Here is a 226,220-nt window from a genome sequence, read left to right on the forward strand (position 1 = left end):
GGTGCGTGACGGCCTTAAGGTGCTCGGCCGCCTCCTGGTCCACGCGGTCGACCAGATCCACGGCGGGGACCACCGCAGACCCGCCGATTCCGCAGCCCCCGCCGACGATCCCGCCGATCCCGCGGGGCGGGCCGGGAGCTCGCGCTGAACGCCCCCTGGCCGGTCGTGCTGGCGGACGGCGACACCGTCCTCCGCCCCATAAAGCTGCGCGACCAGCGCGCCTGGCGTGAGGTCAACCAGCGCAACCGGGAGTGGCTGCGGCGCTGGGAGGCGACCATCCCGCCGCCCCCGCCGGGCGGCCCCGTCACCCACCGGCCCACCTACCGGCAGATGGTCCGCCATCTGCGGGCGGAGGCGCACGCGGGGCGGATGCTGCCGTTCATCATCGAGTACCAGGGGCGGCTGGCCGGGCAGTTGACGGTCGCCGGGATCACCTGGGGGTCGATGTGCTCGGGCCATGTCGGCTATTGGGTCGACCAGGCGGTGGCCGGGCGCGGAGTGATGCCGACATCGGTCGCACTCGCCGTCGACCACTGCTTCCGCACCGTCGGACTGCACCGCATCGAGGTGTGTATCCGGCCCGAGAACCTGCCCAGCCGCCGGGTGGTGGAGAAACTCGGATTCCGCCAGGAAGGGCTGCGGCCGCGCTATCTGCACATCGACGGCGCATGGCGCGACCACCTGGTCTACGCGCTCACGGTGGAGGAACTGTCCGAGGGACTGCTGAACCGGTGGCACCGGACCCGACCAGGAGCATCGCAGAAATAAAATACCTGTTCGAATAGCGGGAGAACATTTCCAGCCTGGTCATCCCAACAATCACAAAAAACTTTCGAGATATCAGCCAGATCGTGCGACACACCGCGCCAATTGGCAGATGGCCTCATGCGGACCCCTCTACCGTGTGAGCGTGAGCAGCAGTGGCCTCATCTACGCAGTCATCGTCGGGGCCTGGGCCGCCTATTTGGTGCCGATGTGGCTTCGTAGGCAGGACGAGCTCAATGAGGCCCGTCCGACGGAACGCTTCAGCACCGCCATCCGGCTGCTGTCCGGACGGGCGGGCATGGAGCGTCGTTACGCCAAGAGCCGTGTGGACCTCGAGCGCCCCGGGGACCCGATGGACGACCAAACCGAGCGCACCGTCGAGGACGCGGACGCCCCCGCCACGGGTGGCGCCCCCGCCGAGCCGGGGCGCTACGCGGCCGACCCGGAAGCGGTGACCGACGCGGTCGACGTCCGGGCCTTCGCCGAGCCCGTAACCCTGCGTGCCCCCGCCCCCATGGGCGCCGACGCCCCCGCCGAGGGCGCGTCGGCACCGGCGGCCGGGGGCGCGAGCGGGGCCCGGGGCGCGGGGGCCGGAGGTACGAGCGGTGCCCGCGGCCCGGGCGCCGGGGGCGCGAGCGGTGCACGCGGGGCGGGCGGCGGAGGCTGGAGCGCGCTGGATCGCGGACGGCGCGCCCGAGTGCTCGCGCGCCGCCGCCGCACCACCGTGATCCTCTTCGTCGCCTTCACCCTGGGCGCGATCGTCGCGGCCGTCGGCGGCCTCGCCTTCCTGTGGGCCCCGGGCATCCCGGCCATACTGCTCAGCGCCTATATCGCCTACCTCCGCGCCCAGGAGCGCCGGCGCTTCGCCTTCACCATGGACCAGCGCCACGCCGAGCAGGCCGCGCAGCGGCTGCGTGAGCGCCGTCCGCGGGCCCATCCGCCCGCCGAGGGGCCCTCCGTCGAGGACTGCCCCGCCGATCCTCCCGCCGAGGCAGAGCCCGCCCCCGCGAAGGCGCCCTCGCCGCATGCGGCCGGGCGCCGCGCGCTGGTAGAGCAGACCGATCACGCCGAGTGGGTGGACCAGGAGCGCGAGCGTGAGCGGGGCCCGGCCGCCGGTGAGGGCTGGGAGCCCGTGCCCGTCCCGCTGCCCACCTACGTCACCGCCCCGGTCGCCCCGCGCGCCACCGGCAGCGTCGACCTGGCCGCCCCCGACGCCTGGAGCTCGGCCCGCTCCAGCACCGTCGACCCCGCCTCCGCCCATGACCCCGCCCCGGCCCCGGACCCGGCCGCCGCCCCACCCCGCGGCACCCGCGACCGCGGCCGCACCCCCCTCTTCGACCAGTACGCCGACGAGGACCGGCCGCGTGCTGCCAACGAGTGACGGCCCCTTCACTGACCAGCGAGGAACGGATTACCAAGCACCCCGGAGGGGATGCTAGAGTTTCACTCGTTGCAAGGGCCTGTGGCGCAGACTGGTAGCGCACCTCGTTCGCATCGAGGGGGTCAGGGGTTCAAATCCCCTCAGGTCCACCGCAGCTCAAAGCCCCCGCCGGGGATATTCGGCGGGGGCTTTTTGGTGCCGTACAGCAGCGAAGTACAGCAACTACTTCCCACTACTTCCGATCTTGCTGTGACGCGGGCCACTACAGATAGCCGTCGCCGCCCGGCGGATCGGTGGGTGGATTGGGATCGGCCCGTGGCTCGGGCGCACGATGTTCGCGACGTGCGAGGTACCAGGCCGCGCGGCCGGCAAGCAGCCCTCCCACACCACTGAACAACGTGCCCAGAGCCGTGATCAAGGACGCCGCGTCATCCGACCCGAAAGCCTGGGAATGGCCCCCGGCCGAGTCCTCACTCGACGGCGGAACATGAACTCCACAAATCACCGTCATCAACAGGAGCGCCATGCACAGCAGCGCGACGCTCACAACCTGGAGCCGGTGCGGAGGGCACACCGCGTCCCGCACAACCCGCGCCCAGGACCGCTGTTCCTCGGAAGCCGTTTCCGGGATGGTGGTGGGCACCGGGAAGTGGGCCTGAAAGAAGGGGTCCTGGGTCAAAGTCTCCCGGGAGATTCTGACTCGTTCCTCAAACGTGACGCCCGACTCGGCTCCTCCCTGCGCGGCAGCGCCCTCCCGTAGGCACTTCTGCGCTTCGGCGGCTTCTGGCCGGTCGCGGAAGTCAGGTTGGAGTAACGCCACGAGTACATCACGCAGCGGCCCGACTTCAGCCGTCGCGCGGACGTCATCTTCTCGGCTGCCCAGGGCGGTCCCCACCGCTTGAACCGCACCACTCGCCAAGCCCGCCTCAGCGTCGTACGGTGACTGGCCCACCACCAGCGCGTAGATGGTGGCTCCCAGAGAGTAGACATCGGAGGCCGGTTCCGGATGGAACCCCCGAAGTACCTCCGGTGCGGCGAAGCGCGGGGAGCAGATCACCACGCTGCTGTCGATCGTGTTCTCCGGTCCACCGATGTGCCGCACCACATCGAGACCCGTGAGCTTGACCGTCCCGTCCTCAGCGATGCCGATGCTGTCCGGCGTGACATCACCGTAGACATGCCCCTCCGCGTGCAAAGCCACCAGCGCACCAGCGATCTGCGCACCGACACCAGCCGCCTCCGCGAGGGGTATCGGCGGCTTCCCGGCCATGCTCTCCGGCAGATACTCCGACACCCACCAGAACTCGTTCCCGCCACGGCACGGCACGGTGTCGTACACGGCAGCCAAGTTGGGGTGGCTGAGTCGGCTGAGAACGCCTACCTCGTCCCGTGCTCTTTCGGCGTGCCCGTACCACACCCGCGACCGGACCCGCTTCAGCGCCACCTTACGGTCGAGCCGGGTGTCATACGCCGACCAGACCTCACCGCGTGCTCCGGCGAACGGCCCGTCCCGCAGCAGATAACGACCGCCAATGACGCTGCCCAACCCACGGTTCCTCATGCTCGTACATCATGCCGTGCGGATCGAATCTATCCATCTTTCCCAGGACATGCGCCGATACAGTTGCTTTCTGGCGTCCGATGCCGTGCGGCGGGGATCAGGGGGAGCGGTTTTCGGCGCTGACCATCCAGGCGTGTTTCTCCAGGGAGTCGATGATCGTGTGCAGCAGGTCGGCCGTGGAGGGGTCCTCGCTGTCGACCTGGTCGTGGAGGGTGCGGAGGGTGTCGACGGTGGCGCGCAGGCGGGCGGTGATGAGGTCGACGACGGTGCTCACGCTCGCCTCGCCCGCCGGGAAGGCGGGGAGTGTGGTGGTCGATGACACGGTGTCGGAGCGGCCGTCCGGGATGGCGGCCAGGGCGCGCATGCGTTCGGCGATGGTGTCGGCCGACTCTCGGGCGTCGTCCACGATCTGATCGAGTTGAAGGTGCAGGTCCCGGAAGTTGTGGCCGACCACGTTCCAGTGGGCCTGCTTGCCCTGGAGATGCAGTTCGACGAGGTCGACCACGATCTGCTGCAACGCTTGGGCGAGCTGTGGCGAGGCCGTGAATCCGGCGACATCGCTCTCCGAACGTCGGGAACCCGCAGAAGCGGCCATGGCGTGACTCCTTCGAAAGCGCCGCGGAGCAGACCCCTGGCACAGGAGGCCCGTGTTCGTATGCGGTCAAGCCTTAAGGAGGTCTCTGCGTGTCGCCACCGCGCTTGATCCGCTCGGGTGGACATCCGGCCGCCAGGGCGGGGCAGCGGCGGATGAGCTCCGGTACCCAAGGGGAATGAGTACCCGGCGCTTCTTCGCCGTCGGCTGTCCCCGGGAGCGGCTGCCGTTTCCCTCGGCGCGATCGTGGGCGGTCAAGCTACAGGGGGTCGCTCAGGTGACGATGGCGATGCTGTTGCTGGTCTCTCCCTGAGTGTTCGGGAGGGCGCGAGGGGAGGGCGCGATGTCATGGAATCGTGCTTACCGCGTTCGTGTTTGGTGCGGGCCGGGGGACAGGTGATGGCGCAGGCCAGGGGCACGGGCATAGTAGGTGCCCGGTCCTGTGGCTCCATGGCGTGAAAGCGCCGTAGAGCAGAGGGCGGCAAAGCACATCACAGCGCAACAACTGCACCACAACAGGGGGATAAGGCTCCATGCCACTCATACGCCGTTCCACCGTGGCGGCCGCGGCCATGACCGCGCTGCTGGTGGTCTCCGCTTCGGCCTGCGGGCCCGGTGACGACGAGGCGGCTTCCTCGTCGAACTCCTCGGCCGCGTCCACCGGGCAGCAGGCCAAGGACGGGATCAAGCTGCCCGAGGGCGTCCCGACGAGTCTGGACGACCTGAAGAAGTGGAAGGAGGGCGGCTGGAAGGACTGGGACAAGTGGGCCCGCAAGGCATCGGAATTCGCCAATCCGATCATCAAGAACTTCTGGCAGCCGTCCAGGATGGCCAAGGCGAAGGACTCGTCGCACACGGTCTCCACGCAGAGCGCCGGCCAGGACCAGGCGGCCACCGACCCCGAGCCGCCCGCCGTGCCGGCCAAGCAGGTCTCGCGGCCGTACCACCAGAACATGGCGCCGGTCGGGAAGGTGTTCTTCGACAGCCCCGAGGGGCCGATGGTGTGTTCCGGGACGGTCATCGACGACCCGGCCCACCCGGGGAAGTCCAACCTGGTGTGGACCGCGGGCCACTGTGTGCACTCGGGCAAGCAGGGGGGCTGGATGCGCAACATCGTGTTCGTGCCCTCGTACAACGACAACGGGCTGCCGGCCGAGCAGACCCAGTCGGCGGCGCAGAACGAGGTCAGCCCCTACGGCGTGTGGTGGGCGGACTGGTCGCAGACCTCGTCCGAGTGGATCGCGAACGGCGGTAAGACCGGCGGGGTCGGGTCGGCGTACGACTTCGCGGTGCTGCATCTGAAGCCCGAGAACGGCGGCGGCAAGTCGCTCCAGGAGACGGTCGGGGCCTCGGTGCCGGTGTGGTTCGGGGCGCCGTCGGCGGACCGGGTGAGCTCGATCGGCGCGTACGGCTATCCGCAGGCCCCGCCGTACGACGGGGCGAAGATGTTCAACTGCACCAGTCGGCCGGGCCGGCTGTCGTTCTCGCCCACCTCGCCGACGATGTACCGGATCGGCTGCTCGATGACGGGCGGTACCTCGGGCGGTGGCTGGTTCGTCAACCACGGCGGTAAGACGGTGCTGGTGTCCAACAGTTCGATCGGTTCGTACGGACACACCTGGCTCGCCGGGCCGCATCTGGGCGCCGAGGCCAAGGGCGTGTTCGAGGCCATCAGCAAGAAGTTCGCCGGTCAGGGCTGATCGGCTCGCAGACACACGACAGGCGTCAATGGGCCCGCTCCGCGTTCGGAGCGGGCCCTCGTCATGGGCTTACGGGTGCGCCCGTGAGTCCATCCGTAAGGTCCGTCGTGCCCGCTGCGTCCGGCGCGTCCGTGGTGTCCGGCGCGTCCGTGGTGTCCGTAAGGAGCTTGGCGTAGCAGCGGCTGCTCTCCTCGAAGCGGTAGAACCCGAACTTGGTCACCGGTACGTAGCCGGACGAGGTGTACAGCGCGATGGCCTCGGGCTGCTCGGTGCCGGTCTCCAGGACCATCCGCACCCGCCCCGCCTCCCGCGCGCTGTCCTCCAGCGCCGCCAGGATCCGCCGGGCCAGCCCCCGCCCGCGCGCCGCGCGCACCACGAACATCCGCTTGATCTCGGCGTCCCCGTCCTCGTAGCCCTCCTCGCTCCGCTCCTGGCTGCGCCAGCCGCCGCTCGCGACCGGGGTGCCGTCCGTGTCGTACACGATGAGATAGAGGCCGTGCGGCGGGTCGAAGTGGGCCGCGTCCATATGCGTCAGATCGCCATCGCCGTAGCGCTCGGCGTACTCCACCTGCACTTCCGCGTCGAGCTTGCGGGCGTCAGGGTGATCGTAACGAATGACTCGAACGTCCATGCGATGGATCGTACTTCCAGGCAGGGGGAGGGGCGGTTGATTTTCTCGCGTATCGTGCCGGGCGTGCTCACCGTGACGACCGTGAATGTGAACGGGCTGCGCGCCGCCGCCAAGAAGGGCTTCGTCTCCTGGCTGGACGGTACCGCGGCCGATGTGGTGTGCCTCCAGGAGGTGCGCGCCGAGCCCAAGGAGCTGCCCGAGGCGGTCCGAGAACCCGACGGCTGGCATGTGGTGCACGCCCCAGCGGCGGCCAAGGGGCGGGCCGGGGTGTCCGTGTACGCCCGGCGCGAGCTGGAGGGCGTCCGGGTCGGCTTCGGATCGTCCGAGTTCGACGGCAGCGGCCGCTATGTGGAGGTCGATCTGCCGGGCGTGACCGTCGGCAGCCTGTACCTCCCCTCGGGTGAGGTCGGTACGGACCGCCAGGACGAGAAGGAGCGCTTCATGGCGGAGTTCCTTCCGTATCTGAAGGAGCTGCGCGAACGGGCGGCGGCCGGTGGGCGCGAGGCGCTGGTGTGCGGCGACTGGAACATCGCCCACCAGGAGGCCGACCTCAAGAACTGGAAGGCCAACCAGAAGAAGTCCGGCTTTCTGCCTGAGGAGCGCGCCTGGCTGACCAGCGTCTTCGAGGAGGCGGCGTACGTGGACGTGGTGCGCGCCCTGCACCCGGACGTCGCGGGTCCGTACTCGTGGTGGTCCTACCGCGGCCGGGCCTTCGACAACGACGCGGGCTGGCGCATCGACTACCAGATCGCCACCCCGGGGCTCGCCGGGCGCGCGGTCAAGGCGGTGGTGGAGCGGGCGGCCGCCTACGACCAGCGGTGGAGCGACCATGCCCCGGTGACGGTGGTCTACGGCCCGGCTCACTGATCGCCGGAGTGGCCCTTGGGTGGCGTCTCGCCCAGCTCCGCCCGCATTCGGCGGTTCATGGCCATCGTCAGCTCGGCGTCCACCACGCTCGTGGCCAGCGGCCGAAGCCGCTCCACGGTCTCGCCGACGTCCTCGCCGCGCTCCACGGCGTCCGCCAGCACATGGGCGCGCAGCAGTGTGACGAAGGTCTCGGCGATGGCGTCCACATGCTCACGCACCTCGCGCGCCGCGCCGAGCACGGCGGCCAGCGGGACGCCCTGTTCGACCAGTGTGTGTGAGACGTCCAGCAGGCGGCGGCTGAGGTGGACGATCTCGTCGCCGTCGACGGCCAGGTAGCCGAGGTCGAGTGAGGTGCTGAGGTTCTCGGGGGTGACCTCGCCCTGGAAGTAGTCCGCGAGCGCCTCGGGCCGGAGCCGGACCGGGGTCTCCGCGGGCCAGGAGGCGGCGGCGTCGGGCAGCCCGAGCAGCTCGCCGACGTCCCGGCGGCCGCTTTCGAAGGCGGCGAGCAGCTCGGCGATCCCGCCGAGGGTGTGGCCGCGCTCCAGCAGCGCCGCGATCGTCCGCAGCCGGGCCAGATGGTGGTCGTTGTACCAGGCGATCCGGCCCTCGCGGCGCGGCGGCGGGAGCAGCTTGCGCTCCCGGTAGAAGCGCAGGGTGCGCACGGTGATCCCGGCCTTCTCGGCCAGTTCCGCCATGCGGTACTCGCGTACCTCGTCCGCTTCGGTCGTCGCCACGAGGGAAGCCTATGCCGAAGCCCATGCCGCGGCCGGTCGGGTGCGACCGCCGGTAACTTCGTTATCCACAGCCCCTACCGCTCGATAGATCCCTGTCCTACGCTCCCATCGTGCCAGTGATTGCTGGCACGGTCGTATTCGCGTTCGTGGAAGGCGGCGGCATGGCTGGGCTGACGCATGAGCATGTGCGGGTGGCGGTGATCGGGGCCGGGTTCGGCGGGCTGGGGGCGGCGGTGCGGCTGCGCCGCGCCGGCATCACGGACTTCGTGGTGCTGGAGCGCGCGGACGCGGTCGGCGGCGCCTGGCGGGACAACACCTATCCGGGCTGTGCCTGCGATGTCCCGTCGCATCTGTACTCCTTCTCCTTCGCGCCCAACCCCGACTGGCCCCGGAATTTCTCCGGTCAGCCCCATATCCGCGCCTATCTGGAGCGGGTCGCCGACACCTTCGGACTGCGGCCGCATCTGCGCTTCGGCGCCGAGGTGCGGTCCCTGCGCTGGGACACCGAGGCGGTGCACTGGGAGGTGGAGACGGCGCGGGGCTCGCTGACCGCCGATGTGGTGGTCAGCGCCACGGGTCCGCTCGCCGACCCCCGGATCCCGGACATCCCGGGGCTCGACGGCTTCCCCGGCGCCGTCTTCCACTCCGCGCGCTGGGACCACACCACCGATCTGCGCGGCAAGCGGGTCGCGATGATCGGCACCGGCGCCTCGGCGATCCAGATCGTCCCCGCCATCCAGCGCGAGGTCGGCCGGCTCACCCTCTTCCAGCGCACCCCGCCCTGGGTGCTGCCGCGGATGGACCGCCGGATCAGCGGCCTTGAGCGATGGCTGCACGCGAAGATCCCGGCCACCCGGTCGCTGCGCCGCGGGGTGCTGTGGGGCATCCGGGAGTTGCAGGTCGGGGCCTTCACCAAGCGGCCGGGCGAGATGCGGTTCGTGGAGCGGCTGGCCCGCGCCCATATGCGACGGGCCGTCAAGGATCCGGGGCTGCGGGCGGCGCTGACCCCCGACTACCGCATCGGCTGCAAGCGCATCCTGCTCTCCAACGACTACTATCCGGCGCTCGCCCAGCCGCATGTGGACGTGGTCCCCACGGGGTTGAAGGAGGTGCGCGGCAGCACTCTGGTCGGTGCCGACGGCACCGAGACCGAGGCCGACGTGATCATCTTCGGCACCGGCTTCCATGTGACCGACGTCCCCATAGCCCAGCGGGTGACCGGGGCGCGCGGGACGACGCTCGCCGAGGAGTGGACGGGCGGGATGGAGGCGCTGCGCGGCACCACCCCGGCGGGCTTCCCCAACTTCCTGACCATCATCGGGCCCAACACCGGCCTCGGGAACAGCTCGATGATCCTCGTCATCGAGGCGCAGCTGGCCTATATGGCCGACTATCTGCGCCAGTTGGACACCCTCGGCGGCAAGGTCGCGCTGGACGCCCGCCCGTCGGCGGTGCGCGCCTACACCGACATGATTCAGGAGAGGATGAAACGCACGGTGTGGAACACCGGAGGTTGCGACAGCTGGTACCTCGACAACGGCCGCAACACCACCCTGTGGCCCGGGACGACGTCCGAGCTGAGGAGGGTCACCCGGCGCGTGGACCTCGCCGAGTACACGGTGGTGCGGCCGCGCACCGGGCCGGTCAAGGCCACGGTGTCCACGGCCGGTGCGGGGAGGGGATCGCGGTGAGGCGGACTCCTTCGCCGGCCTCGGGGCCGTACGTCCCGCCCGTGCCGGAGCGCGAGCTGACGGTCGTCTCGGCCGACGGGAGCCGGATCCATACGGAGCTGCACGGCCCCGAGGACGCCCCGGCCGTCGTGCTCGCGCACGGCTGGGTCTGCTCCACGGCCTTCTGGGCGCCGGTGCTGCGTGCCCTCTCGGCCGACCACCGGGTGATCCTCTACGACCAGCGCGGCCATGGCCGCAGCCCGGCCCCAGGACCCGGCGGCTACAGCGCCGAGGCCCTGGCCGACGATCTGGTGGCGGTGCTGGAAGCGACCCTAGCGACCCTTCCGCCGGGTCGGCGGGCCGTGCTGGCGGGCCACTCCATGGGGGCGATGACGCTGATGGCCGCGGCCGACCGTCCCATGCTGCGCGAGCGCGCGGCCGCCGCGGTGCTGTGCAGCACCGGTGCCTCACGGCTGATGGAGCGGTCGAGGGTGGTGCCGCTGCGGTCCCCGCGGGCACGGGCGCGGGCGCACCGTCTGCTGCTCGGTTCACGCGCCCCGCTGGGCCCGGTCACCCCGCTCGCCAAGCGGCTGGTGCGGTACGTGGCGATGGGCCCCGGCACCGACCCGGCCACGGTGGAGGTGGCCGCGCGGATCCTGCACGCCTGTCCCCGCGTCGTACGCGCCGGATGGGGCAGGGTCCTGGCCGACCTCGAACTGGACGCGCGGGCCGGTCAACTGGCCGTTCCCACGGCCGTCATCGTCGGCACCGCCGACCGGCTCACCCCGCCCGAGCACGCCCACGCCCTCGCCGCCGCGCTGCCGCACTGCACCGGACTGACCGAGCTCCCGGGGCTCGGCCATATGACCCCGCTGGAGGATCCCGAGGCGGTCACCGGGGTGATACGCGGCCTGGTCGAGGAGTACGGGACAGTCCGGGGAACCGATCTCACGACCTCTCAGGAATCCCAAGTGGCAGCGAAGGAGCAGACGGCATGAGTGCGCGCAGGGGCCTTGAGGGCCAGGTCGCGGTGGTGACGGGTGCGGCGCGGGGGGTCGGCGAGCTGCTCGCCCGCAAGCTCTCCGCACGCGGTGCGAAGGTCGCGCTGGTGGGCCTGGAGCCCGAGGAGCTGAAGCGGGTCTCGGAGCGGCTGCCGACCGACTCCGCCTACTGGCACGCCGATGTCACCGACGCCGAGGCGATGACGCGGGTGGCGGAGGAGGTCGTGGAGCGGTTCGGCGCGGTGGACATCGTCTGTGCCAACGCGGGTGTGGCCCAGGCCGGTCCGTTCCTCGACACCGATGAGACGGCCTGGCGGCGGGTGATCGAGGTCAATCTGCTGGGCGGCGCCACCACGGCCCGCGCCTTCCTGCCCGCGCTGACCGCCAGCCGCGGCTATCTGCTCCAGATCGCCTCGCTCGCCGCGATCGCGCCCGCGCCCATGATGACGGCGTACTGCGCGTCCAAGTCCGGGGTCGAGGCGTTCGCCCACAGTCTGCGGGCCGAGGTGGGCCACCGTGGGGTCCGGGTCGGTGTGGGCTATCTGAGCTGGACGGACACCGATATGGTGCGCGGCGCTGACCGGGACGAGGTGATGCGCGAGCTGCGGCAGCGGCTGCCCTGGCCCGCGGGCCGCACCTATCCGCTGGGCCCGGCGGTGGAGCGGCTGGTGGCGGGCATCGAGCGCCGGTCGGCGCATGTGTACGCGCAGTGGTGGCTGCGCGGTATGCAGTCGATGCGCGGCTATCTGCCCGCGTTCATCCACGCCGTGGGGCGGCGCGAGATGCGGCGCGCCGAGCCTCGGCTGGCGGCCACCCGGGAGGCGCGGGGCGGTCTGGTGGGCGAGGGCGGCGCGGCGGACGAGAAGGCGCGCACGGCGGGCACCGTGGGCACGGAGCGTCACCAGTAACGCTCCGTCAACCGGCCTGACCTGCGCTTTCTTCACCTCCCTCGGTCCGGAATGCGGAGAAAGTCGGTGCGTGTAACTCTTGTCGGGCCCGACGCCATTCATCCGATGAGGAGTGACACATGGGCCCCAAGGACCAGTCGAACGAGAAGGCTCAGCAGCCCAGGCGGAAGCAGCAGGGCGGGCGGAGCCAGGAGCCGCGGCGCGGTCAGCAGACGCAGTCCGGAGAGCGCATGCAGTCGGCTGAGCGCATGCAGTCCGGAGAGCGGATGCAGTCCGGTGAGCGCATGGAGGAGCGCCCCCGCCGGGAACCGGGGCAGGAGCAGCGCCGCGGCCAGCAGGACCGGCCGGGGGCTCGCGGGCAGTCCCAGCGGACGGACCGTGAGCGCCGTCAGCCGGGCATGGGCGACGAGATGATGGACCAGGAGCCCTTCGAAGAGATGTGACGCGCGGAGAGCGGCACACAGGGCGGGAGGGGTGTATCCCCATGGTCGACCATGGGGATACACCCCTGCGCCCGCACCCTCACTCCCCGTTGCGCGGCGGCAGTTGGGGGCGGCGCAGGTCGGGGACGTCCGAGTAGTCCGGCGGGGTCGCGGCCGGATGCCGCTCCAGCAGGTCGAGCGCGGTACGGACGGCGACCCCCAGTTGCGGATGGCGGCCCTCCGCCCAGTCCACGGGGGAGCGCGGCGCCTCGATGTCCGGCTCCACACCGTGGTTCTCCACGCCCCAGCGGTAGGCGTCGAACCACGCGGCGTTCATCGGCACCGTGATCGACGTGCCGTCGCCGAGGCGGTGACGCCCGGTCATCCCGACCACCCCGCCCCAGGTGCGCAGCCCCACCACCGGCCCGATGCCCTGGATCTTGAAGGCCGCGGTGATCATGTCGCCGTCGGAGGACGTCGCCTCGTCGGCGACGGCGACGATCGGCCCGCGCGGCGCGTTGCTGGAGTACGACACGGGCTGGGCGTTGCGGGTGAGGTCCCAGCCCATGACCTTGCGGGTGAGCTTCTCCACCACCAGCTCGCTGATGTTGCCCCCCGCGTTGCCCCGGACGTCCACGATCAGCGCGGGCAGCGACATCTCGCGGCGCAGATCGCGGTTGAACTGTGCCCAGCCGGAGCCGCCCATGTCCGGGATGTGGAGATAGCCGCACCGCCCGTCGCTCAACTCCCGCACCACGGACCGGCGCTGGGCGACCCAGTCCTGGTAGCGCAGCGGCCGGTCGTCGATCAGCGGGGAGACCGCGACCCGGCGCGGCGGCCCCTCGCCGTCCGGCGGCTCGAAGGTCAGCTCCACCGTCGTGCCGCCCGCGGCCGTCAGCAGCGGAAACGGACCGGCCACCGGGTCCACCGGGCGCCCGTCGACATGGGTGAGCACGGCCCCGTCCCGGATCCCCAGACCGGCCAGCGGTGAGCGGGCCCGGGAGTCGGAGGACTCACCGGGCAGGATGCGCGCCACCGCCCACCGCCCGTCCTTGGGCAAGCGGGTGAGGTTGGCGCCGAGCAGTCCGATGGGGCGCTGGTAGTGGGACGGCCCCTCGTTGCGCCGCGCGGCGCTGACATAGGCGTGCGAGGTGCCCAGCTCGCCGAGGGTCTCGCGGAGCAGATCGGTGAACTCGTCGGGCGAGGCGACCCGTTCGACCAGCGGACGGTACTGGTCGAGCACCCCGTCCCAGTCGACCCCGCACATCCCCGGGTCCCAGTAGTAGTGGCGGGTGATGCGCCCGGCCTCGTCGTACGCCTGCCGCCACTCGGCCGCCGGATCGGCGGTGTGCTGGATCCGCCGCATGTCGAGGTGGACGGTGGAGTCGCTGTCGCCGGACTCGGTGGCGGGCATCGCGCGCAGATCGCCGTCGTCGTAGGCGACCAGCCGGGTGCCGTCGCCGCTGACCACGAACCAGTCCAGCTCACCGGTGAGTTCGGTGCGCTTGGCCTTCGCCAGGTCGAAGTGTTCCAGGGTGGGACGGCTCGAGGTCTCGTCCGGGCTGGCGAACGTCTCGCCGAGCGCGCCCGAGATCGGCCAGCGCAGCCACACCAGCCCGCCGCCGCTGACCGGGCTCAGCGAGGAGTACTTGGACGCGGCGACCGGGAAGGCCGTGACCCGGCTGGCCAGCCCCTCCACCTCGACCGTCACGGTGCCGTCGCCGTCGCCCTCGCCCCCGCTGACGTCCGGGTCGAGACCGCCCGCCGCCGGCCGCCCCTCGGGGGACAGCGCGAAGGGCGAGGGGGTGGCGGAGGACAGCGGTACGAGATAGGGGCGGCAGCCCAGCGGGAAGGAGAGGTCGCCGGTGTGCACGTCGTAGACCGGGTCGAAGCCGCGCCAGGAGAGGAAGGCGAGATAGCGGCCGTCGCTGGTGAAGACCGGCTCCTCGTCCTCGAACCGCCCATTGGTCACATCCACCGTGGTCCGGTCGGCCAGCCGCGCGATCTTGATCGAGCGCAGGGTGCGCCCTATCCCGGGGTGGGACCAGGCGAGCCAGGCCGAGTCGGGGGCGAAGGCCAGGTCGCCCACCGGGCCGTTGTCCGACCGGATCAGCTCGGTGACCGCGCCGTCCCCGTCGGGGGAGGTGTCCACCAGCAGCAGCCGCCCGTCGCCCGCGGCGACCGCGAGCAGATCGCCGTCCGGCGAGGGCTCCAGTTCGTGTACCCGGCCCAGCCGGCCGGCGGCCAGTCGGCGCGGTTCGGAGGGGCCGGTGGCCCGGGGCAGCTGCGCTATCTCGATGGCGTCCTCGCCCTCCGCGTCGGTGAGGTAGGCGACCCGGCCGGTCGAGCCCAGCATCACGGGCAGCCGCACCCGGACGCCCGGGGTGTCGGCGAGGGTGCGGGCGGGGCCGTCGCGGTGGGTGAGCCAGTACAGGCTGCCGCGGACGCACACCGCGCTGGCCCGGCCGGTGGTGTCCACCGACAGCGAGTCGATGTGCGAGGCGGCGGGCACCTGGTAGGGCCGCCGCCCGGTGCGCGCGCCGCCGAGCCGCACGTCCAGCTTGCGCGGCTCGCCGTCCGGGCTCAGATCGTCCACCAGCCACAGCTCGCCCGCGCACTGGTAGACGACGCGGGAGCCGTCGGTCGAGGCGTGCCGGGCGTAGAAGTCGGCGTGGTCGGTGTGGCGGCGCAGATCGGTGCCGTCGGGCAGACAGGAGTAGAGGTTGCCGATGCCCTCGTGGTCGGAGAGGAAGGCGATCCGGCCACCGACGAACATCGCCGCGTCCAGATGGCCGTTCAGCTTCTCCACGAGCCGGGTGCCGTGCAGCCACAGCCGGCCCATCGCCCCGCCCCGGTAGCGCTTCCAGGTGGCGGGCTCGTGCGGCGGCTTGCCGGTGAGCAGCAGGGTGCGGCGCTCGCCGTCGAGGTCGGCCACCGCGATGTCGTTCACCGGCCCCCAGGGCAGCCGCCCGCCGGGGCTGCCGTCGGTGGGCAGGCTGTAGGCCCAGGAGAAGTGGGAGAACGGCTGCTCATGGGAGGAGACCGCGAGGATCTGGGAGACCCCGTCCTGGTCCGGCGGGGTCCAGCCGCGGACCGTGGCGTCCGTACTGCCCCAGTAGGTCAGCCGGCGGGCCGGGCCGCCGGCCGAGGGGACGAGGTAGATCTCCGGGTCGAGGCTGCGCCAGGTGGTGAACGCGATCTGGGAGCCGTCGGGGGAGAAGCGGGGAGGCCCGACGCGGGTACGGTCCACGGTCAGCCGCCACGCCCGCCCGGGTGGTTCACCCGGGACGGTCAGCGGGGCGGCCCACAGATCGTCCTCGGCCGCGAAGCACAGCAAGTCGCCGTGCAGATGCGGAAATCGCAGGTACGCCAGGTCGTCGTCGCATGCGTAAGGCTCCACCCACCCATGTTTTCGAGCTACGCCATTCGGAGCAACTCGGTTGTGTGACCGAGACCACGAACGAAACGGCGTAGTTTCGATACGGCCCGGCTTATGCTGGAGGGGTACGAAACCGTTTCGTTCGGAAGTTCGGTGTTCGGAAGCTCGAACGTTCGAAAGCTGGGAAGCCAGGAAGCCCGGAGGGAGGCGACACCCCATGCGGACCACGGATCAGCCGACGGAGGACCGCGACACCGCCCGGGTGCGCCGCAGCAGACTCTCCCCCGAGCGCGAGCGGGAGTTGTACGAGGCGGTGGTCGAGCTGCTGGGTGAGGTCGGGTACGACGGTCTGACGATGGACGCCGTCGCGGCCCGCACCCGATCCAGCAAGGCCACGCTCTACCGCCAGTGGAAAGGCAAGCCGCAGCTGGTCGCGACCGCGCTGCGCCACACCAAGCCCGTTCTGCTCGAAGGCGTCGACACCGGATCGCTCCGCGGGGACCTGCGGGAGATCGCGCGGTGTTCGGAGACCGCCCATGAGCGGGACGCCGCGCTGATGAGGGGACTCGCCCACGCAAGCCATGACAACCCGGACCTTCATCAGGCCCTGCGAGAGTTGTTGATCTTCCCCGAGATCGATGCGCTCCACGCGCTGCTGAGGCGCGCCGTCGACCGCGGCGAAGTCGCCCCGGACCGGCCCGCCTTGAACTACGTCGTGCACATGATGTGCGGCGCGTTCATCACCCGATCGCTCGTCGAGGGCAAGCAGCCGGACCAGACGTATCTCCTGGAGTACATCGACGCCGTGATCCTCCCCGCGCTCGGCGCCGCATAGCCCTTCCTCTCACTTCCTCACTCCCCCTGATCTCCCCGCACAACCACATAAGGCCCGGCCGGCGCGCCGCTCTCGTCGCCGGTTCGGTCACCCATCCCTGCCCTGCCAGACAACCGACGGGAGCACCCCTTCTCGTGGCCACCTTCCTCTATAAACTCGGCCGGTTCGCCTTCCGGCGACGCGGCTTCGTCGCGCTGATATGGGTGGCGCTGCTCGCGGTCGCGGGCGTCGGCGCCGCCACCGCCTCCCAGCCCGCCAACGACAGCTTCTCCATTCCGGGCACCGAGGCCCAGAAGGCGTTCGACCTGCTGGAACAGCGGTTCCCCGGGGGTAACGCGGACGGTGCCACCGCCCGTGTGGTCTTCCGCGCCCCCAGTGGCGAGAAGATGACCGACCCGGCCAACAAGGCGGTGGTCACCAAGACCGTCGCCGAGCTCAAGGCCAGCTCGCCGCAGGTCGCCTCGGTCGCCGACCCCTACCAGGCCCGGGCCGTCAGCAAGGACGGCACCACGGCGTACATCCTGACCAGCTACAAGGTCAACGCCATGGAGCTGAAGGACCCCGCCAAGGACGGTCTGAAGGAGGTGGGGGAGAAGGCCGAGAAGTCGGGGCTGTCGGTGCAGATCGGCGGTGACGCGCTCCAGGAGATGCCGGAGACCGGCTCCACCGAGATCATCGGCATCGCGATCTCCGCGGTCGTCCTCGCCATCACCTTCGGTTCGCTGGTCGCGGCCGGGCTGCCACTGCTGACCGCGCTCATCGGCGTCGGCATCGGCATCTCGTCGATCACCGCGCTCGCCACCACCCTGGGGCTGTCCACCACCACCTCCACACTGGCGATGATGATCGGCCTCGCGGTCGGCATCGACTACGCGCTGTTCATCGTCTCCCGCTACCGCGCGGAGCTGGCCGAGGGACGGGACCGGGAGGAAGCCGCCGGACGTGCCGTGGGCACCGCGGGCTCCGCGGTCGTCTTCGCTGGCCTTACGGTCGTCATCGCACTGGTCGGCCTCGCCGTCGTCAACATCCCGATGCTGACCAAGATGGGCTTCGCCGCGGCCGGTACGGTCGTCATCGCCGTCCTCATCGCGATCAGCCTCATCCCGGCGGTGCTGGGCTTCGCGGGCAAGCGGGTGTTCGGGCGCAGGGCGCGCCGGCGGATGGAGGAGCGTGCCGCGGCGGCCGCCGCGAGTGGCGCGGAAGCCCCCGAGGAGAAGCCCAACATGGGCACCCGCTGGGCCCGCTTCGTGCTGCGCCGCCCGGTGCTGGTGCTGCTGGTGGCCGTGCTCGGCCTGGGTGCCGCCGCCCTGCCCGCCGCCAGCCTGGAGCTCGGTCTGCCGGACGACGGCTCGCAGCCGGTCAGCAGCCAGAAGCGCCAGGCGTACGACATGATCTCCGAGGGCTTCGGCCCCGGCTACAACGGCCCGCTGATGGTGGTCGTCGACGCCCAGGGCAGTGATGACGCCAGGGGCGCGGCCCAGCAGGTCCGTAAGACCATCACCGGTCTGGACGGGGTGGCGGGGGTCAGCCCGGCCACGTTCAACAAGGCCGGTGACACCGCGACGCTCACCGTCATCTCCAAGTACAAGCCGAGCAGCATCGACACCGAGAACCTGGTCGGCGACATCCGGGACAAGGCGAGCGGGTTCACGTCCGATACCGGCGCCGAGGTGCTGGTGACCGGCCAGACGGCGATGAACATCGACATCTCGCAGAAGCTCAACGACGCGCTGGTGCCCTATCTGGTGCTGGTCGTCGGACTGGCCTTCCTGCTGCTGATGGTGGTCTTCCGGTCCGTCCTGGTCCCGCTCAAGGCGGCGCTCGGCTTCCTGCTCTCCGTCGTCGCGGCGCTCGGCGCGGTGGTCGCGGTCTTCCAGTGGGGCTGGCTGGCGGACCTGTTCGGGGTCGAGGAGACCGGCCCGATCATGAGCATGATGCCGATCTTCATGATCGGTGTGGTGTTCGGTCTGGCGATGGACTACGAGGTCTTCCTGGTGACCCGGATGCGGGAGGCGTACGTCCACGGCGAGCGCCCCGGCCAGGCCGTCGTCACCGGCTTCCGGCACGGCGCCCGGGTGGTCACCGCGGCCGCGGTCATCATGATCAGCGTCTTCGCCGGATTCATCGGCTCGTCCGAGTCGATGATCAAGATGATCGGCTTCGGCCTCGCCACCGCCGTTCTCTTCGACGCCTTCGTGGTCCGCATGGCCATCGTCCCGGCGGTCCTGGCGCTGCTCGGCAAGGCGGCCTGGTGGCTGCCGCGCTGGCTGGACCGGGCGCTGCCCAACGTGGACGTGGAGGGCGAGGGCCTGCGCAAGCAGCTCGAGCAGCCCTCCGCGGACCAGCGGCGCGACAGGGACTCCGACCCCGACGCGGAGCTGACCCGCGTCTGACCCCCGTGTCTGATTCGCCTCTGACCCGCGTGTGACCCGCGTCTGAACACCTGGCGTCATGCCTCGGCCGACGGCGGCCTTCCGATCCCGGAAGGCCGCCGTTCGGCGTTTTCCGGGGGCCCGCGCGATTCCGCGATGTCGGCGCTCTTGCGAACGACTTGCAGGTACGGGCTACCATCGGGCCGATAGCCGCAGCTCAGGAAGTTCAGGAGCGGAGTCCCGCCATGCATGTGCCCGACGGATTCATCGACGCACCGGTCTCGGTGGCGACCGGTGTGGTCGCGGCCGGGGCCGTCGCGGTCAGTTTGCGCGGCGCCCGGCGGGAGCTCGATGAGCGGACCGCGCCGCTGGCCGGGCTGGTCGCGGCGTTCATCTTCGCCGTGCAGATGCTGAACTTCCCCGTGGCCGCCGGGACCAGCGGCCATCTGCTGGGCGGGGCGCTGGCCGCGATACTCGTGGGGCCGTACACGGGGGTGTTGTGCGTCTCCGTGGTGCTGCTGATGCAGGGCGTGCTGTTCGCGGACGGCGGGCTCACCGCGCTCGGCGTCAACATCACCGATATGGCCCTGGTCACCACGGTCGTGGCGTACGCGCTCTTCCGCGCGATCGTGAAGCTGGCCCCGCATCGCCGCCGTACGGTCACCGTGGCGTCCTTCGTGGCGGCGCTGATCTCCGTACCGGCCGCCGCGGTGGCGTTCACGGCGATCTACGCGCTCGGCGGTACGGCCGATGTGGCGATCGGCAAGGTCTTCGCGGCGATGGTCGGTGTGCATGTGCTGATCGGCATCGGCGAGGCGGCGATCACCGCGCTGACGGTCGGTGCCGTCGTGGCCGTACGGCCGGATCTGGTGTACGGGGCGCGGGGGGTGACCGCGCGTCCGCTGGAGATCCGCAGCAGCCCGCTGGCCCCGGCCGCCCCGGGGGCGGTGGCGCGGGCCGGGGGCCCGGCGGCCGAACCCGCCGCGGCGACCTCCGAGCCCCCTGAGGCCGCCGGGACTCCTGAGCCCGCCGGGACTCCTGAGCCCGCCGGGGCCCCCGAGCCTGCCGGGACCCCCACGCCCGCCGCCGCGCCACGGCGGTCGGCGCGGCCCGTGTGGTGGGCCGGGCTCGCCGCCGCGCTGCTGTGCGCCGGGGTCGTCAGCTTCTACGCCTCCGCCAGCCCCGACGGGCTGGAGAAGGTCGCCCATGACAAGGGGATCGACCAGAAGGAGGAGGACCACGCCGCCAAGGACTCCCCGCTCGCCGACTACGGGGTCAAGGACATCACCGACGCCCGGCTCTCCGGCGGGCTCGCCGGGGTGATCGGGGTCGGGGCCACGCTCGCCGTCGGCTCCGGGGTCTTCATCGTCATACGGCGGCGCCGGGCGACGGCCGAGAGCGAGCGGGGCTGACCGTGGGCGCTGGACACGCGCACAAGCTCTACCGGGAGGGCCGGTCGCCCGTCCACGCCCTCCCCCCGCACTGCAAGATCGCCGCCGTCTTCTGCTTCGTCCTGGTGGTCGTCTCCACGCCCCGCGAGGCCGTCTGGGCCTTCGGCGTGTACGCGGTGCTGCTGGCCGGAGTGGCGGTGGCGGCCCGGATCCCGGCCGGGTACGTACTGCGGCGGCTGCTGATCGAGATCCCGTTCGTGGCCTTCGCCGTGCTGATGCCGTTCATCGCGGAGGGCCCGCGGGTGGAGGCGCTGGGGATGTCGCTCAGCGAGTCCGGGCTGTGGAGCGCCTGGAACATCCTCGCCAAGGGCACCCTCGGCGTCGCAGCCTCCGTCCTCCTGGCGTCCACGACCGAACTGCGCGCCCTGCTGCTGGGGCTGGAGCGGCTGCGGATGCCCTCGCTGCTGGTGCAGATCGCCTCGTTCATGATCCGCTACGGGGACGTCATCTCCGATGAGATGCGCCGGATGCGGATCGCCCGCCAGTCGCGCGGCTTCGAGGCGCGCGGGGTGCGGCACTGGGGGGTGCTCGCCTCCTCGGCCGGGGCGCTGTTCATCCGCTCCTACGAACGGGGCGAGCGGGTCCACCTGGCGATGGTCAGCCGGGGCTATACGGGCACCATGCCGGTGATCGACGATGTGACGGCGTCCCGTACCCAGTGGACATACGCCGCCGCCCTCCCGCTGACCGCGCTGATGGTCTGCCTGACCGGATGGATGCTGCCGTGACCGACCCCGCCACCACCCCGCCGTCCCTCCAGGTGTCCGGTCTGGCCTACGCCTACCCCGACGGCCATCAGGCCCTCTTCGGCGTCGATCTGACCGTGGCCCGCGGCGAGCGGGTGGCGCTCCTCGGGCCCAACGGCGCGGGGAAGACCACGCTCGTGCTGCACCTCAACGGCATCCTTACGGCGGGCGCCGGGACGGTCACGGTCGCGGGGCTGCCGGTGGCGAAGGCACATCTGGCCGAGATCCGCCGCCGGGTGGGCATCGTCTTCCAGGACCCGGACGACCAGCTGTTCATGCCCTCCGTGCGCGAGGACGTGGCCTTCGGCCCGGCTGCGGCGGGGCTGCGCGGCGCGGAGCTGGAGGAGCGGGTGCGCCGCGCGCTGGAGCGGGTCGGGATGGCGGAGTTCGCCGACCGGCCGCCGCACCACCTCTCCTTCGGGCAGCGGCGGCGGGTGGCCGTGGCGACCGTACTGGCCATGGAACCGGAGATCCTGGTCTTGGACGAGCCCTCGTCCAACCTCGATCCGGCCTCGCGCCGCGAACTCGCCGACATCCTGCGCTCCCTGGAGGTGACGGTGCTGATGGTCACCCACGATCTGCCGTACGCGCTGGAGTTGTGCCCGCGCTCGGTGGTGCTCAGCGGCGGGGTGATCGCGGCGGACGGCGGAACGCAGGAACTGCTGTGCGACGAGGAACTGATGCGCGAGCACCGGCTGGAGCTTCCTTTTGGCTTCGACCCGCGCTCGGTGACGGTGCCGGTGAGGTGAGAATGCCGGTGTTTCCGGTGTTTCCGGTGTTTCCGGTGGGGCGAGGGCGCCGGTGAGGTGACCGGACCATCTGCACATCGGAGCGGGCCAGCGCCGTCAGGCGCGCTCGGAGGCATACCGGGGGCGCGCGGCGCCTTCTCTTCCGCGCCGCCCCACCGCACCTGCGGCGGGGCGGTCCGTTACGCCTCCAGTGCCGCCAGGCTGGTCCGCACCGCGCGCACGAGCGCCTGCGCACGCGGATCGGCGGTGACGCCGCGCCGCATACCGTTGGTGACGTAGGCAAAGCCGATGCGCGCCTCCGGGTCGGCGAAGGCGAGGGAGCCACCCCGCCCCGGGTGGCCGAAGGAGCCCGGCCCCAGCAGCGGGCAGGCCGGGCCGTGCAGCATGTAGCCGAGGCCGAACCGGGTGCCGACGACCAGGACCCGGTCCGGGCCCGCGGACTCCTCGGTACGGGCCATCGTCAGCGTCGCCGGGGCGAAGAGCCTGCCGCCCGAGCGGGCCGTACGGGCCGAGGGCAGCGGGCCGATCAGCGCCGCGTAGAAGCGGGCCAGCGCCTCGGCGGTCGCCACCCCGCCCGAGGCGGGCAACTCGGCGGCCAGATACGCCGGGTCGTTCTCGTCCGGCAGCGGGGTGATCGCGGCGAACGCCCGCCGGGTCAGCGACTCGGGGTCCCGGTACGCCTCGGCCACCGACCGCTTGGGGCGCAGCCGCGGCCCATGGGCGGCGGGCGCGGCGAGCGCCTCCACCGCCGCGATCCGGCCGACCCGGCCCCGCTGCTCCTCGGGCAGTCCGAGCCACAGGTCGAGCCCCAGCGGCCGGGCGATCTCCTCGGCGATCCAGCGCCCGATGGTCCGCCCGGTGACCCTGCGCACCAACTCGCCCAGCAGCCAGCTGTACGTCTGGGCGTGGTAGCCGTGCGCCGTACCGGGCTCCCATACGGGCCGCTGGGCGGCGACGGCCCGCGGCCCGGATATGCCGTCGATGGCCTCGGCGGGGGTCAGCGGGGTGTCGAGCACGGGCACGCCGGTGCGGTGCGCCAGCAGATGCCGCACCAGCACCCGCTCCTTGCCCGCCGCCTTGAACTCCGGCCAGTAGGTGCTGACCCGGCCGTCCAAGTCCAGCTGGCCGCGCTGGTGCAGCAGCAGCGGCACGGCGGCGGCCACGCCCTTGGTGACCGACCGGACGACCTGGGCGGTGTCCTGGGCCCAGGGCTCGGGGCCGTCGTCGGACGCCTTACGGCCGCCATCGGGATCCTCGCCGCTGCCGGAGACCTCACGGCCATCGGAGACTTCGCCGCTGCCGGAGTCCTCACGGCCGTCGGAGTCCTGGCCGCCGTCGGGGGTCTTCGTACCGCCCCACAGATCGACGACCTTCTCGCCCTCCCGGTACAGGACCACGGCCGCGCCGCGCTCGCCGTGCCGGGCGAAGTTCGCCGCGAAGGCGTCCCGGACCGGTTCGAAACCGTCCGCCACGTTGCCCTGGACGTCCACCACTGTCCGACTCCCGCCATGCCGACCGAGCGTGTGTGCCTTGTGTTTCTCCTTATGGTGCAACGCCCCGCGCGGGAGGATCATGCCGGGGCCGGGCATGATCCCGGCGGACCCGCCACCATGGGGCGGCGGCGGTCCCGGAGCCGACGAGAAGGGGGCACACGGTGCGGAGATTCGAGGGCTACGCGGTCATGCTCACCGGCGCGGGGCGCGGAATCGGGGAGGTGACCGCCCGCCGGTTCGCCGACGAGGGCGCCCGGGTGCTGATCACCGACCAGGACGGTGAACTGGCCGCCAGGGCGGCCGCGTCCATACGGGCCGACGGCGGCGAGGCCGAGTCGCTGGGCTGCGACGTGGCCCGGCGGGCGGATGTCGAGGCGGCCGTGGCGCACGCCGTAAGGAGCTTCGGAGGACTGGACGTCCTGGTCAACAGCGCCCACTCGTGTCACGTCGACACCCCGCTGTTCGAGGACCAGGCGGACGACGAGTGGCAGCAGGACATCGATGTCACCCTGAGCGGCGCCTTCCGCTGCTCCCGCGCCGCGCTGCCGCATCTGGCCGCCGCGGAGGGCCGGGGCGCGATCGTCAACGTCGGCTCGGTCAACGGCCTCCAGGACTTCGGCAACCACGCCTACAGCGCCGCCAAGGCGGGCCTGGGCAGCCTCACCCGCACCCTGGCCGCCCACGCCGCCGGCCGGGGCGTCCGGGTCAACCTCGTGGCCCCCGGCACGATCCGCACCCCCGGCTGGGACGGCCGGGAGGACACCCTGCGCCGCGCCGCCGAGGTCTACCCCCTCGGGCGGGTCGGCGAGCCCACCGACATCGCCGCCGCCATCACCTTCCTGGCCTCCTCCGACGCGGCCTGGATCACCGGGATCACCCTCCCCGTGGACGGCGGCATCACGACCACGAACGTGGCGGTGCGCAGGGCCTTCGGCCACTCGGAGACGGGCCTCCCGACATGACCAACGGGACGCGATGGCAACGGAGTCCGGGTACGGGAACGGAGTGAGTGATCAACCCGTACGCGGTCAACCCGTACGCGGTCAACCCGTACGCGGTCAACCCGCGTGCAGCATCAGTCCGATGCCCGCCACCATCAGCCCCGCCGCCGCGATCCTCGGACCGCCGAACTCCTCCTTGAAGAACAGCGCCCCGATCGCCGCGCCCACGATGATCGACGATTCGCGCAGCGCCGCGATCGGGGCGAGCTCGGCCCGGGTCTGGGCCCACAGCACCAGACCGTAGGCGGTGACCGACAGCAGCCCGCCGAGCAGCCCGCGCGCCGCGACCGGCCGCAGCTGCCCAAGGAGCGCACCGCGCCGGATGGCCAGGGCGCAGGCGGGGATGGCGAAGCCCTCGAGGATCATCAGCCAGGCGATGTAGGCGGGCGGGCTGCCGGAGGCGCGCACCCCCAGCCCGTCCACGACGGTGTACGCGGCGATGGACAGACCGGTGGCGATGGCGGCCGTAAGGGCGAGCCACTGCGGTGCGCCCCCGCCGTTCCCCTCGCGCTCGGCGTGCCGCGCCCCCCTGATGCCCCACAGCGCCACGCCCACCAGCCCCGCCGAGGCCAGCGCGATGCCCGCCGCCTGCCAGCGGTCCGGCCGCTCGCCGACGAAGACCGCGGCGGCCACGGTCACCACCAGCGGGGCGGTGCCGCGCGCGATGGGGTACATCTGGCCGAAGTCGCCCAGGTGGAACGAGCGCATGAGCAGCAGCTGATAGACCACATGGATGGCCGCGGACGCCAGCAGATACGGCCAGGCGTCCGCCGCGGGCAGCGGGGTGAACGGCAGCAGCGCCAGCCCGCACAGCGCCCCGCCGCCGCCCACCAGGGTGAAGGCGAGCAGCTGGTCCCTGATGCCGTGCGCGATGGCGTTCCAACTGGCGTGGGTGACGGCCGCGATGAGCACCGCGGCCGCGACCAGCGGGGTCATACGGAACGCTCGCGCACATCCGCCAGGGTGCCCTCGGCATGCGCGATCAGGGTCTTGGGGTCGAGCGGGAAGACGGTGTGCGGGTCGCCCGCCGCGGCCCATACGGTCTCGTGGTCCAGCAGCCGACGGTCGGCGAGGACGCGGGTGCGGGTGCGGTGGCCGAAGGGCGGCACCCCGCCGATGGCGTAGCCGGTGGTCTCCCGCACCAGCGCCGCGTCCGCCCGGCGGACGCCCCCGGCGCCCAGTTCCTGCCGTACGAGCTCGACGTCGACCCGTGACGCCCCATCCATCAGCACCACCACCGGCTGTCCGTCCGCCTCGAAGACCAGCGACTTGACGATCTGGCTCAGCTCACAGCCGATGGCCGCGGCGGCCTCGGCGGCGGTACGGGTGGCGTCGGGGAACCGGCGCACCTCGACGTCCAGGCCGAGCTCGCGCAGGGCGTCGGCGAAGCGGGGGTGGGCGGCGCTGTCAGGGGCGGAGTCGACCATGGACCGACGCTATCGACGCCTCCGCGACCCCCGCCAGGACTTTTCCCGTCGCTGGCCTCCGGGCTCCGCTGACCGCCCCACCAGCCGAACGCGAAGGAGCCGGGCGGACGCTCGTCGCGCCCGCCCGGCTCCCGGCCATCACGCCGGTGGTGCCGTCGGCTCAGCCGCCCGCGCGCAGCAGGGCCGCCACGATCGGGCCCGCCGTGTCGCCTCCGTGGCCGCCCTCGGGGACCACACCGGCGGCCGCGACATCGTCGCGGTACGCGCTGAACCAGCCGTTCGGCTTCTCCTGGTTGTCCACCTCGGCCGAGCCGGTCTTGGCGCCGAAGTCACCGCTCATCCCGGCCATCGCCTCGGCGGCGGTGCCCGAGGTGGCCGTGAGCTTCATCAGCTTCTTCAGCTGGTCGTGGGTGCTGGACTTCATCGTCCTGCTCGCCTTGGCCAGCGTCCGGTCGTCCAGCGACGGCGAGACCAGGTACGGCTGGTGGAAGGTGCCGGTGGTGGCGGTGGCCGCGACCGACGCCATGTTGAGCGGGTTCATCCGCACGCCGCCCTGGCCGATCAGCGAGGCGGCCTTGGAGGCCGCGGACTGCACCGGCACGGCGCCGTCGAAGGTGGGCACGCCGGTCTGCCAGTTGAGGCCGATGCCGAAGACGTCCCGGGCCTCCTTGCTCAGGTCGTCGTCCTTCAGCTTCCCCGCCTGGCTGATGAAGGCCGTGTTGCAGGAGCGGGCGAAGCTCTGCTCGAAGGTGCCGTTCTTGATCTCGAACTTCTTGTCGTTCTGGAACTTCCAGCCGCCGTAGCTGAAGTACTTCGGGCACGGATGCGGCTTGCCGTACGCCGCAAGACCCTTGTCCATCAGCGTCGTCGAGGTGATGATCTTCATCGTCGAGCCGGGTGCGTACGAGCCCTGGAAGGCGGTGTTGAAGCCGCTCGCGGGGGAGTTGGCCAGCGCGAGGATCTCACCGGTGCTGGGCTTGACCGCGACCACCGACGCCTTGGTGCGCTTGCTCACCTGCTGCTCGGCGGTGCGCTGGAGCGATGCGTCGATCGTGGTGCGGAGCGTGCCCGGGGTGCCCTTGGAGAGCACCTTGAGGGTCTTGTCGGGGGACTTGGAGCCCTTGGCGCGCTGGATCCAGGTCTCCACGCCCGCCTCGCCGCCCGCCTTCTTGCCGTACCGCTCGCGCAGGGCGGCCAGGACGGTCTTGAGGGTCGGGTGCTCGGAGGCGGACAGCTCCTTGCCGTCGCGGTCCACCGCCTTGATCGGCGGTGCCTCGGACGCGCCGGTCTTGAGCGTGTCGCCCTCGGCGAGGTCGGGGTGGACCACGGAGGGCTTCCAGGCGACGACCGGCTTGCCGGTCTTGGCGTCGCGGGTCACGGTCAGCGAGGATTCATACGTCCAGGGGACGCTGTCACCGCCGGAGGAGAGCTGGGCGTTGACCGAGAACGGCACCTTGGCGCCGCTCGCCTGCCCCGCGTCCAGCGTGACCTTGGCCACCTTGGCCTTCTTGCGGTAGCCGCTCAGCGCCGTGGTGGCGGCGCCGCTGTCGTCCGTAAGGGCGGCGGCCTTCGCCGTCTCGCCCGCCGACCAGGCCGCCAGGAACGCGTGCGCGGTGGTCTTGACCTCGGCCGCGCTGGGCGGGCCGGTCTTCACCTTCTTCAGGGACGGCTTGTCGTCACCCGAGCCGGCGCTCGCACCGTCCTTCGGACCGGCTGAATCGTCCTGGCCGCTGCCGCAACCGGCCACACCGACCATGGCGGCGAACACCGCACCGACGATCGCGGCTCTCGCGCCACTCCGCATTTCAGAACCCCCACACTGTGTTCTCGGTTCCCCCCACCAGTCGATGGGGGGCCGCGGTGCCCGGCACTCTACCGGCACCACGTGACGCCCCCGCGCCCTCAATGTAGGGGGTGCGGGGCCGTGGCCGGATCCATTCGGTGGGCCCGGGGCGGAGCCGGGGTCAGATCCAGGTGTCGAGCCACATCCGGGCGCGCCAGGCGTCCATGGGCATCGTCTGGCCCGTGTAGAGCGGGAAGAAGTAGATGAAGTTCCAGATGATCAGCAGGACGAGGGCGCCCGAGCCGACCGCGCCGATCACCCGGCGGGTCTCGCTCGCGCCCGGTGGCCCCAGCAGCGCGCCGATCATCATCGCCACCCCGAGGCACAGGAAGGGCACGAAGACGACGGCGTAGAAGGAGAAGATCGTCCGGTCCTGGTAGAGGAACCACGGCAGATAACCCGCGGCGATCCCGCACAGGATCGCGCCCGCCCGCCAGTCGCGCCGCAGCGCCCATCGGAACAGCAGGTACAGCAGCGCGAAACAGGCCGTCCACCACAGCAGCGGGGTGCCGATGGCCAGCACCTCGCGGGCGCACTTCTCGGCGGCGTCCTTGGGGCAGCCCTCCTGGCCGGCCCGCGGGGACTCGTAGAAGTACGAGACCGGGCGGGACTGGATCAGCCAGCTCCACGGGTTGGACTGGTAGACATGCGGCGAATCCAGGTTGACGTGGAACTTGTAGACCTCGGACTCGTAGTGCCACAGGCTGCGCAGCGGGTTGAGCAGCCAGTCGAAAGCGCCGCCGGTGCCGTGGCCGCCGCCGCCCTCGGACTTGGCGGACTCGGCCCAGTGGCGGAAGTAGCCGCTGTGCCGCCAGCCGCGCCCCTGGTCGTAGCTGCCGCTCGCGGTGAACCAGCCCGACCAGGAGGCGATGTACGTGAGGATCGCCACAGGCACCAGTGAGACGAACGCCCAGCCCAGATCGCGCCGCAGCACCGCCCGGTAGGGGCGGAGGGCGCCCGCGGCGCGGCGGCTGCCCACGTCCCACAGGACGGTCATCAGGCCGAAGGCCGCCAGCACGTACAGCCCGTTCCACTTGGTGCCGATCGCCAGGCCCAGCAGCACCCCGGCCGCGATCCGCCACGGCCGCGCGCCCAGCTTCAGGCCCCCGGCGACCGCCGGGTCCGGCCGCGCCGCGCCGTCCTCATTGGTCGGCAGCGCGGCCGCCAGCCTGGCGCGCGCCAGGTCCCGGTCGACGAGCAGACAGCCGAAGGCGGCCAGCACGAAGAACATCACGACCAGGTCGAGCAGCGCCGTGCGGCTCATCACGAAGTGCAGCCCGTCCACGGCCATCAGCGCGCCCGCGAGGCAGCCGAGGAACGTCGACCGGAACAGCCGCCGCCCGATCCGGCACAGCATCAGCACCGAGAGGGTGCCGAGCACCGCGACCATGAACCGCCAGCCGAACGGATGCAGCCCGAAGAACTGCTCGCCGAGCCCGATGACCCACTTGCCCACCGGCGGGTGCACCACATACGAGGCCGCGTCGCTGAGCGGGATGTGCTGCGGGGCGTCGAGAATCCGGTCGTTGGCGGATTTCGGCCAGGTGCCCTCGTAGCCGTACTCCCAGATCGACCAGGCGTCCTTGGCGTAGTACGTCTCGTCGAATATGACGTTGTCCGGCCTGCCCAGATGCCAGAAGCGGGTCAGCCCGGCGCACAGCGCGACGAGCAGCGGACCGCCCCAGCCGCTCCAGCGGGCGATTCTGGCCGCCGCCGAGGGGGTCGCGCCGAGGATCTCCCAGAGCCGGGTGCCCGGCTCCGCGTACGGCGGGACCAGCCGCTCCCGTACGCCGGGCCTGGTCTGGCCCGCGTATCCGAAACGGCGCAGCCGGCGTTGCCAGGCCGGCGGCTGCTGGCCGGTGGCTTTGCCCGGCTGGGCGTGGGTCGCGGTGTCACTGCTCACCGGGCCATCGTAGGGAAGGGGTCTGTGAGTGTGGCGGGGAAAGGCGGCGAACGGGGATTCGTGCCCGGGGCGGCGGCCTCGGGGGCGAGCCCGCGATTGCCTCGGGGGTCGAGCCCGCAGCCGCCTAGGGGGCGAGCCCGCGGCCGGTCCCGGCGGACGCCACAGCCGGGCGGCGGGCCCGCCGCGCCCGGCTGCGAGGATGGGGGCGTGACTGGAACGCTCGTACTGGCAGGGACCCCCATCGGCGCCACGGCGGACGCGCCCCCGAGGCTGGCCGCCGAACTCGTGGCCGCCGATGTGATCGCCGCCGAGGACACCCGGCGGCTGCGCCGCCTCACCCAGGCCCTGGACGTGCGCCCGGCCGGCCGGGTGGTGTCCTACTTCGAGGGCAACGAGTCTGCCCGCACGCCAGAGCTGGTCGAATCGCTGGCCGGGGGCGCCCGGGTGCTGCTGGTCACCGACGCGGGCATGCCATCGGTCTCCGACCCCGGCTACCGGCTGGTGGCCGCCGCCGTGGAGCGCGGGATCACCGTCACCGCCGTGCCCGGCCCGTCCGCGGTGCTCACCGCGCTTGCCGTGTCCGGGCTGCCGGTGGACCGCTTCTGCTTCGAGGGGTTCCCGCCCCGTAAGGCGGGGGAGCGGCTGACCCGGCTGCGCGAGGTCGCCGACGAGCGCCGCACCCTGGTCTGGTTCGAGGCCCCGCACCGGCTGGACGACACGCTCGCGGCCATGACGGAGGCGTTCGGCCCGGATCGCCGCGCGGCGGTGTGCCGGGAGCTGACCAAGACCTACGAGGAGGTGCGGCGCGGCCCGCTGGCCGAGCTGGCCGCCTGGGCGGCGGAGGGCGTACGTGGCGAGATCACCATCGTGGTCGAGGGCGCCCCCGCGCCCGGCCCCGAGGAGGCCGGCCCCGCCGAGCTGGCCCGCCGGGTCGCGGTGCGCGAGGAGGCCGGTGAGCGCCGTAAGGAGGCCATCGCGGCGGTGGCGCAGGAGGCCGGGGTGCCCAAGCGGCAGGTGTTCGACGCGGTCGTGGCGGCGAAGAACGCCGCGGGAAGCACGCCACGCGAAGGTAAAGCCCCGTAGCGAAAAGCAAAGCTCAGGTTAGTAGCCGGGCAGTTGCTCGCCAGTTTCTCCATGGCCGTTGCCAAATCTCGCTCAAAGAGAGGGAAGAGGCCGTGCGGTGGCGCCGGGAAAGGCGTCCACTGGTTGTTGGAAGACCTGGGGCGATCCCATCCCGGAAGACTTGTCCTGTGTGACAAGAGGAGCTGCCATGAGCGATATAGCGGGAACCTCGAGCGGTGCTCATCCGATAGCCGCCCACACCCCCTCCGATCAGTCCGGCGAGGTGGCCCACGAGGCGTACGCCTTCGCCTGCATGAAGTGCGGGCACGGCTGGGAGCGGTCGTACGACATCGAACACCACGTGGACGGCGAGGGCCGTGCCTTCGTCGTCTACTTCACCGGCGGCCGGCGCGTCCCGTCCCCGCTGACGAGCCCCGACTGCGTCAACTGCGGTGCGCATCTGGTGCGGATCATGCGCTCGGGCCAGGTCGCCTCCGTCCTGGAGAGTGCGCGGCGCGGGAGGCCGCACACCACCCGGGACCGGGGGGAGGGCACCGGCGCGCCGGAGACCGAGACGGACGCCGCACCGGACCGCGCACCGGAAAACGAGGATCCCGCGCGACGCCGTGGGCACCATTGGCACCTCCCGAATCTGCTGCATCCCTTTCAGCACCACCGCGACTGAGTACGATCCGGTTCATATGAGCTGTTTCACATGAGCCGGTTCGAGTGGGTTCGTATGAGCCGGTTCACCTGAGCCGGGCGCGGGCCAACTGAGCGGCCGGACGCGATTCACCTCACATTCACCGGGATTCATAGAATCGCGACCATGGCGAAAACAGCATCGACCCCCGGCGGCAGTGGCAAGGCGAGCGGCGCGCAAAAGGAAAAGGACGCGCCCCCGCCGCCGCCGGAGCCCCTGCGGGTCCCGGTCGCCGATTCCCACACCCACCTGGACATGCAGTCGGGCACCGTCGAGGAGGCACTGGCCAAGGCCGCCTCGGTCGGCGTCACGACCGTCGTCCAGGTGGGGTGCGACCTCGCCGGGTCCCGGTGGGCGGCCGAGACCGCGGCGGCGTACGAGGGCGTCTGGGCCACGGTGGCCCTGCACCCCAACGAGGCGCCGCGCATCGTCCTGGGGGACCCCGACGGCTGGTCCCGGCAGGGCGCCAGGGAGCCCGGCGGCGACGCCGCCCTGGACGCGGCCCTCGACCAGATAGCGGCCCTCGCCGCGCTGCCCCAGGTGCGCGGCGTGGGCGAGACCGGTCTGGACTACTTCCGCACGGGGCCCGAGGGCATGGCCGCCCAGGAGCGCTCGTTCCGCCGTCACGTCGCCATCGCCAAGGAGCACGGCAAGGCGCTGGTCATCCACGACCGGGAGGCCCACGACGACGTGCTGCGGGTGCTCGCCGAGGAGGGCGCGCCCGACACCGTCGTCTTCCACTGCTACTCCGGTGACGCGGCCATGGCGAAGATCTGCGCCGAGCGCGGCTACTACATGTCGTTCGCGGGCAACATCACCTTCAAGAACGCCCAGCCGCTGCGCGACGCCCTCGCCGTCGCCCCGCTCGACCTCGTCCTCGTCGAGACCGACGCGCCGTTCCTGACCCCCGTCCCCTACCGCGGGCGGCCCAACGCTCCGTATCTGATTCCGCTCACCCTGCGGGCCATGGCCGAGGTCAAGGGCGTCCCCGAGGACACCCTGGCGACCGCCGTGGCGGCCAATACGGCGCGCGTCTTCGGCTATTGAGGGCGGTGGCGAGCCGAGGTCGGTGATCACACTGCGTGATGATCTTCCTTTGGAGAGTCACCCCCACTCCGCTACAGTCCCGGACCCAACGCCCTGACCAGTGGACTTGTGGAGTGTTACCGGAGTGTTGTCGTGAGCCGTAGGGCCAGCCACCGCGTCCCGGGCGGCCGTGCCGCCGCCCGCCGAGCCGCTCGCCGAGCCGCCCGGCCCGGCGCCACCGGCCGGACCGATCCGATGCGCAGGCTGCTGCCGCAGGCCATGGTGGTCGCCGCCCTGGCCGGCGGCACCTCCGCCTTCGTCGCCCAGGACAAGGCCGTACGGCTCAGCGTCGACGGCGACGCGCGCACGTTGCACACCTACGCCGACGACGTGGGCGAGCTGCTGGCGGACCGGGACGTCCGCGTCGGCGCGCACGACATCGTCGCCCCCGCGCCCGGGGAGCGGCTCGGCGACGGCGACGAGATCGCCGTCCGCTACGGCCGCCCCGTCACCCTCACCCTCGACGGGGAGCGCCGCCGGGTGTGGACCACCGCCCGCACGGTTGACGGCGCACTGCGCCAACTGGGCGTACGTGCCGAGGGCGCGTACCTGTCCGCCTCTCGCTCCGCCGCCATCACCAGCCGCGGGCTGCTCCTGCACGTCCGCACCCAGCGCACCGTCACCTTCCTCGCCGACGGGCGCCCCCACGTCGTCCGTACGAACGCGGCCACCGTCGGCGAGGCCCTCGCCGCCGCCGGGCTCACCCTGCGCGGCCAGGACACCACCTCCGTCCCGCAGGACAGCTTCCCGCGCGACGGCCAGACGGTGACGGTGATGCGGATCACCGGCGGCAAGGAGGTCCGGGACCATCCGGTGCCCTTCACCACCGTCCGCCGCGCCGACCCCACCCTCCCCAAGGGCACCGAGCTGGTGGCCCGCCCCGGCGAGCCCGGCACCCTGCGCATCACCTACCGGGTGCGCAGCGTCAACGGCGTACGGCAGCGGCCGCGGAAGATCGGCAGCGAGATCGTCAAGGCGCCCGTGGCCCGGATCGTCCGGGTCGGCACCATGACCGTGCCCACCGGCGTCGGCGGCCCGGCGGACGGGCTCAACTGGCGGGCGATGGCCCGCTGCGAATCGGGCGGCCGGCCCGACGCGGTCGACGGCTCCGGCCGCTACGGCGGCCTCTACCAGCTCGACCAGGGCACCTGGCACGCCCTCGGCGGCCACGGCCGCCCCCAGGACGCGCCCCCGTCCGAGCAGACCTACCGCGCGAAGAAGCTCTACCAACAACGCGGCGCCAGCCCCTGGCCCAGCTGCGGCTCCAAGCTTCACCGGTGATGGGGGCTCGGCCGGGTGGCCGGGTCAGGGGCGTCTGCCGGCGGTGGCCGGGGGAGGACCGAGCCTTGAAAGGGAGAACCGAGCCTTGAAAGGGGGAGGACCGAGCCTTGAAAAATCAGGGGGCCTGAAGAGGGGCCTGAAGGGGGTCTGAAGGGGCCTGAGAGGGGCCTAAACTTCCTGGGTGAGCTCCACCGACTCCGACGTTCTGCTCGGCCCCGCCGACATCCGCGAACTCGCGGCGCGGCTCGGCGTACGTCCGACCAAGCAGCGCGGCCAGAACTTCGTCATCGACGCCAATACGGTCCGCCGGATCGTCCGGACCGCCGGGGTGCGCCCGGACGACGTGGTAGTCGAGGTCGGCCCCGGGCTCGGTTCGCTGACGCTCGCGCTGCTGGAGGCCGCAGACCGGGTCACCGCCGTCGAGATCGACGACGTACTCGCCGCGGCCCTCCCCGCCACCGTAGAGGCCCGGCTGCCGCACCGCGCCGACCGGTTCGCGCTGGTGCACAGCGACGCCCTGCGGGTGACCGAACTGCCGGGCCCCGCCCCGACCGCGCTGGTCGCCAACCTGCCGTACAACGTCGCCGTGCCCGTGCTGCTCCATATGCTCGGGCGGTTCCCGACCATCGAACGGACGCTGGTCATGGTCCAGTGCGAGGTCGCCGACCGGCTCGCGGCCCCGCCCGGCTCCAAGGTCTACGGCGTCCCCTCCGTGAAGGCCGCCTGGTACGCCCACGTCAAGCGCGCGGGCGCGATCGGCCGCAACGTCTTCTGGCCCGCCCCGAACGTCGACTCCGGCCTGGTCTCGCTGATCCGCCGGGACGAGCCCCCGCGCACCACCGCCACCCGGGAAGAGGTCTTCGCGGTGGTGGACGCGGCGTTCGCCCAGCGCCGCAAGACCCTCAGGGCGGCGCTCGCGGGCTGGGCCGGTTCGGCGGGGGCCGCGGAGGAGGCCCTGACGGCCGCGGGGGTCTCGCCGCAGGCGCGCGGCGAGTCGCTGACGGTGGAGGACTTCGCCGCGATCGCCGAGCACGGCCCCGCGGCCTGACCGCGGACTCGCCCCCACCCCGCCCCTTCCCGCAGCATCCGATGCACGGCTCCACGGCGTGCCGGGGCTCGCTTCGGGCGTACACCGGCGTCAGGGACCGGAGCTTTCCCCACCCCGCCCCTCCCCGTAACCGGGGCTCCGCCCCGGGCCCCGGGCTGGGGGGCTGCCCCTGCGCCCTCCCAGGGCTCTGCCCCCGGCCCCCTGCCGCGCCCTTGCGCCCCTGCTGGGGCGGCGCCCCGGGCCCCGGGCTGGGGGCTGCCCCTGCGCCCTGCCAGGGCTCTGCCCTCGCCCCCCTGACGCGCCCCTGCGCCCCTGCTGGGGCGGCGCTCCGGGCCCTGATCCGGGGCTCTGGCCCTGCGCCCTGCCAGGGCTCTGCCCTCGCCCCCCCCTGCCGCGCCCCTGCGCCCCCGCTGGGGCTTCGCCCCTGGCCTCGGTTCGGCCGTGTACCAACAGGGCCAGGGCCTGCGGCCGGAGCTTCGGACCGGGGCCCGGCGCCTCGCCGGGTCACGGGGCGCAACTCCCGGAGGCAAAGCCCCCTGAGCGGGCCTGGACGGGGCCTGGGGCGGAGATGCCCCGCTGCCCCGCCCCAGCCCCTCCGGCGTTGAGGAGCGGGGGCCGGAGGCGGCGCCCACGGCGCAGGTGCCCCGCCCTCAGCCTCTCCCGTGTTGAGGAGCGGGTTTCGGGGCGGAGGCGTCCCACCGTCCAGCCTCTCCGGTGTTGACGAGCGGAGTCTGGGGCGGAGGCGTCCCACCACCCGGCCTCTCCAGCGTTGAGAAGCGGGGCCTGGGGCGCAGGCGCCCCACCGTCCAGCCTCTCCGGTGTTGAGGAGCGGAGTCTGGGGCGGAGGTGCCCCGCCCTCAGCCTCTCCGGTGTTGAGGAGCGGGTTTCGGGGCGGAGATGCCCAACCTCCCAGCCTCTCCGGCGTTTGAGGAGCGGGGCCCAGGGGCGGAGCCCCGGCGGGGGTGCGGGGGCGGAGCCCCCAGAACGGGGTCCGGGGGCTTGCCCCCGGTTCGGGAAGGGGCGGGGTGGGGAGCAAGCCCGCCGCAGGCCTCCCCACTCGCGGGACAATGGCCGCACCGGAACACCCGAACCCCACCGAGGAGCCCCGTGAGTCGCCCCGTGACCGCCCGTGTGCCCGCCAAGGTCAACGTCCAGCTCGCGGTCGGCGGACTGCGCCCCGACGGGTTCCACGATCTGGCCAACGTCTTCCTCGCCGTCGGGCTCCACGACGAGGTCACCGCCACCCCCGCCGACGCCCTCCGGATCACCGCCGAGGGCGCGGACGCCGGCCAGGTGCCGCTGGACCGCACCAACCTCGCGGCCCGCGCCGCCCTCGCGCTCGCCGAGCGGCACGGCATCGCGCCCGGCGTGCACCTCCACATCGCCAAGGACATCCCCGTCGCGGGCGGTATGGCGGGCGGCAGCGCGGATGCCGCCGGGGCGCTGCTGGCGTGCGACGCGCTGTGGGGCACCCATGCGACCCGCGCCGAACTCCTCGAGATCTGCGCCGAGTTGGGCAGCGACATCCCCTTCAGCCTCGTCGGCGGCGTGGCCCTCGGCCGCGGCCGGGGCGAACTGCTGACGCCGCTGGAGACCGGCGGCACCTTCCACTGGGTGTTCGCCGTGGCCGACGGCGGGCTGTCCACCCCCGCCGTCTACCGCGAATGCGACCGGCTGCGTGAGGCGTCCGGCGCGGGCGCGAGCGCCGCCGACGTCCCCGACCCCGAGCCCTCCCAGGCGCTGCTGGACGCGCTGCGCACCGGCGACGCCACCGCGCTGGCCGCCGCCGTCTCCAACGACCTCCAGCCCGCCGCGCTCTCGCTGCGCCCCGCGCTCGCCGACACCCTGCGCGCCGGCGCGGACGCGGGCGCGCTCGCCTCCCTCGTCTCCGGCTCCGGTCCGACCTGCGCCTTCCTGGCGAAGGACACCGAGGCCGCGCAGGCGGTGGCGACCGGCCTGGCCGCCTCGGGCACCTGCCGCACGGTCCGGGTCACCTCCGGCCCGGTCCCCGGGGCGCGGCTGGTCGACGCCTGAGCCGTGGTTGATGCCTAGCATGTGGTCGACGCCTGGGCCGCAGGTCGGCGCCCGAGCGTCCCGAGCGCGTGATCGGCGCCCGAGCGCGTGATCGGCGCCCGAGCATGTGGTCCGCGCCCAAGCGGTTGGTCGACGCCTGAGCGGCTGGTCGGCGCCCGAGCGTTTGATCCGCGCCTCAGTGTGTGGTCGATGCCCGAGCAGCCAGTCGACGCCTGAGCATGTGGTCCGCGCCCAAGCGGCCGATCGGCGCTTGAGCGGCTGGTCCGCGCACGAGCGCGTAGTCCACCCGTCAGCCAGCGGTCAGCGCCTGAGCGCGCCGCCCCGCGCGGCGACTACCCTGGGATGCCGATCGATCCGCGTAATGGAGTGTGATGGCGACCAACCTGGTCAACGTTGAATCCGTCGGCAAGGTGTACGGCACCCGTGCCCTGCTGGACGGCGTCTCCCTCGGGGTGAACGAGGGCGACCGCATCGGCGTCGTCGGCCGTAATGGCGACGGCAAGACCACGCTCATCCGGATCCTCGCCAAGCTGGAGCCTGCCGACGACGGCCGCGTCACCCACGCCGGTGGTCTGCGGCTCGGCGTGCTCACCCAGCACGACTCGCTCGACCCCGCGGCCACCGTCCGCCATGAGGTGATCGGCGACCTCGCCGATCACGAGTGGGCCGGTGACGCCAAGATCCGGGACGTGCTCACCGGGCTGTTCGGGGGGCTGGACCTGCCCGGCTTCCCCCAGGGGCTCGACACGGTCATCGGCCCGCTGTCCGGCGGTGAGCGCCGCCGTATCGCGCTCGCCCAGCTGCTGATCGCCGAGCAGGACCTGATCGTCCTCGACGAGCCCACCAACCACCTCGACGTCGAGGGCATCTCCTGGCTGGCCGGGCATCTGCGGGCCCGCCGCTCGGGCCTGGTGGTGGTCACCCACGACCGCTGGTTCCTCGACCAGGTCTGTACCCGGATGTGGGACGTCCAGCGCGGCGCCGTCCACGAGTACGAGGGCGGCTACAGCGACTACGTCTTCGCGCGCGCCGAGCGCGAGCGCATCGCCGCCAGCGAGGAGGCCAAGCGGCAGAACATGATGCGCAAGGAGCTCGCCTGGCTGCGCCGTGGCGCACCCGCCCGCACCAGCAAGCCCCGCTTCCGCATCGAGGCCGCCAACGCGCTGATCGCGGACGTCCCGCCGCCCCGCGACAGCGCCGAGCTGATGAAGTTCGCCAACTCCCGGCTCGGCAAGACCGTCTTCGACCTGGAGGACGTGACCGTGACCGCCGGGCCCAAGGTGCTGCTCAAGCATCTGACCTGGCAGCTGGGGCCCGGCGACCGGATCGGCCTGGTGGGGGTGAACGGCGCGGGCAAGACCTCGTTGCTGCGCGCCCTCGCCGAGGCCGCCCGCAGCGAGGGCGAACAGCAGCCCGCCGGGGGCCGGATCGTGGTCGGCAAGACCGTAAGGCTCGCGTATCTGTCCCAGGAGGTCGCCGAACTCGACCGGAACCTGCGGGTCCTGGAGGCCGTCGAGCAGATCCGGCAACGCGTCGACCTGGGCAAGGGCCGGGAGATGACCGCTTCCCAGCTCTGCGAGAAGTTCGGCTTCACCAAGGAGAAGCAGTGGACCCCGGTCGGCGATCTCTCCGGCGGTGAGCGGCGCCGATTGCAGATCCTGCGGCTGCTGATGGACGAGCCCAATGTGCTCTTCCTGGACGAGCCCACCAACGACCTGGACATCGAGACCCTGACCCAGCTGGAGGATCTGCTCGACGGCTGGCCCGGCTCACTCGTGGTCATCAGCCACGACCGCTACTTCATCGAGCGCACCACCGACCGGGTGCTCGCCCTGCTGGGCGACGCCACCCTGCGGATGCTGCCGCGCGGCGTGGACGAGTACCTGGAGCGGCGGCAGCGGGCCCTGGCCGCGGCCGCCCCGGCCGCCGCCTCGCCCGCCAAGCAGAAGACCGGAGAACAGGCCGCCCGGCAGCGGTCGGCGGCCGACCAGCGCGCCGCCAAGAAGGAGCTTCAGCGCATCGAGCGGCGGCTGGACCGGATCAGCGAGCAGGAGTCCGAGCTGCACGCGCGGATCGCCGAGCACGCCACGGACTTCGCCAAGGTCGCCGAGCTCGATACGCGGCTGCGCGAGCTGACGGGGGAGCGGGACGAGCTGGAGACCCGCTGGCTGGAGCTGGCCGACGACGCATGATGTGAGTGGCCTGAACGCATCGTGTGAAGAGGTTGTGCGGCGATGGCGCGCGCCCTGGCAACGGTCGCGTCACAGGCCGGTCTCAGCTGATCGATGACCTGGACACTGTTCCCTATTGCGCCCCTTACGGGTGATACAAAGAACTCCCGCCTGCCTTCCGCTCAATGGCGGGGTGCCCTGTCCGATTCGCTCCTTCCCGGGGGGCTTTGACCCACCGGGATCGCGGGGGAGGCCGGTCGGACGACGGGTCCCGCATCTGAAGGAATTCGCATGTCACAGCCGCCTCCGCCGCCAAACCAGCCGCCGCAGGGCGGCTTCGGCGCGCCGCAGGAACCTGGTTACGGCTACCCACAGCAGCCGCCCACGCCGCCTCCGGACCAGCAGGGCTACGGCTATCCGCAGGCCCCCGGCCAGCCGCCGCAGACCCCGCCGCCTCCGCCGCCGTCGGCACCGCCGGCGCCGCCGCAGACGCCCCCGCAGGGCGCCGGCGGCTACGGCTACCCGGATCAGTCGGCGCACGGCCAGCCGACCCAGGGCAGCGGGTCGCCGTACGGATCCGGCCAGCAGCCTTACGGTCAGCAGCAGTACGGCCAGCAGCCTTACGGACAGCCGCAATTCGGCCAGCCGCAGTACGGCCAGCCGCCGCAGGCCCAGTACCCCGGCGGCCCCGGTGGCTCCGGCCAGTCCAAGCAGCGCATGGCGATCATCGTCAGCGCCGTGGTCGCGGTCGCGCTGATCATCGGCGGCGGCATCTGGTTCGCCACCAAGGGCGACGACGGCGGCAGCGAGGCCAACGGCAAGGGCAAGGACAAGCAGTCCAGCCAGGGCGCCTCCAGCGGCACCACGGGCGGCGGGGACAAGCCCGCCAAGGCCGTGGACGCCAAGCTGCTCAACAAGGTCCCGATGCCCAAGGTCTCCGACCAGGTCACCGTCGAGGGCATGTGGGCCACCGACGACACCTTCGTGAAGGCCGGTGTCTACAAGATCGTCGGCTATCCGCCGAGCGGCGGCGCCGCCAAGTGGACGATCCCGCTGGACGGCGCGGTCTGCTGGTCCTCGGACCACCTCACCAAGGACGGGCTGACCACGGTCCTCTACCAGGAGGCCAAGCCGTCGGCCGAGGACAAGTACCCCGGCTGCACCGAGGTCGGGCTGCTGGACCTGAAGAACGGCAAGATGCTGTGGCACCGGAGCGTCAAGGAGGGTGACGAGAAGATCCGCTTCGACGAGGTCACCATCGGCGGCGGAACCGTGGCCGCGGGCGGCACCAGCGGCGGCGCCGCCTGGTCCACTTCGGGCCAGTCCCTGTGGAAGCCCAAGTCGGGCGAGCAGTGCTCGGACGACGGCTACGCGGGTGGCGAGGACAAGCTGGTCGCGGTGCGCCGCTGCGGCGACTACGACAACCCGCAGATCCAGGTCCAGACGCTGAACCCGAAGACGGGCGCGGTGAAGTCGGCCTACAAGGTCTCGCAGGGCATCGACTACGTCCACGTCGCCTCCACCGATCCGCTGGTGATCGGCCTGGACGCCGGTGACTCCACCGGCTCGGCGGTCTCGGACTTCCTGTCCATCGACGACAGCGCCAAGACCGGCAAGGTGCTCGGCAAGATCGGCACCGAGAACGGCAAGTACGACGCCAAGTGCGACTCGACCAACGTCGAGGGCTGCCGGAAGCTCGCCGTCTCCAAGTCGGCGAACGCCCTCTTCCTCGGCTCCGAGGACCGCACCGACTCCAGCGCCGCGACGGCCAACGAGGTCGTGGCCTTCGACCTGAAGACCGGCAAGCCGATCGGCAAGACCGACGGGGTCAAGGGCGCCGCCCTCACCCCGCTCGGGCTGGACAAGGACGGGTCCGTCCTCGCCTACCAGGAGAGCACCTGGGAGACCGGCGGCGCGGTCTGGCGGATCGACCCCAAGTCGTACGCCAAGACCAAGCTGTTGCAGAACCCCGTCGCCAGCCATGAGATGGAGCAGAAGTTCAGCCCCAGCTACTCGGAGATCATCTACTCCGGGGAGCACCTCTACATGAGTGACGTCTACGCCACCAAGCCCTCGGGCACCTACGACCGGGACGACCCGCTGGCGATCATCTTCGGCGCGAGCTGACGTGTTCGGCGCGAGCTGACGCGACGCGAGCCGACGCGGCGCGAGCTGACGCTCCGGCGTCCGCCCGGCCCATCCCACGGCGGCCCCGCCCGTACGACACCGTACGGGCGGGGCCGCCGCCGTGTGCGTCGGCGGAGCGCCGGGGCGCGCGCCCCCTGGGAACCCGGCCGCATCGATCGGATTGGGACGTCAACCGGACGTCAAGTAGGCACGAATGGCCGGGATTTCGGCATTCCGGGGGGCTTCTGCCCGGTAAGGGGCGCGCAACGTCGAACAAGCGTGTAGCTTTCCCCCCTGAGCGAATGGGGGGAGCTCATGGGCGTGCGACTCATGGTGGTCGACGATCACCGTCTGCTCGCGGAGGCGCTGGCCTCGGCGCTGAAGCTGCGCGGGCACCGGGTGCTCGCCGCGGCGGCGCCGAGCGCGGGCGCGGCGGACCTGGTGGTGAGCCGGGCACCTGAGGTGTGCCTGCTGGGCACGGCGGCACCCGCCGAGCCGGGGGTGTTCGACCCGGTGGTGCGGATCAAGAAGGAGCGGCCACAGGTCGCGGTCGTGGTGCTCGGTCCGGTGCCGAGCCCGCGCGGCATCGCCGCCGCCTTCGCCGCCGGGGCGTCCGGCTATGTGCGCCACGACGAGCGGATCGAGGGCGTCGAACGCGCCATGATGAAGGCGCGCGCGGGCGAGGCGGCCGTGGCGCCCCAGCTGCTCCAGGGGGCGTTCGCGGAGCTGCTCAACCCCGCGGCCCAGCCCGACGACGAGGGCGCCCGGCTGCTGCGGATGCTGACCCCGCGCGAGGTGGAGGTGCTGGTGCGGGTCGCCGAGGGCGAGGACACCCGGCTGATCGCGGCGGGCATGGGGATCGCCCCCAGCACGGCCCGCACCCATGTGCAGCGGGTGCTGATGAAGCTCGGGGTGGGCTCGCGGCTGGAGGCGGCGGCCCTGGCGGCGCGTACGGGGCTGCTGGACCGCGCGGCGACGCGCCGGACCGCGCCGCCCCCGCCCGCGCCGCAGCCGCCCGCGTCGGCGCCGTAGCCCGTACGGCGGCCCGTGCCGTAGCCCGTACGGCGCGGTTCGTACCGTGGCCCGTACGGCGGCCCGCGGTTCTCAGCCCGCTCCGGACCCGGGCTCCCGGCCTCCGGGCTCTCCGGTCCCGGGTCCGGCGCCGGGCCCGGGACCGCCCCCGGGCCGAGCGGGCTCCGGCTTGGGCCCGGCCCCCGGCGCGGAGAGCGGCCTGAGCTTCATCCAGAGCAGGAAGAGCAGGCCGACCGCGAGCATGCACGACCCCGTCCAGAGGTTGATGTTGATGCCCGACGCCTTCCTCACATCCGCGTCCGAGGCGGTGAACCCGGCGATGAGGACGATGATCCCGTAGATCACGAACAGCCCGCCGATGATCCGCCGCACATCGAACAGCCGGGCCGCGGTCGCCGACTTCTGTTCCAGCTCCTCGACCTCGTGCCGGTATTCGTACTCCTCACTCATGGCGCACGCTCCTTAATCCCGGAAGGGTCACAGGGAGAACGGGATGTAGCACAGGGCCGCGAGGATCAGCGCGCTCCAGCCCAGCACGGCCGGACGGCGGTACCACGCCTCGTCGCCCGGCGCCGGTGGCTCGGCCACCCCGGGCGCCGTGGTGCCGTAGACCAGACCGGCCAGCGACTCCACCGGCTTGGGCTTGGTGAACGGCGTCAGCGTGACCATCACCACCCCGCCGACCACGAACGCCACGATGGCGGAGACGAAGTTGGCGCCCTGGTCGCTGGGGATGGCGATGACATCCCCCAGGTAGAGCCAGAAGTAGTTGATCATCGCGGCCACCGTGCCGCACAGCAGCCCCCAGAACCCCGCCGCGGCGGTGGCCCGCTTCCAGAACATCCCGATGATGAAGACGCAGAACAGCGGCACGTTGAAGAACGAGAACAGGGTCTGGAGGTAGTTCATGATGTTGCTGAACGAGGAGGCGATGAAGGCCGTGCCCATACCGGCGAGCACCCCGATCGCCGTCACCACCCGCCCGGTGAGCAGGTAGTACCCGTCCGGCCGGCCCTTTTGCACATACGCCCGCCAGATGTCGTTGGTGAAGACCGTGTTGAACGAGGACACATTGGCCGCCATGCCCGCCATGAAGGCGGCCAGCAGCCCGGTCACCGCGAGCCCCAGCACCCCGTTCGGCAGCAGTTCGCTCATCAGCAGCGGAATCGCGTCGTTGTACTGGAGCCCGCTCGTCTTCGAGCCGATGCCCGGCTCCATGACCAGGGCGATCAGCCCGGGGACCACCACGATCAGCGGGATGAACATCTTGGGGAACGCGGCGATCAGCGGAGTGCGCTGGGCGGCCGAGAGGTTCTTGGCCGACAGGGCGCGCTGCACCTCGGCGAAGTTGGTCGTCCAGTAGCCGAAGCTCAGACAGAAGCCGAGGCCCAGCACGATGGTCAGCCAGTTGGCCCCCAGCGGGTTGGACGAGCCGATGCCGGTGCCGCCCCAGGCGGAGACGAAGTTGGGGCCGTGGGAGTCCGTGAGCGAGTCCTTGAGCCCGCCGAAGCCGCCGATCCGCCGGAGGCCGACGACGGTGAGCGGGATCAGGGCGGCCAGGATCACGAAGAACTGGAGCACCTCGTTGTAGATCGCCGAGGAGAGTCCGCCGAGGGTGATGTACGCGAGCACGAAGAGCCCCGCGACCACGATGGCCACCCACTGCGGCCAGCCCAGCAGCGCCTCCACCACGATCGCCATCGCGTAGAGGTTCACCCCCGCGATCAGCACCGACGCGACCGAGAAGATGATCGAGCTGAGCAGATGCGAGGACGGTCCATAGCGGTGCAGCAGGAACTCGGGGACCGACCGTACCTTGGAACCGTAGTAGAACGGCATCATCACCAGGCCGAGGAAGACCATGGCCGGAATCGCCCCGACCCAGTACCAGTGCACCGTGTACACCCCGTACTGCGCGCCGTTGGCGGCCATCCCCAGGATCTCCAGGGCGCCCAGATTCGCGGCGACGAAGGCCAGACCGGTGACCCACGCGGGCAGCGACCGGCCGGAGAGAAAGAAGTCGAGGCTGGTCTTGACGCTCGCTCTGGCGGCGAATCCCACGCCGAGGACGACGACGAAATAGAGGATCAGGATCGTGTAGTCGAGCACGTTGGTGGGGAGCCGTAGCCCTTCGGCCAGATAGTGCATGGTCTCGCCTCATCGCCTGAACGGAATGCACCAGAAACGTTCGGTGAACGTATCCGAATTCTTGTGGTTTGTCCGAGCACCTTCACCGCGCATTGACGGCACTGTTGGCTTGTGGTTCATTATGTTGAGTTGTGTTGGGTGCACCTGACAGGAGCTGGCGGAGTGAAGAAGACGGCGACGCGGCTCGCGGACGGACGCGAGCTGATCTATTACGACGCACGCGACGACGCGGTGCGCGACGCCGTCGACCAGCGGCCGCTCGACCCCATCGCGACCCGCTCGGAGATCCGGCACGACCGCCTGCTCGGCGACCGGGTGGCGATCGCCTCCCACCGCCAGGCCCGCACGTACCACCCGCCGGCCGACGAATGCCCGCTGTGCCCCTCCCGCGAGGGGCGGCACAGCGAGATCCCCGCCTCCGACTACGACGTCGTGGTCTTCGAGAACCGCTTCCCGTCGCTGGCCGGTGACTCGGGCCGGTGCGAGGTCGTGTGCTTCACCTCCGACCACGACGCCTCCTTCGCCGACCTCGACGCCGAACAGGCCGCTCTGGTGCTCGACGCCTGGACCGACCGCACCGCCGAGCTGGCCCAACACCCCGCCGTCGAGCAGGTCTTCTGCTTCGAGAACCGCGGCAAGGAGATCGGCGTCACCCTCGGCCATCCGCACGGCCAGATCTACGGGTATCCCTTTGTGTCCCCTCGTACACGGCTGATGCTCCGTTCGCTCGGCGAGCACCGTGAGGCCACCGGTCGGAATCTGTTCGATGATGTGGTCGCCGATGAGCTGGCCGACGGGCGACGGGTGGTGCTCGACGGCGAGCACTGGGTCGCGTTCGTCCCCTACGCCGCCCACTGGCCCTACGAGGTGCACCTCTACCCGAAGCGGCGGGTCCCGGACCTGCCGGCGCTGGACGAGGCCGCGCGCACAGAGTTTCCACAGATGTATCTGGAACTCTTGAAGCGCTTCGACCGGATCTTCGGGGAGGGCGAGCCGCCCACGCCCTACATCTCCGCCTGGCACCAGGCGCCGTACCGCATGGCCGACCGCGGTGAATTCGCACTTCACCTCGAGCTTTTCACCATCCGCCGCACTTCCGGCAAGCTGAAGTTTCTCGCGGGTTCCGAATCCGGCATGAATGTGTTCATCAACGATGTGCCGCCGGAGGCCGCGGCCGAGCGACTGCGAGAGGTAGCGAGCGAGTGAACACTGCGCAGCAGAAGAAGTACCTGGTCACCGGCGGTGCCGGCTATGTCGGCAGCGTGGTCGCGGCGCATCTGCTCGAAGCCGGGCACCGGGTGACGGTGCTGGACGACCTCTCCACCGGCCACCGCGCCGGGGTCCCCGAGGGTGTGGAGTTCATCGAGGGCCGCATCCAGGACGCCGCCAAGTGGCTCGACCCCTCCTACGACGGGGTACTGCACTTCGCGGCGTTCTCCCAGGTCGGCGAGTCCGTCGTCCACCCCGAGAAGTACTGGGTCAACAATGTGGGCGGCACCACCGAACTGCTCGCCGCGATGCGCGACGCCGGGGTGCGCACCCTCGTCTTCTCCTCCACCGCCGCCACCTACGGCGAGCCCGACCAGACCCCGATCACCGAGGACCTCCCGACCGCGCCCACCAGCCCCTACGGGGCCAGCAAGCTCGCCGTCGACCACATGATCAGCGGTGAGTGCGCCGCCCACGGTCTGGCGGCGGTCTCCCTGCGCTACTTCAACGTCGCGGGCGCCTACGGGGCGTACGGCGAGCGCCATGACCCCGAGTCCCACCTCATCCCCCTGGTGCTCCAGGTCGCCCAGGGCCGCCGTGAGGCCATCTCCGTCTTCGGCGACGACTACGCCACCCCCGACGGCACCTGCGTCCGCGACTACATCCACGTCGCCGACCTCGCCGACGCCCATCTGCTCGCCCTCGGTGCTGCGTCCCGTGGTGAGCATCTGATCTGCAACCTCGGCAACGGGAACGGCTTCTCCGTCCGCGAGGTCATCGAGACGGTGCGCCAGGTCACCGGCCACCCCATCCCGGAGATCGCCGCCCCGCGCCGCGGCGGCGACCCGGCGGTCCTGGTGGCCTCCGCCGAGCGTGCCAGGGAGCGCCTGGGCTGGCGCCCGACCCGCGCCGACCTGGCCGGAATCGTCGCGGACGCATGGGAGTTCGCGCAGCGGAGGGAGAGTCAGTGACGGACGAGCACGGCCCCGGGCGGGTCACGGCGGAGTTCCGCGAGGTCTACGGCACCGAGCCCGGCGGCGTCTGGGCGGCGCCGGGCCGGGTCAATCTGATCGGCGAGCACACCGACTACAACGACGGCTTCGTGATGCCGCTCGCCCTGCCCCACACCTGCCTGGCCGCCGCCTCCCCGCGCACCGACGGGGCGCTGCGGCTGCACTCGGGCGACGTCCCGGGCGGGGTCGTCGAGCTGCGGGCCGAGGAGCTTTCGCCGGTCGCGGGCGGCGCGGGCGGCGGCGACCGCGGCGGCTGGGCCGCCTATCCGGCCGGAGTGGTCTGGGCGCTGCGCGAGGCGGGGCTGCTGACGGGCGCGGCCGGTGGTGCGGATCTGCACTTCGCGTCCACCGTGCCCACCGGCGCCGGGCTGTCCTCGTCCGCCGCGCTGGAGGTGGTCACTGCCACCGCGCTCAACGATCTGTACGGGCTGGGGCTCACCCCGCCGCGCATCGCCCAGCTGTGCCAGCGCGCGGAGAACGCGTTCGTGGGCGTGCCCTGCGGGATCATGGACCAGATGGCGTCGGCGTGCTGCACCGAGGGGCACGCCCTCTTCCTCGACGCCCGTGATCTCACCCAGCGCCAGGTGCCGTTCGACCTGGCGGCCGAGGGGCTGCGGCTGCTGGTCGTGGACACCCGCGTCAAGCACGAGCTGGGCGACGGCGCCTACGCGAGTCGGCGCGCCGCGTGCGAGGCGGCCGCGCGGGCGCTCGGGGTGCGGGCGCTGCGGGACGTGCCCTTCGAGGGGCTGGACGCGACGCTCGCCGAGCTGGAGCGGCTGGGCTGCGACGCGGCCACCCGGCGGCGGGTGCGTCATGTGGTGACCGAGGACCGGCGGGTGGAGGAGGTCATCCAGCGGCTCGACGCGGGGGACACCCGGTCCATCGGGCCGGTGCTGACCGCCGGGCACGCCTCCTGCCGCGACGACTTCGAGATCTCCTGCGACGAGCTCGACCTGGTCGTGGAGACGGCGAACGGGGCGGGGGCGCTCGGGGCGCGGATGACCGGGGGCGGCTTCGGCGGCTCGGCCATCGTGCTGGTGGCCGAGGCGGACGCGGAGGCGGTGAGCAAGTCGGTGACCGAGGCGTTCGGCGCGGCCGGGCACCGGGCGCCGCGGATCTTCCCGGCGGTGCCGAGTGCGGGGGCGCGGCGGCTGTAGGGGGCCGTGCCCATCGGCCGTACCCACCGGCCGTACCCACCGGCCGTACCCATCGGCCCTTGATCGCCTCTTGATCGCCTCTCGGTAAATTTTCGCCGCTCGTGGATCTCGTACTCCCCAAGAGCGAACAAGAAACCCACAGTGAACGGGCGAGAGCGGTCAGTTTCGCTAATCCGCTTCCTATATGAGACCACGGCCTTACTCTGAGTACAGCGTCGGTGGGGGCCGACGCTTATCAGGGGGCGAGACAGTCAGGTACGACGCCCGGGGTGGGGTAGCAATCAGGGCACGGCGGCGGCCGTGCGGGTTGTGGTGACCCCGCGCCGGGCGCCGTACCCGCACTGTTTCTCGGTGTATCCGGGATCTTTCATCCGGCGACGTGGGGGGTTGTTCGTGGCACGTATTCGGGTACTCGTGGTCGACGACCATCGTATTTTCGCCGAGTCCTTAGCGGCCGCCCTCGCGGCGGAGCAGGACGTGGACGTGGCGGCGGCCGGAAGCGGTCCGGCGGCGTTGCGCTGTCTGGAGCGTGGGGCGGCGGAGGGGCGCCGCTTCGACGTCCTGCTGGTCGACGCCGACTTGGGCACGGCCGCCGACGGTGTGGGGCCACCGCTTCCGGTGCCGGCCGAGCTGCCGTACGGCGGGGCGAACGGCACGGCGCACGGCGGCATCCATGGCGGGGCGCATGTCGGCGCGCACGGCGGGCCGCACGGTGGGCCGCATGGCGGGGCCCACGGCGGGGCCCACGGCGGCCCGGCCCGGGCGGTGAACGGCCGGGCGGCCGACGGCATATCGCTCGTCGGCGCGGTCCGCTCAGCCCAGCCGGGGGTGCGCACCGTGGTGCTGGCCGAGCGCGACGATCCGCGTCGCGCGGCGGCGGCGCTCCAGGCCGGGGCGTCCGGCTGGGTCGCCAAGGACTGCTCACTGGTCCGGCTGCTCGCGGTCATCCGGGGGGTGCTGCGGGAGGAGACCCATCTGCCGCCCGCTCTGCTCACCGGCGTTCTGCGGGAGTTGACGGCCGCCCGTAAGCACCGCACCGAAAGTGAGCGGCTGGTCGAGTCGCTGACGCCGCGTGAGCGGGAGGTGCTGCGCTGCATGGTGGCCGGGCTCGGCCGTAAGGCCGTCGCCGAGCGGCTCTTCCTCTCCCCGCACACCGTCCGCACCCATATGCAGAATGTGCTGGGCAAGCTGGGTGTCCACTCCACGCTCGCGGCCGTGGCGCTGGCCCGGCGCGCCGGTGTGGGGCCGGTCGACCTAGCCGGGGAGATTGTCGAACGGGGCGGTCAGCTGGCGTAGCAGCGCGGCCAGTTCGGCCCGCTGGGCCTGGGAGAGCTCGGCCAGGATGGCATGCTCGTGGTCCAGCAGCCCCGCCAGTGCCTGATCGGCGCGGTCACGCCCTTCGGCGGTCAGCCGGACCAGCACACCGCGCCGGTCACTGGGGTCGGGCCCCCGCTCGACCAGCCCCTTCTTGGCGAGCCGGTCGATGCGGTTGGTCATGGTGCCCGAGGTGACCAGAGTCTGGGTCAGCAGCTGCCCGGGGGAGAGCTGATACGGGGACCCGGCCCGGCGCAGCGAGGTCAGGACGTCGAACTCCCAGGGCTCCAGATTGTGCTCGGCGAAGGCGATCCGCCGGGCCCGGTCGAGATGGCGGGCGAGCCGGCTGACCCGGCTGAGCACTTCGAGCGGTTCCACATCGAGGTCGGGGCGCTCCCGCCGCCACGCCGCGACCAGCCGATCGACCTCGTCCTCCATGGCGATCAGTGTAGTGGGTCTGTCGACATGAAGTCTCTTGACATCAAGAGATAACGTGGAGCACGGTAAGGCGCCGGGCGCCGCAGCAGCGACCACGGCACCCCGTATCGACCGTACCCGCAGGGGGACCGATCATGACCACCGCGCCCAACTGGGACCCTCGGCAGTATCTGCGCCACGCCGGCCACCGCGTCCGCCCCTTCCTGGACCTGCTGGCCCGCGTCCCCGAGCTGCCCACCGACCCCGGCCGCCCGCCCCGCATCGCCGACCTGGGCTGCGGCCCCGGCAACGTCACCGCCCTGCTCTTCGACCGCTGGCCCGACGCCCGGGTCACCGGCCTGGACAACTCCGCCGAGATGCTCGCCGAGGCCCAGCCCCTCGCGGGCCCCACCACCGGCGGCGGCCGCCTCGACCTCCTCCAGGCCGATGTGCGGAACTGGGCGCCGGACGAGCCCTACGACCTGATCGTCTCCAACGCCGCCCTCCAGTGGATCCCCGGCCACCCCGACGCCTTCCCCACCTGGCTGGCCGGACTGCGCCCCGGCGGCACCTTCGCCTTCCAGGTCCCCGGCAACTTCACCGCCCCCAGCCACACCCTGCTGCGCGACCTGTGCAACGCACCCGAGTGGCGCGACCGCCTCGCCGACCGCGTCCGCGACCCCGGCGGCGTCCTGGAGCCCACCGAATACCTGGCGCGCCTGGCCGCGCTCGGCTGTGAGGTCGACGCCTGGGAGACCGCCTATGTGCAGATCCTGACCGGCCCCGACCCCGTCCTCGACTGGGTCAAGGGCACCGCCCTGCGCCCGGTCCTGACCGCCCTGGCCGACGACCCGCCCGCCCGAGACCGCTTCCTGGCCGCCTACGCCGCCCTCCTCCGCGACGCCTACCCCTCCGCCCCCCACGGCACGGCCTTCCCCTTCCGCCGCGTCTTCGTCGTCGCCCACAAGGCCCGCCGATGATCACGGCCCTCGACCACGTACAGCTCGCCGCCCCACCCCACACCGAGCCCGCCCTGCGCACCTACTACGGCGAGGTACTCGGCATGACCGAGCTCCCCAAACCGGCCGCCCTCGCCGCCAACGGCGGCCTGTGGTTCGCCCGCGGCCCGGTCCAGCTGCACCTGGGCATCGACCCGGACTTCCACCCCTCCCGCAAGGCCCACCCGGGTCTCAGGGTCGTCGGCATAGAAGCCATCGCCGCCCGCCTCGCCCGGCACGGCGCCGAGGTCGTCTGGGACGAGAAACTGCCGGGCCACCGCCGCTTCTACTCCGAGGACCCGGTCGGCAACCGGCTGGAGTTCCTGGAGCCGCTCGGCTGATATCACTCGATCGGATGATCAGTTCGATGTTTGCCGCACGGCCACCGCCTTCCGGCGCGCGCCTCGGACCGCGCCCCCGTAATCATGTCCGGTCTCCCCCTTCCCCGTGGGCCCCATCATCCCGAGACGGGGGACGCGCGGACCAGGCCCGGGAGGTCAGGACTTGCGGTGGCCTATCAGGCGGGGCTTCTGCTCCAGGCCGTCCAGGCCGTGCCAGGCCAGGTTCACCAGGTGGGCCGCGACCTCGGCCTTCTTGGGTTTGCGGACGTCCAGCCACCACTGGCCGGTCAGGGCGACCATGCCCACCAGGGCCTGGGCGTAGAGGGGGGCCAGTTTGGGGTCGAAGCCGCGGGCCTTGAACTCCAGGCCCAGGATGTCCTCCACCTGGGTGGCGATATCGCTGATCAGGGAGGCGAAGGTGCCCGTCGACTGGGCGACGGGGGAGTCGCGGACGAGGATGCGGAAGCCGTCCGTGTACTCCTCGATGTAGTCCAGGAGGGCGAATGTGGCCTGCTCGCACAGTTCGCGCGGATGGCCCGCGGTGAGGGATGTGGTGACCATGTCGAGCATCCGTCGCATCTCGCGGTCCACCACCACCGCGTACAGCCCCTCCTTGCCGCCGAAGTGCTCGTAGACCACCGGCTTGGAGACCCCGGCCTTCGCCGCGATCTCCTCCACCGAGGTGCCCTCGAAGCCGCGCTCGGCGAAGAGCGTGCGACCGATGTCCAGCAGCTGCTCCCGGCGCTCCTTGCCGGTCATCCGAACCCGGCGGGGCCGCCGGGCTCCGGATCCGGAGGACCGGCCGGCCCGGCGCGGCCGGTCCTTTTCACCGCTGGTATTACTGTCGGTCGCCACGCCCTCTATCATGCCGCTCCGGCGGTCTCCTTCTGACGGCGGGCATCGATACGGTCCTGGCTCGGCCACCGGACGTCATACGCCCAGCCCGCCTTCTCGAACCAGCGGATGATCCGGGCGCTGGAATCCAGCTGCCCCCGCATCACCCCGTGCCGGGCGCAGGTCGGGTCCGCGTGGTGGAGGTTGTGCCAGGACTCGCCGCACGAGAGCACCGCGAGCCACCACACATTGCCGGAGCGGTCCCGCGACTTGAACGGGCGCTTGCCCACCGCGTGGCAGATCGAGTTGATCGACCAGGTCACATGGTGCAGCAAAGCCACCCGGACGAGTGACCCCCAGAAGAAGGCGGTCGCCGCGCCCTGCCAGGACCAGGTCACCAGTCCGCCGATCACCGGCGGCACCATCAGGGAGACCACGGTCCACACCACGAACTGCCGGGAGACCGCCCGGATGGCGCCGTCCTTGATCAGATCCGGTGCGTACTTGGACTGCGGTGTCTGCTCCTCATCGAACATCCATGCGATATGAGCCCACCACAACCCCTTGAGCAGCGCCGGAATGGTCTCGCCGTACCGCCACGGGGAGTGCGGGTCGCCCTCCGCGTCGGAGAACTTGTGGTGCTTGCGGTGATCGGCCACCCAGCGGACCAGCGGTCCCTCCACGGCCAGCGACCCCGCGATCGCCAGCGCGATCCGCAGCGGCCGCTTCGCCTTGAACGAGCCATGGGTGAAGTAGCGGTGGAAGCCGATCGTGATGCCGTGGCAGCCGATGTAGTACATCGACACCAGCAGCGCCAGGTCCAGCCAGCTGACTCCCCAGCCCCAGGCCAGGGGAACCGCCGCGAGCAGCGCGACGAAGGGGACGGTGATGAACAGGAGAAGGGTGATCTGTTCGATGGAGCGCTTGCTGTCCCCGCCGAGCGTGGCGGAGGGAAGCGGGGCCTCCTGGGCCTTCGGCGTGTCGTTGACCACGTCGGGGCTTGCAGTCATGGGATCCCTCGTGGGGCTCGGGGGCATGGCTACGGATGCGTAACCTACGGCGTCGTAAGTATGGCAGGGCCGGGAAGCGGGGCAATAGGGCTCTGGTCTCGCCCAGGGGCGTGCCGCCTATCCTGGTGAGCGTCGGACAGCGCGGTCCGCACAAGGCCGAAAGCACCGGGTCAGCAGCCCGCGGCGCCGCCGCGCACGCTCTGATGCCGCGCTTCGAACCCCGTTCACTGCAAGGAGCCCGCACCTGTGAGCAGTGCCGACCACACCAATGCCGCCCTGCGTGCCGACATCCGCCGTCTGGGCGACCTGCTCGGCGAGACCCTCGTCCGACAGGAGGGTCCCGACCTCCTCGAACTCGTCGAGCGTGTCCGCGCCCTCACCCGCAGTGACGGCGAGGCCGCGGCCGACCTGCTCGGCTCCACCGACCTCGAGACCGCCGCCAAGCTGGTCCGCGCCTTCTCCACCTACTTCCACCTGGCCAACGTCACCGAGCAGGTGCACCGCGGCCGCGAGCTGCGCGCCCGCCGCGCCGCCGAGGGCGGCATCCTCGCCCGCACCGCCGACCAGCTCAAGGACGCCGACCCCGAGCACCTCCGGGAGACCGTCGCCAACCTCGGCGTGCGCCCCGTCTTCACCGCCCACCCCACCGAGGCCGCCCGCCGCACGGTCCTCACCAAGCTCCGACGCATCGCCGAACTGCTCGACACCCTCGCCGTCGGCGGCGACGCCCGCCGCGCCGACCTGCGGCTCGCCGAGAGCATCGACCTGCTCTGGCAGACCGATGAGCTGCGCGTCGCCCGCCCCGAGCCCGCCGACGAGGCCCGCAACGCCATCTACTACCTCGACGAGCTGCACGCCGGAGCCGTCGGGGACGTCCTCGAAGACCTCACCGCGGAGCTGCTGCGCGTGGGCGTCGAGCTGCCCGCCACCACCCGCCCCCTCACCTTCGGCACCTGGATCGGCGGCGACCGCGACGGCAACCCCAACGTCACCCCCGAGGTCACCCGCGACGTCCTGATCCTCCAGCACGAGCACGGCATCACCGACGCGCTGGAGATCATCGACGAGCTGCGCGCCGCGCTCTCCAGCTCCATCCGCAACACCGGCGCCTCCGAGGAACTCCTCGCCTCCCTCCAGCGCGACCTCGAACTGCTGCCCGAGATCAGCCCGCGCTACAAGCGGCTCAACGCCGAGGAGCCCTACCGGCTCAAGGCCACCTGTATGCGGCAGAAGCTCGTCAACACCCGCGAGCGGCTCGCCGGGGACACCCCCCACCAGCCCGGCCGCGACTACCTCGGCTCCGGTGAGCTCCTGGCCGACCTCCACCTCGTCCAGGACTCCCTGCGGGCCCACCGCGGCCAGCTCATCGCCGACGGCCGGCTCGAACGGTCCATCCGCACCCTCGCCGCCTTCGGCCTCCAGCTCGCCACCATGGACGTCCGGGAACACGCCGACGCCCACCACCACGCCCTCGGCCAGCTCTTCGACCGGCTCGGCGAGGAGTCCTGGCGCTACGCCGATATGCCGCGCGACTACCGCCGCAAGCTGCTCGCCAAGGAGCTGCGCTCCCGGCGCCCCCTCGCCCCCACTCCGGCGCCGCTGGACGCCGCCGGCGCCAAGACCCTCGGCGTCTTCCACACCATCCGCGAGTCCTTCGAGCGCTTCGGCCCCGAGATCGTGGAGTCGTACATCATCTCCATGTGCCAGGGCTCGGACGACGTCTTCGCCGCCGCCGTCCTCGCCCGCGAGGCCGGGCTGCTCGACCTCCACGCGGGCTGGGCCAAGATCGGCATCGTTCCGCTGCTGGAGACCACCGAAGAGCTGAAGATCGCCGACAAGCTGCTCGACGAGATGCTCGCCGACCCCTCCTACCGGCGGCTCGTCGCCCTCCGCGGCGACGTCCAGGAGGTCATGCTCGGCTACTCCGACTCCTCCAAGTTCGGCGGCATCACCACTTCCCAGTGGGAGATCCACCGCGCCCAGCGGCTGCTGCGCGACGTCGCCCACCGGCACGGCGTGCGGCTGCGGCTCTTCCACGGCCGCGGCGGCACCGTCGGCCGCGGCGGCGGCCCCACCCACGACGCGATCCTCGCGCAGCCGTGGGGCACCCTCGAGGGCGAGATCAAGGTCACCGAGCAGGGTGAGGTCATCTCCGACAAGTACCTCGTGCCCTCGCTGGCCCGCGAGAACCTCGAGCTGACGGTGGCCGCCACGCTCCAGGCGTCCGCCCTGCACACCGCCCCGCGCCAGTCCGACGAGGCGCTCGCCCGCTGGGACGCGGCGATGGACACGGTCTCCGACGCCGCCCACGGCGCCTACCGCGCCCTGGTGGACGACCCCGACCTGCCCGCGTACTTCTTCGCCTCCACGCCGGTGGACCAGCTCGCCGAACTCCACCTCGGCTCCCGGCCCTCCCGCCGCCCCGACTCCGGCGCCGGGCTCGACGGGCTGCGGGCCATTCCGTGGGTCTTCGGCTGGACCCAGTCCCGGCAGATCGTCCCCGGCTGGTTCGGCGTCGGCTCCGGCCTCAAGGCCGCCCGCGAGGCCGGACTCGACACCGTCCTCGACGAAATGCACCAGCACTGGCACTTCTTCCGCAACTTCCTCTCCAACGTCGAGATGACGCTGGCCAAGACGGATCTGCGGATCGCCCGGCACTACGTCGACACGCTCGTTCCGGATGAGCTGAAGCATGTCTTCGACGTGATCCAGGAGGAGCACGAGCTGACGGTGCGGGAGGTGCTGCGGATCACCGGTGGACGGGAACTCCTCGATTCCAACCCGGTGTTGAAGCAGACGTTCCACGTCCGGGACGCCTACCTCGACCCGATCTCGTATCTCCAGGTGACCCTGCTCCACCGTCAGCGCACCGCGGCCGAGCGGGGCGAGGACCCCGACCCCGTGCTCGCCCGCGCGCTCCTCCTCACGGTCAACGGCGTGGCGGCGGGCCTCCGCAACACGGGCTGACACCGCCGCTGCACCGGGCGGGGCCCCGCTCCCAGAGGGAGCGGGGCCCCGCCCGGTGGGTTGTGGAGATCAGTTCCCCCGGGGGCTCCGCCCCCGGCCCCCGCTGAGCAGCAGTCTCCGCCGCTGCCACGTGCGGTCCCCTGGGTGGCTACGCCGTGCCTTGCTTCGCCGCTCGTCGCTGCGGCTCCGGCGGTCCACCGCGCCTGGCGCACGCCCTCTTCCCCGGCCGCGACGGTGAGGACCCCGGTGGTGGTGTCCGGCGGTGCCGAGCTGCCCAGTGCCACCGGGCCGGTCGCACCACGGCGGGGTGGCCCGAGACGACGGCGCGGGCCCAGCCGCCAACCCTCGTGCGCGCCGGGTTGGCCGGTTCGTGGCCCGGGTTCGTTGCGCGCGATCCGCCGCTGCCCGGCACGTTTTCCGTGCTCGGGATGGGGTTTCTCTGCCGGGTGCGGCATCCCTTCCCCGCCGCGAGGGCGAGGACCCCACGGCGGTGTTCGGTGGTGCCGAGCTGCCTGGGTGTGCTTCGTCGCTGTCCGGCGCGTTTTTCCGGCCCGGGGATGGGGCTTCCCTGTCGGCTGCCGGGTGCGGCATCCCTTCCCCGCCGCGACGGCGAGGACCCCCACGGCGGTGTTCGGCGGTGCCGGGCTGCCCAAGCCGAGAAGGCCGGTCGTGCCATGGCGAGGTGGTCCCGGGACGAAGGGTGAGTCCAGACGCGGGAGGGGGACCCGGTGAGCGCTACAGCGTAAGTGTGGCGAAGGACGCGCCCAGTAGTGCCGCGCCCAGCAGGCCCATGGCCCAGCCCGTGCGGCGTAGGCCGAGGCCGCCCGCGACGATCAGGGAGGCGAGGAGGAGGGAGCCGCCGAAGGGGACCCAGGCGTGGAGGATGCCGGCGGCGCCGGTGCGGACGACGTGGTCCGTGCCGGGTTTGAGGGCCACCGGCACCCGGTCGCCCGTCCCGTTCGTGACGGCCTCGTCGATCCGTACCCGGCCACGGGACTTGCCGCCCTCGCGGGCCGGGGTGAAGGAGCCGGTGCACCATTCGTCGCCGCAGTCGGAGACCGTGACGGTGCCGCGCTCAAGCCCCTTGGTCAGCATCGACGGCTTGGCGTCGCCCCAGGAGGACCACACCCCGGCGACCAGGATCAGCAGTGCGACGAGCGTCATCGCCACGTTCTTCGCCAGCAACAGGAACCCGTACGCGCTCTCGCCCGCCCGCCGTGTACGGCTGCGCTTGGTCACACCGGTGGAAGCCATGGCGGCGATCCTCGCCATCCCCGGGCCGCCGGTCAACCTTTCGCCGAACAAACGGGCGAACGGCGTTTTTCAGGAGTTGTACGTTCCCTGCGCGCGCTCCAGCCCGTCCGCGATGAGCGTCTCCACCGCGTCCGCCGCGCGGTCCACGAAGTAGTCCAACTCCCGGCGCTCCGCGGCGGAAAAGTCCTTGAGGACGAACGCCGCGACATCCATCCGGCCCGGTGGGCGGCCGATTCCGAAGCGCACCCGGCAGTAGTCCGCGCCCAGCGACTTGGTGATCGACTTCAGCCCGTTGTGGCCATTGTCACCCCCGCCGATCTTCAACCGCAGCGCGCCGTAATCGATGTCCAATTCGTCATGGACGGCGACGACATGACCCACCGACACCTTGTAGAAGTCGCGCAGCGCGGTCACCGGACCGCCCGAGAGGTTCATGAAGGACATCGGCTTGGCGATCACGACGCGGCGGCTCGTCGGCCCGGGCGGACCCACCCGGCCCTCGACGACCTGGGCCCGCGACTTGTGCGCCTTGAAGCGGGCGCCCATCCGCTCGGCCAGCAGATCGGCCACCATGAAGCCGACGTTGTGCCGGTTGCCCGCGTACTCGCCACCGGGGTTGCCGAGGCCCACCACAAGCCAGGGGCTCGTGTCGTCCGTCATCTGGATGTCTCTCCTTGAGGACGGCCGCCGTCCCGCACCCCGGGGGGTGGCGGGACGGCGGCCGCGGAAGCGAAAAGGGAGCAGGCGCAGATTACGCCTCGGCGCCCTCGGCCTCGCCCTCGGCGCCCTGCTCGGCCGGAGCCTCGGCCTGGGCGGCGACGACCTGGAGCACGGCCGCGTCCTCCTCGACGGCCAGCGTGGTGCCCGCCGGGAGGGTGATGTCCTTGGCGTGGATGGTGGCACCCGCGTCCAGGCCCGCGATGGAGACGGTGACCGACTCCGGGATGTGGGTCGCCTCGGTCTCGACCGGCAGGGCGTTCAGCAGGTGCTCGAGCAGGTTGCCGCCAGGGGCCAGGTCGCCCTCGGTGAGGATCGGCACCTCGACGGTGACCTTCTCGCCCTTCTTCACCAGCAGCAGGTCGATGTGCTCCAGCACGCCGATCTTGATGGGGTGACGCTGCACGGCCTTCGGGATGACCAGCTCGTCCTTGCCGCCCTCGACGTTCAGACGGATCAGCACGTTCGGGGTCTTCAGCGCCATCAGCAGGTCGTGCGCGGGCAGCGTGACGTGCAGCGGCTCGACGCCGTGGCCGTAGACCACGCCGGGAACGCGGTCGGCGGCACGGGTGCGGCGGGCGGCACCCTTGCCGAACTCGGTGCGGGGCTTGGCGGGGATCTTGACCTCGGCCATGGGGCACTCCTCGTAGATCGTTTACGGTGTGTGGGCGTCACCCGGCCCACGACAGACCTGCTACGAAGAGCGCGTCGATAACGGACAGCCGCTGTGAAGCGGCCTCCCTCGCCGAGCAACCCCACGATTCTACCAATGGCCGAGGGCACCTCCGCCAATGGCTGAGGCCACTCCCTGGCGGGAGTGGCCTCTACGTCCGGTCCGGGGAGGTTAAGCCGCTCACGCTTGCTCCTCGAACAGGCTGGTCACCGAGCCGTCCTCGAAGACCTCCTGGACCGCGCGGGCGATCGTCGGCGCCATCGACAGCACGGTCACCTTGTCCAGCTCCACCTCGTTGGGAGTCGGCAGGGTGTTGGTGAAGACGAACTCACTGACCTTGGAGTTCTTCAGCCGGTCCGCGGCCGGACCCGACAGCACACCGTGGGTGGCGGTCACGATCACGTCCTCCGCGCCGTTCGCGAACAGCGCGTCCGCCGCCGCGCAGATGGTGCCACCGGTGTCGATCATGTCGTCGACCAGCACACACACCCGGCCCCGCACATCGCCGACCACCTCGTGCACCGTGACCTGGTTGGCCACGTCCGGGTCCCGCCGCTTGTGCACGATCGCCAGCGGCGCGCCCAGCCGGTCGCACCAGCGGTCCGCGACCCGCACCCGGCCGGCGTCCGGGGACACCACGGTGAGCTTGGCCTTGTCGACCTTGGCGCCCACGTAGTCCGCGAGCACCGGCAGCGCGAAGAGATGGTCCACCGGGCCGTCGAAGAAGCCCTGGATCTGGTCGGTGTGCAGATCGACGGTGAGGATCCGGTCGGCGCCCGCCGTCTTCAGCATGTCGGCGATCAGCCGGGCCGAGATGGGCTCACGGCCACGGTGCTTCTTGTCCTGGCGGGCGTAGCCGTAGAACGGAACGATCACCGTGATCGAGCGCGCGGAGGCCCGCTTCAGCGCATCGATCATGATGAGCTGCTCCATGATCCACTTATTGATCGGAGTCGTGTGGCTCTGGATCAAAAAGCAGTCGGCACCGCGTGCCGACTCCTGGAAGCGGACGTAGATCTCGCCGTTGGCGAAGTCGAATGCCTTGGTCGGGACCAAGCTGACGCCCAGCTCATGGGCGACCTCCTCGGCCAGCTCGGGGTGGGCGCGGCCGGAGAAGAGCATCAGCTTCTTCTCGCCGGTCGTCTTGATCCCGGTCACAACAAGTCTCCTTGGATGTCACTTTGGTGCACTTCTCACCGTACGCCCCGCACGGCGTACCTGTGCAGGTGTCACTGCTTGCCCTCGTCCTCCCGACGAGCGGCCTCGGCGGCTTGCGCCGCGGCGCTTCCGGGGCGCTTGCGGGCGACCCAGCCCTCGATGTTCCGCTGCTGTCCGCGTGCGACGGCGAGCGAGCCCGGGGGCACATCCTTGGTGATGACCGATCCGGCGGCGGTGTATGCGCCGTCCCCGATCGTGACGGGAGCCACAAGCATGTTGTCGGCTCCGGTCCGGCAGTGGCTGCCGATGGTGGTGTGGTGCTTGTTCACACCGTCGTAGTTCACGAAGACACTGGCGGCGCCGATGTTGGTCTGCTCGCCGATCGTCGCGTCGCCCACGTAGGACAGGTGGGGCACCTTGGTGCCCTGGCCGATCGTGGCGTTCTTCATCTCCACGTACGTGCCGGCCTTGGCCTTGGCGCCCAGCCTGGTCCCGGGGCGCAGATACGCGTACGGCCCCACGCTCGCTCCCGCGCCGATCTCCGCGCCGTCCGCGACGGTGAACGAGACGGCCGCGCCCTGGCCGACGGTGGTGTCGGTGAGCCGGGAGTTCGGCCCCACCTCGGCGTCCGCGGCCAGGTGGGTGGCGCCCAGCAGTTGGGTGCCGGGGTGGACCAGCGCGTCCGGTTCGAAGGTGACGGTCACGTCGATCCAGGTGGTGGCGGGGTCGACGACGGTCACGCCGCTCAGCATCGCCCGCTCCAGCAGCCGCTCGTTCAGCAGCCTGCGGGCCTCGGCCAGCTGGACGCGGTTGTTGATCCCGACGATCTCGCGGTGGTCGCCCGCCACGCACGCGCCCACCCGGTGCCCGGCCTCGCGCAGGATGCCGAGCACATCGGTGAGGTACTCCTCGCCCTGGCTGTTGTCGGTGCGCACCTTGCCGAGGGCGTCGGTGAGCAGCTGGGCGTCGAAGGCGAAGACCCCGGAGTTGATCTCGCGGATCGCGCGCTGCGCGTCGGTGGCGTCCTTGTGCTCCACGATCGCGGTGACGGCGCCGGTCGCGTCCTCCCGCACGATCCGGCCGTAGCCGGTGGCGTCGGGGACCTCGGCGGAGAGCACGGTCACGGCGTTGCCGTCGGCGTCGTGGGCCGCGGCGAGCCGCTGGAGCGTCTCGCCGGTCAGCAGCGGGGTGTCACCGCAGACGACGATCACGGTGCCGTCGAGGGCGACCCCGCTGTCGGACAGCTCCTCCAGGCCCATCCGGACGGCGTGCCCGGTGCCGTTCTGCTCGTGCTGGACGGCGGTGCGCACCTCGGCGTCGGTCTCGGCCAGATGCGCGGAGACCTGCTCCCGGGCGTGGCCGACCACGACCACGAGATGTTCGGGGGAGAGCTCACAGGAGGCGGCGACGACATGTCCGACGAGGGAGCGGCCGCAGAGGGCGTGCAGAACCTTCGGGGTCGCCGATTTCATGCGGGTGCCCTCACCCGCTGCGAGGACGACGACGGCTGCCGGGCGGTTGGCGCTCACGGGTGTGCCCTTCGGCTTCGGGGGTGGACACCCGCAGGATACCGAGAGGTTTCCGGGCGGAAAGGAAGGAGGGTCCCGAGCCGGGAGGTCAGGCCCCGGGAAGGCGGTACGCGAGGCGGGGTCCGGGACGGGAACTGAGGCGGAATGTGAAGCTCCCCCGCCAGGACTCGAACCCGGACAAATGGCACCAAAAGCCACTGTGCTGCCAATTACACCACGGGGGATGGCACAAGCCATCTGACCGGAATTCGATCAGATCGCCGCTACGGCGCCCTCCACTATGCCGTACCAGGAGCCTTTCGTGCGACGGTATGTGCCGGCCCGCCGGGGGCGCGGACGGCGCGGCGGGCGCGCCGCCGTGTCACCGCCGTGTCACCGGGAAAAGCGCTGGCGCCCGGCCGTACGCTGGTCGCTATGAGTTCGACGGGGGAAGAGGCCGCGGGCGCGCGGGGCGCGCCCGCGGGGCCGTGGTGGTGGGCGCGGCGGCGGAGCATGGGGCTCGATGTCCTGCTCGCTGCGGCGTCGTCGATCGAGTGTGCGGCGGAAGGTGTCGGTTTCGCCCACGATGCCCGGATTCCGGTGGCCGCCGGGGTGCTGATCGGGGTTCTCGTCGGCGCCACGCTGGTGCTGCGGCGGCGCTGGGCGATCGCCGTGGTGCTGATATCGATCGCGGTCACCCCCGCCGAAATGGGCGTGTTGCTCGGTGTCGTGGGGCTCTACACCCTCGCCTCGTCCGAGGTGCCGCGCCGGATCACGGCCGTGCTGGCCGGAATGGCGGCGGTGGGCAGCTTCCTCGTCACGGTGATCGGCCTCCGCCGGGACAACCCCCAGGGTGGTCTGGGGACCTCTGTGTGGGAGGCCCCGATGTTCGCCATGGTGCTCACCCTGGGGCTGACCGCCCCGCCCGTGCTGCTGGGGCTGTACGTCCGGGCGCGGCGACGGCTGGTGGAGAGCCTGCGGGAGCGGGCGGACGGTCTGGAACGGGAGCTCTCGCTGCTCGCGGACCGGGCGGAGGAACGGGCCGAGTGGGCCCGTAACGAGGAGCGGACCCGGATCGCGCGGGAGATGCACGACGTGGTGGCGCACCGGGTGAGCCTGATGGTGGTACACGCGGCGGCTCTTCAGGCGGTGGCGCTCAAGGATCCGGAGAAGGCGTCGAAGAACGCGGCGCTGGTGGGCGACATGGGGCGGCAGGCGCTGACGGAGCTGCGGCAGATGCTGGGGGTGCTGCGGTCGGAGGACGGTCTGCGGGCGGGGGCGGCGTTCGCCGCCGGGTCCTCGTCTTCCGCCGCCGCTGGGCTCTCCTCCTCCGGCGCCTCCTCTTCCGGCGCCGCCGACGCTGCCGGGTCCTCTGCCGGGTCCTCTGCCAAGGAGGGGCCGCTGGCGGGGGTGGCGGCCGCGGCCTCGGCCGCCGCGGAGGCCGCCGAGGCCGCGGGGGCGGCCGGGAAGGGCGTGGAGGTGGCCGGGGGGCCGCGGCTGGCGGAGCTGGAGGCGCTGGTCGGGCAGTCCCGGGCGGCGGGGATGGCCGTGGAGCTCTCGGTCGAGGGCGAGCAGCGGCGGTACGCGGCTCCGGTGGAGCAGACGGCCTACCGGGTGGTCCAGGAGGCGCTGACCAACGTCCACAAGCACGCCCCGGGCGCGAGCACCCGGGTCCGGGTGGCGCACCGCACCGCCGAGATCGCGGTCCAGGTCGAGAACGGGCCGTCGGAGCGCGGCGCGGCGGACGCGGGGCTGCCGAGCGGGGGGAACGGCCTGGTCGGGATGCGGGAGCGGGTCTCGACGCTCGGCGGGGGCTTTGTGTCGGGGGCCACGGAGGCGGGTGGCTTCCGGGTGTCGGCGGTCATCCCGGATGGCACGGATGGGCCTGACGGCCCGGACGGCACGGACGGCCGCGGCCGTACGGACCGCCCGGATGACACGGACCGTACGGATCAGTCCGCGGGCCGTCCGGCGGACCGCGCCGGGGGCGTGGAGCGGGCGAAGAGCGCCTGAGCGTTCTGCGGACGTGCCCCTGAGCTGCCGTCGATCGTCTGCGGCGCCGTCGTGGCTGGTCGCGCCCACGCGGCGGAGCCGCACATCGACGACAGCCCCGTGCCCCTGCGGGGCGCATCCCGCCGGTAGTCGGGGCGCTGTGCCAGGCGTCGCGGGCCCGTGACGATCCGCCGGACAGGGCCTGGCGCCGACGCCCGGTCGGATTGCGCGCGTTACGCACGCGTCAGCCTCGCCGGGAGGGCGCCCGTGACGAGGGTGCTGAGGGCGGCGTCCAGGGTGGGGCCGAGGTACCAGTCCCCGGTGTGGTCGAGGCTGTAGACCCGTCCCTCCGCGTCGATGGTCAACACCGCCTGCCCGTCGGCCTCCTCGCCCAGCGGGCTCACCTCGGTCTCCAGAGCCCGGCCCAGGTCGCCGAGGGTGCGGGCGAGGTGGAGGCCGAGCAGGGGATCGATACGGAACGGGGTCGGGGCGATCTCGCGGCCCGCGCCGGGCGGCTGGATGTGCAGCCCGCCGAACTCCGCCCATGCCTCGACCGCCGCCGGGAAGACGGCGTGCCGGTGGCCCGCGGGGGAGGTGTGGGCGCGCAGGGTGTCGGCCCAGACCTCGGCCCGCCGCATGTCCCAGTGGCCGGGCTGCCAGCCCGCCTGGCGCAGGGCGGCGTCGACGGCGACGGAGAAGCGGGTGACGTCCAAGCGGTCGATCGACTGCCGCGCCGGGCGGGTCGGCTGCGGTGCCCGCGCTCCCGGCGGGGCCTGGACCGTCTGTGGTGCTTGCGGTGCTTGTGGTGCTTTATGTGCCTGACTCACGTGCTCTCACCCACCACCCGTACGCCGAAATGCGCCAGCAGTGCGGCGCAGGACAGACAGGGCGGGGCGTAGCTGCCGTGCTGCGGGTCGCCCGCCTCCCGGATCCGGCGAGTGGTGAGTTTGGCCTGTTTGAGGGAGCGGCGCGCCTCACCCTGGGTGAGCGGTTTACGGGAGGCGCGCTTGGAGCGGCCGGCCTCGACGTTCGCCAGATGGCCGGAGAGCAGGATCACTTCGGGGCAACGGCCGGTGAATCGTTCACGCTGGCCGCTGCCGAGCGCGTCGAGGAATTCCCGCACCAGCGGATGGAGCGTCGGCGGCTGGTCGGCCTTGCCCCCGGTGCAGGTCAGCGTCTCGCCGCGGACGGACAGCGCGGCCGCGACGGCGGGCAGGATGCCGTCGCGGCGGCGGTGGAGCGGCGGTGGGCCGGCGTCGGGGTCGACGCTGCTCCATCTCAGCCGGGGGTCGCCGGCCGCGGGGGTGGCGCCGTCGCCGCCTCCGTTGCTCTGCGTGATGTGCATGTGGTGGATCCCTCCCTGTGCAATCCCCCGGTTGCAATGATCAGATTGCCAAATCCCGCGGGCGCTGCGGTAGTCCGGGCCTGAACGACCTGGTGGGGACGGAGGCCGTCGTGAGGGTGGATGGCCGCCCGGTTCGGACGGTTGCGTCACCGCATAGGCTGTGCCCAGTAGCCAGCATCAGCAGGGGGCAACCGCCATGACGACAGGTCGGCTCGGGCAGCATGCCGCGCCACCGAACACGGCCTACGCCGGGCAGGTCGTGCACTTCCCGGATCCGGTCCGGGCCGCGCGCCACCCCAAGGGCGTCCGCGTGGACGAAAACGGCTTTCCGGACTTCTCGCCGTATGCGCGTGCCGCCGCCGAAATCGCCGAGCCCCCGGAGGGGTTCGGCGTCGACGAGCTCCGGCTGACGGACTACGTATCGGCGAACGCGGCGCTGCACGCCACCGGTCACGAGCTGTGGAACGGGGCGTCGGCGGTGGCCACCCCGCACGGCTGGACCTGGCACCACGTCGTCGGCACCCGGCGCATGGAGCTGATTCCGGTCGAGGTCAAGGCGCTGCTGCGGCACCACGGAGGGCTCGCCACGGCGCAGGTCGACCAGGAGAAGCGGGGCACCCGCCCGCTACAGGAGACCCGGCCGATGCATGTGGGCCTGCCGCTGCGGGGCATCTCCGTCACCGAGGAGCAGGTGCTCGGCGTCGAGGAGGACCTCGGCTACCGGCTGCCCGATGCGTACCGCGCCTTCCTCAAGGCGGCGGGCGGCTGCGCACCGGTCGGCACGGCGCTCGACCCGGAGCTGGGGCTGCTGATCGACCAGCCCTTCTTCACGGTGCGCGACGAGGCGGCGGTCAATGACCTCGTCTATATCAACAAGTGTCTGCGGGACCACTTCACCAAGGACTATCTGGGCGTGGGCTTCGTCCAGGGCGGGGTGATCGCGGTCAAGGTGAAGGGTGACGCGATCGGCTCGGTGTGGTTCTGTGCTTATGACGACGCGCGGGACCGTGACGGCTGGACGGTCCAGGAGCGGGTGGAGCGGCTGTTGCTGCCGTGCGGCGACGACTTCGACGCCTTCCTGCTCCGGCTGGCGGGCAATCCGCCGGAGCTGGAGACCGTGGCGAACCTGATGGTGGACGGTGGATTCGCGTACGCCGTCCCGGTGGAGGGGTGAGCGCGATGGTGACCTTCGCACAGGCGCAGGAGCGCGCGGAACTCTGGATCAACGGCGATGTGCCGGCCTATCAGCAGCGCGAGGCGCGGGTCCGGGAGTTCGACCTGGGCTTCGTGGTGTGGGCCGAGGACCGCACGGACGGGCCGGTCTCGGGCAACGGGGCCGAGGGCACGCGGATGGTGATCGCACGCGACAGCGGCGAGACCACGCTGTGGCCGGGGCTGCCGGTGGGCGAGGTGATCCGCCGTTACGAGGAGCGGTACGGCACGACCGACGGCTCCCGCGACGAGTCCACCACCGGGCGGCAGCAGCGCATCGACCTGAACGCGACGTCCTTCCTGCTGACTCCGCCGGAGTGGTTGCAGGAGGCGGCGGACGCGATGAGCAGCCGGTCCGAGGGGCGGCTCGACCTTCGCGAGCAGCGGGCGGAGCCGGGCGGGGGCGGGTCGGACGCCGCCGCCGCGGCTGCCGGATCCGCCTCGGTTCCTGGTCCTTCCGCGCCTCCTGCTCCGCCCGCCGGCGCGGCTTCGCCTCCCTTGCCTCCGGAGGACAACTGGCCGCCGGCCGGTGGGTCCGGGGCCGGGGCCGCCGGGCCCGGGGCGCCGGGACACCGGGCCCCGGGGGTGGACGACTGGCCGTCGGACGGCGGCGCGCGGAGCGCCGGTCCGGACGCGCCGCACAGCGCGCCGGGCGCGCCGCCCGCCCCGCCCGCGCCCGTGCCGGGTGCGCCTGCCCCGCCTGGGCCCGTGCCGGGTGCGCCCGCTCACGGTGGGTCCGTGCCGGGTGCGCCCCGGGACCGGGGCGGTGCCGTGGACGACTGGCCGTCCGACGGTGTCGCGCGTCCGCTCGCGGGCGACCGGCCGCAGGACGGCCCGCCCGCGGGCCCGCCCCCGCCGGGTGCCCCTTCCGCGCCCGGTGCCCCGTCCGGCGATGAGGGCTGGCGGAACGCGCCGCCTCCGCCCCCGCCCGGTGGCACCGGCCCGTGGGCCCCGCCCGCGCCGGGCGCCGGTACGCCCTCCTCGGGGGGCCAGGCCGACAGCGCGGCGACGCCCGGCGACGCTACGCCGTGGGCCGGTACGGACATCAAGGGCGACGATGACGACGACCGTTCGGTCGCCCCGCCCGCCACGGTCTTCGCCCCGCCGCTCGCGGGGTCCGACGACGAGGACACCCCGGCGCCGGGTGTACGGCCCGACGCCAAGACCGAGTTGATGTCCGCCGGCAGCGCGCTGCCGCCGACGGCCATCGCCCCGTCCCTCGACTTTCCGGGGCAGCAGGGCGGCCCCGGTGCGGGTCCCGGTGCCGGTCCGGGGGGCAATCCCAACGCGAGCGAAATCGCGGACGCCGCCACCCGTAAGGCGGGCGGCGGACCGACGCCTCCGCCGCCCGGTGCCCCGGGGACGCCTGGTGCCCCGGGTGCGCCCGGTGCCCGGCCGGGTGCGGACTCCGCGCCTCCGCCGCCCGCGCCGTCCGGGCCCGGTGCCCCCGGCGCTCCGGCCGGGGGGTACGTACCGACGCAGCTGGTCTCGCAGCTCGACTCCGACAGCCTCGCCGGCGCCCCGCAGCCTCCGGGCGCACCGGGAGCGCCCGGTACCCCTGGTGCTCCCGGTGCTCCCGGTGCTCCCGGCGTTCCTGGTGGGCAGGGTGGTGGTCAGACGCCGCCTCCGCCTGGTGCTCCTGGTACGCCCGGTGGTGGTGTGCATGCCGCCGCGACGATGCTCGCGGGTGGTCCGGGTGTGCCCGGTCAGACCCCGGCCCCCGGCACCCCGCATCCGCCCGGCCCGCCCGGACCTCCCGGTCCCCCCGGGCCGCCTGGTCCGCCCGGCGCGCCCGGCGCCCATGGCGCCCCCGGTGCTCCCGGTGGGCAGGGTGGTGGTCAGACGCCGCCTCCGCCTGGTGCTCCTGGTACGCCCGGTGGTGGTGTGCATGCCGCCGCGACGATGCTTGCCGGTGGTCCGGGTGTGCCCGGTCAGACCCCGGCCCCCGGCACCCCGCATCCGCCCGGTGCTCCCGGCGCCCCGGGCCAGGGTGCCCCGTCCGGCCCGCAGCCGCCCGGCCCACCCGGTGTCCCCGGTGCGGGTGGTCCGCACACGCCGCCGCCCCCGCCCGGTGCGGCCGGGCCGCCGTACCCGGGCGGACCCGGCGCCCCTGGCGCGCCGGGCGCCCCCGGTATGCCGCCGCCCGCCGGCGCTCCCGTTCAGGGGGTGGCGCCGCCTCCGGGCGCGCCCGCGCCGGGGATGGCGCCGCAGCCGGGCTATGCGTATCCGCCGCCGCCCCCCGGTCAGCCGACCGTGGGACCGGGCTATATGGCGGTGCTGCGCTACCGCGCCCAGGACGGTTCGGAGCAGCAGCTGATCCGCCGTTCGGCGCCCGGGACCCCGCATCCGGAGTGGCAGATCCTGCATGAGCTGCGGGCGATGAACGTTCCGCCGCAGCAGGTGCTGGAGCTCCACACCGAGCTGGAGTCCTGTGATCTGCCCGGCGGCTACTGCGCCCGGATGATCCGGGAGAGCTGGCCGCAGGTGCGGATCAGCCACACGGCTCCGTACGGACGCGATCACGCCACCCGGCAGCAGGGCGTACGGCATCTGCTGGAGCACCAGGGCGAGCTGCACCAGGTGGCGGACGGCCCGGCCCGTCCGGCGCCGAACCGGGTGCCGCTGCCGCATCCCAGTCAGGTGCAGCCGATCCCGCCGGTGCCGCCGGAGGGTCTTGCGCATGAGCTTGGCCAGGCGTTCGGGCCGCAGGGCATCGTCCGCTTCGACCAGCGCGCGGTGTCGCGGATGGGCGTTCCGGAGGTGGTGGCGCAGACGCTGGTGTGGGCCGGGCTGCCGCTGGACTTCGGCCCGTTCTTCTGGGCGCAGGCGCAGGCGGGCCGCCCGGTGCCGACGCTGGCGGAGCTGGCGGCGGAGCGCGGGGTGCAGTCCGCGCCGGACGCGGGTTCGTACCTGGTCATGGGCAATGACTTCGGCCGTCAGCTGTGTGTGCAGTACGGCACGGCGAACATCGTGGCGGTGCCGCTGGAGGCGACGCCCCAGCCGACCCCGCCGCAGTTCGTGAACACCGGGCTGCCGGAGTTCGTGCGGTGCATGGCGCTGCTGGGCCGGATGTGGCGGCTGCGGTACGGGCTGACGCCGGACCAGGCGGGCCGTTGGACGGTGGACTTCCAGGCGCAGCTCGCGGGACTGGACCCGGCGGCGCTGTCCACACCGGACAACTGGTGGGCCGTGCTGCTGGAGCAGATGTGGGACGGCCTGCTGTAAGTCCGTTGTGAGCGCGTTGTGAGCGCGTTGTGAGTACGCCCGTGCGGCCCTGACCGCTGCCCGGAACGAATGGCGATCGAGGCGCCCGACCCCCGTGACGGGGGCGGGCGCCTCGTCGTTGTTGTCACCGGCGGCGCTCCCGGCCGCGGATATGGGCGGAGTGTCGCGTTATGGGGATGAGAGGCCATCTATAAAGATGTGCGCCGAAGCGCGTTGCATACCGGACAAAAGGGGTTCCAAGGATGGGCGCATCGGTGTCACGTCATGGCTTCACCATCGTCGGCGGACGGGGCCGTGGCTACCGTCCCGCGCAGGTCGACCGCTATGTGGCCGACCTGTCCGAAGCGCGGGACGCGGCGTGGGAGCGCGCCGCGCGCCTCACCGTGCTGGCCAATGAGCTGACCGCCGAGGCGGAGCGGCTGCGCGAGGTGATCTCCCAACTGGCCCCCCAGACCTATGAGTCCCTCGGCGACCGGGCCCAGCTGATCCTGATGGCGGCCGAGGAGGAGGTCGTCTGTCTGCGGGCGGCGGCCGAGGCGACGGCGCAGGAGGAGTGGGAGGCCGTGCAGGCCGTGGCCCGTACGGTGCGGGACGCCGCCCGCGACGAGGCCGAGCTGGTTCGCGAGGCCGCCGAGGTGGCGGCGCGCGCCACCTTGGAGTCGGCCCAGGTGGACGTGGACGAGCTGCGGGCCGTCTCGCGCCAGGACGCCAAGGAGTGGCGGGCCCAGGCGCTGGCGGAGCTGAAGGAGATGCGGCAGCGCACCGCCGGGATCCTGGCCGAGCAGGAGCGGGAGCACGCCGAGCGGTGGGAGGCGGCGGGCCGCGAACTGGCCGAGCGGGACAACGCGATGACGGCCCGGCTGGCCCAGCTGGAGGAGTACGCCCAGGCGGGGCTCGCCGACGCCAAGCGGGAGTACGGGATGGCCGATCAGGCCGCGCGGCTGCGGCAGGAGGATGCGCAGGCGCAGGCGGCGGAGATCATCGCCCAGGCGCGGGCCCGGGAGGAGCGGCTGGCGCGGGAGACGGAGCGGACGCTGCGCGAGCATGTGGAGCGGCGCGAGGAGCTCAAGGCGCATCTGGAGCATGTGCGCGGCAGCCTGGCGGCGCTGACCGGCAGGCCGGTGGCGGAGGACGCGGCGGCGGCCCCGCACCACGAGTCCTGACCCGACCGGCGGACGGTACGCGTACGCCTGCGGCGGGCTGTTCCCCTCCCCGCCCCTTCCCGAAACCGGGGCTCCGCCCCAGACCCCGCCCGGGGCTCCGCCCCAGACCCCGCCCGGGGCTCCGCCCCAGACCCCGCCCGGGGCTGTGCCCCAGGCCCCGCCCGGGGTTGCGCCCCAGGTCCCGCCCGGGGCTGTGCCTCAGGCCCTGCCCGGGGTTGTGCCCCAGGGCCTGCCCGGGGTTGTGCCCCAGGTCCCGCCCGGGGTTGTGCCTCAGGCCCTGCCCGGGGCTGTGCCTCAGGCCCTGCCCGGGGTTGTGCCCCAGGTCCCGCCCGGGGCTGTGCCTCAGGCCCCGCCCGGGGGTGCGTCTAAGGCGCTGCCCGGGGTTGCGCCCCAGGTCCCGTTCGGGGTTGCGCCCCAGATCCCGCCCGGGGTTGTGTCTCAGGCCCTGCCCGGGGTTGCGCCCCAGATCCCGCCCGGGGTTGTGCCTCAGGCCCTGCCCGGGGCTGTGCCCCAGATCCCGTTCGGGGCTGCGCCCCTTCCCGCAGCATCGGTATGCGGCTCCGTGGCGTGGCGGGGCTCTGGTCCCGGGTCCCGGGGTCCAGGGGCGGAGCCCCTGGTTACGGGAAGGGGCGGGTAGGGGAACAGCCCGCCGCAGGCGTACGCCGGTTGGCGTTCAGGCTTCCGCTTCCGCTTCCGCGTCCGCCTCCGTGCGGACCGGGAAGCGGCGCGGGGCAAGGAACACCAGGGCCAGTAGGGCCAGCAGCGCGGCCGTGGCCGAGCCCAGGTAGACGTGGTCGACGGCGGTGTCCACGGCCCGTCGCAGATAGTCGGCCGCCTGGCCGGTGAGGGTGCCGGGGTGTTCCAGGGCGCGCGAGACCGAGTCCAAGTCGTCGGGCAGCCCCGGCCGGATGGCGTCGGGGGCCTCGGCGAGCCGGGAGGCCAGCGTCGCGTTGGCCACGGCCCCGAAGAGCGCCGCCCCGACGCTCTGGCCGACCTGGCGGCAGAAGAGGATCGAGGCGGTGGCGGTGCCGCGCTCGGCCCATCCGACGGACGACTGCACCCCGATGATCAGCGGCAGCTGGAAGAGCCCGAGCGCGCCCCCGAGCAGCAGCATGATCAGCGCGGGCTGCCAGGCGGCGCCCGGGTAGGGGAGGAGCGGGAAGGCGGCCAGGATCAGCGTGGCGGCCGTCATTCCGGTGATGGCGCAGCGCCGGAAGCCGACGCGGTTGTAGACGCGGCTGCTGAGCGCGGCCGCGATCGGCCAGCTCAGCGTCATCGTGGACAGCACGAACCCGGCCGCTATCGGTCCGAGCCCCAGCACCGACTGGGCGTAGGTGGGCAGGAAGACGGTCGGGGCGATCATCAGCAGACCGAGCGCGGCGAAGGCGACGTTGACCGCGGAGATGGTGCGGCGGCGCCAGACCCATCCGGGGATGATCGGCTCGGCGGCACGCCGTTCGATCCATACGGTGGCCGCGGCGCACACCGCGGCCCCGCCGAGCATGGTGAGCGAGGGCGCGGACAGCCAGCCCCAGGCCACTCCGCCCTGGACGAGGGCGGTCAGCAGCAGCCCGCCGCTGAGGAACACCCCGAGCGCCCCGGCCCAGTCGACCCGGGGGCGGCTCTCCCGGTGCCGTCGCGGTTCGTGCAGATGCCGGGTGATCAGGGTGAACGCAAGGGCGCCGACCGGCAGATTGATGAGGAAGATCCACCGCCAGTCGGCGTATCCGGCGAGCACTCCGCCGATCGCGGGGCCCGCCACCGAGGAGAGCGCCCACACCGAGGAGAGCCTGGCCTGGATCTTCGGGCGCTCCTTGAGCGGATAGAGGTCGGCGGCGACGACCTGGATGGTGCCCTGGAGCGCCCCGCCGCCCAGCCCCTGGACGACCCGGAAGGCGATGAGGGAGGCCATGTTCCAGGCCCCGGCGCACAGCAGCGAGCCGATGACGAAGAACACGACGCCCGCGAGCAGGATGGGCTTGCGGCCGAAGGTGTCGGAGAGCTTTCCGTACAGCGGCAGGGAGACGGTGACGGCGAGCAGATAGCCGGAGAAGAGCCAGGAGAAGACGGAGAAGCCGCCGAGGTCGCCGACGATCTGCGGGACGGCGGTGGAGATGATGGTCGAGTCCAGCGCGGCCAGCGACATGCCGAGCATCAGGGCGGCGACGACGGGGCGGCGGTGGCTGGGGGTGGGGGTCTCGGAGTGGGGCTGGGGTGCGGGGGGCCTGGGGTCCGCGTCCATCGGCCGTCGTGCGGTGCCGCCCACGGTGGCGAGCTCCCTCCGCCGGTCCGCGCCGGCACGTGTTCCTGTTGTTCGTACGACGGACTCGCGTGCGCACGATTCTTGTACGACCCACGATTCCATGCCGGGGCAGGCTGGCGGAAGAACGCATCCGGGCTGCCCAGACGGCCCGGTTTGAGCCTGACGTGGCGGGAGGGTGCACCATCGACCCCGAGTCCGGGGTCAGACCCAGGACTCACTCCCCTAGGGGATGCCCACCCTGTACTCCTACTCCCGGTTCGTCCGGGCGGATGAGGAGCCCGTCGTCCCCACTTCATATGGTTGCTACGGGCTGCGCGACGTGAGGGGTGGGGCTAGCCCTACCGCTAAGAGGGAGTCATTCCCCATCGCGGAGGTTCCCGGATCGCGGCAGTCTTATTGCGGCGATCGGGGAACAGAGATCGCCGATCGGACACCGAAGGAGAAAGACCGTGACAACGGCTGTATCGATTCCCAGGACCGGGGGCAGCGGAGGACATACGGCCGTCGCCGCCCGCGCACGTCAGGTCACCAAGGCGTACGGCTCCGGGGAGACCCGGGTGGTCGCCCTGGACCAGGTGGACGTGGACATCGCGCGGGGGCAGTACACCGCGATCATGGGCCCGTCCGGCTCCGGCAAGTCGACCCTGATGCACTGCCTGGCCGGTCTGGACACCGTCAGCTCCGGGCAGATCTTCATCGACGAGACCGAGATCACCAAGCTGAAGGACAAGAAGCTCACCAAGCTGCGCCGGGACCGGATCGGCTTCATCTTCCAGGCGTTCAACCTGCTGCCCACGCTCAGCGCGATCGAGAACATCACGCTGCCGATGGACATCGCGGGCCGCAAGCCCGACCGGGCCTGGATGGACCGGGTGGTGGAGACCGTGGGCCTGGCCGGCCGGCTCAAGCACCGTCCGAACCAGCTCTCCGGCGGTCAGCAGCAGCGCGTCGCCGTGGCCCGCGCCCTCGCCGCCCGCCCCGAGATCATCTTCGGTGACGAGCCGACCGGAAACCTGGACTCGCGGGCCGGTGCCGAGGTGCTGGGCTTCCTCAAGCGGTCGGTGGACGAGCTGGGCCAGACCATCGTGATGGTCACCCATGACCCGGTCGCCGCCTCCTACGCCAACCGGGTGCTGTACCTGGCCGACGGCCGGATCGTCGACGAGATGTACAACCCGACGGCCGATCTGGTCCTGGAGCGCATGAAGCACTTCGACGCGCGAGGACGGGTGTCATGACCGTCCTCAAGACCTCACTGCGCAACTTCGTCGCCCACAAGGGGCGGATGGCGCTGTCGGCGATCGCCGTGCTGCTGTCGGTGGCCTTCGTCTGCGGCACGCTCGTCTTCACCGACACCACCAACGCCACGTTCGACAAGCTCTTCGCGAGCACGGCCTCCGATGTCACGGTCAGCCCCGAGGGCGTCAGCGACAAGGACACCCGGCAGGGCCGGATCCGTACCCTGCCCGGTTCGGAGCTGGCGCGGCTGAAGCAGGTGGACGGCGTCAAGTCGGTGCTCGGCGACGCCACCAGCCAGTCGGTCACCGCCGCCGACCGCAACGACAACAGCATCGGCTCGGACACCGGCGCCCCGACCATCGGCACCAACTGGGACCCGACCGAGAAGCGCTCGGTCAAGATCACCTCCGGCCACGCCCCGCGCGGCCCGACCCAGGTGATGGTCGACTCCGACACCGCCAAGAACAAGAAGCTGAAGCTGGGCGACGAGGTGCGGATCATCGCCATCCCGGGCGAGTTCCGCGCGAAGATCGTCGGCATTGCCACGTTCCAGGTGACCAACCCCGGCGCCACGCTGATCTACATGGACACCGACACCGCGCAGCGCAAGCTGCTCGGCGCCCCCGGGGTCTACTCCAGCTACTCGCTCACCGCCCAGGCGGGCGTCAGCCACGACCAGCTGAAGAAGAACGTCGTCGCGGACCTCGGCACCGGGGTCAAGGTGCAGACGAAGGCCGAGTCCAGCAAGGAGGCCGAGGACGACATCGGCTCGTTCCTGGACGTGATGAAGTACGCGATGCTCGGCTTCGCCGGGATCGCCGTCCTGGTCGGCATCTTCCTGATCGTCAACACCTTCTCGATGCTGGTCGCCCAGCGCACCCGTGAGATCGGCCTGATGCGGGCCATCGGCTCCAGCCGGAAGCAGATCAACCGGTCGGTGCTGATCGAGGCGCTGCTGCTCGGCATCATCGGCTCGATCCTCGGCGTCCTCGGCGGCGTCGGCCTCGCGGTCGGCCTGATGAAGATCATGGGCAGCGCGGGGCTCCACCTGAGCACCGACCAGCTGACCGTGAAGGCCACCACGCCCATCGTCGGCATCGGCATCGGCGTCGTCGTCACCGTCATCGCGGCGTACATCCCCGCCCGCCGGGCCGGGAAGATCTCCCCGATGGCGGCCCTGCGCGACGCGGGCACCCCGGCGGACAGCAAGGCCGGATGGATCCGCGGCGCGATCGGCACCCTGCTCACCGCGGGCGGCGCGGCCTCCCTGGTGGTCGCGGGGAACGCGGACAAGGCGGTCGACGGCTCGATGTTCCTGGGCCTCGGCGTGGTGCTGACGCTCATCGGCTTCATCGTCATCGGCCCGCTGCTGGCCGGTCTGGTGGTCCGGGTGCTGGCCACCGTCGTGCTGCGGATCTTCGGCCCGGTCGGCCGGCTGGCCGAGCGCAACGCGCTGCGCAACCCGCGGCGCACCGGCGCCACCGGCGCGGCCCTGATGATCGGCCTGGCGCTGGTCGCCTGTCTGTCGGTGGTGGGCTCCTCGATGGTCGCCTCGGCCACCGATGAGCTGGACAAGTCGGTGGGCGCCGACTTCATCGTCCAGTCCGACACCGGCCAGCCGATCACCAAGGGGATCGCCGACGCGGTACGCCAGGCCAAGGGCCTGAAGCACATCAGCGAGGCCAAGGACATCGAGGGCACCAAGCTCACCCTGCCCGACGGCAAGACGGTCACCAAGGACCTCTCGGCCGCCAGCCCGACGTACGCCGAGGATCTGCGCACCCCGGTGGTCGAGGGCGACCTGTCCGCCGCGTACGGCAAGGACGCCATGTCGGTGCCGGAGGGCTTCGCCAAGGACCACAAGGTGAAGCGGGGCGACACCCTCACCGTCGCCTTCAAGGAGGGCCGCACCGCCAAGCTGACCGTCGCCGCGATCACCTCGGACGACGTCAGCCTCGACAAGGGCGCGCTGTACCTCAACATCGCCACCGTCGAGCGTTACGTCCCCGCCAAGCTGATCCCGGCGGACGTCATGATGCTGGCGCAGGCCAAGGACGGCCAGGAGAAGCAGGCGTACGCCTCCCTCAAGTCCCAGCTGCACCACTACCCGTCGGTTAAGGTGCGCGACCAGACCGACTACAAGAAGGAGGTCAAGGACCAGGTCGGTCAGCTGCTCAACCTGGTCTACGGCCTGCTGGCGCTCGCGATCATCGTCGCCGTCCTCGGCGTGGTGAACACCCTGGCCCTCTCGGTCGTCGAGCGGACCCGCGAGATCGGCCTGATGCGCGCCATCGGCGTCTCCCGCCGCCAGATGCGCCGCATGATCCGCCTGGAGTCCGTGGTCATCGCACTCTTCGGCGCCCTGCTCGGCCTCGGGCTCGGCATGGGCTGGGGCACCACGGCCCAGAAGCTGCTGGCACTCGAGGGTCTGAAGACCCTGGAGATCCCGTGGCCGACGATCATCACGGTCTTCATCGGCTCCGCCGTCGTGGGCCTGATCGCGGCCCTGATCCCGGCCTTCCGGGCGGCGCGGATGAACGTCCTGAACGCGATCGCCACGGAATAGCCAAGGCCAACGGGGGAAACGAGGCAGGCTGCCCTCGATGGGGGCCAGGGCAGCCGGCCCACCGACCGGCCCGGTGCGCGACGGGGGAGCGCACCGGGCCGGTTTTGTTTGACTTCGAGTGCGCTCCAACTCCTAGCGTGATCGTCACGACCACGAGGAGGTACCCGATGTCCGAACTGCCCGTCCGCCGCCTGGGGGCACTGACCGTCGCGGCCCAGGGCCTGGGCTGCATGGGGATGAGCCACGGCTACGGCGACTCCGACGACACCCAGTCCATCGCCACCCTCCACCGCGCCCTCGACCTCGGCGTCACGCTGCTGGACACCTCCGACTTCTACGGTGCCGGGCACAACGAGGAGCTGCTCGGCCGGGCCCTGGCCGGGCGGCGGGATCAGGCGGTGCTGGCCACCAAGTTCGGGTTCGCCAACCGGCTGGGGGAGCCGACCGCGATCCGGGGGGACGCCGCGTATGTCCGCCAGGCGTGCGACGCCTCGCTGCGGCGGCTCGGCGTCGACCACATCGACCTCTACTACCAGCACCGCGTCGACCCCGACGTCCCCATCGAGGAGACCGTCGGCGCGATGGCCGAGCTGGTGCGGGCGGGCAAGGTGCGCCATCTCGGGCTGTCCGAGGCGGGTGCGGAGACCATCCGGCGCGCCCATGCGGTGCACCCCATCGCGGCCTTGCAGAGCGAATGGTCGCTGTGGACACGGGACCTGGAGCACGAGATCGTCCCGGTCTGCCGTGAGCTCGGCATCGGCCTCGTGCCCTTCTCCCCGCTCGGCCGCGGCTTCCTCACCGGCCGCTACACCTCGACCGAGGGCCTGCCGGAGGGCGACGTACGCCGCACCCAGCCCCGGTTCGCCGACGGCAACCTCGAGCGGAACCTGGCCATCGTGGAGAAGCTGAACGAACTGGCCGCCGCGAAGGGTGTCACCGCGGGCCAGCTCGCCCTCGCCTGGGTGCAGCACCGCGGCGACGACGTGGTCCCCATCCCGGGCACCCGGCGCCAGAAGTACCTGGAGGAGAACCTGGCCGCCGCCACCCTCGAGCTGACCTCCGAGGAACTGTCCGCGATCGACGCCGCCGCCCCGGCCGACCAGGTCGCCGGCACCCGCTACGACGAGAAGAGCCTCACCTTCGTCAACCGCTGACCGGGGGACCGATGAGTTTCGGGGCGGCCCGGGGTCTTTGGAGGTGAACGCAACACCCCAAGGGAGATCATCATGACCGAGACCGCCAAAGGAGCCCGTTTCACCGAGGTGGGCCGCGTTGCCGTCACCGTCGCCGACCAGGACCGGGCGCTGGAGTTCTACGTGGGCACGCTCGGTTTCGAGAAGCGTGCCGACATCCCCTTCGGCGACGGCCACCGCTGGATCGAGGTGGCCCCGGCGGGCGCCCCGACCGGGATCGCGCTGGTCCTGCCGCGCGAGGGCGGGCAGGGGCCGGGCTACGACACCGGCATCATCCTCACCTCCGAGGACATCGACGCCGACCACGCGGCGCTGCGCGGGCGCGGCGTCGACACCGACCCGGAGGTCCAGCGCTGGGGCGCCCCGGTGCCGCCGATGTTCAGCTTCCGGGACGCGGACGGCAACGCGGTGATGGTCGTCGAGAACGGCTGACCCCGTCGGCCACCGGTGAGGAGCCGGTCCGCGGACGGGGGGCGGACCGGCTCTTCGGTGTGGTCACGACCCGGCTCTTCGGTGGGGTTACGAGCGGGGCCGCCGATGTGCGCGGCGCGGACGCGGGACGACGGCGGTCCCGGTCAGCCGCCGTGCGCCGTGAGGGCGTAGCCCTCCGGGCCGATGAAGGTGAACGTGCGGCCGAAGGGGCTGTCCTGGGGCGGGCTGAGGATGGGCACCCCGGCGGCGGCGAGCTGGTCGTGGAGGGCCTGCGCGTCCGTGGTGCGGAACCACAGGGCCACTCCGAGCCCGGGTCGTGCGGCGTCGTCGAGGTTCACGCCCGGCAGCGGCTCGCGGACGGCGAACGGGATCGGCTCGGTGGTGAACACCACCGCGCCGGGCGGCGAGGCCGGTGCCCGCCGCAGGCCGAGATGGGTTTCGCAGAACGCGGCCGCCGCCTCGACATCGCGTACCTGGAGGGCGATGAAGTCGGGGCCGTCGATGGTGGTGGGCATGGGTCCTCCCCGGTTGAAGCCACTTGTCGGTCGAGCCAGTTGTTGGTCGAGCCAGTGATGTCGATGTCAGGACTTTGACATTGCTGGACTGTACGCACGGCCGCTCCCTATGTCAAAATCCTGACATGGAAGACCGGACGCCCGTGCCCCCGCCGCACCCCGCCGAAGACGTCACCGAGCATGTGGGCTACCGCCTCAAACGCGCCGCCGCGGCGCTGCGCGGCGCCATGGACAAGGCGCTGCGCGAGCACGGGCTGACGGTGCCGCAGTACGCCTGCCTCGAACTCCTCGACCAGCGGCCCGGCCTGTCCAACGCCGAGCTCGCCCGCTCCACGTTCGTCACCCGGCAGTCCATGAACGTCGTCCTCCGCGGCCTCCAGGACGCGGACCTGATCTCCCGGCCCGCCACCACCGACCACGGCCGTGCGCTCCCCGCCCACCTCACCGAGCACGGCCGCGAACGGCTCCATGCGGCCCGGTCCGCCGTCTACGCCATCGAACGGACCATGGTCGACACCTTCCCGCAGCGGCGTCTGGCCGCCCTCCTCGCCGACCTCGACCGCATGGCGGAAGCCCTCGGCGGCTGATCTGCCCCCGCCTCAGTCGCGGGGGAGCAGGGTGCCCAGGGGGCCGAGGTCCAGGTTGAGGTCTTCCGGGGTCAGACCGTGCTGGTCGCACAGTTCCGTCATGCGCTGGTCGAGCAGCATCAGCGTGGTGCCGATGCGCTCGATCTGGTCCTCGGTGAGGCCGCCCGCGTCGATACGGCGGATGGCCTGGCGCTCCATCAGCTGGCGGAGGAGTTCGACGACCGTCAGCACCAGGGCCACCAGGTCGCGGCCGACCGAGTCGCGGTCGATGTCCACGCGGGAGGGGGTGGCGGGGACCGGCGTGCTCATAGCGGTCCGCTGTCGGTCCATGGGGCCCGGACCCGTTCGTTGACCGAGGAGAGGAGGGCGTGCAGGGAGAGGCGGACGAGGGGGACCTCGGCGATCGCGATGACCAGGTCGCCGCTGATGACGACGCCGGTGGCGAGCACCCGGTCCAGGAGGTCCACGAGGGGGACGCCGAGCGGGCCCAGCGCCTCGGCGGGGGTGGTTCCCCACTCGGGGGCCTCTTCGCGGGCGGTCGCGGCGGGGGTCGCTTCCCACAGCGCTTTCGCCGGGGTGGCGTCCCCGGTGGGCGGCCTGGTCATGGGGCCGCCCCCGGGTCCGTGATGCCTCCGTCGGCGAAGGAGTAGGGCGCCCACGGCCCGGAGAGTTCGATCTGGACGTCCGTCTCGTCGCGGCGCAACGAGGCGAGCGCGGCGCGCAGTTCGCGCTCCCGGCCCAGGTCGAGGAGGTAGGCCGCGTTCAGCACATGGGTACGGTGCTTGCCGGTCACCTCGACGCCGTGCGGGCGCAGTCGGCGCGCGGCCACGGCGAGGCCACGGACGACGGCGTCCACCCGCTCGGCGGCCCGCAGCGCCAGGGTGTGGCGCTGTTCGCGGCCGCGCTGCCGGGTGCGGACGCGGTCCAGATAGGCGCGGCCGCTCCTGTCCGGGCCGGGGTCCTCCGCCGGGGCCGGGTCCGGGGCGGGCAGGTGTCCGGTGGGGGCGTAGACCTTGACGCCCCATTCGACCCGGCCCGCGATCCGGTCCAGGGCGGTCAGGAAGGACGTCTCCCGTTCGCCCAGGGCCTCGCGGACCCGGCCGTCGTCGAGATAGACCGTGGCCAGGGGCAGCGGAACGGCCGGGGCCAGCGCCGACGCCGCCGTGATCACCGCGTGGTGGGCGCGGGCGCAGCGCTCCAGCTCGGCGCCGTCGGACAGCCGCCGCCGCAGCGCCTCCTCGTCGTACCCGGCCGCGGGCACGTCCTGGACCACGGCGGTGAGCGGGCCCGCCGCGATCGTACGGACGGGGGCGCCGGTGCCGAGCCCGGGGAGTTCCGCCAACGGTTCCGCCGACGCGGTGAGGCCGCCGTCCCGGCAGACCGCGAAGGCGTAGACGAGGGTGGGGGCCTCGGTCATGGGCGGCTCTCTTCCTCCGTCGCGCCGACCGTGCTCAGCTCCTCCGCGCCGATCCGTGACTCCAGGGCGTGAAGCCGCTCCCGCAGTTCCGCGTTCTCCTGCGCGAGGGTGTCCCGCGCGGCGCGCGACGAGAGCGCGGGATCGGTTTCCCACCAGTCGATTCCGGCCTTGCGGGCGGTGTCCACGGAGGAGATGAACAACCGCAGCCGGATGGTGAGCAGTTCGATGTCCAGCAGGTCGATCTTGATGTCCCCGGCGATCACGATGCCCTTGTCCAGGACGCGTTCCAGGATCTCGGCGAGGTCGGAGGGGTGCCGCTCGGTGGTCACGGACGGCGGGTAGGCCAGGTCGCGTTCGGTCATGGCGTCCGCACCCCCGCTCGTGCTCCCCGGCCGCCCGAGCGCTCCAGCAGATCCAGCAGCCGGTCCTCCTCCCGGTCGAACTCCTCCGGGCCGATCGCCCCCGACTCCAGGGCCTCGTTCAGCGCGGCGAGCCGGGCGCGCAGCACCGACGGATGGCACATCTCCTCCTCCGCCATGTCCCGTACGCGCTCCGCGATCCACACCACCCCGCGCACCGGCGCCAGCGGGAAGAGGACGACCTGGCTCAGCACGCCCATCTCAGGCCCGGCCTTCCGTGAAGCTGTAGCAGGGCAGCGGGCCGGTGAGGCGCAGTTCGACCCGGTCGCGGTGGGCGGTCGCGAGGCGTTCCACGGCGCCCTCGAACCGCCGCCGCTCGCGCAGGTCCAGCAGGAACGAGGCGTTGAGTACGCATCCCTCGACCTCCGGGCCGTGCACCGTGGCGTCCGCCACGGCCGAGAGCTCCGCGAGCACCGTGGCGGCGGCCGTCGCCGCCCGGCGCTTCAGCCCTCGTGCCACGGCCTCGCCGAGCCGCACGCCGGCCTCGTACCCCGGGGCCCGGCGCGCGGCCGTGCGCAACCGGCTCACCTCGGGGTCCTCCCGTACCAGCGCACCCAGGTCGGCCTCGGTGGGCAGCGCCTTGAGGTTCATCTCGATCCGCCCGTCGACGCGTTCGAGCGCGGCCAGGCAGTCCTTCTGTGTGCACAGCAACTGCCGCCGCACCGACTCCTCGTCGGGGGCGACCATGCCGAAGCGCATCGGCAGCACCGGCCCGTCCCGCCCCAGCGTCAGGGCGAGTTCCTGGTGGGCGAGGAGGTCGCGGCGCTTGGCGCGCAGCCGGGCGGGAGCGTCGCTGATCACCGCGGCCAGCGCTCCGGCCCGGACGGTACGGACCGGGGCGGGCCGCTCGCCCACTCCGGTGCGGCCGGGCGGCACCGTATGGGAGGCGCGGACGACGCCGTAGACGTACACGCTCTGCGGTGCGGGCGCGGGCGCGGTCATGGATCAGTCCTCCTCGGAGGGCTCGGAGGGCTCGGAAGGCTCGGAGGCAGAAGCGGAACGGCGGCGGGTGGGGGCGGTGCGCCGCCGGGGGCGGCTCTCCCGCTCCTCCCGCTCCCCTTCTTCGCCCTCCTCGTCATCGGCCCCGACGGCCCGCTTGACCTTCTCGCCCACGCCCGCCACCGCCTTCTTGGCCTTCTTCTTGGCGAGGCCGGTGGCCATGCCCCCGGCCGGACTTCCGCCGCCGCCCGCCATCCCGCCCAGCAGTTCCGGAACGGTCTTGCTGCGGTCGAATTCGAGGTCCAGACGGTTGCAGGCCTCGGCGAAGCGGAGGTACGTGTCCACGCTGGCGACCACGATCCGGGCGTCGATCTTCAGGATCTCGATGCCGACGAGGGAGACCCGGATGAAGACGTCGATCACCATGCCCCGGTCGAGGATGAGTTCCAGGCAGTCGTAGAGGGTGCCGGTCCGCTGGACGCAGACGACTTCTTCCGTATAAGTGCCAGTGGGCATTTCGGAGCGTCCTTTCGGCTGTCGTCTCAGCAGTCGTCGGCCGCACCGCGCCGGTAGCGGCGGACCCTCCGGTACTCCTGGAGCTCGCCCCGCTCGTCGATGCGCACCTCGTACGTGGCCAGCAGGCTGGTGGTGTCGGGGATCCGGGCGACCTCGAGGACGTCCACGCTGACGAGCCAGCCGTCCTCGTGGCGGGCCACGCCGCTGACGCCCTCGGGTTCATGGACGATCAGCGAGGCGAGCTGTTCGCACGCGTGCCGCGCGGCCTCGGCCGGCTTGGGGGCCCGGGGCCGGGTACTCGTCTTTGTGGGCGACGGGCGCGGGTCTCGCTCTGCCATGTGCATCAGTGTGATCACAGGGCGTGTCCGGCCGCCCGTCGTGATGGGCCGGACGGGCTGTGCGGTACGCCCCCGGCCCCGGTGCGCTCACGAGGGAGTGCACCGGGACCAGGGGCGTCAACCGGTGGTGAGGCGATCGAACGCGCCCGCCTTGACGGCGCGTATGAAGACCCCGAACGTGGCGGGGGTGGTGGCGAGGATGAGCTCCGGCTCGTCGCTCTCGCGTAGCCGTACGGTGTGGTTGTCCCCGGTGGCGACGTAGACGCAGTTCCCCGCGTTTGGGCTGTACGACGACTTTCGCCAGTTGTCAGTGGTCACGCGCGTTCCTTCCTTGGTCAGATGTCCTGCGCGATGCGGCGAATCCTGTCGCGTGACTCGGCGGGGTTGAGGGCGCAGGCTTCCATCCGGTCCAGTACGTTGCGATACCGGGCCAGTTGCGGCTGGGCGTCCAGGAACTCGGAGCCGTGGTCCGAGTCGAGCTGGACGGTGTCGAGTCGCGGGACTTCTCCGCCGAGGTAAATGATGCCCTGCCCGGACATGGGGAAAATCCCCGCGCCGAACGGGACCACCTTTACGGTGATGTTCTCCCGCTCGCTCATCTTGATCAGGTATTCGAGCTGGGCGCGGGCCACCGCCGACCCGCCGAAGCCCATGCGCAGAGCGGCCTCATGGACGATCGCCGTCAGCGGGGTGGGCCGCTCCCCGAAGAGCACCGCCTGCCGTTTGACGCGGAATGAAACGTGGTGCTCCACCTCGTACAAGGCCAGCGCGGGCAGCGCGTCACTGATAAGCGCCCGAGCGTGTTCCGTGGTCTGTAGCACCCCGGGCATGTGGAACACGGACACGATCCGCATGTACGCGGCGTGGTGCTCGAGTTCGGCCAGGTCGAGCATGCTCGCAGGAAGGATCTCGCGGTACTCCTCCCACCACCCTCGGGTCCGCCCACCGGTCATGCCCGTAAGCGCCTCGATCAGCTCCTCGTCGGCGCACTCGTAAAGCCGGGCCAAAGCGCGCACCCGATCGGCGCTTACCGCGTAGCCGCCTGCCTCGATGTTGCTGATGCGCGACTGGGTGGCACCGAACAGCTCACCGGCCTGGGTCGCGGACAGTTCCACGCCCTCACGGAGGCGGCGCAATTCGGTGCCAAGGCGTCGCTGCCGCACGGTGGGCGGGAGTTTGAGCCGGGCCATTGTTCGTCTCTCCTTGCTTGGGCATGCCCCGGTTATCACCCGATCGAGGGGTGTTGGGCTGGGAAGAACCCAGATGTTGGACTGTAGTCCAACGCGGGCCGTACGGTGTAACTCGCCTGCTCGGTTGGGGCATTGCGTCGCAGACTCCGCGCCGACCTGCTCAACTCCTCCTCCTGATGGGAGACTTCCATGGCCACCGTAGCCCCCCAAGACCCCAGCTCAGCGCCGTTCGATTTCGACAAGGAGGTGTGCGCACTCGTACGCGACACCGCGCCGCGCCTGTTCGCCGTGGTGCAGGAATGCGACCTGGAAACGGAGTACGCGGACGCGTGCGTCGCCGCATGGGGCATGGCGTACGACGACGGCAGCGCACACGTGATCGGCGTGGGCGGGATGGTGGCGATGTCCCTCGGGTCGCCGGAGCGGGCGGTGCGGCATTATTACGGTCGCCGCGAGGGGATCTCCGCGCGGCTGGTGTGGCTCCCCCCGGCGGGGTAACCGCCTCACCCCACTTATCTCCGGTGCAGTCGAACTGATCCGGAAAGGGGCAGGAATCGCTGGTTCCGCAGCGGAACGCATGTGAAGATGGCTCGCGGCCGGTTGCCCATGATGGATAACCGGCCATGGGTGGAAAATACCGTTGGGGAATAATGCGTACACATAAGGCCGTGGCCGGCCTGGCCATCATGGTAGCCCTGCTGGCGGGCTGCTCCGACGATGGCGACAAGGGCAAAGCCGAGGACGGCGACATGGTGACTGTCGAATTCAAGGTGACGGGGGATTCGCCCGCGAGCGTATATATCCCCGGCATCAATTCGAGTCTGTATACCGATGCCAAGAAGAGCAGCGGGGACGCCGACCTGGATCTCGAAAACGTCAAGACGCCGTGGTCGAAGAAGTTCAAGGTGAAGCCCGGACGGTCGCTGTCGTTGCAGGCGGGTTCCGCGGAGCCGAAGAAGGAAATCGGCTGCCAGATATTCGTCGACGGGAAGCTCAAGGACGAGGAGACGCGGAAGAACAAGCCCGGCAGCACCCTCACGGCCGGGTGCTCGAGCGCGACCCCGGGCTGATCGGGGGCGCGATCCACAATCGGGGCGCGATCCGCGGGGGCTCGGGCGGGCGACGGACCGGCGGAGATTGTCGGCGGGTGGCCGTACTCTGGAAGACCCCCGGCCCGTGACACGTGTCGGGTCATTCGCGTTGTCCGCCTCCGGGATGGAATAGCCCTTTATGAGCCTCACCGGTCTGCTCGACGCCGTCGTAAGGGACCCCGCGCTCGCCGAGGCGGTGCGCGGGGCCGCCGACGGCCATCGCCCGCACGTCGATCTGGTCGGCCCGCCCGCCGCCCGTCCGTTCGCCATCGCCGCGCTGGCGCGCTCCGCGGGCCGTCCCGTGCTCGCGGTGACGGCCACCGGCCGGGAGGCGGAGGACCTGGCGGCGGCGCTGCGCTCGCTGCTGCCGCCGGACGGGGTGGTGGAGTACCCGTCCTGGGAGACGCTGCCGCACGAGCGGCTCTCCCCGCGTTCGGACACGGTCGGACGGCGGCTGGCGGTGCTGCGCAGGCTCGCCCATCCGAGCCCGGACGACCCGGCGGCCGGTCCGGTCTCGGTCGTGGTCGCGCCCGTACGGTCCGTGCTCCAGCCGCAGGTCAAGGGGCTCGGGCACCTGGAGCCGGTGAGCCTGCGGGCCGGGCAGACCGCCGATCTGGAGGAGATCGTGGACGGGCTGGTGGCCGCCGCGTACTCCCGGGTCGAGCTGGTCGAGAAGCGCGGTGAGTTCGCCGTGCGCGGCGGCATCCTGGACGTCTTCCCGCCGACCGAGGAGCATCCGCTCCGGATCGAGTTCTGGGGCGACGACATCGAGGAGATCCGCTACTTCAAGGTGGCCGATCAGCGGTCCCTGGAGGTCGCCGAGCACGGGCTGTGGGCCCCGCCCTGCCGTGAGCTGCTGCTGACCGACGACGTGAGGGAGCGGGCCGCGGCCCTCGCCGAGGCCCATCCCGAGCTGGGCGAACTGCTCGGCAAGATCGCCGAGGGGATCGCGGTCGAGGGCATGGAGTCCCTGGCCCCGGTCCTGGTGGACGACATGGAACTGCTGCTGGACGTCCTCCCGGCGGGCGGCATGACCGTCGTCTGCGAGCCGGAGCGGGTGCGCACCCGGGCGGCGGATCTGGTGGCCACCAGCCAGGAGTTCCTCCAGGCCTCCTGGGCGGCCACCGCCGGGGGAGGGGAGGCCCCGATCGACGTCGGCGCGGCCTCCCTGTGGAGCATCGCGGACGTCCGCGACCGCGCGCGTGAGCTGGGCATGATGTGGTGGTCGGTGAGCCCCTTCGCGGCCGATGAAGAGCTGACGCAGACACTTGCCGCTGACGCGGCGGGCGACACCATCAAGCTCGGCATGCACGCCACCGAGAGCTACCGCGGCGACACCGCACGGGCGCTGGCCGACACCAAGGGCTGGCTGGCCGACGGCTGGCGCACGGTCTATGTGACCGAGGGCCACGGCCCCGCCTCCCGCACCGTCGAGGTGCTGGGCGGCGAGGGGATCGCGGCCCGGCTGGACGGCGACCTCACCGAGATCAAGCCGTCCGTGGTGCATGTCGCCTGCGGCTCGATCGACTACGGCTTCATCGACCCGGCCCTGAAGCTGGCCGTGCTGACCGAGACGGATCTGTCCGGGCAGAAGGCCGCGGGCAAGGACGGGGCGCGGATGCCCGCGCGCCGCCGCAAGACGATCGATCCGCTCACCCTCGAGGCGGGCGACTTCATCGTCCACGAGCAGCACGGCGTGGGCCGCTACATCGAGATGGTGCAGCGCACCGTCCAGGGCGCCACCCGCGAGTATCTGGTGGTGGAGTACGCCCCGGCCAAGCGCGGCCAGCCCGGCGACCGGCTCTTCGTCCCCACCGACCAGCTGGAGCAGGTCACCAAGTACGTGGGCGGCGAGGCGCCGACCCTGCACCGGCTCGGCGGTGCCGACTGGACCAAGACCAAGGCGCGCGCCAAGAAGGCCGTCAAGGAGATCGCCGCCGACCTGATCAAGCTCTACTCGGCCCGGATGGCGGCGCCCGGCCATGCCTTCGGCGTGGACACCCCCTGGCAGCGCGAGCTGGAGGACGCGTTCCCGTACGCGGAGACCCCCGACCAGCTCACCACCATCGCCGAGGTCAAGGAGGACATGGAGAAGTCGGTTCCGATGGACCGGCTGATCTGCGGCGACGTCGGCTACGGCAAGACCGAGATCGCCGTCCGTGCCGCCTTCAAGGCGGTCCAGGACGGCAAGCAGGTGGCGGTGCTCGTGCCCACGACCCTGCTGGTGCAGCAGCACTTCGGCACCTTCGGCGAGCGGTACGGCCAGTTCCCCGTCAACGTCAGGGCGCTCTCCCGCTTCCAGACCGACACCGAGGCCAAGGCGGTGCTGGAGGGTCTGCGGGACGGCTCGGTCGACATCGTCATCGGCACCCACCGGCTCTTCTCCTCCGAAACCAAGTTCAAGGACCTGGGCCTGGTCATCGTGGACGAGGAGCAGCGCTTCGGCGTCGAGCACAAGGAGCAGCTGAAGAAGCTCCGCGCCAATGTGGACGTGCTGACCATGTCCGCCACGCCCATCCCGCGCACCCTGGAGATGGCGGTCACCGGCATCCGCGAGATGTCCACGATCACCACCCCGCCGGAGGAGCGCCATCCGGTGCTGACCTTCGTCGGTCCGTACGAGCAGAAGCAGATCGGCGCCGCGATCCGGCGCGAGCTGCTGCGCGAGGGCCAGGTCTTCTACATCCACAACCGGGTGGAGTCCATCGACCGGGCCGCCGCCCGGCTGCGCGAGATCGTCCCCGAGGCGCGGATCGCCACCGCCCACGGACAGATGTCGGAGGGCGCGCTGGAGCAGGTCGTGGTCGACTTCTGGGAGAAGAAGTTCGACGTCCTGGTCTCCACCACCATCGTCGAGTCCGGGATCGACATCTCCAACGCCAACACCCTGATCGTCGAGCGCGGCGACAACTTCGGCCTCTCCCAGCTGCACCAGCTGCGCGGCCGGGTCGGCCGAGGGCGCGAGCGCGGTTACGCGTACTTCCTCTACCCGCCCGAGAAGCCGCTCACGGAGACCGCCCATGAGCGGCTGGCCACCATCGCCCAGCACACCGAGATGGGCGCGGGCATGTACGTGGCGATGAAGGACCTGGAGATCCGCGGGGCGGGCAATCTGCTCGGCGGCGAGCAGTCCGGCCATATCGCGGGCGTCGGCTTCGACCTCTACGTCCGGATGGTCGGCGAGGCGGTCGCCGACTACCGCGCCTCGATCGAGGCGGGCGAGGGCGAGCCCGCGGAGGCGCCGCTGGAGGTCAAGATCGAGCTTCCGGTCGACGCGCACGTCCCGCACGACTACGCCCCCGGTGAGCGGCTGCGCCTCCAGGCGTACCGGGCGATCGCCTCCGCCGGCAGCGAGGACGACATCCGCGCCGTCCGCGAGGAGCTGACCGACCGCTACGGCAAGCTCCCCGAGCCGGTGGAGAACCTCCTCCTGGTCGCCGGTCTGCGCCTGCTGGCCCGCGCCTGCGGCGTCACCGACATCACCCTCCAGGGCTCCAACATCCGCTTCTCCCCGGTGGAGCTCCGCGAATCCCAGGAGCTGCGCCTCAAGCGCCTCTACCAGCGCTCGATCATCAAGCCCGCCACCAAGCAGGTCCTGGTGCCCCGCCCCGCCACCGCCCGGATCGGCGGAAAGCCGCTGGTGGGACGGGAGCTGCTGGCGTGGACCGGGGAGTTCCTGACGACGATCCTGGGGTCGTGAGGGCGATCGGGCTCAGGCGATGCGGATCTGTTGATCGTCGATTTCGAGCACCAGGGTCAGCCGCGCCCCCAGCGCCTGCGCATAGGCGCGCATCGCCGTGAGGTCCACTGACTTGCCCTGCTCCAGCTGGGAGACGCGGGCTTGGGTGATACCGAGCTGGGCGGCGGCCTGCTGCTGGGTGAGACCCCGCTCCCTCCGCAGCCGCTGTAGGTGATGGCCCAGGAGGTGGGCCTCCTGCGCCAGACGCGCCGCATCCTTCCGCGCCGCCCACTCCGCGTCGCCCACCTCGGGGTGGGCCTCGCGGCGGACCCGCTCGCCGCTCCTCTTGACCTCGTCCCACGAGATGAAACCGTTCATTCCGCCGCCTTCTCCTTGTGGTCGAGGTACTTCTGGTAGCGCTCCTCGGCGAGTGGGACGGCGGTGTCGTACCAGCGCCGCCAGTTGCCCGCCTTGTCGCCCGCCACGAGGAGGATGCACTCCCGGTCGGGGTCGAAGACGAAGAGGATGCGGATTTCGGTCCGGCCCGCCGAGCCCGGGCGTAACTCCTTGAGGTTCTTCATCGAGCTGCCGTGGATCACATCGGCCATGGGACGACCGAGGCTCGGTCCTATGTCCGCCAGCAGCTCGATGGCCTGCTCCACCGAGTCGGCCGAATGCGGATCGTGAGCACATAGGGCGAGGAACCAGGCGGCCACCTCGTCATGGATGTTGATCGACCACGTCACGTGTGAGTATAAGCAGTCGCTTGTAGAAGCGCACCCTTGTAAAGCCAGCTCATTCGCTCGAATGGGTGCGTGCCTGCGCCGGTTTTCACGGGGACAGGAGCGGGCCGCGCGCGACACCCCCGTCGTCGCGCGGCGGCCGGCCCCGGCTCATGAGCCCGGCGGGGTGACCGGGTGCGGTGCCGTACGGGTGGGGGAGCGCGCCCTCAGTCCTCAGCCCTCGGCCCTCAGTCCTCAGCCCCCAGGCCTCGGCGAGAGGCGGGGCTCGGCGCGGCCCGTCGTGGCTCGTCCAGGACGATATGCGCCCGCTCCACCCGCGGCGAGGAACGATGTGCACAGTGAGCCCGGCGGGCGGTTCCCGTTCGAACGGTCAGTGCTCTGGTGAACGGTGAGTACGGCGGCGAACGGTGAGCGCGCCGAGGGCGGCCCCGGTGTGCGGTCGCACCGCCTCAGAGCGAGCCCAGGGCCCGCATCGCGAGCCATAGTTCGTACTTCGCGCTCGGCGCGGTCAGCAGGGAGCGGCCCAGAACGTCCTCCGCCCTGGTCAGGCGCTTGCGGGCGCCCGGGAGGGAGATGCCGAGGGCGGTGGCAGCGGCGGGGAGGCGGGCGTCGGCGCGCAGCCAGGTGCGGATGGTCTCCAGCCCGGCCGTCGGACCGGCCTGCTCCAGGGGACGCAGCTGGGCCCGGGCCCAGGTCCCGGCGGCGGGGGTGCCCAGCACCGCGTCCAGCGTGGCGGTGTGCCCCGGCGGGGCCTGGGTGCGGACCGCCGCGGCCTGGGGCGCGGTGTGCAGCCGCAGCGCCAGCCAGGCGGCCGACTGCGCGGCCAGGCTGCGGCTGACCTCCACGCCCAGCAGCTCGTCCAGATGGCGCATCCGCGCCGCGAGCGTATTGCGGTGGATCTTCAGATGGCGGCTGGCCGCCCCGCCGAAGCTGAGCCACGACCCGAGCGTGCCCAGCAGCTCCTGCGGGCCCGGGTCGGCGCGGCGGGCCGGTGCGTACCGCAGACAGGGCGCCAGGAGCTCGCTCGCCCACACATAGCCCTCCGGGCCCGCCAGGACGGTCACATCCACGTCGCCGCCGAAGCGCGCGCGGCGCTCGGGCGCGTTACGGGCCACCGCAAGCGCGTGGATGGCCTGCTCGTACGCGGTCGGCGTGTCCCGCAGGGCGACCGCCGCGCTCACCCCGACCCGGCACTCGGGCACCAGCCGGACGATCAGCAGGTCCAGTGGTGCCGGGCCCGAGTGCGGGTCACCGCTCACCGCCACCGCGCCCTGGCCCGGCTCGGGCGGTACGAGCGCGAGCACGTGGTTCGGGCGCACCGGGCACGGCACGATCCACGCCGCGCCCTCCGCCTCGCGGTCGATCCGCCGGACGATCTCGCGCCGCCGGGCGTGCGGGCACTCGATCACATACATCTGGACCACCGTGGGCAGCGCGGGCCGCAGCGCCCCGGCGATCCGCTGCGCGGCGGGCACGCTGCCCACCATCAGCAGATGCAGCACCGCCTCCCGGCTGTGCTCCTCGGCCGACTCGATCCGCCGCCGCGCCCGCTCGGACTGCTCCAGCCGCCAGCACAGGGCGAGGGTGCGGGCGGCGTCGGCGAGCAGCGTTCCGCAGTGCGGATCGTCCGGCCCGACGACGGCGAGATACGTCCTGGGGCCGGTGTCGAGCGCGATCAGATGCACCGGGGGCCCCTCGCCCCCGCCCAGCACGGCGGACACCGCCCCGCGCCGGTGCAGCTCGACGGCGGCCTCGGCGGCGACGCCGACGGCGAGCCGCGCCACCGCCGGGTCGTGCTCGCCGCCCGGCCCGGCCAGCACCCGCCCCGTGTCCCCGACCAGCACGGCCGGACCCCCGGTCCGCCGGGCCAGCCAGCCGAGCATCTCCCGTACCGCCCCGCGCCGGGTGGCCAGCCGGGCGAGGGCGAGAACGTCATCGGCGCGGTCGGCGCGGTCGGCGTGGTCGGCATGGTCGGTGGGCACGCCGGAGGGCGGGGTGTGCATGAAACAGCACATTAGTTCTGATCGCCTGGGTTTCGGAAAGGGCCCGATGGCGTCGAGATGCGGCTCCGCCCCAGCCCCTGCACCTGTACCGGGGGCTGATGGCGTTGCCGGGGGCTGGGGCGGAGCCCCACCACGCGGCGGAGCCGCATATCGGCGCGCCCGCCGACCCACAGCCGTCACCGCCCCACCGCGTACCCCTGCGCCCCGCGCGGATTGGCGGCGGCGAGCAGGACGCCCGTCTCCGGGTCGCGGGCGACCGCGCACAGGCGCCCCTCCGACCAGGGGCCGCCGACCACCACATCGTGGCCGCGGCGGCGGAGTTCCGCGACGGCGGGCTCGCCGACGCGGGACTCGACGACCACCCGGCCCGCCGTCATCGCCCGGGGGTGGAAGGAGCCGGGGAAGGACTCCTGGTGCCAGTTGGGGGCGTCGATGGCGCCCTGTAGATCCAGTCCGGAGCGTACCGGCGCCCGTAGCGCGACGCCGAGGAAGAAGTGGGTGCTCCACTGGTCCTGCTGGTCGCCGCCGGGAGTGCCGAAGGCCATGACGGGGGTGTCGTCGCGCAGCGCGAGCGACGGGGTGAGCGTGGTGCGGGGGCGGCGGCCGGGGGTGAGGGAGTTGGGCAGGCCGCGGTCCAGCCAGGTCATCTGGAGCCGGGTGCCGAGCGGGAAACCCAGCGCTGGGATCACGGGGTTGGACTGGAGCCAGCCGCCGCTGGGCGTGGCCGCGACCATGTTGCCCCAGCGGTCCACCACGTCGAGGTGGCAGGTGTCGCCCCGGGTCACCCCGTCCCGGTCGACGGCGGGTTCGCCGGTGGCCGGGACGCCCAGCCCCAGGCCCAGGTCCCCTCCGCCGACCGTCGGCTCGCCGCCGCCCGGCCCGGCGGCCGGTCCGTCCGCCCCGGACGCGGCGCGGGCCACGGCGGCCAGCGCCTGCTTGCTCAGCCGTGGCGTACGGCCCCCGGGGTGCCCGGGGCGCAGCTCGTACGAGGCCCGTTCGCCGATCAGCGCCCGCCGGTCGTCGTTGTACGGACGGGAGAGCAGCTCCGGCAGCGGTACGTCGGCGGCGTCCCCGTACCACGCCTCGCGGTCGGCCATGGCCAGCTTGCCGCCCTCGATCAGCAGGTGCAGGAAGTCGGGCGTGCCCAGGTCGGCCTCGCTCAGCCCGTACGGCAGCAGGGCGAGTTGCTGGAGCAGCACCGGCCCCTGGCTCCAAGGCCCGGCCTTGCACACGGTCCAGCCGTTCCAGAAGTGGCGGACCGGCGGCTCGTACGTGGCCTCGAAGGCGACCAGGTCGTCCCCGGTCATGGTCCCGGCGTTGCGGTGTCCTGACGAGTCCATCGCGGGGCGGGCCGCCGCGTCCGCCAGTTCCTCCGCGATGAAGCCCTCGCGCCAGACCCGGCGGGCGGCCTCGATCTGGGTCTCGCGCCCCGGCCCCGCCCCCTCCGCCTCGGCGATCAGCCGCCGCCAGGTGGCGGCCAGCGCGGGGTTGGTGAGCAGCCGCCCGGCGGCGGGGGACTTCCCGTCCGGCAGATACAGCTCGGCCGAGGTCGTCCACTCGGTCTCGAACAGCTCCCGCACCGTCTCGACGGTCTCCCCGATCCGCTCGACCGCCGGATGGCCGTGCTCGGCGTAGCCGATCGCGTACCGCAGCACCTCGGCGAGCCGCTTCGTGCCGTGGTCGCGCAGCAGCACCATCCAGGCGTCGAACGCACCGGGCACCGCCGCCGCGAGCGGGCCGGTGCCGGGGACGAGGTCGAGGCCGAGCGCGGTGTAGTGGTCGATGGTGGCTCCGGCGGGGGCCGGGCCCTGGCCGCACAGCACGGTGGGTTCGCCGCCCGCCGGGGCGAGGATGATCGGCACCTCACCGGCGGGCCCGTTCAGATGCGGCTCGACCACATGCAGGACGAACCCGGCGGCCACGGCCGCGTCGAAGGCGTTGCCGCCGTCCTCCAGGACGGCCATGGCGGACTGCGAGGCCAGCCAGTGGGTGGAGGACACCATGCCATGGGTGCCCTGAAGGGTGGGCCGGGTGGTGAACATGTCGGCAGGCTCCTGGTCTCGTACGGGTGCGGGTGCGGGTGCGGGTGCGAGTGCGGGTGTGCGGGCAGGTCTCATGGCCCTCAGGCGGCAGCGGCGCCCCCAGGGGCCGAGGCGTCGGGCGCGGTACCGTCGTCCGCCACCAGATGGCAGGAGACCTGGCGACGGCCGCCGTCCCCCGCGAGCCGCCGCAGCGCGGGCGGCTCGGTGCGGCAGCGGTCGACGGCGAGCGGGCAGCGGGTGTGGAAGCGGCAGCCGCTCGGCGGATCCAGCGGGCTGGGCAGCTCCCCGCTGAGCACGATCCGGGCGCGCGACCGCTGCGCGGCCGGGTTCGGCACCGGGGCCGCGGACAGCAGGGCCTGGGTGTACGGATGCTTGGGGTCGGCGAACAGTTCGGCGGCCGGGGCCTGTTCCACCAGCTGCCCCAGGTACATCACGGCGATCCGGTCCGCGAGGTACTCGACGGCGGCCAGGTCATGGGTGATGAACAGACAGCCGAACCGCCGTTCCCGCTGGAGGTCCGCCAGCAGGTTGAGCACGGACGCCTGGACGGAGACGTCCAGCGCCGACGTCGGCTCGTCGGCCACCAGCAGCTGGGGATCGACCGACAGCGCACGGGCGATGGAGACCCGCTGCCGCTGCCCGCCGGAGAGTTCATGGGGCCGCCGCCGCGCCAGTTCGGGCCGCAGCCCCACCTGGGCCAGCAGCTCGGCGACCCGGTCGCGCAGCGCGTCGCCGGAGGCCAGGCGGTGCAGCCGCAGCGGCTGGCCGACGATGGCACCCACGGTCATCCGGGGGTCGAGCGAGGAGGACGGGTCCTGGAACACCAGGTGGAAGTCCTTGCGCAGCGGACGCAGCGCCCGCTTCGAAAGCCGGGTCACATCGCGGCCGTTGATCGTCACCTGGCCCGCGGTCGGCCGGTCCAGGCGTACGGCGCACCGCCCCACCGTGGACTTGCCGCTGCCGGACTCCCCGACCAGGCCGACGATCTCGCCCCGGCCGATGCTGAGGCTGACCCCGTCGACCGCCCTGACGGTGCCGGCGGGTCCGGTGAAGTGGCGGACCAGACCGCTGATGTCGAGCACGGCGTCCTCCCGCGACGCCCGCGCGGGCGCGACGGCGGCGGTCATGAGGCGGCCTCCTCTTCGGGGCGTTCGGGGTATTCGGGGTATTCAGGGTGTATCGGCACCGGATGCCAGCACGCGGCCTCGTGTGGCACGGATTGCTCGGGTTGCTCAGGTTGCTCGGATCGCTCAGAGCGCTCGTACCGTTCGTACCCCTCGCGCCTCTCGTCCCGCTCGCGCGGCGGTGGCCGCAGCGCCCGCAGCGCGGGCCTCTGCTCCCCGCACCGCTCGTCGGCGTAGGAGCAGCGGGGCTGGAAGGTGCAGTGGTCGGGCTGTTCGGTGAGGCTCGGCACCAGTCCGGGGATCTCCTGGAGCCGTCCCCGCCCGCCCTCCGTCCGCCGCCTGCCGGGCACCGGCACCGCGCCGAGCAGCCCGCGGGTGTACGGATGGCGGGGCGCGCCGAACAGCTCGTCCACCGGGGCCTGTTCGACGCCCCGGCCCGCGTACATCACCAGCACCCGGTCGGCGGTGTCGGCCACCACGCCCAGATCGTGGGTGATCAGCACGATGGCGGTGCCGAGCCGCTCCCGCAGGGACTGGAGCACCTCCAGGATGCCCGCCTGCACGGTGACGTCCAGCGCGGTGGTCGGTTCGTCGGCGATGAGCACGGCGGGGTCGCAGGCGATCGCGATGGCGATCATCACCCGCTGTCGCATTCCGCCGCTGAGCTGGTGCGGATAGTCGCGGGCCCGCTGGGCGGGGGCGGGGATGCCGACGAGGTCGAGCAGGTCCACGACCCGCTCGCGCGCCTCGCGGCGGCCGATCCCCTGATGGCGCCGGAGGACCTCGCCGACCTGGCGGCCGATGGTGAGGACGGGGTTCAGCGAGGTCATCGGCTCCTGGAAGATCATCGCGATCTCCCGGCCGCGGACGTCCCGCAGTTCGCTCTCGTCCGCCCCCACCAACTCCCGTCCGCCCAGCCGGATGGAGCCGCCGACGCTCGCGGTGGGCGGCAGCAGCCCCATCACGGCGGTGGAGGTCACGGACTTGCCGCAGCCGGACTCGCCGACCACGGCCAGCACTTCACCGGCGGCGATGTCGTACGACAGCCCGTCCACCGCGTGGACCACGCGGGTCGGGGTGCGGAAGACCACGGACAGGTCCCGCACGCTCAGGGCAGGGGGCGCGGTGGACGTGGTCATCGGCTGTCTCCCTGGGGGTCGAGGATGTCGCGCAGCCCGTCCCCGAGCAGATTGAACGCGAGCGTCGCGGCGATGATCGCCAGGCCCGGGAAGACCGCCATCCAGGGCGCGGCGGCGATGTACGCCTGGGCGCTGGAGAGCATCACTCCGAGCGAGGGGGACGGCGGCTGGACGCCGAGGCCGAGGAAGCTCAGCAGCGCCTCACCGATGATCGCGGTGGGGATGCCCACGGTGGCCTGGACGGTCAGCGCGGACAGGGCGCCGGGGAGGATATGGCGGAAGAGCACGGTGCCGTCCCCGCCGCCGTTGGCCACGGCCGCCGCCACGTAGTCGAGGTGTTTGAGCCGCAGCGTCTCCGCCCGGGTGATCCTGATGACGGCCGGGATCTGCGAGACGCCGACCGCGATCGTGGCGTTCATCAGGGACGGCCCGAGGATGGTGGCCAGGCCCACCGCCAGCACCAGGAAGGGGAAGGCGAGCAGGGTGTCGGTGAGCCGCGAGACCACCGAGTCGGCGAACCGCCCGTAGTAGCCCGCGATCAGCCCGAGCGGCACCCCGGCCGCGAAGGCCAGCGCCACCGCGAGCAGCCCGATCTGGAGCGAGGCCCGCACCCCGTACACGACCCGGGAGAGCTGATCGCGGCCCAGGTCGTCGGTGCCCAGCCAGTGGGCCCAGCCCGGCTCCTGGAGGGCGGCGCCGAAGTCCGGCCGGGCCGGGTCGTACGGCGCGATGAGCGGTGCGCACACCGCGATCAGCACCAGGAGCGCGGCGGCCACGGCCCCGGTGAGGGCCAGCTTGTTACGGGTCAGCAGCCGCAGCCGGGACAGCGGGGCGAGCGGGGCCCGCTCCCGCTCCTCTGCGGCGAGAAGGGCGGTGGCGGCCGCACTCACTGGGCACCTCCGAGGCGGATACGGGGGTCGATCACCGAATAGGCCAGGTCCACCAGGAGGTTGACGAGGATGTAGGCGGTCGAGGTGAACAGCACCACGCCCTGCACCATCGCGTAGTCGCGGGAGAAGACCGCGTCGATGGTGAGCTTGCCGAAGCCCGGCAGCACGAAGATCTGCTCGGTGACCACCGCGCCCGAGATGAGGTGCCCGAGCTGGAGTCCGAGCACGGTCACCACGGTGACCAGGCTGTTGCGCAGGGCATGGCCCATGATCACCTGACGCCGGGAGAGCCCCTTGGCGCGCGCCGTGCGCACGTAGTCGGCGGACAGCGAGCCCAGCATGGCCGCGCGCGTCTGGCGCATCACGACCGCCGCCAGACCGGAGCCGAGGACGATCACCGGAAGCACCATATGGCGCAGGTTCTCCATCGGGTCCACGCCGAACGGCACGAAACCGGAGGCGGCGAAGACCGGGACGGCGATGGCGAAGGCGAGGACGAGCACGATGCCGAGCCAGAAGGCGGGCACCGAAAGCCCCAGCAGCGCCACCGCGTTGACCAGCCACTCCTCGGGCCGGCCGCGCCGGACCGCCGCCACCACCCCGGCGCCCACGCCGACCACGACCGCGAGCAGCAGGGCCAGGGCGGACAGTTCGAGGGTGACGGGCAGTGCCTCCATCACCGAGTCCAGGACCGGCAGCCCGGTGCGGGAGGAGACCCCGAGGTCGCCGGTGGCGGCGTGCCGCACATAGCGCAGGTACTGCACCACGATGTTGTCGTCGAGCCCGTAGCTCTCGCGGATCTGGGCGATCGCCTCGGGCGTGGGCTCCTCCCCGGCCAGCGCGGTGGCGGTGTCGCCGGGCAGCGCCCGTACGCCGGCGAAGACCACGACACTGACCAGGAAGAGCGTGATCAGCGATTCGCCGAGGCGGCGGATCGGATACGACATCAGCTCCCTCCCTTCACATATCCGGCGTCCTTCACCCGGATCAGCCCGTCGCCGAAGACCTTCAGCCCGGCGACCTCCTTCGTCACGGAGACGTAGTTCGTGGGCTGGATCAGATAGAGCACGGTGTGCGCGGCGCGGACGCGCTCCACGAGCCGGGCGTAGATCTTCTTGCGGGCGGGCTTGGCCGCGGTGGCGCCGCCCTCGGCGATCAGCCGGTCGATGGCGGGGTCGGAGAGCCCGCCGTAGTTCTGGGCGCCGCCGGTGCCGGCGAACACGTCGATGTTGCCCGCCGGGTCGAGCCGCCCCGACCAGTTGGTGGTCGCCGCCTGGAAGTCGCCCGCGCGGGAGTGCTCCAGACCGGTGGCGAACTCGGTCGGCGCCAGGCTCACCGCGAAGCCCGCCTCCTTGGCCATGGCCTGGATGACCTGGCCCAGCCGGTTGTCCTCCGGGGTGGTGCTGATCTGGAGCCGCACCCGGACCGGGGTGGTCACCTTGGCGGCCCTGAGCAGCCGCTTGGCCTTGGCCAGGTCGCGGGCCGGGCAGCGGGACCCGGTGGCGTACGGGGTGCCGGAGGGGAGCGGGCCGCAGGTGGGCCGGTAGCGGCCCTGGAAGACGATGGTGTTGATCAGGTCGCGGTCCAGGGAGAGGTCGAACGCCTCGCGCACCCGCACATCCCGCGCGATCGGGGTGTCGATCCGGCCCGGCGGCGCCCCGGCGCCCTTCGTATTGCCGATGTTGAGGGTCAGTCCGTAGTAGCCGAGCGAGGGGGAGTGGAACAGCTGGAGCCCGGGTTCGGTGAGCGCCCGGCCCACCTGGACCGGGTCCATCTGGTCGCCCACCTGGATGTCGCCGGACTGGAGATTGGCCAGCCGGACGTTGCCGTCGGTGATGGTGCGGTAGATCACCCGCCGCAGATGGACCGCGTCGGCGTCGTAGTAGTTCGGGTCCTTGTCCAGCACGATGCGGTCGCCCACCACGCGCTCGGCGTAGCGGAACGGGCCCACGCAGGTGGGGTGGGACGCGAAGCCCTTGCCGTAGCGCTTCAGCGCGGTGGGGGACATCACCATGCCCGCGCGGTCGGCGAGCAGCGCGAGCAGCGGGACGTACGGCTTGGTCAGCCGCAGCCGTACGGTGTCGTCGCCGACCGCCCGGACCGAGGTGAGGGGCTTCAGCTCGCTCGCGCGGACGGAACCGGTCAGCGTGCGGTGGCGGTCGAGCGAGGTCTTGACCGCCTTGGCGTCCATGCGGGTGCCGTCGGCGAACCGGACGCCGCGCCGCAGCTTGATGGTGACGGTGCGGCCCCCGTCGCTCGTCGTGGGCGGGGCGGCGGCGAGCTGCGGCACGATCCGGTTCTCGGCGTCGACGTCGTAGAGCTTCTCGCACATCGCGGTGAACACGGTCCGGCCCACGGCGGTGCTGGCCAGGGTGGGATCCAGCTTGTCCGGGTCCGATTTGAGGGCGATGGTCAGCGTTCCGCCGTCGCGGGCGGGCCGGGGGTCGGTCATCCGGTCGGCGCCCACCTCGGCCGTGGGGGAGGCCAGGGAGGCGCAGCCGGCGGTGGCGCCGGCGACCAGCACACCCAGCACCCGGGCGGCGAGGGCGGCGGCGCGCGGTCGGTGGCGGGTGGGTGGGGGCCGGTCGCTGGGGCCGCTCGTTCTTTGGCGCATGGCGGGGTGCCTCACTGCTGGGGACGTCGGGGGCGGCGCGCGCTGCGGTGCGGTCAGGATGGCGCAGGGACGGCAGTTGGTCCATTGGTAGGACCAAATTGATGTCGGCAGACGTTAGCGTGCGGACCCGGCGGCTCCGGTTGCCCGCCCGTCACCACCTGGTTAAATCCGCTCGCGACGGCGGCCGGGAGAAGGCCCTGGAGGACGCCGGGCGGACGCCGGGGGTGGCGCCCGCCGGGTGTGAGACTCTTGACCACCGGCCGGACCGGAAAGCTGAGGAAAGCTGAAGAAGGCGGAGGAAAGCCAGGAGATGGACTGGCGGCAACTGCGGCACTCCACCCTGTCGAGGCCGGACGCCCTGGCCGTCGGCCTGGAGCGGCTGATCCTGAGCGGAGAGCTGGCGCCCGGATCCCGCGTCCCCCCGGAGCGGGAGCTCGCGGAGAGCCTCGGCGTCTCCCGGGGCTCGGTCCGCGAGGCGCTGCGCGCGCTCGCCTCGCGCGGACTGGTCGCCCGGCGCCCCGGCTCCGGCACCGTCGTGCTCGACCCGGGGGCCACTCCGCGCGGCGACGTCCTGGCCTCGGGGCTCGATGCCACCGCGGAGCTGTTGCAGGTCATGGAGGTGCGTGCGTGCATCGAGCCCTCGGTGACCGCGCGGGCCGCCCGGCGGGCCACCCCCTCCGACATCGTCCAGCTGCACGCCCTGCTGGACGCGATGCGGCGGGAGCCCACCCGTCAGGAGTTCACCGACCTGGACCGCACCTTCCACCGCGCCATCGCCCAGTACACCCGCAACCCCCTGCTGCTGCGGCTGCTGGACCGGGTCTACGAGATCGGCGAGCCCGGGCGGCGCAAGACCTCGCTGTCCGCCGCCCGCAGGCGCGCCACCATCGAGGAGCACCAGGCCATCCTGGGGGCGATCGAGGCCCGCGACCCGGAGGCGGCCCGAGCGGCCTCCGAGGCCCATCTGGACTCGGTGCTGCACCGGATCGAGGAACAGCGGCGGCGCACGGAGGCACGGGCGGGTTCGGCGGGAGCCGGGGCCGTCGAGGCTGGTCTACAAGATCCCGAAAAAATCTCGGGCGGGGATGTCGAGAACGCGTGACCGGCTCCGTCCCCGGGGTGAACGCGACCACAATGGGTCGCATCCGCATCAAGGAGAACCACGATGGCCAAGTACCTGCTGCTGAAGCACTACCGCGGCGCCCCGGCTCCGGTGAACAACGTGCCGATGGACCAGTGGACGCCGGAGGAGATCTCGGCGCACGTGCAGTTCATGAACGACTTCGCGGCCCGGCTGGAGAAGACCGGCGAGTTCGTCGACGGTCAGGCGCTCGCCCCGGAGGGGTCGTGGGTGCGGTACGACGGTGAGGGGCGTCCGCCGGTCACCGACGGTCCGTTCGCCGAGACCAAGGACCTCATCGCGGGCTGGATGGTGATCGACGTGGACAGCCACGAGCGCGCCGTCGAACTGGCCGGTGAGCTGTCGGCCGCTCCGGGGAAGGACGGGAAGCCGATCCACGAGTGGCTGGAGGTGCGCCCGTTCCTGACCGCCAAGCCCAGCACCACGGAGTGCACCTTCAAGTGACACGGATGGACGAGGCCCTGATCAGGAGCCTCACACCGGGCGTGCTCGGCGTCCTCGTCCGCCGCGGAGCCGACTTCGCGGCGGCCGAGGACGCCGTACAGGACGCGCTCATCGAGGCGGTCCGCGCCTGGCCGGCCGACCCGCCGCGGGACGCCAAGGGCTGGCTGGTCACCGTGGCCTGGCGCAAGTTCCTCGACGCGAGACGGGCGGACACCGCCCGCCGCCGGCGTGAGGACATCGTCGAGGAGGAACCGGCGCCCGGCCCGGCCGCCTCGGTGGACGACACGCTCCAGCTGTACTTCCTGTGCGCCCACCCGTCACTGACGCCGTCGTCCGCCGTCGCGCTCACGCTGCGCGCGGTGGGCGGGCTCACCACCCGCCAGATCGCCCAGGCGTATCTGGTACCCGAGGCGACCATGGCGCAGCGCATCAGCCGGGCCAAGCGCACCGTCTCCGGCGTACGGTTCGACCAGCCCGGCGACGTCGCCACCGTGCTGCGCGTGCTGTACCTGGTCTTCAACGAGGGCTACTCGGGCGATGTCGACCTCGCCGCCGAGGCCATCCGGCTCACCCGGCAGCTCGCCGCCGCGATCGACCACCCCGAGGTGGCGGGGCTGCTCGCCCTGATGCTGCTCCACCACGCCCGGCGCGCCACCCGGACCGCGCCCGACGGCAGCCTGGTGCCGCTCGCCGAGCAGGACCGCTCCCGGTGGGACACCAAGGCGATCGCCGAGGGGGTGGAGATCCTCCAGGCGGCGCTCGCCCGCGACCGGCTGGGCGAGTTCCAGGCCCAGGCCGCCATCGCGGCCCTCCACGCGGACGCGCCCACCGCCGAGGAGACCGACTGGGTGCAGATCGTGGAGTGGTACGACGAGCTCGTGGGCCTGACCGACAGCCCGGTCGTCCGGCTCAACCGGGCGGTGGCGGTCGGCGAGGCCGACGGCCCGCGCGCCGGGCTGGCCGCGCTCGCGGAACTGGACGCTTCTTCCCCCGGCTCTTCGGGCTCATCGGGCTCTTCGGGCGGAGGATCCCCCTTGCCCCGCCACGCGGCGGTGGCGGCGTACCTCCATGAGCGCGACGGAGACCTGGCGACGGCGGCCCGGCTCTACGCCGAGGCGGCCCACAAGGCGTCCAACGTCGCCGAACGCGACTATCTGACCCGCCAGGCCGCCCGGCTCAACACCGGCCGGTCCCACTGACGGGCCGCACCGGCCGAGGGGCGGCTCACGGGCGGACATAGCGGTCGGGGTTGCCCTGCGGCCAGCTGACGGTGAGGCTCTGGCCGTCCCCGCTGACCACGGCGTGGCCACCGGAGATGGTCTCGCCCTGACAGGTCATGGTCACGGCCATGCTCGCGCTGATCGTCCCGGGGCAGGACTTGCCCTGGTACCCCACGGAGAGGGAACCGCCGCTCACGGTCATCACGAGCGGCTTACCGTTCGGGTCGCGCACCGTGGAGTACCACGTGCCCTGCACGCTCGCCGGGGCGCCCGCCCGGGTCGGCGCGGGGGCCTGCGTCTTCGGGGGCGTGCGGCGCGGGGCCGGGGTGGCGTCGGCGGCGCGGGTGGCCCTGGGGCTGCTCGGGCTCGCACTGGGGCTCTTGGCGGGCTTCGTACGGCTCGGGCTGGGGCTCGCACTGGTGGGGGCGGCGGACGCGGTGCCGCGTTCCGCGCCGTCCGCCTTCTGAGCGGACGCCTTCTTGCCGGAGGCGCCGGACGACTGGTCGCCCTTGTCGCCGTCCTTGCCGCAGCCGGTCAGCGCCAGAGCCAGTACCGCGACGGCCACGGTGGCGGCCGCATTCATTTTCCGCACGAGAATCCCTGATATTCCTGAGTGAACGGGGAAGGTGTGAGGGAAGATCTTGGCAGGCGGATACGCCGAAGCTCCACAGATTTCGGAGATGTTCTCCAGGAAATGTTTACTGGAGTTCGGATCAGCCGGTGGATCACCGTCCACGTCCGGGTCCCCTCGTCTCCTCCCGTGTGATGACTCCGCGGCGACCCGGCGAACGGATGTGGCCCTCCGCCGCGACCAGTGGCCGGGTGAACAAGGGGTTAAGCGACCCGGAAAGGCCGGTTACGGCGATGTCGTGATTCCTTGTGCAACTCCCTTCGAATAACTCGATGACCTGCGGCTTCGGGAAAGCGGCGGGAAACTATGGGATTTCCGGAGCAACCGCTTGCCGTCCAGCACGGTCTATCGGGGCGATCGGAAACACCAAATCGCCGACAGCCGGTGCCGGTGACTCAACCGAAATTTCTCACCGGCCCGATCGGCACTGATCGTACGAAGGGCCAATTCCCTATGCGCAGGTATCGCGTCATGGCCGCTACGGCCACCTTCGCCCTCGCCCTGGGGGGAGCCGTGCTCGCGGCGCCCGCCGCCCAGGCGGCCCCGACGACCTCGGGCTCTCTCGTTCACGAGGACGGCGAGCTCTGGTACAAGGCCGCCGCGGGACAGAAGAACAATCTGACGGTCTCCGAACAGGTCGTCAGCCGTGGGGAATTCGAGGAGTATTACGTCCTCACCTTCCGCGACAAGCGCGACATCACCATCGATGCGCAAGCGGCGGACTGGGACGAGTGCACCTACCCGACCGCGAGCGATCACACCGTCGCCCAGTGCGCGGTGGAAATCCCGCAGAACTCCGACGACTCCGACAACTTCGACGTCGATCTCGGTGACGGCGACGACACCGCGAAGATCGACCCCAATGGTTCGGCCTACGCCGGAATTCACGGCGGCGCCGGCGACGACGTCCTCCAGGGCAGCGCCGCGCCCACGTTCTACGGCGAGGACGGCGACGACAAGATCGACGGTGGCGGCGGCGTCATGGGCTTCGGCGCCTACGGCGGCGCCGGCGACGACACCATCACCAACTGCGCACAGGAATGCCACGGTGACGCCGGGAACGACACCATCACCGGTGGCTCCGAGGACAACGTCCTGCGCGGGGGCACCGGCAAGGACATCCTGCGCGGTGGCAAGGGCGCTGACGCCATCTACGGCGACCAGGACGACGACACGCTGTACGGCGAGGACGGCGACGACACGATCTACGGCAACAGCGGCAACGACGTGCTGTGGGGCGGCCGGGGCAATGACACCCTCTCCGGCGGACCGGGCAGCAACGAGGTCCACCAGGACTGAGTCCGGGCAGGACCAGGTCACCTAGGGCCGGGGCTCCCGCGGGGAGCCCCGGCCTTCCCGTGTCTGGTTCCCTTCGCCCTACGTCCCTTCGCCCTACTTCCCCCAGATCTTGCGATACGCCTGCCGATAGCCCTCGGAGTCCCACGACAGCGCGCCACCGCTGTTCGCGGCGGTGGTGATGTGTACCGAGGGCACGTATCCGCTGGCGGGCTCGTCCGCGAAGGCGCGGTTGAACTCATCGACCATCTGCCAGCCCTGCTCGGTGAGGGGTTCGGGCACCGTGGCCGCCTGGAACCGCTCGCCGTTGACGCGCTGGAAGGCCGACGGGTCGCCGTCCCCCGCGCCGATGTTGAACGGGGCGCCCGCGCCGTCCTTGCCCGCGGCGCGCAGGGCGGCCGCGGTGTGCCGGAAGTACAGGTCGTTGATGGCGGCCGAGTACGTCCACTTGTCCCCGAAGCGGGAGAGCAGGGACCGGACTTCCCCGATGGCGCGCTTGTTGACCTCGGGTATCGGCACGTTCCGGTAGCTCAGCAGCTTGACGTCGGAGCAGGTGGCGAGCTCCTTCTTGATCAGGTCCGACTTGTGCTTCGCGAACGGGACCGTGCCGTCGGTGAACAGCACCACGCCCGCGCGGCCGCCCGAGCGGGCGATGATCCAGTCGGCGCTGATCTTCGCGACGTCCTCGACCCGGGTGGTGACGTTGGTGAAGAGGTCGGGGCTCCCGTCCGGGCCCGGGGTCGGGGCGGCGTGCCAGCCGATCACCGGAATGCCCGCCGCCTTGGCCTCCTTGATCTCGTCGGCGACGCTGCCGGGGTCGAAACCGGCGATGGCGATGCCGTCCGGCTTGAGGGCGAGCGCCTTCTTGAAGGCGGACCGGTAACCCTCCGGCGTGCCCTGGCCGTTGATGGTGCGGGCGCCCCACCGCAGCAGCGACGCGGCTTCCCGCACGCCCTGGGCGACTCCGGCCGGACCGGGGTTGGAGAGGTCATGGGCGATGAAGACGACGCGCTTGCCGTGACCGGCCGCCTCGGGCCCGGTGGTCGGGCCCTTCCACGGGGCGTCGACCGCCTCCGCCTTCTTGACGGCTTGTTGGGCTCTGGAGAGGACGGCGGGGCAGCCGGGCTTCGCGGAGTTCCGGTGGGTCGTGGTGGAGGCGGCGCCGGGCTCGCAGCCGGCGGTGGCCACGGCCAGCAGCGCGATGGCCGTCAGGGCCGCCTTGCGGGTGGGGTGCACGGGTCTCCTCGCAGGGCACGGAGTGGTACGGAGAGTTCGGGCCGGTGGGTGGACCGGGGGTGGACCGGGGCTGGACCAGGGATCGGCCGGGGTGGGCCAGGGGCTGGGAGCAGACAGGGTACGGGTGGCGGCGCCGCGCCGGGCAGCCCCCTTCGTCATCCGCCGTCCCATGGAGCACAGTCGTGAACAAGCCAGCCCTCGCGCCACCCTCGGCCTCCACCCCATGACCACCGGGCGGCCACCTCCCGGCCGCCGGCTGGGCGGTTGGCGGGGCGCCGGGGGATACGTAGATGACCTAAACCCAGCAAACCGTGGAAATTCCGTGGCCGTTGAGAGGTCATCCCTTGCGCGTGTGCGCGCAGGCGGTAGTGTTCACGCCCGGTCAGGCATGTGGCGCGAATCCATCGCTCGCATTCCGGCCGGAATCGCCTTCGCCGACCTCCCGTTTCCCGGTGTCGGCGATCGGCGGCAACAACACCTCGGTCACCGCTCAGGAGCACATCGAAGGAGGACCTGGGTGTCTGTGGACACGGCGGACCCGCCAGCCGACCAGGAGCCGTCCGGACACGCGCCGCCGCCGAGTTCGGGGTCCCGGCGCGCGACGGGCCGCGAGGCGGGTCGTACGACGGGTCGCAAGGAGGGTCGTACGGCGGGTCGTAAGACGGAAGCCCTCGGCGCGCTCCTCGACCGCTGGCCGTTCCGGCGGAAGCTCAACGTCCTGGTGATCGTGCCGCTGACGGTCGTCGGCACGCTCCTCGGCCTCGCCGTGAACGGCCAGGTGCGGGAGGCCCTGGACGCCAACCGGATCGCCGAGCGGGTGCGCGACAGCGGCCAGGTGGCCCGGCTGATCAACGACGTACAGGCCGAGCACCGGGAGGCGCTTCTGCTCTCCGTCCAGCAGGAGTCGGTCCGCCCCGGGGCCACCCTCCCGTCCACCGCCGACTACCGCCGGGCGCAGCGGGTCACCGATGAGCGGGCCGCCGATGTGCGTTCGGCGTTCGGCTCCGCCCTGCCGAAGGACGAGGCCCGCGCCCTCGACTACATCCAGCGCCTGAGCGTGCTGCGGGACAAGGTCGAACGGGGCTCGGTGCCCGCCGCCGGTATCGACCCCGCGTACGCCGCCGCCGTCGGCTATCTCATCGACGGCATCGGACTCGACCACTTCTCCGACAGCCCCTCGTCCTCCGTCATCGAGCTGGTCGACGCCGTGATGCGCGCCGACGCCGCCCACGCGGCCTTCGAGGGCGGGGTGTTCTCCGCCCAGACCCAGGACGCCAACGCCCTCACCGAGTACACCCGCGCGGTCGGCGCCCACCGGGTCTACGAGGAGCAGTCGGAACGTTTCGCCAGGGTCGCCGGCCCCGACCAGGTGCTGCGCCTCGACGGCATCGAGCGGAACGCCGAGGAGAACGGCATCGAGGACCGCTTCGCCGAGCTCCAGATCGACCCGAGCTCCCTCCAGGGCCAGTCGCCCCGGCAGCTGCGCACCGCGATGGCCCAGGGCAACCGGCAGGCCGAGGCCCGCCTCGAGATCGCCCGCTCGCTGATCGGCGAGATCGCCGACCGGGCCGAAGACGTCTCCGACGAAGCCCTTTACAAGGCGCTGGCCCTGCTCGCGCTCGCCGTCCTCGGCTTCGCCGCCTGGCTGACCTTCTCGTTCCTGGTCCGGCGCTCCGTCGTACGCCCCCTGGCCGCCCTCACCGGCGCCGCCCACCAGGTGGTCGAGGTGGCCGACGAGGAACTGGCCAAGGTCGAGGACGACGACACCACCGACACCACCCCGCTGCGGCCCCACCCGATCCCCGTCCCGGTGCGCGACGAGATCGGCGATCTGGCCGAGGCGTTCAACCAGGTGCAGGTCACCGCCGCGGCGCTGCTGGAGCGGCAGGTGCTCAGCCGCCGCAACGTCGGCGAGATGTTCGGCAACGTCGGCCGCCGGGTCAGCAACCTCACCACCCGCCAGCTCACCCTGATCGACGCCGTCGAACGCGAGGAGACCGCCCCCGACATCCTGGAGCGGCTCTACCGCATCGACCACATCGCCGTACGCCTCCAGCGCAACGCCGACAGCCTGATGCTGCTCGCCGGAATCCGGGAGACCGAGCTGGACGCCCGGCCGACGACGCTGGCCGATGTCATCCGCGCGGCGCTCGGCCAGATCGAGGGGTACCAGCGGGTTTCCCTGCGGTCCGAGACCGAGGTCACCGTCGCGCCCGACATCACCGGCGACCTCACGCTGATGCTGGCGGAGTTGCTGGAGAACGCGGTCTCGTTCTCCCCGTCCGACACCCCCGTCGAGGTCGTCGTCCGGCCCGGCACCGATGTCACGGCGGACGGCGGCGCGCTGATCGAGGTCATCGACCACGGGCTCGGCCTGGCCGTGGAACGCCTGGAGGAGGAGAACGCCCGCCTGGTGCGGCGCGAGCGGCTCGACCTCGTACCGACCAAGGTGCTCGGCCTCTTCGTGGTCGGCAGCCTCGCCCGGCGCTGGGGCATCCGGGTCACGCTGAGCCGTACGCCGGGCGGCGGGGTCACGGGCAGCGTGTGGGTGCCGTCGACGCTGCTGGTGGCGAGGGGAGCGGGGGAGGAGCCGGCGGCCGCGAGGTCGGGTTCGGGTTCGGCCTCGGCGATGGCTTCGGCTTCGGGGACGGGTAAGGGCGCGGCAGGGGCCGGACGGGAGTCCACGCCCGCGCCCGTCGCCACGCCTCCGCCCGTACGGACCTCCGCCACCGCGCCCGAGCGGCGCCCGTCCGCGCCGGTGATGGAGTCGGGTCTGCCGCGGCGCGTCCCGGCGACGTCCCCTACGAACGCGGAGTCGGCCGGCGCCGCGACGGAGACGCGGACAGCGAACGAGCCGGCCGCCGGGCAGAAGCGGCCCGCAGCGAATGAACCGACCGCCGGGCAGAAGCGGCCCGCCACGAACGAGTCGAACGCCACCCCGGCCGCCGCCCCCGGCTCCCGGCCCCTCCGCCGCCGCGTCCGGGGCGCGACGCTCGACAAGACCACCTCACCGGCCGACCGGGCGATCCCAGGGATGCGCCGTCCCGCCGACGCCGACGCGGTCCGCTCCGAACTCGACGAGTTCGAGGCGGCCGTACGCAGGGCGGAGCGGGACAGCGCCGCCGCCGGCCCGGCCGACGCCATGCCATCGACACATCAGCGACCCCGGAAGGAGTCGGGCAGTGACCACGCCGACGGATAAGAGCGGTACCGCTGAGCGCGAAACCACCGATCTGCGAGCCGCCGCGGCCGACTTCACCTGGCTGCTGGACCGATTCGCCACCCAGACCGCCGGTGTCGTCGACGCCATCGCGGTGTCCTCCGACGGCCTGCTGATCGCCGTCTCCCAACTGCGGGAACAGGCCGACTCAGAGCGGCTCGCCGCGATCGTCTCCGGCGTCACCAGCCTCGCGGCCGGTGCCTCCGGCAACTACGGCCTCGGCGACCTCAACAAGGTCATCATCGATCTCGAGGGCGGCCATGTACTGGTGTCGTCCATCGGCTGCGGTGCGGTGCTCGGCGTGGTGACCACGAAGGAGGCGAAGCTGGGCAACATCGCGTATGAGATGACCCTCTTCGCCAACCGGGCCGGGACCGCGCTCACCCCGCAGCTCGTCATGGAGCTGAAGAAGAGCGCCGGGTCCGTCGGCTGACGGGTCGCGCGGCGCATGGAGGAGGGGGGTCGCGATGGTCGCCGGTGAACCAGTACCGCACGAACCAGGGCCGCACGAGGCGGCAGCGCAAGAGGCGGTAGGGCAGGAGGCTGCGGGGCAGGAGGCTGCGGACGACGCCCGGGCCGCCCCGGAGCCGCCCGAACCGCCCGAGCCCGCCGTCCGCGCTTCCGCCGTCCGCCCGTTCCTGCTGACCGCGGGCAGGGTGTCCGGGAGCGGCGCCGCGCCACCGCTCCCGGTCGAGACCCAGATCGTGGCGACGCCGGACGGGCTGTCCGCCCTGCGGTCGCTCACCTTCGAACGCCGCGACATCGTCGCCGCCTGCCGACGCCCCCAGTCGGTGGCGGAGTTGGCCGCCCGGCTGAGTCTGCATCTCAACGTGGTCCGGGTCCTCGCGGAGGACCTGTGCGCCGCCGGACATCTGGCGGTCCACGTCCCGAACGCCGGGACCGTCCACGACATCTCCGTACTGCGAAGGGTTATCGATGGTCTCCGTGCCGTCCCCGACTCACGGGGCTCACTCCGCGACAGCGGTTGAAGAACCGCCACTGCCGGTCAAGCTGGTCATCGCCGGTGGCTTCGGGGTCGGCAAGACCACGGCGGTGGGCGCGATCTCCGAGATCCGGCCGCTGACCACGGAGGCGTTGATCACGGAGGTCGCGGCGGGCGTGGACGACCTCACGCATACCCCCGGCAAGACCACCACCACGGTCGCCATGGACTTCGGTGTCATCACGATCGACCCGAAGCTGAAGCTCTACCTGTTCGGCACGCCGGGCCAGGACCGCTTCGGCTTCATGTGGGACGACGTGGTCGAGGGCGCCCTCGGCGGCCTGGTGATCGTGGACACCCGCCGCCTGGACGACTGTTACGCGGCGGTGGACTACTTCGAGCACAAGGACATCCCCTTCGCCGTCGCCATCAACGCCTTCGACGGCGAGGTCCAGCACGATCTGGACGAGGTCCGCTGGGCCCTGGACATCTCCGAACACGTCCCGCTGATCGTCTTCGACGCCCGTGAGACGGGCTCGGTCCGCGACGCGCTCCTGGTCGTCCTCGACGTGGCCCTCTCCCGCGCCCAGTCCGCCGCCAACCCGGCCTAGACCGCCCCCTCGTCCCCCTCCGGCAGCGACCGCAGATGCGTACGGCGCCCGTCCTGGTCCAGGATGCCCAGCGCCTCGGCGGGCCCGCCGTGCGCCCCGAAGGCATGGGGGATCATCGTGGAGAACTCCGCCGCCTGCCCGGTCTCGACGACGATCCTCCGATCCCCCAACACGAGCGTGACGGCCCCGGACAGGACCGTGAACCAGTCCCTGCCCGGATGGACCTTCAGCGCCTCGGCACTGGTCGGAGCCGGTTTGGTGAGGCGCAGCTTGGCCACGATGACCCCGGGCTGGCGGTTCAGCAGCCAGGTGGTCAGCCCGCGCGCCGCGTCATGCTGCGGCCGGATGATCACGTCATCGTCGGCGGTCGACTCCACCAGCTGATCCAGACTGGTCCCCAGGGCCCGCGCTATCGCGCTCAACTGATCAAGACTGATCCGTCGATGCCCCGTCTCGATCCGGCTCAGCGTGGACGGGCTCAGATAGCAGCGGGCGGCCAGATCGTCCAGCGACCAGCCCATGGCCGAACGCAGTCCCCTGATCCGCTTGCGAACCAGGGTGTCGAGAGCGCTGTCCTCTTGCGTCATACGCAAGATGGTATGCCGTTGAGGCAAGAGCCACTTACGCTCGAAGCATGACGGACCACCACCACGGGCACCATCACCACCATCACCACCACCAACACGGCGCCGCCGGGGCGGACGACTCGGGCTGGGCCGAACTCCTGGACCTCGACGCCGAAGTCCTGCACACCTATCTGTCCGAAGTGACCTCTCAGCTGGCCCAGTTGACGCGGGACGACCCACCCCGCCGCATCCTCGACCTGGGCAGCGGCACCGGCACCGGAACCCTCGCCCTGCTCCGGCGCTTCGAGGACGCCGAGGCGATCGCCGTCGACCGTTCCCCCGACCTCCTGGAACATCTGCGGGGCAAGGCCCGCGCACACGGAGTGGCGGACCGCGTCCGAACCGTCCAGGCCGATCTGGACGACACATGGCCGGACTTCGGCCCCGTGGACCTGGTGTGGGCGTCGGCGTCCATCCACCACCTCGCCGACCCCGACCGCGGCTTGCGCGAGATCTTCGAGCGGCTGCGCCCCGGCGGTCTCCTGGCCGTGATCGAGATGGCCGGCTTCCCGCGCTTCCTCCCCGAGGACGTCGGCCGGGGACGGCCCGGCCTGGAAGCCCGCTGTCACGCCGTACAGGCCCAGGAGCACGCCGAGCGGATGCCGGAGCTGGGCTCCGACTGGGGCCCTCGCCTCTCCGGCGCCGGATTCGGCATCGCGACGGAACGCCCCTTCGCCATCGATCTGCGTCCCCCGCTCCCCGAGTCCACCGGCCGCTATGCCCAGGCGTTCCTCCGCCGGGTGCGTTCCCATGTGGCGGAGCGCCTGAGCCCCGACGACCTGGCCACCCTCGACCACCTCATCGACAGCGACGGCCCGGACGGCGTGCTGCGACGCGACGACCTCAACGTCCGCGCCGAGCGCACCCTATGGGCGGCCCGCCGCCCGTAACCCTCACCGATGGGCGGTCTCACCGATGAGCGGTTCACGAGCCCGTAGGCCGCGGCGGTTCAGCGGGTCGGCGGAAGCCCGAGGAAGTCGGCGAGTTGTTCAACCGTGTGGTCGAAGAACTCGTCCGTGGGGTCCACGCTGCCGACGAACTGACCGAACAGCTCGAAGCTCACCATCCCGAACAGCTGCGTCCACACCACAAGGCCGCGGTTGAGCGTCTCCAGCGGCAGATCCGGTGCGATCCGCTCGCCATCCGGCGTGACCTGCTCGCCCAGTGCCCGCAACTGACCGGCCAGCCCTTCGGTCAGGGGCGGGCCCTCGAACGCGGGCGAAGGGTTCGTCTCCCGCAGGATCCTGATCAGGACCATCGGTACGCGCGCCGCCGAGGCGACCGTGTCCTGCGGGGCGGCGTACCCCGGGATCGGGGAACCGTAGATCAGGGCGTACTCATGCGGGTTGGCCCGCGCCCAGTCCCGGACCGCGTGGCACGCCTTGCGCCAGCGCTCCCGCGGCGCGCCCCCCTCCCCGCCCCCCTCCGCGGCCTTCTCCGCCTGCGCGCCCACCGCGTCGTAGGCGTCGATGATCAAGGCGGTGAGCAGCTCGTCCCTGCTGGCGAAGTAGCGGTAGAGGGCCGATGACACCATGCCCAGCTCCCGGGCGACCGAGCGCAACGAGAGCTTCTGGGCGCCATCCACCGCGAGCTGACGCCGGGCCTCGTTCTTGATCTCCTGCGTGAGCTCCGCCCGGGCCCGGTCCCTGGCTGTCCGACTGGCGTTCATGCCGACCAGTGTGCCACGTGCGAGAGCGGCGCACGATTCCGAGAGCACTGCTCTTGACTTGTGAGTGGAGTTCGGTGTTCAGTGATCTCAACAGAGAGCACTGCTCTCGTCGCTCGAACACCGCTCTCGCGCATCGAGGGCCGAAGAGGGATGACATGACCGAGCTCCGCAACCTCAAGCCCAGCACGTTCGACAGGATCTTCAACGGCCTCGCCAAGCGCCTGACGAAGATCGGTATCGGCCTGGCCGGGAGCCAGATCCTGGCCGTACGGGGCCGCAAGAGCGGCGAATGGCGCACCACCCCGGTCAACCCGCTCACCCTGCACGGCGAGCGCTACCTCGTCGCCCCGCGCGGCCACACCCAGTGGGTGCGCAACATGCGCGCCGCCGGCGGCGGCGAACTGCGGCTGGGCCGCAGGGTGGAGCCGTTCACCGCGGTCGAGGTGGAGGACGGCGCGAAGCCGGAGATCCTGCGGCTGTACCTGAAGAAGTGGGCGTGGGAGGTCGGCCGCTTCTTCGAGGGTGTCGACGCGCGTTCGAGCGACGAGAAGCTGCTGGAGATCGCGCCCGGCTTCCCGGTGTTCAGGATCAGCGCGCGGGGATGACCCGCGGGTCGCGCGACCCACCGCCCGGATCCGCCGCCAGTCCGACGCTGCGCATCGACGAGGGACGGCAGCCTCTTTGACTTCACCCATGAGTGGTGCGTAACTGTTCGCCGCACGTCGTACGGCTCTGGAGGCGCTCCGTGGGTGAAGCAGAAGTGGCGGACGAGACGAAACCGGAAGGCGCGGAGCCGGAAAGCGCGGAAACACGCTGTCCCGTGGGCGACTTCCCGTTCGCCACGGACCACCCCCTCGAACCCCCGAAGGAGTGGGCGGCGCTACGGGCGGAGGGATGCCCGATCCCGGAGCTGACGCTGCGCTCCACCGGCGCCCCGGTGCGGGTGCTGACCCGGTACGAGGACGTGCACGCGATGCTGTCCGACCCCCGCTTCCCCCGGGACGTGCGCGAGGCGGGGCCGGACGGGACCGGCACGGGCGAACGGCACCAGCGCTGGCGGCGCCTGGTGGGCCAGGCGCTCACCGCCAAGCGGGTCGCCGCGCTCCGCCCCCGGATCGTCACCATCGGCCACGCCCTGGTGGACGCCATGGAGGCCGGGCCGAACCCCGCCGACCTCTGGACGGGTTTCGCCTACCCGTTCCCGGCGCGGGTCGTCGGCGCCCTGCTGGGCGTACCGGAGGCGGACTGGGATCGCTTCGCGTACTGGTCGGGCGCCCTGTTCAGTGGGGACCGCTACGGCGAGCGGGAGACCCGCACCGCCCGCGAGGAGCTTCTGGCGTATCTGGGCGAGCATGTGGCCCGGACACGGCGCGCACCGGGCGACGACCTGCTCAGCAAGCTCATCGAGATCACCGACGCCGCCGACCCCCGCCCGCCCGAGGCGGTCCTGGTCCAGATCGCGCGGGGCCTGATGCACGCCGGCCACGAGACCACGTCCAGCGTGATCGGAAAGCTGGTCCCGGTCCTGCTCGACGACCGTTCCCGCTGGCAGCGCCTGCTGGACGACCGCTCCCTGATCCGCCCGGCCGTCGAGGAGTTGCTCCGCTTCGACGTCAACCGTGGCCCGGGCATGCCCCGCTACCTGACGGAGGACGCCCAACTGGGCGGCGAGGTGATCCCGAAGGGCAGTACCACCGTTTCGGTCGTCGCCTCCGCCAACCGCGACGAGCGGATGTTCCCCCACCCCGACCAGCTGGACCTGACCCGTACCCCCAACCGCCACCTCGCCTTCGGCGCCGGCGCCCACTCCTGCATAGGCCAGGCACTGGCCCGCACCGAACTGCACGTCGCCCTGGAAATCCTCCTGGACCGCCTGCCCGGTCTCGCCCTGGCCGTCCCGTCCTCCGAGCTGGCGCGCCGCGCCGGAGTGCTCACGGACAGCTTCGAGCGGGTGCCGGTGGTGTGGTAGCCGTTGCGCGGGGCCAGGGTCCGAGGGGCCCTAGCGACCGTCGGTCACGCCCAGGCCGCGGCGTACGCCCACGAGGGTCTGCATGCCGATGATGACCCACACGAAGTTCGAAGTGACCGACGGCCAGGCGCCATTGGCGGCCGCCGATACGGCCAGCAGCGCGCCGCCGAGCATGTTGATCGACTGGGATGCGCGGGAATCCGGTTCGATCCGCCGACGTGACACCAGGGCGTAGGCCGTGGCGGTGCACAGGGCACCGATCCACCCGGCCGCCGTGGCGACCAGGGGCAACAACTCCTCCATACGGCCATGGTGGGGGCATGGACGATACACATCAATCGAAGTTGTCTTCCCCCGGCATTAAGCTGAACTGAATGGATATCGACGCGCGCAAACTGGCCGTGCTGCTGGCCGTCCACCGGGCCGGCGGGGTGCTGGCGGCGGCGGATGTCCTGCATCTGACACCGTCGGCCGTCTCCCAGCAGATCGCCCGCCTGGAGGACGCGGTCGGCGTCACCGTTCTGGACCGTCAGCCCCGCGGAGCCGTCCTCACCCAGGCGGGCCGGGTTCTCGCCGAAGCCGCGGAACGCATCGAATCCGAGTTGACCGACGCCCGCAAGGCGCTGGCGGCGCTGCATGGGGATGTGACGGGCACGGTCGTCATCAGCGCCTTCAAGACCGTGATCCGCATGCTGCTCGTACCGCTGGTGCACCGGCTGGGCGAGCAGTTCCCCGGTCTGGAACTGCTGATCCGGGAGATGGACGGCGAGAAGGCCCAGCAGGAGCTGAGGTCGGGAGCGGTCGACCTGATCGTTCTGGAGGCCGAGACCCCCCTCGGGCACCGGGCCGCGCGCGGCACCCGCGATGTGCCGGTGCTCGAGGAACCGTGGGTGGTGATCATGCCCGCGGCGACGCCGGTCCCGGCCAGTACGGCGGACCTGGAGCACCTCACCTGGCTGGGGGTCGACCCGGACGCGGCCGCCCACAGCGCCACCGAACAGGCCCGGCGCGGCCTGAAGGCCGCGCCCCCGGTCCACAGTTACTACGACTACGACGTCGCGCTCTCGCTGGTGTCGGGAGGTCTGGGCATCGCGATCGTGCCCGCCCTGGCCGTGCTGGGCGTACTGCCCGACGGCGTCAAGGCGGTGTCCCTGCCCGGCCTGGGGACCCGCCGCCTGATCGCCCGGCACCGCACCACCCGCTCCGAGCCCCGCAAGGAAGTCCTCACCGTCCTCGACGCCATCATCGCGTCCGCCGCCGAGCTCGACACCAATGTGTAGTCAGCCGCCGAAGGGCCAGAAAAGGGCGATGACGCCGCCGAACCCAATGACACCGAGGACGGTTCCGACAACGGCGATCCACAGCCGCCCGGCCCCGCGGCGGGCGTGGTGCACACCCATGGCCCCGAGCGCGACGGCGAGCGGCCCGGCGATGATCGTCCACGGAAAGGTGACGAGCACGAGCACCGGCACCCATGCGCCCAAGGCGGCAAACAGGCCGAGAACAAGCGCGGTGGGGCCCAGGGCGACGGCGGGTGAGTCACTTCGGCCGGACACAGTCGACGCGGACATGACCTGCTCCCCTGTGGGATGGGTTCCCGTTCCGTACTGATCGTACCGATGGGGGTACGGCTGACCGGTGGCGGGCGTGGCGGGGCTACGGCTCCCGTACGACGTCGGCGATGACGGTGGTGACCATCTTGCGGACGGCCGCGGCGTCCGGTGGCGCGGCTTCGCGGTCCGCGAAGAGGAGGTGGCCGGCCCCGATCACCGTGGGGGCGAGCGCGTCGATGTCGGCGTCGGCCGCGATGCGTCCCCGGTCCCGCTCGGCGGCCAGGTAGGAGGCGATCATGGCGGTGGCTTCCGTCAGGAGCGGCAGGCCGGTCGGTGTGGTCTCGCGGAGGCGGGCGCGCAGCTCGTCCCGCGAGATGACGAGGCTGACGAGGCCCACGGCGACCGACTCGAAAAGGGTCGTCAGCGCGTCGGCGAGGTGGTCGGCGACGGTGCCGGTCCCGGCGGCGTCGCGCAGGGCGGCGGACTGGTGGTCGAGCCGGGCGACGCGATCCCGTACGAGCTCGGCGAGGAAGGCGTCGAAGTCGGCGAAGTGCCGGTGCAGGACGCCCTTCGCGCAGCCCGCCTCCGTGGTGACGGCCCGGCTGGTCAGCGCGCTCGGCCCGGCCCGGAGCAGGACTCGCTCGGCGGCCTGGAACAACTGCTCGCGTACGTCACGCATGGCCACCCCTGTCGGCACCGTGCGTCCCTCCCTCACCTTGCTCGTGGGCCCATCCGGTTGACGAGTGGGCAAGTGCCCACTCATAGTGGGCGCATGCCCACTCTACCGTTCTCCGGGAACGAGCCCCATCAACATCGGCAGATGGCCGAGTCGTTCGGCTCGGATGCCGAACGTTATGACCAGGCCCGGCCCCGCTACCCGCAGGCCATGGTCGACCGGATCGCCACCGGCGGTCCCGGCCTCGACGGCCTCGACGTCGGTTGTGGCACCGGTATCGCGGCCCGGCAGTTCCAGCGGACCGGCCGTATGGTGCTCGGCGTCGAGCCGGACGCGCGGATGGCCGACGTGGCGCGGCGGCTGGGGACGGAGGTCGAGGTCGCGACGTTCGAGGCCTGGGATCCGGCCGGTCGGGAATTCGATGCCGTGATCGCGGGCCAGGCGTGGCACTGGATCGACCCGGTCGCGGGGGCGGCCAAGGCCGCCCGGGTACTGCGGCCCGGCGCCCGGCTGGCCGCGTTCTGGAATGTCTTCCGGCTCCCAGCCGATCTGGCGGAAGCCCTCGCCACGGTCTGCCGACGGGTGATGCCCGACGCGCCGTTCGACTTCCGGGCGGTGACGCAGAGCGGCCCGGACGTCTATCAGCCGATCCTCGCCAAGGCCGCCGACGGGATACGGGCGGCGGGCGCGTTCGGCGAACCGGAGCAGTGGCGGTTCGACTGGGAGTGGACCTACACCCGGGACGCCTGGCTCGAACAGATCCCCACCCAGGGCGCCTTCACCCGGCTCCCTCCGGCCGAGCTGGCGGAGGTGCTGGAAGGCGTGGGCGCGGCCATCGACGCGATGGGCGGCAGCTTCACGATGCCGTACACGACAGTGGTGATCACGGCGACCCTAACGACCCTAACGACCCGAACGGCCGTCAGCTGACCCGGTCGAGCGGATGGACGGACCTCGGACCTTCGGAGCCAACCGCTCACTCCGCGAAGGTGGGGTGAGTCATCGTGGACGCGGTGATACCGAGCCGTTTGCGGGCGGGCTCCAGACCGTCATCAACGAGGCCTGGCCCACTCCACTCCACGAGCAGGGAGCAGGGCCGATCGTCCAGCCTCCGCAGGGTGAGGGAGACCGGTCGGCGCTCCGGGCGGGCCGGCTCCGAAAGGTCCTTCATGGGGGAATTCGCGGAGTCCCTCAGGGTGAAGGTCACCGGCGCCTCTCCCGCCAATTCCAGGGTCACCTTGACGGCGCCTCCGGCGCAGCCGTCGGCCTTGATCCTGCCGCTCCAGCCCCGAATGGAACGGCCATGGAGAGTTTCCGGCAGCCAGACCGTGTGGCGGGAGGATCCCTGGGGCAGTTTCCACGACCAGATCGAGGCGCCTAGGCACGGGGAGTCGCTCGGGTATCCGCAAACGGAGGTGTTGAGGAAATAGCGGGGCTCGTCCCCGGAGTGATAGCGCAAATCGATTTGGGTCGACGAGGCGTACAGCATGGATATCACGGCGAGGATGGATAGCGCCGTACCAATCTGCACAAGGCTGGCGAAGACGGGCAGCAGCGCCCTCCAGCGTTGCCACTTGGCATTCCAGTCGCCGTGAACCGACCGGGACGGCTTCTTGGCGATGCTGCCGCCCAACTGCCTCAGCACTCGCTCGTGCCGGAATTGGTGGACCGGGCCAATCCGACGCAGCACGCCGAGTTCATGGGCGTCTTCGAGGAAGGGCGGCAATAGCCATGGAAGCCGTCGTGTGAGCCAGAACCAGCAGCGGGACAGCTGGTATGAACCCCAGGCCGAGCCGAGCAGTGTGGCCGCGCCCGAAGCGGCGCCGACGATCGTGCCGTAATGCCAGGCGGTCTCCCCTCCCGCCTTGAGCGCTCGCACCAGCCACCACGCCACGGAGCATCCCGTGACACCGGCGATCGCCAGAGCCGATGCGACGCCGATGAGCGCGTATCGGCGTATGAGGGCTTTCGGTCCGTACTCGGCGTCCTTGGGTACGTACACCTGCTTCAGCTCGAATCGGACCGCCGCATGAGCGAACCACCCACCGAGTCCGGCCAGCAGTCCGGTCGTCACTCCCAACCCCGGACCGAACAGCGCGTGCAGAAACCAGCCCCACACGGCGCCGAACGCCAGGCCGACCAACGGTCCCGTCAGTCGGGCATTGATCTGCCACCAGGCGAAGTCGACCGTGCCGTCCCGCCGCATCTGGCGAGCCATCAGCGTCAGATAGCGCTTGGCCGGTGCCTCCTTGTAGCGGCTGGGCGGATCCTCCGTGTAAACGGCGGGGAGATACCGGTTCAGCAATGTGTCTTCGATGTCCTCCTTGGAGCGCGTCTTCGACACCAGTTCTCCGGGCTCGGTCAGGCGCGCCCGGTAGGTCGTACGGGCCAGGTACAGCATCAGGGGGGAGCTCATCGTCCGGGCCAGCATCGACTCCGGTTCCCGCCGCATGGCGTCGAATACCGTGTTCCAGCGGTCGTCACCGGACAGCGTCGACCGTGTCAGGTAGGCGATCGCCGCCTCCGCCTTCACCTCTTCGAGCTCTACGACCGCGGCTCTGGTGAGATGGGCCCCGGCCCGGCACGCTGTTTCGTACTCGTCGCCGCGACAGGTGACCAGCAGCCAGCAGCCGTCGCGGATCACCCTGTCGATCGCCTTGATCGCGCGGGCGCGCAGCGGCTCCGGCAGCTCATCCAAACCGTCGAGCACCGGCATCACCATGCCCGCGTCGAACAGACCGGCCCCCGCGTCCGCCCCGAACCGCCGCCGACTGGTGAGCCTTGGGCTGTTCTGTGCGATCTGCCGGAGGATCCATTCCCGCATCGAGATCGCCGGACGCCATGACGACAGCGACATCAGCACCGGGACCGGATAACCGGGCTGAGGGTTTTCGGCCATCTCATGCACGAGCTGTATGGCGGCGACGCTCTTGCCGGTACCCGGTTCTCCGAGGACCACGAGTTGACGCAGGGGCAGCTCCCGGCAGGTATCCGATAACTGGGTCACCGTGCCCTTCAGATCCTCCGGGGCGACGCCCAGTACGTCCTGCGACGGCTGGACAGGTCTGCGGCTGCCCTTCCAAGGGGTTTCGATCAAGGCCGGTCGCTGGAGTTCGAGACGGGCCACCGCGTGCCGCGCCCTGGACAGGACGTCCTTCCGCAATCGGTCCGCCGCGCGCTCCAGATCCGTGGCGGCCGGTTTGCCGCCCATGACCACGATCAGATCGCCGCCGACCTCGTTGTCTTTGACCGATTGATAGCGTTTGCCCCACACGGCATGTCCCCCATGCTGAAGAATCGGCATTGTCATGCTACGGAACTGATGGGGGACAGTGGTGGGAATGACGGCGATGCGTGTGGTGGCGGCGGCCGGGTCCGTGGTGGTGGCGGCGGCCGTGAACGTGGCCACCGGAATGCTGACACAGAACTGGACGGCGGCGTGGTGGGCCGCTACGGCCGTGCTCGTCATTCTGGCTGCCGCCTTCGCGGTATGGCAGACGAGCCTCGACGGCGCGGGCGCCCGGCGCCGCCAGCAACTCCGGGGTGTCGAGAGTCGCTCGGCCCGGCAGCTGATGAACGGGCCCGGTGTGCAGGTCGTGCGCGACTCCAAGTTCGAGGGAGACGTCACTCAACGCCAGGACGGCTGAGGCGACGGGGCCGTCCACCGGCAGGCGCTGGGTGAGGCTCGGTCTCCTGCCCCGGCTCTGTGCCCCGTCGTTCGGTCCCCGAACAGTGATCGTGGATACCGTGCCGAGCGCGGCGGATCCTTCCTGTCGTCCGAGGAGGGCGGGGAGCTCATGGCGCGGTACGCGGTCCGGCATCCGCGGGTGGCGCGGCGGCCGTTCCTTCGACCCGCTCGCCGCGAGACCTCGGCTCGGACACCTCGGCACCCACCGGCCCCAGCCGCGGCCGCTTGGCGGTGCGGCCGTCGCCGGAGGAGCGGCCGCGGAGGCGGCGGGTGAGCCAGGGGCCGAGGAAGGTGGCGGTCCAGCGGAGTTCGTCGGTGGCGGCGCGCCATCCGTTGGGTGCGGGCGTCGCCGGTGGGGGCAGGGGGTGGCTCCAGGTGTCATCGGCGCCGGGGAGGCCGAGGGTGTGGGCGAGGGCGGCGGCGATGCGCTCGTGGCCGAGGGAGCTGGCGTGGAGGCGGTCGGGGCTCCACAGCCGGGGGTCGGTGACGACGGGGTGGTGGCCGGTTTCGGCGATGGTGACGCCGTGGCGCCGGGCGGCTTCGCGGACGCGCTCGTTCAGGGCGGTGACGCGCCGGGTGAGGGGACGCGCCAGAGGGCTGATGCGGGCGGGGTCGGGGAAGGTGAGCGTGGCGACGTGGGCGCCCTGCGCGGTGAGCGCGGCGAACATCGCCTCCAGGTGATGGGCGGTGCGGTCGGCGTCGAAACGGGGGCGGAGGAGGTCGTTGACCCCGGCGACGACGGTGGCCAGGTCGGGGCGGAGGGCCAGGGCGGGTGCGAGCTGCTCCGCGTGGACCTGCGCGGCGAGGCGGCCCCGTACGGCGAGATTGGCGTACGAGAGGCCGGGGTTGGCGTGGGCGAGGTGCTCGGCGAGGCGGTCGGCGAACCCGCGCAGACCTGTGACGTCGTCCCCGTCGCCCAGACCCTCGGTCTGGCTGTCGCCCAGCGCGACGTAGCGGCTGTACGCCGCGTCAGTGTCGGGCACGGCTGTGCTGCCTCTCTCGCAGGACGGTGATCGTGCGCTCGCACCAGTCGCGGTTGCCCTGTTCGAGGGCCAGACCGCGCAGACATGTCAGATACGGGCCGATGCGGTGGCCGTGGCGCAGGAACTCCTCCTCCGTACGGTCACCGCGCATCTTGCGCAGCAGCTTGCCGAACAGCTGGATCTTGGCCTCGGCGAAGGTGGCACGCTCGGTGAGCTGGGCGATCAGGGTCTCCTTGTCGACGTGGTCGGCGGCCTGGACCTTGACGAGCAGGTCGTCACGGATGAAGGACGGCTTCGCGAACGCCGCCGTGAACTCCTCCAGCTCCGCCAGTCCGGCATCGGTCACATGGAACAACCGCTTGGTGGGCCGCGTCTCCTGGACCACCGCCCGGCCCGCGATGAGCCCGTCCTTCTCCAGGCGGGTCAGCTCGGCGTAGAGCTGCTGCGGCTGGGCGTGCCAGAAGTTGGCCACGCCGATGTCGAACGCCTTGGTCAGCTGGTATCCGCTGAGCTCCCCATCGAGCAGTGCCGCCAGCACGGCGTGCCGCAGGGCCATCGGATCGCCTCCTTCATCTCTCCGTGTCGCTGCATGCCCCGGATGCCCCGCATGCCTCTGTCGCTGGACACGCGCCCATGATAGTCATGAAAGTGACTACTCACATCCATGACTATGAAAGAAGGCGGGCATGCGATGACCACTCCCAAGACCACAGCCGAGCCCACAGCCGAGATCACTCCCGAGACCACCGCCGACCGATTCCGTACCGCCATCGACAACCGGGACCTCGCGGCCCTGGACGACCTGTTCACCGAGGACATCCGCCTCTACAGCCCCGTCAAGTTCACCCCCTTCGAGGGCAAGCCGATGGTGCTGGGCCTCTTCGGGGTCCTGCTGCGCACCTTCCAGGACTTCCGCTACATCGGCGACCACACCGGCACCGCGCAGACCAGCACCGACGGCACGTCCGCCCAGTCGGCGGTGCTGCTCTTCCGTACCCGGGTCGGCGACAAGGAGATCCACGGCATCGACCTGCTGCACTTCGCCGACGACGGCCGCATCAAGGAGTTCACCGTCATGGTCCGCCCCCAGTCCGCCGTCCACGCCCTAGGCGAAGCGGTCCTCACCGGCCTGATCGAAGCCGGCCTCACACCGGCACCGACGCCCTCCGGCCAGTAGCGAGGCCGGACGGCGCACGCCTTGCCGCCGAAGCCGGTCACCCGTCGTGCCGCCGCTCCCTGAATCGGTCGGCGGTGGGAAAGCACCGCGGTCCGTTCAGTTCTTCAGGATTCCGGCGGAGCGGGCGGAGTCGAGCCACAGCGGGAATTCATGGAGCAGCTGATCGTAGAGGGCGGCGTCGGAGAGGGCCTTCGGTGTCGGCCCGGCGGCGAAGAATCCGGCGTTGTCGACGACGCGCCGGTTCGGCACCGGCAGATCGTCGAGTCTGCGCAGGAAGCGGAATTCGTCGTCGCCGAACCCGATGAACTGCCAGAAGATGGGCAGCCTCGCGGCCGTGCACAGCACATGCTCCGCCGCCGCCTTGGAAGTGGGGGAGCCGTCGGTCTGGAAGACGACGAACGCCGGATCGTCGGCCCCGGATGCCTGGTAGTGGTCGATGACGGCCTGCATGGCGACGTGGTAGTTGGTTCGGCCCATGTGGCCCAGTGAGTCGTGCAGGGGATTGATCCGGTCCTCGTAGGCGTCGAGGCTGATCTCGGCGGTTCCGTCGATGTCCGTGGAGAAGAAGACGACCGGCACGACCCCGTCGTCATCGAGGTTCGCCGCGAGGGCGAGCGTCTGCTCCGCCAAGTACTGCACGGATCCGTCGCGGTAGTACTTGCGCATGCTCCCGGAGCGGTCCAGCACCAGATACACCGCGGCCCGTTGCCCACCGGCATCGTGCTTGGCCAGGGAGACCGCGGCGGTCTTGTAGAGACTGACCAGCCCCGGGGCCTGAGCCGCGACCTTTTCCAGACTGATCGCGGGAGTCGACTCCTGGGGACGCTTGCGATAGTCGATTTTCGGACGCCTGCGGTAATCAATGGCCATAGCCGGTGATTGTCCTCCAACTGATGAAATACGTCTTGCCTTTGCCAATCTGCTCGACGGGCAGATCAGGTCGGGTACGGCGGGGCGTCGGCGCCGGGCAGTGTGATCAGGGGGCGGGCGCGGATGTGCTGTCGACGTCGGTCGCCGTGAGGTGCCTCAACTTGGCCTCATCCGCGCTGCCGGGCACGGCAGTCAAGATCACGATCTTGAACTCGGAGTCACCGTCGGTCAGGACATCGCAGTCCAAGTCGACGGGGCCGACCCTGGGGTGCTCGACCGTCTTGCGGTCCTCGCGGTGTGCGGACCGTCACCGAGGGCACCGACGCGATCCTCCGCCTCGCGACCGAAGGGCCCGGCGCCGGGTCGGGACGCTTCATCGACCACACCGGGCCGATCGACTGGTCCTGATCGGCCGCGGCCGGCTGTTTCGGCGCACCGGCCCGGTCATCCCCGTAGGTGGGCGAGAAGGTCGTCCGCGGCGGGATGCGGACGCTCCTGGGGCAGCAGTCGGGCGGCGGAGTCCAGGTCGCCACCGCTGACGAGGGAGTGGATTTCGCGGGCGAGCGGGGTTACGTCGCGGATGGCGACCGTCCACTCGTCCGCGTAGCGCCGTACGGCCTCGCCGGAGAGGCCGAGTTGCAGGGAGCGATACGGCAGGGGCTGTAGGCGCAGGTCCCGCTCGGGATCCCACTGCACGCGGGCGGGCGCACGCTTCAACTGGCGCTGTCAGGTGGCTTGGTCGGGGTGTACGCCACGCACATAGCTCGACAGACTCGCGTGGCGCAGCGCCCACTCGAAGCCGTCACGGCCGATCTCGACGGCCAGGACGGTCTCCTGCCCCACTTTCGAGCCCCAGCCGCAGCGGTACATCATCCACAGGAACGACGGCTTGATCCATGTCATCCTGTCCCGCTTCCACCGGGCCGGGAAACGGCCCTCGTGGGCCGCGGGCAGGCCGATTTCGGGGGAGTACGCCTGGTAGACGGTGATCGTGGACTCCGAATGGACCGCACGGATCCCGCGTCGCGGATCTTCCATGATGTACAGCGTGGGGTGGGCCGGTTCAGGTGGCCACCGATTTTCGGCGGCCGACCCGCAGTAGCCCGATAGGCACACGTCGTCGGCCCGACAGGCGCATGTCATCGGCTCGATTGGTTTCAGCGTCCGCTCGAGTGGTTTCAGCGTCGGTTCGCCACGGCGGGCGGGATCGGTGTGTCGGCGTCGTACGCGGCCTGGGCCGCCTGGATCGTGCTGATGTGGTGGTCGACCCAGGTGACCAAGCCCTTGAGGCGTGGGACCAGATCCCTTCCCAGGGCGGTCAATTCGTAGGTGACCTGGATCGGCACGGTGGGGGTCGCGGTGCGGATGAGGAGCCCGTCACGGGTGAGGGCCCGCAGGGTCTGGGAGAGCATCTTCTCGCTGACGCCTTCGATGCGGGCGGCCAGCTCCGAGAAGCGATGCGGTCGGGTCATCAACGCCGTGAACACCAACGTGGCCCAGCGGCTGGTGATGTCGCCGAAGATCGGCCGGACCGGGCAATCGGCGGCGAAGCCGTTCGGCGAGCGCACCGGCTCCCGGTCACCGGTCGGCTCCGATATCGACTGGTTCATGGGTTAGGAGCTTACCCAAAGGTATGTACTTCCCTTTAGTGAGCCGCCCTCGTACGTTCATCCCGTTCGGCGGTCACGCCGAAGTCACAGCGCAGTCACCCCGCAGTCAGCACCGCGGTCACACCGGAGCGAGGAGCAGCAAGTCAATGGTCGATCTGAACGGACGTGTCGCCTTGGTGACCGGCGGCGGCAAGGGCATCGGCCGGGGAATCTCCGCCGCCCTGGCCGCCGCCGGTGCCGCAGTCGCGATCAACTACGCCACCGACCGCCGGGCCGCGGAACGGACCGTCGCCGACATCGTCGGCAGTGGCGGCAGCGCCGTCGCGGTGGCCGGTGACGTCGGAAACCCCGACGATGTCGAGCGTATGTTCGAGCAGACCGGTGCCGCCCTCGGTCCGGTCGACACACTGGTGAACAACGCGGCGTTCTACTCCTTCCAGTCGTTCCAGGACGTCACGCCGAGCGACTTCGACCGGCACTATCGGACCAACGTGCTCGGCGTGTTCCTCACCTGCCAGACCTTCGTCAAGCAAGTGCCCGGGGCCGGCGGATCGATAGTGAACATCTCGACCTCCGACATCTCCAGCAACAACCCCGGCTCAGCTCTCTACACCTCGACCAAGGGCGCCCTCACCACGCTGACCAGAGTCCTGGCCAATGAGCTGGGACCGCGGAACATCCGCGTCAACGCCGTCGCACCGGGCGCCACCGACACCGAGGGCGCCCGGGCCCTCGGCCTCATCAATGACGAGAACGTCGCCAGGGTCGCTGCCGCCACACCTCTCGGCCGCCTGGGGCAACCCGACGACATCGGCCCCGTGGTGGCCCTCCTCGCCTCCCAGGACGCCGCATGGATCACCGGCGACGTCGTCTTCGCCTCCGGCGGGTTGCGCTGACCCACCCACTCCTCTCGCGGCGCCCCACCCGTTCATTCGGGGTGGCGGGAGCCCGCCTCCCACGTGGCGAGGCATCGGCGCCCCGCCGAGAGTGCGTCGAGGGCCCGGGGCGACCCGCGCAGGCGGTCGGCCAGGGCATCCGTCATCGCGAGGAGGCAGCGGGGCTCCACCGAGCGGGCGGTGAAGTAGGCCGCGGCGAAGGCGAGCTGCCCGGTGAACACGCGCGCGTCGTCGACGAACACGGCCGCCGCCAGGGAGTCCAGCAACCGGCCCAGAATGCCGGTGCCCTCCTCGTGTTCCCTGCCCGAGGGGCCTGAGTCGACCCAGCCGCCCGAGCCGCAAGAGCCGCCCGAGCCGCAAGAGCCGCCTGAGGGGCCCGAGTCGCCCGGGATGCCCGGGATGTCCGAGCGTGTCCGCAACCCGGGGAACACAGCACGCGGCACATGGGCCAAGTCCGCCAGCAGCTCGGGCCGTCGTCTGACGAGTGCCGCGTACTCCTCCATGGCACCGGCCTGGACCGACGACTCCCCGCACAACACCGGCGGCCAGCGGTGAAGCAGCGCTTCCGCCGCGTCGCGGGCGTCTGCCGCGTACAGGTCAGCGCCCAGCGCGTACGCCCATGTGCCCCCGGGGCCGAACCCCGGGCCGCCCGCCATGACGGGGACACCGGCGCACTGGCAGGTCTCGATCTGCCGGTGTGCGAGCGGAAGGTTGAACGTCAGGGTGCACGAGAGAGCGACGACGTCAGGGCCGTACGCCTCCCGCGGCGAGCTGCGCCACCAGCGCCTCCTCGCCCCGAACGAGCTCACCGGGCAGCACGTCGTCGAGCGCGGCCACCTCGACCGCCACCTCCCCGGCGGGCCGGGCATCGCCCGGACCCGCGCGGTGCCAGTGCGTACGTCGTCCGCTCACGGGCAGGACGACCACGGACGCGTTCGCCAGTTTCGGGATCACCATCTCCACGAGCGCCCGGACGGTACGGCCGTGATGGAGCGACGCGCCCAGGCGCCGGGTGGTCTCCTCCAGGAAGGCGGACCTGTCGCGCTCGTCGAGGAGCGCGGCCTCAACGAGCCCCAGCAGCTCGCACAACCGTGCCGGGGCACTTCTCCGACGGCACCGAGCCCCCGTTGTCCCAGGGTCGGTGAGCTGATCTTCACCTCCGGGCAGGGGCCGCTCGACCCCGTTACGCACGAGATACCGGCCGACTTCGATGCCCAGGTGCGGCAGGTCCTGCTCAACCTCGTCGTGGTCTTCGACGCAGCTGGTAGCGGCAAGGACCTGATCGTCAAGTGCACCTGCTATCTCAGCGACCGCAGCCACTTCGCCGCCTTCAACCGCGTGTACGGGGAGTTCTTCGCGGATCGCTCTCCGCTGCCCGCCCGGACCACGGTGGTCACACAACTCGTGCGCGAGGGCGTACTCGTCGAGATCGACGGCGTCCGCCGGGGCCGCGCCAAGCGGGCAGGAGACGCCCGTGCCGCCGAGCCTGTGTTGCCATGTGCCCCCGGCGCCCGTCTAGAGGTCTTGGAACGGTGGCATGATGCGGACGATCACGATCAGCTGGTCTCGTGGTGCCACCAGGAAGAAGAAATAGCCGCCTGCCGCGTCCATGCGGCGTATCCCCCCTGCTCGCGGGCCGTTGCCGTAGTCGCTGACATCGACGCCCATGCTGGCCAGGTCGACCAGTTGCCCGGCGAGACGCTCCACTTCGGTCACCACGTGAGCGGGGATGCCGCCTGCCACGTGAGCGTGATCGGGGTCGTACTCCCAGCGCCAGCCGACGCTCATCGAGGTGGGAATCCGAGCGCGGCATGTGCATCGTCCAGGATCTTGCCGATTGCCGACGCGGCGCGTCGGGCCTGCGTCGCGTCGCCTGCCTCGGCGGCGTCCTCCCAGTGACGGAACTCTTTCGCGATGTTCGGCTGCCGCTGAATGTGGACGTAGACGGCCCACTGGGCGATGAACCGCTGGAGAGGGGCCAGGTCGGAAGCCTGCCGGGACTGGTCGGCGGCCTGATCCAGCTCCCGCGTGAAGGCGGGAAGGGCGGCGGGGGCGATCTGCGCGACGGCCTGGCGAAGGGCCGTGACGGTGGCAGGCGGCTGAGGGATGAGTGGCTGCCCAGTGGCGGAGGTGGTCATTGCTGCTCCCATGGGCGAGATTCTGATCTCTGGGAGCAGCGTATCGAGTGCGAGCCCGATCGCATCGCCCGAACGAGTGAGGGCGCGCCACCTCGGGCTCTGGCGGGGACAGTGTCCGAGCGCTCGGCGAAGTGGGGCTCCGGCCAGGAACCGCCCATCGACGGGTCACTCAGCTTGACGCCCGTGCGACGGGCCTGTGCTGCCATGCGGTCCCTCCAAAAGTGTGTGCCGCTCCAGTGGCCGTTCCGGGCGGCGTTTCGGTTTCGGAGCGCCGGAAGGAGCGGGCTCAGAGGAAGCTCAGAAATTCCTGTGACAGCCTGACGCGCCTCACGGGCCGGACAACGGGAGCCCGTGCGCGCGCGGACGTCGTGCTCGTTCCCCTGAGTGCCCTGGCGGTCGTGGTTGGCGCGATGTGGCCGAGTGCGGCCCGGCGGATGGGGGTTGTGCTTCCACTGCTGGCCCTCGTGACGCTGGCGAGCGTGCCCGTGGCCACGAATGCCGGCGAGTGGCTGGAGGAGCACGTCGACAGCGACGCCCTGGTGCGCAGGCACGCCGAACTGGGCGATGGGTTGCTTCCCTGGGCTGCGGGCCTGTTCGTGCTGGCGACGGCGGTCTGGTGGACGACCCGCAGGTCGACGTCGGTGGACGTGGCCCCCGGGGAGCGGACCCGGGCAGCCATGCCCCGGTCCGCGCTCGTGGTCCGTGTCGCGGTGGTGGTGCTCTCCGTCGTGGTGGCCGCGGGCGCCGTCGTGGACGTGTACCGGATCGGCGACTCCGGAGCGAAGGCCGCCTGGCATGACGGCTTCTCCAGGACCGCTGATGGCGGCGGACATGGTGACGACGACTGACACCCTCGGCTCGATTGCCAGTAGGTGCCGGCGGCCGTGGTGCTGCGTGTTGAGCAAACCGGGGTGGTGGTGCCGTGGCTCAGTCACCTGCGAGGAGCCCAGCGCTTGATGAAGCGTGGCTCCGGCCAATTGGTGATCGGTTTCGCTGGAGGCCGGGTAGATCTCCAGGAGTGAGAGGTACCCGTTCTCCGTGAACACCATGACCCCGGTGTCCTCCGGTACGAAGGATCAGAACCGGTCAGCAGGACCTTCAGCGTCTCCGTCGCGCCATGCCGGAGAGGTTCAGCCATCCGCCTTGGCCACGCCGATCGGGCAGGAGACGCCCGTGCCGCCGATGCCGCAGTAGCCTGCCGGGTTTTTGTCCAAGTACTGCTGGTGGTAGGGCTCGGCCGGGTAGAAGGGGCCCGCGGGGAGGATTTCGGTGGTGATCTCGCCGTAGCCGGAGCCGGTCAGGACGGACTGGTAGGCGGTGCGGGAGGACTCGGCCTCGGACTGCTGCTCGGGGGAGTGGGCGTAGATCGCCGAGCGGTACTGGGTGCCGACGTCGTTGCCCTGGCGGAAGCCCTGGGTGGGGTCGTGGGACTCCCAGAAGACCTTCAGGAGGGCGGCGTAGGAGGTGATCTTCGGGTCGAAGACGACGCGGACGGCCTCGGTGTGGCCGGTGAGGCCGCTGCACACCTCCTCGTAGGTGGGGTTCTCGGTGTGGCCGCCCTGGTAGCCGACGAGCGTCGTCCACACGCCCGGGGCCTGCCAGAACTTCCGCTCCGCGCCCCAGAAGCAGCCCAGGCCGAAGTCGGCGACGACCAGGCCCTCCGGGTACGGGCCGGTCAAGGGGTTGCCGAGGACCGTGTGGCGGTCGGGGACGCGGAAGCCCGGTTCGGGGCGGCCCTTCAGCGCCTCCTCGGCGGTGGGGAGGTGGTTCCGGTGGCGGCTGAACAGCATCTTCGGGCTCCTCGCGGGACGGGTGCGGCGGCTGCCACGTCCTTCGTCTTGGTCGTCTTGGTCGTACGTTCTTCGTGTTCTCGCGGTCTTCGTGTTCTTCGTGGTCTTCGGCGGCTTGCGAGTGCGCGACGCTCTTACTTCAACGGGTACGGGGCTATGGGAATTCCGGGCGCCTTACGGCCTCCTATCGCGGCAGCGTCACCGCGGCAGCGTCGCCGGGGTGCCGCCGCCGCCCTCCCAGCCCGCCACCGCCAGCGCCCGGTAGACCGTGTACTCGGCCGCCGGGTCCACCCCGTACGACCACGGGACCGCGCCCACGTGGCCGTCCACATGGCGCAGCTGCTCCAGCGCCTCCGCGTAGCGCTCCGCGCGGACCAGGAAGAAGACCAGCAGGTGGCGGACGTGTGGCAGCACCGGGTGGTCGGCGGGGGCCTGGCGGACGGCGTAGAGGGCGCCCTCCATCGCCTTGGTGATCACCTCGCTGCGGTAGAGGGTGCGCACGAGGTTGGCCTCCGGCAGGTGCTCGAAGACGCCGAAGAGGGGGAGGGCGGGCAGGAGGCTCTTCGCGGGGGCGGAGGCGGCGGCCGCGTGGGTGAAGGCGTCGGCGCGGTCCTGGGAGCCGTGCCACTTCTCGCACCAGTAGTGGAGGGCGGCCAGGTGGGCGCCCATGTGGTGCGGGGCGAGCTTGGTGACCTTGGTCCACAGCTCCTCGAAGTCGGCCTGCCGGTAGGCCAGACCGCGGGCCACGCCGAGTTCGACGATGAGTGGCACCGGGTCCTCCGGGGCCAGCCGGGCCGCCTCGTGGCAGACGTCCCGGGCCTCCTCCAGGATCATCCGGAAGTCCTGCGAGGACGGGTCGAGCAGCGCCTGGCGGACCAGGAACTCCGCGTGCACCGCCGCCGCGCCCGGGTCCTCGGGGGCCGCCACCCGCCAGGTGCGCAGCCACATGCCGCCCTGGCCGGGGGCCTGGGCGAGCTCGAAGGCCGCGGCCCCGGCCAGCGTCTGCACCCGCTGCCAGCGCAGCTCCGAGGTGGCCTCGGTGAGTGCGAGCAGACGGGCGGCCGGCTGCCAGTCCTGCCGGGCCTGGACCTCCTCCAGCGCGTCGATCAGCCGCTGGTCCGGGCCGGGCAGCCGTACGTCCAGCCGCTCGCGCGGGACGAAGCCGTACTCCTGCGGGTCCGAGGCGCGCATCGCACCCTGCACGGCCCCGCGGCCCCCGCGCATCCGCCGCACAGCCGGTACGACGATCAGCCCGCCGATCATGACGATGGCGATGAGGAAGATCAGAAGCTCCATGAGGTGTCCCCGTGTGAAGGCCCGTAACGGCTTGTGGTGCGGAACGGCTTGTGGTCCAGCCTATGCGCCCCGGCGGTCGTTGAATCCAGCACGGGCGCGTCGGGCGTTACGCTCGGGCCCATGAGCCACCAGCACCCCCAGGGGCATCCTCAGAGTTTCGAGACGCTCGCCATCCACGCGGGCCAGGAGGCGGACTCCCTCACCGGCGCCGTCGTCCCCCCGATCTACCAGGTCTCCACCTACAAGCAGGACGGCGTGGGGGGCTTGCGGGGCGGCTATGAGTACAGCCGTTCCGCCAACCCCACCCGCACCGCGCTCGAGGAGAACCTGGCGGCGCTGGAGGGCGGCCGCCGCGGCCTGGCCTTCGCCTCGGGTCTCGCCGCCGAGGACTGCCTGCTGCGCACGCTGCTGGTGCCGGGCGACCACGTCGTGATCCCGAACGACGCGTACGGCGGTACGTTCCGCCTGTTCGCGAAGGTCGTGGAGCGCTGGGGCGTGGAGTGGTCGGTCGCCGACAGCTCCGACCCGGCGGCGGTACGGGCCGCGCTCCGCCCCCGTACGAAGGTGATCTGGGTCGAGACCCCCAGCAACCCGCTGCTCGGCATCACCGACATCGCCGCCGTCGCCGATGTCGCCCGCACCGCGGGGGCCCGGCTGGTGGTGGACAACACCTTCGCCAGCCCCTACCTCCAGCAGCCGCTCGCGCTCGGCGCGGACGTCGTGGTGCACTCCACCACCAAGTACATGGGCGGGCACTCGGACGTCGTCGGCGGTGCGCTGATCGTCTCCGACACCGGCCTCGGCGATGAACTCGCCTACCACCAGAACGCGATGGGCGCCATCGCCGGGCCCTTCGACTCCTGGCTGGTGATGCGCGGCATCAAGACCCTCGCGGTCCGGATGGACCGGCACAGCGCCAACGCCACGCGGATCGCGGAGATGCTCACCGCGCACCCCAAGGTGACCCAGGTCTACTACCCGGGGCTGCCGGAGCACGCGGGGCACGAGATCGCGGCCAAGCAGATGCGGGCCTTCGGCGGCATGGTGTCGTTCCGGGTCGCGGGCGGCGAGGAGGCGGCGGTCGAGGTGTGCGACCGGGCGCGGCTGTTCACGCTGGGGGAGTCCCTCGGCGGTGTCGAGTCGCTGATCGAGCACCCGGGGCGGATGACGCACGCCTCGGCGGCGGGCTCGGCGCTCGAGGTGCCGGCCGATCTCGTACGGCTGTCGGTCGGCATCGAGTCGGTCGACGATCTGCTGATGGATCTGGGCCAGGCTCTGGGCTGACGCCTGGGCTGCGGATTTTTGAGGGTGGTCGCGACCCCTCGAGTGTCACCACCCCTCGAGTGTCACCACCCCTCGAGTGTCACCACCCCTCGAGGGTCACCACCCCTCGAGGGGAGGGGTGGTGTCGGTGGGCGGCGGCGCGGCCCACGGTTCGACGATCGCCGCCCAGACGCCGAACGCGACGACCGCGGCGAGCAGCAGCAGCCACCCGATGGTGCGCACCACTTGGTGGCGGTGGAGCATTCGCCGCCCCCGTTCGGCCGCCCGGCCCGCCAGATCCGGCGGCAGCGCCGGATGCGGGCCCTCCAGCATTCGGCGGACCTCGGTCTCCTTGCGGTCGGGGAAGCTCATGGGGCGGCCCCGGCTCCGGCCTCGGCCCCGGCTCCCGCCCCGGCGTCGGCCCCGGTCCCGGCGTCGGCTCCTGCCCCTGTTGCGCCGGTGGCCGCGCGGCTGCCGGTGGTGCCGGTGGTGCCAGTGGTGCCTGTGGTGTCAGTGGCGCCGGTTGATGGTGGCGTTCCGGCGGAGGACTGCGTTCCGGCGGACGGAGGCTGCCCGCCAGAGCGTGGCGTTCCGCTAGAGGATGACGTTCCACCGGATCGTGGTGTCCCGGCGGACGGTCGCGTTCCGGTCGTGCCGCGCCGGGTCGCCGCGCTGCGCATCGCCGCGACCGCGCGGGTGCAGATCGCCCGGACCCGCTCGACCGGGAGCCCGAGCGCCGCCGCCGTCTGCTCCTCCGCGACCCCCTCGTACAGCCGCAGCACCAGCACCAGCCGCTCCTGCGGGGTGAGCCGGGCCAGGGTGCCGCCGCGCGGGCGGCGGTAGCGGTGGCCCCGGTGGGCGAAGAGGGCGGCCAGCGTCCGGCGGGTGTGGTCGTACGGATCCTCGCCGCGCAGCCGGTCCCAGCGGGCGTACGTGCGCGCGAGCGCGGCGGTCAGCAGGCGCTCGGCGGCTTCGGTATCCCCCGTCGGCTCCCCCGTGAGCAGCGTGGCCGCATGCAGCAGTCGGCCACCCGCGCCCGCGACGAATGCCTCGAACTCCCGGGCCCGGCGGCCATCCCGTGCTGCCCGCCGCTCTCGCACCACGCCCTCCGCCTCCCGTTCCTTTTAGGACACGGCAGGCACAGGCACCTGGTCAAGATGTCTGCGCCGGGCTCAGGTGGCGGGCGTCGCCTGCGGCACCGTGGTGTGGGCGGCGGAGAGTGCGGTGTTGAAGCGGGTCAGGAGGTCGCAGAAGAGATCGCGCTCCTCCGTCGTCCAGTCCCCGGTCACGCGGGACATCAGATCGCGCCGTGACGAACGCACCTCCTCCAGGCGGGCCTTGCCGCGCGGGGAGAGCTGAAGCACGACCGCGCGGCCGTCCTCGGGGTGCGAGGTGCGCTTGACCATGCCGGAATCGACCAGCGGGGCGACCTGGCGGGTCACGGTGGACGAGTCGATGCCCATGCTCCCCGCAAGCGCCTTGACCCCCATTGGGCCTTCCTGGTCGAGCCGGTTGAGCAGCAGATACGCGGCTCGGTCCATGGAGTTGCGGGCCTGGCCGACGCCGCCGAGCCGGGTCTGTTCCGCACGGCGGGCGAAGACGGCGACCTGATGCTGGAGTGCGTCCAGTACGCCGGTGTCGAGTTGAGTCGTCATGTCCGATTGGGTGGGCATGGCCTAGGGCTCACTTCATGCGGTGGTCTGTGGGATGTGGCACAGAGTACGCGGCCGGGGGCCCGCCCGTACGGGGGCTGCAAAAACCTGACGGCCCTCGAGCCACAACCTGCCGTATCTGAGCCGTTCCCCGGCGCCGTGGCCCGTCGGCGGGCCCTCGTCTGGCACCGGCATGACACCAACCCCCGCCACCGATTCGGCCCGCCGGGGCCTGTCGGGGGTGAGCTGCGAGACTGGGGACCATGGCTGCACGACACGGCGACGAGATCGGGCCCGGTTCCGGGCCCGGCCCGGCCTCGCACCTCACCTCTCCCGCCACCCTTCCCGCCCCCGCCCCTGAGTCCGCTCCCGCTCCTGCCACCGCGTCCGCCCCCGCGTCCGCGTCCGCGGGTTCCGTATCCGGAGGTTCCGCCTCCAGGGGGTCCGGGACGACGATCACCCTCGATGACGTCCGCAGCGCGCAGAAGACGCTCTCGGGGGTCTCCCGGCTCACCGCGCTCGAGGGCAGCCGCTATCTGTCCGGGCTGGTCGGCGCGCCGGTCCACTTCAAGTGCGAGAACCTCCAGCGCACCGGGTCGTTCAAGCTGCGCGGCGGCTATGCGCGGATCGCGGGGCTCAGCCCCGAGGAGCGGGCGGCCGGGGTGGTCGCGGCGAGCGCCGGGAACCATGCGCAGGGCGTCGCCCTCGCGGCCTCGCTGCTGGGGGTGCGCTCGACGGTCTTCATGCCCGAGGGCGCGCCGCTGCCGAAGATCGCGGCCACCCGGGACTACGGCGCCGAGGTGCGGCTGTGCGGCCAGCTCGTGGACGAGACGATGCGGGCGGCGAAGGAGTACGCCGAGCGCACGGGCGCGGTCTTCATCCACCCCTTCGATCACCCGGACATCATCGCCGGGCAGGGCACGGTGGGGCTGGAGATCCTGGAGCAGTGCCCCGAGGTGCGCACCGTGGTGGTGGGCATCGGCGGGGGCGGGCTGGCGGCCGGGATCGCGGTGGCGGTGAAGGCGCTGCGGCCGGATGTGCGGGTGGTGGGGGTGCAGGCGGAGGGCGCCGCGGCGTATCCGCCGTCGCTGGCGGCCGGGCGGCCGGTGACGATCGACGCGCCCGTGACGATGGCGGACGGCATCAAGGTGGGGCGGCCGGGCGATGTGCCGTTCCGGATCATCGAGAACCTCGTCGACGAGGTCCGTACGGTCACCGAGGACGAGCTGTCCAGTGCGCTGCTGCTCTGTCTGGAGCGGGCGAAGCTGGTGGTGGAGCCCGCGGGCGCGAGCCCGGTGGCCGCGCTGCTTTCGGCGCCGGAGTCCTTCGAGGGGCCGGTGGTCGCGGTGCTCTCGGGGGGCAACGTCGATCCGCTGCTGATGCAGCGCATCCTGCGGCACGGCATGGCCGCGGCGGGGCGTTATCTGTCGCTGCGGCTGCGGCTCACCGACCGGCCGGGGGCGCTGGCCACGCTGCTGGGGGTGCTGTCGACGCTGGACGCCAATGTGCTCGACGTCAGCCATGTCCGCACCAACCCGCGGCTGGGGCTGAGCGAGGCCGAGGTGGAGCTGCACCTGGAGACGAAGGGGCCGGAGCACTGCGAGGACGTCCGGGAGGCGCTGCGCGGCGCCGGGTACACGGTGATGGCCTGACGCCGGGAACGGGTCCGGGCCTGAGTCAGGGAACGCGTCTGGGCCCGAGCCCGGGAACGGGGCTGCTCTCGCGGGGGTAGGGGCTCCCTCGCGGCTCGCATTCTTCAATTTTGTTCGCCTCGCGTATGTCGCGATGTATCGCGTCTCGGTTACGATTGCCGTCCAGTTGCTGCCGAGCGCTGCCCATATGGGCGGACTTATGCCTTGATTGAGTGTGGAACTGACCCAACCTCGGGAGTGCCAACATGCCAGGCGCTATTCACGCCGAGGGTCTGGTGAAGACCTTCGGTGACGTAAGGGCTCTGGACGGCGTCGATCTCGACGTACCGGAAGGAACCGTGCTCGGACTGCTCGGCCCCAATGGCGCCGGCAAGACCACCGCGGTGCGCGTGCTCACCACGCTGCTGCGCCCGGACAGCGGATCGGCGGTGGTCGCGGGGATGGACGTGCTCAAGAACCCCAACGAAGTCCGTCGCTCCATCGGGTTGTCCGGCCAGTTCGCCGCCGTGGACGAATATCTGACCGGCCGTGAGAACCTCCAAATGGTCGGCCAGCTCTACCAGATGGGAGCGCGGGAGGCCAAAGCCCGCGCGAGCGAGCTGCTGGAGCGGTTCAGCCTCGCGGAGGCGGCCGACCGCACCGCCAAGACGTACTCCGGCGGCATGCGCAGGAGGCTGGACCTCGCCGCGGCCCTGGTGGTCAGCCCGCCCGTGATGTTCATGGACGAGCCCACCACCGGTCTGGACCCGCGGAACAGACAGGCGCTGTGGGAGGTCATCCAGGAGCTGGTGGCCGGCGGTACGACGCTGCTGCTGACCACGCAGTATCTGGAGGAGGCGGACCATCTGGCGCATGACATCTGCGTGATCGACCGTGGCCGGGTCATCGCCCGCGGCACCTCCGACCAGCTCAAGGCCCGTACGGGCGGTGAGCGCGTGGAGGTCGTGGTGCATGAGCGCGAGGACATCGCGGCCGCCGAGGAGGTGCTGCGGGTCCTGGGCAAGGGCGAGACGACGGTGCAGGAGCACACCCGTAAGGTCACCGTCCCGGTCGTGGGCGGCGCCAAGCTGCTCGCCGAGGTCATCCGCGAACTGGACACCCGTGGTGTCGAGATCGACGACATCGGGCTGCGCCGCCCGACCCTGGACGACGTATTCATCTCGCTCACCGGCCATGGCGCCGGGAAGGGGGAGGCGAAATGAGCACGATGGGCGATTCCCTGGTCATCGCCCGACGGAATCTGATCCGGATGACCAGAATTCCGGAGATGGTCCTCTTTGGTCTGGTTCAGCCGGTGATGTTCGTGATTCTCTTCACCTACGTCTTCGGCGGCTCGATGAAGATCGGCAACAGCACCGACCCGGACATCTACAAGAACTTCCTGATGGCCGGGATCTTCGCGCAGACCGTGACCTTCGCCACCGCGGGCGCGGGCGCCGGGATCGCGGAGGACATGCACAAGGGGCTGATCGACCGGTTCCGCTCACTGCCGATGGCCCGGGGCGCGGTGCTCACCGGCCGGACCTTCGCCGACCTGGTGCAGACGACGCTCACCCTGGTAGTGCTGGCCGTCGTCGCGCTGATCGTGGGCTGGCGCCCCGGCTTCGCGGAATCGACCAACATCGGGCAGATCCTGGGCGGCTTCGGTCTGCTGCTTCTCCTGGGGTACGCCTTCACCTGGATCGGGGCGCTGATCGGGCTGTCCGTCCGCACCCCGGAGGCGGCGACCTCCGGCGGTCTGATCTGGCTGTTCCCGGTGACGTTCATTTCGAACGCCTTCGTGGACTCCAGTCAGATGACCCCGTGGCTGCGGCACATCGCCGAATGGAATCCGTTCAGCGCCACCGTGCAGGCGTGCCGTGAGCTGTTCGGCGACCCCGGTCTGTCCCAGTCCGGTGCCTGGCCGATGCAGCATCCGGTCTGGGCGTCGCTGATCTACTCGGCCCTGATCATCGTGGTCTTCCGGACGCTGGCGGTGCGCAAGTACCGCTCGGCGACCGCCTGAACGCCTGACCGCCTGAGCCGGTTCTGCCGGGAGCGCGCTGCCTGAGGGATTCTTCCGGGGGTACGGGGGCGAGGGGGAGCCCCGGCCGCTCGGCCGGGGCTCCACGCCGGGCGTTCAGCCCTGGTAGGGCTTGGCCTCCAGGATTCGCACCGAGGCGGTGCGGCCGTTGGGCAGTTCGTACTGCGCGTCCTGGCCGACCTTCTTGCCGTTCACACCCGAACCCAGCGGGGACTGCGGCGAGTAGGTCTCGACGTCCGCGCTCGCGTACTCACGGGAGGCGAGCAGGAAGGTCAGGGTGTCGTCGGGGTCGCCGTCGAAGGCGATGGTGACCACCATGCCGGGGGCGACCACGCCGGTGTCCGCGGGTGCCTCGCCGACCTTCGCCTGCTGGAGCAGCTGCGTCAGCTGACGCACTCGGAGCTCCTGCTTGCCCTGCTCCTCCTTGGCGGCGTGGTAACCCCCGTTCTCCCGGAGGTCACCCTCCTCCCGGGCAGCCTCGATCTTCTTCGCGATCTCGACACGTGCGGGACCCGACAGGTACTCCAGCTCCGCCTTGAGCTGGTCGTACGCCTCCTGGGTCAGCCAGGTGACGTTCTCGCTGGTCTGGGTCACAGGTGCTCCTCGTCGGTACTGGGAATACAAATGAACGCCCTACTCAGAAGGGTGCGCCTTCGTAGCCGGGCGAAACCACGAGCCTAACAATTCCGGCAAGAAACGGGGAGGAGGGAACTGGGAGCAATGCGTAGGAAACGCGTCAGCGCTGGTCAGATCGGGGCAGGCACCCGACACGTCCAGTTCGATTATCGAACAGGCTCGCACCCGATCAACTCGGCGCTGGTCGCCCTGGCCGTGGTCCGCACGGTCACGACCTTGACCATGTCCTCCCGGGGCTGGCCGAAGGTGAAGTCCTTCCGGCCAACCTCGTCGTGGTACTCGTCCAGGGTGCGCACCGTGCAGACACCCGTGGCGTCCTTGTCCTTGGTGATCTCCAGCCGGACGTCGACGGCATCGTCGGCGACCACCTTGAAACCGGTCAACCGGCCGCTGACGTCCTGACCGGCGATGTAGTCGTACCCGAACCACGCGATCAGGGCCAGCAGCCCGGCACCGAGCACGGCGCCGACGATCTTCAGCGTCCGGTCGGCACGCGCGTCCGCGGACCGGCCGTAACGCCCGTCGGGCAGCCCCTCGCGTACCGCGGCCATGGGCGTTCCTCCTGCTGGGGGAGAGATCGGAATTATTCGTCCCCGGTTTAGGTCACTATAGAAGCCGTCTTCCACGACGAATCACTGAGGATCGAACTTGACTGAGCAGCTGCGTTTGATGGCCGTGCACGCGCACCCGGACGACGAGTCGAGCAAGGGCGCGGCCACCATGGCCAAGTACGTGTCCGAGGGGGTGGACGTGCTGGTCGCCACCTGCACAGGCGGGGAGCGCGGCTCCATCCTCAACCCCAAGCTCCAGGGTGACCCCTACATCGAGGAGCACATTCACGAGGTCCGCGCCAAGGAGATGGACGAGGCGCGCCAGATCCTCGGCGTCAGGCAGGAGTGGCTGGGCTTCGTGGACTCCGGACTGCCCGAGGGCGATCCGCTGCCGCCACTGCCCGAGGGCTGCTTCGCGCTCCAGGACGTGGAGGCCGCGGCGGAGCCCCTGGTGAAGCTGATCCGCACGTTCAAGCCGCAGGTGATCACCACCTATGACGAGAACGGCGGTTATCCGCACCCCGACCACATCATGACCCACAAGATCTCGGTGGTGGCCTTCGAGGCGGCCGGTGACCCCGAGAAGTACCCGGAGGCGGGGGAGCCCTGGCAGCCGCGGAAGCTCTACTACAACCAGGGCTTCAACCGGGCGCGCACCGTGGCGCTGCACGAGGCGCTGCTGGCCCGCGGGCTGGACTCGCCGTACGGGGAGTGGCTGGAGCGCTGGAAGACGTTCGGGCGGCCCGAGCGCACCCTGACCACCTATGTGCCCTGCGCCGACTTCTTCGAGATCCGCGACAAGGCGCTGATCGCGCACCGTACGCAGATCGACCCCGACGGCGGCTGGTTCCGGGTGCCCATGGACATCCAGAAGGAGGTCTGGCCCACCGAGGAGTACGAGCTCGCGAAGTCGCTCGTGGACACTTCCCTCCCCGAGGACGACCTCTTCGCGGGCATCCGCAACAATTGAGCCCATGATGAGCGCCACCAGCACCCTCGCCATGACGCATCTCGTCCCGCTCGCCAAGGACCTGGACGAGAACAAGGTGACCCCGGGCGTCCTCGGTTTCATCGTCTTCGCCGTGATCGGCGGGGCGGTGTGGCTGCTGATGAAGTCCATGAACAAGCACATGAAGCGGGTGGACTTCGAGGAGGCACCGGAGGAGCCCGGCAAGGCTCCGGCGGCTGCCCCCACCGAAGGTGCCAAGGGCACCAAGGGCGAGGAGCGCACGGCCTGACCCCTGGCCGGGCCCGACCGCGTGTCCCGCGAGCGGGACCCCACGGCCCGGTCACGACCCGGCCGGGCATCCCCGGCGGCCCCGGCCAGACCTCACGGCCCGGCCTCTCTGTGCGCTCCGCGCGGCTCAGCGGATCGGCGGAAGTCGGCCGCGGTTCGACACGACCGGCCACGACGGTGCCGCAGACGAACGACGGCATCCCCGTGCACGTCCAGCGGAGCGGCTAGGCGCGAGGCCGGTCCGGCAGCACGGCCATGACCTCGCGCGAGTGGCGGCTCGGCACCATGCCGAGCTGCCATGCCTGCCACCCCGTCTCCGGCTCGACGCCGCGCTCCAGCACCAGCGCGAACGCCTCCGCGCACCCCTCCAGCCGGGAATCGCCCGCCGTGCCCTCCTCGCGCATCTCCCGCAACAGCTCCGCCAGCTCCTCCTGGGCCACCGCCGTGCCGATCACCGAGCCGCCCGCGGAGGCGAACGGCAGCAGCGTGCAGCGCAGGAAGCGGGCCCAGGAACGGCCGCGCCGGTCCCCGTACCCCGCGAACAGCACGGCCGCCTCGTCCACCAGCTCCAGCGCCTGCGGCGGCTTGCCGTTTCCCGCGTCGATCACCGCCAGCTCGATACAGGACCATGCCTCGCCATGGGCCACGCCCACCCGGCGGAAGTCCTGCCGCGCGTCCTGGAGCAGCTGCCGGGCGAAGCCGCTGTTGCGCAGCGAGCCCGTCTGCGCCGCCCGCAGATCGCGGGTGACCCGGGCCGAGTGATGCCGGGCACACGCCAGCCCGTACACATCCCGCATCCGGCTGAACATCGTGCGGGCCCGCTCCAGCTCGCGCACCGCCGAGTCGTGGTCGCCGCGCTCCTCCAGCGCCTGGCCCAGGTAGTACAGCGTCCAGGCCTCACCGCGCGCGTCCTCGTTCTCCCGGTGGCGGGTGAGAGCCTGGCGCAGCTGGTCGACGGCCACCGACGCCTCCCCGGCCACCAGCCGGGCCCGGGCGAGCTGGGTGAGCGCCCATGCCTCACCGCGCTGGTCATGGGTGCGGCCGTAGGCGTCCAGCGCGTCCCCCAGCTCGGCCTCGGCGCGCGGCACATCGCCCATCCGCAGACAGGCCTGGCCGAGCTGGAAGTGCGCCCATGCCTGGCCGTGCAGGCTCTCGCTCTCCTCATGCAGCTCCAGGGCCTCGCCCAGCAGCTCCAGCGCCTCGGCCAGCCCGCCGCGGTCGCGCTCCACCGCCGCCAGGGCGTGCATCGTCCAGGCCCGGTCGCCGCGCAGCTCCTCGGCCCCCTGGAGCTCCAGTGCCTCGCGCAGCTTCGCCGCGGCCTCCGCGAGATTGCCCTGGTGGTGCAGGGTGATGCCGAGACTGCACAGGGCGCGGGCCGCGCCCGCCTGGTGCTGGGCCTCGAAATACAGGTCCACCACCGAGGAGAGCGTGGTGCGCGCCTGGTCCAGCTCGCCGAGCTGGCGGGCCGCGATACCGGTGCGCCACTGCACGGACCGCATCAGCAGCCCCTGGTCGACGGCCTGGGTGAGCTCGCTGATCTCGCCCAGCCGGTAGAGATCGCCGCGCAGCAGGCAGTAGTCGCACAGCGCGCCCAGGAGGTGCAGCACCGCGGACTGGTCCACACCCTCGGCATGGCGCAGCGCGGCGGTGATGAAGCTCGATTCGTCGTCCAGCCAGCGCAGCGCCGCGTCCAGCGAGGCGAAGCCATGGGCCGCGCCCTTGCCGAAGATGTCGGCACGGGTGGAGGTCTTGCCGTCGACCAGCCGGATCACCGAGTCCGCCAGCTCGGCATAGCTGCGGATCAGCCGCTCCTGCGCGGCGGTGCGCTGCTCCGGCGGCTCCTCGTCGAGCAGCCGGGCATGGGCGAAGGAGCGCACCAGGTCATGGAGGCGGTAGCGGCTGCCCCGCACATGCTGGATCAGCCCGGCCCGGCCGAGCGCCGCCAGATGGCGGCCGGCCTCCTGCTCATCGGCGTCCAGCAGCGCCGCGGCCGCCGCGCCGCCCAGGCTGGCCCGCCCGGCCAGCGCCAGCCGGCGCAGCAGCCGCCGGGCGCCCTCCTGCTGGTCGGTGTAGCGCAGCCACAGGGTGCGCTCGATCGCGCCCACCGGGCCGTACGCCTCCAGGTCGGTGACCAGGGCGGCGGGGGAGCGGGGGCCGAGCGAGGAGCCCGCGATCCGCAGCGCCAGCGGCAGCCGCCCGCACAGCTCGGCGATCCGCTCCACGGACTGCCCGTCGTAGGGGCCCGCGCCGGTGGGCTCCTCGGCGGAGGCCCGCAGCAGCTCCTCGGCGCCCGGCTCGTCCAGCGGGCCCACCTCGATCCGGTGCACCCAGGCGGCGAGGTCGTCCGGCAGGCCGAGCGGGGTGCGTGAGGTGATCAGGACCAGGCCGTCGGACCGCTCGGGGATCAGCGTGCGCACCTGCTCGGCGTCGCGGGCGTCATCGAGCACGATGGTGACCGGCAGCCCGGTCAGATATTGGTGATACAGCTCGGTGAGCCGTCTGATGTGCTGGTCCTGCGAGGAGCGCTCCCGGAAGAGCAGCTGGTCCCGGGGTGCGCCGAGCCGGTTCAGCAGATGCAGCAGCGCGTCGCGGGTGGGCAGCGGGGCCTGCTCGGGGCTGTCGCCGCGCAGATCGACCAGACACGCGCCGCGGAACTCATCGCGCAGATGGTGGGCCGCCCGCACGGCCAGCATCGTCCGGCCGGAGCCCGGCGGGCCCTCCAGCAGTACCACCGTGGGCTTGGTCTCGGTGGCCGCGCGGGCCTGCCGCACCCACTGCGCGATCTGTGTGATCTGGGCATGGCGCCCGGCGAACGGGCCGTCCGCCTCGGGGAGATGGGCGAAGGACTGCTCCAGCACGGTGCGCCTGCGGGCCGCCTGGCTGCGGTCCGCGCCGCGCAGCTTCGGCTGCCCGGTGGCGGAGGCCATGCGCTTCGCCGAACCGCCGCCCTGGCGGGTGGCGGCCGTGGTCATCCGGTGCTGGTCGATGAACGGCCGGATGCCCCGCACCTCGACCGCCGTGAGCCACTGAAGCCGCAACTGCTCGGCGCCACCGGGCTGGTTGCGCAGCGCGGCCTGGCGGTGGGCGGCCGGCCAGTGGCCCGCGGTGAGCTTGACGACGGCGGCGGCCGACCCGGCCACGGCGGCCGTGACCCCCGCACCGAGCGCCGTGCCCGCCGAGGTGCCGTACCCGAGATCCGCGCCGAAGGCCGCCACCGCGGCGACCGCCGCGGCCAGCGCGGGGGTGCCCAACTGCCCGCGCGACAGCCGGGCGGAGAGCGGTCTGCTGCCCGCGTCCGACTCGTCCAGCGCGCGCACATACGCCCCGTACTCCTCCGCGGCGGCGGCCGTCATCTCGTCCAGCGCGCCGCGCGCCCGGCTGAGCAGCACCCCGCCGTCGGTGCGCCCGCCCGAGCGGCGCACCTCCTCCTCCACGGCCCGCGACAGCAGCCGCTCCACTTCCGTCCGGTGGCTGTCCCGCAGCACCGCCAGTGACGCCGGCATGGTGATCCCCCTCCTGGAGCAGTGCCCTCAGTCTTCCGTTTCTGGCTCCTATCCGGCAGTCCTGTGGATAACTCCCCTGTGGATAACTTCGTCTGTCTCGCCGGGTCGGGGAGGATGGACCCATGCCGAACCATCCGGGGCCCGCGGGCCGTTTGGGAGAACGGCCTCCGGCTCAGCCGGTTTTGACGGGGGTCAGGGTGAATCCGTCGTTGGGCCTCCCCGCGAGGAACTGGGCCAGCCCACCGCTGAGCGCGTACTTCGTCCCGCCAGGTCCCACGGTGATGTCGCTGGTGATGGGGTCCTCGACGGTGTTACGCGGGCGGGGGCGTCGGCGGCGGGGTGGGCGGCTGCCGACGTGCCCGCGGCGGGCTGGAGGGTCTGGTTGAGCAATCGCAGCGCTGCCTGGGAGGCGGAGCCGGGCGCGGCCGTCGTCACCACCAGCCGGATCCCCTGCCCCCGGGGCACCGGGAGCGAGTGCTGGAGCACATCCAGCTCCCCGACCGTCGGATGGCGCATCCGGTACTCGGCCATGTCCCAGGCGCGCATCCGGTGCTGAGCCCACAGCGCGGCGAACTGCGGGCTGCGCATGGTCAACTCGCCGATGAGAGAGGCCAGACGCGGGTCGTCCGGATATTCGCCGACCGCCTGCCGCAGCTTGCCCACCACGTCCCGTGCCTTCCTGGGCCAGTCCACGTACAGGTCCCGCGTGTGGGCGTCCAGGAACACCAGCCGGGCGGTGTTGGGCCGCGTGGCCGCTCGATCCGGGCTGTCCGGGGCCAGGTGCCCGGCGAACAACGCATGCCCGGCGCGGTTCCACATCAGGATGTCCGAGCGCCGGCCGAGGACGACCACGGGTGAGTCCCCGAGGGCGTCCACCAGTTGGCGCACCGCCGCGGTGACCCGCTCGGCGGGGAGCCGGCGGCGGCGCTGCCGGGCATCACCGGACGAGGTGTGCAGGTGGCGCCGCTCCGCTTCATCCAGCCGCAGAGCCGTGGCCGGCGCGTCGAGGACCTGCGGCGAGGCGTTGAGCGACAGCCCCTGTTCCAGCCGGATGTAGTAGGCCACGCTGACACCGGCCAGCCGGGCCAGTTCCTCACGCCGCAGCCCCGGCACCCGCCGCCGGTCGCCGTAGTCCGGCAGCCCCACGTCGGCCGGCTTCAACTGCGCCCGACGCGTGGACAGGAACTCACCGAGGAGGGACTTGCCGCGCGTTGTGTCGTCCATGCGGCCGAGTATGGTCAGGCTCTCCGCGTCCAGCCTGCCCCTGGGAGTAGCAGCCACGGGGCCGCGGAGCCCCGGCCTGGTGTGCTGGGCCGGGCGGTCCGGAGCGTGCGACGATGCCAGTATGAATCGCCTGGCCAGCTCGCAGTCGCCCTACCTGCTCCAGCACGCGACCAACCCGGTGGATTGGTGGCCGTGGGGGGAAGAGGCGTTCGCGGAGGCGGAGCGGCGTAACGTACCCGTGCTGTTGTCGGTCGGCTACTCCGCGTGTCACTGGTGCCATGTCATGGCGCACGAGTCGTTCGAGGACGAGGCGACCGCGGACTATCTCAACGCCCACTTCGTCTCCGTGAAGGTCGACCGCGAGGAGCGGCCGGACGTCGACGCGGTGTACATGGAGGCGGTGCAGGCCGCCACCGGCCAGGGCGGCTGGCCCATGACGGTCTTCCTGACCCCCGAGGGCGAGCCGTTCTACTTCGGTACGTACTTCCCGCCCCGCCCCCGGCCCGGGATTCCGTCCTTCCGGCAGGTGCTGGAGGGGGTGAGCGCCGCCTGGTCGGACCGCCGTGACGAGGTGCGGGACGTCGCCGGCCGGATCGTGGAGGATCTGTCCCAGCGCGGCGGCATCGCCCTGGGCTCGGACGCGCCGCGGCCGCCCGGCGAGGAGGATCTGCACAGCGCGCTCATGGCCCTGACCCGCGAATTCGACGCCGCCCGCGGCGGGTTCGGCGGTGCGCCGAAGTTCCCGCCGTCCATGGCGCTGGAGTTCCTGCTGCGCCACCATGCCCGCACCGGCTCCGAGGGCGCGCTCCAGATGGTGTCCGCCACCTGCGAGGCGATGGCCCGCGGGGGTATCTACGACCAGCTCGGCGGTGGTTTCGCCCGCTATTCCGTCGATGCCACCTGGACCGTGCCGCACTTCGAGAAGATGCTGTACGACAACGCGCTGCTGTGCCGCGTCTACGCCCATCTGTGGCGGGCCACCGGCTCGGACCTCGCGCGCCGTGTCGCCCTGGAGACGGCGGACTTCATGGTCCGCGAGCTGCGCACCGCACAGGGCGGTTTCGCCTCCGCGCTGGACGCCGACAGCGACGACGGAACCGGCAGGCATGTCGAGGGCGCGTACTACGTGTGGACCCCCGAGCGGCTGAGCGAGGTGCTGGGAGAGGCCGACGCGGAGCTCGCCGCCGGGTATTTCGGCGTCACGCGGGAGGGCACCTTCGAGCACGGGGCCTCCGTGCTCCAGTTGCCCGACGGGGAGCGGCTGACGGACGCCGCGCGCGTCTCCTCCGTACGGGAGCGGCTGCTGGCCGCCCGGGAGCTACGGGCCCGCCCCGGCCGCGACGACAAGATCGTCGCGGCGTGGAACGGGCTGGCCATCGCCGCGCTCGCCGAGACCGGCGCCTATTTCGACCGCCCCGACCTGGTGAACGCCGCGACCGAGGCCGCCGAGCTGCTGGTGCGCGTCCACATGGACCAGCGCGGGCGGCTGGCCCGCACCTCGCTCGACGGCACCGTGGGCGGCCACGCGGGCGTGCTCGAGGACTACGGGGACGTGGCCGAGGGCTTCCTCGCGCTCGCCGCGGTCAGCGGCGACGGCGCCTGGGTGGAGTTCGCCGGGCTGCTCCTGGACACCGTGCTGAGCCGGTTCGCCGATGAGGACGGCACGCTGTTCGACACCGCCGATGACGCCGAGACGCTCATCCGCCGCCCCCAGGACCCGACGGACAACGCGGCGCCGTCCGGCTGGACGGCCGCCGCCGGGGCCCTGCTGTCCTACGCCGCCATCACCGGCGGAGCGCGCCATCGGGAGGGTGCCGAGCGCGCCCTCGCCGTGGTGCGGGCCCTCGGTTCCCGGGTGCCCCGCTTCATCGGCTGGGGCCTGGCCGTGGCCGAGGCCCGGCTCGACGGGCCGCGCGAGGTGGCCGTGGTCGGCCCCGGTGACGACCCGGCGACCCGCGCCCTGCACCGCGCCGCGCTGCTCGCCACCGCCCCCGGGGCGGTCGTCGCGGTCGGCGAGCCCGGCTCCGGCGAGATCCCGCTCCTCCAGGACCGTCCCCTCCTGGAGGGCCGCCCGGCGGCCTACGTCTGCCGCGGCTTCACCTGCGACGCCCCCACGGCCGATGTCGAGGCCCTGACGGCCAAGCTGGGGGGCTGACCGGGGGCGCGATGCAGCCGGTCAGGGGCCGCGACGGGACCGGGCGCCGGGCATCGGCTACAGCGGGAGGCCCCGGGACAGCATGTCCATGGCGCGGTCGATGCTCTCCTCCATGGCCGCCAGCGCCGAGTCCTCCGCCACGCCCTGGTCGGCGCAGTGGAAGAGCGCTTCCTGGAGGACACCGAGGACGGCTCCGACCACGACCCGCACCTCGAAGTCCTCCGGCGACCGGTCGCTGCGCTCGGCCAGGACCTCGGCGAGCAGGGCGCCGGTCCGGGACATGCTCTCGCTCATGCGGGCACGCAGCCCCGGTACCTGGCGGATCAGGGTGAGGCGGACCAGCATCTCCCGCCGCTCGTCACCGGCGAACTGCCGGAACAGGTCGAGCAGCACCCGCCGCAGCGAGGCGACCGGCGGTTCGTCCAGCGGCCGGTCACGGAGCGCGGCGAGCAGGACATCGTCGTACTCGTCGGAGAGGACGATGTCCTCCTTGGTGGGGAAGTAGCGGAAGACGGTGCTGGGGGAGACGTCGGCGGCCTCCGCGATGCGGTCCACCGGGGTCGCGTCGTACCCCTGCTCGGTGAACAGCCGGTAGGCGGCGCGCCGGATCGCCTGCCGGGTCTGGATCTTCTTGCGTTCGCGCAGCCCGAGCTTGGGCCGCGCGGACGTCGTACGTGCGGAAGCCATGGATCTCATTGTCGGGCATCGGCGGTGTCCTGGGCCATGGCGCCTTGATCGGCGGGGACCGTACGGGGCAGGAGGATCGCGACCAGTGCCGCCGCCGCGAGGGAGGTGAACGCGGTCACCAGGAGGGCCACGTCCATGCCGTGGACGAACGCGGCGTCCGCCGACGCGGCGAGGTGCGGATCGCCGAGCCGCCCGGCCACCGCGTGGGCCGCGACCACCGAGCCGTCCGCCGCGTCGGCCGCGGCGGGTGGCAGTCCGGTGGTGTCGAGCCGGGTGCCGTACGCGTCGGCGAGCAGGCTGCCGAGCAGGGCGACGCCGATGGTGCCGCCCACTTGGCGCAGCGTCATGAGCAGCCCGGAGCCGGTGCCTTCGCGGTCCCGGGAGAGGGCGCCGAGCGCCGCGTCCATGGCCGGGACGACGCCGAGGCCGAAGCCGAGTCCGGTGATCGTGAGCCAGGGCGCGGTCATGCCGTAGCCGTCACCCACCTCGGTGCGGGAACCGAGGAACGCGGCGGCGGCGCTCACCAGCAGCCCGCCGCTGATGACGGGCCGGGGGCCGAAGCGGGCGGCGAGCGGAGTGGCGGCGCGGGCCGCCAGCAGGAGTCCGGCCATCATCGGCAGCAGCCGCAGCCCGGTGCCGAAGGCGTCGTTGCCGAGGACGGCCTGGAGGTACTGCGGCAGCACGAACAGCAGCCCCAGCAGCGAGAAGCCCACCAGCGTGATGGCGACGGCGTTCCACAGGAACGCGGGCCGGAACAGCAGCCCCAGGTCCAGCATCGGCCGTGCCGACTGCCGCTCGCGCAGGGTGAGCCCGGTGAGCAGGGCGACGGACGCGGCGAAGGCGGTGAGGATCAGCGGATGGGTCCAGCCCCTGGCCGGGGCCTCGATGAGGCTCCAGACGAGCGCGATGAGCCCGCCGACGCTCAGCGCGGTGCTGACGAGGTCGATCCTGGGGGCCGCCGGGTCGCGGGTTTCGGGGAGCAGGAAGAGGCAGGCCAGGATGGCGATCGCGACGAGGGGAAGGTTGATCAGGAAGATCGATCCCCACCAGAAGTGGTCGAGGAGCCAGCCGCCGACGAGGGGGCCGAGCGGCATGCCGAGCCCCATCGCGGCGCTCAGGGCCGCGATCGCCCTGGACCGTTCGCCGGGGCCGAAGAAGGTGGGCAGGACGGCCATGGACAGCGGCATGACCAGCGCGGCGCCCAGCCCCATGACCAGGCGCGCGACGATGACCGGGGCCGGGGTGGAGACCAGCGCTCCGATGAGCGCCCCGGCCAGGAAGGTCAGCAGACCGGTGATGAGCATGCGGCGGCGGCCGAACCGGTCGCCGAGGAGACCCGCCGGAAGCATCGCGGCGGCGAACACGACGGTGTAGGAGTCGACGATCCACTGCTGTTCGCCGATGTCGGCGTGGAGGGCCGAGGCCATGGTCGGCAGGGCGATGTTGAGGATCGTGGTGTCGAATCCGATCACCAGGGTGCTGGCGACGAGGGCCGCGAGGGTCCACCAGCGACGTGGATCCGGGCGTGGGTCCGGGGCAGCGGACATGGCACACCTCCGAGAGCTACCGTCAAATGAGAGTAGCTCTCAAAAGATGTGGGCTGTCAATCAGGAGTGTCTATCGGTCGGTCAGGCGTGCTGATAGGCCACCAGGGAGATGCCGATGTAGTGCACGACGAAGGCGGCCAGCGTGAAGCTGTGGAACACCTCGTGGAAGCCGAACCAGCGGGGTGAGGGGTTGGGGCGCTTGGTGCCGTAGATCACCGCGCCCACGCTGTACAGCAGCCCGCCGACGACGATCAGCGTCATCACGGCGATGCCGCCGGTGCGCAGGAAGTCGGGCAGGAAGAAGATGGCCGCCCAGCCCAGCGCGATGTAGCACGGGGTGTACAGCCAGCGCGGGGCGCCGACCCAGAAGACCCGGAAGGCGATTCCGGCGAGCGCTCCGGCCCACACCAGCCACAGCAGCAACTGCTGTTTGCCGTGCGGCAGAAGCAGCAGTGTGAAGGGCGTATAGGTGCCCGCGATGATCAGGAAGATATTGGCGTGGTCCAGCCGCCGCAGCACCGCGGCGGTGCGCGGTCCCCAATTGCCGCGGTGGTAAAGGGCGCTGGTGCCGAACAGCGCACAGGCGGTGAGCGTGTAGATGGCGCAGGCCAGGCGCCCGCGCGGACTGTCGGCGAGGGCCGTCAGCGCCACGCCCGAGACCAGTGCCGCGGGGAACATGCCGGCGTGCAGCCAGCCGCGCAGCATCGGCTTCAGGGGGAGCGGCGGGGCCGCTTCGGGCCCTGGGGGATTCTCAACGGCGGCATCGGGCGCGGCGGCAGTCATGCCGCTCATGCTACCTACGCCACCGTAAGTTACCGGTCCATGTCGAGTGGTGATGGTCACCAAGGCGCCCACTGGACAGATGGCCCGTACAGTCGGATGATCAAATGAGCGCGGTCGGCACCGGATGAGCTGAGCATCCGGGTCGCAGCCCCCAAGGGGTAGCTGTCTCCATAAACGGATATGAGTGCACATATCCGTCCAAACCCTCAATCAAGACGCCGGAGCGAGTGCGGTTCCGGCGGGATGGAGCGATCGTGGCGCCCAGCAATGTGGCTTCCTCCCTCACGACCACCCCGAGCCCCACGAACCACCAGGAGCTGGTCTCCTGGGTCGACGAGATCGCCGCCCTCACCCAGCCGGATCGAGTGGTGTGGTGCGACGGCTCGGAGGCGGAGTACGACCGCCTGTGCGCGGAGCTCGTCGAGAAGGGCACCTTCAAGCGCCTTGACTCGATCAAGCGCCCCAACTCGTACTACGCCGCCTCCGATCCGAGCGATGTGGCGCGCGTCGAGGACCGTACGTTCATATGCTCCGAGAAGGAGGCGGACGCGGGCCCGACGAACCACTGGAAACACCCCGACGAGATGCGCGAGATCTTCACCGGGGAGCAGGGCGTCTTCCGGGGTTCGATGCGCGGCCGGACCATGTACGTCGTGCCCTTCTGCATGGGCCCGCTCGGCTCGCCGCTGTCCGCGATCGGCGTCGAGATCACCGACTCCGCCTATGTGGCGGTCTCCATGCGCACCATGACCCGCATGGGGCAGGAGGTCCTCGACGTCCTCGGGGACGAGGGGTTCTTCGTCAAGGCCGTCCACACCCTCGGCGCCCCGCTGGAGCCGGGCCAGGCCGATGTGCCCTGGCCGTGCAACCCGACCAAGTACATCTCGCACTTCCCGGAGTCGCGGGAGATCTGGTCGTACGGCTCCGGCTACGGCGGTAACGCCCTGCTCGGCAAGAAGTGCTACGCCCTGCGCATCGCCTCGGTGATGGCGCGGGACGAGGGCTGGCTCGCCGAGCACATGCTGATCCTCAAGCTCACCCCGCCGCGCGGGGAGGCCAAGTACGTGGCCGCGGCGTTCCCGAGCGCGTGCGGCAAGACCAACCTCGCGATGCTGGAGCCGACCATCCGGGGCTGGACGGTCGAGACGATCGGTGACGACATCGCCTGGATGCGGTTCGGCGAGGACGGCAGGCTGTACGCGATCAACCCCGAGGCGGGCTTCTTCGGTGTCGCGCCCGGCACCGGTGAGCACACCAACGCCAACGCGATGAAGACCCTGTGGGGGAACTCGGTCTTCACCAACGTGGCGCTCACCGACGACGGCGATGTGTGGTGGGAGGGCATGACCGAGGAGCCGCCCGCCCATCTGACCGACTGGAAGGGCAACGACTGGACCCCGGCGAGCGAGACGCCCGCGGCCCACCCCAACGCCCGCTTCACCGTGCCGGCCGGGCAGTGCCCGATCATCGCGCCCGAGTGGGAGGACCCCAAGGGCGTGCCGATCTCGGCGATCCTCTTCGGCGGCCGCCGGGCCAGCGCCGTTCCGCTGGTGACGGAGTCCTTCGACTGGCAGCACGGCGTCTTCCTCGGCGCCAACGTGGCGAGCGAGAAGACCGCCGCGGCCGAGGGCAAGGTCGGGGAGCTGCGCCGCGACCCGTTCGCCATGCTCCCGTTCTGCGGCTACAACATGGGCGACTACATGGCTCATTGGGTGGAGGTCGGCAAGAACGCCGACGCCGCCAAGCTGCCGAAGATCTACTACGTCAACTGGTTCCGCAAGGACGCCGACGGGCGCTTCGTCTGGCCGGGCTTCGGCGAGAACAGCCGGGTGCTGAAGTGGATCGTCGACCGCCTGGACGGCAAGGCCGAGGGTGTGGAGTCCCCGATCGGGGTGCTGCCGACGCCCGAGGCGCTGGACACCGACGGTCTGGACCTCGACGAGGCCTCGCTCGAACTGCTGCTCACGGTGGACAAGGAGGTCTGGCGTGACGAGGCCGGGCTGGTCCCCGACCACCTCAACACCTTCGGCGAGCACACGCCCAAGGAGATGTGGGACGAGTACCACGCGCTGGTGAAGCGCCTGGGCTGAGCCACCGGCTCACCCCGCTCCGTGGGCCGGGGCCCGTGCTGCGATGCCGCAGGCGCGGGCCCCGGCCGTGCGCGGCCCGTAATGCACGCGCTCGGGCCGCGAAGCCCACGGCCCGCTCAGGCCGCCAGGCCCAGCGCGGTCGCGTGGGAGTGCATGCGCTCGGCGGCGAGCGTCGTGGCCGCCGTGTCGTCACGGGACGTGGCCACGACCAGGGCCCATCCGGCCAGGGTGTGGGCGCGCTGGTGGAGGGCGGCGATATGCGCCGGGTCCGTGGCCGCCGTCGTGGGTGCCGCGCGCAGCGGGGCGTGGCCGTCGCGCAGCCGGGTGGCCTGCTCGGCGAGGCGCTGGGCGGCGTCGTCGAGGGTGGCGTCCGGGGTGAGGGTGCGCAGCTCGTCCGTCACGGTGAGCAGTGCGGTCAGATGTCCGGCCAGCCGGATGTCCAGCTCTTCCTCGCGGGAGCGGTGCGGGAAGTCGGGCGTGGGCTCGGCCATGCTGTGGACCGACTTGGTGCGGATCGGTTCGTACATGGATGGCCTCCAAGGGGTGAGGAGGCCATCCTAACTTAGACTCTGTCTAAAGTTGAGCAGTAACTAAAGATCAGGGTTGGCTGTATCCATCCAGGAAGTTTCCGATCCTGGTCACCGCGTCGGCCAGATCCTTCTTGGCGGGCAGCGTCACGATGCGGAAGTGATCCGGCTCCGGCCAGTTGAACCCGGTGCCGTGCACGATCATGATCTTCTCGGCCCGCAGCAGGTCCAGGACCATCTGCCGGTCGTCCTTGATCTTGTAGACCTTGGGGTCCAGCTTCGGGAACGCGTACAGCGCGCCCTTGGGCTTCACGCAGGTGACGCCCGGGATCTGGGTCAGCAGGTCGTACGCCGTGTCCCGCTGCTCCACCAGCCGGCCGCCGGGCAGTACCAGGTCGTTGATCGACTGACGGCCGCCGAGCGCCGTGGCCACCGCGTGCTGGGCCGGCATATTGGCGCACAGCCGCATATTGGCCAGGATGGTCAGCCCCTCCAGATAGCTGGCGGCATGGGCCTTCGGGCCGCAGACCGCGAGCCAGCCGCTGCGGTAGCCCGCCACCCGGTACGCCTTGGAGAGCCCGTTGAAGGTGAGGGTCAGCAGGTCCGGGGCGACGGCGGTGGTCGGGGTGTGGGTGGCGCCGTCGTAGAGGATCTTGTCGTAGATCTCGTCGGAGCAGACGATCAGCTGGTGGCGGCGGGCGATGTCGGTGAGGCCGCGCAGGATCTCCTCGCCGTAGACGGCGCCCGTGGGGTTGTTGGGGTTGATGATGACGAGCGCCTTGGTGCGGTCGGTGACCTTGCGCTCGATGTCGGCGAGGTCCGGCAGCCAGTCCGACTGCTCATCGCAGCGGTAGTGGACGGCGGTGCCGCCGGCGAGCGAGACCGCGGCGGTCCACAGCGGATAGTCGGGGGCGGGGACGAGGACCTCGTCGCCGTCGTCCAGCAGCCCCTGCATCGACATCTGGATCAGCTCCGAGACGCCGTTGCCGAGGAAGATGTCCTCGACATCTAGGTGAATGCCCTGGGTCTGGTAGTGCTGCATCACCGCGCGCCGCGCGGACAGCAGTCCCTTGGCGTCGCCGTAGCCATGGGCATCGCCGAGGTTCCGGAGCATGTCCTCGAGGATCTCCGGGGGGCATTCGAAGCCGAAGGTCGCCGGATTTCCGGTGTTGAGCTTGAGGATGCGGTGTCCTGCCGCCTCCAGCCGCATCGCCTCCTCGAGCACCGGGCCACGGATTTCGTAGCAGACGTTGGCGAGCTTCGTGGACTGGATCACCTGCATGTCGGCCACCTTACGGGGGTGCATCCGGGGCCGCTCGGTGTTTTTCGCCACGTGGACGGTGTACGGGGGCGCCGGGCGGTGGCGGCCGCGATCCCGTGCGCCGCCCCGGAGCGGCGCATCGCGCGGGATAACGAGTCTGTTACCGGCGTTAATTTCCGCGAGAGAAGGGTTGGCCCGAACGGGTTGCGTGGTTATCGTTCACGCACTTCACCCAATCGTTCCGCTGAACGAGTAAGGGAAGGGTACCCCCGTTCATGCCCCCGTTGATGTCCGAGATCTCCCACCGCACAGCCCCCGCCGCGGCCGGGATACCGCGGCGGTCGGTGCTCACCACCGCCGCCGCGGCCGTCGCCGCGCTCGGCGGCTCCGCCGCGCTGACCGGCTGCTCGGGAGCCGCCTCCGCCTCCCCGTCGACGGCCGTGCCCACCCGGGGCCCGGCCGGGCGGCCCGACCGGGGCGGCACCCTGCGCATCGCCCGGCCGCCCGCCTCCGACGCCGAGACCCTCGACCCCGCGAGCGCGCTGTCCGCGTACGAATACCTCGGCGCGCTCTACAACCGCCTCGTGCGGATCGCGCCCGACGGCACCGTCGCCCCCGACCTCGCCGAGTCCTGGGAGCCCGACGCCAAGGCGACCACCTGGACCTTCCGGCTGCGCCGCGGCGTCACCTTCCACGACGGCCGCGCCTTCACCTCCGCCGACGCCGCCTACACCCTGCGCCACATCCTCGACAAGGCCACCGCGTCCCCGCAGGCCCCCGTGCTGGCCCCGCTGGTCGACCCGGGGCGGCTGCGCACCCCCGACGCCCACACCCTGGTCGTCTCCCTGAAGAGCCCGCACGCCGAGTTCCCCAGCCTGCTCACCCACTACAACTGCTACGTCGTGCCCGAGGGCAGCGCGGGCTCCATCGGCCGCACCGGCATCGGCACCGGCCCCTTCCGGCTCGCCGCCTTCACCGCCGCCGGGCCCGGCCGGGTCACCGCCTACGCCGACCACTGGGCCGGGCGTCCGGTCCTGGACGCGATCGACTTCTACACCGTGGCCGATATGCAGGCCCGCTCCAACGCGCTGCTCGCCGGGCAGGTCGATCTGCTCTCCCAGACCAATCTGGACTTCGCCACCGCCCGGGTCGTCGCCGCCTCCGACCGCGCCACCATCGCCCGCGCCGAGAACGCCCAGTGGTACGTGCTGCCGATGCTCACCACCGAGAAGCCCTTCACCGATCCGCGGGTGCGGCAGGCGATGAAGCTCGCCTACGACCCCGCGCACATCCTGAAGGCCGCGCTCCAGGGCGCGGGCACGGCCGGCTGGGACAACCCCGTCCCGCCGAACGACCCCGCCCACATCGCCACCCACCCCGCCCACGACCCCGAGAAGGCCCGCCATCTGCTGAAGCGGGCCGGGCACGAGCGGCTGGCGGTGGACCTCTACACCTCCTCGTACGACCCGATCTTCACGCCCATGGCCCTCGCCTACCAGGAGTCGGCCGGGCGCGCGGGCATCCGGATCCGGGTCAAGACCGCGGCCGCGGACTCGTACTACACCCAGATCTGGATGAAGAAACCGCTCATGGCCACCTACTGGTACACCGGGCGCCCCGTCGACCAGCTGCTCAACCAGGTCTTCCGCGGCGGCTCCTCGTACAACGAGACCGCCTGGTCGGACAAGGAGTTCGACGCGCTGCTCGACCGGGCCCGCCGGGAGACCGACGAGGGCCGCAGACGCGAGCTGTACGGACAGGCGCAGACGCTCGTGGTCGAGCGGGGCGGGGCGATCACCCCGATGTTCGCCGACCGGCTCGTCGGGATCTCCCGGAAGGTGCGCGGCTACGCCGAGCACGGCTTCGAGTTCGACTATCTGCACATCGGGCTGAAGGGGGCGTGATGTTCTCCTTCCTCCTCCGCCGCGTGGTCGCCGCGCTCGGCACCCTGCTGCTCTCCTCGGTCATGGTCTTCCTGGCCGTCCAGGCGCTGCCCGGCGACGTCGCCACGCAGGTGCTCGGCAGGGACGCCACCCCCGACGCGGTCGCCGCGCTGCGCAAGCAGATGGGGCTCGACCAGCCCGCCTGGGAGCGCTACGCCGACTGGATCAAGGGCGCCCTGCACGGCGACTTCGGCACCTCGCTGGTGACCACCAAGCCGGTGGGCGGCGAGGTCGCCCAGTACCTCGGCAACTCCGCCCTGATCGCCGTCGTCACCGTCCTCTTCGCGGTCACCGGCTCCGTCGTCCTCGGCGTCGTGGCCGGGCTCTACCGCGACCGCTGGCCCGACCATCTGATCTCCACGGTCAGCCTGGTCGGGATGAGCGTCCCCGAATTCGTCGTGGCCACCGTGCTGGTGCTCGCCTTCTCCGTCACCGTGCCGGTGCTTCCCGCCGTGGTGCTGTACGGGCCGGGGGCCGGGTTCGGGCAGCTGCTCCCGGCGGTGTGGCTGCCCGCAGCCTCGCTCGCGATCGTCATGGCCGCGTACATCGTGCGGATGGCCCGCACCTCGGTGATCGACGTCATGGCGAGCGAATACGTCACCACGGCCCGGCTCAAGGGGCTGACCACCTGGCGCGTGGTCACCCGGCACGCGCTGCCCAGCGCGCTGCTGCCCACGCTGCATGTCATCGCGCTCAATGTGGCGTGGCTGGTGGGCGGCGTCGCCGTGGTCGAGAACGTCTTCAACTATCCCGGCATCGGGAAGCTGATGCTCACCTCCGTACAGAACCGCGATCTGCCGGTCATCCAGGCCATCGCCCTCATCAGCGCGGTCGTCTACGTCATCTGCAACCTCGCCGCCGACCTCGGGTCCATGGCCCTCAATCCCAAGCTCCGCACCCGAGGAGGGAGGATCCGATGAGTTCCGTGAAGGAGCCCGTGGGCGCGGGCGCGGCCCCGTCGTCCGCCGCGCCGCCGCCGTCCGCGCCCGTACGGCCCGGCTTCGCCGCCCGCACCTGGCGCACGGTGCGCTCCTCCCGCCCGGCCGTCATCGGGCTCGCGATCGTCGCCGTTCATGTGGTGGTCGCGCTGCTCGCCCCGCTGCTCACCCCGTACCACCCCACCACCGGTGACGCCTCGCACGCGCTGCTCGGGCCGAGCGCCGACCACTGGGCGGGCACCGACCAGTACGGGCGCGATGTGCTGACCCGGGTGCTCTACGGCGGGCGGTACGCGCTCGGCGTCTCCGTCACCGCGACCCTCATCACCATCGCCCTCGGCACCGTCCTCGGCTGTGCGGCCGCGCTGCGCGGCGGCTGGCTGGACGACGTGGTCATGCGCCTCCTGGACGCGGTGCTGTCCATCCCCGCGATCCTCGTCCTGCTGGTGATCGTCACCGCGCTGGGCACCGGCTCCTCGGTCATCGTGCTGGCCATCGGCGTCGTCTGCGTTCCCCAGGTGGTGCGGGTGGTGCGGGGTGCCGCGCTCGCCGTCGTGCCGCAGGACTACGTCACCGCGGCGCGGGCCCGGGGCGAGTCCACCTGGGCGATTCTGCGGCGCGAGGTGCTGCCCAACATCAGCGATGTGGTGTGCGTCGAGTTCGCGATGCGGGCGTCGTGGGTGGTGCTGCTGATCTCCTCGCTGTCGTTCCTCGGCTTCGGCGCGGATCCGCCCACCCCCGACTGGGGGCTGATGGTCTCGGAGAACCGCACCGCGATCACCGTGGTGCCGATGGCCAGCCTTGCGCCGATCATCGGCCTGGCCACGATGGTGGTCGGGCTCAACCTCGCGGCCGACGGCCTGTCGAAGGCGTGGGGCGTGGACCGGATCAGGGAGGGCGTCTGATGACCACGTCTCCGAAGGCCCCCATCGTGTCGGTGGACGCGCTGTCCGTGGCGTACCGCTCGGGCGGGCGCGAGGTGCCCGTCGTCCGGGACGTTTCGCTGGAGGTGAGCCCCGGCCGGACGCTGGCCCTGGTCGGCGAGTCCGGCAGCGGCAAGTCGACGGTCGCGGCGACGCTGCTGGGGCATCTGCGGCATGGCTCCCGGATCACGGGCGGGCGCGTCGCGGTCGACGGCAAGGACGTCTTCGCGCTGGCCGCACGGGAGTTGCGGCGGCTGCGCGGCGGTACGGTCGCGATGGTCGCGCAGAACGCGGGCCACGCCCTGACGCCGTCCATGCGGATCGGGCGGCAGATCGCGGAGGCGGGCGGCGAGGTGCCCGTCACCGACCTGTTGGAGCAGGTGCGGCTGGAGCGCCCGCGCGAGCTCGCCCGCCGCTATCCGCACGAACTCTCCGGGGGGCAGCAGCAGCGCGTCGCCATCGCCATGGCGATCGCGGCCAGGCCCAAGGTGCTCGTCCTGGACGAGCCCACGACGGGACTCGATGTGATCACCCAGCGCGGGGTGCTGGACCTGATCGGCGCCCTGCGCGAGGAACTCGGCCTCGCCGCCGTCCTGGTCAGCCATGACCTGGGCGTGGTCGCGCGGATGGCCGACGAGGTGTGCGTGCTGAACGCCGGGCGGGTCGTCGAGGCCGCCCCCACGCGGCGGCTGTTCGCCGCTCCGGGCGACCCGTACACCCGCCGGCTGCTGGCCAGCGTCCCGCGCATCGCGGACGCGGGGCTCGCGGTGGTGGGCGAGGACGGTACGCGGGAGATCCGGCCGAGGGCGGGCGCGGAGGGCGCGGAGGGCGCGAAGGGTGTGGCCGACGCGGCCAACGTGGTCGACGTGCGAGAGGTGACGATCGACTACGGGGCGAGCCGTGCCGTGGACGGGGTCTCCTTCAGCGTGCGGCGCGGTGAGGTGCTGGCGCTGGTGGGTGAGTCGGGGAGCGGTAAGTCGACGATCGCGTGGTCGCTGGCGGGGTTGCGGGTGCCGTCGGGCGGGACGATGCGGGCGGCGGCCGGGGGCGGGTCGGGTGGCCCGTCGGGCCGCCGATCCGGGGGCGCGCTCGGTGGCTCGTCCGGCAGCTCGTCCGGCGGCGACGGGGACCTGAGTGCCCCCGCGCGGCGGCGCCCGCTCGCCCTGCGGCGCACCGTCCAGCTCGTCTTCCAGAACGCCGACACCTCGCTCAATCCTCGGCGCTCGGTGGGCGATGCGGTACGGCGACCGCTGCGCTTCTTCGGTACGGCCGGGTCGCGGGGCGAGGCGGCGTCGCGCGCCCGTCAGCTGATCGCCGACGTCCGCCTCGACCCCGACTTCGCCGACCGGCTCCCCGCCCAGCTGTCCGGCGGCCAGCGCCAGCGCATCGGCATCGCGCGGGCGCTGGCCGGTGAGCCCGATCTGCTGATCGCGGACGAGATCACGACGGCGCTGGATGTGTCCGTTCAGGCCGATGTGTTGCGCCTGCTGGACGATCTGCGCCGGGAGCGCGAGCTGGCCTGCCTGTTCATCAGCCACGACCTGGCGGTGGTGCGGGGGATCGCGGACCGGGTGGTGGTGCTGCGGCACGGAGTGGTGGTGGAGGAGGGCCCGACGGACGCGGTCTTCGCGGCTCCGGGCCACCCGTACACGAAGGCGCTGATGGCGGCGGCGCTGGAGCCCGATCCGGAGGCGGAGGGGGTCGTGGCGGTGGCCGAGGAGTGGGCGGACGCGGCGGAGCCGGGGGCGCTCTGGGACGAGTTGGGTGGTGGCCACCGGGTGCGACGCTGGCGGCCGGTAGATGGTTAGCCCCCACCCCGCCCCTTCCCGAATTGGGCCTGAGCCCCCTGAGCTTTCGTCGCCAGGTGCGGCCCGGTGGCCAGGTTGTGCCCACCCGTTCCTCCCCCAGCTACCGCTGGGAGGTGCCCCCTGGCGGAACGATTGCCCACAACCAGGGGTCACGCGCCCCACCGCAGTCGCTGCGCATCTCCAGCCCCTCCGGCGTTTGAGGAGCGGGGGCCGGGGGGCGGGGCCCATGGTTCGGGGAGGGGCGAGCGAAGCCTCTCCGGCGTTTGAGGAGCGGGGGCCGGGGGCGGAGCCCATGGTTCGGGAAGGGGCGGGGTGGGGAGCGGCTCGCCGCACCCGCGCAACCCGCACCCGCGCAACCCGCACCCGCGCAACCCGCACCCACGCGACCCGCAGCCGCACCCGCGCGACCCGCAGCCGCGCCCGCACCCGCACCACAACACCAGGTAGAGGAGATACGTGAAGTACCGCGAGACGTTCGACCGCGAGGTACGCGTCGAGGACGTGTGGATCCCCACCCGGGACGGGCAGACGCGGCTGCACGCCCGCATCTGGCGCCCGGCGGACGCCGAGACCACCCCCGTCCCCGCCCTGCTCGAATACCTTCCGTACCGCAAGAGCGACTGGACCGCCCCGCGCGACGCGCAGCGTCACCCCTGGTACGCCGGGCACGGCTACGCCTCCGTACGGGTCGATCTGCGCGGCAGCGGGGACTCGGAGGGCGTGATGCTCGACGAGTACACGGCCACCGAGCTCGCCGACGGAGTCGACGTCGTCAACTGGCTGGCCGCACAGCCCTGGTGCACCGGCAAGGTGGGGATGTTCGGGATCTCCTGGGGCGGCTTCAACTCGCTCCAGATCGCCGCCCTGCGCCCCGCCCCCCTCAAGGCGATCGTCACCGTCTGCTCCACGGACGACCGTTACGACAACGACGTCCACTACACCGGCGGCGCCGTCCTCGGCATCGACATGCTCGCGTGGGCCGGGACCATGCTCGCGTTCACGGCCCGCCCCCCGCACCCCACCTCCGTCGGCGAGGACCGCTGGCTGCCGATGTGGCGGGAGCGGCTCGACGCGCTGGAGCCGTATCTGCACACCTGGCTCGCCCACCAGGAGCGGGACGACTACTGGCGGCACGGCAGCGTCTGCGAGGACTACGGCGCGATCGAGGCCGCCGTGCTCGCGGTCGGCGGCTGGGCCGATCCGTACCGGGACACGGTGCTGCGCCTGCTGGAGCACCTCGACGCGCCCGTGCGCGGGCTGATCGGCCCGTGGTCGCACCAGTACCCCGACCGGGGGCTGCCGCCGGGCCCGGCGATCGGCTTCCTCCAGGAGACCCTGCGCTGGTGGGACCACTGGCTCAAGGACGAGCCGACCGGCGTGCTCGACGAGCCACCGCTCCGCGCCTGGATCAACGACCCCGTACCGCCCGCCACCTCATACGAGACGATGCCGGGCCGCTGGGTCGGCGAGGACTCCTGGCCGTCGCCGTCCGTCAGCTGGGACGAACGCCCCCTCGGCGGCCCGGCCGACGAGCCGGTGATCGTGCGCTCGCCGCTGCACACCGGGCTGGACGCGGGCCGCTTCTTCCCCTTCGGCAACGCCACGGATCTGCCGCCCGACCAGCGTGCGGAGGACGGCCGTTCGGTCTGCTTCGACTCGGCGCCGCTCACCGAGCGGGTGGAGATCCTGGGCCGCCCCCGGGTACGGCTGCGGCTGGACAGCGCCACCCCGCGCGCCCATGTCATCGCCCGGGTCTGCGATGTGGCGCCCGACGGCTCCTCCACCCTGGTCACCCGTGGGGTGCTCAACCTGATGTCCCGGCACGGCCGCGAGCGGGCGGTGGAGTGGCGGCCGGGGACGTACGAGGACGTGGAGTTCGAGCTGAACGCCACGGGGTACGCCTTCCCGCCCGGCCACCGCGTCAGGGTCGCCGTCTCCGACGCGTACTGGCCGTGGGTCTGGCCGCACGGCGAACGCGGCGAACTGACCGTACGGCCCGGTCGGAGCGCGCTGCTGCTGCCGGTACGGGATCCGGGCGCCGACGCGGGCCGCCCGCCCATCGTCTTCGAGGAGCCCGAACAGGCCCCGCCGCTCGACGTGACGGTCGACCCGCCCGCCGAACCCCGCCCCGAACGCACCGTCACCCATGACGTCGCCACGGGGGAGTGGGTGCTGGAGGTGGACCCGAACTACGGCGGCTCCCGCACCTATCCGGACGGACTGCGCTACGAGGAGAGCGCCCGCGAGACCTACCGCATCCGCTCCGGCGATCCGCTGTCGGCCGTGGCAAGCTCTCGGTGGACCATCCGGCTGCGGCGCGGGGACTGGGAGGCGGAAGTCGTCACCACCATGGAACTGCGGTCCACGGCGGAGGAATTCATCATGGACAGCGGCATCGAGGCACGGGCGAACGGAGAGACAGTGGCCACGCGCACATGGCACCGCACCACACCGAGGACGTCCGCGTGACGTCCCGATCCGAACGCCGCCCACCGCGCCGCGCCGTCGCCGCGTCCGCCCGCACCCGGCAGCCCACCGAGGTGCGCCGCCGGCTGATCGTGGAGGCCGCGGTGCCGCTCATCGCCGAGCGCGGCACGAAGGCGGTGGGGGTGCGCGAGGTGGCGGCCGCGGCCGGGGTGTCGGTCGGCACGGTCACGTACCACTTCGAGAGCGTGCAGGAAGTCCTCTCCGAGGCGATGGTGCTGCACATAGAGCGCTACTACGCCGCGCTGAGCGACGCCGCCGGGCAGGCCACCAGCGGCGCGGAGGGGCTGCGGCTGCTCATCGACGCGCTCTTCACGGAGGACACGGACCGGCACTGGCGGATGTGGTTCGACTACTGGAACGCGGGCGAACGGGACCAGACCTTCGCCCGCGGCCAGGCCGAACGGTACGAGAACTGGCACGGCGAGATCCGGGCCCTGGTGGAACGGGGCCGGACCGAGGGCGAGTTCCACTGCGACGACCCGGCCGACTTCGCCCTCCGCTTCTCCGCCCTCGCCGACGGCCTCGCCCTGCGCCGCCTCCGCCAGGTCCCGGCCCTGAGCGTGGCCGACGCCCGCCGCCACCTGCGGCGCTTCGTGGACGCGGAGCTGGGCGGCTGAGCGCGAGTTTTCGCGGGTCGCCCGGCCCCGCCCCGGTCCCTCCCGGTACCAGTACCAGTACCAGCACCGGCACCGGCACCGGTATCGGTGTCGGGAAGGACGGGGACGGGGCGGCTCAGGTCAGCCGGCGCAGAGGATCAGGCTGATGCTGGCACCCCTGGGCACGGCGGTCGGGCTGTGGGGAGAGACCTCGACGACCGTGCCCGGCTTGCCGTTCTTGCCGCAGTCCACCTCGCCGACCTTGCCGAGCTTGAGCTGGGACTTCAGCAGCTGCTGCCGGGCGAACTCCAGGCTGAGACCCCCGAAGTCGAGCTTGTACTTGCTGTCCTCCAGCGCGACGTAGGTGGCTTCGGGGTCGGCGGTCGCGGTGCCGGCGGTGGCGGGCTTCGAAACCTCCGAACCGCTGTTGATGGTGGCCAGGGCGGTGCCGCCACCGGCCACGATGAGGGCCGTGGCGATACCGGCGATGGCCGTGGCCCGCTTGCGGCGGGCGCCCCGCACGATGCGGGCCGTGTCGAAGCCCGGTGCCTCGGCGGCGTTCACGAAATCATTCATGGCGTTCACCAATTCCTCTTCGAAGGGTGTGTAACCCGCGCAGCCGGGAGGCCGCGACTCGGGTGAAGTCATCGGGTTCCTTCCGTGGGCTGCCGTGGTGAAGGGCCGGAGAGTGCGGGGAACTGGCTTCTGAGCTTTTCCATCCCACGGGCGAGCTGGGATCGCACGGTGCTCGGTGAGATCCTCAGGTCGGCCGCGATCTCGGCGTCGGACAGGTCGTGGAAGTACCGCAGTACCACGACCGTGCGCATGCGCATCGGCAGCCGCTGGAGGGCGCGGACCAACTGGTCCCTGCTGTCGACACGCCCGTACTCGTCCCCGGGTGCCGCCCGCTCGCCGCCGTCGCTGTCCTGGTGCGGAACCATGCGGCGGAACCTCCGCCACCGGTCGTTGGCCAGGTTCACCATGATCCGCCGGACGTACGCGTCCGGAGCATCCTTGGCGGCGATCGTGCGCCACTTGCGGCAGGCCCGCTCCAGGGTCTCCTGGACCAGGTCCTCCGCCGCCTCGCGGTTGCCCGTCAAAACGAGGGCGCCGCGGAACAACGCGGCCGACCGCGTCGCGACAAAGCCCTGGAAATCGATCTGCGCCGAACCGGCCTCGTCGAGGCCCGTCCGTAACTTCCACTCGGTTGCCAGATCCACACGCTCCTCCCTTCCTGTCACCCCTCCTCGACGGGGAGGCCCGTGCATTTGCTGCACGACCGCGATGAGAGCTGGGTCACAGGGTGAGGACAGGGATCCGTCACGGCGAGGTCGGCACGGAGGTCCTCGCGGAGCGGGTAGCTATGAGGCGTTGCCTGGGGCTGTCGTGGAGGAGCCCGCGTCGAGGCCGGTGAGGAAGGCGGTGAGGACGCGGCGCAGTCGGGGTTCCACCTCGACGATCGCGTGGCCGAGGCGGGGGTCGGTCTCGTAGAGCTCCCGTAGGCGCGGGCCGGGGGTGGCCATCTGCCAGAGCGCCCCGGCCAGGCTGGTCGCCGTGGCGACGAGGTCGACGGTCTGGAGCTCGGTCAGTCCGAGCAGCCGTCGCAGCTCGTCGCCGATCAGCTCGATCTCCTCGAGCGTCACCAGTTTGAAGTCGCGCACCGAGTCGATCGACACATTGCGTTCGAGGTTCATGGGCGCCTGGGCCAGCAGGTCGCAGAAGACCGGCCGGGCCGCCAGCGTGGCGGCGACGACCTCGGCGACCTCCGGGGCCGTGGCGTGGGTACGGCGTGCCAGCTCACCGCGCAGCCCGGCGGACCACTGTCGCCAGCCCTCCGCGGTGAGCCTGAGGAAGATCTGCTCCCGCGTCTCGAAGTAGCGCAGCAGGGCCGACTTGTGCATCCCCACGGCCCCGGCGATGTCGGTGAGGGTGATGTCCCGGACCCCGCGCTCGCGGGCGAGGGCACGGGCCGCGTCCAGGATCGCCGCTTCCCGCGCCTGCTTGGCCTGGGCACTGCGCGCGCGTTGGAAGGCAGGCGTCGTAGTCATGCCGGACATCATAGGAACCTTTAAGGGAACGGTGTTGCGTAAATAAGAGAACGGTGTTGTACTAACGGTATGAGTTCACAGATTATGGGTTCACAGGCTTCACAAGGTTCACGGGTCTGGTTCATCACCGGTTCGTCGCGCGGACTCGGCCGCGCCCTGGTCGCCGCCGCTCTTGAGGCCGGTGACCGCGTCGTGGCCACCGCCCGGCGCCCCGAGACGCTCGCGGAGGAGTACCGGGAGTACGGCGACCGCGTCCACCCCCTCGCGCTGGACGTCACCCGCCCAGAGGCGGCACGCGAGGCCGTCGAGGCGGCGCTCGCCCGCTTCGGGCGCGTCGACGTGCTCGTGAACAACGCGGGATACGCGAATGTGTCGCCCATCGAGACCTCGGACGACGAGGACTTCCGCGCCCAGTTCGAGACGAACTTCTGGGGCGTCTACCACGTGACCAAGGCCGTGCTCCCCGTCCTCCGGGAGCAGGGGACCGGCACCGTCGTGCAGATCTCCTCGATCGGCGGGCGGGTCGGCGGATCGCCGGGCATCGCCTCATACCAGGCGGCCAAGTTCGCGGTGGACGGCTTCAGCCGGGTGCTCGCCGCGGAGACCGCGCCGCTGGGTGTGCGCGTCATGGTCGTCGAGCCGAGCGGTTTCGCCACCGACTGGGCGGGTTCCTCGATGACGGTCCACCCGATCCCCGACGCCTATGACTCGACCGTCGGGGAGATGAACCGGCGGGTGCGGCAGAGCACGGACGGAGCGGCCGGGGACCCTCGGCGCGCCGCCGAGATCATCGTGCGGACCGTCCACCGCGGGGAGGTCCCGAGCCATCTCCCGCTGGGGGTGAACGCGACGACGATGGCGCGGGACTACTCCCGGCGCCAGCTCGCCGAGGCGGCGGCCTGGGAGAAGGTCAGCCGCTCGGCGGACTTCGGCGAGCCGTACCCCGCACAGCTGCCACCCGAGGACACGGCCGCCTAGGTGTATTGACCTGAGTCCCGTCCCGGCGGACCACCGCAGGGCTCCGCGTCCTGCTCGTCCCGCTACTTCCCCGACTCCGCCTTCGGCTCGGCCGTCGCCTTGCAGATCACATCCTTCGCCGGGAGCTTGCCGTAGAGCAGGTAGTCGTTGACCGTGCTCTCCGTGCACGCGTTGTCGTTCGGGTAGACGCCATGGCCCTCGCCGCCGAGGACGGTGACCATGCGCGAGCCCTTCAGGTGTCGGTGCAGGCCCTGAGCGCTGTGCAGCGGGGTCTGCCCGTCCCACTCGTTCTGGACGACCAGGGAGCCGATCTCGTTGTCCACCTCGGTCACCGGCTCCTTGGACTCGTCCCAGAACGCACAGGGCTTGATACTGGACGCGAAGTCACCGTAGAGCGGGTAACGGCGCTCGTTCTCGATGGCGTCCTGCCGGTAGCTCTCCGGATCGCGGGACCACGCGGCCGAGTTGTCGCCGCAGAACACGGTCCACAGGCTCGCCGTCGGGTTGTCGGACGGCACCTTGGCGGCATCGTCGGCGGCGCCTGCCGGCCCGCCCCCCTCGGAGCGGGGGAACGCCGCGAGCTTCTTCGCGGAGGCGGGCTTGCCCTCCGCGGCCTTCTTCAGCTCGACGACCCACGCGCTGGCCTCCTCAGGAGTGAAGGTCGCCTCGTGCATACCGCTCCGGATGTCGTCGCCGGTGCGCGGCTTCCCATCCACCTCGATGGGCTTCTTGCCGGCCTGCGCGACCAGACCCCAGAAGGTCCGGCCGACCCTCTTCGGGGTGTCCCCGAGGCCGTACTCCTCCGAGCGCTCGGCGGCCCACTTGGTCCACCGGTCGAACGCGGCGTCGGAGCCCTCCGCCCACGACTGGATCATCCCGCGCCAGGCGCGTCCCGGATCGACCGCGCTGTCCAGCACGAACCGGTCGACACGGGCCGGGAAGAGCTCGCTGTAGACGGGGCCCAGATTGGTGCCGTACGAATAGCCCAGGAACGAGATCTTCTTCTCACCGAGGATCGCCCGGAGCAGGTCCATGTCGCGCGCGGTGTTGCGCGTGGTGATGTGCGGGAGCTTGTCGCCCGCTTTCTCCTTGCACTTCTTCGCGACGTCGCGTGCCCAGGCGACGTCCTTGGCGAAGGTCTCCTTCTTATACGGCCGCAGCCAGTTCTGCTCCTCCTTCGTCAGACCGCAGGAGACCGGGCTGCTCTTTCCCACACCGCGCGGGTCGAAGCCGATGAGGTCGTACTTCTCCTGTACGGACTTGGGCAGGTTCCTGTGCAGCCCCGTCGGCATGGCGAGCCCCGCCTGGCCTGGGCCGCCGGGGTTGGAGAGCAGCACACCGCGCCGCTTGTCGGGTACGGCGGTCCTGATCCGGGATATGGCCACGTCGATCCGTTCGCCCCCGGGGTCCCGGTAGTCCAGCGGGACCTTGATCGTGGCGCACTGGAACGTCGCGGGGGAGCCGGCGTCGCACCGCTTCCACTTCGGCTTCTGCTTCACGTACGGATCCAGCGCCTTCCCGGCGGCGGACGAGGGGGTGGCCGACGGGCCGGAGCCCGGACCGGCGATGGCCGTCCAAGCGAGCGCGGGGGCCGCTGTCGCCGTGACACCTACGGCCAACAGAAGCCTGAGACGTCGTCTCTGCACGATATCGACTCTTTCGTTCATCTGGTCGGACAGTGGGAATCCGGCCCGCCTGCCTGCGGGCTCGACTTCGGAGCCGCAGCCCAGGAAAGGCTGTGCCGTCGCGGCATGGTCAAGGCCCGGTCGGACCGACGCCGGTCACGGGCCCGATGGCGAACAGGGCAGGAACGGGGCGGCAGTTGACTGTGCCGTAGCGGCATGGTTTCGACTGTTGCCTCCGGGCGATTCCTCGTCGGCGTGCTGAGCCGCGTGCCTCCTGACGAGAAGCCCGCAGCAGGTAACCTCACCCACGTCGACGCACGGCTGCTGGAGAATTCGGCCCGGGGGAGTGGTTTTCGTGGCGTGGAGCACCCGACAGCTCGCCGAGCTCGCGGACACGAGCGTGCGTACGGTGCGGCACTACCACGACGTCGGTCTGCTCGCCCAGCCCGAGCGACGCGCCAACGGCTACAAGAGCTACGGCGTGGCCCATCTGACGCGACTGCTGTGGATCAGGCGCCTGACCGATCTCGGGTTCACCCTGTCGCAGATCAGCGCCTGGGGGGACGTCGACGCTCCTCCCGAAGAGGCGCTTCGGTCCGCGGACGCCGAAGCCGCCGAGGCCGTGGAACGGCTTCAGCAAGTTCGTATCGAACTCGCCCGTCTCCTCTGCCATGAAGCGCCGGCCGACCTGCCACCCGAGATGGCTCCGGTCGCCTTCAACCCGTATGTCTCCGACACCGACCTGGCGCTCGCCTCCGTCATGAGCCGGGTGCTGAGTCCGTCCGTCCTCCATGCCGTGCGAGAGGTCATACGGACCAAGCGGGCCGACCCCGTGGCCGAAGAGTTCAATCAACTGGCGGACGATGCGGACGAGCGGACCAGGGCCGAGCTGGCGGACAGGGTGCTCACGCGCGTTCGCGGCCTCCACTCCGCCTACCCCGCCCTGGCGTCCTGGGGGTCCGACGGGCCGGTGCGGGTGGCATCCGCCAGGGAAACGGTCGATGCGGCAATCGAAGACCTTCTCAACTCCGCGCAGAACGACGTGCTTCACCGCGTACGGCAGAGGTACCGGAGCGAGCAGCTCGCGACCGCACCGACGGCACCGGCTCCTTCGGACACCCCCACGTCCGCACGGGAGACGCCCTAGGCGCGGCGGATCGCGCGCCCCGCGAGGACGTCCGTCCGCCGGCCGTCCTCGATGACGGGACGGCCGTCGATGAGGACGTGGGGGATGCCGGTCGGCAGGGTGCGCGGGGCCTCGAACGTCGAGCCCGCCGCGACCGTCTCCGGGTCGAAGAGGACCAGGTCCGCGCGGTAGCCCTCGCGGATCTGGCCCCGGTCGGGGAGGCGGAGGCGGGCCGCGGGGCGGGCGGTGAGGTGGGCCACGCACTCCTCCAGGGTGAGGACGCCCAGCTCACGGACGTAGCGGCCCAGGTACTGGGGGAAGGTGCCATACGCCCGGGGGTGCGGTTTGGCGCCGTTCAGGATGCCGTCGCTGCCGCCGGTGTGCGCGGGGTGCTTCATGATCGCCTGGACGTTCTCCTCGTGCCCGACGTGCTGAAGGATCGTCGGGCCGAGGTGGTCGTCCAGGAGGAGGCGGCGCGCGGTCACCCAGGGGGCCTCGGCTCGCTCGCGGGCGCTCGCGGCGACGGTTTTGCCGATGTATCCGGTGAGCGCCGGGTCGTTCACGCCGGAGATCTCGATGGTGTCCCAGTTGATCGGCACCCCGTGGCAGCCGTCCGCTCCCTCTTCCTCCATGACGTGCCGGATGCGCTCGGCCTCGGCGTCGTCGCGCAGCCGGGCGAGGGCCGCGTCGGGGCCGCCCTCGGCCGCCCAGCTCGGCAGCATCGCGGCGAGCGTGGTGCAGCCGGGGAGGTAGGGGTAGGTGTCCAGGGTGATGTCGGCGCCGTCGGCGATCGCGGCGTCGAGGAGGGCGAGCAGCTCGGGGGCGCGGCCCTTGTTGAGGTCGAAGTTCATGGTGGCGTGGGCGAGGTGGAGGGCACAGCTCGCCTCCCGGCTGAGGGCCACCATCTCCTCGTAGGCGCGCAGGGCGCCGGCGCCGTACGAGCGGTGGTGCGGGCAGTAGTAGCCGTCGTACGCGGCCACGACCCGGCACAGCTCGGTGAGTTCGGCGTCGGAGGCGTACATCCCGGGGGTGTACGTGAGTCCGGAGGACAGGCCGACCGCCCCCTGCTCAAGACCCTCCGCCACCAGCGCCTTCATCCGCTCGACCTCGGCGGGCGTCGCGTCGCGGTCCTCCCAGCCGAGGGCGAGCATGCGGACGGTGCCCTGGGGGATGAGGTACGCGGCGTTGACCGCGATGCCCTGGCCGTCGAAGCCGTGGTCGAGGCGGTCCAGGAACTCGCCGACGGTGCGCCAGGTGAAGTCGATGTCGGAGCCGTCGCCGTTCCAGCCGGTGATGGCGGTACGGATCTGGGCGAGCGTGCGGTCGTCCACGGGCGCGTACGAGAGCCCGTCCTGGCCGATGACCTCCAGGGTCACGCCCTGGGCGGCCTTCGCGGAGTGGTCGGGGTCGCGGAGCAGGGCCAAGTCGCTGTGGGCGTGCATATCGATGAAACCGGGGGAGAGGGCGAGGCCGTCGGCCTCCACCACGCGGTGGGCGGTGGGGCGCGCCCCACTCCCCTCGGGCACGATGGCGGCGATCCGGCCGCCGTCGACGGCCACGTCTGCCCGATACCGGGCTCGCCCGGTGCCGTCGATGACGTCCGCACCGTGAATGACCAGGTCCATGGGGTGCGTCTCCCTCTGCGTGAGGCGTGCGGGCCGGGGCGAGGGCTTCGCCCCGGCGGGGTGTGGGGCGGGGCGGAAGCCCCACGACGATCAGAAGAAGGTGCGGATGTAGTCCGTGACCGTGCCGTCCGACTCCGCCACCGGGATCAGCTGCCACTTGTCGAAGCTGGTGCAGGGGTGGGAGAGGCCGAGGGCCACCCAGTCGCCGACCTCCAGCCGCGTGTCGTCCGCGACCGAGACCCAGGCGTGCTGGTCCGAGAGGGCCGTGATGGTGAGGCCCGTGGCGGGGCGGGTGGTGGTGTCCCGGGCGGAGCGGATGAGTTGGGGTTCGGGCATGTCCAGGTCGTACGCCGCGTCCCGCTTGCCCGCGTTCAGGAAGGCCTGGCCGGGTTCGGGGCGCGAGACGACCTGGGCCCACAGCCGGAAGGCCGGATGCAGCTCGCCCTCCTCCGGGACGCGGTTGAACGGGGTGATGTGCCGGTAGTGGCCGTCGTCGTGGGAGACGTACGCACCCGAGCGCAGCAGCTTCAGCACCGGGCGCGACAGCGTGGGCAGCTCCGCGAAGACGTCCGCCACCGCGTCGAACCAGGCGCTGCCGCCCGCGCTGACGACCACCTCGTCCACGTCCTCGAAGCGGCCCGCCGCGTCGAAGTCCGCCGCCAGTGCCGTGAGGCGGCGCAGCCACGCCCGTACCCGCTCGCCGTCCGCCTCCGGCACCTCGCCCTCGTAACCGGCCACCCCGACCAGCCGCAGCGTCCCGGCGGCCGCGACCGCGTCGGCGACCGCCGCGCACTCCGCCTCCGTACGGACCCCGGTGCGGGCTCCCTCGCCGCCGCCCAGCTCGACCACCACATCGACCGGCCGCCGCGCGCCCGCCTCCCGCAGGGCCGCGTCCATCAGCTCCACACCGCGCACCGAGTCGACGTAGGCGATGAAGCGGAAATCGGGGTCGGCGTCGAGTTCGGCCGCGAGCCAGTGCAGGGCGGCGGCGTCGACGACCTCGTTGGCGAGGAAGATCCGCTGGATGCCGAAGGCCCGGTAGATCCGCACCTGGGTGGGGACGGCCGCGGTGATGCCCCAGGCCCCGTGCGCGAGCTGGCGCTGGAAGAGCTGCGGGGCCAGGGAGGTCTTGCCGTGCGGGGCGAAGGCGAGCCCATGCGCGGCGGAGTAGCGCTCCATCGCCACCAGGTTGTGCTCCAGCGCCTCGGCCGACAGCGCCAGTACGGGCGTGGTGAAGCCACCGGTGAACAGGGAGCGCCGCTCGGCGGCGAGCTCGCCGACCGTAAGGCCCTCGGCGTTCGGCGGCAGGCCCTTGAAGCGGTGGTCGACGCGCTCCCGCGCGAGGGCGGCGACGGCCTGGTCGCGGTGGTCGGTGGCCATGGAGCGCCTCCATAACGATTCCGGTTGCAATCTCTGCAACGTTCATTGCGCATAACGCTTAGCGCTGTCTAACATCCCGCCCAGCACCGGGTCAACGGTGTGTGGCTGACCCTCATCCGTCCATCCACGAGGAGCGAGACCAACTGTGTCCCACCTCCGCAGCGTCGATGTCGTATGTCTTGGCGAGTCGATGGTGACCTTCGTGCCGTCCCGTCCGGGCCGGCTGTCGGACGTTCCCTCGTTCGCCCGGGGCATCGGCGGCGCCGAGTCCAATGTCGCCTGTGGCCTGGCCCGCGCCGGGCACAGCGCGCGCTGGATCAGCCGGGTGGGCACGGACGGCTTCGGCGAGCACCTCGTACGGGAGATCGCGGCCACCGGTGTGGACACCGCGTACGTCCAGCGCGATCCGCGCCGCCCCACCGGGATCTACTTCCGTACGGCGGGGGAGCGCGCCGTCGGCTCCGAGACGGCTGTCGGCTCCGAGACGGCCGGCGGGGACGGCGGGGACAGCGGGGACAGCGCCGCCGCCTCGGAACCGCTCGCCGAGGTGCTCTACTACCGGGCCGGATCCGCCGCCGCGGCCATGTCCCCCGCGCTCATCCCCCGGGAGCGGGCCTGGTCCGGCCGGGTGCTCCATCTGACCGGGATCACCCCGGCCCTCTCGGGCGACTGCCGGGCGCTGGCGCGCGAGCTGACCGCCCACGCCCCCGGCCGCCCCCTCGTCTCCTTCGACCTCAACTACCGGGTCTCGCTCTGGCGGAGGGAAGCGGAAGAGGCCGCCGACGGCGAAGGCGGGCCCGCCGTACTGCTCGACCTCGCCCGCCGCTGTGACCTCGTCTTCGTCGGAGAGGACGAGGCCGAGGCGGTCTGGGGAGTGCGCGGTCCGGAGGCCATACGGGCCGTGCTGCCCGAACCGGAGCTGCTGGTCGTCAAGCAGGGCGGCGCCGGGGCCACCGCCTACGCCCGCCGCCCGGACGAGGGCACGGACACCGTCACCTTCGAACCCGCCCCGCGCGTCGACGTCGTCGCCCCCGTCGGCGCGGGCGACGCCTTCGCCGCCGGTTTCCTCTCCGGCACCCTGCGCGGACTGCCCGTCGCCGAACGGCTGCGCCACGGCCACCTGATGGCCGCCGCCGCGCTCACCGTCCCCGGCGACCTCGGCACCCCGCCCTCCCGCGAGCACGCCGACCACCTGGTGGCACTCGATGCCGCGCGGTGGGGCACACTGCGATTCGGCCCCGGCTGGACAGATCTGCCGAGTCCCGCCGAAAAGTGGGCCGAGACCGCAGTGGTGGAGGTACCCGACTCATGAGCCAGACCGTCGACCGAGCGCTGAGCATCCTGCCGCTGCTGGCGGAGGGGCCGGCCAATCTGGAGCAGGTCGCCACGCGGCTGGGCGTGCACAAGTCGACCGCGCTGCGGCTGCTGCGCACCCTCCATGAGCACGGCATGGTCTACCGCCAGCAGGACCAGCGCTACCGCCTCGGCGCCCGCCTCTTCGCGCTCGCGCAGGAGGCGGTCGAGAACCTCGACGTGCGCGAGATCGCCCACCCCCATCTGGCGGCGCTCAACGAACGCTGCGGGCACACCGTCCACCTCGCGGTGTACGAGGAGAACGAGGTGCTCTACATCGACAAGGTGGAGAGCCGCTACCCGGTGCGGATGTACTCGCGGATCGGCAAGCCCGTGGCCATCACCGTGGCCGCCGTGGCCAAGCTGCTGCTGGCCGATCTGCCCGAGCCCGAGCGGCGGACCCTGGCCGAGCGGCTCACCTACCCCGCGTACACGCCCCGTTCGACGCCCAACGCCGCCGCGTTCCTCAAGGAGCTGGCGACCGTGCGCGAACAGGGCTGGGCCACCGACTTCGGCGGCCACGAGGAGTCGATCAACTGCGTCGGGGCACCGATCCGGGGAGCGGACGGGCGGGTCGTCGCCGCCTGCTCGGTGTCGGCGCCGAACGTCGTCGTCAGCGCCGAAGAACTCCTCTCCCTGCTGCCGCTGGTGCGCCGCACGGCTGAGGAGATCAGCCGGGAATACTCGGGCGGCGCCCCGGTGTCCCACGACGCGCAGTATCCCTCCCGAGTAACAGCCGAAACCCCCGAGAAGAGAGCCGAGGAGACCTCCTCATGACCGAGAAGCTCCAGAAGACCGCGATCACCCCGGCCACGCACACCGCCCCGCCCGCCAAGTTCTCCCACGGGGTGAAGAAGGGGAACATCCTCCAGGTCGCCGGTCAGGTCGGCTTCGGCCCCGCCGTCCCGGGCCAGGCCCCCACCCCCGTCGGGCCCACCCTGCGCGAGCAGACCCTCCAGACCCTGCGCAATGTGCAGTCCGTGCTGGAGGAGGGCGGCGCGAGCTGGGAGGACGTGGTGATGGTGCGGATCTACCTCACCGACACCGGCCACTTCGCCGAACTCAACGAGATCTACAACGAGTTCTTCGCCGACCTGAAGGAGGCCCCGGCCGCCCGTACGACGGTCTACGTCGGCCTCCCGGCCGGTCTGCTCGTCGAGATCGACGCCCTCGCCGTCCTGGGCTGACGCCCTCGCCGCCCCGGGCCGACGCCGCCCGGGGCGGCCGCCCCCGGACCCCCGCGGCGGGCGGGAGCTTTCCCCGCCCGCCGCGGGTTCCACCCCTGACTCGTCCTCACCGTCCCCGTCGCCGGAAGCTCGAGCCCTGATCACCCGCACCCAGGTCTTCCCAGCGCGCGGCCCCCCGCCGTGCGGCGATACCCCCTACCCATATCCCGGAGTTCCCCATGCTGCTCGCGGCCGCTCCCGCTGCCGAGACCCCACCCCACACCGGTGGTCTGCTCGCCCTCATCCACGGCACCGCCGGTCTGCTGACCGTCGCCGCCCTCGGCATCGCCCTGCTGCTCTACCTGATCATCAAGGTCCGGCTGCAACCCTTCGTGGCGCTGCTCGGCGTCTCCATCGCGGTCGGTCTGGCCGCCGGTCTCTCGGTCACCGAACTCTTCGGCACGGTCCAGAAGTCGGACGCCGTCTCGCTCATCGAATCCGGTATGGGCGGCATCCTCGGCCACATAGCCATCATCATCGGCCTGGGCACCATGCTCGGCGCGATCCTCGAGGTCTCCGGCGGCGCGGAGGCGCTCAGCGCCCGGCTGCTCGGCCTCTTCGGGGAGAAGCGGGCGCCGCTCGCGATGGGGCTCACCGGCCTGATCTTCGGCATACCGGTCTTCTTCGACGTCGGCATCTTCGTCCTCGCGCCGATCGTCTACGCGGCCGCCAAGCGCAGCGGCAAGTCGATCCTGCTGTACGCGATGCCGCTGCTCGCGGGGTTGTCCATGACCCACGCCTTCCTGCCGCCGCACCCCGGCCCGGTGGCCGCGGCCGGACTGCTCCATGTCGACCTGGGCTGGGTCATCCTGATGGGCATCATCGTGGGCATCCCGTCGGTGCTGGCCGCGTGGGGCTACGCCGCCTGGATCGGCAAGCGCATCTTCGTGCCCGTACCGCAGGACATGGTCGAGGCGGCCGAGGAGTCCCGGGAGGCGGTCGCGGCCCAGCAGCGCGCCTCCGGCGCCACCCCGGCCGAGCAGCCGGTCTCGGTGGCCACGGTGCTCGCGATCATCGGCACCCCGCTCGTGCTGATCCTCTGCGCCACGTTCTCCTCCGTCGCGCTGGACCCGAGCACCGGCCGCTCGGTCATCGAGTTCTTCGGCCACCCCTTCGTGGCGCTGACGATCGCCCTGCTCCTCGCCTACTACCTGCTGGGCATCCGGCGCGGCTGGTCCCGCAAGTCCCTGGAGACCGTCTCCACCGCCTCCCTCAAGCCCGTGGGCAACATCCTCCTGGTGGTCGGCGCGGGCGGCGTCTTCGGCGCGGTCCTCAAGGGCAGCGGTGTCGCCCAGGCCCTGGCCGACGCCTTCGACAGCGCGGGCCTGCCGGTCATCGTGCTGGCCTGGCTGATCTCGGTGGTGCTCCGGGTGGCCCAGGGCTCGGCGACGGTCGCGATCGTCACGACGGCGGGCATCGTCACCCCGATGCTCGCCGACGGCGACTACTCGCAGGCCCATCTGGCGCTGGTCATCATGTCCATCTCGGCGGGCTCGATCTTCGCCTCGCACGTCAACGACGGCGGCTTCTGGATGGTGGCGAAGTACTTCGGCATCACCGAGAGCGACACGCTGAAGTCCTGGACGGTCCTGGAGACGGTGCTGTCGGTGGCGGGGTTCGTGGTCGCGGGGCTGCTGAGCCTGGTCATCTAGCGGACGGCGCCCGCATGACGACGGCCCCCGGATCTCGGCAGAAACCGCCGGGATTCGGGGGCCGTCGCTTCGACGGGTCAGGCGGTGGGGAACTCCCCGCGCTTGACGGCGGAGATGAACGCCGACCAGGCGGACGGCTCGAAGACGAGCGCCGGGCCGTGCGGGTCTTTGCTGTCGCGGACGGGGACGGTGGCGTGGCCGCGCGCTACTTCGAGGCAGTCGCCGTTGCTGGGCCCGCTGTAGCTGGACTTGAACCAACCGGTGAGGGTAGAGGCGTCGGAGACGGTGTGATCAGTGCTGGCCATGTTCGTGTTCCTCTGCTATGGCCCGGATCAGGGCCAGGGATTCGTCATGCGACACCGCATCGCCCATGGCGAGATCGTAGGCCGACTGGCAGGAGCTCACCAGAGTTGGATCATCCATCAAGTTGCCCGTGCGGAGGCCTTCGATGTATGCGACGGGTGCGGCATCGGTGAAGCGCATGAGGGTGACCATGCTTTCGATGAGAGCATGGGCCCCGACACCGAACGGCAACACATGCAGCCGCAATCGTCCAACCTCGGCCATGTCCGAGATCCTGCGCAGTTGTTCCGCCATGACGTGCGGCCCACCGACCCGGCGTCGGAGCACTGCCTCATCCAACAGGGTCCACACGACGGGGCTCAACGGATTATCGAGGATTCGGGCACGCTCTACGCGGTTGACCACGCGCCGGTCAAGATCCTCGGTGCGGTAGTTGGGGCTGGCCGTGCGCAGCACCGCACGTGCGTAGGCGTCTGTCTGGAGCAGTCCAGGAACGAGCGAGAGGCCGTACAACCGGAGCTCTGACGCCTGCCGTTCCAACTCCGCCGCGACCGCGAAGTGGTCGGCGAACTTCGACTCCAGATCCTCCAGCCACCGCGCGAAGAACCCGTCCGTCCCTAGAGCCTGGTCGATCCGCGCCGCGTCGTCCGGCCTGGGAAGCCGCCTCCCCGCCTCGAAGTGGCTGATCAGCGTGGGCGAGCACACCACCCGTTCACTTAGCGCTTCCTGTGTCATGGCGGCCGCTGTGCGGCGGATTCTCAACTCCTCCCCGTATTTCTCCCTTGCGGTGCGTGGCCTCCGCTTCATCTCCATGACTGACTCCCTGAGTTGAAAGCTGTGCTGTCAGAGCCGCCCTCCTAGCAGCGTAGCCAGCACGACCTCCACTCTGTGAGGGAAGCGCCACACAGCGTGAAGAAACGCAGGACCCTCGCGACCGGGGTGCACCGGCCCGAGGGCGTGGCCCACCAGCTGACAGGAGCTGATGAACATGAAGGAGCCTATGGGGCGGTTCCTCGCATGCGTGAGTGCACTTCTCGCCGTACTGCCGCCCGGCCGTCATCGGGTCGAGGCTCGGGCCGTGATCCGGGGTGTGGAGGTGTCCGGATGGGTGCGATGACCGGTCTGCGCCTGCTGCCGTGGACGGACCCCGACGGAAAGCCGTGCTATCTGTCGGCGGATGACGGGAGCAGCCCTCTGAGCCGACGGGCAGACGCGATCGAGGCCGTACAGGTGTCGATGGCGGTCGAACTCCTCCGGCACGCCCGGGTGCTGCTGGACGCCCCCAGGGCGGACAAGCGAGAACTCCGCTACCTCGCGGAGCGGCTGTGTGAGGCGCTGCGCGACGTGTTGCGGGTCGCCGAGAGCCGGGGCGCCCGCCTGCCCTCGTACGGCGAAGGCGACGGCCCGGACGCGGGTACGGCGCCTTGCGGCGCTGCGGGGTCGTCGTGACCGACTGGCGGATTGGTCCCGTTCCGGGCCGGGGCTTGCGCAGGGTGAACGGTGGGGAACTCGCGTTGCCGCTCCAGATCAGCAGGGGCGGGCGGCATCAAGTGCCCCTCGGCGGGAGGCGCCGTCCCGGCGGGGATACCGCCGGGACGGCGCCCGAGTCGGGCCGGACGGCCCCGGCTCAGGCGCAGTACTGAGCCTCCTTGCCGATGGAGCGGTACATGCAGTCCGCGTTCTCCACGAGTTGCAGCACCGCGTCGCGGTTGCGGCTGGTCTCGCGGTCGATGACCTCGTCGGGCGGGTAGAAGCCGCCGGCGCCGGAGGAGGTCGGGTACATCTCGAAGGTGTAGGCGAAGATCTTCTGGGTGCCCCACAGATAGTCGTCGATCGCGCCGTCCGTGATGTACAGCTCGCTCGACTGCTCGGGGGTGTAGCCGTTGCTCGCCGCCATCTTCTTGCCGACCGCGGCGAAGGCGTCGTAGTCGTCCCGCGTCATGCCAGTGGTGGTTTCGTCGTAGGTCCAGCCGAAGGGCCACAGCACCAGTTCGCTGTAGGTGTGGAAGTCGATCGCGGCCTTGATCTGCTGCTTGCCGCCCACGACCCGGCTGCGGGCGAAGTCGGCGACGACCTTCACCTCGGGGGCGGAGGCGGCGCGGGGGCCGCGGTAGGTCTCCGAGCTGGGCGAGCCTGAGGAGCCGCCGCAGCAGCCCCACTTGAAGTCCCAGTTGCGGTTGAGGTCGGTGCCCACGGACGACGAACCGGAGTTGGGCTGGCGGTTCTTGCGCCAACTGCGGTAGGAGCCGGTGGCGATGTCGTACTCGCCGCCGTCCGGGTTCACATCCGGGACGATCCAGATCTCCCGGCCGTTGACGGCGTTCGTGATCCGGGAGTCGCTGCCGTAGCCCTCGGTGAACTGCCGTACCAGATAGAGCGCCATCTCCACCGTAAGGTGCTCACGGGCGTGCTGATGGGCGGTGAAGAGGACCTCGGGCTCGTTCTCGTCCGTGGCCACATTGTCGCTGATCTTGAGGGCGACGATGTCGCGACCCTCGTACGACTTTCCGATGACGCGCTTGCTGAGGATGGACGGATACTTGGCCACCGCCGCGTTGATCTCGGCGTTCGCTTCGGCGTAGTTGTGGTACTTCGCATCGGCCGACGGGAAGTCAAACGGCGTGGCCGACCTGCCCTCGGCGCGGTCGGGCGGGCCCTGGAGCGCGGTGAGCCGGTAGCCGAGCGCACGCAGCCGTTTGGCCTGCGCCGGGTCGGCGGTGACGACCAGGGAGCGGGCGTCCACCTCGTCGATGGACACCCCGGTGGCGGCGACCGCGGAGCGGTCGGCCTTGGTGGCCGGGCCGGAGACCTCGTACTGCCGTACATCCTGGTCGGCGCCCTGGGCAGTGGGTGATGCGGTGCGGTCGGTGCCGGGCCGCGGGGCGGGATCGTCGGCCTGAGCTGCCATGGGTGCGGCGAGTGCGAGGGTGAGCAAGGCGGTGAGGGCGGTGGCCCGTCTACCGCTGATGCGACGTCGCATGACATCTCCTGGGGGGTTAAGGGCGAGCGACTGCTGCGCCAGTGTTCGGCCATGCGCATGACATGCGCAAGGGTGGGAAATGGTCGAAGCCGAAGGAATCTCTCATCGAGGGAAGGAACCCCCCGCATGAACAGATCTCTCGTCGGTGCGCTCTCGGCCCTGTTACTGGGCGGCGCGACCCTCGTCGGCGCGGGCGCGGCGCCCGCGACGGCCGCGTCCCCGGCCAAGGCTCCCGCCAAGGTTTCCACCGAGGCCCCTGCCAAGGTCTCAGCCAAGGCCCCGAAGGCGGTCGACTTCACCGGCACGGTGGCGCTCAGCAACTGCTCCGGTTCCGTCGTCCGCACGCCGGGCTCGGCCGACAGCGACCCCGCGCTCGTCCTCTCCAACGGCCACTGCCTGGAGAGCGGCTTCCCCGGCGCGGGAGAGGTGATCGTCGACCAGCCGTCCAGCCGGAGCTTCACCCTGCTGACCGCCTCGGGCGGCCGGGCCGGGACCGTCCGGGCGAGCAAGGTCGCGTACGCGACGATGACCGACACCGACGTCTCGCTGTACCAGCTGACGTCCACGTACGCCCAGATCCAGTCGTCGTACGGCATCAAGGCGCTGACGCTGTCGGACAGCCACCCGACCCAGGGCTCCGCGATCAATGTGGTCTCCGGCTACTGGAAGAAGATCTACTCCTGCAATATCGACGGATTTGCATATCGCCTTAAGGAGGGGGACTGGACCTGGAAGGACTCGGTCCGCTACACCTCCGCCTGTGACACGATCGGCGGAACGTCGGGCTCTCCCGTCGTCGACCCGGCGTCCGGCAAGGTCGTGGCCGTCAACAACACGGGCAACGAGGACGGCGGCCGCTGCACTCTCAACAACCCGTGCGAGGTGGACCAGAACGGCACGGTGACGGTGCGCCAGGGCATCAACTACGCCCAGGAGACGTACGGCATCACCAAGTGCGTGACCACCGGCAACAAGATCGACCTCAACCTGGCGGGCTGTGTGCTGCCCAAGCCCTAGCGAACACCCGTACGCCGGTGCGCCCCGCCTGTCACGGGCGGGGCGCATCGGCGTACGTCGAACTGTCGTTCGTGCTCCGAGGGTCTGCGGGCGGCGCGGCCTACAGCCCGTGGACGTGCGGGCCGACCGCCTTCGACCAGGCGTTACCGCTGGCCGCGTCCCAGTTGGTGGACCAGGTCATCGCGCCACGGATGCCGGGGTAGGTCTTGGACGGCTTGAAGGAGCCGCAGCCGGAGCCCTTGGCGAGGCAGTCCAGGGCGTCGTTGACGACCTTCGGCTCGACATAGCCGGAGCCGGCGCCGCTGGTGGAGGCGGGCACGCCGATGCCCACCTGGGACGGGTCGAGGCCGTTCTCGAGCTGGATGCAGGCGAGGCCGGTGAGGAAGTCGACCGAGCCCTGTGAGTAGACCTTGCCGTCACAGCCCTGCATCGAGCCGCTGTTGTAGTACTGCATGTTGACGACCGTCAGGAAGTCCTTGATCGCCAGGGCGGTCTTGAAGTACTCGGTGGACGCCGACTGCATGTCGATGGTCTGCGGCGCCATGGTGACCACGACATCGCTCTTCTTGTCGTGGATGGCCTTGAGGGCCTTGGTCATGTACGTGGAGTTGACACCGTTCTCGAGGTCGATGTCCACGCCGTTGAAGCCGTACTTGTCCATCAGGCCGGTGATGGAGGAGGCGAAGGCGTCCGCCGAGGCGTCGTCGCTGACCGAGATGGAGCCCTTCTCGCCGCCAACGGAGATGATCACGGACTTCCCGGCCGCCTGCTTGGCCTTGATGTCGTCCTTGAACTGCTGCTCGTCGCCGTAGCCGGTGGCGGGGTCGAGCTTGAAGTCGACCGCTCCGGGGGAGCCGGTGGCGTCGGCGAAGGCCACCGCGATGATGTCGTAGTCGTCCGGGACATCCGAGAGCTTCTGCTTCGTCGCGCCGTTGTCGAAGTTCTGCCAGTAGCCGGTGACGGCGTGCTCGGGAACGGCGGCGGCGTGCTGCTTCGTGTCCGGCTGGTCCTCGGACGCGTTGGCCGAACCGGCGGATATGAGCCCTCCTGCGGCGAGGGCGACGACTGCGGCGGCTCCGAGCAGCCGCTTGGTGAACTGTGCGCGTACCACGACAGCCTCCGTACGTGGGGGGATGTGGGGGGAGGTGGTGCCAGTGCGCGTTCAGGGGCCCCTGTGGCGTGCGTATAAGGTGGTCCAGACCAATAGCGTTGTCAACCCCACGCGATGTCTTCCCTGCACATGAGGGTGAAAAATGCGGATGAGGGGGCCAAGAGCGGTTGCGCTCCCGGCCCCCTTGGCCCCTCCCCGCGAAAGGGGCCGTGTCGCGTCCCCCGACAGGGGGCGCGTCACGCTACGGCAGACCGTGCACCTTGGGGCCCACCGCGTTCGACCAGGCGTTGCCCGCCGTCGCGTCCCAGTTGGTGGACCAGGTCATCGCGCCGCGCAGACCCGGGTAGGTACGGGACGGTTTGAAGGAGCCGCAGTTCGTGCCGCGGGCCAGACAGTCCAGGGCGTTGTTCACGACCGTCGGGGAGACATAGCCGCTGCCCGCGCCGCGCGTCGAGGCGGGCAGGCCCAGGCCGACCTGGGACGGGGAGAGCCCGCCCTCCAGCTGGATGCAGGCGAGGGCGGTGAGGAAGTCGACCGAGCCCTGTGAGTAGACCTTGCCGTCACAGCCCAGCATGGAACCGCTGTTGTAGTACTGCATATTGACCACCGTCAGGATGTCCTTGATGTTCAGCGCCGTCTGGAAGTAGGCGTTGGACGTGGACTGCATGTCGATGGTCTGCGGGGCCATGGTGATCACCAGGCCGGATCCGGCCTTCGCCGACAGGGAGCGCAGCGCCTGGGTCATATAGGTGGCGTTGAGGCCGTTCTCCAGGTCGATGTCGACGCCGTTGAAGCCGTACTCGCGCATCAGGGCGTAGACGGAGTTGGCGAAGTTGTTCGCGGAAGTCGAGTCGTTGATCGAGACCGTGCCGTTCTGGCCGCCGATGGAGATCACGACGGACTTCCCGGCCGCCTGCTTGGCCTTGATGTCGTCCTTGAACTGCTGCTCGCTGCCGTAGCCGGTGGCGGGGTCGAGGGTGAAGTCGACCGCTCCGGGGGTGCCGGTGGCGTCCGCGAAGGCCACCGCGATGATGTCGTACTGGCCCTGGACCTCGCGCAGCTTCTGCACGGCCGCGCCGTTGTTGAAGTTCTGCCAGTAGCCGGTGACCGCGTGCTTGGGCACGGCGCCGCCGCCCCCGCCGCCTCCGGCCGAAGTGGTGCCCGTGACGGCGGCCGACCTGGGCGACTCGCCCGCCGCGTTGGTGGCGGTGACCTGGAACTGGTACGAGGTGGACGGCGCCAGCCCGGTCACGGTCGCGGAAGTCCCGCCGACCGACTGCACCTTGGAGCCGTCGCGGTAGACGTTGTAGCCGGTCGCGCCGGTGACCGGGGACCAGGACAGATCGATGGAGGACGAGGTGACGGCGCCGGCCTTCAGCCCGCTCGGCGCGCCCGGCACCGGGTCGCCGGGGTCGCCGCCGGGGCCGGACAGGCTGATGTCGTCGGCGTAGTAGGCGGGCTGGCCGTACCAGCCGTGGGTGTAGACGGTCACCGAGGTGGTGTTGGCGCCGGTGGTGAAGCTGGTGCTGAGCTGCTGCCAGCCGGTCGCGGAGGGCGTCCAGGTCGAGACGTCGGTGGTGCCGGTGCCGCTCGCGCCGAGGTACACATAGCTGCCCTGGACCCAGGCGCCGAGGGTGTACGAGGAGTTGGGCTTGACGGCCACGGTCTGGGCGCAGCGGGCGTTGTCCGTGCCCGCCGGGGTGGCCTTGAGGGCGGCCGAGCCGCTGTGGACGGGGCTCGCGACCGTGGTGCCGCTCCCGGCCGAGCAGGTCCAGCCGCTGAGGCCGGACTCGAAGCCGGGGTTCTGGGCGAGGTTGGCGGCCGCGGCGGTCGCGGCGCCTGAGGTGGTGTCCGCAGCGGCGCCCGAGGCGGTGGTGCCGAGGGCGACAAGTGCGGTCGCGCCCAGCGCGGTTGCGGCGAACGCGCCGGTCAGCCGGGCGACGTTGCGTCTGAGTCGGGTGGGGCGGGGGTGTGGGACACGGTCCATGACTGCCTCCGTGGGGGAATCCGTTGGGAAGCCGGTGTGAAGGAGGAGCTTGCGGACGGTGGCCACCGTGTGAACGTAACGTGGTCCAGACCAATGCCCTTGTCAAGGGGATGCGCGGACTGAAGGATCGGGCCTGGAGTGCGTAACCCAGAGGAACTGTTCTCTCACGCCGTTTTCGTGGATAAAGTGACGACGCACCAGGACAGGGGCAGTAAGAGACAGGGGCAGTAACGACCTGCGGCCGCCGCCGCTCGGCGCCGATGTGAGACGGGGTAGCCGACGTGCCCACCGCGATAGCAGTCACCGGCCGCGAGCTGGTGCTTCCGCCGCCCGACGGGCAGACCCCGTCGGCCGTAGTGCTCCGCCCGCCGGACGCACAGTCACTCGACGACGCCCTCGCCGAGGTCGGGACCCTCCTCGACCAGCAGGGCTACCTCGTCGTGCTCTACCCCGCCGCGACCCCCGCGGCCGTGGTCCGCAGGCTCCACACCGTGCGCTCCGTCCTGGAGAGCGACCGGATGGCGCTGCTGCCGCTCGAACTGCCCCCGCTGGCCGTCGCCGTATTAGCCCGTCAGCTGCGCCAGCTGTCCATATCCGACTTCAGCCCCGGCGTGCTGGCGTGTGCCGCCCGGCTGCTCTCCCACTACATCCACGCGGGCGCGCTGCTGGGCAGCGTCGCCAAGCTGGACCGGGTCCCGGTCAGCCTCACCTCGCACGTCAAGTCCTGGGTGCCAGGTGCCCACTTCGGGGTGCTCGCCCACCCCACCCCGCACCTGGTCAAGGTCGGCGGCGCGACCGAGCTGCCCGCCCCCGGGTACGCCACCGCCATGACCATCGCCCGGGGCCAGCTCGGCAGCCACGGCTACGGGGGCGGCGGCGCGGGCCACGACGACTGGGTCACCGGCGCCCTCGCCCCCGCCTGGGGCGTACGCGGCGTGGAGGAGGTGCCGCTGCCCGCCGAGTCGGCGCGCTGGTGGGGCACCCCGAAGCTGATCGAGTTCGCCGCGGCCATCCCCGACCTCTCGGTCCTCTACCAGCTCGTGGCCTCCGTACGGAGGGAGGAGTGCCACTGGTGCGGCTTCGAACTCATCGGCGACCGCTGCGCCTTCTGCTCCTGCCCGGTGGCCCGCGGCGATGAGATCCCCGCACTGCTCACGTCCCAACGTCCCGCCCTGACCAGCCGGTAACGTCCCCGAACGAGGTTGTGCGACCCATGAATTCACGCCAGCGCCGCGGAGTCATCCTGCTGCTCCTGTCGGTCCTGTGCGCCGTCGGCGCCTTCGCCGGAGTCCTCTCCGTCGTCAACGACGTGGAGTCGAAGGTCGGCCCCGAGACCACGGCCTACAAGCTCACCTCGGACGTCAAGCCGTACAAGGCGCTGGAGGCGGGGGAGTTCGAGAAGGTCTCGATGCCCAAGCGCTATGTGCCCTCCACCGCCGTCACCGATCTCGACGAGCTACGCGGGAAGATCGCGGTGACCCAGCTGACCAAGGGGTCGCTGCTCCAGCGCGACATGATCGTGAACCGGCCCGCCCTGAAGCCGGGGCAGCAGGAGATCGCGATCATGGTGGATGCGGCGACCGGTGTCGCGGGCAAGATCACCCCGGGCGCCAGGGTCAATATCTTCGCCACCTTCGAGGGCGACACCCAGGGCGAGAAGCCGGTCTCCAAGCTGATCGTCGCGGGCGCCGAGGTGCTCGACCTCGGCAAGATCACCGCCCTGGAGCCCGACCAGGACGACAAGCGGCGGATCGACGAGGCCGTGCCGATCACCTTCGCGCTCGACACCAGGAACGCCCAGCGCGTCGCGTACGCCGAGTCGTTCGCCTCGCATGTGCGGCTCGCGCTGGTCGCGCCCGGCGGGGGCCCCTCCATAGACCCCGACGACCGCACCTACACCCTCGACGGCGACAAATGAGTGAGGAGGTGCCGCGGTGACGATCAGAATTCTGCCGGCCGTCGGCGACCCCGACGCCGCCCACTCCCTCAGCGGGCTGCTCGGCCAGTTGCCCGGTGTCGAACCGTCGGCGCCGGTGGGCGACTCGACCCTGCTCCTCGACACCCTCGCCGCGCTGGCCGCCGCCTCCCTGGAGGAGCTGCCGGAGGTCGTCCTCGTCCATGAGCGCATCGGCCCGGCCCCGGCGCTGGAGCTGATCCGCGAGATCGCGCTGCGCTTCCCGGCGGTGGGCGTGGTGCTGGTGACCGCCGACGCGGGGCCCGCGCTGTACTCGGCCGCCATGGACGCCGGGGCCCGCGGCATCGCCGGGATACCGCTGGGGTACGAGGAGCTGGCCGCCCGCGTACAGGGCGCCGCCCAGTGGGCCGCGGGCGTGCGGCGCCATCTCGGGGGCGGCGGCGATCCGTTCGCCGCCGGGCCCGGCGGCAAGCTGGTCGCGGTCGCGGGCGCCAAGGGCGGGGTGGGCACCACCGTGACCGCCGTACAGCTCGCGCTCGCCGCGCGGGCCGCGGGCCGTAAGGTCGCGCTGGTCGACATGGACCTCCAGTCCGGGGACATCGCCTCGTACCTCGACGTCCAGTTCCGGCGCTCGATCGCCGATCTGGCGCAGATCAACGACATCTCGCCGCGGGTGCTCCAGGACGCGGTGTTCACCCATCAGACCGGGCTCGGGCTGCTGCTCGCGCCGGGCGAGGGCGAGCGCGGCGAGGAGGTGACCGACGGCACCGCACGGCAGGTCATCGGCGCGCTGCGGTCGCGCTTCGAGGTGGTGATCGTCGACTGCGGTACGCAGATGACCTCCGCGGGCGCCGCCGCCGTGGAGCTCGCGGACATCGCGCTGCTGGTGACCACCCCGGACGTGGTCGCGGTGCGCGCCGCCAAGCGCATGGTCCGGCTGTGGGACCGGCTCCAGATCCGCAAGGCGGAGGAGACCGTGACCGTGGTCAACCGGCACACCCGCAGCGCGGAGATCCAGCCGCAGCTGGTCCAGCGGGCCACCGGTACGACGGTGGCGCGCACGGCGATCCCGGCCGGCTTCAAGGAGCTCCAGCCGGCCGTCGACTCCGGCCGGATGCACGACCTGGACGCCAAGTCGGCCGTCAAACAGGCGCTGTGGGGGCTGGCCGGTGAGCTGGGCCTGGTGGCGGCGGCACCCCCGGGCGGCGGCGGCCGCCGCGCCGGCCACCGGGGTGGCCACGCGGCCGGAGGCGGCGGCGAGCGGGCCCTGCCGGGGCTGCGGCGGCGCCACGCCATAGAGGCGGGCGGCGACCCGGCGCAGGGCGGTGTGGGCGACGGCACCGACGCGCTGAACGAGATCGCCCCGCCCTCCACCAGGGGCTTCCTGCGCAAGCGGGGCGGCGGCGACCGCGGCCAGGTGACGGTCGAGTTCCTCGGCGTCCTGCCGCTGGCCCTGATCGTGCTCGCGGTCATCTGGCAGCTGGTGCTGGTGGGCTACACGTACTCGCTGGCGGGCAACTCCGCGGACAAGGGCGCCCGCGCGGGCGCCGCCAAGGGCGCGGGCGCCTGCCAGGACGCGGCCGCGAAGGACATCCCCGGCTCCTGGACCGCCGACATCGACTGCGGCGGCGGTGACGGCACGGTCTACAAGGCCACCGTCAAGCTCCACGTCCCGATCCTCTTCCCGGGCGCCGCCGACTTCCCCTGGACGGTCACGGGCACGGCGGGCGCGGCGGACGAGACCGACCTGGCGGGCGGAGGAGAGTGAGATGACCCGTCACCACCCTCCCCTCCCCGGACGCCCTGCGCTGGCGCCCCGCCGCCGTACCCACCCGGGGCCGCCCCCGTCCCCGCCCGCCGCGCCCGCGGCACCGGGCGTCGCACCCGCTGCGGCGGCCGTCGGGCCCGCGGCGCCGGGCGGCGGTGGTCCCGCCGGGCGGCGTCGTCCCGAGGCGGTGGGTTCGTCGCGGGGGCGTGGGGCGGCCGGTCGTGCGTCGTCGCTTCGCGCCGTCGCGGCGCGTCGGGGTGGGGCGACGGCCTGGCCGGGCGACGGCCGGTCGCCCGCCGCCACGCGGCCCGGGGGCCAGGGTCCGGAATCGGTGGGACTTCGCGGCGCGGCGGAGGCCGACCGGCGGTGCGGCCGACTGGCGGCGGGGCTGGGCCGGTCGGGCCGAGGGCCCGTCGCGGCGCGTCGGGGGCGGGGTGACGCCGGGTCGGCGTCCATAGAATTCCTCGGGTTTCTGCCGGTTTTGATCCTCGTCGCGCTCGCCGCCGTGCAGCTCGGCATCGCCGCGTACGCCGCGCAGCAGGCCGGGACCGCGGCGCGGGCGGCGGCGCGGACGGCGTCGCTGGACGAGCCGCGGACCAGCCCGCAGGCCGCCGGGAAGGCGGCGATCAGCGGATGGCTGGCCGACGGGGCGAGCATCGGGAGCGGGGGCTGCGGGGGCGGGGAGGCGCAGGCCACCGCGACCGTGGAGATCCCCTCCGTCATCCCCGGCTTCGACTTCGGCAGCGCCGAGAAGAGCGCCACCATGCCCTGCGACGACGGAGACGGCGGTACGGGCGGCCTGGCGCCGGCCGCGTTGGGAGGCGAACGATGAGCCTGCGGGCCCGTATCACCGCGCCCGAGGGGCCCGGCGAGGGCAGCGGGCGCCAGGACGGGCACCTCGTCTCCGCCTACCGCGCCAAGCTGCTGGAGGAGATCGACCTCGCCGAGATGTCCTCGCTCTCCACCGCCGAGCGCCGCTCCCGGCTGGAGCGGGTGCTCGGCCACATCATCAGCCGCGAGGGCCCGGTGCTGTCCACCAGCGAGCGCTCCCAGCTGATCCGCCGGGTGGTGGACGAGGCGCTCGGCCTCGGGGTGCTCGAACCGCTCCTCGAGGACGCCTCCATCACCGAGATCATGGTCAACGGCCCGGACCAGATCTTCGTGGAGCGCGCGGGCCGGGTCGAGCTGGTCCCCGTCCGCTTCGCCTCCGAAGAGCAGCTGATGCAGACCATCGAGCGCATCGTCTCCACGGTCAACCGCCGCGTGGACGAGTCGAATCCGATGGTCGACGCCCGGCTCCCGTCCGGTGAGCGCGTCAACGTGATCATCCCGCCGCTCGCCCTCACCGGCGCCACGCTCACCATCCGCCGCTTCCCCCGCGCCTACACCCTCCATGAGCTGATCGGCATGGGCACGCTGGACGAGCAGATGCTGATGCTGCTCGCGGCGCTGGTGCGGGCCAAGTTCAACGTCGTGGTCTCCGGCCCCACCGGATCCGGCAAGACCACGCTGCTCAACGCCCTCTCCGGGCTGATCCCCGACGGGGAGCGCATCATCACCGTCGAGGACGCCGCCGAACTCCAGCTCCAGCAGACACATGTCATCCGGCTGGAGTCCCGGCCGCCCAACGTCGAGGGCAAGGGCCGGATCACCATCCGCGACCTGGTCCGCAACTCCCTCCGGATGCGCCCCGACCGCATCATCGTCGGCGAGGTGCGCGGCGGTGAGACCCTCGACATGCTCCAGGCCATGTCCACCGGCCATGACGGTTCGCTGGCCACCGTCCACGCCAACAGCGCCGAGGATGCGCTGATGCGGCTCCAGACGCTGGCCTCCATGTCGGATGTGGCGATCCCCTACGAGGCGCTGCGGGACCAGATCAACAGCGCCGTGGACTGCATCGTCCAACTCGTCCGGCACGCCGACGGCTCGCGGCGGATCAGCGAGATCGCGCTGCTCGACAGCCATGGCCACGAGTCGTACCGCATCGCCACCGTCTGCCGCTTCGACGCCCAGCCGATGGGCGCGGACCGGGTGGTGCACGGGCGGTTCGGCTACTTCCCGCTGCCCGAGCGGGTCGCCGAGCGGCTGCGCATGGCCAGCGAATCGGTGCCGCCCGCCTTCGGCGTCGCCGCCTTCCCGGCGCAGCTGGCCACCCGCGCGGCCGGATACGACCCGTACGACCGGCCCCCGTTCGGCCGGCCCCCACAGGACCGACCCCCGTTCGACCCCAGGGACCGGAGGTAGCAGGGCCCATGGACCATCTCGCGACGGCCGCCCTCGGCGCGACGCTGGTGTGCGGCGCGCTGGGCGTCGTGGGCGTACACACCTACGTACGCGGCAAGGAGCAGCAGCGCGCCCTGATCGACCGGCTGTCGGAGACCGGACCGCTGCCGGGCACCGCCCGCGCGCGCCGCTTCTCCGGTGTCGACCGGCGGCTGCGCACCACCTCGCTGGGCCGGAAGCTGGAGCTGCGGCTGGCGGCCACGGGGCTGGAGATCACCCCGGGGGAGTTCTTCGTCTACACGGCGGGGGCGGCGGCCGGGCTGTGGCTGATCGCGGCGTCCTTCCTCGCGGCGTTCTTCGGCCCGATAGCGGCGGTGGTGGCCGTATGGGGATCCTTCGCGTTCCTCAACTGGCAGCGCCAGAAGCGGATAGAGCGCTTCATCAACCAACTGCCGGAGCTGTCGCGGATCCTGGCCAACGCCACCCAGGCCGGGCTGGCGCTGCGCACCGCGCTCGGCATGGCGGCGGACGAGATGGAGGCACCGGCGGGCGAGGAGCTGGCCAAGGTCGCGGCCAAGCTGGCCGTCGGCCACTCGATCGACGACGCGCTGGAGGAGCTGGCCGAGCGGCTGCCGTCCCGGGAGCTGGTGGTGCTGGTCACCACGCTGGTGCTGTCCAACCGCGCGGGCGGGACCGTGGTCAGCTCGCTGCGCAACCTCACCCAGACGCTGGAGGAGCGCAAGGAGACCCGGCGGGAGGTGCGCACCCAGCTCTCGCAGGTGACCGTCACCGCCTATGTCGTACCGCTGCTGGGGATCGGGACGCTGCTGCTGATGAACCGGATCTCGGCCGGTTCGCTGGACCGGATGACCTCGTCCTTCTGGGGGCAGGCGGCGGTGGTCGTGGCGTTCTGCCTGTACGGGATCGGCTTCTTCCTCATCCGCCGCATGTCCAAGATCGACGTCTAGCGAAGTCCGGCGAATCCGGGTAGAGGGGACTTGAGGGAGATGGCACTGCTGCTGGCGCTGGCGGCCGGTCTCGCGGTGGCGGGCATCGCCTACGGCATCGCGCTGTACCGCAGCGAGGCCAAGCTGCCCAGCGATCTGGCGGTGGCCCTGGAGGTCGGCTCCAGCCGGACGACCGTGGTCGGCTCGGCCGTCGACCGGCTGGGCATGCGCTACGCGCCGCTGGTGCTGCGGCTGATGGGCGAGAAGCGGGTGGCCCGGGTCCGCCGCCGGATCGATCTGGCGGGCAACCCGGGCGGTCTGACGGTGGATCGCTACGCGGCCCGGCGGGCGGTGTACGGGGCGCTCGGCTTCGTCGGGGCGCTGGTGATGCTGCTCAAGGGGCAAGTCCTGCTGGCGCTGTTGCTGGTGGCGTTCGGGCTGTTCTGGATCGAGGTGGGCATCTGGGCGGCGGTGCGCGAGCGCAAGGACGCGATCGAGCGGACGTTGCCGGACTTTCTGGACGTTCTGGCCGTCGTGGTGAGCGCCGGTTTGAGCTTCCGTCAGGCCCTGGACCGGGTGGCCGAGAAGTATGAGGGCCCCTGGGCGGATGAACTTCGCATCACACTTCGGCAAATGGACATGGGAGTCAGCCGTCGTCAGGCGTTCGAGGAACTACGTAAACGTAATGACTCAGAACAGGTCGCGCAGTTCGTCACCGCCCTTCAGCAGGGCGAGGAGCTGGGCGCTCCGATTGTCGAAACGTTGATCGCCATTGCGAACGACATGCGCCGTACTGACGCCCAGAACGCCCGGCGGCGCGCGGCCCGCGCGGTGCCGAAGGCGACCATGGTCATCACGACCTTCATGGTGCCCGGAACCATGGTGTTGCTCGTCGCGGGGTTCTTCATCGGCTCGGGTACCGACTTCGGCTCGGTGACCGGGGACTGACGGTCTCTTTTAGGTGAAGCTCCTTCGCGGTTGCAATTGAATGTGGGACAGTCGTCGACGGAGAACTCCTCGGTGCGGGAGGGGGTGAGACGGATGCGCGGTCGGGGTTGGTCGTCACGTCCACGGTTCGAACGTGGTGAACGGGGAAGGCAATGCTTCCTAGGGCACTGTTCCGAGACGGCTGTTTCGGCGTACTTTGCTCGTGTCGCGAGCGACACCACGGGGGTTGAGTCGCCGGACCACAGAGGGACGGCAGCCCATGGAGGGGAACACAATGGGGAAGCGCGTCATGCGGAACGATCGGGGACAGACCTCGATCGAATACCTGGGCATCATCGCCGTGGTGGTCGCCATCGTGCTGGTCCTGTCGACCACGGACTTCGGCAGCATGATCGCAAACGCCATCTCCGACAAGATCTCACAGGTCGTCGGCATCTGACCGGTCCCGTGACAGCGCGCCGAGATCTCAGGAGCGACGCGGGGCAGGCATTTCCGATCTACATCACGGCGGTGGCGGGCCTGCTCTTCCTGGCGCTCGCCCTTTTCGCCGTCGGCCAGGCCGGAGCCACCCGCAACGGCGGACAGACCGCCGCCGACGCGGCGGCCCTCGCGGCCGCCCAGGACTACCGCGACCAGCTGCGCAAGGGGTTCCTGGAGGCGATCGCCAACGGCAGCGCATGGGACGACCTGCTGGACGGACGGGGACTTGGCGGCACCAACGCCTGTGACCAGGCGCAGTGGTTCGCCGACCAGAACGGGGCGGATGTGACCGACTGCCGCGGGCCCGACTTCCTGCCGACGTCCTTCACCGTCACCGTGAAGACGCACAAGCCCGTGGGCAAGACCGTCATCCCCGGCACGGAGAGCAAGTATGGGGAGGCGACGGCCAAGGCGGTCGTCACCCCGCGCTGCACGGCCGAGCCGCCCGCCCCGCCGACCGAGCGGCCCGACGACGACGGCGGCGGCCAGGGCGACGGCGGCGGCAAGGATGACGACGGTAAGGACGACGGCAAGGGCGGGGACGGCGGTAAGGATGACGGCAAGGATGACGGCAAGGATGACAAGCCGCCCATCGACCTTCTCTGCGACGGAACCGACCTGACCATCGACCCGACGCGGCTCGATCTCTTCCCCGACGCCAAGGACCTCTTCTCCGTGCACCTGGCCGACTGACGAGCGAACGAAGAGTAGAAGAGCAAAGGACAGCGAGCGATGAGCATTCGGCACACGACGAAGGCCCGGAGGGGGGCCGCCGCGACGGCGCTCGCCGCGGCCCTGGCCCTCGCCGTGGCCGGGTGCGGCAACGGCGACGGCGACAAGAAGCCCGACGACGCCGCGGACCGGACGTCGACCGCGGGCAAGGACGGCGGCGACGAGCAGGAGCCCGCGGCGGACTCCTCCAAGACCATCGGCGAGATGAAGGGGCCCGGCGGGATCGTCGTCACCCTGCACTCCGCGGTGCGCGACGACGGCGGGTTCGTGACCGTCAACGCCACCGTCACCAACCACGGCAGCCGGCTCTTCAACGCGATCGACTGGCGCTCGAAGGAGACCGAGGTGAAGTCCCTCTCGTCCGTCTCCGGCGCGTCCCTGGTCGACGAGAAGGGCAAGAAGCGCTATCTCGTCCTCCGGGACACCGACGGCCAGTGTCTGTGCACCACGGGGCTCTCCGGGATCAAGCCCAATGAGAGCCGCCCGCTGTTCGCGCAGTTCCCGGCCCCGCCGAAGAGCGTGAAGGAAATCGACTTCCAGATCCCGACCATGCCGTCCGTCAGCATCACCCTCTCCGGGTGAGCCGCGCCATGACACCGCAGACGACGGCCCGCCCCGCGCGCCGCGGCCCCGTACTGGCCGCGCTGGCCTCCACCGCGCTCCTGGTCACCCTCACCGCCCCGGCGCCGCCCGCCCACGCGGACAGCGGCCCCGGCGCGCCCGCCGACACCAGCCCGCCGGTGAAGATCGACGCCAACGACTCCGATCTGAAGATGCCCGAGGGCGCGAAGCTGGCGCCCGGCCGGGTCCTGGACATCAAGTCCGTGGTCGAGACGGACGACGGCGACGAGCGGCGGGAGGACACCAACGCCAAGGTGAAGTTCGCCCTCCAGGCCGAGGTGCTCTTCGGCAAGGACAGCGCGAAGCTGGGCGGCGACGCGCGGGCCCGGATCAAGGAGATCGCCTCCGAGGCCGAGCGGCAGAACGCCAGGAGCGTCCGCGTCTTCGGCTTCACCGACGACCTGGGCTCCGCGGGCCACGGCATCGTGCTCTCCAAGCAGCGGGCCAACGCGGTGCAGCAGGCGCTCGCCGAGGATCTGGACCCTTCCGTCAACTACGAGATCCGGGGCTACGGCGAGCAGTACCCGATCGCGGACAACGCGACGGAGGAGGGCCGCAAGCGCAACCGCCGGGTGGAGGTCAGCTTCCCCAGGACCGCCTGAGCGTTGGCTGACCTGCCGGTCGTCCGCCGGACTTTCCCCTCCCCGCCCCTCCCCGAAACTGGGGCTCCGCCCCAGCCCCCGGCCGGGGCTCCGCCCCAGGCCCCGGACCGGGGCTCCGCCCCAGGCCCCGGATGGGGGTTGTGCCCCAAGTCCCGGGCGAGGGTGCTGTTCCTGGCCCTCGGGCGGGGCTTCGCCCTTGGTCCCCGGGCGGGGGTTCGCCCTTGGTCCCCGGGCAGGGTTCTGTTCCTGGTCCCCGGGCGGGGGTTCGCCCCTGGGCCCCGGGCAGGGGTTCTGCCCCAGGTCCAGGGCCGGGGATTCGCTCCTGGCCCCGGGCGGGGGTTCTGCCCTAGGTCCGGGGCCGGGGGTTCGCTCCTGGTCCCCGGGCGGGGGTTCGCCCCTGGGCCCCGGATGGGGGTTCTGCTGCTGGACCCGGGTGGGGCTTCGCCTCTGGTCTCCGGGTGGGGCTTCGCTCCTGGTCCCCGGGCCGGGTTCTGCTCCAGGTCCCCGGGCGGGGGTTCTGCTGCTGGTCCCCGGGCTGGGGTTCGCCCCCAGGTCCCGGGGCGGGGCTTCGACCTTCTCGCAGTGGCGATATGCGGCTCCGCCGCGTGGGGGGCTCCGTGTCCTGGAGCCCGGGGTTTGGGGCGGGGCCCCAGTTTCGGGAAGGGGCGGGGAGGGGAGCAGCCCGCCGCAGGCGTCACGACCCGCCGGCCACCTACCCGAACCGGCCGAGCGGGGCCGCGGCGCGCGATGCCGCATCATGGGTGTGTTGATCGCACCCTCCGCCGGAGTTCGTTCTGAGTACCGCCGTCGCCGAGACCCTTGCCGTAGCCCTGCTCCTCGGCGTACTGGCTTTCGCGGTGGCACGGCCCCGCAGCCTGCCGGAAGCGGTCGCGGCCGTGCCCGCCGCCGGGATCGTGGTGGCCATCGGGGCGGTCTCGCCCGCCCGGGCCTGGGCGGAGGCCCGGGAGCTGCTGCCCGTCGTGGGCTTTCTGGCCGCCGTACTGCTGCTCGCCCGCATGTGCGCGGACGAGGGGCTCTTCGAGGCGGCGGGGCAGGCCGTGGCGCGGGCCTGCGCGGGGCGTACGGACCGGCTCCTGGGCGGGGTGTTCGCCGTCGCGGCCGCCGTCACCGCCGTGCTGAGCCTGGACGCCACCGTGGTGCTGCTCACGCCGGTGGTGTTCGCCACGGCGGCCCGGCTCGGGGCCCGGTCCCGGCCGCATGTGTACGCCTGTGCCCATCTGTCGAACTCGGCGTCCCTGCTCCTCCCGGTCTCCAATCTCACCAATCTGCTCGCCCTGGAGGCCGGTGGGGTCTCCTTCACCCGGTTCGCCGTGCTGATGGGGCCCGCCTGGCTGGTGACCATCGGCATCGAGTACCTGGTCTTCCGCCGCTTCTTCGCCGATGATCTGGCCGCCGGGACCAGCGAGCCCCCGCCCGCCGACTGGCCCCGGGTGCCGGTGTTCGCGGTGACCGTGCTGCTGCTGACCCTCGCCGGGTTCGTCGGGACCTCGCTGGCGGGTCTGGACCCCCAGTGGGCGGCCTGGGCGGGCGCACTCGTGCTCACCGTAAGGGCGCTGCTGCGCCGCCGGGCGACCGTAAGGGAGGCGATCGGCGCGACCGGGCCGCTGTTCTGCCTGTTCGTGCTGGCGCTCGGGGTAGTGGTCCAGGCCGTGCTGGCGGGCGGTCTCCAGGGTGCGCTGGGCCAGGTGCTGCCCACCGGGGCGAGCCTGCCCGCGCTGCTGGGGATCGCGGCGGTCGCGGCGGCGCTGGCCAACCTGATCAACAACCTGCCCGCCGTGCTGGCGCTGCTGCCGATCGCCTCCGGGGGCGGCCCCGGACCCGTGCTCGCCGTACTGATCGGCGTCAACCTGGGCCCCAACCTCACCTACGTCGGCTCCCTGGCGACCCTGCTGTGGCGGCGCATAGTCCACCGCCACGAGCCGGAGACCGGCTCCGACCTGGGGGTGTTCACCCGCCTTGGACTGCTGACCGCACCGGCGACCGTGGTGGCCGCGACGGCCGCGATGTGGGCGATGCTGAGGGTCACCGGAAGCTGAGGCTCTGGGAAAGCCGGAAGCCGAGGTTCTCGGAAAGCCGAAGGGCCGCTGCCGCGACGGTTCGTCGCGGCAGCGGCCCCTCAGCCTGCTGTCAGGATTCGATCCAGTTGTGCGCCTGCGCGATCTCGATGACCCGCCTGCGCACCTGCTTGATCTGGTCGGCGGTCAGACTGCCGCCCACCTCGACCAGTGCCTCGGTGAGCTCCTGCCGGAACTCGGCGGCCGAGAGCACGTCGCACATGGTGTCGTCGCCGTCCGGACCGGCGGAGGGCCGTACGACCGGCGCGGCGCGCTCGACAACGCGCACCTCGGAAGCCTTGGGTCCCTTGTCGCCGTACTCGGGAACGAACCGCACCTTGGACCCGGGCTGGAACAGGTGCTTCTCGTCCAGCAGGTCATTGGCGTGCATGAAGACGTCCTCGCCACCGTCGTCCGGAGCGATGAAGCCGTAGCCGCGGAACTCGTCGAAACGCAGAATCTTGCCCGTGGTCGTCACCGTGCTACCCCTACCCCTATACCTCTACCTCGATGATCTCGACCGCGATCGAGGGTGTCCCGACCATGACCGATCGAGGGTGCCCCAACCATGGCACCTGGACGTCAGCGTACAGAAGGAGGCGGCGGGGCTGAAGGGCTGGGGGCGATCACGATGCGCACGCCCCGCCGCACGCCCCAGCGCTCCAACGCGCCCGCCTCCGCCTCCAGCACATGGCGGGACCGCAGCCGGGGCCGCCCGAGCCGCCCGGGGCGCAGCGTGTGGACGTCCAGCACGGTGAGGTGCCGGTCCAGATAGGCGACGTCGATGGCGAACCGCATCCGGAAGGTGTGCACCCCGCTCGCGGGGGTGAGCAGGAGCGCGCCGGTCAGCCCGTCCCGGCCGAGCAGCCCGCGGGCGCGGGCGCGGTAGGAGGCGGCGATGGTGAGCGGAATCCCCTCCGCACGCCCCGCGCCGCCCGCCACGCCGCCCGCGCCGTCCTCCGCACGCCCGGCACTGCCCGCCGCGCCCCCCGGGTCCTCCTTCGCGTCGTTCGAGCCGACAGCAGCCCCGCCGCCCGGACCGCCGTCCGCGCCGCCCACCACGCGCAGCGTCCCCGTACCGTCCCGCCAGCGCCCCATGACCCGCGCCCCTCCGCCCGTTCCACGCCGTGCGCCCGTTCCACGCCGTGCGCCCGTTCCGCGCCGTCCGCCCGTCCCGGCAGTGTTCCACCGGCCGGGCGCTTCCGTAGGCTCGGCCCGTGCAACCGCTGCTGATCGTGCTCGCCGCCGCGTACGGCGCGGCCGCCGGGCTGCTCGTACCGCGCCCGCTCTACCGGCTGGCCGTCGAGCCGGAGGAGCCCTGGCGCGGCGCCTGTCCGCGCGGGCACGCGCTCACCGGCCCGGCGCGCGGCTGGCTGGGCCCCGCCCGCTGCGCCGGCTGCCGGGACGGCGAGCGGGACTACGGGACGGGCCCGGTGCTCGCCGCCGTGCTCACCGCGCTGGTGTGCGCGGGCCTGGCGGCGGCCGTCGGCGCGCGCCCCGAGCTGGCCGTGTGGCTGCTGCTGGCGCCGCTCGGGGTGCTGCTCACCGCCGTGGACCTGGCGGTCAACCGGCTGCCGGACGTCCTCACCCTGCCCATGGCGGGCGGGGCCGCGGCGCTGCTCGGCGCGGCGGCGCTGCTGCCGCACAGCGCCGGGTCCTGGCCGCGGGCGCTGCTGGGCGGCGCGGTGCTGGGCGGGGCGTATCTGGTGCTGTTCCTGATCAGCCCGAGCGGGATGGGGTTCGGCGACGTCAAGCTGGCGCTGACCCTCGGGGTCGCCCTCGGCTGGTACGGCTGGGACGTGCTCTTCGTGGGCGCCCTCGCCGGGCTGCTGCTGGGCTCCTGCTGCGCCGTGGGCCTGGTGCTGACCCGGCGGGCCGGGCGCAAGACCGCGATGGCGTTCGGCCCGTTCATGATCCTCGGGGCGGGCGCCGGACTGGTGCTGGGGGCGCTCGGCGCCGGATGACATCGGCGCGCGGCGGGCCCGCCCCGCCGAGATGCATGGACATCCCCTCACGAAGCGTTATGGTGGAAACCCCCCCTCGGGCCGGTCCGTACTCCCCCCCACGGACCGGCCCGCTCTATTTTCGGGCTTCTGGGGCTCAAACGGGCGGTACGTATCCCATACGGTTCCCACACGGTCGGCTACGAAGCGTGACCGGACGCGATCATTCGGTCGCCCCGGTTAGCCAGTCCCCCCGCCCCGCAGTAGGGTGTCGGCCTTGGGGCGGACTGCCATGGCGAGCCATGTGAAGCACTGAGGGGCTGGAAGACGTGAAGTTGCGCGACCTGGTGTACGGGCTCTACGCACGCCGGGTGGAAGGCCGCCTCGATCACGCCCAGGTGCCCAAGCACATCGGAGTCATCCTCGACGGCAACCGCCGCTGGGCCCGCGCCGCGGGCGGCACCGCCGAGCAGGGCCACAAGGCGGGCGCCAGCAAGATCCAGGAGCTGCTCGGCTGGTGCAGCGAGACGGACGTCGAGGTCGTCACGCTCTGGCTGCTCTCCACCGACAATCTGGACCGCCCCGAGATGGAGCTGGTACCGCTCCTGAGCATCATCGAGGGCGCGGTCCGCGATCTGGCCGCCGACGGCCGCTGGCGGGTGCACCACGTCGGCAACCGCGATCTGCTGCCCTCCGGCACCCAGACGGTCCTCAAGGAGGCCGAGCGGGACACCGAGCACATCGACGGAATACTGGTCAACGTGGCCGTCGGGTACGGCGGACGGCAGGAGATCGCCGACGCGGTGCGGTCGCTGCTGCTGGACCACGCCACCAAGGGCACCTCGTTCGAGGAGCTCGCCGAGGTCGTCGACATCGACCTCATCTCCGAACACCTGTACACCCGCGGGCAGCCCGATCCGGACCTGGTGATCCGCACCAGCGGTGAGCAGCGGCTCTCGGGCTTCATGCTGTGGCAGAGTGCCCATTCGGAGTACTACTTCTGTGAAGTTTTCTGGCCCGCCTTCCGCAAGGTCGACTTCCTCCGCGCGCTGCGCGACTACGCCGCCCGTCATCGCAGGTACGGCAACTAGTTCCGGTCAGTAGCACCGCAGTTCACCGGCCCGGGGCCGGACGCCGGCCGGCGTCCGGCCCCGGGCCGTGTAGCACGCCGGTTCCACAACGTTCATATCCGCGCCGTCATATGCCGTTGCATGCCCCCGCACGTTCGAGGGAATATCCCTTCCAGGTCGACGCCCTGTCCCACCTGTCCAGTTGGGCGTCGAACTGCCAGCGGACGGCATCGGGCCGTTCGCCCGGGAGGCCCTTTGCACACGGACGACTGTGCGGATCGTGCGTATGACGCGGAGGGCCGGCGCTCGGCCCTCCCAGTGGGGCCTGAGCCCGGTCCGTTCCCCGTCTACGGCGGGGATACCTCACTCCCGCGACGCCGTCGCACCCCAACCTCTCCCGAGGGGGTTCGTCCACCCGTGGTGACCAGCAAGAAACGCCGCGAGCACGACCGGCGCACCTATGTCCTCGACACCAGCGTCCTGCTGGCCGACCCCAATGCCATGGCCCGCTTCGACGAGCACGAAGTCGTGCTGCCGGTCGTGGTGGTCACGGAACTGGAGGCCAAGCGGCACCACCCGGAGCTCGGGTACTTCGCACGGCAGGCGCTCCGCCTGCTGGACGAGTACCGCATCCGTTACGGCCGTCTGGACGCTCCGATCCCGATCGGGGAACTGGGCGGCACCCTGCGTGTCGAGCTCAACCACTCCGACCCGGGCATCCTCCCCGCCGCCTTCCTGAACCACGGCGGCAAGGTGGGGGACAACGACTCGCGGATCCTCGCGGTCGCCAGAAACCTCCAGGCCGAGGGGTACGACGTCACGGTCGTCTCCAAGGACCTGCCGCTGCGCATCAAGGCGTCCTCGGTGGGCCTGCTCGCCGAGGAGTACCGCGCGGAGCTGGCGATCACCGACTCGGGCTGGACCGGGATGACGGAGCTCGCCGTCCCGGCCGAACAGGTGGACGACCTGTTCGCCGCCGAGACGGCGTACGTCCCCGAGGCGGCCGGACTGCCCGTGCACACGGGCCTGGTGCTCCAGTCCGAGCGCGGTAACGCGCTGGGCCGGGTCACCCCGGACGGCCAGGTGCGGCTGGTGCGCGGCGACCGCGAGGCGTTCGGCATCCACGGGCGCAGCGCTGAGCAGCGCATCGCCCTGGACCTGCTGCTCGACCCGGAGGTCGGCATCATCTCGATGGGCGGCCGGGCCGGTACGGGCAAGTCGGCGCTGGCGCTGTGCGCGGGGCTCGAGGCCGTGCTGGAGCGGCGTCAGCACCGCAAGGTGATGATCTTCCGCCCGCTGTACGCGGTGGGCGGCCAGGAGTTGGGCTATCTGCCCGGCACCGAGGCCGAGAAGATGAGCCCTTGGGCGCAGGCGGTCTTCGACACCCTGTCCGCGGTGACCAGCGCCGAGGTGATCGAGGAGGTCGTGGGGCGCGGCATGCTGGAGGTGCTGCCGCTGACGCACATCCGCGGCCGCTCGCTCCATGACGCCTTCGTCATCGTCGACGAGGCCCAGTCGCTGGAGAGGAACGTGCTGCTCACCGTGTTGTCCCGGATCGGCGCCAACTCCCGGGTGGTGCTCACCCACGATGTGGCGCAGCGGGACAACCTCCGCGTCGGGCGGTACGACGGTGTGGTGGCGGTCGTCGAGAAGCTGAAGGGGCATCCGCTGTTCGCGCACGTCACCCTGACCCGCTCCGAGCGTTCGCCGATCGCGGCGCTGGTGACCGAAATGCTGGAGGACGGCCACATCTGAGCCGGTTGAGTCGTTTGCGGCCACAGGACGCCGCGCGGAAAGGCCAACGAGCTTAGCCGCGCGGCGTCTTGGTGCGTGGGGATTTCCAGAAATCCTAGGGCGTAAACAGGATGTGAGCTTTCACACCTGGCGGGGAATTGCCTAGGGGGCTCCGCGTCCGGCAGTGTGTGGGTTCTGTCAGGCCCCGCATACGGCACACCAGTACCCCCAGCGGTACCGAGCAACAGCAGTATCAGAACTAAACAGCGTTCGCCGTATGCCGCCCGAGCACCTCGAGGATCTCCCGCGGGAGGTTCCCACCGGGCCCGTGCCTCCCGTGACCAGTCGACCCCATCGCACCACCGGGGACGGAACAAGGGGAGGCCAGCGCCAGGGGCACGATTGCGCCCGCGAGGTCACCTAAGCGGGCGATGCTGGAAGGAAACCGAGTGAGCCGGATTTCGGTCCGGGGATTCGCAGTGGCTTCGGCCACCGCGGTCACCACTGTGGGCGCCGTCGTCGGCGTCGCCGCGGGCGGACAGCAGCAGCAGGGCTCGTCCGACCCGATCGAGGCGACCGCCGCCGATTCGACGCTCCTTGCGGACATCCCTGCTGGGCAGCAGGCCGTCGCGCAGACCGCATCCCTGACGCAGCAGGCGGACGTCCAGTCCACCGCGGCCGACGCGGAGGCGCGCAAGTCCGCAGAGGAAGCAGCCCGCAAGCAGGCGGCCAAGGACGCGAAGGCCAAGAAGGTCGCCGCGGACAAGGCAGCCGCCGAGAAGCTGGCCAAGGAGCGCGAGGCCAAGGAGAAGAAGGAGATCGCGAGCCGTTCGGCCTCGCGTGACGCCTCCAGCTTCCCCCAGCAGGCTTCGTACACCGTGGCCGAGGTCCAGGCGATGGCACGGCAGATCGTGCCGAGCGGTCAGTTCCAGTGCTTCAGCAACATCGTGGACCACGAGTCCACCTGGAACTACAAGGCCACCAACCCCTCGTCGGGTGCCTACGGCCTGGTGCAGGCGCTGCCGGCCGGCAAGATGGCCTCGGCGGGCGCCGACTGGCAGACCAACCCGGCCACCCAGATCAAGTGGGGCCTGAACTACATGAACGAGCGCTACGGCAGCCCGTGTGACGCTTGGTCGTTCTGGCAGGCCAACGGCCACTACTGAGCCGGTTCCACCGGGCCCCGCCCGGTAGCGGCACAGGATCGAACGCTTCACGAAACCCCCGGCTCAGGTCGGGGGTTTCGCGCATCCTCAGCAGGTAACGTCTCCTTGACTGCCTAGGGGGAAACCGGGGGTAGGAAACGAAAAATGTCCAAATTGCCGCAGTGGGTCGGCAGGCTGGGAACCGGACTTACCCGGCTCGCCCACCGGCTCGAATCCCAACAGGCCGAGATGCGGGGGCGCGAGGGCGACGGTGGCACCGGCCCGCGGACGCCATCGGGGCCCGAACGGGGACCTGAACTGGGGGCCGGACCGGGGCCCGAAAAGAGCCCGGGGAGCCCCAGCCCCGGGACCCCGGAGGGCGCCGGGACCCCGGAGAGCCCCGGGACCCCCGAGGGCGCCGGGACCCCCGAGGGCGCCGCGGGGGAGGGCGAGACCGCCCGGCCGGAGCAGCCGGCCAGTGTGCCCGCCCCGCCCGCCTACGCCCCCGCCGTCTCCGCCAGACCCGATCCGGTGGCCGCCGTGCCCTGGGGCGTCCGCGTGGCAGCCGAGGCGGCCTGGCGGCTGCTGGTGCTGGGCGGCACGGTGTGGGTGCTCATGCGGGTCATCAGCTCCGTCCAGCTGGTGGTGCTGTCCTTCACCGTCGCGATCCTCATCACCGCGCTGCTGGAGCCCACCGTCACCCGGCTGCGCCGGCGCGGTGTGCCGCGCGGACTGGCCACCGCGCTCACCTTCATCGCCGGCTTCGTCGTCATGGGCCTGGTCGTGTGGTTCGTGGTCTGGCAGGTCATGGAGAACGTCGACGAGGTCTCGGGCGAGGTCCAGGCCGGTATCGACGATCTGCGGCGCTGGCTGCTGCACAGCCCGTTCCATGTGACCGAGAAGCAGATCAACCATGTGGCCAAGAGCCTGCGCGAGGCGGTCGGCGCCAACACCGAGCAGATCACCTCGGCGGGGCTGGAGGGCGTCACGGTCGTCGTAGAGGTGCTGACGGGCATCCTGCTGACGATGTTCTCCACGCTCTTCCTGCTGTACGACGGCCCGAAGATCTGGAACTGGACCCTCAAGCTGGTCCCCGCCCAGGCCCGCGAGGGCGTGGCGGGCGCGGGCCCGCGCGCCTGGTCGACGCTGACCGCGTATGTGCGCGGCACGGTGATCGTGGCGCTGATCGACGCGATCTTCATCGGCGTGGGTCTGTTCTTCCTCGATGTGCCGATGGCCGTGCCACTGGCCGTCTTCATCTTCCTCTTCGCCTTCATCCCGCTGGTGGGCGCGGTGGTCTCCGGCGCGCTCGCGGTGGTCGTGGCGCTGGTCACCCAGGGCGTGTTCACGGGCGCGATGGTGCTGATCGTGGTGCTGGCCGTCCAGCAGATCGAGGGCCATGTGCTCCAGCCGTTCATCCTCGGCCGGGCGGTGCGGGTCCATCCGCTGGCGGTGGTGCTCTCGGTCGCGGCCGGTTCGCTGATCGGCGGCATCGGCGGCGCGGTGGTGGCCGTTCCGCTGGTGGCGGTCGCCAATACGGTCGTCGTCTACTTGCGCGGCTACAGCCAGGAGAACGCGATGCGCGCCGTCCCCGGGCCGCACGGCGCCACCGCCTCCGGTACGGCGCCCACCGCGCCGCCGGGCCTGCCGCCCGGGGAGGGCGGGGACCGATGATCCGGGCCGGTGCCATGGCCGGTGCCATGGCCGGATGAACGAACGCCGAAGGGCGCCCCACCGATTGGTGGGGCGCCCTTCGGGTCTTCCACGACGTGTGCGTCAGCCGCCCGCGGCCAGGACGCCCTCGGCGTCCAGGGTGGCGCCGACAGCCTGGAGCACCGAGGCGATCTTGAAGGCTTCCTGGATCGTCTCGCGGTCCACGCCCGCCTTGCGGAGCACCTGCTCATGCGAGTCGAGGCACATTCCGCAGCCGTTGATCGCGGACACGGCCAGCGACCACAGCTCGAAGTCGACCTTCTCCACGCCCGGGTTGCCGATGACGTTCATCCGCAGCCCCGCGCGCAGGTTGCCGTACTCCGGGTCGGACAGCAGATGCCGGGTCCGGTAGTAGACGTTGTTCATCGCCATGATGGCGGCCGCCGACTTGGCGGCGGTGTACGCCTCCGGCGAGAGGTTGGCCTTGGCCTCCGGCTCCAGCTCGGTCAGCACGCGCGCCGAACGCGAGGCGATCGCGCAGGCCAGCACGGTGCCCCACAGCTGCTGCCGCGGAAGCTCCGAGTTGCCGATCACCGAACCGAGGTTCAGCTTGAGGTCCTTGGCGTAGTCCGGCAGCGCGGACTTCAGCTCATCGAGTGCCATGGCGAATCAGCTCACTCTCCGGAGAGGAGGGCCACCGGGTCCAGGGTGTCATCGCCCTTGCTCCAGTTGCAGGGGCACAGCTCATCGGTCTGGAGGGCGTCCAGCACCCGCAGGACCTCCTTGGGGTTACGGCCCACGGAACCGGCCGTCACCATGGTGAACTGGATCTCGTTGTTCTGGTCCACGATGAACACGGCGCGCTGCGCGAAGCCGTCCTCGCCCTCGATGCCGAGGTCGCGCATCAGCTCGTGCTTGGAGTCGGCCAGCATCGGGAACGGCAGGTCGCGCAGGTCCGGGTGGTCCTTGCGCCAGGCGTGGTGGACGAACTCGGAGTCGCCGGAGAAGCCCAGGACCTGGGCGTCACGGTCGGCGAACTCGTCGTTCAGCTTGCCGAAGGCCGCGATCTCGGTCGGGCACACGAATGTGAAGTCTTTCGGCCAGGCGAAAACTACGCGCCACTTGCCCTCGTAGGTCTTGTGGTTGATCTGCTCGAACTCCTTGCCGCTCTCCAGCGACACGCAGGCGGTCAGATCGTACTCGGGGAACTTGTCACCGACGGTGAGCACGCGCACTCCTTGCAGCTTTCGCATAGGAAAGACCCGGTCGTCCGGGTTTTCCTGGGGTTGGACGGTTCCACCCTGGCACAGAGTGCATTGATCAGTGAAATAGCTACACTCGGTGAGGTTGATTGGAGGTGGCTATCAGTGGCCGCATCACCCACACTGCCCGGCAAACCGCGCCAGCCGAGCATTTCCCAGCTCAGGGCCTTTGTGGCGGTCGCGGAGCAGCTGCACTTCCGCGATGCCGCGGCCGCCATCGGGATGAGCCAGCCCGCGCTCTCGGGCGCCGTCGCGGCGCTTGAGGAGGCACTCGGTGTCCAGCTGCTCGAGCGTACGACGCGCAAGGTGCTGCTCAGTCCGGCGGGGGAGCGGCTGGCTGCCCGTGCACGCACCGTGCTCGAAGCGGTCGGGGAGCTGCTGGAGGAGGCCGAGGCGGCACGGGCGCCCTTCACCGGTGTGCTGCGGCTCGGGGTGATCCCGACCGTGGCGCCGTATCTGCTGCCGACCGTGCTGCGGCTGGTGCATCAGCGCTACCCCCGGCTCGATCTCCAGGTGCACGAGGAGCAGACCGCCTCGCTGCTGGACGGGCTGGCCCACGGCCGGCTGGATCTGCTGCTGCTCGCGGTGCCGCTCGGCGCGCCCGGGGTGGTCGAATTGCCGCTGTTCGACGAGGACTTCGTGCTGGTCACCCCGCGGGACCACTGGCTGGGCGGGCGCGATGACATCCCGCGCGAGGCGCTCAAGGAGCTGGATCTGCTGCTGCTCGACGAGGGCCACTGCCTGCGCGATCAGGCGCTGGACATCTGCCGTGAGGCGGGCCGCACCGAGGGCGCCCCGGTGACCACCAGCGCCGCCGGGCTCTCCACCCTGGTGCAGCTGGTCGCGGGCGGGCTCGGGGTGACGCTGCTGCCGCGCACCGCGCTCCGGGTGGAGACCGCGCGCAACGACCACCTGGCCACCGGCGACTTCGCCGATCCGGCGCCGGCTCGCCGGATAGCCCTGGCCATGCGGGCGGGTGCGGCGCGCACGGAGGAGTTCGAGGCGTTCGCGGAGGCGCTACGGGAGGCGCTGCGTCCGCTGCCGGTGCGTATTGCCAAAGGGTGAGCGGGTCAGCCTTTGCGCTGTCCGGCCGCCAGCAACTCGGCCGCGTCCAGGGTGACCTCGGCGCCGATCTATGTGTGTCCGTCTGCCGGGAATCACCCACACGGGTGGCATAATCGCCGAAAACCCGGCGCCGGGGATCGTTTCCGCAGGTGGGAACGGTCCCCGGCACCGGGTGGGGGCGGCCGGGCCTACTCCGTCCGCAGACCCTCCGGCCGCATCATCCGCCACAGCGGCGGCAGGCTGACCAGGGTCACCAGCAGGATGACCCCACCGCCGACACCGGTCATGGTGCCGAGCCCGGTCCAGTCCACGGCCAGCGGCTGGCCGACCATCTTCAGCAGCAGCACGCCCAGCGCCAGCCCGCCCGCGATCGACAGCGCCAGCCCCAGCGCCACCGGGACCGCGGTCTGCCAGAGCACGGACCAGCTGAGCGTGGTGCGCCGGGTGCCGAAGGCGACCAGGACGGACAGCAGCCGCTTGCGTTCGCGGAGCTGCTCCAGAGTGGTCACGATCATGCTGGCCCCGATGAGCAGCAGGGTCGCGGTGGCGCCGATGAACAGGGCCTTGCGGATGACCTGGAACTCATCCGACTGCGAGGTGCTGCTGAGCGGCATGACATCCATCGCCGGGGAGAGCGCCGCGCTGGCGTTGCGCACGTACTCGACCCCGTCCGGGACCTTCGGGTCCAGCCGGATCATGGCAGCCGCCCGGGGGTCCGGCAGATCGGCGACGTCGAAGGCGCCGGGGGTGGCGAAGATGCCGGTGCGTTCGCTTCCGGTTGGGTCCTGCCGGGGCTTCACCTTCGTGGCCGAGCCGGGGATCGTCCACAGCTTCTTCTTGCGCAGATCCGGCGTACCGTCGTCGCGGTAGGCGAGGTTGACCTTGGCGCCCGGTTTGGCGAAGCCCTTCCCTTCCCCGTAGTACTCCTGCGAATCGATGAGGAAGACATCGCCGTTCTTACAGCTGGTGATGCGGACCACCTCGCGGAGCGTGGGGCAGTCGGCGACGGTGATGGCCTCTTCCGGGACCGACGTCGGGTCGTCCTTGCTGTGGCGCACATCGGAGATGTAGTCCTCGGTGACACCGAGCAGATCGCGTACGCCCTTGGTCGCGCGGTACCGCGCGAAGGCGTCACGGGCCTGGTCGCCGTCGCTCACCGGGACGTTCGCTATCAGCTGGGCGCGGTTCGGGTCCTGGCCGGTGTCCTCGCGGTCCTGGGCCCCCACGCTGGCGAAGAGCATCTGGAGCGCGATGGCCCCGGCGACGGCGACTGTGATGCCGCTGACCGCGCGCGAGGCGGTGCCGCTGCTGAGCTGGAGCCGGCGGGTGGCGAGCTGCCAGGGCACCGAGCCCCGGCCGCCGAACCGCTCCACCACGGCCTCGACGACCCAGGGCAGCAGCGCGGTGATGCCGATGAGCAGCAGGACGGCACCGGCCGCGGCCTGGTACGCCTTCATGTCGCCGCCGCCGCTGCCGGCCCCGAAACCGCCCGCGAGCGGCAGCAGCAGGGCCATGCCCAGCAGCGGCAGCAGCAGCCGCCACCACAGGCGCCGGCGCTTGGGCTTGGCGTTCCGGACCACGCCCAGCGGCTCGATGGCGATACCGCGCAGGGCGATCAGCGTGACCATGACGGCCGAGGCGGGCACGGCCGCCGCGATCACCAGGGCGAGCGGGGCGCTCGGCACGATGTCGGAGGTGAAGAAGCTGATGTCCCAGACCTCGACGCTGCCGATGACCACCCGCGCCAACAGGAACAATCCGGTGCCGACGGCGAGCCCGAGGAGGGAGCCGAAGAGCGACTCACCGGCGGCGATCCGCCGGGTCATATGGATGTCCGCGCCGACCAGCCGCAGCGCGGCCAGCCGCCGGTCGCGCCGCTCACCGCCGAAGCGGGCCGCGGTGGCGATGAAGATGAGCACCGGCAGCAGCAGCACCACACAGCCCACGATGATCAGCAGCAGCAGCGCGGGGTCCAGGGGCTGGTCCTCGCCCTTCTTATCCAGGCCCCAGTGGTCGATGTGGTACTCGGAGTTGACGTTGTCGAACGCCTTCTGGGAGATCCCCGCGTAGTAGGCGAGATCGGACGGGCCGGACAGGCCGCTGTCGCCGATCACCCCGATGGCGCGGTACGGGAAACGGTCCCGGAGCAGCTTGCCCTCGTCGGAGTCGAGCAGCTTCTTCAGCGCCGGGGAAACCCACATCTCACCGGCGGCCGGGATCCGGTCGATGCCCGGCGGCACGGGCGGTGTGCCCTTGCCGTCGGGGGCCATGACCATGCCCGTGATGTCCTGGTCGCGATATTCGGTGCCCGCGTCGCTGAGGTGGAGCGTATCGGGGCCGGGCTTCACCTCGGTGTCCCCGAAGCTGAGCGCGGAGCGCGCGTCGCCCCGCTCGTTGCGCTGCTGGTACATGGTGGGGACGGAGGAGGCCAGCAGCAGCAGCGCCACCCCCAGGCCGACGCCCACCGCCGTCATGATCGTCCTGGCCCAGCTCTCCCGGCCGCCGGTGACCGCGAACCGGCCGCCCATGGCCAGATCGGCGGCCCAGCGGGTGACGGAGACACGGGAGCGGGGCTCCTCCGCCGGGGCGTCCTGGCCGCTCATCGGACCCCTGCCATATCGCGGGCCTTGCCGTCGCGGACGACGACCTCGCGGTCGGAGTAGGCGGCGACCCGGGCCTCATGGGTGACCAGCACCACGGCGGTACGGGACTCCCGGGCGGCCTCGGTCAGCAGCTCCATCACCCGCTCGCCGTTGAGCGAGTCCAGCGCACCGGTCGGCTCGTCGGCGAAGAGCACCCGCGGCCCGGTGACCAGCGACCGGGCGACGGCGACCCGCTGCCCCTGACCGCCGGAGACCTCGCCGGGCCGCTTGTGCGCCACATCGGCGACCTCGAGCCGCTCCATCCACGCCGACGCCCGGGCCTCGGCCTCCTTGCGCTTGGTGCCGTTCAGCCGCAGCGGCAGTGCGACGTTCTCCACACAGCTCAACTCGGGGACGAGCTGGCCGAACTGGAAGACGAAGCCGAACTCGCCGCGGCGCAGACCGCTGCGCTCGGCGTCCGACAGGGCGGTCAGCTCGCGCCCGTTGTAGTGGACGGAGCCGGAGTCCGGCTTCACGATCCCGGCCAGGCAGTGGAGCAGCGTCGACTTGCCCGAGCCGGAGGGGCCCATGACGGCGACGACCTCGCCGGGGTGGATGGAGAAGTCCGCACCGTCCAGGGCGGGGGTGTGACCGTACGTCTTGTGCAGGGACGCGGCGATCAGCAAGGAGCCTGCCGGGGTCATGAACGCACCGCCTTGGCGAGTTGGCCGAGGCGGGCGGCGGTGAGTTCCAGCCAGCGCAGATCGGCCTCGAGATGGAAGAGGGCGTGGTCGCAGATGAGTTGGTCGCTGAGGTCGCCGCCGCGCTTGCGCTGCGTCAGATCGCGCATCAGCCGCAGATGTTCGGCGCGCTGGACGTCGAGGAGATCGGCCGCGTCGCGCCCGGTGAGCAGGGCGATGACGACCTTGGTGTAGAGGACCGACTGGAGGTAGGGCTCGGGCTTCTCGGGCTGGGTGAGCCAGCTCTCCACATCGGTGATGCCCGCGTCGGTGATGGCGTAGCGCTTGCGCTCCGGGCCACCGCCGTGCTCGATGCCGTCGACCTCCACCAGGCCGTTCTTCAGGAGCCGGGACATGGTCGAGTAGACCTGCCCGTAGTGCAGCGGGCGGTCGTGTCCAAATCTTTCGTCGAAGGCTCGCTTGAGGTCATAGCCGTGGCGCGGGCCGCCCTCGAGGAGTCCGAGCAGGGTGTGGCCAATTGACATGCCCAGCACTCTACACCATGCGTATACCTGGAGTGTATAGCTGCGATGGTGGGCGCGTTACCGCAGGTCAGATAGGTGATCAGGGCCGGTTCGGCTCATGGCCGGTGCCCTCCGGGCCCTCGGTGGGGTCCGCGCCCTCGGCGCCCTCGGCGGGCCGCCGCGGGGGGCGGCCCCGGCGCGGGATCGGCCGCGCCGCGCCGGGCAGCCGGCCCGCGTCCGCGAGCGCCTTGCGCAGCAGGAACTCGATCTGCGCGTTGGCGCTGCGCAGTTCGTCGTTGGCCCAGCGCGCGAGGGCGTCATGGACGGCCGGGTCGAGCCGCAGCAGCATCTGTTTGCGCTGCCGCGGCTGCCGCGCCTTGCGTCCGCTCTCGTCCGTCACTGGTACAGCGTGCCGGTGTTCAGAACGGGCTGCGGGGAGCGGTCCCCGCAGAGCACCACCATCAGATTGCTGACCATCGCGGCCTTGCGCTCCTCGTCCAGCGCCACGATCTCCTCCTCGGAGATCCGGGCCAGCGCCGCCTCGACCATGCCGACCGCGCCGTCCACGATCTGCCGGCGCGCGGCCACCACCGCGCCCGCCTGCTGGCGCTGGAGCATCGCGGAGGCGATCTCCGGGGCGTAGGCGAGGTGGGTGAAGCGGGATTCGATGATGCGGACCCCGGCCGCCTCGACCCGGGCGTGCAGTTCGATCGCGAGCTTCTCGGTGATCTCCTCGGCGTTGCCGCGCAGTGAGAGGGCGCCTTCCTCATGGGCGTCGTACGGGTACTCGATGGCGATGTGCCGGACGGCGGCCTCGGTCTGGGTGGCGACGAACTCCAGGAAGTCGTCCACCTCGAACATCGCCTGGGCGGTGTCCTCGACCTTCCAGACGACGACCGCGGCGAGCTCGATCGGGTTGCCGTAGGCGTCGTTGACCTTGAGCACCGCGGTCTCGTGGTTGCGCACCCGGGTGGAGATCTTCTCCCGGCTGGTGAGCGGGTTCACCCAGCGCAGCCCGTCGGTGCGGATGGTGCCGCGGTAGCGGCCGAAGAGCTGGACCACCCGGGCCTCGCCGGGAGCGATGGTGTTGAGGCCGCACATGGTGAGGATCGCGGCGATGATCACCACGATGCCGGAGACGATCAGCAGCGTGGACCAGGCGCCCTTGTGTTCGGCGGCGACGGCGGCGCCCGCGAGGATCAGCCCGACGCCGCCCGCGAGTCCGGCCAGGCCCCCGAGCAGGGCCAGCCCGCCGCTGACGTTGCGCGCGGGCCGCTCCCGTACCCGCGGCTCCGGGAGGGAGGGTATGTCGGCCTGGCCGGTGATGGGGTCGGTTGAGGTGGCGTCGGACATGGCGTGCTCCCCGTTTCGTTCGGTGGTGTGTCTAGCAAAGTGATAGCACATTACGAAGGGGTGGCAACCCTTGGCGCCCGTAATCCGTCAGTTCCCTTGGAGCGGGTGCTTTTTGTCACCTTCGGAAAAAGCTAGATCGATGGGCATTTGAGGGTTGTTGCGGTGTTAGTTTCATGAGCTGGCCTGGGGGGCTTACGGACTGGAGCGGCGGGAGCGATGGGTAGAGCGGAAGAGCGACGCGCGCGGCAGAAGAGCGCTCGCAGAGCCAAGAAGGCGGCGAAGTCGGGGGGCATACGCCGCTTCTTCACCTGGAAGTGGCTGCTGGGGTACGTCCTGGGGCTCGGTGTGCTGCTCGTCGGGGCGTTCTTCGTCCTCTATCTGTTGGTCGAGGTTCCGCCCGCCAACGCCGCGGCCAAGGCCGAGGCCAACATCTACAAGTACGGCGACGGCACGATCATGGCGAAGACGGGTGACGTCAACCGTGAGTCCGTACCGCTGTCCAAGATCCCCAAGGAGGTGCAGCACACCTTCGTCGCCGCCGAGAACAAGGACTTCTACGGAGACTCCGGCGTCTCGTTCACCGGCACCGCCCGCGGTCTCATCAACACCGCGCTGGGCCGGGGCAAACAGGGTGGGTCCACCATCACCCAGCAGTACGTCAAGAACTACTACCTGAGCCAGGAACAGACCGTCAGCCGCAAGCTCAAGGAGCTGGTGATCTCGCTCAAGGTCGACCAGCAGAAGTCCAAGGACTACATCCTCGCGGGCTACATCAACACCAGCTACTACGGCCGCGGCGCCTACGGCATCCAGGCGGCCGCCCGCGCGTACTACAACAAGGACGTCGAGGACCTCAACGTCGAGCAGGGCGCCTATCTCGCGTCGGTGCTCCAGGCGCCCAGCCAGTACGACTGGTCGGCGGCGGGCCCCAACGGCAAGCGGCAGGTGAAGGCGCGCTGGAACTACGTCCTCAACAACATGGTCGAGAAGGACTGGCTGTCCAAGAGCGAGCGCGAGGGCATGAAGTTCGACGTCCCGGTCCCGCCGCGGCCCATCCCCGGACGCGACGGCCAGGCGGGCTATCTCATCGACGCCGCCAACAAGGAGCTGATCAAGGCCGGGGTCTCGGAGAACGAGATCGAGGCCGGCGGCTGGACGATCACCCTCAACATCGACAAGAAGAAGCAGAAGGCGCTGGAGAAGGCGGTCCGCACCGAGCTGACGGACAAGCTTGACCCCAAGAAGCGCAAGGTCGACAAGTACGCCCAGGTCGGCGCGGTTTCGGTGGATCCGGAGTCCGGCGGTGTGGTGGCGATGTACGGAGGCACGGGCTACACCGAGCACTACTACAACAACGCCACCCGCGAGGACTACCAGCCCGCCTCCACCTTCAAACCGCTGATCCTGGCCGCGGGGCTGGAGAACGGCTCCACCACGCAGGACAGCACCCCGATCACGGCGAGCACCATCTACGACGGCACCAGCAAGCGGCCGGTCAAGGGCTCGATCACCGGCTTCGCCCCGCCGAACGAGGACAACAAGTCCTACGGCCCCATCTCCGTCCAGAAGGCGATGAACAACTCCGTCAACTCCGTCTTCGCGCAGATGGCGGTGGACGTGGGCCTGGACAAGGTGAAGAACACCGCCATCGACCTCGGCATGAACAAGGACGCGGGCGGCTTCGACGTGCGCCCCGCGATGTCCCTGGGCGTGATGGGCGCCAGCCCGCGCGACATGGCCGGGGTCTACGCGACCCTCGACAACCACGGCAAGAAGGTCACCCCGGCGATCGTGAAGTCCGCCGAGAAGGGCGATGAGCGGCCCCAGTTGCCCGATCCCACCAACGGCCAGGCGATCAGCCGCGGCGCCGCCGACTCCGTCACCTCCGTCCTCACCGGGGTGGTCGACGACGGCACCGGCCAGGCGGTGCGGCAGCAGGGCCAGGCGGTCGCGGGCAAGACCGGCACCTCGGACGACAACAAGTCGGCCTGGTTCTCCGGCTACACCCCCGACCTGGTGACCTCCGTCGGGATGTTCGGCGAGGGCGAGAAGAAGCAGGTCTCGCTCAAGGGCACCGCGGGCGGCGGCCGCGTCAACGGCGGTGACTTCCCGGCCAGGATCTGGGCCGCGTACACCCAGTCCGCGCTGAGCGGTCAGAAGGCCTCGAAGTTCGACCTGGACACCGACATGGGGGCCGCGGTCAAGCCGCCCCCGTCGCCGAGTTCGAGCGACACCTCGGAGTCGCCGTCGTCCAGCCCGTCCTCGTCGCCGTCGAACAGCGAGTCGCCCTCCTCGTCCCCGTCGTCCAGCCCGTCGTCCAGCGCGTCGTCGAGCGCCTCGTCGTCGGCGTCCCCCTCGGACGGCGGAGACTCCCCGAGCCCGCCCGACCCGTCGAGCTCGGCCTCGGGTGACGCCGACGGCGGCGGCATCCTCCGCAGAGACCAGGAGTGACGGCCGGTGCGGGCGTGCCGAGGGGCGCGCCCGCACCGCACCGCGGGGACCTGCGTTCGGGTCAGAAGTTCTCCTCGAGCTGGCTCTTCAGCATCGCGAGGGCGAAGAAGCCGTAGAAGCCGATGGCCAGCAGCATCATGCCCAGCCGCGGCCCCCGCAGCCGTACGGCGGCCGGCAGATCGCGGCGGTTGAGCCGGATCAGCAGCGCCGTGTAGACGAGGGTGACGATGGAGGCGGTGCAGGTGGAGATGGTCAGCAGCACGATCGGCTGGTTCACCCCGGACAGCAGGATCGCCGAGCCGATGGCGACCTCGGCCCACACCACCGCGAAGTACAGCCGTCCCTCGGTCCAGAAGGCCGAATCGCGCAGGTAGTTGCGCTTGGTGAAGTCGCTGACCACCCGTCCGATGATGTCGAGCAGACCGATCGAGGCGGCCCAGAGCGAGACCGTCGCCACCGCGAAGAACAGGATCTTGAGCCAGTCGCCCACCTGCTGCCCCAGCAGATCGCCCTGGAGCCGCAGGAACTCCGGGCTGTTCTCCACATCGTCGCGTCCGAAGAGGGTTTCGTACGCGAGCATGCTCATCAGCCCGATCGTCACCAGGCAGATCACGAAGAACGACACGATGTGCTCGGTGTTGGCCCGCCGCCACCACACCCGCCAGCGGGCCAGATTGGCCTCGTCCTGCGGAAAGGCGTAGCGGTCGGCGCCCGATGCCTCCGACTGGCCGGTGATGGGAGAGACCAGCTTGGGGACATGGGCGCCCATGCCGTAGCCCTTGTCCCGGATCCAGTTGCTGAGCACCAGGTTGTGCACCCCGCCCGCCCCGGCGGCGCCCAGCGCGCTGAGGATCATGGTGAAGGTGATGCCGTCCGGGATCCGGCCGGCGCCGGTGACGGTCTTCTCGCCCGCCGTGGTCCAGGTGTGCCAGCCGATGACGGCGACCGCGACGACGGCGAGGAAGAACAGCGTCAGGATGACCTTGACCAGTTCGACCTTCTCGATCGTGCGGTAGACCACCGGTGAGACGGTCAGCACCACCCCGAAGCCCACCAGCGAGCCCACGGTGATCCAGACGACATCGCCGCCGCCGGTCAGATAGGTGAGCACGGTCGATCCGGAGGTGGCCCAGCCCGGCCACACGTACTGGAACGCCCCGGCCAGGCAGATCAGGATGCCCCACGCCCTGGACCAGCGGGAGAAACCGGCGACCACGGTCTGCCCGGTGGCCAGGGTGTAGCGCTCGATCTCCAGGTTGATCACCGTCTGGATGGCCAGGGTCACCACCGCGAGCCACAGCAGCCCGAGCCCGCCGACCGAGGTCAGATACGGCCAGAGGATGATCTCGCCCGCCGCCATGCCGATCCCGACGGCGACGACCCCCGGCCCGACCATCGTGCGCAGCGGTGGTGGATCGGGCAGATCGAGGCAGTCGGGCGGGGCGGCGGTGGGGGACGGGCGCTGGGCGGACGGTGTCGACGACGCTGACGACATGGCGGCTCCTCGGGGGACGGCGAGGCCGTTTCCGGACGGGGGATTGGGGGTTCAGCGGGTGCGGGCGTGCTGGGCGGCCAGGCGTACGGGCGCGTTGGCCGCGCCATAGCCCTGGTAGCCGTCGATCCGCTGGACGATCTCGAAGAAGACCCGGCCGACGGTGGCCGTGTAGAGGTGCAGGAAGGTGCCGCTGTCGTCCCGGTCGTAGAGCAGACCGAGTTCCCGCAGGGTGCGATGGAGCCCGGGGTCGAGCTCATGGCGCGCTTCGAGGTCGTCGTAGTAGTTGTCGGGGATGGGCAGCAGGGGCGCGCCGCGTTCCCTCAGCCGGCGCGCGGTGGCGACGATGTCCCGGCTGTGCAGCGCGATGTGCTGCCACAGCGAGCCGGACGGGCCCGAACCCGGGCGGATCTGGGCGACGTTGAGCGCGAGCCGTACCGAGCCGTCGGCGCCCGAGACGGCCCGGCTGCGCAGCAGCCCGTACGGATCGGCCAGTTCCAGGGACTCGTGCGGCCGCAGTCCCAGGACGGCGCGGTAGAACAGCGAGGCCTCGTCGAAGTGGTGCCGGGGCTGGGTGAGCGCCACATGGTCGATATGGGTGATCCCGGCGGGGGAGGCGGAGGCGGCGCGCGGGGTGAAGTCGCCGGTCCAGCTGGGGTGGTCGGGGTGTTCGGTGCGGCAGAAGAAGAGCTCGGTGGAGTCGGGCGCGGCGACCGCGTCCAGCGGGGCGTCCGCCACGGCCCGGTGGCGCGGCAGTACGGGGGCGAGCAGGGCCCGCGCCCGGCCCGCGGAGGCGGCCGGGTCGGGGGTCTCCAGGCCGATGGCGGCGAGCGCCGGTTCGGGGTGCCCGGTGGTGGCGTCGAGGCCGGAGTTGAGGACGATCCGGGCGTCGCCCTGCTCCCAGAGCTCCACGGGCTTGGAGTGGTGGCGGCCGGTGCGGGCGAAGCCCAGCCCGGTCAGCAGCGCGGGCAGCTCGGGGCCGGTGGAGGCCAGTTCGGCGAAGGCGAAGCCGGTGGGGACGACGGGCGCGGGCAGATCGGTGCGGCCCGCGGCCTCCTCCAGGGCGATCAGCGAGCGCAGCGCGTCCACGGCGGTGCGGGCGGTGTCGCCCTGCCGGAAGACGTCGTTGAAGACCTCCAGGGACAGCGGCCCTTCGTAGCCGGTCCGCAGCACGTGCTCCAGCAGCCCGGCCACGTCGAGGCCGCCCTGGCCGGGGAAGCAGCGGTAGTGGCGGCTCCACTGGAGGACGTCCATGGCCATCAGCGGGGCGTCGGCGAGCTGAAGGAAGAAGATCTTCTCGCCGGGGATCTCCTCGATGCCCTTGGGGTCCGAGCCGCGCGAGAGGATGTGGAAGCTGTCCAGGCAGGTGCCGAGCGCGGGGTGGTCGGCCTGCCGGACGATCCGCCAGGCGTGGTCGTAGGTGTTCACATGCCGTCCCCAGGCCAGCGCCTCGTAGGCGATGCGGATGCCGTGGGCGGCGGCCCGCTCGGCCAGGAGGCGCAGTTGCCCGGCGGCGAGGGCGTCGTCGTCGAGGGCGGCGGGGGAGACGCTGGAGCACACCAGCATCAGATCCGCCCCGAGCCGCTCCATGACCGCGAACTTCTTCTCGGCCCGGCGCAGCGTGCGGGCCAGGAGCTCCTCGGGGACGGCCTCGACATCACGGAAGGGCTGGAAGAGGTCGATGGTGAGGCCGAGTTCGGCGGCCCGGTCCCGGATCCGCTCCGGTGACAGCGGGCTGGCCAGCAGGTCGTTCTCGAAGATCTCGACCCCGTCGAAACCGGCGGCGGCGATGGCGGTGAGCTTCTCCTCGAGGGTGCCGCTGAGGCACACGGTGGCGATGGACTTGCGCATGATCAGCCTCCGGCGGGGAGCTCGAGCAGGTCGGAGAGGTCGGCGAGCATCCGTGTCGCGTCGGGTTCGCGGCCGGTGAAGAGGCGGAAGGCGTCGGCGGCCTGGAAGACGGCCATGCCGCCCCCGTCCAGGGTGCGGCAGCCGGCCGCACGGGCGGCGGCCAGCAGCGGGGTCTCCAGCGGGCGGTAGACCACCTCGGCGACCCACAGCCCGGCCCGCAGCAGCTCCACGGGCAGCGGCAGCCCGGGGTGGGCGGCCATCCCGGTGGGGGTGGCGTGCACCAGCCCGTCGGCGCCGCCGACGGCCGCCGGGAGCCCGCCGGGCGCGACGGTACGGACCCGGGCCGCGCCGAACCGTGTCGCCAGCGTCCCGGCGAGCCCGGCGGCCCGCGCCGGGTCGGTGTCGGCCAGCGTCAGCCGGTCGGCGCCGACGGTCAGCAGGGCGTGGGCGACGGCGGCGCCCGCCCCGCCCGCGCCGAGCAGCACGATCTCGCCGGTGGGCGCGTCGGGCAGACCGCGGGCGAAGGAGCGGGCGAAGCCGGACCAGTCGGTGTTGTGGCCGATGGCCCGGCCGTCCTCGCCGAAGACCACCGTATTGACCGCGCCGAGCAGCGCGGCGTCCTCCGACAGCCCGTCGAGGTGTTCGATCACCGTCTGCTTGCAGGGATGGGTGATGTTGAGCCCGTCGAAGCCCAGCCGGGCGGCGGCCCGCACCAGCTCGCCGACCCCGTCCGGGCCGAGCCCCAGCGGATCGATGTCGATCAGGCGGTAGAGATACCGCAGCCCGTGGCGGTCGGCCTCGCGCTGGTGGAGGGCGGGGGAGAGCGAGGGGCCCACTCCGGATCCGACCAGCCCCACCAGACAGGACTCCGGCCCCTCCCGGCCCTCCGCCGGGCCTCGTGACTGCCGTGCACTGCCCCGCATACCGGTGACCTCCCGCCTTCCGGGTTAATGTACGAACTGGTTCGTTAGTAGCGTGGACAGTAAAGGCCCAGGACCGCCCTCTTGTGAACCCCCTGGACGTAGAGTGGCCCCAGCATGAGCGATCAGCCGCCGAAGAACAGCCGCCTCCGCGACGCCGTCCGCACCCAGGCCGAGATCCTGGACGTCGCCACCCGCGAATTCGCCGAACGCGGCTACGCCGGGGCCCGCGTCGACGAGATAGCCGCCCTCACCCGCACCACCAAGCGGATGATCTACTACTACTTCGGCGGCAAGGAGCAGCTCTACATCAAGGTTCTGGAGCGCGCCTACACCGGTATCCGCGAGGCCGAACAGGCCGTGGACGTCACCGGTCTCGACCCCGCCGGGGCCATCCGGCACCTGGCCGAGCTGACCTTCGACCACCACACCGAACATGCCGACTTCATCCGGCTGGTGTCCATCGAGAACATCCACCGGGCCGAGCACCTGGCCAAGTCCGAGACGCTGGCCAAGGCCGGCACCCCGGTGATCGACCTGATCTCCGGGATCCTGGCCCGCGGCCGGGAGCAGGGCGTGTTCCGGGACGACGCCGACGCCGTCGACGTCCACATGATGATCAGCTCATTCGCCGTCTTCCCGGTGGCCAACCAGCACACCTTCGGCACCCTCTTCGGCCGCGACCCCCTGGACCCGGGGCGCCGCGCCCACTACCGCCGGATGGTCGGCGACATGGTCGTGGCGTACCTGCGCACCGGGTCCTGAACCGTACGGCGACCAAACGGCGACCGTACCGCGCAGGACCCGTCACGAACGGGGGCGGGCCTCAGGACGGCATCGCGAGCTCGAACCAGACGACCTTGCCCGTGGACAGCCGGGTCGCGCCCCAGCGCCGCGCCATCCGGTTCACCAGATACAGCCCGCGCCCGCCCTCGTCGGACGGCCGGGCCTGGCGCAGCCGGGGCAGCTGCGGCACATCGTCGCCGACCTCGCAGCGCAGGACGTCCGTGCGCAGCAGCCGCAGCGTGATGGGCCGCTCCGCGTAGCGCACCGCGTTGGTCACCACCTCGCTGACCAGCAACTCCACCGCGTCCGTCAGATCGTCCAGGTCCCAGCGGGCCAGCGCCCGGCGGGCCAGCCGGCGCGCCTGCCCGGCGGTCTGCGCCTTGGGGTCCAGGAACCAGTACGCGACATCGCTGGGCGCGATGCCCTCGAACCGGGCCGCGAGCAGCGCCACGTCGTCGTCGCGGTCGCCGGGCCCGAGCATGTCCAGCACCTCGTCGCACAGCGGCTCCAGCGGCGGCGGGTTGGGGCCGGTGAGCCGGGCGGTCGCGGTCAGCCGCTCCCGCAGCTGCTCGATCCCGGTCCACACATCGCGCATCCGCGACTCGACCAGGCCGTCGGTGTAGAGCATCAGGGTGGCCCCGGCGGGCGCGTCCAGCTCGACCGCCTCGAAGTCGACGCCGCCGACCCCGATCGGCGCCCCCGGCGGCACCCGCAGCACCTCGGCGCGGCCGCCCCGGTGCAGCAGGAGCGGCGGCGGATGGCCCGCGTTGGCCACCACGATGCGGTGCGCGACCGGGTCGTAGACCGCGTACAGGCAGGTGGCCATGCGGTCGGTGCCCAGCCGCTGGGCCTGCTCGTCGAGGTGGTGCAGCACCTCCTGGGGCGGCAGGTCGAGCCCGGCGAGGGTCTGCGCGGTGGTGCGCAGCTGGCCCATGATCGCGGCCGAGGTCATGGAGTGGCCCATGACGTCGCCGACCACCAGCGCCACCCGGTTGCCCGGCAGCGGGATCGCGTCGTACCAGTCGCCGCCGACCCGCGCGGTCTCGGCCGCGGGCAGATAGCGGCTGGCCAGCCGGACGCCGGTGGGCTGGGGCAGCGAGTCGGGCAGCATGGTGCGCTGGAGCTCGTCCGCGATGTACACCTCGCGCCCGTACAGCACCGCCTTGTCGACGCCGAGCGCGGTGTGGGTGGCCAACTGGGCGGCCACCAGCAGATCGTCGGGTTCGAACGGCGGCCGGTCCGGGCGGCGTACGAAGACGGCCGCGCCGATCACCCGGCGGCGGCCGCGCAGCGGCGCCAGCACGGTGCGCTGACCGGTCGCCACCGAGGGGCCCTCGCCCAGCAGTTCCGGCAGCGCGGCACGGGCGGCCTGCGAGTCGCCGAAGACCGGCCGCACCCCGCGCAGCACCTCGGCCAGCGGGCCGCCCGCCTCCACCTCGCACAGCTCGGCGGCCGGCCCGCCGCCCACGGCGGGCGACAGATCAGGCTGGGAGGGCAGCAGCGACAGCCGGCCGCTGTCGGTGTCCGGGTCCAGCGGGATCCGGTCGGTGCGGCGCAGCCGCAGCACCACCGGGCCGACCGGGCGCTCGTCGCCGACCGGCAGCGGATCGCGCAGATAGACGAGGATCGCGTCGGCGAAGGTGGGCACGGTGGCCCGGCACAGGCCCAGCACGATCTCGTCCAGGTCGATGCCCCGGGCGATCCGGCGGGTGGCGGCCCCCACGAACCGCAGCCGGTCGCCGCCCCGGTCCCGCGCGGTGGCCGCCTCGGCGGCCGCGGAGCCGCCCGCGGGCGGAACGGTGGGCACGCCGCCCTCCGGCGCGCTGTAGCCGACCTCACCCGCCGTGGCGGCCGCGGTGTGGGCGTCGCCGGATCCGGCGGCTCCGCGGGCGTCGTTGGATCCGGGTGCTGTGTGTGCTTCGCCGGCCCCGGCCGCCGCATGGGCCTCGCCGGATCCGGTCGCCGTATGTGCTTCACCGGCCCCGGCCGTCGCGGAAGCCTCGGCCGGGCGCTCCGGATGCTCGCCCGCGCCGGTGCCCCGGCACGCCGCCTCCCGGCCGCGCCCGTCGCCCTGGGCGGCCGGGGGCTGCTCATCGGGGCCGGTGCCGCCGTTCGCTCCCGGCCGGCGCGACGCGCCTCTTGCGGCATTGCGATCCGCGTCCCACACAGGCTCGCCCTCCGGTGTGCCGTGCTCCGGCTGCGCCGGGTGCTCGCTCTCCGCCGTGTTCCGGCGCTCCCTGCCTCCGCCACCGCGCGCCGCGGCGGCGCTCCCTCGCTTCCCGGCCCCGTCCGCCCCGGCCGCGCCGCTCCCGCCGCGGCCACGGCGCGCGGACCCCGTCCGGTCGGCGCCCTCGCCGCGCTCGGGCGCGGCGCCGCGCCCTCTGGTGCGGGGCGCGGGCTCCCCGGCGGGACCCGGGGGTCCGTCGTGGGCCGCCGGGCCGGCCGGGCCGTCCGGGCGGTAGGCCGGACGCGGGCGGCCGTCGCCCGGCTCCTGGCCGGGGGCAGCCGTCTGCCGCACGGCGGTCCGCGGGTCCGGGACCGCGCCGTGCGCGTCGTCGGGCGCGGCCGCGCCCGGGGCGGCGGCAGAGGTGGCCGCCTGCCGCCTGTTGTGGGAGGTGGGGTGCTCCGTCACGCGTGGGTTTCCATCCGTCCGGGGCCGTACGCCCGCGTCTCGTGGGCGCACCGAGTGTCAGGCACGTCGTCGGCAGTTCAGATAGAGCTGGATCTCGGGTGGTACGTCCGTGCTGGCCGGGGCGTACGCGTGCGAGTCCTCCCCGGTGATCTCGAAGCCCGCATCGCGGACGGCCTGGCGCAGCTCGTCCCGCAGATAACCGGATACCCGGACCGAGTTGCCGAGGAACGGAATGGGGAAGTCGTCGATGTCCGCCTCCACCATGCCGAGCCCCAGCAGCCCTCCGGGTCTCAAACAGGCGTACAGGGCCCGCAGTGCGTACGGGATCTCCGGGCGGGGCAGCAGCAGCAGCGTGAAGTAGGCCGCGATGCCGTCGAACGGGCCGAGCTCCCGGGGGCCTCCGGGGCCGTACCGGCCGCCCACCCGCAGATCGACGATGTCCACATGGTGGAAGGTGGCCTCCGGCACATTGTCCCGGGCCAGCTTGAGCATCCCCGGGGAGATGTCGATCCCGACCACCTCGTGCCCCGCGTCGACCAGCTGACGGGCCGTGGGCAGGCCCGTACCGCAGCCGACGTCGAGCACCCGGGAGCCGGGCGGAAGCGTTTCGGCCAGCCAGCGGCCGGCGTCGAGCTGGCCCTCCTTGTGCGGAAAGGCGTCGTCGTAGCGGTCGCCGATGTGGTCGAAGGCCTCCGCCTGACCGCTGCGGTCCAGTGCCAGGCGGTCGAAGTCCTCGTAGCCCTCGTAACCGTCCCCGTGCTCGTCCTCACCGCTCACCACTCCGCCCCCTCCTGTGACATTACGTCAGATCTTGCGCATCGCCCGTGACTTGCGCCGGCGTCTGGTGTCCCGCATGGGCAGTGTTCCGGACGACGATCCTACGTTTGAAACACTGGGACACGACAAGAGGTTCATGACCTCGAGTGTGCCGAGGTGTGCTTCTTGTCCGTACGGCCCCAGTCCGCCGGAAGCGCGGGCACGGACCACGCGGGGTCGGGCCGCCAGCTCTCCCACCCGTCCCGGAAGGGCGCTCCCCAGGACTCGATGGCCGCCGTGGCCGCCCGCCCCGCGGCCCGGACCCGCTCCGCCTGCTCGGGACCCATCAGCCCGGCCCGCTGCGCCTGCGCGAACTCGTCCTCGTCCTTCCATTCCCAGCTGCGGTCGGCGTAGACCGCGATGTCCAGGAAGTGGTCCTCGGAGTCCACTCCGCGGTCCCAGCGGACCAGTGGCTCCTCCAGGTTCACGTACCAGTTCCGGAACCGCCAGCCATGGTCCCAGAACAGCCACACCGACCACGGTTCGCCGGGCCGGGCCAGCTTCAGCACACCGGTGCCGAACCACTGGGACAGCGCGGTGGTCCGCGGCTTGGTGTACCGGGTGGACAGCGGCTCGTGGTGCACCGAGGTGCCGTCGGTGAGCTGCGGTTTGACGCAGACGGTGCCGGGGGCGAGCCAGACGGCCAGCAGTTCGGCGGTGTCCTCGACGACGGTCACGGGACGGCAGATGTGGATGAGGTCGGAGGCGTTGGCCCGATAGCGCCACAGAATGTGGTCACCCGGTGCCCACCGGGCGGTGTCCGCCGTCCCCGTCGTCTCCACGATGTCCGCTGTCATGAGCAGATCTTAGGTGCGTACGGGCCGCGGTGCCGTGACCTACGACGCAACCGGGGACCAACGCCCGGCTAAGGATGTGTCATGCGCAGGACGTCAAGGGCCTCGTCGAGCTGGTCCAGGGTCAGCAGTCCGCGCTCCACATAGCCGGACTCCAGCACCACCTCGCGGATCGTCTTGCGCTCCGCCAGCGACCGCTTGGCCACCTTCGCCGCCTCCTCGTAGCCGAGGTAGCGATTGAGCGGGGTCACGACGGACGGCGAGGACTCCGCGTACTCCCGGGCCCGCTCGGCGTTGGCGCTGATCCCGTCGATCGTGCGGTCCGCGAGCAGCCGGGAGACATTGGTCAGCAGCCTGATCGACTCCAGCAGATTCTTGGCGATCACCGGGAGCATCACATTGAGCTCGAAGTTCCCGGCGGCCCCGGCCGTGGCGACGGTGGTGTCATTGCCGGTGACCTGCGCCGCGACCATCAGCGTGGCCTCGGGGATCACCGGGTTGACCTTCCCCGGCATGATCGACGAGCCGGGCTGGAGATCGGGCAGCGCGATCTCGGCGAGCCCGGTGCGGGGGCCCGAGGCCATCCAGCGCAGATCGTTGGCGATCTTGGTGAGGCCGACCGCGATGGTCCGTAGCTGCCCGGACGTCTCGACCAGCCCGTCCCGCGCGCCCTGCGCCTCGAAGTGGTCCCGGGCCTCGGTCAGCGGCAGCCCGGTGGTGCGGGTCAGCTCGGCGATGACGGCGGCCGCGAACCCGGGCGGGGTGTTGATCCCGGTGCCCACCGCCGTACCGCCCAGCGGCAGCTCGGCCAGCCGGGGGAGCGAGGTGCGCAGCCGCTCGATCCCGTACCGCACCTGGGCCGCGTAGCCGCCGAACTCCTGTCCGAGGGTCACCGGAGTGGCGTCCATCAGATGGGTCCGCCCCGCCTTCACCACCGCGGCGAACTCGGCGGCCTTGCGCTCCAGCGCCTCCGCCAGATGGGCCAGGGCCGGGATCAGATCGCCGGTGACGGCCGCGGTGGCCGCGATGTGGATGGAGGAGGGGAAGACGTCGTTGGAGGACTGGCTGGCGTTGACGTGGTCATTGGGGTGCACCGGGCGGCCCAGGCGCTCGCTCGCCAGGGTGGCCAGCACCTCGTTGGTGTTCATGTTGGACGAGGTGCCCGAGCCGGTCTGGAAGACGTCCACCGGGAAGTGGTCGTCCCAGCGGCCCTCGGCGACCTCGGCCGCCGCCTCCGAGATCGCCCCCGCGACGTCCTTGTCCACCACGCCAAGCTCGGCGTTGACCAGGGCGGCCGCGCCCTTGATCCGCGCCAGCGCCTGGATGTGCGCCCGCTCCAAGTGCTGCCCGCTGACGGGGAAGTTCTCCACCGCCCGCTGGGTCTGGGCCCGCCACTTGGCGTGTGCGGGCACCCTGACCTCGCCCATCGAGTCGTGCTCGATGCGGTAGCCCTCCCGGGGGCCGTCGTCGCGGTGGCTCTCGTCGGTCATGGGGACACCTCCGTCCAGCACAGCGCCTTCACGCCACGCGGTGTTCCCGCGCCCGCTGAGCCGAACGGGTGAGCCCGGTCACCGTACGGCCTCGGGCGCCCGCGGGGTGTCCACCTCGCCGGTGCGCTTGAGCTTCTGCCACGGCAGCAGGGCGCCGGTGGCCGCGGTGACGCAGGAGTGCAGCAGCACCAGATACATCAACTGGCGGTAGGCGATCTGCTGCAACGGCAGTACGGCCAGTGCCCGGGAGTTCTCCCGGTCCAGCCGGAACGCGTACGCCGCCCCCAGCAGCTGCACCAGCAGCAGGGCCGCCCACGCCAGCAGCGAGCGCACCGGATCCAGGAAGATCACCCCGTAGAGGGTGAAGAGGTCGATCAGCGGCGCGCACAGCGGGGTGAGGATCTGGAAGAGCACCACCAGCGGCATCCCCACCCGCCCGAACCGCCCCGAGGGCCCCCGGTCGATCAGCGAGCGGCGGTGCTTCCACAGCGCCTGCATGGTGCCGTAGGACCAGCGGTAGCGCTGCTTCCACAGCTGGCCGAGGGAGCTGGGCGCCTCGGTCCAGGCGCGGGCGTGCTCCTGGTAGACCACCCGCCAGCCGGCCCGGTGCAGGGCGATGGTGATGTCGGTGTCCTCGGCCAGGGTGTCCGCGCTCATGCCCCCGGCCTCCAGCAGCGCCAGGCGGCGGAAGGCGCCGATCGCGCCGGGGATGGTGGGCATGCAGCGCAGCAGGTCGTACATCCGCCGATCGAGGTTGAAGCCCATCACATACTCGATGTGCTGCCAGGCGCCGATCAGTCTCCCCCGGTTGCCGACCTTGGCGTTGCCCGCCACCGCGCCCACCCGCGAGTCGGCGAACGGGCGCACCAGCTCGCGGATGGTGGTGGGCTCGAAGACGGTGTCGCCGTCCATCATCACGATCAGCTCGTGGCGGGCATGGGCGATGCCCCGGTTGAGGGCCGCGGGCTTGCCCGCGTTGGCCTGCCGCAGCACCCGTACGTTGGGCAGCCCCATGGCCTCGGCGATATCGGCGGTGCCGTCGGTGGAGCCGTCGTCCACGACCAGGATCTCGATGGGGTGGGTGGAGGCGGACAGCGACTTCAGGGTGTTGGCGATGCACTCCTTCTCGTTGTACGCGGGCACGATCACGCTCACCGGATCGGTGACCTCCTGTACCCGGCTCCAGCGCCGCCGCTCCCGGGAGCGCCGGTGCCACCAGGCGAGCACCACCATCAGCAGCAGCCGCCCGATCACCGAGAAGCCCACCAGCCCCAGCAGCCCCATCAGGAACGGCAGCGCGCTGTGGCTGAGCGCGGCCGCCCAGATCAGCGCCCGGCCCTCCCAGACCGGCAGGGTGCGGGCCGGGTGGTTGGCGCTGTGGGCGCCGAGCGCGCCGGTGACGGTGGTGAAGGAGTAGCCCTTCTTCTTCATCCGTTCGATGTACAGCGACAGGGCCTTCACTGTCCGCGCGCGGTTGCCGCCCGCGTCGTGGAAGAGCACCGACGCGCCCTTCCCGCCCTCCGGGGTGGCGTTCTGGACGATCTCCTTCACCGGGGGCCGCTGCCAGTCCTCGCTGTCGGTGTCCACGAAGGCGCTGATGTAGCCCTTGGAGCCGATGTGCTGCTGCACCGGCCAGGTGCGGTCGTCCAGCGCCCGGACCTTGGAGGCGTACGGCGCGCGGAACAGCGAGCTGGTGATGGACGCCGCACCGGCCAGGGCCAGCTGGGACTGGGCCAGTTCGCGGTCCATGCGCCCCTTGTCCTGGTACGACAGGTCGACATGGGAGAAGGTGTGCACCCCGACCTCATGGCCCGCGGCCCGCATCCGGCGGACCAGCTCCGGATGGCGGATCACCATCTGGCCCAGTACGAAGAAGGTCCCCCGCACCTTGTGGCGGCGCAGCACGTCGAGGATCTCCGGGGTCCAGCGCGGGTCCGGGCCGTCGTCGAAGGTCAGCGCGATGGTCTTGGCCGGGATGGCGTGCTCGGTGGCCTTTCCCCGGCGGTCGAAGGTGATCACCGGGCCGCCCTTGCGCAGCCGGTCGGGGACGGTGCGCGAGGCGTGTGAGCGGTACACCCGGGCGTCGTTGCCGACCTCGGCGTGCAGATAGCCGTCCAGCAGCAGGGTGCACACCAGCGCGAGCAGGGTCGCGAGGGCGAGCACCATCCGGGTACGGGTGCGGAGCTTGCGCGGTGTGAGGGTGCGGAGTCGGCTCCTGAGCTTGCCCGTGAGCTTGAGCCTGCTGATGAGCGTGAGCTTGCCGGTGAGCCTGAGTCTGCCCCTGGCCCTCGGCCCGCCCGTGCGGCGCGCGGCGCGGCGGCCGGGGCCGGTCAGCCGGAACACCGTACGGGGCGCGCCGTCCTGACGGGGTGCGGGGAGCCGGCGGCGCGGCCGCGGCAGCCTCGGCGGTCTGCCGCCGCTCACGACGCCTCGTCCTCGGCCTCGGGGGCGCCCGGCCCATCGTCCGGGGTGTCGCCTCCGGCGGGCCCCTTGGGGGGCTTGGGCGTGTCGGCCCGCGGGGGCTTCCGCGGCTGGGGCTTCTGGGGGGACGCGGCGTGACCGGGCCGCGTGGTGTGGCCGGGGGCCTGGGGCTGGCCGGAGCCCTTGGCGGGCGGCTCGGCGCCGGCGGGGTGCTGCTTCGACGGCGTGTGCGAGGCATCCGCGGGCCGCTTGCCGGGCTGATGGCCGGCCGGATGTGACGGCGTGTGGCCGGCCTTGTGGTGCTTGCCGGGCCGGTGCCCCGCGGCGGACTCGCGGCCGCCGGGGCGGTGGTGCGCGGGGGAGTGCCGCGGCGCCGAGCGGGGGGCCTTGGGCGGGTCGGGCCGTGGCGGCGCGGGCCGTGGCCGGGTGGTGATGGGGGGCAGGGCGACGGGCTCCCGGGCGTCCCGGTGCTCCGGACGGCCCGAGGCGTGCCGCTCGCGCCGGTGCTGACGGTCGGTCGGCCCGTGCGCGTCGTCCCCGTACTCGCCCCCGTACCCGTCCTCGTAGCCGTACGCGTGCGCGTCACGCCGCTCGTCCGGCTCGGAGGGGCCCGAACGCCCCTCGGGGGTGTGGTTCGGCCCCCGGCCCAACGCCTCGGTGGAGAGGGGATGTCCGGGGATCAGCGTCTGCGGCGCGAACGGCGTACCGCCCGCGTAGCCCAACCCCAGGACCGCCGAATAGCCGAGGCAGGCGGCTCCCGCGACGACGCCCACATGTCGTACCAGTCGGCCACGGCGCCCGGACAGGTCCACGAACACGGGCCCCTTCCGGGCCACGTCAGCGCGGAGGGGACGCGAAGGCGCGCGCTCGGCCACATCTGACTGAGGATCCATACGGAAGAGGCTAATGCAGAAAATACGACATACGATATATAAGTCAAACATGCGGTGTGTCATAGTTCAGTAGGCTTCACCGAATATGCGAGTTTTGACGGGAGGACGGCACGGGCGGCACGGGCCCCCGGCGCCTCGTACCGGACCACAAGGAGGAGCCAGAGCCATGAGGGCCAGCCCCCGCATGAGCGGAATCGCCG

General features: G+C 71.6%; 206 protein-coding genes, 2 tRNA genes and 4 pseudogenes (2 of these 212 running past the window's edge). 107 read left to right on the forward strand and 105 right to left on the reverse strand.

The genetic code is table 11. From position 1 onward, the window contains the following. From ACJX2R_RS31835 to ACJX2R_RS31850, 4 genes are all read left to right on the forward strand, one after another. On the forward strand, positions 1-148 hold the end of the coding sequence (locus ACJX2R_RS31835; protein ID WP_413102935.1) for a MogA/MoaB family molybdenum cofactor biosynthesis protein. 413 nt of this gene lie to the left of the window's left edge; the window shows 148 of its 561 coding nt (coding positions 414-561); its start codon lies off the left edge, out of view; its stop codon occupies positions 146-148. Further along, entirely contained in the window at positions 145-768 is a 624-nt protein-coding gene (locus tag ACJX2R_RS31840; RefSeq protein WP_037948207.1) for a GNAT family N-acetyltransferase, read from the forward strand. The genes ACJX2R_RS31835 and ACJX2R_RS31840 overlap by 4 nt, the downstream gene beginning before the upstream one ends. Positions 769-877: 109 nt before the next feature. Next, positions 878-2,146, forward strand: a complete 1,269-nt coding sequence (gene glpR, locus ACJX2R_RS31845; RefSeq protein WP_413102936.1) for a gephyrin-like molybdotransferase receptor GlpR — start codon at positions 878-880, stop codon at positions 2,144-2,146. Positions 2,147-2,221: 75 nt separating this feature from the next. Beyond that, a tRNA-Ala gene (locus ACJX2R_RS31850) sits at positions 2,222-2,295 on the forward strand. A gap of 113 nt (positions 2,296-2,408) precedes the next feature. On the opposite strand, the gene ACJX2R_RS31855 is transcribed toward ACJX2R_RS31850, so the two are convergent. Together ACJX2R_RS31855 and ACJX2R_RS31860 are read right to left on the reverse strand one after the other, a co-directional pair. Beyond that, the gene (locus ACJX2R_RS31855) at positions 2,409-3,707 is read right to left on the reverse strand and encodes a serine/threonine-protein kinase (protein ID WP_413102937.1); all 1,299 of its coding nucleotides are present in this window, start codon (positions 3,705-3,707) and stop codon (positions 2,409-2,411) included. Positions 3,708-3,804: 97 nt separating this feature from the next. Then, the gene (locus ACJX2R_RS31860) at positions 3,805-4,302 is read right to left on the reverse strand and encodes a Dps family protein (RefSeq protein WP_413102938.1); all 498 of its coding nucleotides are present in this window, start codon (positions 4,300-4,302) and stop codon (positions 3,805-3,807) included. Positions 4,303-4,477: 175 nt separating this feature from the next. On the opposite strand from ACJX2R_RS31860, the gene ACJX2R_RS31865 reads away from it, so the two are divergent. Both ACJX2R_RS31865 and ACJX2R_RS31870 read left to right on the forward strand, forming a co-directional pair. After that, the gene (locus ACJX2R_RS31865) at positions 4,478-4,612 is read left to right on the forward strand and encodes a hypothetical protein (protein WP_413102939.1); all 135 of its coding nucleotides are present in this window, start codon (positions 4,478-4,480) and stop codon (positions 4,610-4,612) included. 220 nt (positions 4,613-4,832) lie between these two features. After that, entirely contained in the window at positions 4,833-5,999 is a 1,167-nt protein-coding gene (locus ACJX2R_RS31870) for a trypsin-like serine peptidase (RefSeq protein WP_413102940.1), read from the forward strand. Positions 6,000-6,060: 61 nt separating this feature from the next. Here the strand turns inward: ACJX2R_RS31870 and ACJX2R_RS31875 are convergent, their stop codons facing one another. Then, positions 6,061-6,630 carry a GNAT family N-acetyltransferase gene (locus tag ACJX2R_RS31875; RefSeq protein WP_413102941.1) on the reverse strand — a complete coding sequence of 190 codons (570 nt, stop codon included), beginning with the start codon at positions 6,628-6,630 and terminating at the stop codon, positions 6,061-6,063. A gap of 63 nt (positions 6,631-6,693) precedes the next feature. On the opposite strand from ACJX2R_RS31875, the gene ACJX2R_RS31880 reads away from it, so the two are divergent. Further along, on the forward strand, positions 6,694-7,497 hold the full coding sequence (locus ACJX2R_RS31880) for an exodeoxyribonuclease III (RefSeq protein ID WP_413102942.1): 804 nt from the start codon (positions 6,694-6,696) through the stop codon (positions 7,495-7,497). On the opposite strand, the gene ACJX2R_RS31885 is transcribed toward ACJX2R_RS31880, so the two are convergent. Beyond that, entirely contained in the window at positions 7,491-8,192 is a 702-nt protein-coding gene (locus ACJX2R_RS31885; RefSeq protein ID WP_413105990.1) for a MerR family transcriptional regulator, read from the reverse strand. The two genes, ACJX2R_RS31880 and ACJX2R_RS31885, sit on opposite strands and share 7 nt — an antisense overlap. Before the next feature lie 200 nt (positions 8,193-8,392). Between ACJX2R_RS31885 and ACJX2R_RS31890 the strand changes: the two genes are divergently transcribed. The 4 genes from ACJX2R_RS31890 (at position 8,393) to ACJX2R_RS31905 (ending at position 12,253) form a co-directional block, all read left to right on the forward strand. Further along, on the forward strand, positions 8,393-9,922 hold the full coding sequence (locus ACJX2R_RS31890) for a flavin-containing monooxygenase (RefSeq protein ID WP_413105991.1): 1,530 nt from the start codon (positions 8,393-8,395) through the stop codon (positions 9,920-9,922). Further along, positions 9,919-10,899, forward strand: coding sequence for an alpha/beta fold hydrolase (locus ACJX2R_RS31895; protein WP_413102943.1), 981 nt, complete (start codon positions 9,919-9,921; stop codon positions 10,897-10,899). The genes ACJX2R_RS31890 and ACJX2R_RS31895 overlap by 4 nt, the downstream gene beginning before the upstream one ends. Then, on the forward strand, positions 10,896-11,810 hold the full coding sequence (locus ACJX2R_RS31900) for an SDR family oxidoreductase (protein ID WP_413102944.1): 915 nt from the start codon (positions 10,896-10,898) through the stop codon (positions 11,808-11,810). The genes ACJX2R_RS31895 and ACJX2R_RS31900 overlap by 4 nt, the downstream gene beginning before the upstream one ends. 119 nt (positions 11,811-11,929) lie before the next feature. Continuing rightward, positions 11,930-12,253, forward strand: a complete 324-nt coding sequence (locus ACJX2R_RS31905; RefSeq protein ID WP_413102945.1) for a hypothetical protein — start codon at positions 11,930-11,932, stop codon at positions 12,251-12,253. 79 nt (positions 12,254-12,332) lie between these two features. Here the strand turns inward: ACJX2R_RS31905 and ACJX2R_RS31910 are convergent, their stop codons facing one another. Beyond that, positions 12,333-15,632: a S41 family peptidase gene (locus tag ACJX2R_RS31910; protein ID WP_413102946.1), complete on the reverse strand. Its 3,300-nt coding sequence runs from the start codon at positions 15,630-15,632 to the stop codon at positions 12,333-12,335. Between the two features lie 196 nt (positions 15,633-15,828). Between ACJX2R_RS31910 and ACJX2R_RS31915 the strand changes: the two genes are divergently transcribed. The 5 genes from ACJX2R_RS31915 (at position 15,829) to ACJX2R_RS31935 (ending at position 21,764) form a co-directional block, all read left to right on the forward strand. Further along, positions 15,829-16,446: a TetR/AcrR family transcriptional regulator gene (locus tag ACJX2R_RS31915; RefSeq protein ID WP_262700565.1), complete on the forward strand. Its 618-nt coding sequence runs from the start codon at positions 15,829-15,831 to the stop codon at positions 16,444-16,446. Positions 16,447-16,580: 134 nt separating this feature from the next. Beyond that, positions 16,581-18,839, forward strand: coding sequence for an MMPL family transporter (locus tag ACJX2R_RS31920; protein WP_413102947.1), 2,259 nt, complete (start codon positions 16,581-16,583; stop codon positions 18,837-18,839). Positions 18,840-19,063: 224 nt separating this feature from the next. Beyond that, the gene (locus tag ACJX2R_RS31925; RefSeq protein WP_413102948.1) at positions 19,064-20,230 is read left to right on the forward strand and encodes an energy-coupling factor ABC transporter permease; all 1,167 of its coding nucleotides are present in this window, start codon (positions 19,064-19,066) and stop codon (positions 20,228-20,230) included. A gap of 2 nt (positions 20,231-20,232) precedes the next feature. Next, a complete protein-coding gene (gene cbiQ, locus ACJX2R_RS31930; RefSeq protein WP_413102949.1) occupies positions 20,233-20,997 on the forward strand; it encodes a cobalt ECF transporter T component CbiQ in 765 nt (254 codons plus the stop codon). Beyond that, positions 20,982-21,764, forward strand: coding sequence for an energy-coupling factor ABC transporter ATP-binding protein (locus ACJX2R_RS31935; RefSeq protein WP_413102950.1), 783 nt, complete (start codon positions 20,982-20,984; stop codon positions 21,762-21,764). Before cbiQ ends, ACJX2R_RS31935 begins: the two co-directional genes overlap by 16 nt. 179 nt (positions 21,765-21,943) lie before the next feature. Here the strand turns inward: ACJX2R_RS31935 and ACJX2R_RS31940 are convergent, their stop codons facing one another. Then, on the reverse strand, positions 21,944-23,257 hold the full coding sequence (locus tag ACJX2R_RS31940) for a serine hydrolase domain-containing protein (protein ID WP_413102951.1): 1,314 nt from the start codon (positions 23,255-23,257) through the stop codon (positions 21,944-21,946). 161 nt (positions 23,258-23,418) lie between these two features. On the opposite strand from ACJX2R_RS31940, the gene ACJX2R_RS31945 reads away from it, so the two are divergent. Further along, entirely contained in the window at positions 23,419-24,219 is an 801-nt protein-coding gene (locus tag ACJX2R_RS31945) for an SDR family NAD(P)-dependent oxidoreductase (protein ID WP_413102952.1), read from the forward strand. A gap of 96 nt (positions 24,220-24,315) precedes the next feature. On the opposite strand, the gene ACJX2R_RS31950 is transcribed toward ACJX2R_RS31945, so the two are convergent. The 4 genes from ACJX2R_RS31950 to ACJX2R_RS31965 form a co-directional block, all read right to left on the reverse strand. Further along, a complete protein-coding gene (locus ACJX2R_RS31950; RefSeq protein ID WP_413102953.1) occupies positions 24,316-25,194 on the reverse strand; it encodes an EamA family transporter in 879 nt (292 codons plus the stop codon). Then, positions 25,191-25,685, reverse strand: coding sequence for a YbaK/EbsC family protein (locus tag ACJX2R_RS31955; RefSeq protein WP_413102954.1), 495 nt, complete (start codon positions 25,683-25,685; stop codon positions 25,191-25,193). Before ACJX2R_RS31955 ends, ACJX2R_RS31950 begins: the two co-directional genes overlap by 4 nt. Before the next feature lie 160 nt (positions 25,686-25,845). Further along, on the reverse strand, positions 25,846-27,489 hold the full coding sequence (locus tag ACJX2R_RS31960) for a penicillin-binding transpeptidase domain-containing protein (protein WP_413102955.1): 1,644 nt from the start codon (positions 27,487-27,489) through the stop codon (positions 25,846-25,848). Positions 27,490-27,649: 160 nt separating this feature from the next. Further along, positions 27,650-29,431, reverse strand: coding sequence for a dolichyl-phosphate-mannose--protein mannosyltransferase (locus ACJX2R_RS31965; protein ID WP_413102956.1), 1,782 nt, complete (start codon positions 29,429-29,431; stop codon positions 27,650-27,652). A 207-nt stretch (positions 29,432-29,638) separates the two neighbouring features. Here ACJX2R_RS31965 and rsmI point away from each other — a divergent pair, with 207 nt between their 5' ends. The 9 genes from rsmI to ACJX2R_RS32010 all read left to right on the forward strand — a co-directional run bounded on the left by rsmI (position 29,639) and on the right by ACJX2R_RS32010 (position 41,975). Beyond that, positions 29,639-30,514, forward strand: a complete 876-nt coding sequence (gene rsmI, locus ACJX2R_RS31970; RefSeq protein WP_413102957.1) for a 16S rRNA (cytidine(1402)-2'-O)-methyltransferase — start codon at positions 29,639-29,641, stop codon at positions 30,512-30,514. 187 nt (positions 30,515-30,701) lie between these two features. Beyond that, a complete protein-coding gene (locus ACJX2R_RS31975) occupies positions 30,702-31,178 on the forward strand; it encodes a hypothetical protein (protein WP_262700577.1) in 477 nt (158 codons plus the stop codon). Positions 31,179-31,322: 144 nt separating this feature from the next. Beyond that, on the forward strand, positions 31,323-32,243 hold the full coding sequence (locus ACJX2R_RS31980) for a TatD family hydrolase (RefSeq protein WP_413102958.1): 921 nt from the start codon (positions 31,323-31,325) through the stop codon (positions 32,241-32,243). 108 nt (positions 32,244-32,351) lie between these two features. Next, positions 32,352-33,563 carry a ubiquitin-like domain-containing protein gene (locus tag ACJX2R_RS31985; protein WP_413102959.1) on the forward strand — a complete coding sequence of 404 codons (1,212 nt, stop codon included), beginning with the start codon at positions 32,352-32,354 and terminating at the stop codon, positions 33,561-33,563. 181 nt (positions 33,564-33,744) lie between these two features. Then, positions 33,745-34,611, forward strand: a complete 867-nt coding sequence (gene rsmA / locus ACJX2R_RS31990; protein ID WP_413102960.1) for a 16S rRNA (adenine(1518)-N(6)/adenine(1519)-N(6))-dimethyltransferase RsmA — start codon at positions 33,745-33,747, stop codon at positions 34,609-34,611. A gap of 1,107 nt (positions 34,612-35,718) precedes the next feature. Continuing rightward, the gene (locus tag ACJX2R_RS31995) at positions 35,719-36,645 is read left to right on the forward strand and encodes a 4-(cytidine 5'-diphospho)-2-C-methyl-D-erythritol kinase (protein WP_413102961.1); all 927 of its coding nucleotides are present in this window, start codon (positions 35,719-35,721) and stop codon (positions 36,643-36,645) included. A 371-nt stretch (positions 36,646-37,016) separates the two neighbouring features. Continuing rightward, complete coding sequence (locus ACJX2R_RS32000) at positions 37,017-38,837, forward strand: ABC-F family ATP-binding cassette domain-containing protein (RefSeq protein WP_413102962.1); 1,821 nt, start codon at positions 37,017-37,019, stop codon at positions 38,835-38,837. A 270-nt stretch (positions 38,838-39,107) separates the two neighbouring features. After that, positions 39,108-40,943 carry a hypothetical protein gene (locus ACJX2R_RS32005; protein ID WP_413102963.1) on the forward strand — a complete coding sequence of 612 codons (1,836 nt, stop codon included), beginning with the start codon at positions 39,108-39,110 and terminating at the stop codon, positions 40,941-40,943. Positions 40,944-41,258: 315 nt separating this feature from the next. Further along, entirely contained in the window at positions 41,259-41,975 is a 717-nt protein-coding gene (locus tag ACJX2R_RS32010; protein ID WP_413102964.1) for a helix-turn-helix transcriptional regulator, read from the forward strand. Between the two features lie 72 nt (positions 41,976-42,047). Here ACJX2R_RS32010 and ACJX2R_RS32015 read toward each other — a convergent pair whose 3' ends face one another. Both ACJX2R_RS32015 and ACJX2R_RS32020 read right to left on the reverse strand, forming a co-directional pair. Continuing rightward, on the reverse strand, positions 42,048-42,425 hold the full coding sequence (locus ACJX2R_RS32015) for a hypothetical protein (RefSeq protein WP_262700585.1): 378 nt from the start codon (positions 42,423-42,425) through the stop codon (positions 42,048-42,050). A 27-nt stretch (positions 42,426-42,452) separates the two neighbouring features. Then, on the reverse strand, positions 42,453-44,123 hold the full coding sequence (locus ACJX2R_RS32020; RefSeq protein WP_413102965.1) for a sodium:solute symporter family protein: 1,671 nt from the start codon (positions 44,121-44,123) through the stop codon (positions 42,453-42,455). A gap of 162 nt (positions 44,124-44,285) precedes the next feature. On the opposite strand from ACJX2R_RS32020, the gene galT reads away from it, so the two are divergent. From galT to ACJX2R_RS32040, 4 genes are all read left to right on the forward strand, one after another. Further along, positions 44,286-45,329 (forward strand): galactose-1-phosphate uridylyltransferase, encoded by a 1,044-nt coding sequence (gene galT / locus ACJX2R_RS32025; RefSeq protein ID WP_413102966.1) that lies wholly within the window; start codon positions 44,286-44,288, stop codon positions 45,327-45,329. After that, complete coding sequence (gene galE / locus ACJX2R_RS32030) at positions 45,326-46,303, forward strand: UDP-glucose 4-epimerase GalE (RefSeq protein ID WP_262700588.1); 978 nt, start codon at positions 45,326-45,328, stop codon at positions 46,301-46,303. Before galT ends, galE begins: the two co-directional genes overlap by 4 nt. Continuing rightward, on the forward strand, positions 46,300-47,502 hold the full coding sequence (gene galK, locus ACJX2R_RS32035; protein WP_413102967.1) for a galactokinase: 1,203 nt from the start codon (positions 46,300-46,302) through the stop codon (positions 47,500-47,502). Before galE ends, galK begins: the two co-directional genes overlap by 4 nt. A 393-nt stretch (positions 47,503-47,895) precedes the next feature. After that, the gene (locus ACJX2R_RS32040; RefSeq protein WP_413102968.1) at positions 47,896-48,798 is read left to right on the forward strand and encodes a LuxR C-terminal-related transcriptional regulator; all 903 of its coding nucleotides are present in this window, start codon (positions 47,896-47,898) and stop codon (positions 48,796-48,798) included. On the opposite strand, the gene ACJX2R_RS32045 is transcribed toward ACJX2R_RS32040, so the two are convergent. Further along, on the reverse strand, positions 48,757-49,254 hold the full coding sequence (locus ACJX2R_RS32045) for a MarR family winged helix-turn-helix transcriptional regulator (RefSeq protein ID WP_069864737.1): 498 nt from the start codon (positions 49,252-49,254) through the stop codon (positions 48,757-48,759). The two genes, ACJX2R_RS32040 and ACJX2R_RS32045, sit on opposite strands and share 42 nt — an antisense overlap. A gap of 134 nt (positions 49,255-49,388) precedes the next feature. Here ACJX2R_RS32045 and ACJX2R_RS32050 point away from each other — a divergent pair, with 134 nt between their 5' ends. Together ACJX2R_RS32050 and ACJX2R_RS32055 are read left to right on the forward strand one after the other, a co-directional pair. Further along, positions 49,389-50,213, forward strand: coding sequence for a trans-aconitate 2-methyltransferase (locus ACJX2R_RS32050; RefSeq protein WP_413102969.1), 825 nt, complete (start codon positions 49,389-49,391; stop codon positions 50,211-50,213). Beyond that, positions 50,210-50,572, forward strand: a complete 363-nt coding sequence (locus ACJX2R_RS32055) for a VOC family protein (protein ID WP_413102970.1) — start codon at positions 50,210-50,212, stop codon at positions 50,570-50,572. Before ACJX2R_RS32050 ends, ACJX2R_RS32055 begins: the two co-directional genes overlap by 4 nt. Before the next feature lie 156 nt (positions 50,573-50,728). Here the strand turns inward: ACJX2R_RS32055 and ACJX2R_RS32060 are convergent, their stop codons facing one another. Together ACJX2R_RS32060 and ACJX2R_RS32065 are read right to left on the reverse strand one after the other, a co-directional pair. Continuing rightward, on the reverse strand, positions 50,729-51,439 hold the full coding sequence (locus ACJX2R_RS32060) for a TetR/AcrR family transcriptional regulator (RefSeq protein WP_121824727.1): 711 nt from the start codon (positions 51,437-51,439) through the stop codon (positions 50,729-50,731). Beyond that, positions 51,436-52,416: an acyl-CoA desaturase gene (locus ACJX2R_RS32065; protein ID WP_413102971.1), complete on the reverse strand. Its 981-nt coding sequence runs from the start codon at positions 52,414-52,416 to the stop codon at positions 51,436-51,438. The genes ACJX2R_RS32060 and ACJX2R_RS32065 overlap by 4 nt, the downstream gene beginning before the upstream one ends. A gap of 246 nt (positions 52,417-52,662) precedes the next feature. Between ACJX2R_RS32065 and ppc the strand changes: the two genes are divergently transcribed. Then, positions 52,663-55,383 carry a phosphoenolpyruvate carboxylase gene (gene ppc / locus ACJX2R_RS32070; RefSeq protein ID WP_413102972.1) on the forward strand — a complete coding sequence of 907 codons (2,721 nt, stop codon included), beginning with the start codon at positions 52,663-52,665 and terminating at the stop codon, positions 55,381-55,383. A 735-nt stretch (positions 55,384-56,118) separates the two neighbouring features. Here the strand turns inward: ppc and ACJX2R_RS32075 are convergent. The 6 genes from ACJX2R_RS32075 to ACJX2R_RS32100 form a co-directional block, all read right to left on the reverse strand. Then, the gene (locus tag ACJX2R_RS32075; RefSeq protein ID WP_413102973.1) at positions 56,119-56,637 is read right to left on the reverse strand and encodes a hypothetical protein; all 519 of its coding nucleotides are present in this window, start codon (positions 56,635-56,637) and stop codon (positions 56,119-56,121) included. A 69-nt stretch (positions 56,638-56,706) separates the two neighbouring features. Then, on the reverse strand, positions 56,707-57,297 hold the full coding sequence (pth, locus tag ACJX2R_RS32080; RefSeq protein ID WP_413102974.1) for an aminoacyl-tRNA hydrolase: 591 nt from the start codon (positions 57,295-57,297) through the stop codon (positions 56,707-56,709). A gap of 91 nt (positions 57,298-57,388) precedes the next feature. Then, a complete protein-coding gene (locus tag ACJX2R_RS32085; protein WP_413102975.1) occupies positions 57,389-57,988 on the reverse strand; it encodes a 50S ribosomal protein L25/general stress protein Ctc in 600 nt (199 codons plus the stop codon). Positions 57,989-58,207: 219 nt separating this feature from the next. Further along, complete coding sequence (locus tag ACJX2R_RS32090) at positions 58,208-59,185, reverse strand: ribose-phosphate diphosphokinase (protein WP_262700601.1); 978 nt, start codon at positions 59,183-59,185, stop codon at positions 58,208-58,210. Between the two features lie 71 nt (positions 59,186-59,256). Next, positions 59,257-60,714: a bifunctional UDP-N-acetylglucosamine diphosphorylase/glucosamine-1-phosphate N-acetyltransferase GlmU gene (gene glmU, locus ACJX2R_RS32095; RefSeq protein WP_413102976.1), complete on the reverse strand. Its 1,458-nt coding sequence runs from the start codon at positions 60,712-60,714 to the stop codon at positions 59,257-59,259. Positions 60,715-60,866: 152 nt separating this feature from the next. Beyond that, a tRNA-Gln gene (locus ACJX2R_RS32100) sits at positions 60,867-60,938 on the reverse strand. A gap of 190 nt (positions 60,939-61,128) precedes the next feature. Here ACJX2R_RS32100 and ACJX2R_RS32105 point away from each other — a divergent pair. Then, positions 61,129-62,706, forward strand: coding sequence for a sensor histidine kinase (locus tag ACJX2R_RS32105; protein ID WP_413102977.1), 1,578 nt, complete (start codon positions 61,129-61,131; stop codon positions 62,704-62,706). Between the two features lie 212 nt (positions 62,707-62,918). Here ACJX2R_RS32105 and ACJX2R_RS32110 read toward each other — a convergent pair whose 3' ends face one another. Continuing rightward, on the reverse strand, positions 62,919-63,407 hold the full coding sequence (locus ACJX2R_RS32110) for an SUKH-3 domain-containing protein (RefSeq protein WP_262700618.1): 489 nt from the start codon (positions 63,405-63,407) through the stop codon (positions 62,919-62,921). A gap of 101 nt (positions 63,408-63,508) precedes the next feature. Next, positions 63,509-64,030, reverse strand: coding sequence for a YwqJ-related putative deaminase (locus ACJX2R_RS32115; protein WP_413102978.1), 522 nt, complete (start codon positions 64,028-64,030; stop codon positions 63,509-63,511). A gap of 196 nt (positions 64,031-64,226) precedes the next feature. On the opposite strand from ACJX2R_RS32115, the gene ACJX2R_RS32120 reads away from it, so the two are divergent. The 3 genes from ACJX2R_RS32120 (at position 64,227) to ACJX2R_RS32130 (ending at position 69,630) form a co-directional block, all read left to right on the forward strand. Continuing rightward, positions 64,227-65,204, forward strand: a complete 978-nt coding sequence (locus ACJX2R_RS32120; protein ID WP_198277643.1) for an HNH endonuclease — start codon at positions 64,227-64,229, stop codon at positions 65,202-65,204. 5 nt (positions 65,205-65,209) lie between these two features. Next, entirely contained in the window at positions 65,210-68,467 is a 3,258-nt protein-coding gene (locus tag ACJX2R_RS32125) for an SUKH-4 family immunity protein (protein ID WP_413102979.1), read from the forward strand. Between the two features lie 242 nt (positions 68,468-68,709). Next, the gene (locus ACJX2R_RS32130; RefSeq protein WP_413102980.1) at positions 68,710-69,630 is read left to right on the forward strand and encodes a cellulose-binding protein; all 921 of its coding nucleotides are present in this window, start codon (positions 68,710-68,712) and stop codon (positions 69,628-69,630) included. A 673-nt stretch (positions 69,631-70,303) separates the two neighbouring features. Here ACJX2R_RS32130 and ACJX2R_RS32135 read toward each other — a convergent pair. Then, positions 70,304-71,872: an MFS transporter gene (locus ACJX2R_RS32135; RefSeq protein WP_413105992.1), complete on the reverse strand. Its 1,569-nt coding sequence runs from the start codon at positions 71,870-71,872 to the stop codon at positions 70,304-70,306. Positions 71,873-72,342: 470 nt separating this feature from the next. Here ACJX2R_RS32135 and ACJX2R_RS32140 point away from each other — a divergent pair, with 470 nt between their 5' ends. The 4 genes from ACJX2R_RS32140 (at position 72,343) to ACJX2R_RS32155 (ending at position 77,323) form a co-directional block, all read left to right on the forward strand. Then, positions 72,343-73,131, forward strand: coding sequence for an ABC transporter ATP-binding protein (locus ACJX2R_RS32140; RefSeq protein ID WP_044570893.1), 789 nt, complete (start codon positions 72,343-72,345; stop codon positions 73,129-73,131). Then, positions 73,128-75,698, forward strand: a complete 2,571-nt coding sequence (locus tag ACJX2R_RS32145) for an ABC transporter permease (protein ID WP_413102981.1) — start codon at positions 73,128-73,130, stop codon at positions 75,696-75,698. The genes ACJX2R_RS32140 and ACJX2R_RS32145 overlap by 4 nt, the downstream gene beginning before the upstream one ends. Positions 75,699-75,865: 167 nt before the next feature. Further along, positions 75,866-76,852, forward strand: a complete 987-nt coding sequence (locus ACJX2R_RS32150) for an aldo/keto reductase (protein ID WP_413102982.1) — start codon at positions 75,866-75,868, stop codon at positions 76,850-76,852. A 72-nt stretch (positions 76,853-76,924) separates the two neighbouring features. After that, positions 76,925-77,323 (forward strand): VOC family protein, encoded by a 399-nt coding sequence (locus tag ACJX2R_RS32155; protein ID WP_262702869.1) that lies wholly within the window; start codon positions 76,925-76,927, stop codon positions 77,321-77,323. Positions 77,324-77,466: 143 nt separating this feature from the next. Here ACJX2R_RS32155 and ACJX2R_RS32160 read toward each other — a convergent pair whose 3' ends face one another. Beyond that, a complete protein-coding gene (locus ACJX2R_RS32160) occupies positions 77,467-77,838 on the reverse strand; it encodes a VOC family protein (protein WP_413102983.1) in 372 nt (123 codons plus the stop codon). Between the two features lie 125 nt (positions 77,839-77,963). On the opposite strand from ACJX2R_RS32160, the gene ACJX2R_RS32165 reads away from it, so the two are divergent. Next, positions 77,964-78,425, forward strand: coding sequence for a MarR family winged helix-turn-helix transcriptional regulator (locus ACJX2R_RS32165; RefSeq protein WP_413102984.1), 462 nt, complete (start codon positions 77,964-77,966; stop codon positions 78,423-78,425). 12 nt (positions 78,426-78,437) lie between these two features. Here the strand turns inward: ACJX2R_RS32165 and ACJX2R_RS32170 are convergent, their stop codons facing one another. The 10 genes from ACJX2R_RS32170 to ACJX2R_RS32215 form a co-directional block, all read right to left on the reverse strand. Beyond that, positions 78,438-78,734, reverse strand: coding sequence for a gas vesicle protein K (locus tag ACJX2R_RS32170; protein ID WP_262702873.1), 297 nt, complete (start codon positions 78,732-78,734; stop codon positions 78,438-78,440). Next, a complete protein-coding gene (locus tag ACJX2R_RS32175; protein ID WP_413102985.1) occupies positions 78,731-79,030 on the reverse strand; it encodes a gas vesicle protein in 300 nt (99 codons plus the stop codon). The genes ACJX2R_RS32170 and ACJX2R_RS32175 overlap by 4 nt, the downstream gene beginning before the upstream one ends. Continuing rightward, positions 79,027-79,842: a GvpL/GvpF family gas vesicle protein gene (locus tag ACJX2R_RS32180; RefSeq protein ID WP_413102986.1), complete on the reverse strand. Its 816-nt coding sequence runs from the start codon at positions 79,840-79,842 to the stop codon at positions 79,027-79,029. The genes ACJX2R_RS32175 and ACJX2R_RS32180 overlap by 4 nt, the downstream gene beginning before the upstream one ends. Then, a complete protein-coding gene (locus ACJX2R_RS32185; RefSeq protein WP_413102987.1) occupies positions 79,839-80,204 on the reverse strand; it encodes a gas vesicle protein in 366 nt (121 codons plus the stop codon). The genes ACJX2R_RS32180 and ACJX2R_RS32185 overlap by 4 nt, the downstream gene beginning before the upstream one ends. Beyond that, complete coding sequence (locus ACJX2R_RS32190) at positions 80,201-80,461, reverse strand: gas vesicle protein GvpG (protein ID WP_413102988.1); 261 nt, start codon at positions 80,459-80,461, stop codon at positions 80,201-80,203. Before ACJX2R_RS32190 ends, ACJX2R_RS32185 begins: the two co-directional genes overlap by 4 nt. Before the next feature lies 1 nt (position 80,462). Next, positions 80,463-81,203 carry a GvpL/GvpF family gas vesicle protein gene (locus tag ACJX2R_RS32195; protein WP_413102989.1) on the reverse strand — a complete coding sequence of 247 codons (741 nt, stop codon included), beginning with the start codon at positions 81,201-81,203 and terminating at the stop codon, positions 80,463-80,465. Between the two features lie 3 nt (positions 81,204-81,206). Then, a complete protein-coding gene (gene gvpJ, locus ACJX2R_RS32200) occupies positions 81,207-81,716 on the reverse strand; it encodes a gas vesicle protein GvpJ (protein WP_262702878.1) in 510 nt (169 codons plus the stop codon). Between the two features lie 26 nt (positions 81,717-81,742). Beyond that, complete coding sequence (locus ACJX2R_RS32205) at positions 81,743-82,054, reverse strand: gas vesicle protein (RefSeq protein WP_121825367.1); 312 nt, start codon at positions 82,052-82,054, stop codon at positions 81,743-81,745. Between the two features lie 117 nt (positions 82,055-82,171). Then, a complete protein-coding gene (locus ACJX2R_RS32210; protein ID WP_413102990.1) occupies positions 82,172-82,372 on the reverse strand; it encodes a DUF397 domain-containing protein in 201 nt (66 codons plus the stop codon). Positions 82,373-82,389: 17 nt separating this feature from the next. Then, positions 82,390-83,244: a helix-turn-helix domain-containing protein gene (locus tag ACJX2R_RS32215; RefSeq protein ID WP_413102991.1), complete on the reverse strand. Its 855-nt coding sequence runs from the start codon at positions 83,242-83,244 to the stop codon at positions 82,390-82,392. A gap of 189 nt (positions 83,245-83,433) precedes the next feature. Here ACJX2R_RS32215 and ACJX2R_RS32220 point away from each other — a divergent pair, with 189 nt between their 5' ends. The 3 genes from ACJX2R_RS32220 (at position 83,434) to mfd (ending at position 88,035) form a co-directional block, all read left to right on the forward strand. Next, positions 83,434-83,742: a hypothetical protein gene (locus tag ACJX2R_RS32220; RefSeq protein WP_413102992.1), complete on the forward strand. Its 309-nt coding sequence runs from the start codon at positions 83,434-83,436 to the stop codon at positions 83,740-83,742. A gap of 170 nt (positions 83,743-83,912) precedes the next feature. Then, on the forward strand, positions 83,913-84,314 hold the full coding sequence (locus tag ACJX2R_RS32225; RefSeq protein WP_413102993.1) for a hypothetical protein: 402 nt from the start codon (positions 83,913-83,915) through the stop codon (positions 84,312-84,314). 160 nt (positions 84,315-84,474) lie between these two features. Next, positions 84,475-88,035: a transcription-repair coupling factor gene (mfd, locus tag ACJX2R_RS32230; protein ID WP_413102994.1), complete on the forward strand. Its 3,561-nt coding sequence runs from the start codon at positions 84,475-84,477 to the stop codon at positions 88,033-88,035. A gap of 12 nt (positions 88,036-88,047) precedes the next feature. Here the strand turns inward: mfd and ACJX2R_RS32235 are convergent, their stop codons facing one another. From ACJX2R_RS32235 to ACJX2R_RS32275, 9 genes are all read right to left on the reverse strand, one after another. Continuing rightward, positions 88,048-88,392: a helix-turn-helix domain-containing protein gene (locus tag ACJX2R_RS32235; protein WP_413102995.1), complete on the reverse strand. Its 345-nt coding sequence runs from the start codon at positions 88,390-88,392 to the stop codon at positions 88,048-88,050. Continuing rightward, the gene (locus tag ACJX2R_RS32240; RefSeq protein ID WP_413102996.1) at positions 88,389-88,760 is read right to left on the reverse strand and encodes a type II toxin-antitoxin system RelE/ParE family toxin; all 372 of its coding nucleotides are present in this window, start codon (positions 88,758-88,760) and stop codon (positions 88,389-88,391) included. The genes ACJX2R_RS32235 and ACJX2R_RS32240 overlap by 4 nt, the downstream gene beginning before the upstream one ends. A gap of 446 nt (positions 88,761-89,206) precedes the next feature. Further along, entirely contained in the window at positions 89,207-90,760 is a 1,554-nt protein-coding gene (locus ACJX2R_RS32245) for a PucR family transcriptional regulator (protein ID WP_413102997.1), read from the reverse strand. A gap of 176 nt (positions 90,761-90,936) precedes the next feature. After that, positions 90,937-92,802: a gamma-glutamyltransferase family protein gene (locus tag ACJX2R_RS32250; protein WP_413102998.1), complete on the reverse strand. Its 1,866-nt coding sequence runs from the start codon at positions 92,800-92,802 to the stop codon at positions 90,937-90,939. Between the two features lie 80 nt (positions 92,803-92,882). After that, positions 92,883-93,929, reverse strand: coding sequence for an ABC transporter ATP-binding protein (locus tag ACJX2R_RS32255; RefSeq protein WP_413102999.1), 1,047 nt, complete (start codon positions 93,927-93,929; stop codon positions 92,883-92,885). Further along, entirely contained in the window at positions 93,926-95,065 is a 1,140-nt protein-coding gene (locus ACJX2R_RS32260) for an ABC transporter ATP-binding protein (protein WP_413103000.1), read from the reverse strand. The genes ACJX2R_RS32255 and ACJX2R_RS32260 overlap by 4 nt, the downstream gene beginning before the upstream one ends. After that, on the reverse strand, positions 95,062-95,883 hold the full coding sequence (locus ACJX2R_RS32265; protein WP_371106084.1) for an ABC transporter permease: 822 nt from the start codon (positions 95,881-95,883) through the stop codon (positions 95,062-95,064). Before ACJX2R_RS32265 ends, ACJX2R_RS32260 begins: the two co-directional genes overlap by 4 nt. A 68-nt stretch (positions 95,884-95,951) precedes the next feature. Further along, on the reverse strand, positions 95,952-96,902 hold the full coding sequence (locus ACJX2R_RS32270; protein ID WP_210950407.1) for an ABC transporter permease: 951 nt from the start codon (positions 96,900-96,902) through the stop codon (positions 95,952-95,954). Continuing rightward, entirely contained in the window at positions 96,902-98,569 is a 1,668-nt protein-coding gene (locus ACJX2R_RS32275) for an ABC transporter substrate-binding protein (protein WP_413103001.1), read from the reverse strand. Before ACJX2R_RS32275 ends, ACJX2R_RS32270 begins: the two co-directional genes overlap by 1 nt. 310 nt (positions 98,570-98,879) lie before the next feature. On the opposite strand from ACJX2R_RS32275, the gene ACJX2R_RS32280 reads away from it, so the two are divergent. The 3 genes from ACJX2R_RS32280 to ACJX2R_RS32290 all read left to right on the forward strand — a co-directional run bounded on the left by ACJX2R_RS32280 (position 98,880) and on the right by ACJX2R_RS32290 (position 101,353). Further along, complete coding sequence (locus ACJX2R_RS32280; RefSeq protein WP_413103002.1) at positions 98,880-99,671, forward strand: FadR/GntR family transcriptional regulator; 792 nt, start codon at positions 98,880-98,882, stop codon at positions 99,669-99,671. A 63-nt stretch (positions 99,672-99,734) separates the two neighbouring features. After that, positions 99,735-100,154 carry a YciI family protein gene (locus tag ACJX2R_RS32285; protein ID WP_201855062.1) on the forward strand — a complete coding sequence of 140 codons (420 nt, stop codon included), beginning with the start codon at positions 99,735-99,737 and terminating at the stop codon, positions 100,152-100,154. Positions 100,155-100,159: 5 nt separating this feature from the next. Next, complete coding sequence (locus tag ACJX2R_RS32290; RefSeq protein WP_413105993.1) at positions 100,160-101,353, forward strand: RNA polymerase sigma factor; 1,194 nt, start codon at positions 100,160-100,162, stop codon at positions 101,351-101,353. A 25-nt stretch (positions 101,354-101,378) separates the two neighbouring features. On the opposite strand, the gene ACJX2R_RS32295 is transcribed toward ACJX2R_RS32290, so the two are convergent. Next, a complete protein-coding gene (locus ACJX2R_RS32295; protein ID WP_413103003.1) occupies positions 101,379-101,966 on the reverse strand; it encodes a hypothetical protein in 588 nt (195 codons plus the stop codon). A gap of 510 nt (positions 101,967-102,476) precedes the next feature. Here ACJX2R_RS32295 and ACJX2R_RS32300 point away from each other — a divergent pair. Further along, positions 102,477-103,304, forward strand: a complete 828-nt coding sequence (locus tag ACJX2R_RS32300; protein ID WP_413103004.1) for a calcium-binding protein — start codon at positions 102,477-102,479, stop codon at positions 103,302-103,304. Positions 103,305-103,397: 93 nt separating this feature from the next. Here the strand turns inward: ACJX2R_RS32300 and ACJX2R_RS32305 are convergent, their stop codons facing one another. Continuing rightward, positions 103,398-104,537 (reverse strand): substrate-binding domain-containing protein, encoded by a 1,140-nt coding sequence (locus ACJX2R_RS32305; RefSeq protein ID WP_413103005.1) that lies wholly within the window; start codon positions 104,535-104,537, stop codon positions 103,398-103,400. 517 nt (positions 104,538-105,054) lie between these two features. Here ACJX2R_RS32305 and ACJX2R_RS32310 point away from each other — a divergent pair. From ACJX2R_RS32310 to ACJX2R_RS32325, 4 genes are read left to right on the forward strand one after another with little or no spacing between them, the layout of a single operon-like run. Then, positions 105,055-107,739 (forward strand): ATP-binding protein, encoded by a 2,685-nt coding sequence (locus ACJX2R_RS32310; RefSeq protein WP_413103006.1) that lies wholly within the window; start codon positions 105,055-105,057, stop codon positions 107,737-107,739. After that, a complete protein-coding gene (locus ACJX2R_RS32315; protein WP_262702903.1) occupies positions 107,720-108,190 on the forward strand; it encodes a roadblock/LC7 domain-containing protein in 471 nt (156 codons plus the stop codon). Before ACJX2R_RS32310 ends, ACJX2R_RS32315 begins: the two co-directional genes overlap by 20 nt. Positions 108,191-108,224: 34 nt before the next feature. Further along, positions 108,225-108,746 carry a DUF742 domain-containing protein gene (locus ACJX2R_RS32320; RefSeq protein WP_413103007.1) on the forward strand — a complete coding sequence of 174 codons (522 nt, stop codon included), beginning with the start codon at positions 108,225-108,227 and terminating at the stop codon, positions 108,744-108,746. Beyond that, positions 108,694-109,311, forward strand: a complete 618-nt coding sequence (locus tag ACJX2R_RS32325) for a GTP-binding protein (RefSeq protein ID WP_164428548.1) — start codon at positions 108,694-108,696, stop codon at positions 109,309-109,311. The genes ACJX2R_RS32320 and ACJX2R_RS32325 overlap by 53 nt, the downstream gene beginning before the upstream one ends. Here ACJX2R_RS32325 and ACJX2R_RS32330 read toward each other — a convergent pair. Next, positions 109,308-109,898: a helix-turn-helix domain-containing protein gene (locus ACJX2R_RS32330; RefSeq protein ID WP_262702905.1), complete on the reverse strand. Its 591-nt coding sequence runs from the start codon at positions 109,896-109,898 to the stop codon at positions 109,308-109,310. The two genes, ACJX2R_RS32325 and ACJX2R_RS32330, sit on opposite strands and share 4 nt — an antisense overlap. A 47-nt stretch (positions 109,899-109,945) precedes the next feature. On the opposite strand from ACJX2R_RS32330, the gene ACJX2R_RS32335 reads away from it, so the two are divergent. After that, entirely contained in the window at positions 109,946-110,827 is an 882-nt protein-coding gene (locus tag ACJX2R_RS32335) for a class I SAM-dependent methyltransferase (protein WP_413103008.1), read from the forward strand. A gap of 59 nt (positions 110,828-110,886) precedes the next feature. On the opposite strand, the gene ACJX2R_RS32340 is transcribed toward ACJX2R_RS32335, so the two are convergent. Then, positions 110,887-111,606 carry a TetR/AcrR family transcriptional regulator gene (locus ACJX2R_RS32340; protein WP_413103009.1) on the reverse strand — a complete coding sequence of 240 codons (720 nt, stop codon included), beginning with the start codon at positions 111,604-111,606 and terminating at the stop codon, positions 110,887-110,889. A gap of 155 nt (positions 111,607-111,761) precedes the next feature. Here ACJX2R_RS32340 and ACJX2R_RS32345 point away from each other — a divergent pair, with 155 nt between their 5' ends. Together ACJX2R_RS32345 and ACJX2R_RS32350 are read left to right on the forward strand one after the other, a co-directional pair. Next, positions 111,762-112,211, forward strand: coding sequence for a nitroreductase family deazaflavin-dependent oxidoreductase (locus tag ACJX2R_RS32345; protein WP_413103010.1), 450 nt, complete (start codon positions 111,762-111,764; stop codon positions 112,209-112,211). A 140-nt stretch (positions 112,212-112,351) separates the two neighbouring features. Continuing rightward, positions 112,352-113,575 (forward strand): cytochrome P450, encoded by a 1,224-nt coding sequence (locus ACJX2R_RS32350; RefSeq protein ID WP_413103011.1) that lies wholly within the window; start codon positions 112,352-112,354, stop codon positions 113,573-113,575. Positions 113,576-113,605: 30 nt separating this feature from the next. On the opposite strand, the gene ACJX2R_RS32355 is transcribed toward ACJX2R_RS32350, so the two are convergent. Continuing rightward, positions 113,606-113,878, reverse strand: coding sequence for a CBU_0592 family membrane protein (locus ACJX2R_RS32355; protein WP_413103012.1), 273 nt, complete (start codon positions 113,876-113,878; stop codon positions 113,606-113,608). 71 nt (positions 113,879-113,949) lie between these two features. Here ACJX2R_RS32355 and ACJX2R_RS32360 point away from each other — a divergent pair, with 71 nt between their 5' ends. After that, entirely contained in the window at positions 113,950-114,855 is a 906-nt protein-coding gene (locus ACJX2R_RS32360) for a LysR family transcriptional regulator (protein ID WP_413103013.1), read from the forward strand. On the opposite strand, the gene ACJX2R_RS32365 is transcribed toward ACJX2R_RS32360, so the two are convergent. After that, on the reverse strand, positions 114,856-115,146 hold the full coding sequence (locus ACJX2R_RS32365; RefSeq protein ID WP_413103014.1) for a hypothetical protein: 291 nt from the start codon (positions 115,144-115,146) through the stop codon (positions 114,856-114,858). It abuts the gene before it with no gap. Positions 115,147-115,231: 85 nt separating this feature from the next. Next, a complete protein-coding gene (locus ACJX2R_RS32370; protein WP_413103015.1) occupies positions 115,232-115,825 on the reverse strand; it encodes a TetR/AcrR family transcriptional regulator in 594 nt (197 codons plus the stop codon). A gap of 123 nt (positions 115,826-115,948) precedes the next feature. On the opposite strand from ACJX2R_RS32370, the gene ACJX2R_RS32375 reads away from it, so the two are divergent. Beyond that, positions 115,949-116,734 (forward strand): class I SAM-dependent methyltransferase, encoded by a 786-nt coding sequence (locus tag ACJX2R_RS32375; protein ID WP_413103016.1) that lies wholly within the window; start codon positions 115,949-115,951, stop codon positions 116,732-116,734. A 46-nt stretch (positions 116,735-116,780) separates the two neighbouring features. Here ACJX2R_RS32375 and ACJX2R_RS32380 read toward each other — a convergent pair whose 3' ends face one another. Then, positions 116,781-119,108 (reverse strand): NACHT domain-containing protein, encoded by a 2,328-nt coding sequence (locus ACJX2R_RS32380; protein WP_413103017.1) that lies wholly within the window; start codon positions 119,106-119,108, stop codon positions 116,781-116,783. Positions 119,109-119,145: 37 nt separating this feature from the next. Here ACJX2R_RS32380 and ACJX2R_RS32385 point away from each other — a divergent pair, with 37 nt between their 5' ends. After that, positions 119,146-119,451, forward strand: a complete 306-nt coding sequence (locus ACJX2R_RS32385) for a hypothetical protein (protein WP_413103018.1) — start codon at positions 119,146-119,148, stop codon at positions 119,449-119,451. 148 nt (positions 119,452-119,599) lie between these two features. Here ACJX2R_RS32385 and ACJX2R_RS32390 read toward each other — a convergent pair whose 3' ends face one another. Together ACJX2R_RS32390 and ACJX2R_RS32395 are read right to left on the reverse strand one after the other, a co-directional pair. Beyond that, positions 119,600-120,475, reverse strand: coding sequence for an SGNH/GDSL hydrolase family protein (locus tag ACJX2R_RS32390; RefSeq protein ID WP_413103019.1), 876 nt, complete (start codon positions 120,473-120,475; stop codon positions 119,600-119,602). Beyond that, on the reverse strand, positions 120,462-121,031 hold the full coding sequence (locus ACJX2R_RS32395) for a PadR family transcriptional regulator (RefSeq protein ID WP_044570804.1): 570 nt from the start codon (positions 121,029-121,031) through the stop codon (positions 120,462-120,464). The genes ACJX2R_RS32390 and ACJX2R_RS32395 overlap by 14 nt, the downstream gene beginning before the upstream one ends. A 135-nt stretch (positions 121,032-121,166) precedes the next feature. Between ACJX2R_RS32395 and ACJX2R_RS32400 the strand changes: the two genes are divergently transcribed. Continuing rightward, positions 121,167-121,652, forward strand: coding sequence for a nuclear transport factor 2 family protein (locus ACJX2R_RS32400; RefSeq protein ID WP_413103020.1), 486 nt, complete (start codon positions 121,167-121,169; stop codon positions 121,650-121,652). A 96-nt stretch (positions 121,653-121,748) separates the two neighbouring features. Here the strand turns inward: ACJX2R_RS32400 and ACJX2R_RS32405 are convergent, their stop codons facing one another. Both ACJX2R_RS32405 and ACJX2R_RS32410 read right to left on the reverse strand, forming a co-directional pair. Further along, on the reverse strand, positions 121,749-122,522 hold the full coding sequence (locus ACJX2R_RS32405; protein WP_413103021.1) for a vWA domain-containing protein: 774 nt from the start codon (positions 122,520-122,522) through the stop codon (positions 121,749-121,751). A gap of 106 nt (positions 122,523-122,628) precedes the next feature. Next, a complete protein-coding gene (locus ACJX2R_RS32410) occupies positions 122,629-122,769 on the reverse strand; it encodes a hypothetical protein (RefSeq protein ID WP_413103022.1) in 141 nt (46 codons plus the stop codon). Positions 122,770-122,807: 38 nt separating this feature from the next. Here ACJX2R_RS32410 and ACJX2R_RS32415 point away from each other — a divergent pair. Further along, positions 122,808-122,930: pseudogene (locus tag ACJX2R_RS32415) on the forward strand (short-chain dehydrogenase); the annotation flags it as partial. Between the two features lie 36 nt (positions 122,931-122,966). Here the strand turns inward: ACJX2R_RS32415 and ACJX2R_RS32420 are convergent. Both ACJX2R_RS32420 and ACJX2R_RS32425 read right to left on the reverse strand, forming a co-directional pair. Continuing rightward, positions 122,967-123,560: pseudogene (locus tag ACJX2R_RS32420) on the reverse strand (DUF4291 domain-containing protein). A gap of 140 nt (positions 123,561-123,700) precedes the next feature. Then, the gene (locus tag ACJX2R_RS32425; protein ID WP_413103023.1) at positions 123,701-124,132 is read right to left on the reverse strand and encodes a winged helix-turn-helix transcriptional regulator; all 432 of its coding nucleotides are present in this window, start codon (positions 124,130-124,132) and stop codon (positions 123,701-123,703) included. 146 nt (positions 124,133-124,278) lie between these two features. Here ACJX2R_RS32425 and ACJX2R_RS32430 point away from each other — a divergent pair, with 146 nt between their 5' ends. Further along, the gene (locus ACJX2R_RS32430) at positions 124,279-125,028 is read left to right on the forward strand and encodes an SDR family NAD(P)-dependent oxidoreductase (protein WP_413103024.1); all 750 of its coding nucleotides are present in this window, start codon (positions 124,279-124,281) and stop codon (positions 125,026-125,028) included. A 32-nt stretch (positions 125,029-125,060) separates the two neighbouring features. On the opposite strand, the gene ACJX2R_RS32435 is transcribed toward ACJX2R_RS32430, so the two are convergent. Together ACJX2R_RS32435 and ACJX2R_RS32440 are read right to left on the reverse strand one after the other, a co-directional pair. Then, the gene (locus ACJX2R_RS32435; protein WP_413103025.1) at positions 125,061-125,837 is read right to left on the reverse strand and encodes a hypothetical protein; all 777 of its coding nucleotides are present in this window, start codon (positions 125,835-125,837) and stop codon (positions 125,061-125,063) included. Continuing rightward, the gene (locus ACJX2R_RS32440) at positions 125,773-126,117 is read right to left on the reverse strand and encodes a hypothetical protein (RefSeq protein WP_413103026.1); all 345 of its coding nucleotides are present in this window, start codon (positions 126,115-126,117) and stop codon (positions 125,773-125,775) included. The genes ACJX2R_RS32435 and ACJX2R_RS32440 overlap by 65 nt, the downstream gene beginning before the upstream one ends. Between ACJX2R_RS32440 and ACJX2R_RS32445 the strand changes: the two are divergent. After that, positions 126,016-126,405: pseudogene (locus tag ACJX2R_RS32445) on the forward strand (RidA family protein); the annotation flags it as partial. The gene ACJX2R_RS32440 and the pseudogene ACJX2R_RS32445 sit on opposite strands and share 102 nt — an antisense overlap. A 138-nt stretch (positions 126,406-126,543) precedes the next feature. Here the strand turns inward: ACJX2R_RS32445 and ACJX2R_RS32450 are convergent. Continuing rightward, the gene (locus ACJX2R_RS32450; RefSeq protein WP_413103027.1) at positions 126,544-126,816 is read right to left on the reverse strand and encodes a hypothetical protein; all 273 of its coding nucleotides are present in this window, start codon (positions 126,814-126,816) and stop codon (positions 126,544-126,546) included. Then, positions 126,813-127,166: a DUF6247 family protein gene (locus ACJX2R_RS32455; protein WP_413103028.1), complete on the reverse strand. Its 354-nt coding sequence runs from the start codon at positions 127,164-127,166 to the stop codon at positions 126,813-126,815. The genes ACJX2R_RS32450 and ACJX2R_RS32455 overlap by 4 nt, the downstream gene beginning before the upstream one ends. A 479-nt stretch (positions 127,167-127,645) precedes the next feature. On the opposite strand from ACJX2R_RS32455, the gene ACJX2R_RS32460 reads away from it, so the two are divergent. After that, a complete protein-coding gene (locus ACJX2R_RS32460) occupies positions 127,646-128,014 on the forward strand; it encodes a hypothetical protein (RefSeq protein WP_413103029.1) in 369 nt (122 codons plus the stop codon). A 282-nt stretch (positions 128,015-128,296) separates the two neighbouring features. Here the strand turns inward: ACJX2R_RS32460 and msrA are convergent, their stop codons facing one another. Together msrA and ACJX2R_RS32470 are read right to left on the reverse strand one after the other, a co-directional pair. Then, on the reverse strand, positions 128,297-128,956 hold the full coding sequence (gene msrA / locus ACJX2R_RS32465) for a peptide-methionine (S)-S-oxide reductase MsrA (RefSeq protein ID WP_262702929.1): 660 nt from the start codon (positions 128,954-128,956) through the stop codon (positions 128,297-128,299). Positions 128,957-129,154: 198 nt separating this feature from the next. After that, a complete protein-coding gene (locus ACJX2R_RS32470) occupies positions 129,155-130,252 on the reverse strand; it encodes a hypothetical protein (protein WP_413103030.1) in 1,098 nt (365 codons plus the stop codon). A gap of 120 nt (positions 130,253-130,372) precedes the next feature. On the opposite strand from ACJX2R_RS32470, the gene ACJX2R_RS32475 reads away from it, so the two are divergent. After that, positions 130,373-131,536, forward strand: a complete 1,164-nt coding sequence (locus ACJX2R_RS32475) for a cystathionine gamma-synthase (protein WP_262702931.1) — start codon at positions 130,373-130,375, stop codon at positions 131,534-131,536. 96 nt (positions 131,537-131,632) lie between these two features. Here the strand turns inward: ACJX2R_RS32475 and ACJX2R_RS32480 are convergent, their stop codons facing one another. The 3 genes and pseudogenes from ACJX2R_RS32480 to ACJX2R_RS32490 all read right to left on the reverse strand — a co-directional run bounded on the left by ACJX2R_RS32480 (position 131,633) and on the right by ACJX2R_RS32490 (position 133,188). Beyond that, positions 131,633-131,887, reverse strand: a complete 255-nt coding sequence (locus ACJX2R_RS32480) for a hypothetical protein (protein WP_086886529.1) — start codon at positions 131,885-131,887, stop codon at positions 131,633-131,635. A gap of 254 nt (positions 131,888-132,141) precedes the next feature. After that, a pseudogene (locus tag ACJX2R_RS32485) lies at positions 132,142-132,615 on the reverse strand (sigma factor-like helix-turn-helix DNA-binding protein); the annotation flags it as partial. A gap of 72 nt (positions 132,616-132,687) precedes the next feature. Next, on the reverse strand, positions 132,688-133,188 hold the full coding sequence (locus ACJX2R_RS32490) for a MarR family winged helix-turn-helix transcriptional regulator (protein ID WP_413103031.1): 501 nt from the start codon (positions 133,186-133,188) through the stop codon (positions 132,688-132,690). 242 nt (positions 133,189-133,430) lie between these two features. On the opposite strand from ACJX2R_RS32490, the gene ilvA reads away from it, so the two are divergent. From ilvA to ACJX2R_RS32505, 3 genes are all read left to right on the forward strand, one after another. After that, complete coding sequence (ilvA, locus tag ACJX2R_RS32495; RefSeq protein WP_413103032.1) at positions 133,431-134,819, forward strand: threonine ammonia-lyase; 1,389 nt, start codon at positions 133,431-133,433, stop codon at positions 134,817-134,819. A gap of 245 nt (positions 134,820-135,064) precedes the next feature. Continuing rightward, a complete protein-coding gene (locus ACJX2R_RS32500; protein ID WP_413103033.1) occupies positions 135,065-136,021 on the forward strand; it encodes an ATP-binding cassette domain-containing protein in 957 nt (318 codons plus the stop codon). Beyond that, positions 136,018-136,824, forward strand: coding sequence for an ABC transporter permease (locus ACJX2R_RS32505; protein ID WP_413103034.1), 807 nt, complete (start codon positions 136,018-136,020; stop codon positions 136,822-136,824). The genes ACJX2R_RS32500 and ACJX2R_RS32505 overlap by 4 nt, the downstream gene beginning before the upstream one ends. Before the next feature lie 114 nt (positions 136,825-136,938). Here the strand turns inward: ACJX2R_RS32505 and greA are convergent, their stop codons facing one another. Together greA and ACJX2R_RS32515 are read right to left on the reverse strand one after the other, a co-directional pair. Next, entirely contained in the window at positions 136,939-137,436 is a 498-nt protein-coding gene (gene greA / locus ACJX2R_RS32510) for a transcription elongation factor GreA (protein ID WP_262702936.1), read from the reverse strand. Between the two features lie 188 nt (positions 137,437-137,624). Continuing rightward, the gene (locus ACJX2R_RS32515) at positions 137,625-138,029 is read right to left on the reverse strand and encodes a DUF4307 domain-containing protein (RefSeq protein WP_262702937.1); all 405 of its coding nucleotides are present in this window, start codon (positions 138,027-138,029) and stop codon (positions 137,625-137,627) included. Between the two features lie 97 nt (positions 138,030-138,126). Between ACJX2R_RS32515 and mca the strand changes: the two genes are divergently transcribed. Both mca and ACJX2R_RS32525 read left to right on the forward strand, forming a co-directional pair. Beyond that, on the forward strand, positions 138,127-138,999 hold the full coding sequence (gene mca, locus ACJX2R_RS32520) for a mycothiol conjugate amidase Mca (RefSeq protein WP_262702938.1): 873 nt from the start codon (positions 138,127-138,129) through the stop codon (positions 138,997-138,999). A gap of 7 nt (positions 139,000-139,006) precedes the next feature. Then, on the forward strand, positions 139,007-139,267 hold the full coding sequence (locus ACJX2R_RS32525; protein WP_413105994.1) for a hypothetical protein: 261 nt from the start codon (positions 139,007-139,009) through the stop codon (positions 139,265-139,267). A 223-nt stretch (positions 139,268-139,490) separates the two neighbouring features. Here ACJX2R_RS32525 and ACJX2R_RS32530 read toward each other — a convergent pair whose 3' ends face one another. Then, a complete protein-coding gene (locus ACJX2R_RS32530) occupies positions 139,491-142,769 on the reverse strand; it encodes a tetratricopeptide repeat protein (protein ID WP_413103035.1) in 3,279 nt (1,092 codons plus the stop codon). Positions 142,770-142,961: 192 nt separating this feature from the next. Continuing rightward, a complete protein-coding gene (locus tag ACJX2R_RS32535) occupies positions 142,962-143,993 on the reverse strand; it encodes a helix-turn-helix transcriptional regulator (RefSeq protein WP_413103036.1) in 1,032 nt (343 codons plus the stop codon). A 121-nt stretch (positions 143,994-144,114) separates the two neighbouring features. Here ACJX2R_RS32535 and ACJX2R_RS32540 point away from each other — a divergent pair, with 121 nt between their 5' ends. Then, positions 144,115-146,148 (forward strand): thioredoxin domain-containing protein, encoded by a 2,034-nt coding sequence (locus tag ACJX2R_RS32540; RefSeq protein ID WP_413103037.1) that lies wholly within the window; start codon positions 144,115-144,117, stop codon positions 146,146-146,148. Positions 146,149-146,205: 57 nt separating this feature from the next. Here ACJX2R_RS32540 and ACJX2R_RS32545 read toward each other — a convergent pair whose 3' ends face one another. The 3 genes from ACJX2R_RS32545 to trhA form a co-directional block, all read right to left on the reverse strand. Further along, positions 146,206-146,844 (reverse strand): TetR/AcrR family transcriptional regulator, encoded by a 639-nt coding sequence (locus ACJX2R_RS32545; RefSeq protein WP_413103038.1) that lies wholly within the window; start codon positions 146,842-146,844, stop codon positions 146,206-146,208. Next, entirely contained in the window at positions 146,841-148,382 is a 1,542-nt protein-coding gene (locus ACJX2R_RS32550) for an MFS transporter (RefSeq protein WP_413103039.1), read from the reverse strand. The genes ACJX2R_RS32545 and ACJX2R_RS32550 overlap by 4 nt, the downstream gene beginning before the upstream one ends. An 81-nt stretch (positions 148,383-148,463) precedes the next feature. After that, complete coding sequence (trhA, locus tag ACJX2R_RS32555) at positions 148,464-149,165, reverse strand: PAQR family membrane homeostasis protein TrhA (protein WP_413103040.1); 702 nt, start codon at positions 149,163-149,165, stop codon at positions 148,464-148,466. A 254-nt stretch (positions 149,166-149,419) separates the two neighbouring features. On the opposite strand from trhA, the gene ACJX2R_RS32560 reads away from it, so the two are divergent. Continuing rightward, a complete protein-coding gene (locus ACJX2R_RS32560; protein ID WP_413103041.1) occupies positions 149,420-151,255 on the forward strand; it encodes a phosphoenolpyruvate carboxykinase (GTP) in 1,836 nt (611 codons plus the stop codon). A gap of 116 nt (positions 151,256-151,371) precedes the next feature. Here the strand turns inward: ACJX2R_RS32560 and ACJX2R_RS32565 are convergent, their stop codons facing one another. Both ACJX2R_RS32565 and ACJX2R_RS32570 read right to left on the reverse strand, forming a co-directional pair. Then, on the reverse strand, positions 151,372-151,782 hold the full coding sequence (locus tag ACJX2R_RS32565) for a hypothetical protein (protein WP_413103042.1): 411 nt from the start codon (positions 151,780-151,782) through the stop codon (positions 151,372-151,374). Positions 151,783-151,852: 70 nt separating this feature from the next. Continuing rightward, positions 151,853-153,064: a pyridoxal phosphate-dependent aminotransferase gene (locus ACJX2R_RS32570; protein ID WP_413105995.1), complete on the reverse strand. Its 1,212-nt coding sequence runs from the start codon at positions 153,062-153,064 to the stop codon at positions 151,853-151,855. A 266-nt stretch (positions 153,065-153,330) separates the two neighbouring features. Between ACJX2R_RS32570 and ACJX2R_RS32575 the strand changes: the two genes are divergently transcribed. The 6 genes from ACJX2R_RS32575 (at position 153,331) to ACJX2R_RS32600 (ending at position 161,759) form a co-directional block, all read left to right on the forward strand. After that, positions 153,331-154,947 carry an ABC transporter substrate-binding protein gene (locus ACJX2R_RS32575; RefSeq protein WP_413103043.1) on the forward strand — a complete coding sequence of 539 codons (1,617 nt, stop codon included), beginning with the start codon at positions 153,331-153,333 and terminating at the stop codon, positions 154,945-154,947. Then, entirely contained in the window at positions 154,947-155,906 is a 960-nt protein-coding gene (locus tag ACJX2R_RS32580) for an ABC transporter permease (protein WP_413103044.1), read from the forward strand. The genes ACJX2R_RS32575 and ACJX2R_RS32580 overlap by 1 nt, the downstream gene beginning before the upstream one ends. Then, positions 155,903-156,829 (forward strand): ABC transporter permease, encoded by a 927-nt coding sequence (locus tag ACJX2R_RS32585; RefSeq protein WP_262702950.1) that lies wholly within the window; start codon positions 155,903-155,905, stop codon positions 156,827-156,829. Before ACJX2R_RS32580 ends, ACJX2R_RS32585 begins: the two co-directional genes overlap by 4 nt. After that, entirely contained in the window at positions 156,829-158,655 is a 1,827-nt protein-coding gene (locus ACJX2R_RS32590) for a dipeptide ABC transporter ATP-binding protein (protein WP_413103045.1), read from the forward strand. The genes ACJX2R_RS32585 and ACJX2R_RS32590 overlap by 1 nt, the downstream gene beginning before the upstream one ends. A 456-nt stretch (positions 158,656-159,111) precedes the next feature. Further along, entirely contained in the window at positions 159,112-161,124 is a 2,013-nt protein-coding gene (locus ACJX2R_RS32595) for a CocE/NonD family hydrolase (protein ID WP_413103046.1), read from the forward strand. Continuing rightward, a complete protein-coding gene (locus tag ACJX2R_RS32600) occupies positions 161,121-161,759 on the forward strand; it encodes a TetR/AcrR family transcriptional regulator (protein ID WP_262702953.1) in 639 nt (212 codons plus the stop codon). Before ACJX2R_RS32595 ends, ACJX2R_RS32600 begins: the two co-directional genes overlap by 4 nt. Before the next feature lie 120 nt (positions 161,760-161,879). Here the strand turns inward: ACJX2R_RS32600 and ACJX2R_RS32605 are convergent, their stop codons facing one another. The 3 genes from ACJX2R_RS32605 to ACJX2R_RS32615 form a co-directional block, all read right to left on the reverse strand. After that, the gene (locus ACJX2R_RS32605; protein ID WP_413103047.1) at positions 161,880-162,314 is read right to left on the reverse strand and encodes a PASTA domain-containing protein; all 435 of its coding nucleotides are present in this window, start codon (positions 162,312-162,314) and stop codon (positions 161,880-161,882) included. Between the two features lie 68 nt (positions 162,315-162,382). Next, positions 162,383-162,958 (reverse strand): SigE family RNA polymerase sigma factor, encoded by a 576-nt coding sequence (locus ACJX2R_RS32610; RefSeq protein WP_413103048.1) that lies wholly within the window; start codon positions 162,956-162,958, stop codon positions 162,383-162,385. A 141-nt stretch (positions 162,959-163,099) separates the two neighbouring features. After that, positions 163,100-163,786, reverse strand: coding sequence for a TetR/AcrR family transcriptional regulator (locus ACJX2R_RS32615; RefSeq protein WP_413103049.1), 687 nt, complete (start codon positions 163,784-163,786; stop codon positions 163,100-163,102). Positions 163,787-163,855: 69 nt separating this feature from the next. Between ACJX2R_RS32615 and ACJX2R_RS32620 the strand changes: the two genes are divergently transcribed. Next, positions 163,856-164,764 (forward strand): SDR family NAD(P)-dependent oxidoreductase, encoded by a 909-nt coding sequence (locus ACJX2R_RS32620; protein WP_413103050.1) that lies wholly within the window; start codon positions 163,856-163,858, stop codon positions 164,762-164,764. 62 nt (positions 164,765-164,826) lie between these two features. Here the strand turns inward: ACJX2R_RS32620 and ACJX2R_RS32625 are convergent, their stop codons facing one another. Then, entirely contained in the window at positions 164,827-166,431 is a 1,605-nt protein-coding gene (locus ACJX2R_RS32625) for an alpha/beta hydrolase (RefSeq protein ID WP_413103051.1), read from the reverse strand. A 313-nt stretch (positions 166,432-166,744) separates the two neighbouring features. Between ACJX2R_RS32625 and ACJX2R_RS32630 the strand changes: the two genes are divergently transcribed. Beyond that, positions 166,745-167,536 carry a MerR family transcriptional regulator gene (locus ACJX2R_RS32630; protein ID WP_413103052.1) on the forward strand — a complete coding sequence of 264 codons (792 nt, stop codon included), beginning with the start codon at positions 166,745-166,747 and terminating at the stop codon, positions 167,534-167,536. Here ACJX2R_RS32630 and ACJX2R_RS32635 read toward each other — a convergent pair. Both ACJX2R_RS32635 and ACJX2R_RS32640 read right to left on the reverse strand, forming a co-directional pair. Continuing rightward, positions 167,533-169,140 (reverse strand): N-acyl-D-amino-acid deacylase family protein, encoded by a 1,608-nt coding sequence (locus tag ACJX2R_RS32635; RefSeq protein WP_413103053.1) that lies wholly within the window; start codon positions 169,138-169,140, stop codon positions 167,533-167,535. The two genes, ACJX2R_RS32630 and ACJX2R_RS32635, sit on opposite strands and share 4 nt — an antisense overlap. Before the next feature lie 90 nt (positions 169,141-169,230). After that, the gene (locus ACJX2R_RS32640; RefSeq protein WP_413103054.1) at positions 169,231-170,520 is read right to left on the reverse strand and encodes an amino acid deaminase; all 1,290 of its coding nucleotides are present in this window, start codon (positions 170,518-170,520) and stop codon (positions 169,231-169,233) included. A gap of 145 nt (positions 170,521-170,665) precedes the next feature. On the opposite strand from ACJX2R_RS32640, the gene ACJX2R_RS32645 reads away from it, so the two are divergent. The 4 genes from ACJX2R_RS32645 (at position 170,666) to ACJX2R_RS32660 (ending at position 174,751) form a co-directional block, all read left to right on the forward strand. After that, complete coding sequence (locus ACJX2R_RS32645) at positions 170,666-171,832, forward strand: sugar kinase (protein WP_413103055.1); 1,167 nt, start codon at positions 170,666-170,668, stop codon at positions 171,830-171,832. Beyond that, positions 171,829-172,650 carry an IclR family transcriptional regulator gene (locus ACJX2R_RS32650; RefSeq protein WP_413103056.1) on the forward strand — a complete coding sequence of 274 codons (822 nt, stop codon included), beginning with the start codon at positions 171,829-171,831 and terminating at the stop codon, positions 172,648-172,650. The genes ACJX2R_RS32645 and ACJX2R_RS32650 overlap by 4 nt, the downstream gene beginning before the upstream one ends. Beyond that, complete coding sequence (locus tag ACJX2R_RS32655) at positions 172,647-173,060, forward strand: RidA family protein (RefSeq protein WP_262702963.1); 414 nt, start codon at positions 172,647-172,649, stop codon at positions 173,058-173,060. The genes ACJX2R_RS32650 and ACJX2R_RS32655 overlap by 4 nt, the downstream gene beginning before the upstream one ends. A 218-nt stretch (positions 173,061-173,278) precedes the next feature. After that, positions 173,279-174,751 carry a GntP family permease gene (locus ACJX2R_RS32660; RefSeq protein WP_413103057.1) on the forward strand — a complete coding sequence of 491 codons (1,473 nt, stop codon included), beginning with the start codon at positions 173,279-173,281 and terminating at the stop codon, positions 174,749-174,751. A gap of 77 nt (positions 174,752-174,828) precedes the next feature. Here ACJX2R_RS32660 and ACJX2R_RS32665 read toward each other — a convergent pair whose 3' ends face one another. Next, positions 174,829-175,056, reverse strand: a complete 228-nt coding sequence (locus ACJX2R_RS32665) for a DUF397 domain-containing protein (RefSeq protein ID WP_413103058.1) — start codon at positions 175,054-175,056, stop codon at positions 174,829-174,831. Then, the gene (locus ACJX2R_RS32670) at positions 175,043-175,867 is read right to left on the reverse strand and encodes a helix-turn-helix domain-containing protein (RefSeq protein ID WP_413103059.1); all 825 of its coding nucleotides are present in this window, start codon (positions 175,865-175,867) and stop codon (positions 175,043-175,045) included. Before ACJX2R_RS32670 ends, ACJX2R_RS32665 begins: the two co-directional genes overlap by 14 nt. A 291-nt stretch (positions 175,868-176,158) precedes the next feature. On the opposite strand from ACJX2R_RS32670, the gene ACJX2R_RS32675 reads away from it, so the two are divergent. Then, the gene (locus ACJX2R_RS32675; protein WP_413103060.1) at positions 176,159-176,503 is read left to right on the forward strand and encodes a hypothetical protein; all 345 of its coding nucleotides are present in this window, start codon (positions 176,159-176,161) and stop codon (positions 176,501-176,503) included. Between the two features lie 178 nt (positions 176,504-176,681). Here ACJX2R_RS32675 and ACJX2R_RS32680 read toward each other — a convergent pair whose 3' ends face one another. Next, complete coding sequence (locus ACJX2R_RS32680) at positions 176,682-178,034, reverse strand: M14 family metallopeptidase (RefSeq protein WP_413103061.1); 1,353 nt, start codon at positions 178,032-178,034, stop codon at positions 176,682-176,684. Positions 178,035-178,160: 126 nt separating this feature from the next. Here ACJX2R_RS32680 and ACJX2R_RS32685 point away from each other — a divergent pair, with 126 nt between their 5' ends. Beyond that, positions 178,161-179,051, forward strand: a complete 891-nt coding sequence (locus tag ACJX2R_RS32685; protein WP_413103062.1) for a S1 family peptidase — start codon at positions 178,161-178,163, stop codon at positions 179,049-179,051. A 100-nt stretch (positions 179,052-179,151) separates the two neighbouring features. Here ACJX2R_RS32685 and ACJX2R_RS32690 read toward each other — a convergent pair whose 3' ends face one another. Further along, the gene (locus ACJX2R_RS32690; protein ID WP_262702973.1) at positions 179,152-180,162 is read right to left on the reverse strand and encodes a chitinase; all 1,011 of its coding nucleotides are present in this window, start codon (positions 180,160-180,162) and stop codon (positions 179,152-179,154) included. 241 nt (positions 180,163-180,403) lie between these two features. Beyond that, on the reverse strand, positions 180,404-182,149 hold the full coding sequence (locus ACJX2R_RS32695; RefSeq protein ID WP_413103063.1) for a chitinase: 1,746 nt from the start codon (positions 182,147-182,149) through the stop codon (positions 180,404-180,406). 281 nt (positions 182,150-182,430) lie between these two features. Between ACJX2R_RS32695 and ACJX2R_RS32700 the strand changes: the two genes are divergently transcribed. From ACJX2R_RS32700 to ACJX2R_RS32755, 12 genes are all read left to right on the forward strand, one after another. Then, entirely contained in the window at positions 182,431-183,336 is a 906-nt protein-coding gene (locus ACJX2R_RS32700) for a hypothetical protein (protein WP_413103064.1), read from the forward strand. A gap of 26 nt (positions 183,337-183,362) precedes the next feature. After that, positions 183,363-184,067 (forward strand): Flp pilus assembly protein CpaB, encoded by a 705-nt coding sequence (cpaB, locus tag ACJX2R_RS32705; protein WP_262702976.1) that lies wholly within the window; start codon positions 183,363-183,365, stop codon positions 184,065-184,067. Between the two features lie 16 nt (positions 184,068-184,083). Further along, positions 184,084-185,832 carry an AAA family ATPase gene (locus tag ACJX2R_RS32710; protein ID WP_413103065.1) on the forward strand — a complete coding sequence of 583 codons (1,749 nt, stop codon included), beginning with the start codon at positions 184,084-184,086 and terminating at the stop codon, positions 185,830-185,832. 331 nt (positions 185,833-186,163) lie between these two features. Further along, complete coding sequence (locus ACJX2R_RS32715; RefSeq protein ID WP_413103066.1) at positions 186,164-186,664, forward strand: TadE/TadG family type IV pilus assembly protein; 501 nt, start codon at positions 186,164-186,166, stop codon at positions 186,662-186,664. Continuing rightward, the gene (locus tag ACJX2R_RS32720; RefSeq protein ID WP_413103067.1) at positions 186,661-188,079 is read left to right on the forward strand and encodes a CpaF family protein; all 1,419 of its coding nucleotides are present in this window, start codon (positions 186,661-186,663) and stop codon (positions 188,077-188,079) included. The genes ACJX2R_RS32715 and ACJX2R_RS32720 overlap by 4 nt, the downstream gene beginning before the upstream one ends. A gap of 8 nt (positions 188,080-188,087) precedes the next feature. Next, positions 188,088-189,026, forward strand: a complete 939-nt coding sequence (locus ACJX2R_RS32725; protein WP_210950827.1) for a type II secretion system F family protein — start codon at positions 188,088-188,090, stop codon at positions 189,024-189,026. Between the two features lie 39 nt (positions 189,027-189,065). Then, on the forward strand, positions 189,066-189,953 hold the full coding sequence (locus tag ACJX2R_RS32730) for a DUF5936 domain-containing protein (RefSeq protein WP_046089983.1): 888 nt from the start codon (positions 189,066-189,068) through the stop codon (positions 189,951-189,953). A 289-nt stretch (positions 189,954-190,242) separates the two neighbouring features. Beyond that, on the forward strand, positions 190,243-190,392 hold the full coding sequence (locus tag ACJX2R_RS32735) for a hypothetical protein (protein ID WP_162496074.1): 150 nt from the start codon (positions 190,243-190,245) through the stop codon (positions 190,390-190,392). Between the two features lie 8 nt (positions 190,393-190,400). Continuing rightward, entirely contained in the window at positions 190,401-191,126 is a 726-nt protein-coding gene (locus ACJX2R_RS32740; RefSeq protein WP_413103068.1) for a pilus assembly protein TadG-related protein, read from the forward strand. 39 nt (positions 191,127-191,165) lie between these two features. After that, the gene (locus tag ACJX2R_RS32745; RefSeq protein WP_413103069.1) at positions 191,166-191,747 is read left to right on the forward strand and encodes a hypothetical protein; all 582 of its coding nucleotides are present in this window, start codon (positions 191,166-191,168) and stop codon (positions 191,745-191,747) included. A gap of 8 nt (positions 191,748-191,755) precedes the next feature. After that, positions 191,756-192,388: an OmpA family protein gene (locus ACJX2R_RS32750; protein WP_413103070.1), complete on the forward strand. Its 633-nt coding sequence runs from the start codon at positions 191,756-191,758 to the stop codon at positions 192,386-192,388. A 794-nt stretch (positions 192,389-193,182) separates the two neighbouring features. Then, on the forward strand, positions 193,183-194,445 hold the full coding sequence (locus tag ACJX2R_RS32755) for an SLC13 family permease (RefSeq protein WP_413105996.1): 1,263 nt from the start codon (positions 193,183-193,185) through the stop codon (positions 194,443-194,445). Positions 194,446-194,536: 91 nt separating this feature from the next. On the opposite strand, the gene ACJX2R_RS32760 is transcribed toward ACJX2R_RS32755, so the two are convergent. After that, positions 194,537-194,941 carry a cold-shock protein gene (locus ACJX2R_RS32760; protein WP_262702985.1) on the reverse strand — a complete coding sequence of 135 codons (405 nt, stop codon included), beginning with the start codon at positions 194,939-194,941 and terminating at the stop codon, positions 194,537-194,539. 104 nt (positions 194,942-195,045) lie between these two features. Beyond that, positions 195,046-195,561 (reverse strand): DUF192 domain-containing protein, encoded by a 516-nt coding sequence (locus ACJX2R_RS32765; RefSeq protein ID WP_413103071.1) that lies wholly within the window; start codon positions 195,559-195,561, stop codon positions 195,046-195,048. A gap of 119 nt (positions 195,562-195,680) precedes the next feature. Between ACJX2R_RS32765 and ACJX2R_RS32770 the strand changes: the two genes are divergently transcribed. The 5 genes from ACJX2R_RS32770 to ACJX2R_RS32790 all read left to right on the forward strand — a co-directional run bounded on the left by ACJX2R_RS32770 (position 195,681) and on the right by ACJX2R_RS32790 (position 202,029). Next, entirely contained in the window at positions 195,681-196,427 is a 747-nt protein-coding gene (locus ACJX2R_RS32770) for a prepilin peptidase (RefSeq protein WP_413103072.1), read from the forward strand. A 308-nt stretch (positions 196,428-196,735) separates the two neighbouring features. Further along, on the forward strand, positions 196,736-197,497 hold the full coding sequence (locus tag ACJX2R_RS32775) for an isoprenyl transferase (protein ID WP_413103073.1): 762 nt from the start codon (positions 196,736-196,738) through the stop codon (positions 197,495-197,497). A gap of 396 nt (positions 197,498-197,893) precedes the next feature. Next, entirely contained in the window at positions 197,894-199,231 is a 1,338-nt protein-coding gene (locus tag ACJX2R_RS32780; protein WP_262702988.1) for a PhoH family protein, read from the forward strand. A 410-nt stretch (positions 199,232-199,641) separates the two neighbouring features. After that, positions 199,642-200,376, forward strand: coding sequence for a lytic transglycosylase domain-containing protein (locus ACJX2R_RS32785; protein WP_262702989.1), 735 nt, complete (start codon positions 199,642-199,644; stop codon positions 200,374-200,376). Positions 200,377-200,520: 144 nt separating this feature from the next. Beyond that, positions 200,521-202,029, forward strand: coding sequence for an AI-2E family transporter (locus tag ACJX2R_RS32790; RefSeq protein WP_413103074.1), 1,509 nt, complete (start codon positions 200,521-200,523; stop codon positions 202,027-202,029). A 102-nt stretch (positions 202,030-202,131) separates the two neighbouring features. Here the strand turns inward: ACJX2R_RS32790 and ACJX2R_RS32795 are convergent, their stop codons facing one another. Next, on the reverse strand, positions 202,132-202,671 hold the full coding sequence (locus ACJX2R_RS32795; protein ID WP_262702991.1) for an alkyl hydroperoxide reductase: 540 nt from the start codon (positions 202,669-202,671) through the stop codon (positions 202,132-202,134). Positions 202,672-202,682: 11 nt separating this feature from the next. Continuing rightward, complete coding sequence (locus tag ACJX2R_RS32800; protein ID WP_262702992.1) at positions 202,683-203,237, reverse strand: peroxiredoxin; 555 nt, start codon at positions 203,235-203,237, stop codon at positions 202,683-202,685. Positions 203,238-203,375: 138 nt separating this feature from the next. Between ACJX2R_RS32800 and ACJX2R_RS32805 the strand changes: the two genes are divergently transcribed. Next, complete coding sequence (locus tag ACJX2R_RS32805) at positions 203,376-204,335, forward strand: hydrogen peroxide-inducible genes activator (protein ID WP_413103075.1); 960 nt, start codon at positions 203,376-203,378, stop codon at positions 204,333-204,335. Between the two features lie 188 nt (positions 204,336-204,523). Here the strand turns inward: ACJX2R_RS32805 and ACJX2R_RS32810 are convergent, their stop codons facing one another. The 5 genes from ACJX2R_RS32810 to ACJX2R_RS32830 form a co-directional block, all read right to left on the reverse strand. Further along, positions 204,524-206,938 carry an FtsX-like permease family protein gene (locus tag ACJX2R_RS32810; RefSeq protein WP_413103076.1) on the reverse strand — a complete coding sequence of 805 codons (2,415 nt, stop codon included), beginning with the start codon at positions 206,936-206,938 and terminating at the stop codon, positions 204,524-204,526. After that, entirely contained in the window at positions 206,935-207,621 is a 687-nt protein-coding gene (locus ACJX2R_RS32815; RefSeq protein ID WP_413103077.1) for an ABC transporter ATP-binding protein, read from the reverse strand. Before ACJX2R_RS32815 ends, ACJX2R_RS32810 begins: the two co-directional genes overlap by 4 nt. Next, positions 207,618-208,142, reverse strand: a complete 525-nt coding sequence (locus ACJX2R_RS32820; protein ID WP_262702997.1) for a PadR family transcriptional regulator — start codon at positions 208,140-208,142, stop codon at positions 207,618-207,620. Before ACJX2R_RS32820 ends, ACJX2R_RS32815 begins: the two co-directional genes overlap by 4 nt. A gap of 79 nt (positions 208,143-208,221) precedes the next feature. Beyond that, positions 208,222-208,470 (reverse strand): hypothetical protein, encoded by a 249-nt coding sequence (locus tag ACJX2R_RS32825; protein WP_413105997.1) that lies wholly within the window; start codon positions 208,468-208,470, stop codon positions 208,222-208,224. 47 nt (positions 208,471-208,517) lie between these two features. Beyond that, entirely contained in the window at positions 208,518-209,474 is a 957-nt protein-coding gene (locus ACJX2R_RS32830) for an SPFH domain-containing protein (protein WP_413103078.1), read from the reverse strand. A 216-nt stretch (positions 209,475-209,690) separates the two neighbouring features. Here ACJX2R_RS32830 and ACJX2R_RS32835 point away from each other — a divergent pair, with 216 nt between their 5' ends. After that, positions 209,691-211,925 carry a transglycosylase domain-containing protein gene (locus ACJX2R_RS32835; protein ID WP_413103079.1) on the forward strand — a complete coding sequence of 745 codons (2,235 nt, stop codon included), beginning with the start codon at positions 209,691-209,693 and terminating at the stop codon, positions 211,923-211,925. A gap of 61 nt (positions 211,926-211,986) precedes the next feature. Here the strand turns inward: ACJX2R_RS32835 and ACJX2R_RS32840 are convergent, their stop codons facing one another. The 3 genes from ACJX2R_RS32840 to ACJX2R_RS32850 are packed head-to-tail and all read right to left on the reverse strand — an operon-like array spanning position 211,987 to position 216,191. Further along, positions 211,987-213,420, reverse strand: coding sequence for an Nramp family divalent metal transporter (locus ACJX2R_RS32840; protein WP_413103080.1), 1,434 nt, complete (start codon positions 213,418-213,420; stop codon positions 211,987-211,989). 51 nt (positions 213,421-213,471) lie between these two features. Next, positions 213,472-215,268, reverse strand: a complete 1,797-nt coding sequence (locus ACJX2R_RS32845; RefSeq protein ID WP_413103081.1) for a bifunctional sugar phosphate isomerase/epimerase/4-hydroxyphenylpyruvate dioxygenase family protein — start codon at positions 215,266-215,268, stop codon at positions 213,472-213,474. A gap of 2 nt (positions 215,269-215,270) precedes the next feature. Continuing rightward, a complete protein-coding gene (locus tag ACJX2R_RS32850; protein WP_413103082.1) occupies positions 215,271-216,191 on the reverse strand; it encodes a shikimate dehydrogenase in 921 nt (306 codons plus the stop codon). Positions 216,192-216,305: 114 nt separating this feature from the next. Between ACJX2R_RS32850 and ACJX2R_RS32855 the strand changes: the two genes are divergently transcribed. Further along, positions 216,306-216,953, forward strand: coding sequence for a TetR/AcrR family transcriptional regulator (locus ACJX2R_RS32855; protein WP_044570640.1), 648 nt, complete (start codon positions 216,306-216,308; stop codon positions 216,951-216,953). Positions 216,954-217,014: 61 nt separating this feature from the next. Here the strand turns inward: ACJX2R_RS32855 and ACJX2R_RS32860 are convergent, their stop codons facing one another. From ACJX2R_RS32860 to ACJX2R_RS32885, 6 genes are all read right to left on the reverse strand, one after another. Continuing rightward, positions 217,015-219,606 (reverse strand): SpoIIE family protein phosphatase, encoded by a 2,592-nt coding sequence (locus ACJX2R_RS32860; protein WP_413103083.1) that lies wholly within the window; start codon positions 219,604-219,606, stop codon positions 217,015-217,017. A 57-nt stretch (positions 219,607-219,663) separates the two neighbouring features. Continuing rightward, positions 219,664-220,383 carry a class I SAM-dependent methyltransferase gene (locus ACJX2R_RS32865; RefSeq protein ID WP_262703512.1) on the reverse strand — a complete coding sequence of 240 codons (720 nt, stop codon included), beginning with the start codon at positions 220,381-220,383 and terminating at the stop codon, positions 219,664-219,666. Positions 220,384-220,517: 134 nt separating this feature from the next. Further along, positions 220,518-221,219 carry a DUF402 domain-containing protein gene (locus ACJX2R_RS32870; protein ID WP_413103084.1) on the reverse strand — a complete coding sequence of 234 codons (702 nt, stop codon included), beginning with the start codon at positions 221,217-221,219 and terminating at the stop codon, positions 220,518-220,520. Positions 221,220-221,287: 68 nt separating this feature from the next. Continuing rightward, positions 221,288-222,706: a class II fumarate hydratase gene (locus ACJX2R_RS32875; RefSeq protein ID WP_413103085.1), complete on the reverse strand. Its 1,419-nt coding sequence runs from the start codon at positions 222,704-222,706 to the stop codon at positions 221,288-221,290. A 78-nt stretch (positions 222,707-222,784) separates the two neighbouring features. Next, entirely contained in the window at positions 222,785-224,872 is a 2,088-nt protein-coding gene (locus ACJX2R_RS32880) for a bifunctional polysaccharide deacetylase/glycosyltransferase family 2 protein (protein WP_413105998.1), read from the reverse strand. Positions 224,873-225,126: 254 nt separating this feature from the next. Further along, positions 225,127-226,020: a hypothetical protein gene (locus ACJX2R_RS32885; protein WP_413103086.1), complete on the reverse strand. Its 894-nt coding sequence runs from the start codon at positions 226,018-226,020 to the stop codon at positions 225,127-225,129. A gap of 166 nt (positions 226,021-226,186) precedes the next feature. Here ACJX2R_RS32885 and ACJX2R_RS32890 point away from each other — a divergent pair, with 166 nt between their 5' ends. After that, positions 226,187-226,220 carry the 5' portion of a chitinase gene (locus ACJX2R_RS32890; protein ID WP_413103087.1) on the forward strand. 1,061 nt of this gene lie beyond the right edge of the window, so only the first 34 of its 1,095 coding nucleotides appear in the window; its start codon is at positions 226,187-226,189; its stop codon lies beyond the right edge, outside the window.

The sequence above is a fragment of the Streptomyces sp. Inha503 genome, from assembly GCF_047215865.1.
Classification (GTDB): domain Bacteria; phylum Actinomycetota; class Actinomycetes; order Streptomycetales; family Streptomycetaceae; genus Streptomyces; species Streptomyces lycopersici.

Coding starts and splice junctions, on each gene's coding strand:
- glpR (WP_413102936.1), top strand. CDS start 878: ATGGCCTCATGCGGACCCCTCTACCGTGTGAGCGTGAGCAGCAGTGGC.
- ACJX2R_RS31855 (WP_413102937.1), bottom strand. CDS start 3,707: ATGAGGAACCGTGGGTTGGGCAGCGTCATTGGCGGTCGTTATCTGCTG.
- ACJX2R_RS31860 (WP_413102938.1), bottom strand. CDS start 4,302: ATGGCCGCTTCTGCGGGTTCCCGACGTTCGGAGAGCGATGTCGCCGGA.
- ACJX2R_RS31865 (WP_413102939.1), top strand. CDS start 4,478: ATGAGTACCCGGCGCTTCTTCGCCGTCGGCTGTCCCCGGGAGCGGCTG.
- ACJX2R_RS31870 (WP_413102940.1), top strand. CDS start 4,833: ATGCCACTCATACGCCGTTCCACCGTGGCGGCCGCGGCCATGACCGCG.
- ACJX2R_RS31875 (WP_413102941.1), bottom strand. CDS start 6,630: ATGGACGTTCGAGTCATTCGTTACGATCACCCTGACGCCCGCAAGCTC.
- ACJX2R_RS31885 (WP_413105990.1), bottom strand. CDS start 8,192: ATGGCGGAACTGGCCGAGAAGGCCGGGATCACCGTGCGCACCCTGCGC.
- ACJX2R_RS31890 (WP_413105991.1), top strand. CDS start 8,393: ATGGCTGGGCTGACGCATGAGCATGTGCGGGTGGCGGTGATCGGGGCC.
- ACJX2R_RS31900 (WP_413102944.1), top strand. CDS start 10,896: ATGAGTGCGCGCAGGGGCCTTGAGGGCCAGGTCGCGGTGGTGACGGGT.
- ACJX2R_RS31905 (WP_413102945.1), top strand. CDS start 11,930: ATGGGCCCCAAGGACCAGTCGAACGAGAAGGCTCAGCAGCCCAGGCGG.
- ACJX2R_RS31915 (WP_262700565.1), top strand. CDS start 15,829: ATGCGGACCACGGATCAGCCGACGGAGGACCGCGACACCGCCCGGGTG.
- ACJX2R_RS31925 (WP_413102948.1), top strand. CDS start 19,064: ATGCATGTGCCCGACGGATTCATCGACGCACCGGTCTCGGTGGCGACC.
- ACJX2R_RS31935 (WP_413102950.1), top strand. CDS start 20,982: ATGGATGCTGCCGTGACCGACCCCGCCACCACCCCGCCGTCCCTCCAG.
- ACJX2R_RS31950 (WP_413102953.1), bottom strand. CDS start 25,194: ATGACCCCGCTGGTCGCGGCCGCGGTGCTCATCGCGGCCGTCACCCAC.
- ACJX2R_RS31955 (WP_413102954.1), bottom strand. CDS start 25,685: ATGGTCGACTCCGCCCCTGACAGCGCCGCCCACCCCCGCTTCGCCGAC.
- ACJX2R_RS31960 (WP_413102955.1), bottom strand. CDS start 27,489: ATGCGGAGTGGCGCGAGAGCCGCGATCGTCGGTGCGGTGTTCGCCGCC.
- ACJX2R_RS31975 (WP_262700577.1), top strand. CDS start 30,702: ATGAGCGATATAGCGGGAACCTCGAGCGGTGCTCATCCGATAGCCGCC.
- ACJX2R_RS31980 (WP_413102958.1), top strand. CDS start 31,323: ATGGCGAAAACAGCATCGACCCCCGGCGGCAGTGGCAAGGCGAGCGGC.
- ACJX2R_RS32000 (WP_413102962.1), top strand. CDS start 37,017: ATGGCGACCAACCTGGTCAACGTTGAATCCGTCGGCAAGGTGTACGGC.
- ACJX2R_RS32005 (WP_413102963.1), top strand. CDS start 39,108: ATGTCACAGCCGCCTCCGCCGCCAAACCAGCCGCCGCAGGGCGGCTTC.
- ACJX2R_RS32010 (WP_413102964.1), top strand. CDS start 41,259: ATGGGCGTGCGACTCATGGTGGTCGACGATCACCGTCTGCTCGCGGAG.
- ACJX2R_RS32015 (WP_262700585.1), bottom strand. CDS start 42,425: ATGAGTGAGGAGTACGAATACCGGCACGAGGTCGAGGAGCTGGAACAG.
- ACJX2R_RS32020 (WP_413102965.1), bottom strand. CDS start 44,123: ATGCACTATCTGGCCGAAGGGCTACGGCTCCCCACCAACGTGCTCGAC.
- ACJX2R_RS32045 (WP_069864737.1), bottom strand. CDS start 49,254: ATGGAGGACGAGGTCGATCGGCTGGTCGCGGCGTGGCGGCGGGAGCGC.
- ACJX2R_RS32050 (WP_413102969.1), top strand. CDS start 49,389: ATGACCACCGCGCCCAACTGGGACCCTCGGCAGTATCTGCGCCACGCC.
- ACJX2R_RS32055 (WP_413102970.1), top strand. CDS start 50,210: ATGATCACGGCCCTCGACCACGTACAGCTCGCCGCCCCACCCCACACC.
- ACJX2R_RS32060 (WP_121824727.1), bottom strand. CDS start 51,439: ATGATAGAGGGCGTGGCGACCGACAGTAATACCAGCGGTGAAAAGGAC.
- ACJX2R_RS32065 (WP_413102971.1), bottom strand. CDS start 52,416: ATGACTGCAAGCCCCGACGTGGTCAACGACACGCCGAAGGCCCAGGAG.
- ACJX2R_RS32075 (WP_413102973.1), bottom strand. CDS start 56,637: ATGGCTTCCACCGGTGTGACCAAGCGCAGCCGTACACGGCGGGCGGGC.
- pth (WP_413102974.1), bottom strand. CDS start 57,297: ATGACGGACGACACGAGCCCCTGGCTTGTGGTGGGCCTCGGCAACCCC.
- ACJX2R_RS32085 (WP_413102975.1), bottom strand. CDS start 57,988: ATGGCCGAGGTCAAGATCCCCGCCAAGCCCCGCACCGAGTTCGGCAAG.
- ACJX2R_RS32105 (WP_413102977.1), top strand. CDS start 61,129: ATGAGTTCGACGGGGGAAGAGGCCGCGGGCGCGCGGGGCGCGCCCGCG.
- ACJX2R_RS32115 (WP_413102978.1), bottom strand. CDS start 64,030: ATGCACATCACGCAGAGCAACGGAGGCGGCGACGGCGCCACCCCCGCG.
- ACJX2R_RS32120 (WP_198277643.1), top strand. CDS start 64,227: ATGACGACAGGTCGGCTCGGGCAGCATGCCGCGCCACCGAACACGGCC.
- ACJX2R_RS32125 (WP_413102979.1), top strand. CDS start 65,210: ATGGTGACCTTCGCACAGGCGCAGGAGCGCGCGGAACTCTGGATCAAC.
- ACJX2R_RS32130 (WP_413102980.1), top strand. CDS start 68,710: ATGGGCGCATCGGTGTCACGTCATGGCTTCACCATCGTCGGCGGACGG.
- ACJX2R_RS32135 (WP_413105992.1), bottom strand. CDS start 71,872: ATGGACGCGGACCCCAGGCCCCCCGCACCCCAGCCCCACTCCGAGACC.
- ACJX2R_RS32145 (WP_413102981.1), top strand. CDS start 73,128: ATGACCGTCCTCAAGACCTCACTGCGCAACTTCGTCGCCCACAAGGGG.
- ACJX2R_RS32150 (WP_413102982.1), top strand. CDS start 75,866: ATGTCCGAACTGCCCGTCCGCCGCCTGGGGGCACTGACCGTCGCGGCC.
- ACJX2R_RS32155 (WP_262702869.1), top strand. CDS start 76,925: ATGACCGAGACCGCCAAAGGAGCCCGTTTCACCGAGGTGGGCCGCGTT.
- ACJX2R_RS32160 (WP_413102983.1), bottom strand. CDS start 77,838: ATGCCCACCACCATCGACGGCCCCGACTTCATCGCCCTCCAGGTACGC.
- ACJX2R_RS32165 (WP_413102984.1), top strand. CDS start 77,964: ATGGAAGACCGGACGCCCGTGCCCCCGCCGCACCCCGCCGAAGACGTC.
- ACJX2R_RS32170 (WP_262702873.1), bottom strand. CDS start 78,734: ATGAGCACGCCGGTCCCCGCCACCCCCTCCCGCGTGGACATCGACCGC.
- ACJX2R_RS32175 (WP_413102985.1), bottom strand. CDS start 79,030: ATGACCAGGCCGCCCACCGGGGACGCCACCCCGGCGAAAGCGCTGTGG.
- ACJX2R_RS32180 (WP_413102986.1), bottom strand. CDS start 79,842: ATGACCGAGGCCCCCACCCTCGTCTACGCCTTCGCGGTCTGCCGGGAC.
- ACJX2R_RS32185 (WP_413102987.1), bottom strand. CDS start 80,204: ATGACCGAACGCGACCTGGCCTACCCGCCGTCCGTGACCACCGAGCGG.
- ACJX2R_RS32190 (WP_413102988.1), bottom strand. CDS start 80,461: ATGGGCGTGCTGAGCCAGGTCGTCCTCTTCCCGCTGGCGCCGGTGCGC.
- ACJX2R_RS32195 (WP_413102989.1), bottom strand. CDS start 81,203: ATGACCGCGCCCGCGCCCGCACCGCAGAGCGTGTACGTCTACGGCGTC.
- gvpJ (WP_262702878.1), bottom strand. CDS start 81,716: ATGCCCACTGGCACTTATACGGAAGAAGTCGTCTGCGTCCAGCGGACC.
- ACJX2R_RS32205 (WP_121825367.1), bottom strand. CDS start 82,054: ATGGCAGAGCGAGACCCGCGCCCGTCGCCCACAAAGACGAGTACCCGG.
- ACJX2R_RS32215 (WP_413102991.1), bottom strand. CDS start 83,244: ATGGCCCGGCTCAAACTCCCGCCCACCGTGCGGCAGCGACGCCTTGGC.
- ACJX2R_RS32220 (WP_413102992.1), top strand. CDS start 83,434: ATGGCCACCGTAGCCCCCCAAGACCCCAGCTCAGCGCCGTTCGATTTC.
- mfd (WP_413102994.1), top strand. CDS start 84,475: ATGAGCCTCACCGGTCTGCTCGACGCCGTCGTAAGGGACCCCGCGCTC.
- ACJX2R_RS32235 (WP_413102995.1), bottom strand. CDS start 88,392: ATGAACGGTTTCATCTCGTGGGACGAGGTCAAGAGGAGCGGCGAGCGG.
- ACJX2R_RS32245 (WP_413102997.1), bottom strand. CDS start 90,760: ATGCACACCCCGCCCTCCGGCGTGCCCACCGACCATGCCGACCACGCC.
- ACJX2R_RS32250 (WP_413102998.1), bottom strand. CDS start 92,802: ATGTTCACCACCCGGCCCACCCTTCAGGGCACCCATGGCATGGTGTCC.
- ACJX2R_RS32255 (WP_413102999.1), bottom strand. CDS start 93,929: ATGACCGCCGCCGTCGCGCCCGCGCGGGCGTCGCGGGAGGACGCCGTG.
- ACJX2R_RS32260 (WP_413103000.1), bottom strand. CDS start 95,065: ATGACCACGTCCACCGCGCCCCCTGCCCTGAGCGTGCGGGACCTGTCC.
- ACJX2R_RS32270 (WP_210950407.1), bottom strand. CDS start 96,902: ATGTCGTATCCGATCCGCCGCCTCGGCGAATCGCTGATCACGCTCTTC.
- ACJX2R_RS32275 (WP_413103001.1), bottom strand. CDS start 98,569: ATGCGCCAAAGAACGAGCGGCCCCAGCGACCGGCCCCCACCCACCCGC.
- ACJX2R_RS32280 (WP_413103002.1), top strand. CDS start 98,880: ATGGACTGGCGGCAACTGCGGCACTCCACCCTGTCGAGGCCGGACGCC.
- ACJX2R_RS32285 (WP_201855062.1), top strand. CDS start 99,735: ATGGCCAAGTACCTGCTGCTGAAGCACTACCGCGGCGCCCCGGCTCCG.
- ACJX2R_RS32290 (WP_413105993.1), top strand. CDS start 100,160: ATGGACGAGGCCCTGATCAGGAGCCTCACACCGGGCGTGCTCGGCGTC.
- ACJX2R_RS32300 (WP_413103004.1), top strand. CDS start 102,477: ATGGCCGCTACGGCCACCTTCGCCCTCGCCCTGGGGGGAGCCGTGCTC.
- ACJX2R_RS32320 (WP_413103007.1), top strand. CDS start 108,225: ATGGTCGCCGGTGAACCAGTACCGCACGAACCAGGGCCGCACGAGGCG.
- ACJX2R_RS32325 (WP_164428548.1), top strand. CDS start 108,694: ATGGTCTCCGTGCCGTCCCCGACTCACGGGGCTCACTCCGCGACAGCG.
- ACJX2R_RS32330 (WP_262702905.1), bottom strand. CDS start 109,898: ATGACGCAAGAGGACAGCGCTCTCGACACCCTGGTTCGCAAGCGGATC.
- ACJX2R_RS32335 (WP_413103008.1), top strand. CDS start 109,946: ATGACGGACCACCACCACGGGCACCATCACCACCATCACCACCACCAA.
- ACJX2R_RS32340 (WP_413103009.1), bottom strand. CDS start 111,606: ATGAACGCCAGTCGGACAGCCAGGGACCGGGCCCGGGCGGAGCTCACG.
- ACJX2R_RS32345 (WP_413103010.1), top strand. CDS start 111,762: ATGACCGAGCTCCGCAACCTCAAGCCCAGCACGTTCGACAGGATCTTC.
- ACJX2R_RS32355 (WP_413103012.1), bottom strand. CDS start 113,878: ATGGAGGAGTTGTTGCCCCTGGTCGCCACGGCGGCCGGGTGGATCGGT.
- ACJX2R_RS32360 (WP_413103013.1), top strand. CDS start 113,950: ATGGATATCGACGCGCGCAAACTGGCCGTGCTGCTGGCCGTCCACCGG.
- ACJX2R_RS32365 (WP_413103014.1), bottom strand. CDS start 115,146: ATGTCCGCGTCGACTGTGTCCGGCCGAAGTGACTCACCCGCCGTCGCC.
- ACJX2R_RS32375 (WP_413103016.1), top strand. CDS start 115,949: ATGGCCGAGTCGTTCGGCTCGGATGCCGAACGTTATGACCAGGCCCGG.
- ACJX2R_RS32380 (WP_413103017.1), bottom strand. CDS start 119,108: ATGCCGATTCTTCAGCATGGGGGACATGCCGTGTGGGGCAAACGCTAT.
- ACJX2R_RS32385 (WP_413103018.1), top strand. CDS start 119,146: ATGACGGCGATGCGTGTGGTGGCGGCGGCCGGGTCCGTGGTGGTGGCG.
- ACJX2R_RS32395 (WP_044570804.1), bottom strand. CDS start 121,031: ATGGCCCTGCGGCACGCCGTGCTGGCGGCACTGCTCGATGGGGAGCTC.
- ACJX2R_RS32400 (WP_413103020.1), top strand. CDS start 121,167: ATGACCACTCCCAAGACCACAGCCGAGCCCACAGCCGAGATCACTCCC.
- ACJX2R_RS32405 (WP_413103021.1), bottom strand. CDS start 122,522: ATGGCCATTGATTACCGCAGGCGTCCGAAAATCGACTATCGCAAGCGT.
- ACJX2R_RS32425 (WP_413103023.1), bottom strand. CDS start 124,132: ATGAACCAGTCGATATCGGAGCCGACCGGTGACCGGGAGCCGGTGCGC.
- ACJX2R_RS32430 (WP_413103024.1), top strand. CDS start 124,279: ATGGTCGATCTGAACGGACGTGTCGCCTTGGTGACCGGCGGCGGCAAG.
- ACJX2R_RS32450 (WP_413103027.1), bottom strand. CDS start 126,816: ATGAGCGTCGGCTGGCGCTGGGAGTACGACCCCGATCACGCTCACGTG.
- ACJX2R_RS32455 (WP_413103028.1), bottom strand. CDS start 127,166: ATGACCACCTCCGCCACTGGGCAGCCACTCATCCCTCAGCCGCCTGCC.
- msrA (WP_262702929.1), bottom strand. CDS start 128,956: ATGCTGTTCAGCCGCCACCGGAACCACCTCCCCACCGCCGAGGAGGCG.
- ACJX2R_RS32470 (WP_413103030.1), bottom strand. CDS start 130,252: ATGGAGCTTCTGATCTTCCTCATCGCCATCGTCATGATCGGCGGGCTG.
- ACJX2R_RS32475 (WP_262702931.1), top strand. CDS start 130,373: ATGAGCCACCAGCACCCCCAGGGGCATCCTCAGAGTTTCGAGACGCTC.
- ACJX2R_RS32480 (WP_086886529.1), bottom strand. CDS start 131,887: ATGAGCTTCCCCGACCGCAAGGAGACCGAGGTCCGCCGAATGCTGGAG.
- ACJX2R_RS32490 (WP_413103031.1), bottom strand. CDS start 133,188: ATGCCCACCCAATCGGACATGACGACTCAACTCGACACCGGCGTACTG.
- ilvA (WP_413103032.1), top strand. CDS start 133,431: ATGGCTGCACGACACGGCGACGAGATCGGGCCCGGTTCCGGGCCCGGC.
- ACJX2R_RS32500 (WP_413103033.1), top strand. CDS start 135,065: ATGCCAGGCGCTATTCACGCCGAGGGTCTGGTGAAGACCTTCGGTGAC.
- ACJX2R_RS32505 (WP_413103034.1), top strand. CDS start 136,018: ATGAGCACGATGGGCGATTCCCTGGTCATCGCCCGACGGAATCTGATC.
- ACJX2R_RS32515 (WP_262702937.1), bottom strand. CDS start 138,029: ATGGCCGCGGTACGCGAGGGGCTGCCCGACGGGCGTTACGGCCGGTCC.
- ACJX2R_RS32525 (WP_413105994.1), top strand. CDS start 139,007: ATGAGCGCCACCAGCACCCTCGCCATGACGCATCTCGTCCCGCTCGCC.
- ACJX2R_RS32530 (WP_413103035.1), bottom strand. CDS start 142,769: ATGCCGGCGTCACTGGCGGTGCTGCGGGACAGCCACCGGACGGAAGTG.
- ACJX2R_RS32535 (WP_413103036.1), bottom strand. CDS start 143,993: ATGGACGACACAACGCGCGGCAAGTCCCTCCTCGGTGAGTTCCTGTCC.
- ACJX2R_RS32540 (WP_413103037.1), top strand. CDS start 144,115: ATGAATCGCCTGGCCAGCTCGCAGTCGCCCTACCTGCTCCAGCACGCG.
- ACJX2R_RS32545 (WP_413103038.1), bottom strand. CDS start 146,844: ATGAGATCCATGGCTTCCGCACGTACGACGTCCGCGCGGCCCAAGCTC.
- ACJX2R_RS32550 (WP_413103039.1), bottom strand. CDS start 148,382: ATGTCCGCTGCCCCGGACCCACGCCCGGATCCACGTCGCTGGTGGACC.
- trhA (WP_413103040.1), bottom strand. CDS start 149,165: ATGACTGCCGCCGCGCCCGATGCCGCCGTTGAGAATCCCCCAGGGCCC.
- ACJX2R_RS32565 (WP_413103042.1), bottom strand. CDS start 151,782: ATGTACGAACCGATCCGCACCAAGTCGGTCCACAGCATGGCCGAGCCC.
- ACJX2R_RS32570 (WP_413105995.1), bottom strand. CDS start 153,064: ATGCAGGTGATCCAGTCCACGAAGCTCGCCAACGTCTGCTACGAAATC.
- ACJX2R_RS32575 (WP_413103043.1), top strand. CDS start 153,331: ATGTCCGAGATCTCCCACCGCACAGCCCCCGCCGCGGCCGGGATACCG.
- ACJX2R_RS32580 (WP_413103044.1), top strand. CDS start 154,947: ATGTTCTCCTTCCTCCTCCGCCGCGTGGTCGCCGCGCTCGGCACCCTG.
- ACJX2R_RS32585 (WP_262702950.1), top strand. CDS start 155,903: ATGAGTTCCGTGAAGGAGCCCGTGGGCGCGGGCGCGGCCCCGTCGTCC.
- ACJX2R_RS32590 (WP_413103045.1), top strand. CDS start 156,829: ATGACCACGTCTCCGAAGGCCCCCATCGTGTCGGTGGACGCGCTGTCC.
- ACJX2R_RS32605 (WP_413103047.1), bottom strand. CDS start 162,314: ATGAATGATTTCGTGAACGCCGCCGAGGCACCGGGCTTCGACACGGCC.
- ACJX2R_RS32615 (WP_413103049.1), bottom strand. CDS start 163,786: ATGACTACGACGCCTGCCTTCCAACGCGCGCGCAGTGCCCAGGCCAAG.
- ACJX2R_RS32620 (WP_413103050.1), top strand. CDS start 163,856: ATGAGTTCACAGATTATGGGTTCACAGGCTTCACAAGGTTCACGGGTC.
- ACJX2R_RS32625 (WP_413103051.1), bottom strand. CDS start 166,431: ATGAACGAAAGAGTCGATATCGTGCAGAGACGACGTCTCAGGCTTCTG.
- ACJX2R_RS32635 (WP_413103053.1), bottom strand. CDS start 169,140: ATGGACCTGGTCATTCACGGTGCGGACGTCATCGACGGCACCGGGCGA.
- ACJX2R_RS32640 (WP_413103054.1), bottom strand. CDS start 170,520: ATGGCCACCGACCACCGCGACCAGGCCGTCGCCGCCCTCGCGCGGGAG.
- ACJX2R_RS32650 (WP_413103056.1), top strand. CDS start 171,829: ATGAGCCAGACCGTCGACCGAGCGCTGAGCATCCTGCCGCTGCTGGCG.
- ACJX2R_RS32655 (WP_262702963.1), top strand. CDS start 172,647: ATGACCGAGAAGCTCCAGAAGACCGCGATCACCCCGGCCACGCACACC.
- ACJX2R_RS32660 (WP_413103057.1), top strand. CDS start 173,279: ATGCTGCTCGCGGCCGCTCCCGCTGCCGAGACCCCACCCCACACCGGT.
- ACJX2R_RS32665 (WP_413103058.1), bottom strand. CDS start 175,056: ATGGCCAGCACTGATCACACCGTCTCCGACGCCTCTACCCTCACCGGT.
- ACJX2R_RS32670 (WP_413103059.1), bottom strand. CDS start 175,867: ATGGAGATGAAGCGGAGGCCACGCACCGCAAGGGAGAAATACGGGGAG.
- ACJX2R_RS32675 (WP_413103060.1), top strand. CDS start 176,159: ATGGGTGCGATGACCGGTCTGCGCCTGCTGCCGTGGACGGACCCCGAC.
- ACJX2R_RS32680 (WP_413103061.1), bottom strand. CDS start 178,034: ATGCGACGTCGCATCAGCGGTAGACGGGCCACCGCCCTCACCGCCTTG.
- ACJX2R_RS32685 (WP_413103062.1), top strand. CDS start 178,161: ATGAACAGATCTCTCGTCGGTGCGCTCTCGGCCCTGTTACTGGGCGGC.
- ACJX2R_RS32695 (WP_413103063.1), bottom strand. CDS start 182,149: ATGGACCGTGTCCCACACCCCCGCCCCACCCGACTCAGACGCAACGTC.
- cpaB (WP_262702976.1), top strand. CDS start 183,363: ATGAATTCACGCCAGCGCCGCGGAGTCATCCTGCTGCTCCTGTCGGTC.
- ACJX2R_RS32720 (WP_413103067.1), top strand. CDS start 186,661: ATGAGCCTGCGGGCCCGTATCACCGCGCCCGAGGGGCCCGGCGAGGGC.
- ACJX2R_RS32725 (WP_210950827.1), top strand. CDS start 188,088: ATGGACCATCTCGCGACGGCCGCCCTCGGCGCGACGCTGGTGTGCGGC.
- ACJX2R_RS32730 (WP_046089983.1), top strand. CDS start 189,066: ATGGCACTGCTGCTGGCGCTGGCGGCCGGTCTCGCGGTGGCGGGCATC.
- ACJX2R_RS32735 (WP_162496074.1), top strand. CDS start 190,243: ATGCGGAACGATCGGGGACAGACCTCGATCGAATACCTGGGCATCATC.
- ACJX2R_RS32745 (WP_413103069.1), top strand. CDS start 191,166: ATGAGCATTCGGCACACGACGAAGGCCCGGAGGGGGGCCGCCGCGACG.
- ACJX2R_RS32750 (WP_413103070.1), top strand. CDS start 191,756: ATGACACCGCAGACGACGGCCCGCCCCGCGCGCCGCGGCCCCGTACTG.
- ACJX2R_RS32765 (WP_413103071.1), bottom strand. CDS start 195,561: ATGGGGCGCTGGCGGGACGGTACGGGGACGCTGCGCGTGGTGGGCGGC.
- ACJX2R_RS32785 (WP_262702989.1), top strand. CDS start 199,642: ATGCTGGAAGGAAACCGAGTGAGCCGGATTTCGGTCCGGGGATTCGCA.
- ACJX2R_RS32790 (WP_413103074.1), top strand. CDS start 200,521: ATGTCCAAATTGCCGCAGTGGGTCGGCAGGCTGGGAACCGGACTTACC.
- ACJX2R_RS32795 (WP_262702991.1), bottom strand. CDS start 202,671: ATGGCACTCGATGAGCTGAAGTCCGCGCTGCCGGACTACGCCAAGGAC.
- ACJX2R_RS32810 (WP_413103076.1), bottom strand. CDS start 206,938: ATGAGCGGCCAGGACGCCCCGGCGGAGGAGCCCCGCTCCCGTGTCTCC.
- ACJX2R_RS32815 (WP_413103077.1), bottom strand. CDS start 207,621: ATGACCCCGGCAGGCTCCTTGCTGATCGCCGCGTCCCTGCACAAGACG.
- ACJX2R_RS32820 (WP_262702997.1), bottom strand. CDS start 208,142: ATGTCAATTGGCCACACCCTGCTCGGACTCCTCGAGGGCGGCCCGCGC.
- ACJX2R_RS32825 (WP_413105997.1), bottom strand. CDS start 208,470: ATGCTGCTGCGGCTCGACCCGGCCGTCCATGACGCCCTCGCGCGCTGG.
- ACJX2R_RS32830 (WP_413103078.1), bottom strand. CDS start 209,474: ATGTCCGACGCCACCTCAACCGACCCCATCACCGGCCAGGCCGACATA.
- ACJX2R_RS32835 (WP_413103079.1), top strand. CDS start 209,691: ATGGGTAGAGCGGAAGAGCGACGCGCGCGGCAGAAGAGCGCTCGCAGA.
- ACJX2R_RS32840 (WP_413103080.1), bottom strand. CDS start 213,420: ATGTCGTCAGCGTCGTCGACACCGTCCGCCCAGCGCCCGTCCCCCACC.
- ACJX2R_RS32845 (WP_413103081.1), bottom strand. CDS start 215,268: ATGCGCAAGTCCATCGCCACCGTGTGCCTCAGCGGCACCCTCGAGGAG.
- ACJX2R_RS32850 (WP_413103082.1), bottom strand. CDS start 216,191: ATGCGGGGCAGTGCACGGCAGTCACGAGGCCCGGCGGAGGGCCGGGAG.
- ACJX2R_RS32855 (WP_044570640.1), top strand. CDS start 216,306: ATGAGCGATCAGCCGCCGAAGAACAGCCGCCTCCGCGACGCCGTCCGC.
- ACJX2R_RS32870 (WP_413103084.1), bottom strand. CDS start 221,219: ATGACAGCGGACATCGTGGAGACGACGGGGACGGCGGACACCGCCCGG.
- ACJX2R_RS32875 (WP_413103085.1), bottom strand. CDS start 222,706: ATGACCGACGAGAGCCACCGCGACGACGGCCCCCGGGAGGGCTACCGC.
- ACJX2R_RS32880 (WP_413105998.1), bottom strand. CDS start 224,872: ATGGTGCTCGCCCTCGCGACCCTGCTCGCGCTGGTGTGCACCCTGCTG.
- ACJX2R_RS32885 (WP_413103086.1), bottom strand. CDS start 226,020: ATGGATCCTCAGTCAGATGTGGCCGAGCGCGCGCCTTCGCGTCCCCTC.